Genomic DNA, 224,569 nt, shown 5'->3' with positions numbered 1-224,569 from the left:
CAGGGTAGCTACGCATTGCGTGCCCTGCCCTATTGCGCGGCGGCATCGTCAATGAGTGTCAGCGACCCATTGAGATTCACGAACGGTTCGCCAGGCGTCGAGATATTTGTCCAGACCCGACCATTTTCGAAATCTTGGACATGCGTCACATTGGTGTCGCGATTAAACGGTTCGCTCCAATAGACCATGTACACATTGGGGCGGATTTCCACTCGCGTAGTTTCAACCGATCCCTTGAGTGCGTCAGGAATCTCGTTTCCGCTTTCATCAATCTGCACAAAGGACATGGCTGTTTCAGATTCAAAATTGAGCCTGAAGATGTAAGGAGCCCCAAAATCCACTTTAAAGCTGTTGCCAATGACTTGATCGCTCATGGCTGCATCCTTTTCGGTTTGAATTTCTACTAGTTGCAATTCTGCATCTTGCTGACCTGAGCACCCCGCCAAAAAGGCGGGGAGCAACAGGCCAGGGATGAGAGATACTCCATGCTTGGTCATCTCTCCCCCGCTCAAAACTTACCGTTGTCATTCTGCCAATCCGAACGTGCTGGAATGGGCTGGATGATATCCCAGTGTTCAACGATTTGGCCGTCTTCAATCCGGAAGAGGTCATAGAAGGCAACGTGATCGCCCTTGCCAAATTTACCTTCGCTCATTGTCAGGACAAAATTCCCTTGCCCTAGAACCTTGTGAACCTTGTCATATTCCATGACGAGCCCCTGCTCGGCGAAATAGGCTAGCGCCTCGCCCAACCCGTCAAGGCCATCGGCAATGCTCGAATTGTGCTGAACGTAATTGTTTGGATTGATATATGTCGTCAGCTTGTCCGTCTGACCTCCTTGTAGGACATCCTTTACGAACCCCGTGACAATGACCTTGTTCGCCTCGGTCATGTCGAGATCGACAGTCTGTGTTGGCCCATCGAACTGCGTGTGACCACTCGGGTTTGGCGGTGTCATCTCGCTCAAGTTGTCCCAATGTTCGACAATCAGACCATCCTCGAAGCGGAATACGTCAAATCCTGCTTTCGGTCCGAAGAAATCGTATCGGGTGTGGAGCACCACATAGTCGCCATCCGCAAAGGCGCGGACCACTTCAGCCTTGAAACCTTCGGGAGGCGCATTTTCAAGAATGGCGCCAAAACCCGACAGCCCGTCAGCAACATCGAGATTGTGTTGAATGTACTTGTCAGGATTGATGAAAGCGACTGGACCGGTATCGCCCGTTTCCAGGCTTTCGATCAGCGCAACGGCTTTTTCAGTGTTGGTTGTCATGATCAATTCCTCTGCTGTGATGTTCGCACACTAGCTTTCCGTAACGATGGCGAATATACGATATTTCGAAGAATATTGTTCGAAATATCGAACAAAAGGGATAAGAAGTGATAGATCAGCTAAAATCCATGGCGATCTTCGTGAGCGTAGTGGACGAAAAATCCTTCCGCGGCGCGGCGAAGAAGCTCCTGATTTCGCCGTCGGTTGTGAGCCTGCACGTCAAGACTCTTGAGCAACAGATTGGCGCTCCTTTGCTCTACCGCTCCACGCGAGCACAGTCGCTTACACGAGAAGGCGTCAGGCTCTATGAGATAGCGAAGAAGATGGTCACAACCGCGCGAGACGGACTCGAACTTTTTGGATCGCACGCACCGGAACAGCTTACCGATCTTCGCGTCGCCATTCCTGACACCCTTGTTTCGAACCCGATTTTCTCCAGGATCACAGATTTCGCCAAAAACCACACGGGCGTTCGCCTGAATTTGATGTCATCGGACATCCAGCAGAACATGTTGCGTAAGGGTTATGATGTGGCGGTCCGGATGGGCGCGATGACCGATTCAGACCTGAAAATGAAACGTATATCGCAAGATGACCGCGTGGTTATCGCTTCCCCGGAATATGTGGCGAGCAAGCCCGCACCCAAGAGTCCCGATGATCTCAAGCAGTGGGACTTTATCAGCTTCTCGGCTGTCCCTGACGGCATCGAATTGTCCAAAGGCAAACCGGCTGCAGAGCTAATTTGGGGCAAGACAGTTGCTCTGGCGGATTCGGTGAATTCTGTATGCGGCTTGGCTGTGGAAGGATTAGGCGTAGCGACACTGCCCTATTACGAGGTCAAGCCACTTCTCGATGATGGAAAGCTAGTACGCATCCTGCCCGAGTGGTCTGATCGTAGCTTGGGCATCTACGTCGTTTGGCCGCGCAACGCCGACCTGAACGTAGCAACACGGGAATTTATCAGCCATCTGAGCCGGTGATCGAAACGTCTGCCACCATAGTGTGGAGGGCCCTCAACCCCACTCCGCCGGATCGAGAGCGTATAGCTCTGCCAGCTGCGCATAGAGTGCCGGCTCTGCGTGACGCATTGCGCGCGGTTTCTCGAAGAAGGTCACGGTCGCCTCGGCGAAGAATTCCTGGTGGTTGGTTGCGCCATAGGGATCGATCAGCGTGCGGTGGCCGCTTTCGACGCGTTCGACATGGCCGTTGTAGGCATCGAGCATGGCCTTTTCCCAACCGTCGTACCGCTGCCCCTTGCGCAGGATCGGGATCCCGTTGGTGTGGCCTGTCAGTGCATCCAGCTGATGGGCAAATTCGTGGATGACGACATTGTGCCCGTCTTCCGGGTCGAGGCCGCCGCGCAAGGCATGGTCCCATGACAGGACGACCGGCCCACGATCCCAGCTTTCGCCGGCGGTGCCGATGTCGTTCTCGTGCACCAGGAACCCGTCATGCTCGCCTCGCCCTGTGCTGAAAGCAGCGGGATAGATCAGGATTGTGCGCAGCGTATCGAACCAGACCGGGCTGTTGACGACAAGAATGCAAGCCTGCGCGGCAATCGAGAGCCGCATATGGTCGGTGACTTCGATGCCGTTGTTACCGTGAAAGGTCATCTGGTCGAGGAAGAGGTTGATCTTGCCTTCGAGAGCGGGACGCAGATTGTCCGGCAACTTGCGCAACATCGGCACGAGCCTTTCCAGCACCCGCCGCTGTTCGGGCGTGAGCGGTGTTGCCAGCAATCGCGCGCACTTCCGCCGCTTCGCAAAGCTTCGGTACGCGAAGCCTAGCGCGATAAGGGCTATGAGGAGGAGGGGCCAGTAGGTCATCGGGTGGTGGTCAGGTGGGATATGCCAATCGCTGCATACGGCGGGATCGATGCGAAGCCGTTTCTTACCATCCGACGTAGGAACGCCTGCCAACCGGGGCAAGTGTCCGAGAAGATGCACACTGCCGGATTCCACAGTGCGCACGAGCCTTATTGCATTATTACACTAATACACTAAGCTGGTGGCATGACTGAAGCGCACGAAACCCCATCAAGCGACGAAGTGATCGAGAACAAAGCGGTGTCCAAGCGACCGGCGAAGCTGCTCTCGCTATCCGCAAAATCCTGGCTTGTTGTCGCGGCTCTAGGGCAATGGATCTTTGCCGCCTATGTTACCGCGTTCTACTTCCCGCGGGTATTCGGAAGCGGCCCAGCAGGCCTTGCCGACACACATCTGCCCAACGGCTATGTGGCTGGTGATGCTGCAGGCAACTTGGCAATATCAGGCCATGTCGTGATCGCCGCAGTGATCATCGGCCTGGGGCCATTGCAGCTCGTTCCCAAAATCCGAATGAAAGCACCACGCTTTCATCGCATTGTTGGCAGGATCTATGTGGCGACCGCGATCCTCACCAGCATTGCAGGGCTTTATCTCGTCCTCACCCGGGGAACACTTGGCGGCTGGGTTGGCCATACCGCCATCAGTCTTGATGCAATCCTGATAATCTCTTTCGCTTGCATCGCGGTCTATCACGCGATCAAGCGGAATTTCTTGCTGCATGAAACATGGGTTCTGCGGCTCTTCATGGTCGTCAGCGCGGTTTGGTTCTTCCGCATCGGAATCATGGCCTGGTTCATCACGACAGGCGGCGTCGGAATAGACACCGAAACTTTCTCGGGCCCATTCCTGACATTCCTGTTTTTCGGACAGATGGCCGTACCATTGCTGGTGCTAGAGATGTATTTGCGGGCGCGCAGAAGCAAACATGCGGGCTTCAAATACCTGACCGCTGCAACCATCGGAACGGCCACAATTTTAACCGCAATTGGAATATTGGCAGCAACGATGTTTATGTGGGTTCCGCGCCTCTAGCCACACAGCCTGATCAGGAAGTTGTCGCCATGCGACTGGCTACCTGGTCAGAAACTCCACCAGCGCCTTCACCTTCTTCTGCCGCCATTGCGGGCGCGGGGCGAGGAGCCAGTAGGCCTGGCGGCACTCGGAGGGCTCGCCCACCAGCTCCAGCTTGCCGTTTGCGATGGCCTCTTCCACCAGCGGCATGGGCAGGTAGGCGCGGCCAATTCCGGCGAGTGCGGAAGACAGGACCTGCCCCGCATTGCCGACCGAGAGCACCACGCGTTCACCTTGCGGTGCTTCGTAGGTGGGCCAGCTGATCCAGTCATCGGGCGCGCCCGGCGCTTTTACGCAGACCTTGCAGCCTTCGATCAGTTGTACGCCTTCCAGATCACCCGCACCGTCGACCAACCGGATGGCAATATCGAGATTGCTCTCGGTGAAATCGGCGTTCTCGTCCGATGTCAGCAGCACGGTGATATCGGGGTTTTCGTTGCGGAACGCGGCAAGCTTGGGCGCGAGCCACTGGGCGTAGAATTCGCGCGGGACGGCAATCGAGTACTTGCTGCTCGCCTGCCCCGCCTGCATCGCCTGCACGCTTTCCTCGAACTTCAGGAAGCCGTCGCGCAGCGCATCGAGACCGGCCATGCCTTCGTCGGTCAGCTCTAGCCCCTTCGAGGTGCGGCGGAACAGCACGACGCCGAGTACATCTTCCAGCGCGCGGATCTGCTGGCCCACGGCGGCGGGTGTCACCGCCAGCTCGTCCGCTGCGCGGGTGAAGCTGAGGTGCCGCGCGGCGGCATCGTATACGCGCAGGGCGTTCAGGGGCAGGTGCGTGCGTTTCATATTCGAAGGTGCCTCTATGTAGGTTGCGGCTCGTCGGCAAGTGCTTGACCGCGCCGGATCGTATCCGCAGACCTGTGCGCGGGGACTTCCACATGGAGAATCGCATGATCCGCTTCCTGCTCGCTGTCTTCGCTGCATGCGTTGCAACGGTTTCACCTGCTGCCGCGCAAAGCTTCCTCGAAGGCAATTTCGATGACAGCATTCCGACACTGGAACAGGTCGCGGGGCATCGCAGCGGAGACCAGATCACCCGGCCCGAAGTCGTGGTCGATTACATGGAGGCGCTCGCCGAGGCCGCGCCCGAACGAATACGGCTGGTCGAATATGCGGTGAGCTGGGAAGGCCGCCCACTCGTCTACGCCATCATAACGTCAGAGACGAACATGGCGCGGATCGATGCGATCCAGGCCGATATGCAGCGCATTGCACGTGGCGGTGCGCCGGGGGCGGACAGTGTGCCGGTGACCTGGCTTTCCTACGGCGTGCACGGGGACGAGATCAGCTCTTCCGACGCGGCGCTGGCCACGGCCTACCACCTGCTGGCGGCAGAGGGTGATGCACTGGTCGACATGATCCTTGCCAACACTGTAGTGATTATCGACCCAAGCCAGAACCCGGACGGGCGCGCGCGCTTTACAAACTCCTATTACCAGCAGCTTGGCATCGCGCCTTCGGGCCATCGCTCCACGGCGGGGCATGACCAGCCGTGGCCGGGCGGTCGCTTCAACCACTACCTGTTCGATCTCAACCGCGACTGGTTTGCGCTCACCCAGCCCGAAACGCGCGGCAAGGTGGCCGCAGTGCGCGACTGGCATCCGGTGGTCTATGTCGATGCGCACGAGATGGGAGGCGACAGCACCTATTTCTTCCCGCCGAGTGCAGACCCGTTCAATCCCTACATCACCCAGACCCAGCGCGAGCGGCAGGGCCTTCTCGGCCGTAATATGGGCACGTGGATGGACCGCATTGGCGAGCCCTATTACACGCGCGAAGTCTTCGACGCCTTCTACCCCGGCTATGGTGACACCTGGCCGACGCTGAACGGCGCGATTGCTATGACCTTCGAGCAGTCGAGCGCGCGTGGCCTCGTGTGGGAACGCAGCAATGGCGAGCTGCTTACCTATGGCGAAGGGGTACGCAACCACTTCATCACCTCGCTAGCGACAGCCGAGACGGTAGCGCGCAACAGTGACCTGTTTCTGAACGACTACGCCAGCTATCGCAGCAGCGCCGCCAATGGTGCAGCGGGCAGCGGCTGGTTTGTAATCGACCTCGCCGACCGGGCGTGGAACGCGGAGTCGCTCGCACGCCGCCTTGCCCATCAGGGGATCGCCGTTGGCCGCGTGACAGGTCCTGCGAATGCCTGCGGGCGCAGCTATCCGGAAGGCTATCTCTCGGTTTCCATGCGCCAACCAACCGCACGGCTGATCCGTAGCCTGCTCGACCGCGATGTCGAGCTTCCGGCAGACTTTATCGCCGAGCAGGAAGCACGCCGCGCGAGCGATCTGCCGCACGAAATCTACGACACCACCGCCTGGTCGGTCGGCCAGATGAGTGGGCTGGACATTGCACAATGCTCCGCCGCCGCTGCGGGAACTATGATTGCTGCGGATGATCCCATGCCGAACCGCACCGCCGCGCCGGGCGCTTTCGGGATCGCCGTGCCGTGGACCGATAGCGGACAGGTGCGTCTAGTCGCCGAAGCCCTGCGTGCCGGCCTCAAGGGCCGTTCCACCGACACCGCCTTCGCCGTGAACGGAGAGGTCTTCCCGCGTGGTACGGTGGTGTTCACGCTAAGCGAGAACGGGGGTTCGCTTGACGCATTGACCACCCTCGCGCGGGAAATCGGCGCGGAAACCCGCCCCCTCGCCTCGAGCTGGGTGGATGACGGCCCCAACCTTGGCAGCGACAGCTTCGTGCTGCTGACAGAGCCGCGTGTGGCAATGGTCTGGGACGGCCGCATCTCGCCGCTTTCAGCAGGTGCCACCCGCTATGTGATCGAACAGCGCTTCGGCCTGCCCGTTGCGCCAATCCGCGCGGACAATGTGGCGCGCGCGGACCTCTCCGATTTCGATGTGCTGCTAGTGGCAGACAGCTTCGGCATCGGCTCGGGCGAGCGCAGCGCCATCGCCCGCTTCGTGCAGCAAGGCGGCGTGCTGGTGACCTATGGCAACTCGCTCGCCAGCTTTGCCAGCGGTGACGATGCACTGTTCTCCACCCGCCGCGAAACCGTACTCGGTGGTGACCCCGATGGCGATGACGAGGACGGCGACAGCGCCGCCGGTACTGCCTTTGAAAACGAGGACGATTACCGCGAGGCCATTCTCGACAATACCCGCCGCCCTGACACCTTGCCCGGAGCGCTGCTCAATACGGTGGTGGACGGCGAAAACTTCCTCGCCGCCGGATACGACGACACCGCACCAACCGTGTTCGCCAACGGTTCGCTGATCCTCACCCCGCTGACACTGTCCGATGGTGTGAACGTGGTGCGCTATGCCGGGCCGGACGATCTGGTGGCCGCTGGCTACGTCTGGGACGAGAACCGCCGCCAGATGGCCTACAAGCCCTACATGATTGCCGAACGCAACGGCCGCGGTCTGGCGATTGGGTTCGCGCATGATCCAACGGTGCGCGGGTATCTCGATGGACTGGACCTGCTGCTGGCGAATTCGGTGATCGTCGCGCCGAGTAGGGTGAGGTGATGTTTGTTTTTCGAAGCCGCCTCCGCGGGTTCATGAAACAAACAATCACACCTCTTCAGGCGCAGCGAGCGGGAAGTAAGGTATCGCCACTTCCAGCTTCTCACCATCGGCAAGATCAAAGGTGTAAAACCCTTCCATCGACCCGGCATTGGTCTGCAATTCGCAGCCCGAGACGTAATCGTGCGCCTGCCCGGGCGCGATGCGCGGGGTTTCGCCCACCACGCCTTCTCCGTTGACCAGGTTCACCATTCCGTTGGAATCGGTGATGCGCCAGTGCCGCGTCTTGAGCTGAATCGTATCCTTACGATCGTTCTCGATCCGGATGTGATAGACCCAGAACCACCGCCCCGCGCCCACGCGCGATTGTTCCGGCATAAAGCTCACCGCAACGCGCACCGTCACCCCGTGGGTGGTTGCAGCATGCTGGAACAGAGACTCGATAGCGGGATTGGACATACACCGAAGTTAGCGCGTCAGACGCACACCACAAGGGGGCTTTGGGAGGTAACCGCCTAAGTGGTGCAAAAGCGGTTCAACCCTGCACCATCAATCCGCGGGATTGTGCCGCGCGAGAAAGTCCAGCAGTGCGTCGTAATAGGCTTGCTCATCTTCCTTGTTCCAGAAGCCGTGACCCGAGTCTTCCAATACCAGTGTCTCGATCTCGACATCGGCGCGGCGGGCGCGGGTTACCATCAGTTCGTACTGGTCGAACGGCACGCGGGTGTCGCGCTCGCCATGGACCAGCAGGAAAGGCCGCGTCAGGCGCGCGACCTGCACGGCGGGCGAAACATCATCGAGGTCGAAGTTGGTCTGGTCTCCATCGACACGGTCCCAATGGCGACCTCGCGTGCGACCAAAGAGGTAATCGCTGTCATGTGCCAGCTGGCGTTCGAAGTGCATCACGCCGGCAAAGCTGATCGCGCAGCGGTAGATTTCCGGATTGCGGATCGCACCCCATGCAGCGGCGAACCCGCCATAGCTGATGCCCATGATGCAGACGCGGTCAGGATCGACGATCCCCTCTTCCACCAGATGCGCGACGGCATCGTCCAGGTCATCCTGCATCCTGCGGCCGATCTGGCCATGGCCAAGCAGCTCAAAGCTCTCGCCATAGCCACCCGAGCCTCGGAAATTCGGCTGCACCACGGCATAGCCGCGATTGGCGAGCAGCTGGACCAGGTCGTCATAGGTATCCCAGTCGCGGATGCCATAAGGTCCGCCATGCGGGTGGACGATCAGCGGCAGGTTGCTCGCCCCACGCCCGCGCGGGAGAGTGAGGTAGCCGTGGATGGTAGTGCCGTCGCGGGCCTCGTACCGCAGGTCTTGCGGCGCTGTGAGCGCCTGTGCCGGCACTTCCGGGCGATACTCGGCAAACAGCGACAAGTCCCTTTCCGCAGGCGTGAACACGTAAAGCGCTCCGGGATCGGCAGAGCCGGATTGCAGCACCAGCATGCGGCTGCGATCGTCGGCCACGTCCAGAATGGTCACCGCACTTCCCGGCAGCGCAGCGCCCAGCATATCGCGCCAGCGGCGGATTTCCGGATCGAGCCATTCGCGGCGAAACCCTTCCCCGGCATAAGCAACCGCGATCGGATTGCGCTGGCTATCGAAACGCACCGATGACACGTCCTCATCCGGTGACTGGAACACCACGTCGCCGAGCTCGCCGGTCGAAAAGTCGAATTCCATCAGCGCGCGGCGGTCTCCGCCAGGAGGCACGGCAATCGAGTATCCGGTATCGCTTCCTGCGCGAAGGCCCATGAAGTCCCAGCTATCCATCGCGTCATCATCATCGATGCGCGCACGCGCCACAGTATCCCAGTCGTCATCGGGGCCGCTGCGGTAACGCATACCGATCTGCCCGCGCCGGCGGAAACCAAGGCCGATACGCACGACGCCCGTTTCATCGGTGATCCACCCGCCAACAACCGGATTTCGGCGTTCTTCCAGCTCGCCGCGTATTTCATCTTCGCGCTCGGTCGAATTGAGGTCAAACCGCCAGACATCGGGTTCCTGCCCGTAGCCTTCAGACATGGAGACGAGGACGAAGCTCCCGTCATCGGCGGTGTGGATGATATTGTCCCCGTCAAAGCTCATCCGGCCAATCGCCAGCGGGCGGAATTGCTCGGGCCCGATGTCATAGGAAATCAGCCGACTGTACCGCACACCATAGCGCAGGTCCGTTCCCAGGACCGAGAACAGCATGCGATCATTGTTGACCCAGCGGAACCACTTGAAATCGTCGGGATCGCCAAGGCTCAGACCGCCAACCAGCTGGCGCGTATTACTGTCAAAGATGGAGAGATACAGAGTTTCATCGCGCACCACGGTAAAGGCGAAACGGTTCCCATCCGGCGATAGCCTCGCGCTACTGAATTCATTGCGTCCGGCAAAGGCCGAAGTCGGGATTTCGGGAGGGATCTCGTCGCTTTGCTGCGCTTCGGCAAGCGATTGCGACTGCTGCGTCTCTGTCTGCGCGGCCGCAGGATGTGCCCAGACAGCCAGCAGTGCCGCCGCTGCAAAAAGTTTCCGAACTGGATTCATGCCCCTTCTCCCCTGCCCGCATATTATGAGAGGTGCCGGACAAGGCAAGGGGGAATAGGTTTACAAACCAGAGACTAAAGCCCGACAGCTCCCAACGCCTGGTCCAGATCCTCGATCAGGTCGAGCGGGTCTTCGAGGCCGACGTTGATGCGCAGCATGCCATCTTCGATGCCTGCCTCCGCGCGACCTTCCTCGCCCATGTTGTAATGCGTGGTGCTGGCCGGGTGGCACATCAGCGTTTTGGAATCTCCGATGTTGTTGGAGATGTCGATCAGCTCGAGCGCGTTGCACAGCGCCATCGCCTGTTCCTGACCCTTGGGCGCAAAGAAAGCGAAGATCGGACCGGCGGACACCATCTGCTTTTGCGCAAGGTCATGCTGCGGATGGCTGGCAAGGTCGGGGTGGAGGACACGCAGGCCCTTTTCCTCAAGGAATTGCGCGACCTGGAGAGCGTTCTTGCTTTGCGCGGGTGCACGCAGCGGAAGTGTTTCCAGCCCCTTCATCACCACCCAGGCGTTGAACGGCGCGACAATCGGCCCGGTGTTACGCTGGAAGGGGGAGAGATACTCCTCGATCCATTCCTTGCTCGAACACACTGCACCCGCCATCACGCGGCCCTGCCCGTCCATCAGCTTGGTGGCGGAATAGGCAACCACGTCCGCACCGAACTGCATCGGCTTCTGCAGCACGCTGGTGGCGAAGGCATTGTCCACCACCGTGGTAATACCCTTCGAGCGCGCTAGGCCGCAGACGAATTCGAGATCCACCAGATCCATCGTCGGATTGGCGGGCGTTTCAAAGAAGAACGCCTTGGTGTTGGGCTGCACGGCGGCTTCCCACGCGGCATTGTCCGTCCCGTCCACCACCGTGTGGGTGATTCCGAAGCGGTTCAGGACATTGTCGAGAATCCAGCGGCACGACCCGAATGCCGCGCGGCCTGCGACCACGTGATCACCCGCAGAGAGCATGCACAGCAGCGAGCTTGTCATCGCCGCCATCCCGCTCGCCTGCATCAGGCACGCTTTTGCGCCCTCCATAGCGGCAATGCGATTCTGCGCCATTTCCACAGTGGGGTTCTTGAAGCGGGAATAGACCATTCCCTCTGCCTCACCCTCAAACCGCGCGGCGACTTCCTCAGCGGAATCGTAAGCAAAGCCGCTGGTGAGGTAGAGCGCCTCAGAGGTCTCGCCATGCTCGCTCCGCTGCGTGCCCGCGCGCACGGCCTGCGTGGCGGCGCGCCAATTGTCGGTTGCGGCGGGGTCTGATCCGGTGTGCTTTTTCATAGGGCAACGGCGTTTAAGGGGGTGAAGCGCGTTTGCCAATTGCCCTTGCAACAAAGCCGCACTAACCCTTGGGCCTTCTATGCACGACGTCCCGCACCATCCTGACGATCCGCTGAAGCTCAACCTAGCCATTACGCTGGGCTTCGTGCTGCTCGCGCTGGTGCGGCTCGGCATTCCAACGACGCCCTATTTCGATGAGGTACACTACCTCCCAGCCGCGCGCGCGGTGCTGGAGCTGGACCCTGCCACCAATGTCGAACACCCGCCGCTCGCAAAGCAAATCATGGCGCTGGGCATCGTCCTGTTCGGAGACAATGCCTGGGGCTGGCGCTTGCCGAGCCTGCTGTTCGGCGGCCTTGCGCTGTTCGCGGCGATGCGGGCCGCCTGGCATTCCACGCACACCCGCGCGGCGAGCCTGCTGACGGGGTTCTTCGTTTCCACCAACTTCCTCCTGTTCGTCCACATGCGCATCGCCATGCTCGACGTGTTCATGGTAAGCTTCCTGATGGTGGCGCTGTGGATGTTCGCCGGGGCGGTCCGGAAGAACGAGGAGGGCCGCTTGCGGTTGATCGTCTGCGGCGTGGCGCTTGGCTGCGCGATGGCGAGCAAGTGGAACGCGATTCCAATCGCTATGCTGCCCGGCCTCGCCTTTCTCGTCGCACGCTGGAAGGCCGAGCGACGGCGGCTCGTGCTATCGACACGCGGCTGGCCGGTAGCAGGGACTTCGCTGTGGGAAGCGGCGATCTGGCTCGGCGCGCTGCCACTGGCGATCTACGCGCTAAGCTTCTGGCCCTTCCTGTTCTGGAACACGCCCGGCTGGCAGGGCGGCGGCCTGATCGCCCTCCACCAGCATATGCTGAGCCTGCAAACACAGGTGCCCGAACCGCATCCGTACCAGAGCGTGTGGTGGCAATGGGTGAGCAATGGCCGATCCATCTGGTACCTCTACGAAGAGATCGACGGCGCACAGCGCGGCGTCATGCTGATCGGCAATCCGGTGACCATGTGGTTCGGCCTGATCGCAATGGGCTGGTGCGCATGGGCGGGGTGGAAAGAGAAACGCAAGGACATGCTCGCGCTCGTTCTGCTCTACGTGGTCAGCATGGCGCTATGGATCGTCGCGCCCAAGGCGGTGCAGTTCTACTTCCACTATTTCCTGCCGGGAATGTTCGTGAGCGGCGCATTGGCACTGGGCGTGGAGCGCATGTGGACGAAAGGCGAGCGACTGGTGCCCGGGGTGATAGTTGCGGGAGCGCTGGCGTTCTTTATTTACTGGTTCCCGATCATGACCGCCGCGCCGCTGGACGGTGAGCAGGCATTTCTGGCGTGGGCTTGGACCGAGGGGTGGCGGTGAGCCCTTCCCTTCGACCGTCATCCCAGCGAAAGCTGGGATCGCTACCAGCAATGCGCCAAGCCTAGACATGGCATTGGGCGGCTATGTCTACATCCTAACGAATAGACGAAACGGCGTCCTTTACATCGGGGTAACTGCCGACCTGCCAGCGCGCATGATGCAGCACCGAGCAGGCAAGGGTTCAGCCTTTTGCCGTCGATACGGGTTGAAGCACCTTGTCTATGTCGAGCAATTCGACACTATCGAGGACGCTATCGCGCGTGAGAAAGCGATGAAGGCGTGGAAGCGGGAATGGAAGGTCGAGGCGATCGAAAAGCTCAATCCTGAATGGGACGATCTTTTTGATCAGCTCAATAATTGAGAGCGATCCCAGCTTTCGCTGGGATGACGTGATAGTGGCGGGACGCTCCCTACCTAAACCGCCCCCACACGAACTTGCTCGACAGCGCGTAGTTCCACACACTCGCGATCACTACGCCGATCAGCGCGGCAGCCCACCAGAGCATGCCTTGGTCTTCCAGCACGGTCGCCACGGCGACATTGGCGAAGGCACCCACGGCGCAGGCGCCGCAGAACTTGAGCCAGCCCCAGAACAAGCCATCGGCCCCGTCCAGTTTCTTGTCGCGGTAAGTGAGGAGGTTGTTCAGCCAGAAGTTGAAGGTCATCGCCACCATGGTGGCGATCGCCTGTCCCCAACCGAAAGCGACGAGGCCAGGCGTGTAGATCGCGAACAGCACGGCCATGTGGACGAAGACGCCAAGGCCGCCGACCATGCCGAACAGCACAAAGCGCGTCGGCACCCAGCGGCCGAAATAGCGTTCCACTAGGCCGCCGATGAAATCGAGCACCACGCCGTGATCGAGCTTGCTTTCGCCTGCGAGGCGCTGTGCGAACTTCAAGGGGAATTCCTTTACTTTGAGGCGCGGCTCGGCAGTCGCGAGGATGTCGAGCATGATCTTGAACCCTATGCCGGAAAGGTTTCCAGCCTGTTTCCGCAGCTGCTCGGTGCGCAGCAGGAAGAACCCGCTCATCGCATCGGTCAGCTCGGTGCCGGTCAGCTGGCGGGCGAGCGCATTGGCCACCCGGCTGCCGTTTTCGCGGCCCTTGCTGGTGAGGCCATCGGCATTGCCGCCTTCGGCAAAACGGCTGGCATAGGCGAGATCATATTCACCCGATTTGACGCTTTCCAGCATCTCGACGAGCAGCTTCGGATCATGCTGGTGATCGGCATCCATGACCGCGACATAGGGCGCGGCGGTGGCGCACATGCCTTCGATTGCGGCGCTGGCAAGGCCGCGGCGGCCGATGCGCTGGATCACGCGGATACGGGGATCGGTGCGGCCGATGCGTCGTGCCTCTTCGGCTGTGCCATCATGCGAATTGTCGTCCACGAACACGGCTTCCCAGCCGGATGGGCCAAGCGCCTCTTCCAGCCGATCGACCATCGGGGCGATGTTGTCTTTTTCGTTCAGCGTCGGCAGCACAATCGCCAGCTCAAGCGGAGCATTGTCGCGTGCCTTGGCAAGCGCGGCGGTGGCTTCGACAGCCTCATGCAGTTCGTTCAAACTCATATCCATGCACCCGCGTTAGAGCGAATTGTTAACCATAAGGTTACCACGGCGCGAAGTTATAGCCGCGCGAGGACCGCATCGCCGACTTCGCGTGTTCCGGCACTACCGCCCAGATCACCGCCGAGCACGCCATCTTCGAGTGTTTTGGCAACCGCTTTCTCGATCCGCACCGCGCCCTCCTCGCGGCCCAAAGAGTGGCGCAGCAGCATGGCGAGCGACAGAATCATCGCCGAAGGATTGGCCTTGCCCTGCCCCGCGATATCGGGCGCGCTGCCGTGGATGGGTTCGTACATGCCGAAGGTGCCGAAGTCGGTTTGGCGCTCGCCCAGAGCGGCGCTGGCGAGCAGGCCAATCGAACCGACGCACATGCTTGCCTGATCGGACAGGATATCGCCGAAGAGATTGCCGGTCACGATCACATCGAATTGGCCGGGATCTTTCACGAGCTGCATAGCGGCATTGTCGACATACATGTGGCTGAGTTCGACGTCCGGGTATTCGGCGTGCGTTTCGATCACGACATCGCGCCACAACTGGCTGGTTTCGAGCACGTTGGCCTTGTCGACGCTGCACAAACGGCTTTTGCGGCCCTGCGCGGTGCGGAAAGCGACATGGGCGATGCGGCGCACTTCGCTCTCTGTGTAAGACATGAGGTCAAAGCCTTCGCGCTCGCCGCTCTCGGTCGTCCGCATACCTTTCTCGCCGAAGTACACATCGCCATTGAGCTCGCGCACGATCAATACGTCGATTTCGCGGGCGATCCCTGGCTTGAGCGCGGACATGTCCTCAAGCCCCGCGAACATAGTCGCAGGCCGCAAGTTCGCGAACAGACCCAGCTCCGCGCGCAGGCCAAGGATTGCCTGTTCAGGGCGCAGGTGGCGTTCCAGATTGTCGCATTCGGGATCGCCCACGGCGCCAAACAGCACGCCATCGGCAGCGCGCGCCATCTCCAGCGTCTCTTCCGGCAGAGGATGGCCGTGCCGCTTGTAGGCAATGCCGCCGACATCGCCCTCGAATACCACCAGCCCCGGCAGATCGAGCGCGGCCAGCACGCGGCGCGCCTCGTCCATGATTTCGGGGCCGATGCCGTCTCCGGGGAAAAGGGCGATCTTCATGTCAGGCAATCCGTGAAAGCAATGTGCGCAGGCGAGAGCGCGCAGCCATAACATCGCCGCGACGGTCAGCAAGCAGGTAGTGCTCCAGCGGCTCTGCCAGCGCGTCCATAACTTCTATGACCGCTGAAAGCTCTCCTTCGGGACGCCCGCCCGCGCCGCCATAGCCCAGCTCGCGCAGCAGCAGCGCCTCGTACCCGACAAGCGCCGAAGCCCAGCCGCGCGCAGAGGGCGCATGGCATATGGCATCGAGGGTGCCGGAGAGAGCCTCGAACAATGTCGGATAGGGCTGGCGTTCGGGCAAGGCAGTCGCGGTGAGCGCGCAGGTCCAGCCGATGGCAGCAGCGGCCAAAGGCTCACTCAGCCACGGTCCGCGACTGGCGGTGAGCTCAACCTTGGCAAAGGGCAGCTGGCTGTCAGACTTGGCGGACAATTGCAGGTCCACCGCGTTGCCGGGAATAACGACAGGCCGCAGCTGCCGCCCTCGCCCGCCCGCGACATATCCCGCGACCAGGCCGTATTCCGCCGTCAGAAACCGCGCGACAACCGCTGTCTCGCCATGCTGGCGGGCAGCAACAAGAATGGCAGGCGCGCGGAGGTGCATGCAGAGGCAGTTAGTCCGATGCTTCGTCCAATCCAAGCTGCTCGCGGATAAATTCCGCTTCTTCGCGGGCGTAGAATAGCTGGTTCGCCAGCTTGCGCCAGCCGTGCCCTTCATCCGGAATGCGGATGAACGGGGCATCGACCCCGTTTTCACGAAGCGTACGCACCATCATCTCGGTCTCAGCGATGTCGACGCGCGGATCGTTCACGCCATGCGAATAGAGGACGGGCACGCGGATGTTATCGGCGCGGAAGACCGGAGAAATCTCCCCGTAAAACTCGCGCCAGTGCTCTTCCGAGATGTCGCCGAACTCGATCCGGTCACTCGCTTTGAGACCGGGTGAGGCGACTTCAAGTGCGGTGATCCAGTTGCCCACGCCGAACAGCGAAACCCCGGCAACAAAGGCGTCCGGATAGTCGGCGAGCACGGCGTTGACCATGTAGCCGCCGTAAGAACCGCCCTGCACTACCGCACGCTCGGGATCGATCAGGCCGTCATTGCCGAGCGCTTCGAGCAGGTCGACCAGATCGCGCACGCTGTCCAGTCGCCGCTCCCGATCATCGAGCGTTGAATAGGTGCGCCCTAGTCCGGTCGATCCGCGCACATTGGGAGCGAACACCGCAACACCAAGATTGACGAGGTACTGGATGCTGGCGTTGTACGTCGGGCCCGATTGCCCTGATGGCCCGCCATGCACGCGGAACACCACCGGCGGTGCCTGGTCGCCTGTCCCCGCGCCTTCTGGCAGATAGAGCAAGCCCTGCAATTCCACCCCGTCGCGCGCCGGATAGCGCACGACTTGCGGCCGGACGAGTGTGTCGGGATCGATCCCTGCAAGGTTGGCGGCGTAGACCTGCGTCGCCTGCGCATCACCCGGCGTAAATGCGTAAAGATCGCCCGGCGTTTCCCAACTGTTGACGCGCACCAGCACGGTATCGCCCCTGCAATCGACGCTGTAGCTGCCGCCCGGAAGCTCTGGCGAGGCAAGGTTGGACATGCTCGGCCCGTCCCAGAAATGCAGGCTTTCAAAGCCGTCCTGGCTTTCCGTCCACGCGATAATGTCGGAATTGGCACCGCACAGCCTGATGTCGCCGACATCGTGATCGGGCGCGTGATAGACAGCGGTCTCTCCAGTCGCGACTGTATACTCGCTTAGCGCCGCATATTCGCGCCCGGCGTTGCCGGCAAAGATGAGCGCACTGGAATCCGCAGCCCAGGTGAAACCGCCCAGCGAATGGCTTGCACGTTCCTCTTCGGGCGGCGCACTGATTGTTGTCAGTTCACGGCTGTCGAGATCGAGCAGCAGGAGATTGTCGGCATCCTCTCCCACGCCCTGTGTCACTACGGCATAGCGCCCATCCGGAGACACCGAACCGACATAAGTGCCCAGCGTGCCTTCGTAGATAATCTCCGAATTGCCATCGAAGTCGGCGCGGTAGATATCGAAATCTACACCGTTTCGCACAGGCGACGAGTAGACGAATTCGTCTTCTCCCACGAAGTCACCAAAAATGCGGAAATCGCCTGATGCGGCAGGCAGGACAGAGCGTTCCCCGCTGCCATCAGCGGCAATCCAGAAGTAGCCGGGCTGCTCGTCGCCATCACGGTCTGCCGAATAGAGGATACCCGATCCATCGGGCGTCCAGCGGAAGAAGGTCGGGCCGGTACGGAAGGTCAGCTGCTGCGGTTGCCCGCCGGTGGCCGGAATGCGCCACAGTTCGGATTGACCTGTTACGTTCCATGAGAAGACAATAGTCTGCCCGTCTGGCGAAAGCTGCGCACCACCCGCACCGCTGGCAAGGAGATAGCGCGCGATATCGGCGGGCTGATCACCTGCGAAGCCAATGTTCACTTCCGAACTATCAGGCTCGGTCGCTTCGATGCTGAGATCGGGGCCGGACTGGCCGCCAAAGCTGGTGTCTTGCGCCAAGGCGGGGGCGGCGCTCAATGCAGTGGCGGCGAATAGGATAACGGAAAGGCGCATGAGTCGACTCCCTGAAACGTCAGGGTTCGACACAAGCATGTTTTGAGGGCGAGGAGAAGGCTCCCCGGTCGGGGCAGATTACTTGATCTTGGCTTCCAGCGCGGCGAGCTTTGCTTCGAGGATCTCTATCTTTTCGCGCGCGGTTGCAGCCATGTCTTTCACCGCGTCAAATTCTTCGCGGGAGACGAAATCCATGCCGCCCATCGCCTCTTTCATCTTCTCGCGCGCGTTCTCCCGCGCTTCACGGCCCATTCCCGCCAGCGTACCCGCAGCGGAATTGGCGACTTTGACGAAATCGGCGATGATCTTGTTTTCGCTTTGCATGGTGAGAATGTGGGCGGTCAGCCCCCTCTGTGCAACTTAAATTTCAAAACTCTGCACGGCGCCGTCATCTTCCATCGGCTGGGCATCGGGATTGAGCTGCAGGAACTGCCAGTTGAGAAGCGTCGCGAACAGGGCCCAGGCCAGATAGGGTAGCAGCAGGATCCCGGCCCATTTGCGCACCTGGAAGAACAGATAGATCGTCGCAATCAACGCAACGTCCAGCGCAAGGATTACGAACAGCGCGCTTGTGATCTGCTGCTGGCCGAAGAAGACCGGCGACCATGCAAGGTTGATCGCGAACTGGATCAGGAACGCAACAATGGCCCATGTCCGCATGCGCGATCCCCAGGCTGCGCAGACCATCGCGAAGGCAAGGCCCATCATCGCATAGAGGATCGTCCAGACGATCCCGAACGTCGCGGGCGGCGGGAAAGTGGTCGGCTTGTCGAGCGACTGGAACCACGCGCTGTTGGCATCGCCGCCCACGGTTCCGGCGAGGAAGCCCAGCAACATCACCAGCGGCACAAGAAACAGGGACCAGCGGATCAGGCTGGCGCGCAATTGCCCCGGAGACGCGATGCGATTCATTTAGGCGGACCTCTCGATTCGTTTGACCAGACTTGTGGCGAGGCTCTGGCGCTAGGGCAAGCGTGCCACCCCCGGCTGTCCGCAGACGGGGCATTCCATGCGATCAATCCACGGGCTGCGAGAGCGTTCCGCGCACTGCATGTACGAGGAATTCGACATTACCTTCGGTCCCGGTGATCGGGCTTTCGGTGAGACCCGCCACGCGCCAGCCTTCGCTTTCGAGCCAGTCAGTCACCTCGTCACATACGCGCTTGTGCAGCGAGGCATCGCGGATGATGCCGCCCTTGCCGACTTCATGCTTGGCGACTTCAAACTGCGGCTTTATCAGCGCCACCACGCGGGCATCGGGCGCGGCGAGCTGGAGCGGCACTTCGAGCACCTTGGCAAGCCCGATGAAGCTCGCGTCGCACACCACCCAGTCGCACGCCCGGTCGATCAGATCAGTGGTGAGCGCGCGGGCATTGGTCTGTTCGAGCACGGTGATCCGGTCATCCTGCCGCAGCTTCCACGCGAGCTGGTTGGTGCCGACATCGACTGCAAAGACATGGTCTGCCCCGTGGTGCAACAGCACTTCGGTAAAACCGCCGGTAGAACTGCCGATATCCATCGCCACCGCACCAGTGGCATCGAGTCCGAAGTGCTTGATCGCGTGGTCGAGCTTCATACCGCCGCGCCCGACCCAGGGATGGTCACGGCCGCGCACTTCTATCGCCCAGTCTTCAGGCACTTGCTGGCCAGACTTGGTGATCCGTTGCAGCTTGTCCGGCGGGCCTGCGAACACCAGTCCCGCCATTACCAGCGCCTGCGCACGGGTGCGGCTTTCCGCCTCGCCGCGCGCGACAAGCAATTGATCGATACGGGTGCGAGAACTCTTGCGCTCGGCCATGGGAACGGGCGATAGGGGGCGCATGGCCATTGTGCCAGACGCTTTTTCGCAAAGGAGCCGTGCCAGCATGCGCATTCCATCAGTGATCGCCATCGTGTGCGGCAGCGCCGCAATCGCCGCTTGCAATTCCGAACCGGAAATGGGCGACGCCGAACAGGCCACTGTAGAGGCTCCGCAGCCGGTCATGACTCCTGCAGCAGTCGCCAGCGCCGCGCCCGATGGCACCGCTTTGGTCGCGGGCGAATGGACGGTGAACGAAGATGCCACCGGAGTCCGCGCGCAGTACGCGGTGGAAGGCATGCAGCCTTCACTGATCGTGACCTGCGACCCCGCCTACAACAGTGTTTCGATCTCGATGGCTTCATCGGCCGGGGCGGCGGAGGCGTGGCGGCTCGACGCCGGAGGAGAAGCCGCACGCATCGACATGCTGCCATCGGGCGGCGTACTGCCCGAACTCACCGCTCAGGTTGATCACGGCCTTGCCATCATCCGCGCACTCGGCGATCAGGGGCAGGTCTTCATGCTGACTTCGCCGCAGCGCCAATCCTTCCAGTTCCCCACCCATCCGGGCATTCGCAGAGTATTAGACAGATGCACCCCACAACCCGCACCCGCCGCCACGATCGAGCCCGTAGAGGACGCTGGTATCAGCTGATCGTTCTGCCCCTGATCGGACTGCCAATGCTGGCCGCATGCCAGCCACCCGCGCCCGAGCCGACACCCGTCCCCTCACCCACTCCGGTGGTCACGCCTGCGCCGACGCCTACTGCTGTCGCGACAGTCTCTCCGGTATTCGAAAACTGGCAGGACGCGCCGCAAACTCCGGGCGACTGGCGTTACGTGTCCGAGCCGACCGAGACGCTTGCCGTGTTCGGCACGGGGCGCACGCCCGATACGGTGGAACTGATCATCCGCTGCGATCTTGCCACTCGCCGCGTCGGCATCGCCCGATCCGGCCGCGCGAACGGTCAGGTTGAAATGCTGATCCGCACCGAAACGCAGGATCGCACGCTAACCGCCACCCCCGTCAACGCCGCCGCACCGCTGCTGACGGTGGAACTGTCCGCGCGCGATAGCCTGCTCGATGCGATTGTCTTTTCAAAGGGACGCTTCGCGGTGGAGGCCCCCGGCACGAACGGTCTTTACGCGCCCGCCTATCCCGAGATTACGCGGGTGATGGAGGATTGTAGGGGGTAGGGAGTGGGTTGCTGGCTGAGCGCCAGGATTTGATTTTTTGTTTAGCCTCAAGCGCCGGCGTTCGCGTCCGCTCACTTGGCTATCCTCGCCTGAATCCCTCCGCTGCGCTCCGGGGCGGCTGCGGGCGGCCAGTCGGCCTTGCGGCCCTAGCGGGCCGTGCTCCGCGAAACGTTAGTAGGATAGCGCCAGGCTCTTGGTGAGTGCCATGAGATTGGCGCTGAAATCGGGCGCGACTAGCGCACGACAGAAGGCGACCGCCCGACCGCAGGTGCCGCGCAGCGAAGCGGAGCGGACAGCACCGAGGACGAAGCCGCGGAGGCGGCTTCGAAAAACAAACATCAGGGATAATCTCGCGGGCGCTCTCCACCCGAAAAGCGAAGGTGTGATTATCCCTGTGAAAAAGATAAATTCAAGACTTGTTTTCACCGACTCGCCGATTCACAAATGCAGTCAAGGCCAGCGGTAATCGCAGGTCTTGGGCCCCGGTGAAAAGGCGGCTCTTGGCTTTCAAGCGCGAAAGGAGGTGATCCGATGTCTCATGGTTCAGCAGGGAGGTCGGAAACGACCCGTGCGGGGCATATTCGGTAGGCTTTCTTACGCCGAGTAAGGCTTCGTTGGCGGTGTAACGACCGCTGACCATGCGAAGGCCAGTTTCACCGAGGTGGAACTGGCCTTCTCATTTTGTGGCTTCTCACAAGACTTGCGACTCCCCGCGCAGCGTCCTAATCCGCGCGCATGGAATTGACCCGCATCCCTCACCCCGCGCCCACGCCTGACGCAGACCGCGTTGCGGCGATTGCCGATCCCGGTTTCGGCACACTGTTCACCGATCACATGATCACCGTCGACTATGACGAAGGGAAAGGTTGGCACTCGGCCACACTCGGCCCGCGTCAGCCCATTCCGCTCGATCCGGCAGCATCGGTGCTGCACTACGCTCAGGAAATTTTCGAAGGCATGAAGGCCTACAAGCTTGGCAACGGCACGATGGCGCTGTTCCGGCCGGAGGCAAATGCGGCGCGGTTCAACAAGTCGGCAGCGCGGCTTGCCATGCCCGATTTCCCCGAGGACGTGTTCGTCGATGCGGTGAAAGAGCTGGTGCTGGCAGACAAGGACTGGTTCCCCAGCGTCGAGGGCGGTTCGCTCTACATCCGCCCCTTTATGTTCGCGACCGAGGCATTCCTCGGCGTGCGACCGGCCAAGCAGTACAAGTTCGTGGTGATCCTTTCGCCCGCCGGAAACTACTTCAAGTCGGGCGCGCCCGCAGTTTCGGTCTGGGTCAGCGATTACACCCGCGCAGCCCCCGGCGGCACTGGCGAAGCCAAGTGTGGCGGAAACTACGCGGCCAGCCTCGTCCCCACCGGAGAGGCGTTCGCCAAGGGCCACGACCAGACCGTTTTCCTCGACGCGGCAGAGCGCAAGTGGATCGAGGAACTGGGCGGAATGAACCTGTTCTTCGTGTTTGACGATGGCCGCATGATTACCCCGCCCCTGCGCGGCACTATCCTGCCCGGCATCACCCGCGATTCGATCATGCAACTGGCGCGCGAGCAGGGCCTCGACGTCAGCGAAGAGATGTACTCGATCGACCAGTGGCGCGCCGATGCCGAAAGCGGCAAGCTCGTCGAAACGATGGCCTGTGGTACCGCTGCGGTTGTGACCGCGGTAGGCAAAGTCGCCAGCCACGACGGCGAATTCACCATCGGCTCAGGCGGCCCCGGCCAGCTGACGAGCACGATCCGCGAAAAGCTCGTCGGCATCCAGCGCGGGACCGTTGAGGACCGCCACAGTTGGGTGATGCGGATCGAATGAAGGCACACTGGCGATGGATGGCAATGTACGGCGCCGCTATCGCCGCGCTTTCGCTTTTCCTGACCTGGGCTGATTGGCGACATCTCTCGCGCGAGTGGACTACCGAATTCTACAGTGTCGTTATCGCCTTGGTGTTCGCCGCGCTTGGTATCTGGTTGGGCAATCGATTGACACCTACTGCGCGCGCGAAAGAATTCGTCCGCAATGATCGCGCAATCGCTAGCCTCGGTATCTCTCCTCGCGAGTGCGAAGTGCTTGAGAAACTCGCCGAGGGACGGGCCAACAAGTTGATTGCACGCGATCTCGATATCTCTCCCAATACGGTGAAGACCCATCTGGCCAAGCTGTTCGAGAAGCTGGAAGCAAACAACCGAACCGAAGCGATTGCCAAGGCGCGCGAACTCGGCCTGCTCCCGTAAATTGGAGTGATTTTGCCCAAATCACCCGTTTGGGTGATAGCGGGCACACGAGCCACGTGACAGGCCAAGGCCACCAACAAGGAGGCATTTCATGACCCAGACACGTACAGTTCTCACCTTCGGCTCGATCTCCGGGATAATCCTCGCCGTACTGTTCCTGACGACGCTGAGCTTCATGGACACGTCCAGTCCCGACAACACCTTCGGCATGATCATCGGGTTCCTCACGATGTTCATCGCGCTGAGCGTAATCTTCGTCGGGGTGAAGCGGTACCGCGATCAGGAACTGGGCGGCGTGATTGGTTTCTGGCAAGCCCTTAAGCTCGGGATCGGCATGGCGCTGGTAGCATCGCTTTTCTACGTACTCGGCTGGGAAGCCTATCTCGCGTCCACTGACTATGCTTTCGTGCAGTCGGCGATCGACATGGGATATCCGGACTACGCCAACCCGGCCTATCGTCTGCCGATCACCTTTACCGAGATCCTACCAGTAGCTCTGGTGGTGCCGCTGGTGGCCGCAGCCCTCCTGCGCAATCCGCGCTTCATGCCGGCGAAGGTCTAACCAAGCGCCGAACCACTCGACCGATCACAAAGCCATGGCAATGGGCGCATCGCCTTCCTGCCATGGCTTTTCGCGTTGCATCGCGGTTTTGAACAGGTCGCTTTCCAAGTGCCCCGCCAGCCATTGCTGCACATGCGGCAGGTCGAGCGCATCGAACCAGGCGCGGTCGTGGTTGGCGAACTGGCGGATGAACGGGAATATCGCCACGTCGGTCAAGCCGCGTTTGTCACCGCACAGTTGACCCTGCCCAGCGATCCGTGCGTCGAGTTTGCGCAGGAACTCTTCTCCGCGGTCGCGGTGGGGCATTGGATCGCAGTCATCATAACGCGTCGGGTATTTGTAGTGGTCGAGCGCGTGTTTGAACGGACCATCATTCTCGGCGATCAGTTCTTTGTCCTCGCGCTCCAGCCAGCCTTCGGGGTCGGTGTGGCCGAGAGCCCAACGTATAATGTCGAGGCTTTCTTCCAGAAACGCACCATCACTGTGCACCAGCACGGGCACGGTGGCCTTAGGTGAGACATCGAGCATTGCCTGTGGCTTGTCGGAAAGCTTCACCTCGCGCAGCTCGCAGCGGCTCTTGCTGATGACGAGCGCCATGCGGGCGCGCATCGCGTAGGGGCAGCGGCGGAAGCTGTAGAGAATACGGTCACTCATCGTCGAAACCATCCGGCCCGGCGCTGGTCGCGAGCTTCTTGCCGAGGTGTGCCTCACCGCGGCTTGCGGCGAGCTTTTCCTGCTTCTGCCGCTCGCGATAGCTCGCGCGCTGCTGCTCGGTCTTCTCGGTGATGCACGCGGCGCAGCTGACGCCTTCCTCGTAATATTCGGAAGCCTTGTCCTCTTCGCTCAGGGGGCGACGGCAGGCGCGGCACAGGCTGTAGGGGCCTTGCTTCAGGCCGTGGCCTACACTCACGCGCTGATCGAACACAAAGCATTCCCCGCGCCACATGCTCAGTTCCTCGGGGATCTCCTCGAGGTATTTCAGGATGCCGCCCTTGAGGTGATAGACCTCGTCCACCCCTTCTTTGGCGAGGAAGGCGGTCGACTTCTCGCAGCGGATGCCGCCGGTGCAATACATGGCGACCTTGGGCTGCTTGCCCTCCCCGAGCAGCCGCTCCCGCTCGGCACGGAACCATTCGGGGAAATCGCGGAAGCTCGGCGTCTTCGGGTCAATCGCACCGTCGAACTGGCCGATGGCAACCTCGTAGTCATTGCGCGTATCGATCACGATGGTGTCGGGATCAGCAATCAGGTCATTCCAGTCGGCGGGATCGACATAGGTACCCGCGTGCCTGGCAGGATCGATATCGGGCTGACCCATGGTGACGATCTCGTTCTTGAGCCGCACCTTCATCCGCAGGAACGGCATCTTCTGCGCGCCCGAAAACTTCACCGCAATATCGGCGCAGCCGGGAAGTCCGCGAATATGCTCGAGCGCTGCATCAATCGCCTCTGGCGTGCCGGCAATCGTCCCGTTGATCCCTTCTGCAGCGAGCAGCATGATCCCGCGAATGCCCTGCTCGTCAAATAGCGCCTGCAGCGGAGCTTGCAGCGCTTCGTGATCATCAAACCGCGTGAACTGGTACAGCGCGGCGACGCGGATGGGGGCATTGGGAACGGAGGGATCTATCGGCATGCGAGGCGCCTTAGCGACAGGCGCCGCGCGGTTCCAGTCCGCGCGGCGTATCACAGTTCAGATGGCGTCAGACCTCGTCAGGATAAAGCGGCCGGATATCCACCGGAATGCCGTCCATCCCCGCAATCGCGGCTTCGGCGTGTTCGTCGAGGTGCGCGTAGCGTTCGAAGAAGGCGATCGTGCCTTCGTAATCGCCGGTCGCCTGCAGCATCAGTTCGGTGCGCAGCAGTTCGGTGATTCCCGCTTCGAGCCGTGCTTCGTCGACCACAAAATGGTCGGCATCCTCGTCCCACGCGAAGGCGCCGTATTCGAGCAGGAAGCCGTATTGCGCCGCCGCGCCCTTGCCGTGCGCTTCTTCGATACCGAAGCGGACCGAGCGGAACAGGCCTGCGAAGTAGGTCTGCAGTGCCTCGCTCTTTTCCTCCGCTGGGATCTCGCCACGCTCCATCAGGTAGAGGATGTTGTAGATGCCCATGACATCGGCCTTGCTTTCTTCCAGCGCCGAATACTGCTCGCGCAGTTCCTCGTTCACCGTGGTCTCGCGGCCATCGATGGTGATCGTGCCCGGGCCGAGCGAGTGACTGAGTTCGTGGAACAGCGTGAACATCTGCATGTAGCGGCGGCTCACCAGTGCGGCCTGATCGGGGGCAAGCACCACGTCTGCAATCGGATCAAGGATCATGTCGAACTTCGCGCCAAGCACGTTGGCTAGTATCACCTTCTTTGCACCCTTGGCTTCGCGCACGCGCTCGTCATTGGGCAGGTTGAAGGCGATGGTCTGCACGCCGGGTACGTTGTCGCCGCCGCCGTGGATCTGGTCCGCCACCGCGATGGGGCTTTCGAAACCGCGCGCGAAATTGTGGTGCTCCTCGGCGATGGGAAGGTTGCCCTCCATATCGCGCAGGTAGCCCACGTAGCGGTCGAGCGCGGCGCTTTCTTCAGGGTTCTTGAGCGTCACGAAGCTCTCGAACGCGGTCTTGGTGCCGTAGAGCCGGTCGGTGTAAACTTCGTACGGGCCGATGGCGATTTCGATGGGTGTGTCCGCCAGGTCCATCCACGCCATTTCGCTTTCGTAATAGTCATCAGAGAGGAAGCTGTCCGCGCGCAGCGTCAGGAAGCGCTTTAGGCTGGGATTGGTGGTGATTTCCGCCGCTTCGCGCAGCAGCTCTGCCGCGGGCTGGAGGAATTCGGCATATTCCTCGCTGTAGGGAACCGCGATGAAACCATCGCCATCCCGCTTTACCACCGTGTAGGGGCTCATCAGGTCATCGCGCTGGTCAGGGTTGGCTTCAAGGTAGGCGTCGAATTCCTCGCGCGTCAGGTCTGCAGGGTAAAAGCCCGCACCCTCGGGCCATTCCGCTTCGCCATAGAACGGATGGTTGTCCGCGACCGCATCCCATGTGCCGAAGTTGCGATCGAACATATCGAGCATCTCAGCATCGCCCGATGCTGCGATCTCTTCGCGCACGGTGGGCAGGTCTCCACCACGCTGGCGCAGGTAGATCTCGTCCATGTAGCCGCTGGCTTCGATCAGCAGGTTGACCACCTGCCGCTCCTCGTCCGTGAGGTAAGCGGTGTCGGGCGCCATTTCGATATCGGCGATGCTCGCGCGGCTAGCGGCCATATCGTATTCGCCGTCGACTGAAGCCTGTTCGGTATCGGCGGAGCAAGCGGCCAGCAGAGCTACAGGTGCAGTGGCAAGGCTGAGAGCAATAAGAGCGCGGCGCATGGGAATTCCTTCTTTGTTTCAGGCGAAACGATTGAGGCGCTTGTTACGGCTGCCACGCGGCACTTGGCAAGCCTTGCTGCAGTCGGGGTCAAGCAAAGCTTTGTTGCCGCGTGCTTGCCCGCGCCTATCTCGGCTGGCACACGATCCCCCACAGGAGAACCCCGAATGTCCGATCCAACATACACGCCGCCTAAAGTCTGGAAGCCTACCGAGTCCGGCGGCCAGTTTGCCAGTATCAACCGCCCCACAGCGGGTGCGCGGCACGAGAAGGAATTGCCAGAGGGCAAGCATCCCTTCCAGCTCTATTCGCTCGCCACGCCTAACGGGGTGAAAGCGACTGTCATGTTCGAGGAACTGCTCGAGGCCGGACACGATGCGGAATACGATGCCTGGCTGATCAACATCGGCGATGGAGACCAGTTCGGCAGCGGTTTCACCGCGATCAACCCCAACGGCAAGATCCCGGCCTTACTCGACAAGAGCGGTGACACGCCGGTGCGTATATTCGAAAGCGGCGCAATCCTTGTCCATCTAGCCGAAAAGTTCGGCAAGTTCCTGCCCACCGATCACACCCGCGCCGAAGTGCTCAGCTGGCTGTTCTGGCAGATCGGCAGCGCGCCCTTCATCGGCGGCGGGTTCGGGCACTTCTATGCCTATGCTCCGGAGAAGTACCAGTACCCGATCGATCGCTACGCAATGGAAACCAAGCGCCTGTTCGATGTCGCCAACCAGCGCCTCGGCGAAACGCGCTTCCTTGGCGGTGATGACTACACCGTAGCCGATATCGCCGCCGCGCCGTGGATGATCCCCTTCGTCGAAGGCACAATCTACAACGATGCGCGGACTTTCCTCGAAATCGATGGCTACGAAAACGTCGTACGCTGGGCGAACGAGATTGCCGCGAGGCCGGCTGTAAAGCGCGGCCGCAAAGTCAATCGCACCTGGGGTGATGAGGCAGACCAGCTGCCCGAACGCCACTCTGCCGCCGACTTCGACAAACTCGGCTGATACCAATCACAATTTGTGCGCCGCGCGGCCTTGCACCGCGCGGCCACACGGCTATATGGGCGCAACTCTGCTGGGGTGTAGCCAAGTGGTAAGGCAGCGGTTTTTGGTATCGCCATTCGCAGGTTCGATCCCTGCCACCCCAGCCAGAGTATTAAATTCATTTCTATTCAGCTATTTAGTGCTGATTTAACGAGCCTGTGTGCCAACTTTGTGGGCCAGACATGGGGGCCAGAGCGGCATGGCTCGCTGCCGTCCTCCGTGCTCACCTCTGGGGCCTAAGCGTCGTTCGGCTCGCACTACGCCATTCCGCCAACAAATCCGCTAGTCTGACCACCGTGCATCATGGCCAGTCTCATGCCGCCGCCACAACCCAGCACTTGGCAACGGGAGCGGTTCTCTATCTGATCAATATAAAGGTGCCCTGCCCCTCTCTCCGCAACTAAATAGCTCTGCGAAAGGTAGCGTACATGGCCACACTTCCGGCAAGAGGCTTCCAGTTTGCAGTTCTCGGGCAGATCGTTCGCTCGCAGTTTCGTCTTCCAGCTTCCCATCACCAAAAGTCCTCAGCGCTCGGAATGCGGGTGTAGCTGATCTTACCGCCGATGTTCTCTATATACTCGCGCGGCCAGAACCCGACGCTGGCAACCGTCTTGCCCCATTTGTAATTTAGCAGATCGATGGCACTGTTGATCGCCTCCCACCGTTGACGCTCGCTGTCATCAGCTAATAGAAAATCAAGCTGACGGCTGTTTGAAGGGGAGAGGTCAAACAGCGTTACGCCAATGCGGTATATCTTGGTTCGGCGTGATAGCTGTGCAGCAGCCTGCTCCCAAAGTACCTGAAACTCCGATAACAAAGCCTGATCGTCATGAACTGTAGGAAGGGTACGCTTGCCGCTCCAGCCGCCTTCACCATGATCCAACCAGAGCCAGACGCCCGAGCAGTAATAGCCTTCGCGTCTTAACCTACGTGCTGCCTTGGTTAGCAGGACGCGGCATATATCCCTTGCACCTTCAATCGAGCGGCACTCGGGTGGCAACACGCGCCCGTGACCGAACATCCCCCTGCGGCTCTCGGGGGCCTGTACATCGTAGCCATGCAGCGCGTACCAGAGCCGCTCACCTGTGACATTGCGCCAGATTTTCCGCATCTGTTTGGGGGCTGTCTCGTATAAGTCTTTTGTAGTGAAGATGCGGCTTCGCGCGAGACGTTTGGCCATGTTGGTGCCAACGCCGGGAATATCCTTGAGCGGAACAGTCAGTAACGGCCCCGGCATGTCTTCAGGGTGCCAGATCGTCACACCGTCAGGCTTGTCCATCTTACAAGCCATCTTGGCGAGTTGCCTATTGGCGGCAAAGCCAATCGAGCACGTGATATGGCGTCCGATGTTCTCCCCGATGGTTCGCTTGATGGACCGCGCAAGGTCTTCAGGCCTTTGCCGCTGTTCCGGGTCGACCTTGCATGTCAGCTCGTCGATGCTCTTGATCGCGTCGATAGGGACAATGCTCTCGATCTCTGCAATTAGGGCATTGTGTGCTCTGCGATAGAGGTGCGGCTGCTGAGGCACCAGCACAAGATCAGGGCACGCCCGCTTAGCCTCGCCCACTGGCATCACGTTGGATAGACCCAGCGCCTTCGCTTCCTTAGAGCAGGCAATTACACACGACGCCTTCCCCCCAGAGAACGGAACGATGCCCACGGGACGCCCACGCAGCTCGGGACGCACCTGCTGGGCAACGGACGCAAAGAAGCCATCGAAGTCGAGATAGAGGCGTTCTATATGTGTTGGCTTACGCATCGCATGTTCCGAATCGGGGATTAGAACATATAGCGAACATACGGCGGTTAGGCACTTGACTTTTTGAGCTGGATGACGGGATGAACACCGCTCATGTGCAACCACTACAGAAACCTCGAAAAACAGATGCGCGAGTGGGCTGCGATAGAACGTGCATCCTTCGCAGACTTCGACAAAAAGCCCGCCGAAGATTTGTGGCCGCGCCGTCTGGGGTATGTCGTGAGGCAGGAGAAGCACGGCAGAGTAGTCGACACAGCTACATGGGGCGTTCCGCTCACTTTGAAGGGCAAACGCCCCGGCACCACCACTACCAAGTACATCACAAACGTGCGGAACCTGACCAGCCCGTTTTGGCGCTCAACGCTGGCAAACCCTCCACAAAGGTGTTTGGTGCCGTTCACCGAGTTTGCTGAGCCGAAGCAAGGCCGCGAGGAGTACTGGTTTTCTATTCCATCCCGTCCAGTTGCAGCGTTCGCAGGGATATGGAGAGAGAGCGATATTGGGCGAGTATTCGCCTTCCTCACATGTGAACCAAATGCCCTCGTGGCTCCACGGCATCCCAAAGCGATGCCAGTGATCCTTCCTGAGGAATGCTACGATGCGTGGCTGGCAGGTGATGATCCACAGAACCTTGCAGTGCCGTTTCCTTCCCAATTGATGGCTGTAAAGGAGGATTAGGGGGGCGGAGGCCGTAAAGAGGCAGAGGTGAGAGATACCCGTGCACAACTCCCGGCCATCTGGAAGAGCACCGAAAGAGCCCCTGAGGGTAGCCTACAGGTACCCTTATAGAGATACCTTATCCTCTCTGCCCTCCGAGGGTCCGTCCTAATTGAAACCCGTTGGTTTTGGTGCAGAAATCCGAAGCGGCCCGTCATAAGAAAAACAAAGCAGGGCATCAGAGGCCCGGAAGCAAACCGACAGAAATCCTCAGGCCCCCTCCAGTGCCTTGTAGACGCTGCTGCGCGCGATCTTCAGCTCCCGGGCGATGGCACTTGCACCGACGCCGTCTGCTTTCATCTCCCGTACCTTCTCGACAGGAACGGTTGGCTTGCGGCCTTTATATACACCCTTCCTTTTGGCCTTCTCGATGCCCTCCATTTGGCGCTCCTTGCGTACGTCATATTCAAACTGGGCGAACACTGCCAGCATTTGCACGAACGCCCGTCCCGCCGGGGACGAGGTATCAATTGACTGTTCTGTTGCGCGTAGGTGTGCGCCCTTCTTTTCGAGGGCCTCCACGATCTTCTCAAGGTCTCTAACGGACCTCGCTAGACGGTCAATACGGGTCACTAGAAGCGTGTCTCCGGACCGCATAAAATCGAGGATGGTCTTGAGTTCTGCCCGCCCCTTTGTTGTGGCTCCGCTCTTCTTCTCGGAGCGGACAACCGCCGCCCCTGCGGCACGGAGTGCTTCCTCTTGAATGCTACAGTCTTGGTCTTTCGTACTCACACGGGCGTAGCCGATGGTCTGAGCCATGGTGCCTCCTGTCCATTTAGGGTCTAGAGTCCCGGTGGATAATGTCCGATAAGCTCTAAGTCAACCCTAAATGGACAGAAAGAGTGTCCGATAAGTATGTCTCCAATAGCCATGCCCCATAAAGACACATGCGATGCTGATAGGCCGCCCCCGCCGCAATCATGTTGCGCACGGGAGCCGACCTAGCCCTCCCTAATATTGCGGGGAACTCGGAGTGAGTTCCTGCACCATCAGGCGCTCTTGCTGGGCCACCCAGCCTTCAACGGCTTCGCGGGCTTCCTGAGGGTCCTCTCCGTCCATCAGGCGGCGCATGAGACGCCCCTGTGCTCGATCCAGTATGTCGATAAAGGCTTCCTCTGCCACAGCCATGCGATGACGGGGTAGATTGAGGCCCGCAAGGTATCCTGATGGGTCCTCTGCCAGCTCTGCGTACTCTGCCATTGCGTCCCGCACAGGCGCGCTGTTCTGGAGCGCGCTTTCGTAGCTTCCGGCTGCGGAGTTCACAGACGCGATTAGGGCAGATGCCACCTCTGTATCGTCTAGCCGTGTTGCAAGACCTAAGGCGGCCTGACGGGCCTGCGCTGGAGACAGTTCTCCCCGGATCATCCGACCGATCAGGACTTCCGATCCTGCGTTTACTCGGTTCGCCTGTCGCCGTCGCTCTTCGCGTTCTGCACGACTCTCGGCACGCTCCCGTCGGCTCTCAATGCGATCTTCCCGCCCCTCATGGAGGCGAATGAGCGTCATGACAGCTTCGCCGTCTACCTCGCCATTCTCGAAAGCGCGTAGGATGTCCTCGCGGGTCGTTATGCGGTCCCCAGTCCCGAACATACCAAGGGCCAGATTGGTTGCGCTCTCGGCGTACCTGTCCTCATTGGCGGCATTCCATTCTCGGCGCATCGACGCGGTGGCTTCCCGATAGAACTGGTTCAATCGTGCCACTTGATCGGCAGAGAAGTGTACTTGGTCGAGGCCGGGGATCGGGACGATCTCGCCGGAGTTCTCAAGGGCGGTAATAGGGTCCTCATTCGGGTCCCGAAGACGCGCCGGGGGTGCGCCACCTTCAACCGCGCTTGCGTCAACGGAGACAGGACCAAACTCCGCCTCCAGCGGATTCATTTTCTGCCCGTCCCGAGTTACCGTGTAGTGGAGGTGCGGCCCGGTGCTCTGTCCGCTATTCCCTGTCAGAACCAGAGTGTCTCCCGGGCTGACCCGAGCGCCTGCTTCGAAGTTCGTTTCGGACAAGTGCGCGAAGCCCACGACCGTTCCGTCGTCGTAGCGGACCCGCATGGAGAGACCTCCGCGATCCGCCGTCCACACTCGGAGCACCTCGCCGCCCATTGCGGCAGGCACCGGGGTACCGACGGGGACAGCAATGTCTACGCCGTTGTGTGTGCCGTTCCCGCGGCCTTCGCCGAACTCTGATGTGATCCGGCCCTGTACAGGCATTCGGAGCACTTCGCGATTACCGCCCGTTGAGGGAAGGCCTGAGGGCCGTGCTGTGGCCTCTCCAGCGTCCACGGGCGTGTCGAAGTGGCCACGGACGGACGCCAGCAACGCAACCGCTTCCTCGCGTCGTCCTGCGGACCTGAGCACGTTGTATGCGTTGAAGACGGAAGTGAGGAGAGTCTCGGAGGCCTCTTCGTCCGTCACAGTATCGGGCAAGAGCGATAGAGCGGCCTCTACGTCAAATACGCCAGTCTCCTCGACTTGGTTCACAACGTTTTGGCTGAAGTGAGAGAGGGCTTCCCTGTTGAAGCGTTCCTCAATTCGCTGGATTGCGTTGGCTTCAAACTGAGGCCGGACGGTCTGTATGGTCTCTGCCAGGTACCGCATGGCTCCGGGCGACTGGAGATATTCTCGCAGCTCCCCGGTTTCCGGGTTGACCGCGAAGTTCTCGAAGAACCTCTCTGTCATGCCGAGCGCTTCGGAGCGCCTCACTTCGAGGAGCGGGCTGTCCTGCGCTTCAAGAACCGTCTCGAGTTCGTCGGAGAACTCGCGGGCAGCTTCAGTGAAGCCCGTGACAGTGCGTCCCTTGGTAACCGCATTGCGGTAGCCCAAGCTGCGCTCCATCATCTCGTCGTCAACGGAGTCCGATTGTACGTCGAGTGCGCCTTGCGCGATGTTGCCTTGCTCGTCCTCTACATATTGATTGAACTGAGCATTGCCCAAGTCCTCTACGCCTTCCTCGGCAATCCCGAGGCTCCGCATAAGTTCTTGAGCGCCGCCTACGTCACCCCTCCGGGAGTGTCGCAAGCTCGCGAATGTCTCGAGTTCCGGCGCGCGCGTGTTGCGCCTTCCGGGCACGATTGAATCTTTGTTGGAGACCCGGCTCGCTTGTCGCTGAATGCGCGGGTTGTCGTCTCCGATGTTCATAATAGACCTTTCGGCGCTGCCGCGCAGCCGCTCGGCTGGGATGCAACACGTTTGGGGTTTTTGGATAGTGGTTTGGTTCGGCGTCGAGGATTCGGGACGCCCAAAACGCTCGCTTCACCGCGAAACGGACTCGGCTGGACTCGTTACTATCTACCTTGTGGAACCATGTGGTTCACAGATGCTGCGATCCGGTGCAGCTCCGCACTTCCACACGAATAGGAGCGAACAGATGACCGACAATCAGCATGAAGCAAGCGACAGCATTGACCTGCACATTAAGGGAAGAGCCGAGGCGGCACGGGAGCGTCTCAGCAAGTTCCTCGACGGCGACCGTAATTCCTAACCCCGCCCCTTCTTAAGGCACGGCCCGCCGCGTCCACGCATCTCGTCCGGTAACATTTGGAGCGAGAGCGGGAGCGCGGCGGATGTGTTACTCGGCGCCGCCCCCTATGGGGGGAACACGCGTCTGTCGTTAGCGTATATGCCGCTTCGGATTTTTGCGCCGAAAGCGACCGCCGTTAGGAGCCAGCACCGCGCGCACGGCCTTCAAACTCAACGCGCTGTCGATCCATGGAGCGGTTTGGCAGAGGGAGGCAAACCTGTCTCGTCTGTCGCCCAAGCCCTTTGCGATCTCCGCAAATGGATAAGCGCCCATTCCATGGTCAAGCCGCACAGTTGAGATCATGTGGTCTCGGACAGGCACGGTTTCGCCGTGAATGCCCAGGTAGTACCGAAACCCGCTCATAGCACGCCCGCGATTGCATACTGATTGCGTCCGCGTCTGGCACGCTGTCTCCGCTTTTCTCGTCTGGCCTCGGCCTTCTGCCTCTCGCGGTAATCCGCGAGAACTTTCGGGTCGATTGGCCGTTCTGTGAATACCGCGTCCCTAACCTCGGGACTGAGCGCCTCGGGGTTATCGGACCCGTGCTCAAGCAGCTCCATCCGTATCCTGCTGTCGAGGGACGGGCCGTTGCGACGGCGTGCCGCGGTGGCGGCGTTATCGCAGGCCTTGCAGCTAGACCGCCGGGGACCGGTGGGGTCCGCAGCGCGGCGAAAGTAGAAGCGATCAAGCGGCTTCGTCTCTTGGCACTTGGTGCAGCGCTTCTCTTGAAGCACGGGGGCTGAGCCACTTGAGTGGGCTTGGCAAATATCGTTCTTCATGCTGCCCCCACGCCAGCAAAACGCTGGCAAAAAGGAATGTGCAGGGTGGCTTGGGGATTGACCCCAAAGGCGGCTCAGATTGTCTGAATATGCCAGCCTTTTAGGGTCTTTCTCAGGCCACAGCGGCGATTAGGAGCGCTGCCGGGGCATTGGCCGGAAAGGATAGAGCGGACAGACTGTGCAGGTACATGCGGCAACTTGCTGTCGCCATCCTCCAGCCTCTATCGGGTCGTATATGCAGTCTTTGCATTTCGCATCGATTGCGGCCTTGCGGGATGTCCGCGGGGCGCTCACGCATGGCCCCGTTGCCCTGTCAGGGCTTCAGGAGCGGTAGTGTCTTGCATAGAGGGTTTCCCTCGTCTGCGGAGACCAGTGCTTGGGCAGCGTGTATGTCGTCCCAAAGGGAAGCCTTGGGGTGCCGCAGGAGCGGCTGGTACAGGTCAACCATAGGTCGATCTCCGTGGTTTTCATTGGATTGTGGTCAGCCCACTCGGGCCGATTGAGTGACGCTTCGCTGCGTCAGCTCACTTGATTTCGTCTCTCGACATGCGGGCGTAGGCTTCAGCCCGCCTGTTGATCCGCGCATCGCGGTTTATCTCCGCGCTTCGCTTCTTGGCCTCAGCCTCTTCGGCTCTCTGGAGGTCAAGTCGGTGGAGCTGCGCTGCTGATTCAGCCAACGCCTTTCGGACCCGTTTCAGGCCTTCGATACCATAAGTGCCGTCTTCATTGACGAGAAGGCGTACCTGTCTCTCAATGTCGACGACTTGATCTGCGAAGTTCGCACGCTTGGTATCGCTCAACCAATAGATCGGCTCGGCGACAACCTCGCCAGTTTCCGGGTCTTCGGACTTCCGAACATCTTTTACTCGATCTATGTCTCGCTGAAGACTGTTGCGCTTCTCATAGAGGCCGCGAACTTGCATTGCGATGTTGGCTTGCTCCGTATGAAAGGGAAGCGAGTCTGGGCGTACGCCAGTGATAGACCGCAACGCACCTCGGCGCTCTTTCAGCACCTCTGCAACAATGTTGCTTTCGTGCTTTTCGCGCTCTTCGTGCGGCATGGTGGGCATCCGTTCGAGCCGCCTATAGACCTCTGCGCTTAGATCGCTAGGCAAACCGGAAGCCTTGAGTTTCATGGGGCGAGCTCCGCCTGGACCGCTCACATTGGCTTGCACGTCTTCAAGCGGGTCCATCTTCAAAATCTTCTCGGCGTAGAGCCGATGCTCATCTGGGATGCTCTCGTCATTGCTAGAGAGGCTGCCATAGTTGGCGACCGCGGCTCGCATGCCTGCTGCGCCGCCTTCGTCAGAGGGAGTTGTGTCGTTCATTTATATTCACAATCTGCGGGTAGGCCCCGACTGCTTGTGTGGGAGGGATGCAGCTCAGTGACGGGGAGTACTCCCAATCATCGTGCCGCGCGGGCTGGATATGGGCGCTGCCGATGAACTCGAGGGGGCCACTGAGGTGCAGCGGGCTGCACTCAAAATGATCCCGACCGTCGAGTTGCGACAAGTTTCCATCTCCGAAGGTCCGTCCTATTTCAGCAGTAGCTCCGTCTGCCTCTCCAAGACCGCTGTAAGAGCACGGAAGGGATCGAGGATTTCACTAGGGAGCGGCGTGCGGTCCCGCCCGTGGTCTGCGGGGGAGTATTTGCCCGTTTTTCGGGTCGGAGTTGCGCAGTTGGAGGTCTTTGAATTGAAGTGTCTCCGAAGGTGAGCCTAGTGGTTCTCCTTAGGTTCTCTTTCAGTGTGAGATGCTCTCACCCCCGAGGGTCCGTCCTAATTGCATACCCCGCGTGGGCGGCCTCTCAGAATGGGCGGCCTCTGCTTAGTTTGGCCACGTCTCCGGCTGGCCGTAAACACAAATGGGCCCGGTCCTGAGCGCTGAAAACCGCTCCTCAACCGTCTCCCAGTAAGCAGCGCCGCTCTCGTCGCCCCGTGCTTTAAGCGTAGACACACGGCCCGCGATGAATTCATGGCCATCGCCGCCGTGGTTCTTCTCGACCCAGAGCGCCACTCCCCAAAGCTCTTGGTCGCGGGTCATGGCTCAATCAATGGCAGCCGAAATGACTGAATGCGCTGTTATGCCGATCAGAAGCCAAAACAGGCAAACACCCAAGATAGCTGGAACATTGTATGTCGGGGCCGTCGTATCGTCCGACTCTCCTAGTTCCCTGAGCATGTCGTGTCCTTCCTACGGCTTGCGCCTGACAGACCAAACAATGGTCGATAGCGCAGTTAGTACCGCAGCAAAGGCGAAGATCAAAGTAGCGTCGAGAACAATCATGATACCTCCGAATCTTGGAGGTGCCTGATATTCACACATCGGGGGCTGTAGGACAGCAAAAACTCTCAACCCCAGCGCGGCCTATCGTCCCGGGAAATCAATACTCGGATAATCGATGAGGCCGATTAGTTCTCGACGTACCAGAGGCCATTCGGGTTGCTGAAAAGGCCAGCGTCTCAATGCCAAAAGTCAGGTGTCCGCTTTTGGGAGTGAGAGCGGACACGCGAAGACAGCGTTTGTTGGATTCAGTCCTTGCTTCTCGGAAACCACATGCGCCCAAGCAGTCCATCGCGTTTCACGAACTGATGATAGAGCGCTGCTCCCGCATGAAAGACGAATAGCGCTAGAATTAGTCTACCACCAATGCCGTGTGGGAAGCGCGGCTTGAAGTCCCAGAAGTCGGGCAATGCAGACTCCGAGCCACCAAAAATAATCGGACCTGCCCCTGACAGAACCATCATGCCAACGCCGCTTGCCGCCATCCCTAAAATCACAATGTAGAAGAGAAGGTGGACTGCTCGAGCCATACGATCTTGCCAGACAGGCATTGGCAGTGGGTCTGGCTTCTTGTCTGCGAAGAACCACCAGAGAATGCGCACTACCGTAAGCACGAGAACCGTCACGCCGAGCGGGATGTGAACCCTCAAAAACGCCGCCTTAGCTGCTGCATTCTCGGCATCACCTGCGTTGAAGCCAGAACCGATCAGCGCAATGATCAGGATTGCGGTGAGCCAGTGAATGGTGACGGCCGCATTGCCGTAGTGCGTTGCCGTGCTTTTTGAGGGCATTGTTCAGTTCCTGAATTTGATCAAATCGGGCTGATTGACCCGCGAGAGGCTCGCTGTGTCTTTAGGCAACGCAGTGTCCCGCGACCGCGAGCTTCTTGAAGAGATACGGCGATACGGTGGCGCTGTCGGGGTAGCGGGCAATGCGAGCCTGAAACTCCGGGTTCGTGAAGGCAGCCCGAAAGCTCTGTACACTCTCCCATACCGCATAGTTTAAGAAGGTAGGGCTGCCAGCGATTGCTTGGTGCATCTGAGTGGAGATATAGCCCGGCTGCGCTTTCATGAAATCAGCATCGTGAGTCCATGCCGCAATTAGCGCCTCTTCGTCAGCGGGATCGATTGTGAAGATGTTGATCAAGACAACAGACCCATCCTCATTGGTCTGGAGCTGGTCCATCAGGCTTACAGCGTCGTTTAGTTCCTTGAGATTTGGCATCTAGAATTCCTTAGTCTGTCTATTCAAGAATTGGGTTCTTCCGACCGTTCTCGAACGGTCTGCAGGAGGCTGAGCGCGCTACTGAGGTCTTGGACGGAAAGGCCTTCGGCCAGCGCATTGACCCATTCGACCTGCGCTTTGTTGACCTCTGCCATCACCTTTTCACCATCGTCGCTAATTGCGAAAAGTGGCGCTCTCTTGTGATCAATATTCGGCCTGCTTTCGACAAGGCCGACCTTTTCGAGATCGTTTATGATCCTCTGGACGCCTTGCCGTGCAAGGCCCATCCGCCGAGCAATCTGTGAGACAGTGAGCGCTTGCCCTTCTTCATCGATTGCACCGATGACCTGCCAGCGAGCGCTAGTTAGGCCATATGGCTTGGTGAGCTTATTGCCAACGCTGAGCATCTGCCCGTTGATCCGGAATATCTCCAGAATCAGGGCCGTAAGTGCTTCACCATTCTTGTCTCGAATCGCCATAGACAGCAAATAACCGGAATGACAATATATTGTCAATAAATGCGATCTGAGGGGGCGCTGTTCCTAGCGAAGCCTACCGGCTCACATCGTTCAACTCGGATGGGACAATGCCGTGAGGTCAGCAATCGGGTCGCTAGCGGACGTTCCGGATGCTCTTCGCTTACCTTCCGGGAAAGTCGATCCCCGGGTACTCAATCAGCTCTATTAGCTGCGCCTTCCGCAACAACGTAATACCCTCGGGATTGTAGAGGCCGTAGGTAATGTTCCGCTCGTGTCCTAGAACCTGCGCCCACTCGTTCTCCGGTACTCCGGCCCTCTCCATGATCTGGGTGACGTTCTTGCGGAACGAGTGGAATACCCGCGTCCGGTCGCTGAAACCCTTTCGGGCTTTGAAGGCGGAGAATGCCCTGCCCGCATCCGCGCCCGGTTTCTTACCGGGACCCTCTGGGTTGAACTTGGGCCACACTCGGTCCTGTGGCTCGCCTTCAAGCTCTGCCATCCACCGCAGCCGGAAATGCAAAGGCACCGCCCGATCTCCAGCCGGCGTCTTCGCGTCCCTAACATCTATGAAGTGGATTCCATCCTCTTGCTTGATCTGACCAAGCGTGAGGGAGGCAAGTTCGTCCAACCGCATGCCCGTATGAAGTGCTGCCACCATGAGTTCTGTTAAGTCATCACGCTTCGGTGGCGGGTCGAAAAGTGTTCGCAGCTCCTCCGCAGTCCACGGGAGGTACGGATGCTGGTTCACGCCAGCTTTGATACGCTGTTTGAAGCCTGCAAAGGGGTTTCGGCCATCGACAAGCTCGTGCTGATCTGCCCACTTCCAGAGAGCCGAAAGGGTGTCGATGTGGCGATTCATAGTCTGTGGCGAGAGGCCCTTGGCGTTCCCCCCGTGCTCCCGAATGATCTCCGACCATGTCATCGTTTGTGACTTGGGCGACCTGCCATAGTTGGGATTGAGGCGGCGCAGTTCGTCCATGAAGTCGGCGACCTCCGAACGCTTCACGTCTCTCAAAGGCTTGTCTCCAATGAAGCCCCCAAAGAGCCGGAAGGTAGCCTCCTTTTGAGGCCGCGTGTTTGATGCCTTCAGCCCGTATTGAGTGGCCCAGAGGTCAAGAAAACGCCCCGCCAATTCTGCGAACCCTGGCTCATATTCCCTGCGCCTCGGGACGGGTAGTCCCTGCCGATCACGCTTGGCGTCGTTGAGAGCTGCAAGACGAGCCTCGTCGGCTTCCGTAAGCCCCGGTCCCTCCCCTTTCTCTGCGAGCTTGTCGATCTCGAGATCGATGCCAATAACCTCAGGCTCTTCATCGACATCCATATCGGCGACGTAAGCACCTCCCGCCGCAGCACGCCGCCCGTCCTCATAGATACGCCGAAGGTCGCTAGGTGTATTTACTGGCGCAGGCTGCTGAGCCGCCCACTCTGAGCGCAGCCCTGCCTCCCAGACTTCCGCTTCGGCTTTGGCAGAGGGTCTGTCGAGAGCTTTAAGGGTCCGGTAGAGGTGCTCCCGGCTATCGTACTGGTCCCTAAGGGCCGCCGGGATACGAACCTTCGCGCGCCACTTGTTGCCTCGGTTTTGGAGTGAAGCCATGCCTTCTCCGATTCTCTGTGTGCCAGCTTTGTGGGCCAAGTTTGTGGTCCGCTAATGGCTGATTTACAAGAGAATATAGGAGTTCCATGGGGATAACATGCGTCCAACTTTAGCCCCTGCCACCCCAGCCACTATTTCCCTAAATCGACGTCCTTCGGATCGCGCGTAGCGAGGATAAAGCCGGTCACGCTGGCAAGGCTCGTGCCCAGCACAACCAGCGCTGCGCCCACTGCACCAAACCAGTCGATCAGCCACGGCAGAGCAATCAGACCCGCCGCGAGCGGAATGCCGCGCAGCAGGAAGTTACGGATCGCATGGCCACGCGCGACGAGCAGTGCTTCGAGGCTTGCTCCGGCCAGCTCTATCGAAGCGGCTCCCGCCAGCACAATCATCGGCACGAAGGCCGCGAGATACTCGCGGCCGGCAATGGCGGTGATGATCCACTCACCCGCCAGCATGCCGAAACCGACGACGATGATCCCGGAGAAGATCGCAATCTTCGTGAGTTTCGCGGTGAGCGCCTTCGCCACATCAGGGTTGCGCACCAGTTCGGGATAGACCGCCTTCAGCAGCGCCTGAGCGAGCTTCAGCAGCCCGTCTCCCAGCTGGTTCGCCACGCGGTATACACCGGCCAGCGCAGCACCACCGAATATGCCGGTGAGCACGACCAGAAGCTGCCGGCTGGCGATGGAGAGCATGCCGGTCAGGCTGGTACCGATGGCAAAGCTCCAGACCTTCTCGCCGCGTGCCTTTGCCTCGCGCGGAAGGCGGATCAGGCTATAGCGCTGCCAGTGGATCGGCTCGGTCCGTGCGGCGAGCCACCAGTAGATCGCAGCGGTGGCGACTTCTGCAGCGCCCCACACGATCAGGAAGCTCTGGATGCTCGGCTTCACAAACACGACGACGCCCGCGCCGACCGCACGCACGATACTCGTCGTGGCATCGGCAAATGCTGCACGGTCATACCGGTCATGCAATCGCAGTAAGCCCGTTGGCGTCGAGCGGATGGAAAGCAGCGAGGCGAGAGTGAACAGATAGGTGGGCACCACCATCTTGTCCGGAAGCAGCAGCACCTCGTGAAAGTTGAACAGGATCAGCGCGGATAGGATCGCGCCAACGACAATAGTCATGGAATCCAACGCGAGGGCAAACCCGGTCGCAGTCTTGCGGCCATCATCCTCCTGCCCCCATCGGATAATGCTCTGCCAGGTCTGGAAGCTGCAAAAGCCGACCACCAGCTGCGCGAAGGTGAACGCGATGACGAAAATGCCAAAGCGTTCAGGCCCCAGTTCGCGCGTCGCAATCGCCAGGTAGACGAGGCTGAGCACGGCGTTGATCGCCTTGGCGCCCATCAGCCAGCCGGTATTGGTCAATGCGCGCCGTATCATGATTGTGCCCTGCCTCAGCCCCGCATCAATTGCAAAGTGCTACTCGCTTTGTTCGAGCGCTGGCTGGGGATTATGCGGAGTGAGGATCAGCTCGCCTTGCTCGATGCGCACCGATGCGAGACGACTCAAGAGGTTCATACCGATGACATTGGTCTGCCCGAGCCCGGGCGCGATCACCGCATCCAGACCCCGCGCGGCAACATTGCCGAAGCGCATTTCATCGATGTTCGTCATATGGGCCGAGACGGTCCCATTGGCGGTCTGCAAGCGCACAGGAACGCCGGTGTTCTGCTTTTCCAGTCCCGCCGCAGCGGCGGTCGTTTCAGACACTGCAGTGAGCGTAGCACCGGTATCGACCAGGAAAGCAGCACGGTGGCCGTTCACCTCAGCCTCCAGCCAATAGTGCCCATCCACATGCAGCGGGATGCGTGTTTCCTCGCCTTCGACGACCTGCTCGGGCAAGCCTAGCTCGGGCAGTGCGACCGAGAAGCGCGGGTCGAGACGCGAGACCTGCAGGATGACGAGTACGAGGACGGCAACGAGCGTCAATGTGCTGCCCAGCCGCAACAAGCGGCCGATGGCGGGACTACGCCGGATCACAAAAGACCCGATGACGCCCATAACCATCGCTGCGACTGCCGCCATTAGCAGCGTGGATTTCGAAATCTCGCGGATCGAAAGTGCCAGTTGGTCAAAGACGGGAGCGAGGTCCATGCAACCCTATATAGCGAACGTGGCCGGATTTGCGATGCGGCCAGTTACGGAGCGCTCCGTTTGATCGTCGCCTTTGCGAGGACCAGCGAGAAGCGCTCTTGTTCGTCGGTCCAGCGCGCGACGGGGGTCCAGTGGCCTGCTAGCAGCAGCATATTGCCGCTGCGCTTGCCGAATTTGTGGCTGTTCTCTGTGTGGATGCTTTCACCGGCGGCCATAGTGAAGCGCTCTCCCGATACGGTGAACTGCACATCCTCGGTTGCCACCAGATGCATCTCGATCCGTGCGAACGTGTCTGACCAGCGGGCTTCGTGGCGGAAGCTTTGGACCGGGATGTCACCGCCCAGTTCGCGATTGATGCGGGTGAGCAGGTTGAGGTTGAAGTCTGCGGTGACCCCTGCGGCATCGTCGTAGGCTGCTTCCAGCACCTTGCGGCTCTTGATCAGGTCCATGCCAATCAGCAGCAGCGCCTCGTCACCCAGCGTTTCGCGCATACTGCGCAGCAGGTCGGTCGCAGTGCGTGGCACCATGTTGCCGATGGTGGAGCCGGGAAAGAAACCGAGCTTTGGCATGTCCACCACGGCATCGGGCAGGTCGACACGCTTGGTGAAATCGGCCTCCACCGGATGCACTGGCAAGCCGGGGAACTTGGCCGAAAGGTCCGCTGCGGCGGCGCGCAGGAATTCACCCGAGATGTCAAGCGGCACGTAAGCGCCGGGCTCGATAGCTGAGAGCAGGAGCGGCGTTTTGACCGAGGAGCCCGAACCGAACTCCACCACCGCACGGCCCGCACCGATCATCTCGGCAAATTCGCCACCGCGTGAACGCAGGATCTCTGTCTCCGCACGGGTGGGATAATACTCCTCTACCTGCGTGATGTCCTCGAACAGCTGCGATCCGCGCTCGTCATAGAACCAGCGCGCAGGCACAGCCTTTTGCGCCTGCTTCAGGCCCGCCAGAACATCCGCGCGAAAGGCACGGTCGACCCCGTCCTCGTCCAGATCGACAAGGCGTGTATCGCTGGTGTTACTCATCAAATATCCTTGGCGAGACGCAGTCCGGTGAACTGCCAGCGCTGTTGGGGGTAGAAGAAATTGCGGTAGCTGGCGCGCGAGTGGCCCCGCACCGTGGCGCAGCTTGCGCCCTTGAGCACCCACTGCCCGGCCATGAACTTTCCGTTGTATTCGCCGACCGCGCCCTCTGCCGGAGCGAAGCGCGGATAGGGGAGATAGGCTGAGCGAGTGAATTGCCAGACATCACCGAACAGGCTTTGTGAGCCTTGCGGTGACGGTGCTACTGCCCTGTCCAGCTGATTGCCACCGCTTGCATCGCTACCCTGCGCCACGGCTTCCCATTCGAACTCGGTCGGCAATCTGGCCCCTGCCCATGTGGCAAAGGCATCCGCTTCGTAATACGAGATATGCGCAACGGGCGCGTCAGGATCGCGAGCCTGCCACCCGGTGTGGGTGAAGTGCTCGTCATCACGCCAATAGAGAGGCGCGGTAATGTTACAGCGGCTCAGCCATGCCCATGCATCGGACAGCCACAACCGATAATCGGAATACCCGCCATCCGCAATGAACTCGGCCCACTCGCGATTGGTCACCAACGGGCTAGCAAGCGCAAAGGGTTCGAGCAGCACGCGATGCGCCGGGCCTTCATTGTCGAAGCCAAAGCCATCACCCTGATGCCCGATCATGGCTACGCCACCGGGATACTCGGTCCAGCTATCGGGTTGTGGCTCCGCTGGCACAGGCACCTCGCTCCACATGGCCGGGTCCAGCGGATTCTTGCTGAAGGCGTGTTTGATATCGGTCAGCAACAGTTCGATATGCTGCTGTTCATGCGCAATGCCGAGCGCGATCAGGTCCGCACATTCGGGCTGGTCGAACAGTTGTTCCATCGCCGCGTCCACCGCGTGCCGCCAATCCAGTACGTCGGTGAGCGTCGGGCGGCTTATGAGGCCGCGTTTGCCGCGCAGAATGCGCTCACCCTCGGCTTCGTAATAAGAGTTGAACAGGAACGGATATCGCTCGTTAAAGAGCGAGTACCCCTGCACATGGTCGCGCAGCAGAAAAGTTTCCCAGAACCACGTCGTATGCGCAGCATGCCATTTGGCGGGCGAGGCATCTTCCATCGATTGAATCGTCGCATCCGCCTCGCTCAGCAGTTCCAGCAGGCTTTCGGTCAGCGTGCGGGTATGCCGGTATTGCGCAGCAAGACCGCCGTCATGGGCAGTCGAATGTTCGCTGGGGGACGCTCCGGGCAACAGGTCTTTCCGTAAGGCTGGCTGGACAGTGAGATGACAACATGGGGCAGAGCGTCACGGATTGAAACCCTTGAGATGCAAATGCTTGTCGCATCAGCTTCAGGCTGCGCGGCGCACCTGGTTGCGGCCACCTTCCTTCGCTTCGTAAAGCGCTGCATCCGCGCGAGCGAGCATTTCATCACCATCATCGCCTTTGGCAAATTGCGAAAGACCGATGCTGATGGTCACGTTGGGCAGCGCAGAACCTTCAATGCCGCGTTCGACCGATAAGCGAAGACGTTCCGCCAGGGCATTCGCTCCGCGACTGTCGATGCCCGGCAGCAGCCACACGAATTCCTCTCCGCCGATGCGGCCGACCAGATCGCCTTGCCGCGCCTGACGCCGCGCAAGTTCTGCAACTTGCACGATAACTTCGTCGCCCGTCTGGTGACCGTGCCGGTCATTGATGGCTTTGAAGAAGTCGATATCGAACATGATCGCGGTGAGCGGCGTGCCGTGCTTGCTCGCGACGTCCACCATGCTTTCCAGCCGCGCAAAAGTGCATCGCCTGTTGGGCAGGCTGGTGAGCGGATCGGTGTTGGCGAGCTGCTGTGCCTCTGCGGCCAATCGCACCGCCCTCCCCCGCGCCAGATCGAGCGCCTGTTCGCGGTGCACCTGCTCGGTCACGTCCATCGCGATGCCGAACAGCGCGATGCGGCGGTCGGCCATATCGAATTCGTTGAGCACCGAAATGCGCAGGATCCGTTCGGGCGACCGCGGGGGTTTGACTTTGTAATCAAAGGTGAAGGGTTCGCGTTCATGGCGATTTCGGGAAAGCTGCGTCATCAACTCGCGCCCGTTGTCGGGCAGCAGATGTCGGATATCGCCCGGATCGGGGGAAAGATCGGCGGGCAGGCCGTTCATCTGCAGCATGCGCTGCGACCATTCCTGCTCTCCGGTGACCAGATCCATGCGCCAGCGCCCGATACCCGCCATCTGTTCGGCCAGGTCGAGCAGCATCAGGTTTTCATGCATACCGGCATTGCGCCGGATCAGTTCAAACTGCAGCTCATCTCGCTTCATCAGCATCGATGAAATGGGTAGCGCGGTGGCGAGAAGCGTCACCAGCCAGCTCTGGATCAGCAAGACGCCCTCGGCACGCGTGACGGCGATGAACGAAACCGGATTCTCTCCACCCAGGCTGAGCATTGTGGCCACTGCGACATAGCTGAGCAGAGTGAAATGGATGGCGGCATTGCCATACCGCACTGCCATCCACACCATCGCAGCGACCAGCAGCGGCATGAGCGAAACGCCTTCGAGTGTCAGCGCGAGCAAACAGAGCGCTGCACAACCGATCAGGCCGAGGGTGAGATCGCGGTCGAGAAACACTTCGGCTCCTGCTCGCGCCCGACTGATCACGCTCCCGGCGTGCAGAAGAATGGGTGTAATAATCAGAATGCTGATAATGTTCGCGAGGAACCACCAGGCAAATTCGGCGAGCGCCTGATCTGCGCGAAACGGCAGAGCAATCAGCGCACCGATCAGGCAGCTCACCGCTGCAGCGCCAAGCAGGCCCGCCACATCGCGAATGCCGCGCGGCTGCGCTGTACGGCTCCCCAGAACCCGCAGGCTCAGGGTTGCGCAGACAACCGCCTGGACAAGGTTGGAAAGGGTATAAGCCGATCCGGACAAGGCCTCCCCACCCATCACAAGCGAGGTGCCGAGCATGAAAGCGAACAGTGTTCCAGAAAGGAGTAGCCAGTCTTTGCGGGGGGCGTAACGATAGGCGGCAACCGCCACGCCGCTCGGCGCCCAGATAAGCAGCGCAGCACCCAGCCCGTCGCGCAAGGCGAGGCTGCCGACCGCCAGCAGTGCCCAGAGGCAGCCGAACAGCAGCGGCGTACGCAGGTTGCGCCAGATCGCCGGAGATGGTCCCCAATCGTTCATAGATCGGGGTGCTACCGCACATAGGTAAGATCGCGCTCTCGGGCGACCTAAGTGGAACTGCCTACAACCCCGCCACCATTCCGGTGGGCATTACTCAGGCTGCCGCGCGGCCGCTTTCACCAAGTTCCAGGTTGAGCATTTCTGCCAGCAGGAAGGCCAGTTCCAGCGATTGCGCGGCGTTGAGGCGCGGATCGCAATGCGTGTGATAGCGATCGTTCAGCCCTTCATCGGTGATCGCCACCGCGCCGCCGGTGCATTCGGTCACATCCTGCCCGGTCATTTCCAGATGGATGCCGCCCGCATGGGTGCCCTCTGCCCGATGGACGGCGAAGAATCCGCGCACTTCGGCAAGGATGCGTTCAAATGGTCGCGTCTTGTAGCCGCTATCCGCCTTGATGACATTGCCGTGCATCGGATCGCAACTCCACACCACCGGCTGGCCTTCACGCGTTACCGCGCGCACCAGCGGCGGCAGGCCCTTTTCCACCTTGTCGTGCCCGAAGCGGCTTATCAGCGTGATGCGGCCCGGATCGCGCGAGGGATTGAGCACATCGAGCAACTTCAAAAGCACATCGGAATCGAGGCTCGGCCCGCACTTGATGCCGATAGGGTTGTTCACCCCGCGCAGGAATTCGACATGCGCGCTGTCTTCAAAGCGGGTACGATCACCGATCCACAGGAAGTGGGCGGAGGTGTCATACCACTCACCCGTCAGCGAATCCTGCCGCGCCATCGCCTGTTCGTAAGGCAGCAGCAGCGCCTCATGACTGGTGTAGAAGCTGGTGCCCTTCAGGTGCGGATCGTCGATAATGTCGACGCCGCAAGCTTCCATGAAATCAAGCGCTTCGCCGATACGGTTGGCGATATCCTGATACTTATCCGCCCACGGGCTGCGGCCCATGAAATCGAGCGTCCACTTCTGCACTTCGCGCAGGTTCGCATAGCCGCCACCGGCGAACGCACGTAGCAGATTGAGCGTCGCGGCGGACTGATTGTACGCCTTCACCATCCGCTGCGGATCGTTGACGCGGCTTTCGGGCGAGAATTCGATCCCGTTGACGTTGTCTCCGAAGTAGCTCGGCAGCGTCAGATCACCTTGTGTTTCGGTATCCGAGCTGCGCGGCTTGGCGAATTGCCCCGCCATCCGCCCAAGCTTCACAACCGGTAGCTTGCTGGCAAAGGTCAGCACCGCTGCCATCTGCAGGATCACGCGGAAGGTATCGCGGATATTGTTAGGCGAAAACTCGGCAAAGCTCTCTGCACAGTCACCGCCTTGCAGCAAGAACGATTGTCCCATGGCCACACGGCCCAGATCCTCGCGCAGGCGGCGCGCTTCCCCGGCAAAGACGAGCGGCGGGAACCCGGCAAGCGTGCGCGTCGCATCGCTCAGCGCATCGGCGTCCTCATAGTGCGGCAGGTGCTTCGCGGTGAAGCGCGTCTGCTGCCAGCTATCGGGTGTCCAGTTCTGTGCCACGGTCAAATTCAATCCAGTATCAGCCCGTCCCCGGCGGGAAACTTCAACTCGTTATGCGGGGAAGATTGGCACAACTACCGTTCCACGCAAGGTGGTGCAAAGGTTACTTGCGAAATCTTATCTGCTTCGCCGGGAAGAAGACCTTGGCGTCTTACCGACCGCTGGCTGCCGGAGCAGAGCTTGCGCCCGCCTCCGGCATGACCTGCAAGCGGAAGCCCGGCCCGGTCAGATACCGCTGCGCCAGACTGCGCATTTCCTCCACCGTCGCCTCGTCATAGTCGCGGTAGATCGACGGCAGATAGATCAGGCGGTTGCGGTCGAAACCGGCACCTTGCACCTGGTTGAGCCAGAAGGTGTGCCCGGTCTGCGCACGGTTGAGATACTGGCGCGCGGGTTCAACCGCACGCTCCAGCTCGTCCGCGGTCGGGCCATTGGTCGCCAGGTCCTGTGCCTGTGCTTCGGCTTCAGCGAAGAAGGCGGGCAGGATCGCGGGGGCCATCTGCACCAGCGCAAAGATCACCCCGCCGTTGTTGGTATCAAGCGGCCAGTTGCTTGCCACGAACGGCGAATAGGCGGCCCCTGCGCGTTCACGCAGGCCATCGAGCAGACGATTGGAGAATATCTGTGCGAGCAGATCGAGCTTGCGGCTCTGCACTATGCCTGCCGAACCACCGCCGGTTTCCCATGCGATCACACCGGCTGCCTGATCGGCATCGCCGCCGTGGGTTAGCGTAGTGGGTGTACGGCCGCCTTCAGGGAAGCTGCGCCCACGGCTGGCAACGTCACGCGGCAGCGGTTGGCGCGGTTCGAGCGCGCCGAAAGTGCGGCCAAGCGCACGCACCGTTGCGTCGGGATCGATATCGCCGAACACCGCCACTTCGATCTGGCCTTGCGCCAGCAGGCGTTCCCATGTTGCGCGGAAGCCTTCTGGCGTTGCAGCGCGCATCTGTTCGGGCGTCGGTGTAATGAAGCGCGGATCGCGGTTGTTGAGCAACCAGTCGAGATCGCGATTGAGCACGCCGTTCGGATCGCGGCCATAGCTGTCGTAGGCGATCAGCGCGGATGCCTGTGCGCGTTCGAACGGTGCCGGGTCCCAGCTTGGCATCGCGAGCAATCCGGCGAAGAGGTAGAGCTGTGCCTCCAGGTCTTCGCGGCGGGTCAGTCCTTCGAACACGAACACGCCATCTTCGATGCTGAAATCGAAACTGACCTTCAGTTGCGCAGCGAGATTGTCGAGATCATTCTGGTCAAGCTCTCCGATGCCGGAATTGATGAGCGCGATCGGGGCGAGTGTCGCGTAGGCCGCCTCGTCATCCTCGATCCCGCGCCAGCCTGCTCCGAAACGCACACGCACGGTCACACGGCCCGGTTCATTGGTGCGCTGCATGGTGAGCGCACGAACGCCGTTCTCGAACGTCAGTTGCTCGATATCAAGGATACCGATCGGCTGGCGATTGACCACCGTTGCGGGTTCGCCAATCGGCGGAAGGTCGGCAAAATTGATCGCCTCGCGGTTATCGCGTGCCAGGCCATTCGCGATGGCAGACGTCTCGAGCGCGGCGCGCAGTTCCATCTCGGTCGCCTCGCCCGGTGCAGGCGTCATCAGCACAGCGCGGATCACATCGCCTTCAAACAGGCGTTGCGTCGCGGCAAGCACGTCGTCCGGCGTGAAGCGCGGGGCGATGGAGCGAAACACTTCAAGGAAGGTCTCAGGGCTCGCAATGGCTTCTCGGATGTCGACAGCGCCGACAACCTGATCGGCCAGCGAAGAGCCTGCCTGGATGCGCGACTGTTCAACCATGTCGACGAAGGCGACATCGAAGCGCGACACGGCCTGGTTTATCTCGGCTTGAGAGGGCGGCTCGGCCAGCGCATCGGCGATAACGCTGCGCACATCGGCGAGCGCGGGTTCCCAATCTTCGGTCAGCGGAGCGTAGGTTACGAAAGTCGCGTCGGCCGAACGGCTGATCTTCTCCCGCCCGATACCGGCAAACAGAAACGATCCGCCTGAGCGTGCGCGGTTTTCAAGGCGGCGGTTTACGACCTCTGCCGCCACATCCATCAGCAAGTTGCCGCGATTGTATTCAAGGTTGTCGACCACTTCGACCCACGGACGCATGATCGCGTAGGTGAGCGCACGCGGCTGGCCGGCCTCCACGATCACGTCGACTTCGCCGACTGGATTTTCGGGATCGGCACCTGCGGGCGCCACCGGATCACCGAAGTCTGGCGCCGGGGTCAGCGGACCCGAGCCCTGCCAGTCGCGGAAATGGCGCTCTACCGTGGCGGCGAGAACCTGCGGGTCGGCATCGCCAACCAGCACTACAACGGCGTTTTCCGGGCGATACCAACGGGTGTGAAACGCCTGTACTGCTGCAGCGGTTGCACCTTCAAGCGTTTCAACTGTGCCGATCGGGCTGCGTTCGGCAAGTCGTTGTCCGGCGAACAAGGTCGCGGTTGTACGTTCCGCCACGCGGCGTTGCGGACCTGCCTGCTCGCGGCGCTCCGAGAGCACAATCGGCACGTCCTGTGCCAAGTTCTCTTCAGAGAGGATGGGCGCAATCACCATGCCTGCAAAACGCCGTACGCTGTCATCCAGCGTTTCACGGTTCGCATTGGGCAGGTTGAGGTTATAGGTCGTCGCGGTCGGGCTGGTCGTCGCGTTGGTATCGAAACCAAAGCTTGCTCCAAGACGCTGGAAATGGGGGATTGCCTCGCCCGGGCCGAAGGTCGCGCTCTCGCGGAAAATCATATGTTCGAGCAGGTGGGCAAAGCCGCGCTCGCTGTCTTCCTCGTGCAATGAGCCCGCGTCGATCCGGACGCGCAGGCTGGCCTGACATGGCGGCACACCGTTCTGACGTACGGCATAGCGCACGCCATTGGGCATTTCACCGAACAGCCATTCCTCGTCCACCGGGATATCCGTGCCGCGATAGATCCACGGATCATCCGGCCGGGCATATTCCGGGGTATCCTCGGCAGTCGCTTGTATTGTGCAAAATTGCGCCAGTGCGGGCAGCGGAGCCGCCAGTGAAGAGACGATGGCGACGGGCAGAAAGGCGCGAACCGCGCGAGCAATAAAGGTCATGGGGCCCCATTAGCTGGCCAAGGAATGAAGGTCCGGTGAATAGGCGTGAAGAATTGCTCGCGCCACCCCCGCCTTTTTCTGTCCTTGCCGCACGACCTGCCCGATCCTACATTCACAGCCATGTTTATCGAGACCGAAACAACGCCCAACCCGTCCACGCTGAAGTTCCTTCCCGGGCGGGAAGTGATGAAGAGCGGCACCCGCGATTTTGCGACGCCCGAAGATGCCGAGGCCAGCCCGTTGGCGCAGGCGCTGTTCGATACGGGCGAAGTGACCGGCGTGTTCTTCGGCGCAGATTTTGTCTCGGTCACCGCAGCACCCGGTGTTTCATGGAGCGACCTGAAACCGCAGGTTGTCGCCGTCCTGCTCGACCACTTCGTGTCCGAAGCGCCGCTGTTTGCAGGTGGCGATGCCAGCGGATTTGCCGTCCCGCCGGAAGATGACGCCAGCGACATGGGCAATGACGAGGGCACCGAAGATATCGTTGCCCAGATCAACGAACTCATCGAAACCCGCGTCCGCCCGGCGGTTGCGAGCGATGGCGGGGACATAAGGTATCGGGGTTTTCGCGAAGGCGTGGTCTACCTGCAGATGCAGGGGGCCTGCTCGGGCTGCCCAAGTTCGACCGCAACGCTCAAGCACGGCATCGAAGGCCTGCTGAAGCACTACGTTCCCGAGGTGAAGGAAGTCCGCGCAGCCTGATCGCGCTACCGGCCGAGAACAATATCACCGCCCCCGCGTTAAGACGGGCGAACACAGTTACATCATCCACGTCCTCTCCCGAAAGGGTCCTCATGTCCGATACGCTCTCCGATTCCGCACTCGATCTCATTTTCCGCAATGCCCGCAGTTACAACGGCTGGCTCGACAAGGATGTGACCGAGGCAGACATTCAAGCGATCTATGACCTGATGAAAATGGGGCCTACATCGGCCAACCAGCAGCCGGGACGCTTTGTGTGGGTCCGCTCGGATGAAGCCAAAGCCAAGCTCGCCGACTGCGCGATGGAAGGAAACAAGGAGAAGATCCTTGCCGCACCCGCTACCGTGATTATCGGATATGATCTCGATTTCCACGAGCAGCTGCCGTGGCTGTTCCCGCACACCGACGCGAAGAGCTGGTTCGAAGGTGACGAGGCCGCACGGAAGGAAAGCGCCTTCCGCAACTCGGTTCTGCAGGGCGCCTATCTGATGATTGCGGCGCGGGCGCTGGGCTTCGATTGCGGCCCGATGTCCGGCTTTGATCAGGACAAGACCACTGCCGAATTCTTCGCTGACCAGCCGCGCTATCGCGCCGATTGGATCTGCTCGATCGGCTATGGCGATCCGGAATCGATCTTCGACCGCAGCCCACGCCCGGAATTTGATACCTTCAACAAAGTCGTCTGATCCGCCAAAGAAGAGGCGTGAAGACTTTAGCGATAGAATGCGCGACCGAGGCTTGCTCGGCAGCGCTGTTTAACGGGTCGAGCCTGCTCGACGGCCGGTACGAAGTGCTGGGCCGCGGACACGCAGAACGGCTCGTGCCGATGATCGCCGAACTGCCCGACAAGGGCCGCGCGGACCGCATTCTCGTTTCGCTCGGCCCCGGCAGTTTCACCGGCGTGCGGATCGGGCTTGCAACTGCGCGCGCGTTGGGCCTTGCCTGGGGTGCAGAAGTGCTCGGCTATCCCACCTTGTCGCTGGTCGCGGCGCGCACCTGGCAACCCACACCGCGCCCCGTCACCGTTTGCATGAATGGCGGGCATGGCGAATGGTTTGTGCAGAACTTTGCCAATGGCACACAGGTCGATGGCGAAGTTCGCTCGCTTGCGCCGGAAGAGGCCGCCAGGTTCGCACAACACAAAGTGATCGCCGGCAATCGTGCGAACGAGCTGGCAGAGCTGATTGGCGGCGACACAATGGCGCTCAACATGCTGCCCGATGCGCGCAAGGCGTATATGTTGCACGAGACCCGGCTGACCACCGGTCTCACCCCGATCTATGGCCGCGCGCCCGATGCCAAGAAACCCGGTGAGTCATGAGGGGTGAAGCCTGATGGACGATCCTGTCGATGCGATCATGGCGGTGATGCAAGAAGCATTCGACCACTCGTTTGGCGAGGCCTGGACGCGGCGGCAGGTGAGCGATGCGCTCACCACGCCCAACACGCATTACGTTCTCAGCGGCCGAAGCGGGGAAGAGCCTGTTGACGCTGGCAAGACATCGGGTTTCACGCTCTCGCGCAGCGCGGCAGACGAAGAAGAATTGCTGCTGATCGCCGTTAGGCCCGATTTTCGCGGGCAAGGCGTGGGCAAGCAGCTGATGCGAGACTTCCTTTCCGCCGCAAAGGCGCGGGGCACGGCGCGGGTGTTTCTGGAAATGCGTGCGGGCAATCCTGCCGAGCACCTCTATCGCCAGTTCGGGTTTGAGCAGGTCGGCCTTCGCAAGGGCTATTATCGCGGCGCTGTTGGTGGCCCGATCGACGCGATTACTTTCGCCTGCACGCTCTCTTAAATCGCGACCAAATAATTCATCGTGCAATTACAATGGCCGAAACACGTGCGCCTTCAATTTGCCAGAATTGCCGGTTGTGACCATCACGTGATTGCGCCAAGGCACGGCCACCAAGGCGGCGCGATGGACGATGCTGCCACCCTTCTCGGGCTCGCAAAATAGAGGCACCAATGAATACCAATGATAATGGCGATAATGAACTGCTGATCGAACTGACGGCGGATATCGTCACCGCGCATGTCGCCAACAACAATGTGGAGGTCGACGACGTCCCCACCCTGATCGAGAATGTCTACGGCGCATTGTCCGGTCTCGGCCAGAAGACCACAGAGCAGGAACGGCCCGAACCCGCCGTTTCGATCCGCGCTTCGGTAAAGCAGGATCATGTCGTTTGCCTGGAAGACGGCAAGAAGATGAAGATGCTGAAGCGCCACCTGATGACCGACCACGGCATGACGCCCGAAGAATACCGCGAGCGCTGGAACCTGCCCGCCGATTATCCGCTGGTCGCGCCGGCCTATGCCGAGAAGCGCCGCCAGCTGGCAAAGAAGATCGGCCTGGGGCGCAAGCCGGGTGAAAGCCCCAAGAAAAAGAAGAAGTGATGGCCCTTTGATCGACATGGTCGATTGAATTGTCCCGAAGTTTAGCTCGGGAGGATGCTTGAGTGAAACGCCTCGCCACCCTATGGCAGCGAGGCGTTTCCCGTTTCAGGGATTGAATTTCAGCCAAGGCAGGCCAAAACTAAAGCGATGATCGATCTCGAAGCTCTTTGTGCAGAACGCGGTTTGCGGATCACCGACCAGCGTCGCGTGATCGCCAAGGTCCTGTCCGAGAGCGACGATCACCCTGATGTCGAAAAGGTACACGAACGCGCATCCGCGGTTGATCCGGGTATCTCCATCGCCACAGTCTATCGCACGGTGCGCCTGTTCGAAGAAGCCGGCATTCTAGACCGGCACGATTTCGGCGATGGTCGCGCCCGCTATGAAGCTGCTCCCGAGGCGCATCACGATCATCTGATCGATGTGGAAACGGGCAAGGTCGTTGAGTTCGTCGACCCCGAATTGGAAGCACTGCAACGCCAGATCGCCGAAAAGCTGGGATACCGCCTGGTCGACCACCGCATGGAGCTCTACGCTGTCCGTCTGGACCGCGAAGAAAAGAGCTGAGCCCAGCCTGATGGCTCCTACCGTCACCTATCCCGAACTGCGGATTTCCCCGCTGGGGTACATGCTGATCATCTTTCGCATTCTGCTGATGCTGATGCTGGTACTGATATGCGTCCCGCTCCATTACCTATGGAGGCTGCTGGGCCTCAGGCGCATGTGGCCGCGCGTTTTTTTGACTGGCATAAGCCTGGCCGCCGGGATCGACCTGAAACGCAAGGGCAAACGTGTGCCCAACGCACTGCTGCTTGCCAATCATGTCAGCTGGATGGACATCCCCGCGCTCTCGCATGCTGCCAATAGTGCCTTTGTCGCGCATGATGGGCTGGCGCAGTTTGGCCTGCTCAAATGGCTGTGCGACATGAACGACACGGTGTTCATCGCACGTCACAAACGCACCGATGTGAGCAACCAGGCCAATGATATCCGTGAGGCTATGTCGGGCGACGGTACGCTTACGCTGTTCCCCGAAGGCACGACCAGCGATGGCACCGCCAACCTGCTGCCGTTCAAGTCATCACTGCTCGGCGCGCTGGAGCCACTGCCCGTAGGCGCTGTGGTCCAGCCGGTTCTTCTCGAATACCACGACGCGCCCGATGTCAGCTGGGTGGGCGACGAACCCGGCCTCGACAACTTCAAGCGCATACTCTCTCGTGTGAAGCCGGTGCGGCTGACGGTGCATTTCCTCACGCCGCTTTCGGGTGAAGAGCTGACCAACCGCAAGACCATGACCGCCGCCGCGCAGAGGGCAGTGCGCGAGGCGATGCTTTAACTGCGCGCAATTTTGCCTTAAGGGCGCCCACATCATGAAACCGACTGACACTCCCAAGACCTACCGGGTCAAAAGCTTCGGCTGCCAGATGAACGTCTATGATGGCGAGCGGATGGGCGAATTGCTTGAGGCTAAGGGCATTACCCCTGCGGCCGAGGGCGAGGATGCTGACCTTGTGGTGCTCAACACCTGCCACATTCGCGAGAAGGCGACCGAGAAAGTCTATTCGGACATCGGCCGGATCCGGAAGTCGGGTCGCCAACACGGCAAGGACCCGATGATTGCGGTCGCGGGCTGCGTGGCGCAGGCAGAGGGTGAGGAGATCATGAAGCGGTCTCCCGGCGTCGGCATGGTCGTCGGCCCGCAGGCGTACCACCGGCTGGGTGACATGGTGGACCGCGCCGCACGTGGTGAACGCACCACTGACACCGACATGCCCGAAAACGCGAAGTTCGATGCCTTGCCCGCACGTCGCCGTGTTTCTCCCACCTCCTTCCTCACCGTGCAGGAAGGGTGCGACAAGTTCTGCACCTATTGCGTGGTGCCCTACACCCGCGGTGCGGAAATCTCGCGACCTTACAGCGACCTGGTCGAGGAAGCGAAAAAGCTGGTTGATGCCGGAGCGCGCGAAATCACGCTGCTGGGCCAGAACGTCAACGCGTGGTCGGGTGAGGATGACAAGGGCCGCACGGTCGGCCTCGAAAGGCTGATCCATGCGCTCGCCGATCTGCCTGACCTGAAGCGTATCCGCTACACCACCAGCCATCCCAACGACATGACTGATGCGCTGATCGCCGCGCATGGCGAGGTCGACAAGCTGATGCCTTACCTGCACCTGCCCGTGCAGAGCGGCAGCGACCGCGTGCTCAAGGCCATGAACCGCAGCCACACGGCCGAAAGCTATCTCAAGCTGCTCGACCGCTTCCGCGAAGTGCGCCCTGATATCGCGCTCAGCGGTGATTTCATCGTCGGCTTTCCGGGTGAAACCGACGCCGAATTCGAAGACACGCTGCGCATCGTCGATGCCGTGCGCTATGCCTCCGCCTTCAGCTTCAAGTACTCGCCCCGCCCCGGCACTCCCGCCGCGAGCATGGACGACCAGATCCCGCTCGAAGTGATGGACGAGCGCCTGCAACGCCTGCAGGCCGCGCTGGGCCGCGACCAGCTCGCTTTCAACGAGGCGAGCGTGGGCAAGACCTGCGACGTATTGATCGAACGCAAGGGCCGTCGCCCGGGGCAGATGCTCGGCAAGTCGCCGTGGCTGCAATCGGTATTCTTCGATGCCGACCTACAGATCGGCGACATGGTCCGCGCGGAGCTGGTCCAAGCCGGCCCAAGCTCGCTGCAGGGCCGCGTGCTGGAAAGCGTTAGCGCCTAACCGTCACTCTCGTATTCGCGCAACACCGCCGCAGGGAGGCGGTTGGCTGCTGCGTTGGGCTGCAACCCATACAGTGCTCTGAGGTAGGCGCGGTCGAAGCGGGTCATCTCAGTCTCGCCTTCTTCGGCGATAAATGGCGAGGTGACCGAAGTCGGTCTGGTGAATTCGTGCCCGAACGGGACCAGTCCCGGTGCAAGCAGCCGCATCGTCGCGAAATCGCTGATCCGTTCGAGATCCATTCCCACTAGCCAATCCATATCGAGCACGACCACGCCGCTCTGGACCGCGGTACTGTGCGTGGCAGTCGATCTGGACGGGCGGGCCTGCGTGTTCACGCGCACATTCACGCTGAGCGGCGTGGCACTGCCGCCTGCGCCCGGCACAGTCGCACTGTGGGCAATCTGGTTACCCTGGGCAGAGCGATCTTCGAAGTTGTGCCAGACGAGCACCGGTTCGCCCTCACCCGCTTCATGCTCGACACGGCGGCGTTCGTCCGAGGTCAACAGCCAGGGTTGGCGCTCTTGCAGCAGGTCGAGTAGTTCGCCCGGCTCCGCCACAACGAATACGATGGCATTGGCCGTGCAGCCTTCCTCGCCCAGATCAATCTCTGCCTCTTCCGCGTTGGCCAACATTCTTGCACGAACGAAAGCATTCGACTGCGCGTTCATACCCGTCACGTGCAGACACAGCGGATCGAGATAGCGGTGGATCGGATCGGTATTGCCGCGTTCCTGCATGACCGCTCGCACCGCACCGCGAATGTCGCTGTCTTCGGGCAGATTGCCCGATACGATGATGGCATCCTGTTCGGGCGGGTCCTGCGTGGCTTCTTCGTGCAGCTCTTCATCCTGTGCCAGGACGTGAGTCGGGGGCAGTGCGAAGGAGAAAGCCAGCGCGGCGAGCGGTAAAGATTTCAAATCCATCGGTAACTTGTGCCAGCCCGAAGATGAACCTGCACTTTCCACCGCAAACAAACCCGGCCGATATTGCTTCCCTTCGTCAGCAGCCTACAGTCATGTCAGTCAATCGAAAGGACTCGCCACAAGCTGCATGGCCCGCAAAGCAACAAAGGGCGGAGATCAAGCCGCCGCCATCGCTCACCCAGAAGAACGCCTCGATCATTCGCGCCGCGCCCGGATCGAAGTGGGTTTTGACGAACAGGCCGTCCTAGGCGCTCTGTTCGGAGAGTTCGACGCCAACCTAGTCCAGATTGAAAACCGCCTTGGCGTGTTCATCGCCGCGCGGGGAGACCGCGTTGCGATCGAAGGAACTGCTGACGATGTCGCCCGTGCGAGGGACGTACTCGTCAAGATGCACGAAAAACTTGTTGCAGGTGAAGAGCTTGATGCGGGGGCTATCGATGCACTGATCAACATGTCGGACGAGCCTGTTCTCGACGGCATTATCACAGGCGACGCCAAGCTGCCGCCGATCCAGATCCGCACCCGCAAAAAGACGATCAGCCCGCGCAGCGCGATGCAGGGCGACTACATGCGCCTGCTTGCCAGCCGCGATGTGATCTTCTCGCTTGGCCCAGCGGGTACAGGCAAAACCTATCTGGCCGTTGCTCAAGCAATCAGCCAGCTGATCACCGGCAGTGTGCAGCGCCTGATCCTCTCGCGCCCTGCGGTGGAGGCGGGTGAAAAGCTCGGCTTCCTGCCCGGTGATATGAAGGAGAAGGTCGATCCGTACCTGCGCCCGCTTTACGATGCGCTGTACGACTGCATGCCGCCCGAGCAGGTCGACCGCCGCATTGCCAGCGGCGAAATCGAGATTGCCCCCATCGCCTTCATGCGCGGCCGCACGCTGGCTGATGCCTTTGTCATTCTCGACGAGGCGCAGAACACCACCAAGGAACAGATGAAGATGTTCCTCACCCGCTTCGGCCAGAACAGCCGCATGGTCATCTGCGGCGATCCGCGCCAGGTCGACTTGCCCGGCGGCGACCGGATGAGCGGCCTGGCCGATGCCGTGGGTCGCCTTGAAGGGGTCGAAGGGATCGGCGTGACCCGCTTCACCGCCGCCGACGTGGTCCGCCACCCGATTGTTGGGCGGATTGTCGAAGCTTATGAGGGCGAGGGTGCCGCGCCCTAGGCCGCCATGGAACTCGAAATCGACATAGAAAACTGGCCGGATGGTGACTGGGAAGATCTCACCGCCTCTGCCGCGCTGGCGACGGCGCAGGTGGCGACCGAACTCGCCAATCCGCGGCTCGTCACCAGCGTACTGTTTACCGATGATGCCACGATTCAAACGCTCAATGCCGATTGGCGCGGCAAGGATAAGCCGACCAACGTGCTCTCATTCCCGATGCTCGAGCGCACCGATCTGGTGCATCTCGATCCGGACGAAGGCCCGCCGGAAATGCTGGGCGATGTGGCTCTTGCTTACGGCGTCTGTGCACGCGAGGCGGGCGAGAAAGGCGTGGCCGTACGTGATCATACCGCACATCTAATCGTCCACGGATTGCTCCACCTTGCAGGCTATGATCACGAGATTTCCGATGCCGACGCAGAGGCGATGGAAGAAATGGAAGTGAAGGTCCTTGCACTTTTGGGTATTGCGAACCCATATACCGCGATCACGGCTGAATAAGGAAAAGCGACAGGGCAATGCCCGATTCTGACAAGACCGACAGTTCTCCTGCGGGAGACGGAGACAGTAGCGGCGGATTGTGGAACGCAATCCGTGGACTTTTTGAAGACGATGCCGAACCCTCTCTGCGCGCGCAGATCGAGGAAAAGATCGACGAGCATGAGGACGAAGCTTCGCGCAATGGCGGCGAGGAACCGGAGAAAGGCGACCTTTCTGCGGTGGAAGTCACCATGCTGCGCAACCTCCTGCATTTCAGCGATCACGATGCCGACGATGTTGCAATCCCGCGCAGCGAGATCATCGCGGTCGATGTGAATGCCAGCTGGGACGACATGGTTGCCGCCTTTGCCGAACACGGCATTTCGCGGATGCCCGTCTATCGCGACCAGCTCGATGATGTAATCGGTATGATGCACATCAAGGATGTGTTCGCCTTCATCGTCAGCGGCAAGACGCCGCCGGAAGACTGGTCTTCGCTGATGCGTCAGCCCTTATACGTGCCGCAGGCGCGCGGCGCTCTGGATGTGCTTGCCGACATGCGTGCACGCCGCACCCACCTTGCCATCGTGGTCGATGAATTCTCCGGCACAGACGGGATCATCACGATTGAGGATCTGGTCGAAGAAATCGTCGGCGAGATTGAGGACGAGCATGACGAGGCGCCCATCGAGCAGCTCGTCGAAATCGCGCCTGGCATCTGGGATGCGGACGCCCGCGCAGAGCTGGACGATGTGGCCGAAAAGGTTGGCGATGCACAGCTGGCTGAAATCGAGGAAGCCGTGGACACACTCGGCGGCCTCGCCTTCGTGCTTGCCGAAGAAGTGCCGCAGCCCGGAACGGTGCTCGATCACCCGTCGGGCTGGAAAGTGGAAGTCACCGCAGGCGACGAAACGCATGTGACACGCCTACGCCTGCACGCCCCGGCAGAGGATACGGACGACGAAGACGCCGCCTAGGCTGTTGCATTCGGTCGAATAATTGCACGAAACGCAACATTAGCTCTCGACAGCTGCTCCGCTTCGGGTGACAAAGCGGCATGCGTCGCCTTCCGCCCCTGCGTGCTCTTGAAGCCTTCATCCGCACGGTCAGACTGGGTTCGGCGCGCTCGGCGGCGAACGAACTGGGGTTGAGCCCGTCTGCCCTTTCCCGCCGGATTACCAATCTGGAAGAGTTCACCGGGCGCAAGCTGTTTTCACGTTCCGGCCAGACCATGCGGCTGACAGATGAAGGGCGCGGCTTTTACGATGCGGTGGCTCCGCAACTGGAAGCGCTGGCGGCTGCGGTAGAATCGCAGAGCGAGAATCTGCAACTCATGCGCCTGCGCCTTGGGGTTATGCCGCTGTTCGGAACCCAGCGACTTTTTCCAAGGCTCGGCGAACTGCGCGAACGTCATCCGCGTCTGCATCTCGATATCGACACCGGACCGCATCTGATCGACCGTGTCGGCGACACGCTGGACGCCGCCATTGCACTCACGACGCAGCCCGATCCGGGCATGTACAGCGTGCAGCTGGACCAGAACACGATCCACGCCATCGCCAATCGCGATCTGGTAGACGCGCTGAGCGATAAACCTGACGAGACCGAACTCGCCAAGCAAACTTTCCTCGTCCACACCGACATGCCGCAAAGCTTCGAAGCATGGAAAGCAGGGCTCGGCATCGAAGGCATGCAGCCTTCCGCCATCGACCATTACGATTCAGGCCAGCTGATTCTGGAAGCCGCTGCACAGCGCATTGGCATTGCCATTATGCACGATGACCATCTGGCCCGTAACAACGATCCGCGGCTTGCGCCACTTTATGATCAAAGCGTGGCAAGCCCTTATTCCTATTGGTTTATGTGTCGTCCAGCAGATCTGGAGGCGCGACCCGTCCGCATCTTCCATGACTGGATCGTGCAGGCTGGACTTTAGCGTTCCGGGCGGCTGTAGAAGTCAACCACCATCGCTTCTCCACCCGAAACAATCAGATCGATGCAGGACTCGATTGAGCTCGGCTCCTCACAAGTGAGCACGATCCGGCTCTGTTCTACGCCGTTCAGCACCCAGTAGGCGCTGAGCCTGCCATCTCCTTCCAAACGGTCCACATGAACGCGCCAGCCCACCCGGCTTCGGTACCAAGGAAACAGGACTGGGGAAGCGGTCAGACGTTGCCGCAGACGATAGGCGATATCCTCATCGTTCGAGTGGGGGTTGATCGGCACCCCATCGCCTATTTCGGCCGGCACCCGAGGCCTTTCCGGACTCGTCTGGCTCACGGGCCTGCCGATCAGCGGATTTTGGGCAAGCGAAAGGCCGGCCTCGGGATCATCATAGGCGGCGATCCAGGTCAGACATTCCGCAAGATCGCGCATCGAGTGATCGCGACCCGGAGAGAAACCGGGCTGACAATCGAGCGAATAGGCTTCTGAAGGTCTATTGCCGAACTGGCGCAGGAAGCCTAGCCAGTCTCCGCGTTCGACAATACTCAGCCGATCGGTTTCGCTGTCAAGCGCGCCAAAGCGCGGCGCGCTGTTGAATGCGACGATACGCGCACGCCCTTCACCATCTTCCCCGAGCGGTTGTTCGGAGACTTCCATTGCAACGCCGCCGCCAAGCGAATGGCCGGTCAGGCTAAGGCTTGTCTGCGCGTACTGCGGCGCTTGCATTTGCTCATAAACAGCCATTGCAGTTGCAAGACCGCGATCATGGTGGCCGCCGAGAACGCTTCCGAGGACGAAATCATCAAAGCCCGGCTCTGTACCGCGATAGGCGATAATGGTTTCAACCAGCTCGTCTCCGTCAAAACGGTCAAAGATGACATAGGCATAGCCGATATCGTCATTGCCCAGGGTCGGGGTGCGCTGCACCACATCGCCGGGCAGGATGAACGCCTCGTGATCCTCGTATGCGTTAATTGCCAGCTGTGCGTAGAGCCAGCTGTTTGCTGCAAGTGCACGTGTGCCCGCATTCCAGCCGGCAACCGGGTTAGCACCGCCCCGATCTATTGCGGTGCTGGTCGTGCAGCCGCCCAGCAAGGCGGCTGCACACAGTGCGGACGCAAGCGCGCCCGCTCGCATCAGGCGACAGTGGCCTTCATGATCTTGCCCGGGTTTGCAGGCGGCTCACCCTTGGGAAGCGCGTCGATGTGGTCCATGCCGCTCTCGACTTCGCCCCACACGGTGTACTGGCGATCAAGGAAGCCGGCATCATCGAAGCAGATGAAGAACTGCGAATTGGCGCTGTCCGGGTCCATCGTGCGCGCCATCGAGCAGGTGCCGCGCACGTGCTTCGCATCGCTGAATTCTTGGCGGAGATTGGGCTTATCTGATCCGCTCATGCCGGTGCCGGTCGGGTCACCGCCCTGCGCCATGAAGCCCGAGATCACGCGGTGGAACACCACGCCATCGTAGAAGCCTTCCTTGGCCAGCTCGGTGATGCGTTCAACGTGATTGGGTGCCAGATCGCGGCGCAGCTTGATGACAACGTCCTTGCCCTCGCCATCGCCGGTATCGAGGGTGAAGGTGAGCTTTTCGTCGGCCATTGGGGGTATCTCCTTGTTATGCCATTGGGTGGCTTGCCGCTCGGTATAGGGATGATCCGCGCAAAGTCACCCCGCCGCGCTTGCTTTTGCCACACAGGGCAATACACCGTCGCACATGGCCGAGACCGATCTCCAGGATGCTGACCTCGAAACGCCCATCCAGGGCGAAGGCGAGCAGTTTGACGAGGAGAACCGGCTGAAGCCCGAATTCGTTCGGCTCGTTTCCTATTCGCTGCGCGATGACAATGACGAGAGCACCTACGAACTCGTCGAACCGCTGCACCCCGCCGACATTGCCGACCTGTTCGAGCTGATCGACCGCGAGGACCGCGGGCACCTCGCCGCCGCCATCACTGACCTGATGAGCAGCGAAGTGATCGCCGAGCTCAACGACTTCGTGCGTGAAGACATGGTCGAGGCGCTGGCGCCGGAAGCCGTCGCCGATATCGTCGAACAGCTCGATACCGATGACGCCGTCCAACTGATCGAAGACCTCGATCCGCCCGACCAACGCGCCATTCTGGCCGAAGTCGAGGCCGAAGACCGTACCGCGATTGAAGCCGCGCTCGCCTATCCGGAAGAGACCGCCGGCCGCCTGATGCAGCGCGAGCTGGTGGCCGTGCCCGAAAGCATGACCGTGGGCGATCTGATCGATTACCTGCGCCGCGATGACCACTTGCCGACCGAGTTCTGGGAAGTCTTCGTCGTCGATCACCGCTTCCACCCTATCGGCTCTATCGAGCTGAGCTGGATCCTGCGAACCCCACGCGACATCGCGCTGTCCGATGTGATGAAGCGCGACCAGACGCTGATCCCGGTCGACATGGACCAGGAAGAGGTCGCACTGCGGTTCCAGAAGTACGCGCTCATCTCTGCCGCCGTGGTGGACGAGAATGGCAGGCTAGTCGGCCAGCTGACGGTCGATGACATCGTTCATATCATCCAGGAAGAAGCGGACGAGGACGTCATGCTGATGTCGGGTGCCGGTGACGGTGACATCAACGAGCCGCTGCGCGATGCCTATTCGGCGCGTGTGCGCTGGCTGATCGCCAACCTCGGCACCGCAGTGGTTGCTAGCGCGATCATCGCCTTCTTCGGCGGCGCTATCGAGAAGCTCGTCGCCCTTGCCGTGCTGATGCCGATCGTGGCTTCCATCGGCGGCAATGCGGGTACACAGACAATGGCCGTCACCGTCCGCGCTATTGCGATGAACCAGCTGACCCGTTCCAACACCAAGCGGCTCGTCTTGCGAGAACTCAAGGTCGCGCTGATGAACGGGGCGACGATTGCAGTGCTGATCGGCATTGCCACCGCACTGATCTTCACACCCGAACTCGGTGCCGTGATTGCGGCAGCGATGATCATCAACATCATCATAAGCGGGATGGCGGGTGTACTGGTGCCCGTTGCCTTTGACCGCCTCGATCAGGACCCGGCCGTCGCATCCTCTGTATTCGTGACGATGATCACCGACTCGATGGGCTTCTTCGCCTTCCTTGGCCTGGCGGTCGCAAGCGGGCTGGTGAGTCTGTAGTACAGGCGTAAGCACTGCTTGAGCATTCTGCCGGAGCCACTATCTCCTCCCCATGCCACTCCACCTCACCAAGATCGCTTTCGGCGCAAAGAGCTTTGCCGATATCGAGGAGTGGTACGCCAATCGCCGCAGCCCCCATCTGACCACGCGCTATCGCCCGACCAAGTGGGAGCAATGCATCGGCGGATCGCTGTTCTGGATATTCGAACACAACATCGTTGCCCGCTCGACCATCACCGGCTTCTCGCAGACCGACACCGGTCGCTGGCGGATTGAGCTGGAGCCGGAATTGGTCAAAGTCATGCCTCGCCCCAAGCGTGCGCATCAAGGCTGGCGTTATTTGAAAGGTGAACCACCGCGCGATCTAATGGACGGCGAGGATGTGGGCGGCGTAATCCCGGGCAAGCTCGCAGGGAAGCTACAACGCCTCGGGCTCATCTGACGGGATAGGCACGCTCCCCGCGGGCGGCTGATCCGGGCACATCAGGGTCAGCACTTCCTCGTCAAAATCATAGGTGATGCTGGCGCAGTGGCCGATCGTGTCCATGCCGACATACATGCGCTGGCGTGGGATGTCGCCGGTATTGGCAGTGACCACGATTTCGTCCGGATCGCCTTCCTCCGGTGCTTCCTCGTCAATGCCTTCCGAACTGCCGTGATCGCTGACGCGCACGGCGATATTGCGCACTTCCAACTCTCCCAGCATCAGCGGATCACGCAGGGTGAGCCGACGGACTGGACGGTCAACGCCGTAAAGCACCGGCATAAAGCGTGCCTCGCCATCAAAATATCCGCGATAATCATCTGCAAGGATGCGCCCGCCAGTGGCCGACACCAGAGTCTCCGGACGGTCGAAACTGAAAGCGACATAGATCGGCACCCCGCCCGCCTCGATCAGCGTTCCAGCGAGTGTCCGGCCCATGCGTTCCAGCGGATAGGTGATGGCGCGATCACGTTCCGTCGGTTCGCGCAGGGTCAGCACCACGCGCTCCTGCGGGAAATGGCCCGGACCCACCACACCGTCAGCGCCCTCGACAATCTGTCGCTCGCTATAGGCGGTCCGGCGACGGAAAGTCCCGCCTTGCATATGATAGCGGACGGTATCGGTGCTGAACCGCAGTCGCTCAGGGCCAATCACATAGACAAATCCGACCATGCTCGGTTCAAACCCGAGCCGCTCTGCCGCGTCACCGTTCATCGAAACGGCGGAAACCGCATCGGGCGCGATCAGGATCTGCACCGGCTGGTCGTTGATCACGACTTCCACCGGAACGCCCGCCTGCGCGCGCAATTCAACCTCATCGAGATCGACACGCTGGGCCTGTGCGGGATTGCAGAGCAGCGCAGCTGCGATAACCGCAAGTGGCGCAAACTTCAGCATCAGTCCTGTCCTCCTTGCGCCAGCCACCAAGCGAGCAGCGTGTGCGCAATCGCCTCTTTGGGCGGCGCGCGGAAGGCCTTTCCGTCGGGCGCGTTCGCCATGGCCTCTGCCACCTCTTCGCGGGTGAACCAGCGCACGTCTTCCATCTCTGTTGTGTCGATGACGAGTTCGCGACCACTCGCAAAGCCGTGGCAACCGATCATCAATTGCGAAGGGAAAGGCCAGGGCTGGCTGGCGACGTAGCTGACATTGCTCACCGTCACGCCTGCTTCTTCGAACACTTCACGCGATACGCCTTCTTCAAGACTTTCGCCCGGTTCGAGAAAGCCGGCGAGTGCGGAATAGTTACGCTCCAGCCAACCATGGCCACGCCCTAGCAGCAGGTCGCCATTGTGCTCCACCAGCATGATGGCGACCGGATCTGTGCGCGGGAAATGCATGACGCCGCAGCCGCCGGCATCCTTGCTGCAATCGCGCTGCCAGCCGCCTTTGGCAATCGTCGTGGGGGCCCCGCAATTGGCGCAAAAACGGTGGCGTGCGTGCCAGTCGACGATGCTGCGCGCGCCGGCATAGATCGCCAGATCACGCGGGCCCAGCTGCATGATCACCGCGCGATTGGCACGCTGTTCCAGCGCCTGCCGTGCATCGCCTACGCCGGGCACGGGCACGAAGGTAGGCGCTCCGTCCTTCAAGCCGAGATACACGGTTTCGCAATCCTGCGGGGTTTCGGCAAAAGGCGCATAGGTAAGTGCGCCCGTTTCGATCAGCGGCATCAACCCGTCCAGCCGCATCAGTTGGGCATCGTCACGGCCCTTCATCCGTGCCAGCCGTGCGGGGTCCGCGCGGGTATGATCGTCACGGTCGATACCGTGGCCGGTCAGTGCGGGCGTAAAATCACCCATCAGTTGGCGAACATGGCCACGGCGTCACGACTGACAGCACGCGGAAATTCGGTTGGCAGAGAGAGGCTTTCCTGCGGCATATACTGCGTCATCATGGTCATGCGCAGGCTGTAATCCATGTTGACCAGACCCGCGGTTCCGGCAGCACCGAACCAGCCGAACAGGCCCTGCGCGGCACCTGCCCCCACCATGCCGCCTGCGCCAAATCCGTGTTCTGTACCGTTGCCGACAAAGCCGCCGCCCGGCACCAGCGTGTCGGGGAACAGGTTGGAGGTGCCGAGACGCACCGCAGCCTCGCTGATCACCTGCCGTCCGTCGATTTCACCCAGGCCGCCGACCATCTGCAGGAAGCGGTCATAGTCGCGTGCAGTCGAAACCAGCCCCGCCCCGCCAAAGGCGAATTCGGGCCGTTCGAGATAGACCGAACTACCCGGCAGATCGAGCGGCACGGGCATGCCGCCAAGCAGGAAGTAGTTCGCCGCCAGACGGTTGGCCTTTTCACGCGGAACGCGGAAGCCGGTATCGGGCATGCCGACAGGGTCGAAGATGCGGCTCTGCAGGAATTGTTCAAAGCTCTCCCCGCTCACCACCTCGATCACGCGGCCCATCAGGTCGAGACTGACCGAATAGAGCCAGCGGCGGCCCGGCTGGCTCACCAGCGGCAGGTCTGCAAGGCGGTCTGCAAAGGCTTCCAGGCTAGGCGCGATGTTTCCACCCAGCAGGTCGCGCGCGAGGGGCAGATTACTCACCCGCGCCGGGTTAATCCCTTCGCGCATATAGGCATCACGGATCGGCCCGCTCTGCACGATCGAATAGCCAAACCCTGCCGTGTGCGTGAGCAGGTGACGCATGGTGATGTCACGCTCCGCAGGTTCCAGATTGCCCGGAGTGATCGCACCGTCATACTGCTTCTGCACCTGCATGTTGCGGAAGGCGGGAAGCACTTCATGCAGCGGCTGGTCGAGCTCCAGCAGGCCTTCATCCATGCAGATCATCGCCGCCATGCCGGTTACCGGCTTGGTCATCGAATAGATGCGGTAGATGGTATCGGCGTTGACCGCACTTGCCTCGGAAAACATGCGATTTCCTGCCGCGATCACGTCAGGCTCTGCCGCGCCAAGGCCCATCGCGGTGACCATGCCGGAAATCTGTCCTCCACGCACATAGCGATCAACCATCGCCGCCACTTGCGGCCAACGCGCGCGGACATCGGCGCTTTGCGCGAAGGCGGCAGAGCCGAGCGGCAAGGTGCCTGCAACCGCTCCCGCACCAAGCAGAGCCCCCGAACGCAAGGCATCGCGGCGGGAGAACGGGGTGGACATCACATTTTCGAGCATTGGGGGGTCTCTCACTCTTGTCGCTTCGCGCCAGTATAACAGGGGGGTGTAGCAGGCAAATTTCAGGCAGCAACCTTGTAGAACTTTGGTGTATTGCCTATATAGAACACATGTTCAATATCATCTCTTTTCTGCTCGGGCTGCTGTCGCTGGTCCTCGTCATCCCCGGCCTGATTCCCGGCCTTGGTATCGCCAACTGGATTGCCCTACCATTTATCGCGGTGGGAATTCTGATCGGACAGATTTCCAGCAGCAATAGCGGGCGCAACTTCTGTTTCGTTGTCGGCTTGATCGCTGTCGTGCGCCTGATGCTGGGCGGCGGACTGCTTTAGGAGAGCACATGGCACAATGTCCCAAATGCAACGGCCAGATGACGCCGGGCTATGTTTACAGTCCGGATACGGGCGGGCGCGTCAAATGGATCGACGGTGAGAGGAGCCTGTGGCGAACGCTGGCGACCGGTCTTGGCATGGGCCCACCATCCAGTGAAGTATCGTCACACCGCTGCAGCGCTTGCGGATTCATCGAATTCTTCACGGATACCGGCGCCAAGCCCGTCAAGACACTGTCTAGCGTTGAAGCCGAAGCCAGCGAATTGCGCGAACTGATGAAAGTTCTGCAAGATCGGGTTGGCGTGCTCGAAACTATCGCCACCGACCCAGCCGAGCGGACTGCGCGCGAGATCGAGGCGCTGCGCGATACTCCAGACAGTAAATAGCACCTTCCCGGGAAGGAGTGGCTCATCGGGCCGCCAGCACCAGTCTTGCAGCCTTGGCAAACAAGGTTGGCAGCCCGGCATCCTCGATCTGACTGACCGGCCACCAATCCCCCTCACCTGACGGAGCAGACGCATTCCCCGCATGGACCGCAACGCCCAGTTCAAGGTCGAAGTGGGTGAAGGAGTGGCGGACAACGCCCACCGCTTTCCACGCACCCGATACGGGAGCGTCCTCATTGCCATTCTTCCGCGCGGACCAGCCATCATCCGGCAAGGCACGCATTCCGCCGAGCATCCCTTTGCCGGGGCGCTGGACGAGCCATACTGCGCCATCTTTCTCAATCCAGAATGCCGTGCCTGTCCGGCTTGGCTTAGGCTTTTTCGCCGCCTTCACCGGCAGTCGCAACGGATCGCCTGTCTTTCGCGCCTCGCATGGGTCCCGCAGCGGACAGAGCAGGCACTTGGCATCGCGCGCCGTGCAGATCGTCGCCCCAAGGTCCATCATCGCCTGCGCGAAGTCTCCTGAGCGCTCGTCAGGCGTGATACCATCGGCTTTGACGCGGATGGCCTTGCGCGCGCCGGGCAATGGCTCTTCGATGGCGAACAGCCGGGCAACCACTCGCTCGACATTGGCATCGACCACTACCGCCCGCTCACCAAAGGCAATCGCCGTAACAGCAGCGGCGGTATAATCACCCAACCCAGGCAGTTTTTTCAGCTCTGCCTCGGTCTGTGGAAAGCCCCCCATTTCAGAAACAGCGCGTGCGCACTTCACCAGATTGCGCGCGCGCGAGTAGTATCCCAGCCCCGCCCATGCCGCCATCACGTCCTCTTCAGGAGCCGCCGCCAATGCCTCCACCGTGGGCCATGTCTTGGTGAACTTCGCGAAGTAGGGAGTGACAGCCGCCACGGTTGTCTGCTGCAGCATGACCTCGGACAGCCACACGCGGTAGGGATCTGGACGCGGCTCACCGGGAGGCGCGCGCCACGGAAGATGCCGGGCGTGATCGTTATACCAGTCCAAAAGGCGCGAAGAGATGGTAGCAGTCACGCCGCGCCTATGGCATGGACGCGGACCTCATGGAACGTGATGACCCACCGAAATCGGGGAAGAGCCCCCAACCCGGCGCCAAGGGCAGCAAGGCGAAGGGTCGCAAGGCGCGCCCGTATCAGCGCCCGCGCGGCGGGCCTGCCAAGCAGGTGGCGGATCTTGTACCACAGATTGGCCGCGCCGCATTCCGCCGCTTCGGCTTCGTACAATCAAGCGTCGTCACCCGCTGGCCCGAAATCGTCGGTCCGCACCATGCCAAGGTCTGCGCACCCGAAAGCATTCGTTTCCCGCCGGGCGAAAAGTCTGACGGGATCATGCAACTGGTCGTCCTGCCCGCCCACGCGCCGCTGATCCAGCATGTGATTCCCGAGATTATCGAGCGCGTGAACCGCTTTTTCGGCTACAAGGCTGTGGCCAAGGTAAAGATCCGGCAAGGTGCGGTTAAGCCGCCGAGTGCTGGAGAGGGCCGCAAGGCTCCGCCTTCATTGAAGCCCATCCCGATGGACCTTGGTGAAGGCCTGCGCGATATCGGCGATCCCGAATTGCGCGCCGTTTTGGAATCGCTCGCCCAGTCTGTGGCGAACAAGGAGGATGAGAGTAAATGAAACGAGCCGCACTCGCCGGCCTTTTGCTTGCAGCCAGCACTCTGCCCGCAGCGCCCGCTGCCGCGCAGCATTGGAACGCAGAGGTTGAACAGACCGCGCAGGGGCACCGCGTCGGCAACCCCGATGCTCCGCTGCAATTGATCGAATTCGTCAGCTACACCTGTCCGCACTGCGCCCATTTCGAGCGGGATAGCGAAGCCGAGCTGCGCTATTTCTACGTGCATGAAGGCTATGCGGCGGTCGAAGTGCGGCACCTGATCCGCAATATCGCCGATGTCGCAGCCGCGCTCGTCACCGAGTGCGGGCCGGAGGAGAACTTCTTCGCCAACCACCGCGTCATGCTGCACGAACAGCCCAACTGGATCGCCCGCGCACAGGCTCTCACGCCGGGCCAGCAGGCACGCTGGAACTCGGGCCGCGTTTCCGAACGGATGCGTGCCATCGCCTCGGACCTCGACTTCTATGAGATGATGGAACCGCGCGGTTACTCGATCAGCGAGCTTGATCGCTGCCTGTCTGACGAGGCGCGTGCAGACGCCCTCGTCGCCGCATCTGCCGGCAATGCTGCCGAGTTCGGCGTTACCGGAACACCCAGTTTTGTGCTCAATGGCACACTGCTGGAAGGCGTGCACAGCTGGCCACAATTGAGCCAGGTGTTCATGTCTGCACGTGAATCTGCACCAGAAGACTTCGAATAAGGGGAAAACCCTGTGCAAAAGCGCCGATTCCGGACCCCGGGCGCTTTTCGTGCTCCCTATCACCTGTCTACCTTCGGGGTTCGCCTGATGACGGAAAGATTCTTACTATGAACGCTTCACGCCGTATCACTCTCGCTCTCTTCGCCGCGCCGCTCGCGCTGGCCATCTCCGCTTGCAGCGGTGGCGCTGCTGACGGTGAGATCGCCGAAGGAGAAGCCCTCGATCCCATCGCCGCGCCCGAAGGTGGTAGCTGGCTCGATGTGGTGACACAAACCGAAGAGTACGGGTACGTGTTGGGCAATCCCGATGCGCCGATCAAGCTGATCGAATACGGCTCTTTCACCTGCGGCACTTGCGCCCGCTTCACGATGGAAGGGTCTGAACCGCTCAAGCAGGATTATGTCAGCACCGGCCTCGTCTCCTACGAGCTGCGTAACCTCGATCGCAATGGCGTCGACACGGTGATCAGCGCGATCACGCGTTGCACCGCACCGGAAGCATTCCACCCGCTGGCCGATCAGGTATGGCTGAATTTCGAAACGGTGATGCAGGGCGTCCAGTCGGCTGATCTGGGTGCCAGCGCCAGCCTGCCGCAGGAACAGCAATGGGTCTATGTGGCGCAGGAATCGGGCTTGCTCGACTTCTTCGCTGCGCGGGGCATCAGCCGCGATCAGGCCGCATCGTGCCTTTCCGATTACGATGCCGTGCTCAATTTCAGCAATGCGACCAATGCCATTGCCAACGAAATGGGCGCCACCGGCACACCGTCCTTCTACGTCAACGGCAGCAAGGTCGATGGCGTCAGCTGGCTGGACCTCGAGCCGATCCTGCGCCGCGCGGGCGCTCGGGAAGAGTAAGAGCGGGGCGGGCGAGGCATGGAGTTCCGCAAGCTTCGCCTGAGCGGCTTCAAGAGCTTCGTTGAACCGTCCGAGCTGCGTATTGAGCCGGGGCTGACAGGCGTTGTCGGCCCCAACGGCTGCGGAAAATCGAACCTGCTGGAAGCCATCCGCTGGGTGATGGGTGAAAACTCGCCCAAGTCCATGCGTTCGGGCGGGATGGAAGATGTCATCTTTGCCGGAACCGCAGGCCGCCCGCCGCGCGATTTCGCCGAAGTCGTGCTCCACGCGGTAGATGATCATGGCGAAGACATGGACGTTACCCGCCGTATCGAGCGTGGTGCGGGCAGCGCCTATCGCCTGAACGGCAGCGATGTTCGTGCGAAAGACGTCTCGCTGCTGTTCGCCGATGCCGCCACGGGTGCGCATTCTCCGGCTCTGGTGAGCCAGGGCAAGATCGCGCAGGTGATCGCCGCCAAGCCCACCGAGCGCCGCATGATGCTGGAAGAGGCGGCGGGGATCGCTGGCCTGCACGTGCGCCGCCGCGATGCCGAGAGCAAGCTGCGCTCGACCGAGAAGAACCTCGAGCGGCTCGAGGACCTGATGGCGGGGCTGGACTCGCAGATTTCTTCGCTGCGGCGGCAGGCCAAGCAGGCCGAACGCTACAAGAAGCTGTCCGACCAGATTCGCGTGGCAGAGGCCCGGCTGCTCTTCGCCCGCTGGCGCGATGCGGCTGCGGCTGCCGAGGCCGCGCGCAATGAAGCCAAGATTGCGGATGAGAAGGTCGCAGGCGCTCAGCAGGCCGCCAAGGCCGCGCAAAAGGCGCAGCACGAACTGGCGGGCAAGCTTGCCGAACTGCGTGACGAGCTCGCCGACCGCCGCGATGATGCCAGCGCTCACGGACACCGCATGGCGGCCCTCTCAAGCCAGTTGGAAGCGGCAGAGCAACGCCTGAAAGACCTCGACCGCCAGAAAGAGCGCTTGGAAGAGGACAAGGTCGATGCCGACCGCATGACGCGCGATGCCGCCAAGGCGCTGAAGGATCTCGAAAGCGCGCTTTCCGCGGGTGAGGCATCGCTGGAAAAGGACGAGGCGGATCGCCCCGCCCTCGCCGCCAAGGTCGAGGATGCCGAGCGGGCCGGCCGTGCCGCCGAACTCGCGCTCGCCAATGCGACAGCGGATCATGCCGGGGTCGAAGCCGAGTGGCGGGTGGCAGAAGCGGAGATTGCCCAGGCGCAAGCGCGGCTCGATCGACTCGACAACGACGCCGCGCGGCTAGCCCAGCAGCGCGAAGCACTGACCGGCGCGCGTGATCCGGCGGAGGAATTGGCCGAGGCACAGGAAGCAGCGAGTAAGGCCACTGCCCTGCTCGAGCTGCTGCGCAGTGAAACCGCGGACGACCGCGAACGCAAGGAAGCCGTGGCACAGGCGCGCGAGGATGCGCGCGAGGCCTACTCCGCCGCGAAGGCCGAATTGGCCGGGATCGAGCGCGAGTACACCGCGCTGGAACGGGACAGGCAGGCGCGCGAGAAGCAGAAATCGAACCGCTCGGGCCGCAAGCTCGCCAACGATGCGGTGCGTGCGGCGCCCGGATACGAGCGCGCTCTTGCCGCCGTGCTAGGCCGCGACGCCAAGTCTCCCATCGGCAGCCCCGAGGGCGATGGCCGCTACTGGACGGGCCGCAATGCCCCCTCCCCTGTGGCGAATTCGCTCGCACAGCATATCGAGAATTGTCCCGACGAATTGGCCGCGCGCATGGCGCTGGTGCACGTGGCGGACAGCGACGATGGCCGCGATCTGGATCCGGGCCACTGGCTCGTCACAAAGGATGGCGCACTACGGCGCTGGGACGGCTTTGTTGCACGAGGTGAAGGCGGCGCGGAAGCGGCGCGGCTGGAAGCGGATAACCGTTTTGCCGAGCTGGAGGCGCAGCTCCCGGCGCTGCGCGAAAAGCTGGCAGAGGCGGAAGCCAAGTCCAACCAGCGGCAGGAAGACTATGCAGCGTTGCAGCAGGCGCTGATCGAGAAGGATCGCTCGATTGCCGAAGCATCGGAGAACGAACGCAAAGCCCTGCGCACAGTCGATCAGGCCGAGGCCGCGGTGGCACAGATGGCCTCTCGGCTCGAGCAGATTGAGGCATCGACAGGCGAGATTGCCGAGCAGCGTAAGGTCGCCGAGGCAGAGCTGGAGGCGGCCAAGGCCAAGCTCTCCGACCTTCCCGATCCCGAAGCGGGCCGCGCCTCGCTCAATGCAGCCAAGGCCAAGAACGAAGCCACGCGCGAGAGCCTGCAGGCGGCCAATGCCGGTCTCGCTGCGCACGATCAGGCGCTGGCCGTGCTGCGCGAGCGCGTTGCCGCCCAGCGCGCCGATATCAATGGCTGGCAGGCACGCGCGGGCGATGCCGCGAGCCGCCTCGCCGGAATGGCCGCGCGGTTCGAGGAGATCGCCGAGGAACGCGCGGTTATCGCCGCCAAGCCCGAAGGCCTGATGCGCGAGATCGAAAGCGGCGAAAGCGTGCGCGCGCGGCTAACCGAAGAGCTGACCAAGGCCGAAACAGCTGTTCGCAGTGCCGAGGCAGAGGCGCGCGAAGCCGATTCCGCTCTCGCCGATCTCAACGAGGCACTGTCCGCCACGCGCGAACACCGTGCAACTCTGACCGCCCGCGCAGAGAACGAAGAACAGCGCCGGGAGGAAATGGCGCGCATCTCTGGCGAACGGTTCCAGTCGCCGCCTGCGCTGCTGGCGGGCAAGTTCGAATTCGACGAGGAGGAGGTCAAGAATTCGGGCCTCGAAAGCGACGAGATGGACCGTCTGGTTGCAAGCCGCGAGCGCATCGGTCCGGTCAACCTGGTTGCCGCCGAAGAACTCGGGAAGATCGAAGAAGAACACGGCGCCAATGCAGCCGAGCAGGAAGAGTTGGCCGAAGCCGTTAATCGCCTGCGCTACTCGATCGGCAACCTCAACCGCGAGGGCCGCGAGCGCCTCCGCGCTGCATTCGAAGAAGTCGACGGGCACTTCCGTGTGCTCTTCAGCCGTTTGTTCGAAGGCGGACAAGCCCACCTCGCGATGATCGATAGTGACGATCCGCTCGAAGCCGGTCTCGAAATTTACGCCCAGCCGCCAGGCAAGCGCCTACAGAGCTTGAGTCTGCTGTCAGGCGGCGAACAGGCGCTAACCGCAACAGCACTTATTTTTGCGCTTTTTCTAACCAATCCGGCACCAATCTGCGTACTGGACGAGGTCGACGCACCGCTGGACGACGCCAATATCGAACGTTTCTGCGACCTGCTCGACTCCATGGTGAGCGAAACCAACACGCGCTACCTCATCGTGACCCACAACGCCGTCACCATGAGCCGCATGCACCGCCTGTTCGGTGTTACGATGGTCGAAAAGGGCATTTCGCGACTGGTGAGCGTGGATCTGGGTGAGGCCGAAGCGATGGCGGCGGAGTAGAAGTATGGGTCTCCGTCCTATCGCCCTTGCCGTGGCTCTGCTGCTACCGGCGTGCAATTCTCCAGAGCCCGTCATGTCCGACGAAGATATGGCATTGCTCCGCGAAACGTTACCTGGGATGACAGAAGAGTGCCTCAATATCGTGAGGTACGAGGGAATTGAAGCCTACCCGAATGATACTGGACGCTGCTTCGAGATGAGCGAACAGCGACGATGGAAGGGGCTTTGGATCGCAGAGTTTGAATATTCTGTCTTCTGCGGCCCAGACGGTATGGCATGTTACCCTGACGAGGCTGAAGAAGCGACAGATACGGTTTGGTTGAGCTTTGCGTCTGGTGCCGAACAGGATGATATCTTTCCAAACGGATTTGCATACGACTCAAGCTCTGATGGAATTTATGAAATCGAGTTCTTGGGCCGGATTACCTCGATAAGGGGATCGCACGGACATATGGGCATGTCTCAACGCGAGATCGTGGTAAGCGAGGTGATCTCAATCGAACTCGTGGACGATTAGGGTTCAAAAAGGCACAACTGTCATCCTGAACTTGTTTCAGGATCCATTCCACAGCCACTCACCTTTGCCCATGGGTCACCAATGGATGCTGAAACAAGTTCAGCATGACGGGGCAAATCAATCCAAAACCGCCCTTGGCCCCGGTCCTTTCAACCCTAACTTGTCATCCTTGTTGTACAGGCGGCATTTCTCGAGACTCAGGCAGCCGCAGCCGATGCACTGGTCGAGCTGGTTGCGGGTACGATTGAGCAATTTGATCTTCTCGTCGATCTGGACACGCATCTGGCGGCTGATCTTTTGCCAGTCGGCGAGAGTCGGGTTGCGGCCTTGCGGTAATGCGGCGAGGTGGTCCTCGATCTCGGCAAGGCCCAGGCCGAGCTTTTGCGCGATCAGGATGAAGCTCACCCGGCGGATATCCCCGCGCAGAAAGCGCCGCTGGTTGCCGCCCGTACGGATCGGATCGAGCAGGCCCTTCTCTTCATAGAACCGCAGCGCGGACACCGCGACGCCTGTGCGCTTGGCCAGTTGCCCGATTGTGATGAAGCTCGCGTGCATGGCATTCCTCGTTACCGAAAAACTTTCAACAAAAGCTTGACCTCAACTTAACTTGAGGTTGCACAAGAGGCAAGTCTCGATTCGGCAATGCATTTTTCGATGCCCTTGAATCGACATAAAAACAATGATTTATGGAAAGGACTTGAACCAATGCTGCAATCACAAAATACAGCCCGCATCGAGCATGTGAACCTTACTGTGAGCGATCTTGACCGCTCGATCGCCCTGTTTGAAGACCTGCTGGGGTGGCACCTGCGCATCCGTGAAAAGCATGGCTGGGGTGGCGAATTTGCTCATGTCGGATCGGACGAGGACTATCTCGCGCTGTGGTCTGACGGTGAAGACTACTCGGGCCAGAAGAAGGGCAAGCCGATGAACCACGTGGGCCTGCAGGTGAGTGATCTCGACGCGGCCGAAGCTGTGGTGAAGCGCCACGGTCTCGAACCGTTCAGCCACGGCAAATACGAACCCGGCCCGCGCACATTCTACTTCTTCGACTGGGATGGAATTGAGTTCGAGGTGGTCAGCTATGAATGAGATTATCCTGCGCGAACCACTGTTCGTTCATCGCGATCTCTCATCGAAACGGACTGGCAAACCGGCTGTCGGCAGCGAGCGTCTCATCATCAAGCGTCAGCAGGAAATCAACCAGGGCTTGCCGGTCGCTAGCTGACAGGTTGAGACGGCGGGGCTGGCCACCCGGCGTACGCAAACGGTTGTCGAGCGCCGGCCCGTCCTGCACTCCTGCGTCATAGTGCTCGATCACCTCTAGCAGACTGTCGAAGCGTCCATCGTGCATGAAGAACCGCGAGCTACCGACATTTTTGAGTGATGGCGACTTGAACACAATCGTCTCACCCGCATCGAGCCCATTGCTCCGGCTATTGGCCGCAAGCGCGAAGGTTGGCGGACGATGGCATGCTGCACATCCAGCGCCGCCCTGCCCCGGCCCGTCCATGAACAGTTGCCGCCCGCGGTTCTCCGAAGCCGAGAAACCCGGCAGCGCCTGATCAAGCGCGCGATTGGGTGCGCCCGGGCCGAACACCTGCGCGTAGGCGCGATCCCAACGGCTATCGGATGAGATAATGGCGCGCTGGAAATGCGCGAGTGACCGCTCGATGCGCGCCACGGTGATTTCTTCATCTCCAAACGCAAAGCGGAACAAGGCCGCGTAATAGTCTAACCCTTCCAGCTTTGTGACGAGTGAGGTCAGGCCACCATTGTTTTCCCACCCCATCTCTATGGGGTTGAGGATCGGCTGTGTGGCTTGATCCTCCACCGTGGCAGCGCGCCGATCCCAGAACATCTCTCCGGGCTCATAGTAGCGGATATTGCCAATGCGCATGGCGTGAGCGTCAGTGAATTCGCCACCGGCGAATCCCTCGCTGAATTGCCCGTCATCATCGAAGCCGAAGCCCTGTTGGTGGCAGCTCGCACAACTCGTGGTGTCATTCACACTCAGCGCGACGTCATAGAACAGCACGCGTCCCACAGTGGCGACAGCATCGTTAACCGGATCATTGCCCGGGGTGTTGTCGATCACGTCGACAGCCTGGTCATAATAGGCGGGCAGTGTGGGCGCTGCATAGTTGTCGAGGTTCTCGAGATCGACCGTCAGCGTTGCCTGCACAATCGCGTTGAGTTCGGCAGTACTCGGGGAAGTTGGCGTTGGGGTAGGAGTAGGGGTTGGCGTTACAGTCATTGTCACGCCTGTTGGAGTGGTGCCGCTCTCACCCCCACCGCATGCTCCCAATGTCAAGACCGCGGCAGTGCTCAGGAATGCCTTCGTACCAAATCCCGGTGCCATCAATTCACTCCCTAAAGATTTCCTTGGAAGTGACTCTTGTGCGACAAACCTGAACAAAATCTGTCAAATTTTGTTGCCTTATCAATCTGATACAAATTGCGACAATTGACTACGCGGGCGCGACATTTGCCACGTTTGGGTGACGAAATGAGTATCCTCAGAAGCTCTCTTCGTAGATCCGCTTGATGTCCCCGCCCCACTCGCCATGGTACTTGTCGAGCAGGACTTCGGCGGGGACTTTTCCGCTTTCGACAATCTGCCGCAGCGGTCCGAGGAAGCCGGTTTCATTGTCGCCCATCGAGTTGAGGCGGCCGCGCGCGACAAGGCCGGCGTGGGCGATGTCGAGCACGTCGCCCGCCAGATCGCGCAAGGTACCGCCGCCGGGAATGGGCGCGCCAAGCGCCTGCGCAGGCACGGCATTGCGAAGCGCCTCTCGCTCTTCCATCGACCAATCCTTGACCAGATCCCACGCGGCATCGAGCGCAGTATCATCGTACAGCAGACCAACCCACAAAGCGGGCAGCGCGCAGATGCGGTTCCACGGACCGCCATCAGCCCCGCGCATTTCGAGGAAGCTTTTGAGGCGTACTTCAGGGAAGGCGGTTGAAAGGTGATCCCACCAGTCGCTTTCCGTCGGCAACTCGCCCGGCAAGATGGGGAGTTCGCCCTTGAGGAAGTCGCGGAAGCTGAGCCCGGCTGCGTCGAGATACTTGCCATCGCGGAAGACGAAATACATCGGCACATCGAGCATGTAGTCGACATAGCGTTCGTACCCGAAGCCGTCTTCAAACACGAAGGGCAGCATGCCGGTGCGGTGCGGATCGGTGTCCGACCAGATATGGCTGCGATAGGAGAGGAAGCCGTTGGGCTTGCCCTCCGTAAACGGAGAATTGGCGAAAAGCGCAGTGGCAAGCGGCTGCAGCGCAAGTCCCGTGCGGAATTTTTTTGCCATATCCGCCTCTGAACTATAGTCCAAATTAACCTGAATGGTACACGTGCGCAGCATCATGTCCAAACCGAGGTTTCCGACCGTCGGCATATGCTTGCGCATGATCTGATAGCGCTGCTTGGGCATCATCGGCAGCTCTTCGCGCGTCTTGTCCGGCCACATGCCGAGGCCGAGGAAACCGACGCCGAATTCATCGCTCACGCTTTTGACCTGTGTCAGGTGACGACCGGTTTCGGCGCAGGTCTGGTGCAGCGCTTCGAGTGGCGCGCCCGACAATTCGAGCTGACCGGCAGGTTCGAGGCTGATGGTGCCATCATCGCCCGACATGGCAATAACATCCACCTTGCCGCTTGGCCCTGCCTCTTCAACAGGCTCCCATCCGAATTCGCGCATGGACAGAAGGAGATCGCGGATGCCGCCCTGCTCGTCATATCTCGGCGCACGGTGGTCGTCGGTCTTGTAGACTAGTTTCTCATGCTCGGTGCCGATGCGGAACCGGCTCTTGGGCTTCTCTCCCGCCTGCATAGGTGCGACCAGCTGGTCACGACTTTCAATGCGCGGTTCATTGCTGTCAGATGCCTTGCGCGTGCTCATCGGCTCTCCTCGTGCTTGCGATTGGCGCCTTAGCGGATAGGTCGCAATTCGCCACGCAATATTTTGCTTACCCCGCCTGCACTTGGCCTACTGCCAATCGCCCATGGTCCCCATCCAAAGCGAGACAGCAGCAAGGGCCGCGGTCTCTCCCCGAAGTATTCGCGGGCCGAGCGTGATGGGTTTCGCCCGGGGGTGCGCGCGGATCGCTTCGCGCTCCGCATCGTCGAAGCCGCCTTCGGGACCGATCAGGATGGCTGCGGGCGTTCCGCGCGTCTTGAAGACTTCAGCAGCAGGCTCGCCACCAAGTTCGTCAGCGAAGAAAAGAGCGCGATCAGCGGGGAGGGCTTTCAGGAACGCCTCGATCTTCACCGGCTCCTCGACACCAGGAAGCGCCGTGCGCGCGCATTGCTCCGCCGCCTCGGTCACGATCCGGCTTACACGGTCATGGTTGAGCTTGTCTGCCACGCAGCGGCGCGTCACCACCGGGCAAATTCTCGCGACGCCCAGCTCGGTCGCCTTCTCCAGCACCAGATCAAAGCGGTCCTTCTTGAGCAATGCGGGGCACAGCCACAGGTCAGGCACCTCCTCGCGATCACGCAGCTTCTCGACCGGCTCCAGCATTACATTGCGCTTGCCCGCCACGGTAACGCGCGTCGCCCACTCGCCCGTCATGTTGTCGCAGACGATCACTGCATCGCCCTCCCCCACACGCATCACGCGGCTGAGATAATGCGCCTGTTCCGCGTCCAACGTGATGGGCACGCCCTCGGACACGGGATCGCTGACAAACAGGCGCGGAGCGGATCGTGGGGGCCAAGCAGGAGTAGCGGGCATGGCTAGGCACTAGGGCCAAGTGCGGCTAACAGGCAAGCCCAAGGAGGACAGCGATGTCGGCGCGAACAACACAGTATCTGATCGGAGCCGTCTTCGCCGTGCTGGGCGGATGGGCACTGATCTTCCCGCAATCGGTCATCGACCTGGGCGTTACGCCGGAATACCACAGCAACGACCTGCTTCCGCGTCTCTTGATGGGCTGTTTCGGTGCGCAGGCCTGCCTGTTTGCGCTCGTTGCCTTCACCGCGAAATTCACCCGGCGCACGTTCGCAGCTTACGGCTTGGCCCTGCTTCCGTTCTTCATTTTCAACTACTGGTTCTATTTCGTCGAGCCTGTCCTGAACGAGGTCATGTTCATCGACTTTGTCGGCAATCTCATCATGCTCGCGCTCTGTTGGCATGGCTACCGTAGGGCCCCCGAATGACCGCCGAAACCATTACCCCCGACAGCCAGCACAAATCGCTCGCCGAGCGGCTGCCGCAACCGTTTCGCGACTACGCTTTGCTCGGGCGGTTTGATCGACCCATCGGCTGGTGGTTGCTGTTCTGGCCGTGCGTGTGGGGCGTGTGGCTGACGGGAGCTGGTTTCCAGTGGGCATTGCTCGCGTGGCTGCTACTCGGCGCGATTGCGATGCGCGCGGCAGGCTGCGTCTACAACGATATCGTCGATGCCGATCTGGACAAGAAGGTCGAGCGAACTGCGCTTCGCCCGATTGCCAGCGGCCGGGTGAGCAAGCGCTCCGCGTGGGTGTGGCTGGTGAGCCTGTGCCTTGTCGGGCTGGTGGTGCTGCTGCAACTCGCATGGCAAGCGCAACTGGTAGCACTTGGCAGCCTCGCAATGGTCGCCGCCTATCCTTTCATGAAGCGCATCACCTGGTGGCCGCAGGCGTGGCTGGGGCTCGTCTTCAACTGGGGGGCGCTGGTAGGATGGATGGCGCTACGCGACGACAATCTCGCCGTTATGTTCGCGCTCTATGCGGGCGCGGTATTCTGGACAATCGGATACGATACAATTTACGCGCTGCAGGACCGCGAGGATGACGCACTGGTGGGCATCAAGAGCTCGGCCCTGCGGCTAGGCGGGCGGGTGAAGAGCGGTGTGGGACTGTTCTACGCGCTCGCACTTGGTCTCTGGGCGCTTGCCTTCTGGCTGCTGCGTAGTGACGCGATCGCGCTGCTGGCGCTGATGCCGATGGCCTTGCACCTGATCTGGCAGGTGGTGACGCTGGAAACGTCCGGTCCGGACAATCCGCTCGACCGCTTCCGTTCGAACCGCATGGCGGGCGCGCTGATGGCCGCGGCCTGTTTCGTTGTCGGAAATGCAGGATTGTAATTACTCGGCGGGTTGCGGCTCCATCCGGCCCTGACCCTTACGCGGGTTCGCCCAGTGCAGCGCCTTGGCAAGGCGCGAGGTGATCACGCCGTTTTCCTGCATCCAGTCGTAGTACTCGCGGTACTTCGGATCCTCGGCGAGCAGGTGCGCCTCTTCAGTGCGCGCGCGCCAGTAGTAGATGGCGCTCACAATCATGATGAAAGCGGTGTTGCGGATCGCATCGGTCAGTGAATCGCTGGTGACAAGGAACGGCATCGTCGCGCACCACCAGAACAGGTTCTTCGACACATAGGCCGGATGGCGCGTGTAACGATACGGACCGTTGGTCAGCACACCGCGATAGGTGAGGTTGGAGAAGCGGATGCCAAAGGCGACCGTCGCCCAGGCATAGACGCCGGTAAGGAAGACCAGCCAGCCGGCCCAGAGCCATAGCAGTGCGGGATAGTCCGCCAGCCAGTATGCCCAGTCTGCGGTATTCACTTCGTAATTGATGATATTGCCAAGCACGCCCCAGGCGAGCGGCGGATAGCAGAAAAAGGCCGCGATCCATCCGGCGAGGAAGGGGTTGCCGCTACGGATATGTGCATCGAGCGGACGCATGGTGAGCAGGTATCCGACCGTGCCGATCTGCACGTCGATCACGAACAGTATTTCGAAGAGGAACACACCCAGTAGCACCGGATTGTTCCAGATCTCCTGCGTCTGCGTGTCCACCACGGTGGCGAAACCGATGGGCAGGATGGAGATCATGAAGGCGCTGAAGAAACCCTTGATGATCCAGCTGCGCCAGTGCTTCTTTACCTGCTCCATATCGTAGGCCTCGCGCCCTACGAGCATAGCCCCGAAGTGCCAGGCATGATCGCGCGGATTGACGAGCACGCGGTCGATCCACAGGACGTAGGGCACGCTCAGTACCACCAGCGGAACAATCGCCGCGCCAAGCACCTGCATGGCAAAGAGATACTGGCCGTCCCAGTACCAGCGACCAAGGCAATAGAGCCCACCGATGATAAACCACGTGGCCCACAGGCCGGCGAGTTTGGTGATCGAAATGTCGACAATGTCACCAACCGCGCGACGGTTGTCCCAGTCTATCCCGGTCGTCGGATTGCGATGTACTTTCTCGACGAAGACCGAATAGGCGGCCATCACCCCGCCCGTCAGCACCATCGCCAACAGAGCGGAGTACGGGCCGGACAGGCGGCCAAGATCGTTGGGATAACCGAGCGCTGCGGAAATCTCCGGAAAACTGCGCGCGAACAGGATGTAGGCCAGCAGGGTGAGAAGGCCGACAAGGCCCACCCACGGAGATACGTCGCTTTTCGGCAGCTGTGCCGGTGTTTGCGACTGTGCAGATTCGCGTTCGCTCATAGGCGTTGCCATTACCGCACAAGGGTTAAAGGCAGGGTAACGCCTTTCGCCGCTGTCCCGCCAAGACACGGGCAGCGCCCAAAAGGTAAATTCGTTCGTTTATAGTGACTTAGCGGAAAGCGGTGATGCGTCCGCTATCATCAAGGATGTACATCGTATTGTTCGCTACTACCGGAGGCAGCGAAACGCCGTCATCCAGCCGCGAATGATCCGCGACCGCGCCGGTCATCACGTCGACCGATTTGATGTAACCGCGCGAGCTGGCGATCCACAGGCGGTTGTTCGCAAGCACCGGACCGGTCCAGAAAATCGGCCCCGTGCGATCTTCGGCATCGCGCCACTGGTCCAGCTGGGTCATCCAGCGAATGCGACCCGTGTTGCGCTGGATCGCAAGAATGCGCGCGTCGTCTGTCAGCGTGAAAACCCATTCACCCACGATTGTCGGCGCGGAAATACCCGCCAGCGTGAGTTCCCAGATGCGCTGCCCGGTGATCAGCTCGTAAGCCGCCATGCGGCCACCCTGGCCAAGCGCGTAGACGCGGCCCTGATCGATGATCGGATCGGCATCGACATCGGTCAGAGTGCCCACCTGCGTCGAGATAGAGGTCCGCGCAAGTGCGTCAGACCACAGCTCGCGCCCGTTCTCGTAACGATAGGCAACCAGCTCACCACTGGAGAAACCTGCGATCACGGTGCCCTGCCCCGCAGCCGGCGCTGCAACGCCGAAAACGCCCGACTGGCCAATCGCCGCCGCACGCTGCCAGCTGACGTCGCCATCATCGGCTTCGAGCGCGAAAATCTGGTTGTCCTGCGTCATCACAAAGACGTTGTTGAACGCAACCGTAGGCGCGCCGCGTAGCGGACCGCCCGGCTTCACACGCCAGACCTGCGCGCCTGTCGCGGCGTCCAGCGCCACAACATCGCCCACGCCATTGGTGGCATAGACCCGTCCGCCATCGTAAGCGGCGCCGCCGCCGAATGTCGCGTCTTCCAGATCGCCCGATACTTCGATCCGGTGCTGCCAGCGACGGGCACCGGTATCGGCATCGAACGCATGTACCACTGCGCTCGTATCCACCACGAAGACCATTCCATCCGCAACGACCGGAGCCGAAGCGAGACGGCGGGTGTTGGTGGTGCCAGCGATCTGCGCGCTCCACACGCGGTTCGGCGTTGTCGAGAGCGTTACGTGCCCTGCAACCTTCGCGGCATTGCCACCAGCCTGCGGCCAGCTCGCGTTGGTCTGTGCCGGAGGTACTACAACCGTCACATTGGCCAGCGCGGGATCGGCAACCACCTCGGTCGCGATGCGCGACAGGATCGGCTCACGATTGCCGACCGTCGGCGTTTCGTCCTGATCGTCACCACCTCCGCCAAGGCCAAGCGTGCTGCAGCTCGCAAGGGCCACGGCAGACAGCGCCACCACGGCAGGGCGAAGGAATGAAACGGTCTTGCGCATTGCGAATGTGCTCATGGGAATAGTTGAAATCCTTACTCGACCAGCTCGACTTCGCCTTCGGAAGGCACGTCTTCACCGGTAATTTCCGCCAGTGCGGCATCGACATCGTCAATCGGGTCGAAGCCAAGCAGGCCGGCGAGCTGACGTGTACGGCCGCGAATGCTGCCGGGCACGTCTTCATTCTGTGAAATGGCCACCAGCAGCGGTCCTGCCTGGTCGCGCTGGTCGAGCGCGAGATAGGCATGTGCCACCAGTTCTCCGGCGCTGCCATAGTAGGCGTTGTCCGGCTGCGCGAGCGGACCGATACGATCGATAACCGCCTGCGGCTCCATATCGTCAAACTGTAGGGTTACAGACCGGATGGCGGCGATATCGCGATACTCTGCGGGCAGCTCGGTATTGTTCGCGACACTATCGAACAGGGCCACCGCATCATCGATCCGGTCCTGCTGGATGGCGATACCAGCGCGCATCATAGCGGCGGCTGCAGCGGCACCATCGGTCCCGTCAGAAAGCTGCGCCAGCTCGCCATCGGCAATGTCAACATTGCCGGCTTCCAGCTCGTCCATTGCCATCACGAGTGATTCAGAGCGTTCTTCAAGCGCCGCTTCGGTCTGCGATTGCCAGAACAGCACGCCACCAAAAATCGCCATCGCGATCGTCAGGCCAATACCCACCGGCCAGCCGTACTTCTTGGCAAAATCGGTGACTTCATCCTGACGGACAGCCTCGTCCACTTCGCGCATGAGCATTTCCTGCTCTGCGTCCTTGCGTGTTTCGGGCTTGGCCTTGTCAGGCAGGTTGGTTTCGGTCGGTGTGCGTGCCACGTGTCTAGTCTAACTTGCAGATTGCTATTGTTGCGCCCCTCCCTAGCGGATGGGCGGCGCTTTTCAATCCAAGATGCTAGCGTGTCCCCGCTGCAGTGAATGGCCGATGAAGCACAATTATTGCTGCGGGTACTTCTGCATCAGGCCCCAGTAGAGCCCGCGATAGCGCTCGATCATCCTGTTTTCATCGAATTCGGCGCGCGCCTTGTCGCGGTTGGCCTTGCCGATCCGTTTGCGTGCCTCGGGATCAACCGCCAGCCGGGCGAGCGATTCGCCAAGAGCATGCTCATCGCCCGACTCGACAAGATAGGGGCCGTTATCACTCGCCACCATGGAGCCGACATCACCCACACGCGGCGAAACGACGGGCAAGCTGGCCGACATCGCCTCCACCACAGAGATCGGAAACTGTTCAGACTGGCTGGATAGCGCGAACATATCGAACAGGCCGATCAGCTTGGCAGGTTCTGCCACAAAACCGGGCAGGTGCACGCGGTCTTCCAGCCCCAGCCGCTCCGCCTCGGCCAGCAGCGCATCACGTTCGGGCCCTTCACCCGCGATTACCAATTGCCATTCGGCGGGCATATTACCAAGCGCGCGCACGAGCACATCGAGCTGCTTGACCTTGCGCAACCCCGCGAGTGTGCCGAGCCAGAACTCGTCCTTGCGCTTGATCAGCCCGGGCAGCAGGTCGCGCTTGGCGGGCGCGGCAAAGGCGCGGGTATCGATGCCGTTGGGAATGCGCCGCACTCGAGTGCGCGGCTGCGACCAAACGTTGAGCGCGATATCCTCCAGCTTGGCAGAAGGCACCACCAGCGCGGCGGTGCGTCCCAATGCGATCTTGCGGTAGATATTCCGCCGACGCTTCAGACGATGCACCTCATCCTCGTTGAAGCCATCCTCGTGATGAACCAGCGGCGGCAACTTGAAGGCATCGGCAAAGATCGTGTGCGCCATCACGGCATCGATCGCGCCCCAGTTATAGGTGCAGATGAGGTCATATCCGGCCATCGCCTGCGCCAGGTTTTTCAAGCGTCCCGGAGTCGGGTTGCCACGTAGCGAGGGGAACTTGGGCCAGCTGATTTTCGGCTTTTTGCCGATCAGGTGCGCGGCATTGCGCTTCTCCAGATCGCCCGAGACGATAGCGTGATCGACTTCCTTGCCCCAGGCATTGATCAGCCGGACGCAGCGCAGTTCCTTGCCTCCGGGATCGAAGGTTGAATGCAGATGCAGGATCCTGGGGACCTTGCCGCTCATGCGACCTTGCCCAGTAATGTCGCCACAGCCTGCTGCGCTTCGGGTTCTTCGAAGGTCGGCACGTGCCCGACGTTTGGCACGGTGACCGCGTCCATCGCGGGCATCTCCTTTGTCATTCGCTGCAGCGTCTTGGCAGAGAGAATATCCGATAACTCGCCACGCAAGGCCAGCACCGGCACGTCGCCCAGCGCTGCAAACAGCGGCCACATGTCGACCGGCTTGGGCGGTGGTTCGTTGAACGGTTCGGCAATGTGCATGTCGTAATCGTAGCTGATGCGGCCATTGTTGCCGACCACGCACAGCCGCTTCGCAAAGCGGAGCCAGTCCTTGGTGTCGTAATCAGGGTAGACGTCGGCATTGCCTTCCCTGAGCGAGCGCGCGGCATGCATCCACGTGGGATAGCTGCGCCCCTGCCCGACATAATCCTTGATCCGGTCGAGCCCGGCTTCCTCGACATCAGGACCGATATCGTTGAGCACCACGCCCGCTAGCTTTCCCGGATGCATGAAAGCCATCAGCATGGTCACGATGCCACCCAGGGATGTTCCGATCGAAACAACCTTGGACACGCCAATCGCATCGAGCAGAGCCACAATGTCCTCGACATACTGGGACGGCGTGTAAGTCGAGAAATCCTTCGCATAGTCGCTCTCTCCGCGCCCGCGCAGTTCGGCGCAGATCACCCGCCACTCTCCAGCAAAGGCATCGGCCACAGGCTCGAAATCGCGCGCATTGCGGGTCAGGCCGGGGATGCACAGGATCGGCGGGCGATCATCCCGCCCAGCGTAATCGCGGTAGTGCAATGTCAGCCCGTCGCCGCTTTGCCAGGTGCCGTCTTCAAAGGCGGGTACGCTCAATCGTATTCCCCTGTTTCACGCGCCACCTTGCGGTGACGCTTGCAGAGCGCCACTAATGCAAACATGCGCGCCGAACCGCAACCTGCCGAATACACACCGGACACGAAAATCACCGAAATTGCCGGATTTCTGGCCGATCCGGTGGAAGCCGCGCGCTTTCCCCGCCACGAACTGCGCTTTCGCAATCGCCGGTGGGACACAGCGGTGGGGCTGGCCGACCTGTCTGACGAGCAATGGGTGCGGCATTTCGGCGCGTTCGAAGCCTTGCCAAACAACCTGCCCCAGCCGCTCGCGCTGCGATATCACGGGCACCAGTTTCGCAACTACAATCCCGAAATCGGCGACGGGCGTGGATTCCTGTTTGCCCAGATGCGTGACGGCGCTGGGCGGCTGCTCGACTGCGGCACCAAGGGCAGCGGCACCACACCGTATAGTCGCACCGCCGATGGCCGATTGACGCTGAAGGGTGCTGTGCGCGAGATCCTGGCGACCGAAATGCTCGAAGCACTCGGAGTATACACCTCCAAGACGTTCTCCGTCGTCGAAACTGGCGAGGAGCTGTGGCGTGATGACGAGCCCTCTCCCACCCGTTCCGCCGTAATGGTGCGCCTCAGCCACGGGCATATTCGCATTGGTAGCTTCCAGCGCCTGATGGTAATGGAGGAGCACACCGCTTTGAAGAAGCTGGTCGACTACTGCCTCGATGCCTTCCCCGGCCCGCCTCCGCCCGAAGACGCGCCGGGGCGAGACGAGCCTGCGGTAATCCTGCTCCATCAGGTGACCGAGCGCCTTGCCGATCTGGCGGCGAGCTACATGGTCGCAGGCTTCGTCCACGGTGTACTCAACACCGACAACATGAACATTTCGGGCGAAAGCTTCGACTATGGCCCATGGCGCTGGCTGCCTGCCTGGCAACCGTCTTTCACAGCCGCTTACTTCGACCAGACCGGCCTCTACGCCTTCGGTCGCCAGCCCGAAGCTATCCGCTGGAACCTGCACCAATTCGCCATCGCGCTCCGACCACTTGCCGAAAGCAAGCCACTGATTGCCGCGCTCGAACGCTTCGGGCCGCTTTACGGCGAAGCCATGATGCGGCGCTTCTGCTGGCGGCTGGGTGTGGCGCAGCAGGGTCCAGAGCGCGATGCCGCACTGGTCGAGGCTGCCGAAGTAACCATGCGAGAGGCCAAGATCGGGCCGGACGCATTCTTCTACCGCCACCGTGAAGGCCGCGCAGCGGAAGGCAGGCTAGCCGAGACGCTGGAGGGCTATAAACCCCTCACTGGCGACCATGCTTACTGGTCAGACGGCATCGAACAGAGCATGCTGATCGACGAGGTCGAAACGCTCTGGTCCGCCATAGACGAACGCGACGACTGGCAACCGCTGCACGACAAGGTCACCGCGATCCGCCGCATGGGTAATGCCCTGGGCGAAGCGCCGAAAGCACAGGGTCACGCATAGTCAATCACCGCAATGTGCATTGGGCACCAACCGTGCTATCGAGCGCGATAAACAGGAAACCGGAGGATCTTTTCGTGAAAGTTATCTTGGCAGGCATCGCACTGGCAGCAACGGCTGCGTCGATGAATACAATCGAGCCCGGCAACTGGGCAACCACTGTTGTGATGACCGACATCACTTTGTCACCCGAAGCTCCGCCTGAGATTACACAAGCCGTACAGGCGTCGCTTGGCGGCGAGGGAACGACATCAGAAAGCTGCCTCACCCAGCAGGATGTCGACGAAGGCCCGACGAGCATCTTCAACAATGCCGGTGACGATTGCGAATACAGCGATCTCACGATGGATGGCGGGGTCATCCGCGGCTCAGCCGTCTGCGAAAGCCCTACCGGCCCGGTCAATGTGGTGATGGAAGGCACCTATGGGCCCACAAGTTACGCCATGACAGTGAATGTTGACGGCGACATGGGCGGCGGAATGGGCCCGATGTCGCTGGAAATGGCAATTAGCGGAGAGCGGTTGGGCGATTGCGCTGAAGAAGAGGCCTGAACCGCCCTGTAACGTGCCGGTTTACATTTGATTCGAGACTTTGCGTTCGCCCGCATGACACGTTAGGGGCCAGCAAACAGAACAAACGGGACTTCGAACTTGTCCAGCCCATCAGAACTGATCTCCTTCGAGCCGGCCACGGGTGCCGAGCTGTGGCGCGGGGCGCACGGTGATGTAAATTCCATCGTCCGTGCGGCGCGCAAGGCATGGCCCAATTGGGCTGCACAACCGCTCGCCAACCGGATCGAGCTGATCCGCCGCTTTGCCAACGAAGTGCTCAAGGACCAGGACGAGCTGGCAGACCTGATTTCGCGCGAAACGGGCAAGCCGCTGTGGGAAGCCCGCACCGAAGTCGAAGCGGTCATGGCCAAGGTCGACATCTCTGTCCGCGCCTATGCCGATCGCACGGGGCAGCGCAAGCTCGACAGCGCGCTGCAGGGAACCGCAGCGCTACGCCACAAGCCGCACGGCATCATGGCGGTGTTGGGTCCGTACAACTTCCCCGCGCACTTGCCCAACGGCCATATGGTTCCCGCCCTGATAGCGGGCAATTGCGTGATCCTGAAGCCGTCGGAAAAAACGCCGGCTGTAGGCGAAAAGCTGGTCGAGCTGTTCAACCGTTCGGGCATTCCCGAAGGTGTCGTGCAACTGCTGATCGGCGGCCCCGATGAAGGCAAGGAGGTCGTCGCGCACCGCGATGTGAACGGCGTTCTGTTCACCGGCTCTGCTCAAGTGGGCATTGCCATCAACAAGAAGCTCGCCACCGATCCGGGCAAGATCCTCGCGCTGGAGATGGGCGGTAACAACCCCATCGTCGTGTGGGATACGCCCAAGATTACCGATGCTGCCGCGCTGATCGTACAATCGGCATTCACAACCGCTGGCCAGCGTTGCACGGCCGCGCGACGCCTGATCGTCAAAGACACGATGTATGACGAGCTGATGGCCGAGCTGAAAAAGCTGACCGACCGCATCATTGTAGGCGCTCCGCATGATGAGCCCGCCCCGTTTATGGGGCCGGTGATCGACAACCAGACGGCGGACCAGCTGACCGAGAGCTTCGTCTATCTGCTTTCACACGGTGGCAAAGCTATCAAGCATATGCGCCGCCTGAATGACGATCTCCCTTTCGTCACCCCCGGCATTATCGACACGACCGCGATGGACGAACGACCCGACGTCGAACTGTTCGGTCCGCTGCTGCAAGTCATCAAGGTCGATGATTTCGACGCTGCAATTGCAGAGGCGAACAATACCCGCTTCGGCCTTTCGGCATCGCTGGTGGGGGGAACGCCGCAGCAGTACAACCGCTTCTGGGCGAATGTACGCGCAGGGATAGTCAACTGGAACCGGCCGACCAATGGTGCATCCTCCGCAGCACCATTCGGAGGCATCGGCTTTTCCGGCAATCACCGCCCGGCAGCATTCTATGCAGCGGACTATTGCGCCTATCCGGTGACAAGTACGGAAATGGAGCAACCGCGCGCCAGCGTTGGCGTGGGCTTCAAAGACAGCTAACGCTGCGCGCGTGAGCAACCAGTCTCCTGACATCGCGGCAAGCAAGCCTCGCGCTATCGGCTATGCGTTCACAGCGCATATGTTCTGGGGCTTTATGCCGCTTTACCTGCTGTTGGTGGCAGAGGTCCCGGCGGTGGAATTCGTCGCATGGCGAACCTTGTTCACTCTGCCGATCTGCCTAGTCTTCATCGGCCTGCGTGACCGCTGGCCAGAGCTGCGCCGCTGCCTGACAGACCGCAAGATCGTGCTGACCCTGATGGGCAGTGCGGCGATGGTAGCGATCAATTGGCTTGGCTATATTTGGGCGATCCAGAACACCTATGTCTACGCTGCAAGCCTTGGATATTACATCTTGCCGCTGGTGATGATGGTGATGGGCGTTGTTTTTCTGGGAGAGACACTTTCCAGGCGCCAATGGGCCGCTGTCGGCATGGCTGCCCTGGCGGTTGGCGCACTGGCGACGGGCGCTCTCACCACGCTGTGGCTGAGCCTGCTGCTGGCCATTACCTTCGGAATCTACGGTCTGCTGCGCAAGACGGTGGACGCCGGGCCGCTGGTCGGTCTGACGGTGGAAGCAATCATCCTGCTTCCCATCGTGGCGGGCTATCTCGCATGGGTGCAATGGGGCGCGGGTGGCACGGCATTCGGCCGTGAAACGGTGGAAACGCTGGCGATCCTGGCAGGCGGGATCATGACAGCGGTTCCGCTGCTGCTTTTCTCCAGTGCCGCACGCGCACTGCCCTACACACTGATCGGTTTCATGCAGTTCATCGCGCCGACCGTAGTCTTCCTGCTGGGATTGACCGTTTTCGGTGAGGAACTGCGCCCGGCCCAGCTCGCGGCATTCCTGGCCATCTGGAGCGCGGCGGCGCTGTTTAGCTGGGACATCTGGTCAAAAAGCCGCGACGCAAGAGCGGCAGCGAAAGCCTAACCCTTGAATGTCCAGCCGAGTGCTTCGCCGGCATGGAAAGGCACAAGCTCGCTGCCACCGGCAGAGATGGTATCGGGCACGCCGTTGCCGGACTTTTCGAGCGTCACCATGTCTTCATTGACCGGCAAGCCATAAAAGGCCGGGCCATTGAGGCTGGCAAAGCCCTCGAAGTGCTCGATAGCCCCTTCCTGCTCAAACACGGCGAGATAGCTCTCCAGCGCATAGGGAGCGTTGAAAATTCCGGCGCAACCGCAGGCGCTTTCCTTGGCTTCGCGCGCATGCGGCGCGCTATCGGTGCCGAGAAAGAACTTGGGATTCCCGCTCGTCGCAGCCGCGCGCAGGGCAAGGCGATGCTGCTCGCGCTTGGCGACGGGCAGGCAATAGGCATGCGGCCGCATCCCGCCCACCAGCATGGCATTGCGGTTGATGTGGAGATGCTGCGGAGTGATCGTGGCGGCGACGTTCGCGCCTGCGCCTTCGACGAATTGTACTGCATCCGCCGTGGTGATGTGCTCAAAAACCACTTTGAGGTTTGGCAGGTCAGCGATCAATGGGCGAAGCACCTGTTCGATAAACACCGCTTCACGATCGAAAATATCGATATCGGCATGTGTCACTTCGCCGTGCACGCACAGAACCATGCCGATCTCCGCCATGACTTCCAGCACGCCGCGAATATTGGCGACATCGGTCACGCCGCTATCCGAATTGGTGGTGGCTCCGGCTGGATAGAGCTTTGCCGCTGTAAACACACCTTCTGCAAACCCGCGCCGCACTTCTGCCGGATCGAGATTGTCGGTGAGGTAGCAGGTCATCAGCGGCTCGAAAGCCATGCCATCGGGCACCGCGGCCAGGATGCGGTCACGATAGGCGCGCGCGGCCTCCACCGTCGTCACCGGCGGGGTCAGATTGGGCATTACAATCGCGCGGGCAAACTGGCGCGCGGTGTATTCGGCAACGCCTTCCAGCATGGCGCCATCGCGCAGGTGGACATGCCAGTCATCGGGGCGGCGAATGGTGAGCGAGGTCATCATGGCATTGCCTATGCCGCGCCCCGCCCTATCTGTCACCCATGACCTTTGGACGATTGAACAACCGCGCCGTGGTGCGCGTTGCCCCGCAGGACGCGAGCGAGGATGCCATCGGCTTTCTGCAGGGCTTGCTGACGAATGATGTGAGCGGCGATGGCCCGACCTACGCCGCGCTACTGACCGCGCAGGGCAAGACGATGTTCGATATGATCGTGTGGCGTGACGGTGATGCGGTGCTGCTCGATTGCGAAGCCGACCGCGCACATGATTTGGTCAAGCGCCTGACGCTTTATCGCCTCCGCCGCAAGATCGACATTGCGATTGACGCGGAGCTGGGCGTGTTCTGGTCCACGGACCGGTTTGACGAAGCATCCCCCGATCCCCGTCTTCTGGCACTCGGTTTCCGCCGCGTTGCGCAGTTCCTCGACAGGATCGAAGGCGTGGATGATCAATATCTTGCCTACCGTCTTTCGCACGGCGTGACAGAAGGTTTTGCGGAGCTTGGCGATATCCTGTGGCTGGAGACCAACGCGGTCGAGCTGAACGGCGTCAGCTTTACCAAGGGCTGCTATATCGGGCAGGAAAACACCGCGCGGATGAACTGGCGCAGCAAGGTCAATCGGCGACTGGTGGTGGTTCCACTGGAGCAATCACAGGAGAAGCGTCGCAAGGCGGAGTATCCTGCGCTTGGGCTGGCAGTGGATCATTTGCGCGTAGATGATATCCCGGCCGAACACGTGCCCGACTGGATGCGGCTCTCGGCTGAAGGCTAGGCGTTCTGCCCGTAGGTCTTGATAAAGGCCGCGATCAGCATTTCTTCGGCACGTTCTCGGGCGACCGAGCGTTTGACCGAGAGCGATTCGGCCAGCGGTTCTCCGACCAAAGCATCACCCAGAGCGAGCAGCACCAGTGTGAAGGTGTTTTCGTGCATCGCCATTTCGTTGGCGTGATCCATCTCTTCGGGTGCCAGATCGTGCACCAGCTTGTGGACCGCCCCGATAATCGGATCGAGCGCGTCTTCGTTGCCCGATGCGAGCATCCAGCTGGCCAGGGCACCGCCGCCTTCCTTGCCCATCGCATCGAATGTCAGGTCAACCACTTCACGTGGGCTACCGATCCCTGCGCGCGTCGCCCGCACGGCATCGGCAATCGTATCGCAAACCGTCTGCGCCAGATGCGCGGCCAGTGCCTTCTGCAAGCCTGCAGCACTGCCGAAATGATGGAGCAGGTTGGCGTGGGTGCGCCCGATTCGCGATGCGACCGCTTTTAGGGTGACGGCCTGTGGTCCGGCTTCTATGAGCAGCGCGCGCGCCGCCTCAAGCGCGGCGGCACGGCTCTCTTCAGGGCTCCATCTTTTCTTTGTTGACATATGTGTCAGTAACCTATTAACACGAGTGTCAGTTTGAGCAGGCGAACGCCTTGGAGTGAATGTTATGACCGCCACCCCCCACTGGCAAGCCGACCGCACCGAAACCCCCGGTATTACCGTGCGTAACCGCCGCTTCGGTCGTGGCGTAGAGCGCAAACGCGGCGTCGATCCTGTTGCTTCAGCGTGGTTCGCGGCCCTGTCTGCCAGTTTCCCGCGTGGAGAGGCTATGTTTATCGAGGCGGTGAAAGCCCATCGGCATAGCGTTCCGCCAAAACTTGCCGCCGAGATCCGCGATTTTATCAGGCAGGAAGTGAACCATTCGCGCGAGCATATCGCGTTCAATCGCGCCGTTGCTGATGCGGGATATGATCTCACTGCAATCGATGCGCGCGTCAAATCACTGGTCGATATGACGCAGTCGAAGCGGGAGATCGTGCAGCTCGCCATCACCTGCGCGCTGGAGCATTTTACAGCCATATTTGCGCATGAATTCCTGCGCGATCCCGATTCTATCGTCAGTGCAGGAATGGGCGATGTGCAGCTGTGGCTGTGGCACGCCGTGGAAGAGATTGAGCACAAGGGCGTCGCCTACGACACCTGGTTGCACGCGACCCGCGAATGGTCTGACTGGAAGCGCTGGCGTATGCGCTGCCTGATCATGGTGCTTGTCACCTACCGCTTCCTGAAGAATCGCGCGACCGATTCGGTCGAACTGATGGCACAGGATGGCATCACCGGGTGGCGCGCAAAGTGGCGGCTTTTCAAATATCTTGTCGGAACCCCCGGTATTCTGCGCAAGATTTTCCCGGCCTGGCTGAGCTATTTCAAACCCGGCTTCCATCCGTGGGACATCGATGATCGCGACCTGATTGCGCGATGGGACGATGAGCAGGCACTGGTCTTCCCTGAGCAGGCCAACACGAAGGATGGCCCCGCCACCACCTGATCACTCAGGCAGCAGCGGGGCGATAGCTGTCCGCATCCGCGCCCAGCCACTTCACGAAACGCCGCGTGGGGAGCATCTCGCCACCACGCGCCATGCAGATCGTACGGTCAATCTCACCGGTTTCGGTGAAGCCGGCCTTGCGTAACACTTTGCCGCTGGCCGGATTATCAATGTAATGGCCCGCGCCGAGCGCCTTCAGGCCAAGCGCTTCGGCAACTTCGATTACACCTCGCACCGCTTCGGTGGCAAAGCCGCGGCGCTGCCACGCGCGCCCAATCCAGTAGCCAAGCTCGTCGGGCCCGCCATCCTGGCGTGGGCCAAAGCCGATCATCCCGATAATCGGGGCACCTTGTTCTGACGGAAGGGTAATGACAAATTTGTTCTCGCTACCGGCTTGAGCATCCGCACAGAATTTGCGCGCATCATGCTCGCAGTACGGCCACGGTGCACGGGCAAGATTACGGACGACATTTTCATCCGCAATGCCGCGATATACGCCGCGCCAGTCTTCAGGGAATACGGGCCGCAGAAACAGCCGTTCGGTACGCATGAACATCGGGTCTCTCCCTCATGCCGGACGCTGGCTCCACTAGCCGTCCGGTATTGCAGTTTTGAGTCCGTCGCACAGGAAACTGCGCGCCGGATCCGGCATCGGAAGGAGAATCAAAAAAGGAGACGGGTCGGCCCCATCTCCTTCCAGCTTTTCGGATTTTCTATGCTCCGAAAGGGGCCATCCCGGTGGATGACCCCCTTATCGGATCATCCGGTTATTCGGCGGCTTCCGCCATGGCGTCGACCGAGACGTATTTGCGGCCGAGTTTGCCATCGTGGAATCGCACGACGCCTTCGGTAAGCGCGAACAGCGTGTGGTCCTTGCCCATGCCGACGTTGACGCCCGGGTAGACCTTCGTACCGCGCTGACGAATAATAATGTTGCCGCCGATCACGTCCTGACCGCCGTACTTCTTCACACCAAGGCGACGGCCGGCTGAATCACGACCGTTACGCGATGAACCGCCTGCTTTTTTATGTGCCATTGTGTCTTACTCCGTGGATCCGCCGAGGGCGGTCTTACTTCTTGTCTGTCTTCTTGGCGGCTGCTTTCTTGGCCGGAGCCTTCTTAGCAGGAGCCTTCTTGGCTGCCGGCTTCTTGGCAGCGGTTTCCTTCTTCGGCGCAGCTGCTTTCTTGGCCGGAGCCTTCTTAGCAGGTGCTGCCTTCTTGGCAGGTGCCTTCTTCGGAGCGGCCTTCTTGGCTTCTTCCTTCGGAGCTTCTGCCTTCTTGGCCGGAGCCTTTTTCGCAGCGGCTTTCTTGCCAGCACCCACAGCCGTGATGCGCAGCAGGGTCATCTGCTGGCGGTGGCCGTTCTTGCGGCGATAGTTGTGACGACGACGCTTCTTGAAGACCGTCACCTTCTCGCTCTTCGCCTGGGCAATAACCTCAGCCGAAACCGTGACCTTGGAAGCGTCCGCCAGGTCGGCGCCTTCGCCAGCCAGCAGAACATCGTCCAGGGTGATCGTTTCACCGGCTTCACCAGCCAGTTTCTCGACCGCGATTTTGTCTCCTTCGGCGACGCGATACTGCTTGCCGCCCGTGCGCACTACTGCGAACATGGTGCTAAATCCGTTTATCTGGTGTTCCCGTCACAAGGCCGCTGGATCGCCGCCAAATAACAACAACAAAAAAGGGCGCCCAAAGGGGCACCGGAAAGAGCGCAGCCGTTAGGCCAAGCTCTGATGCCTGTCAACCACCCGAACGCCAAATTGCAGCTGTTTTTGGCCGAAGTCAGCAACAAGAGTGTACGGGCAATTGTACGCTGGAAAGCGTCGCCAACCCGATGTAGGGCACACGGGTGATGATGCAAGCTCGCCTTATGCCCTGTTTCGCCCTTGCAATACCACTCGCCGCCTGCGCGAGTCCTGCTGCAGAGTACCCCTCTCTCGCGATGCGTGACGGAGAACGGATTGTCGGCGAAATGGAAACCGCACCCGCAGCGCCGTACATTGCCCCGTCCCCGCCACCTGCGACTGTAGAGGAAGCCGTGGCTCTGGCAGCGCAGGCGCGAGGCGTGCATGGCGAGTTCACCGCTGCCGAACCCGGTGTGCGTGCTAGAATCGGCGCTGCTCGCGGCACTTTTGTGGGGAGCGAGACATGGTCCGATGCGCAAGTCGCCCTGACTATACTCGAATCGCACCACGGCCGCCTGACGGTCATGCTAGCGGATATTGACGCGCTCTACGTCGACACGTCGAGCGAAGGGCAGGCTGTCGCCCTGCTCGCAGAAGAACGCGACGCGGTTGCCGCGATGGCATCTGCTCAGGCCGAAACGATCGCTTCGCTGCTTGCGGCTATTCCGCGATGAGCATCGCCTGTGACACCTGTCCCGTCCGCGATAGCGCGGCCTGTGCGGTGCTTTCCGAAGAGGAGCGGCGTGCGCTTGCCAAAGCGGGCAGCACACGGCGACTGACGCGCGGCGAAGTGCTGTTCGCTGCCGGGGACGAAGATACGGCTTGCGCAACACTGGTTTCAGGCGCGCTCAAAGTGTCCAGCTACGATGCCGACGGCAACGAGCGCATCCTGGCGCTGATTCACCCGTCAGGTTTCATCGGAGAGATGTTTTCTCCGTTTGCCGAGCACGATGTGATCGCCTTGAGTGATTCGCAGCTTTGCGTGTTTGCACGGCGAGACATGGACGCAGCGCTTGATGCCTATCCCAAACTGGCGCGCGCATTGCTGCGCCGATCACAGGAAGACTTGCACCAGGCGCGCAATCTGCTTGCCCTTGGGGCAGGTCGCAGTGCCAGCGAACAGGTCGGGGCCTTGCTATTGGCACTGGCGCAAGCGGCAAGCGATTCGCCCTGCCACCCCAGACAGCAATTCGACCTACCCATGACCCGGGGGGAAATGGCCTCCATGCTGGGCCTGACTATCGAGACGGTGAGTCGTGCTCTCGGCTCCCTCGAAAAAGAGGGCGCGATCCGTAGAAATGGTACGCGCGGAATCGAACTTGTCGATCCCGCGCGTATGGAGACTGGTGGCTGACGACCAAGGTCGCTTCGGTCTTCAGACCAAGGCGGCAATAGTCACCATTGCCAATCCCCACAGGAAGATCAGAACGGGCAGAATGAGAACCTGAACCGTCGCATCACGTGCAGTGGTGCGGCCATACGCGGTCATGATTCCATCTTGCTGGAAACGCCCCCAGGCCAGCGCCTTGCTCTTGGTGCCGGGAGCAAGACGTGTCCACACCGCTGGAACACCGAAGCCTGCGATGACGAACAGGCCGCAAATTACAATCGGGATGATCATTTCAGGATGCGCGAAACCGATCCCCATCATCACGACATAGGCGAGGAAGAAGCCTGCCGTTGCCACGTGCAGACCAACGGGCAGTTCGAATGTCCGATCGACCGGATCATTGCGATCGGTCGCCGGCGGTGCCGTGCGGACATCGGCAGCCTCGGCAATCTGTTGGCGGGTAAGTTGTTCGGCCATTGTGAAACTCCTTCCTGGTTCGGAAGGATTGGACCGATCCGCTTCACGCCGCTTTGATCCTGCTCAAACCTCGATGATTTCTTCGCTCCACCGCGCCAGATCGCTGTGATCCTCCTGCCGCGGTTCGATCCAGTGCCAGCCATCCGCGCGTTTCTCGCGCTTCCAGAACCAGCTTTGTGACTTGAGATGATCCATGCAGAAGTCGACCGCGTCGATGGCGGCGCGGCGATGGTGCGCGCAGGCGGAAACGAGCACGATGGGTTCTCCGGGGCGCATCACACCCGTGCGGTGGATCATCAGTAGGCCCATCAGGCCGAAACGGTCCACCGCGCGCGCGGCAAGGGCTTCCATGCCGGGCAATGTCATCGGCGCGTAATGCGTCAGCTCGAGCGCTTCGACACCACCCTCCCCGCGCACTTCCCCGACAAAGGTGCAGACACCACCCAAGCCGGGGTGTGCATTGGTAAACGGGCCGACATAGGCACCGGGATTGAACGGCGTGCCACCAAGCTCGACGGTTATCGCCATGTCAGCCTCCCGATACAGGTGGCAGGAGCGCGACTTCAGAGCCTGCTTGTGCACTGAGCATGCTCTTGTCCGCCAGCAGTTCGCCATCGACCGCAATACGGACTGTGCCATCGGCCACGGCTTGGGCAAGGCCCGGCCCGAGCGAGGCGAGCAATTGCGCCCAGTCGAGCGGCGCGGGAACCTCCCGCTCCGCCTCACCCGACAGATCGGCAAGCTTGCCGAGAAAGACGATCCGAACCGCCATCAGCCGCCCGTCACCGACATATGCCGTTCGAGCACAGACTCGCTGCCCTCGGCGATGACAAAGTGATGCCGTTCTGGCTTTATGCGCATCGCCTCATCCAGGGCCTTTGCGACCTGTCCTTCGGGATCATCCGAACGCAAGGCCGCACGCAGATCGACCTTTTCCGCTCCGCCGAGGCAGGCATAGAGTTGCCCCGTCGCGGTCACCCGCACGCGGTTGCATCCGGCGCAAAAGTTGTTGGTCAAAGGCGTGATGAAACCGAGCTTACCGCCTGTCTCACCAACCCGCACATAGCGCGATGGTCCGCCGGTGCGTTCTACAAGAGGCGTGAGTACAAAGCGCTGTTCAAGTTCATCGCGCACGGCGGCCAGCGGGAGAAAATGATCGACGCGGTCACCCTCCACCTCACCCAGTGGCATGACCTCGATCAGCGTCATGTCGCAATCCTGCGCATGCGCCCATTGCATCAAAACTGGGATCTCCGCCTGATTCAGGTCTTTCAGTGCCACGGTGTTGATCTTCACATGCAAGCCAGCTGCTTTGGCTGCAGCAATCCCATTGAGCACCCGTCCCAGCTCGTCACGCCGCGTCAGCTTTGCGAACAGCGCCGGATCGCGCGTATCGAGGCTAACATTCACGCGCCGCACGCCCGCATCGGCCAGAGCCTGTGCATGCCGCGCGAGTTGTGTGCCATTGGTGGTGAGCGTCAGCTCTTCCAGCCCATTACCCAATTCACCGCCCAGCGCCTGCACCAGCCGGATCACATCGCGCCGCACCAGCGGTTCGCCGCCAGTCAACCGGATCTTGGTAACGCCGCGCGCGATGAAGGCCTTGGCCAGCGCATGCAGCTCCTCAAGGCTCAGCACCTCTTTCTTGGGCAGGAACTGCATCCGTTCGGGCATGCAATAGCTGCAACGCAGATCACACCGATCAGTTACCGACAGCCGCAGATAGGTTATCTTGCGGTCAAAAGCGTCGATCAGGGGAGAGGTGCTGCGCATAGGTCTTTCATGGCGGGATTGGGCTTTCCGATCAACTTCGTGGAGGCGCAGACGCGGGTTACTCCGCCAGCGTGAATATCTGCCCGGTTACGCCATCTGCCGATTGCAGGTAGAACAGCGTTTCGGAAACGGCCTGCGCGTCCTCGCTTTCCACACCGTTGACGCGCTGCGGCGCGGCCTCGCGGGCAAGTTCCTGCACAGCAGAAAGGCGCCAGCCCTGATGCGTATGATCGGCGGGATCAAAGATCACAACAACATTGTTTTCCTGCATCAAACCACGGACTTTTGGCACCCACTCCCGGTGAAAAGCAGCGGCAGCATCAAGCGGCGCGGCAGGTAGGCCGACAACCTCTATGATCGCGTCGTTGCGCGTCACGGTCGCTCACGCGTCAAAGTAATCCCGATCTGCTCGTTCGCCTCGCTCAGCGCGAGCTTCACGATCTTCACCTGCACCTCCTCGACGCGCTCGTCCTGCAGGAACAGCGTTTCGCAAATGTGATCGGCCACGGATTCGATTAGCTTGTAATGCCTGTCCCCCAGTCCTTCCGAACAGGCGAACTTCAGGTCCATGTAATTCTTGCTCTCTTCGAGCGGGGTCTCCGCCTCGTAGAATTGCTTCGCCTTCAACCGCGCACGCACGGTGAAACGCAGCGGCTGCGGCTTGCCGGTTTCCTCGGAATAGATCCCGGTGTGAACCATATGCTCGAAATCGACGAGCTCGAGATAAAGACTATCGGCCATAGGCCTGGCGAAATCGCAGGAGATGCGCCGCTTGGCAAGCATTCACCTTGACGGCAGTGCGCGACTACGGCCATTCCGGTCACACAAACCGGGGAGCATCCAATGAGCGACGACACCACGCCCGAAACGGCAACAGAGACGCCGACAGAAACAACTGCAGAAGCAACTGACGCCGATGCCAAGCCCGCCAAGTCGCGGATTACACGGTGGATCGGCAACTTCACGCTGGGTGGCGCGCTGATCATGCTGCTGATCGCGCTCGGATCGCTAGTGCTGGCGCGCTATAACTTGATCGGCAAGCTGACCGGATTCCGTTACTTCATGATGACGATGTATCCCTACGCCGCGATCGCGGTGGTTGCCGTGATCGGCATCGTGATCGGCATGGTGCGCAAGCGCGGTCCCGGATGGTGCAACCCGCTGGCGCTGGTGCTATCGCTCGTCATGCTCGGGGTCTTCTACACGCAGGTGATCGCGCCCGCCCGCGCCGCGCCGTTCATGCATGACATTACCACCGACGTGGACGATCCCCCGCAGTTCGAGACGCTTACCCTGCGTGACGATTTCCTCGAGATGTACGAAGGCGATATCGAGGCATGGCGCTCCGCCCATCGGGAAAGCTATCCCGATATGGAGCCGGTCATCATCAACAAGGCGCCCGATCTTGTGATCGCCGATGCCCGCGCACTGGCCGAAGAGCGCGGCTGGGAACTGGCCGAGAATTCACCCGAAGCCGGCCGGCTGGAAGCAACCGCCACTGCAGGGTTCATCCGTTTCTATGATGACGTAGTAGTAGAGATTACGCCTATCGCCGATGGCACCGCCCGTGTCGACATGCGCAGCATCAGCCGCGTTGGCGGAAGCGATCTGGGCTACAACGCAGCTCGCATCGAGGCATTTCTGGCAGACCTCGAGGCTGTTCCTAACCGTTAGACCAACGCGCGAAGATAGCGGTGGGGAGCAGCCTGCCGCCCTCTCCCTCTTCGCGAACAGCAAGCTCGCCGCACTCAACCATGCCCGGCAGCCCGGCAAAGGCCTCTGCCAGCAATCCGCCGATAGAAAGCGCGCTCATCCGCACCGCATAGACAGTGAGGAACAGGAACTTGCTGTCATCATCGAGCAACTGGCGGCAATCGGCGATCAAGCCGGGGAGCGATTCCTCCAGCCGCCACGTTTCGTTCTTGGGGCCGCGCCCGAACTTGGGCGGATCGAGGATGATCCCATCATAGCGGTTGCCGCGCCGCACTTCGCGCGCGGTGAACTTGGCGGCGTCATCGATCAGCCAGCGGATCGGTCGATCCTCCATGCCTGACAGCGCGGCGTTGTCGCGTGCCTGCGCTACCGATTTCTTGCTCGCATCGACATGAGTTACCGAGCCACACTGGCTGAGCGCGAGCGAGCCTACGCCGGTGTAGCCGAAGAGGTTCATCGTTTGCGCGCTGTCGCGCCCGGCCAATTGTCCGCGCATCCAGTCCCACACCGGAGCCATATCGGGGAAGAAGCCGAGGTGCCGGAACGGCGTGCATTGCGCAGTAAAATTGACCTCGTTCCACGACAGGGGCCAGCCTTCGCGTGGAACATCGGCCGAAAAATGCCAGCGCCCGCCACCGTCTTCGTCACTGCCGGGAATGAATTCCGCATCGGCCTTCCAATCGTCTTCGGACAGGCGCGGCATCCACATGGCTTGCGGTTCGGGACGGATAAAGCGGTAGGAGCCGTAGCGTTCCAGCTTGCGGCCGTTGCCGCTGTCAATGAGGCCATAGTGCTCCCACGGCTGGCCTTCCATGACCACAGGTGTCGGTGCGAGATCAGCCATCAGGCGACTGCGGTACCATGTTCGGCGACATAGTCACGCACCGCATCATAGGTGCCTGGCAGTGTGGTGTATGCCTCTTCCCGCTCGAAGAGGTCGCCGACCCGCGCAGGTAACGCTGGTCGCGTACCCGTAGCCCGCTCCACGGCGTCGCGGAACTTGGCCGGGTGCGCGGTGGCGAGTGTGACGACGGGAATGTCCGGAGCAAGGTCAGCTTCGCGGGCTGCGTGTAGGCCGATGGCGGTGTGTGGATCGATGATCTCGCCACAATGCTGCGAAGCCCAGGCCATTGCGCTGGCCATTTGGTCAGCGTCCGCCCGCGCGCTGGTGAACAGTTTCGCCGCGCCCTCCCGCTGACTGTTGGTGAGCTGCATCGCTTTGCTCGCTTCGAAACTGCGCATCTGTTCGGCGAGCGCCAGACCATCGCGCCCTCCTTCGCAGAACAGCAGACGTTCGAAATTGGAACTGACCTGAATATCCATGCTTGGCGCCGCGGTAGGGGTGACGCTTCCCGTAGAATAGTCCCCCGAAGACAGCGCACGGTGGAGGATGTCGTTCACATTGGTCGCAACGATCAGCCGTTCGATCGGGAGCCCCATTTGCGCCGCGACATAGCCAGCGAACACATCGCCAAAATTGCCCGTCGGGACGCTGAACGCGACCTTGCGTTGCGGCGCGCCCAGCTGGAGCGCGGCGGCGAAGTAGTAGACCACCTGCGCCATCAGGCGCGCCCAGTTGATCGAGTTGACCGCCGCGATATGGAAGCGGCCGTTCATGTCGCCATCGGTGAACATGCGCTTCACCGTGGCCTGCGCGTCGTCAAAGCTGCCTTCGATCGCAATGTTGTGGACATTGGGCGCGCGCACCGTCGTCATCTGGCGGCGTTGCACATCGCTGACCCGGCCATGCGGGTGGAGCATGAAGATGTCGACGCCCTCGCGCCCTGCCACTGCGTCGATAGCCGCGCTGCCCGTGTCGCCGCTGGTAGCACCAACGATGGTAAGGTGATCGTCTCGCTTGCTCAGGAAGTGTTCAAACAGGCGGCCAAGCAATTGCAGCGCCACGTCCTTGAACGCGAGCGTCGGGCCGTGAAACAGCTCAAGAAGCCAGTGCTGCTGGTCGAACTGCGTGAGCGGAGTAACCGCGGCATGCGAGAAGCGTCCATAGGCGCTGGTGCAGAGCGCGCGCAGCTCATCTTCGGTCAGCGACCCGGCGGTGAACGGCGCCATGACGCGCACCGCGAGCTCGACGTAGGTGAGACCCGCCATGTCGGCGATTTCCGCCTCGGTGAAACGCGGCCATTCTTCCGGCAGGTAAAGCCCGCCGTCGCTGGCAAGGCCTGCAAGCGTGACGCCTTCGAAATCGAGCGCCGGTGCGCTGCCTCTGGTCGAGATGTATCGCATATCGAAAGGCGGGTTAGCGGCGCACCTCTCGCCCCGCAAGCAAGCTATTGTTCCTCGACTGCGACTTCCGCTTCGCCTTCGAGTTCGGTTTTCAGTTGAAGCAAGCCGCTTGCAGCCCGTTCTGCATGAGGACCGATCCACCGTTCGTGGAGAGCCTGTATCGGCATGGCATCGAGATAGTTGAAGCGCTCGCGCCCTTTGCGCACCGGCACAACCAGGCCCGCCTTCTCCAGCACGCGAAGGTGCATGATCACGGTTGTACGGTCTATTTCAGGAAAGCAGCTGGCGAGCTGGCCAGTGGTGAGCGGACGCTTGCGCAGCTCGTCACAGATTGACCTGCGCACCTGGTTTGCGAGCGCCTTGAAAACCAGATCAATATCGTCCTCGGTTGACATGTTATGTTTTTATAACATATTTTACTCTGGTTCAAGAGGGAGACTCGCGGTGGATATCAAGTTTCGCGTCGCCGGACGCATTTCCAAGCCGGTGGAAGAGGTGTTCGAAGCCGTGGCCGATCCGGACAAGCTCTCCGCCTATTTCACTACGGGAGGCGCGAAAGGCCGGCTCGAAGAAGGCGCCACGGTGATGTGGGAATTCCACGACTACCCCGGCGCTTTCGAAGTCCAGGTAATCGAAGTCGTCCCGAACGAGCGCATTGTGCTGGAATGGCCCGCCTATGAGAGCGAGCCGCCCAATGTCGATAGTGCGGAAGCGCATGATGAAGGCGCGGAGGCCGATTACAACACAACGGTGACTATGACTTTCAAGGAGGTCGAAGGCGGCACTCTGGTGGAAATTGCCGAGGAAGGCTGGCGCAACACCGACGCTGCGCGGCGTGGTTCCTATGGCAATTGCATGGGCTGGTCTCAGATGGTGTGCGCAATGAAAGCCTGGATGGAATACGGCATCAATCTGCGCGAGGGGCTGTACAAATAGTCAACCCTGATCACGCCACCTGCGGCGGAGCGCAAAGCCGTAGATCAGCAGCGCGGTGAGCGCGAAGAAGAACCACTGCCCTGCGTAGGCGAGATGGTTGTTGGGCATGTCTGATGGGTCTGGAACCGCCGCAGTCTCAAGGTCAGCCAGCCCAGAGTCCGAGACCAGTTTGAAGTTATCTCCTAACGGCGCGAGTACGCCTTCAAGCGTCCCACCTTCCCACACTGGATCTTGCGGCGCTCGCGACCAACCAATGGTGGCAAAAAGATTGAGATGCCCATTCCCGCCATGCTCGTGGCGACGCACCGATTGCCCTAGACACCAATAGCGATGAACATAGCCAGTCTGGCCTGAGAGGCTTCTTCCGGCAACCGCCTCCCAACGATCTGCATTTGTGCAATCCACACTGACACGGCGAAAAAGCAGATCTTCGGCGTCACGCAAATTGGTTAGCTCTGCTGGCGGCAGCTGCGATGCAGCCTCATACCGCGCAATTAGCACCTCTTTCTCATCCGCCCTACCCAACTGCCACATCCCAAGCGCGACCATCACGGCGGCGGCTGCCACCACCACGATTGTAGGAATGATCGGGATCTTGCGGGTACTCATTCGCTGTCACTCACTTCATGCCGATGCTCTTCGGCGCGCCGCCGGTATTCGGTACTGAGCAGCCAGCCTTTGGTCAGGCGCAGACCCAGGACCACTCCGCCAATTATCAGCGGGACCCACAGCAGGACATGCACCCACCACGGCGGCTCCAGACTCAATTGCAGCCACAATGCGAGTACGACAACGAAGGCGCCAACAATCATGGTGAGGAACGCGGCAGGGCCGTCACCCACGTTGAACTTGGCGAAATCGAGTCCGCACGTTTCACAGCGCTCGGCGAATTTCACCGGCCCCGCGAACAGCGTCTTTGCTCCGCAACGCGGGCAGGATGCGAAAAGGGCAGCGCTACCAGTGGCAGGCTGCCCTTTCGTTTCGTGGCGGTCGTCCGTCACGCGTTTACCTAGTGGGCAACCGGCGCACCCCAGCCACCCCAGATATAGACGGCGATGAAGAGGAACAGCCACACCACGTCAACGAAGTGCCAATACCACGCAGCTGCTTCGAAACCGAAGTGCTGGCGCGGGGTGAAGTGACCCTTGTAGCTACGCACGAGGCAGACGATCAGGAAGATCGTGCCGACCAAAACGTGGAAGCCGTGGAAGCCTGTCGCCATGTAGAAGGCCGAGCTGTAGGTGTTGCCACCAAAGCCGAACGGCGCGTGGGCATATTCGTAAGCCTGGATGCAGGTAAACAGCACGCCCAGCGCAATGGTCAACCACAGACCCTTCTTCAGACCGTCACGATCACCATTGATCAGCGCGTGGTGCGCCCATGTAACCGTGGTGCCCGAGCACAACAGGATCAGCGTGTTGAGCAGCGGAAGACTGAACGGATCGAGCACTTCCACGCCTTCGGGCGGGAACTGCGCAAGCAAGGCTGCGCCTTCCTGACCGACCATGTTCTGCCATACGTTTTCCGCTGCCTCACGCAGCGGAGCAGGAAACAGGGCGAAATCGAAGAATGCCCAGAACCAGCCGACGAAAAACATCACTTCCGATGCGATGAACAGGATCATGCCGTAGCGCATGTGCAGTTGCACCACCGGCGTGTGATCACCGCCCTCGGCTTCGTTCACCACCTTGGAGAACCAGCCAAAGAAGGTGGCGATAAGGCCAGCGACGCCCACGCCGAGGATCGCTTGCCACCCAGCCATTTCGTGCATGAAGAACACCATGCCCGTGGTGAAGGTCAGCGCGGAAAACGCACCGATCAGCGGCCAGATGTCGGGATCGAGAATGTGATAATCGTGGTTCTTGGCGCCGGCCATAATTGTGTCCTGATCCTTGGGTTTCAAAAGCCCTTAAACCCGCATCATTCGCGGGTCCAGTGGGTAAGCTTGGTTGTTATTGCGTTTCGGGTTGTTCGGGTGCGCGGTGGAAAGTGTAACTGAGCGTAATCTGCTCGACACCCTGCATGTCAGGGTCATCAAGAGCTGCCGGATCGACATAGTAGAGAACCGGCATGCGGATCTCTTCGCCCGGCTGCAATGTCTGCTCGGTAAAGCAGAAGCACTGGATCTTGGAGAAATAACGTCCCGCTGCTTCGGGCTCGACATTGAAAGTCGCGGTCCCTGTTACCGGAACAGCGCTGTTATTGCGGGCTGTGTAGAAAGCCATATCCCGTTCACCCACGGTGACGACATCGGTCACCTGTACGGGCTTGAACGTCCACGGCATGCCGCGCGCGGTGTTGGCGTCGAAGCGAATCGAATAGGCTTCTCCGCTAGCGAGCGCCGCAGCGGCATCAGCCTCTGCCTGCGTTGCCACCTGCGTGGTGCCGCCGAAACCGGTGACCCGGCAGAACAGGTCATAGAGCGGGACCGCGGCGAAACCCAGGCCGAGCATGGCCAGCGCTCCGGCAAACGCCATGATCATGGTGCGGCGATTGCGATTCTCGAGGGTAGCGGTAGCCGTAGTCATTGCGCACCGATCCTTACGATCGTGATGGCGTAGAACAGGACCACCATGCCCAGCAGCACGAGGCCGAGCACAAGGTTGCGCGATTTGCGACGACGTTTGAATTCCTGCTCTTCTTCCGGGGTCATGCCAGCACCATGCGATCAACAACTAACGCGCCAAACAGCACGAAGAGATAGAGGATGGAGAAAGCGAAAAGCTTCTTCTCCGGCTTCATCTTGTCCCCCTCCACACTGCTACGCAGGCCAACGGGCACGGTAAGCGCGAGGAAGATGCTTGAAAGGACAAGCGCCGAGATTCCGTAAATCGCACCCGTTCCGCCGATCAGCCACGGCGTGACGCTCAGCGGCAGCAGCAGTACGGAATAGGCAAGGCTCTGGCGGCGGGTGGATGTTTCACCGGCAACGTTGGGCATCATCGGCAAGTTCGCCGCAGCATAATCGGGCTTCGCCCACAGCGCGAGCGCCCAGAAATGCGGCGGGGTCCACATGAAGATAATCGCAAACAGCAGCACCGGCATCCAGGTGATCTCGCCCGTCACCGCGATCCAGCCGATCAGCGGCGGGAAGGCACCGGCTGCCCCTCCGATAACGATGTTCTGCGGCGTGCGTGGTTTCAGCCACATGGTGTAGATCACCACGTAGAAGAAGATCGAGAAGGCAAGGAAGCCGGCCGCGAGCCAGTGGACCGCAAGGCCCATCACCATCACGCTCATGCCCGAAAGCAGCAGGCCGAAGTCGCGCGCATCGGTCGGCTGAACCTTGCCCTGCGGCAGAGGTCGGCCCTGCGTGCGTTTCATCTTCGCATCGATATCGGCTTCCCACCACATATTGAGCGCACCCGCGCCGCCAGCCGCCAGCGTGATGCACAAGATGGCGGTGAATCCGATTACCGGATGGATCGAGCCGGGTGCAGCCAGCAGGCCGCACAGCGCGGTGAACACGACCAGCCGCATGACCTTGGGCTTGGTCAGCGCAAAGAAATCGCGCCACTCCGCCGGCATGCGCGCAGGAACAGGGGTGGCGACAAGCGCTTCCTGTTCAAGCGTTTCGGCGGCGGTTGGTGCGGTATTCATGGCTTCTTGTCTGTGTGCGAAGGGGCGCCCCGTTTCCGGCGCGCCCCCTCCCGATTGGTTGTACTCAGCCGAGAGGCAGGCGGTTAGGCCGTCGCCGATTTCGAACTGATGTGATCATCCGCGCTGTGGTGGTCTTCGATCACCGGCAGCGTTTCGAACTGGTGGTACGGCGGCGGGCTGGAAAGGCTCCACTCGAGAGTGGTGGCACCCTCGCCCCAGTAGTTATCTTCCGCACGACGACCTGCCACGAAAGCGTAGATCATGTTGATGAAGAAGATCGCCACCGATGCGAGCACGATGACATAGCCAACACTCGCCACCCAGTTCCAGTGCGCAAAGGCAGCGGTGAAATCGGGATAGCGACGCGCCATGCCCTGAACACCCAGGAAGTGCATCGGGAAGAACACCACGTTCACACCGATGAAGAACACCCAGAAGTGCAGGTGGGCAAGAAATTCGCTGTGCCAGCGGCCAGACATTTTCGGGAACCAGTAGTACCAGCCGGCAAACATCGAGAACACCGCACCCATCGACAGCACGTAGTGGAAGTGCGCCACAACATAATATGTGTCGTGCAGGTTATCGTCGACACCGCCATTGGCGAGGACAACACCCGTCACACCACCAACGGTGAACAGGAAGATGAAGCCCATCGCCCAAACCATCGGCGATTTGAAGGTGATGGAGCCGCCCCACATGGTAGCGATCCAGCTGAAGATTTTGATGCCGGTCGGCACCGCAATCACCATCGTTGCTGCAGTGAAGTACATCTTCGTATTCACACTGAGGCCAACGGTGTACATGTGGTGCGCCCACACGATGAAGCCGACCACGCCGATGGCAACCATCGCGTAAGCCATGCCGAGGTAGCCGAACACTGGCTTGCGGCTGAAGGTCGCGACAATCTGCGAGATCATGCCGAAGCCCGGCAGGATCATGATGTAGACTTCGGGGTGTCCGAAGAACCAGAACAGGTGCTGGTAAAGGATCGGGTCACCACCGCCAGCAGCATCGAAGAAGGTCGTGCCGAAGTTACGATCGGTCAGCAGCATGGTGATAGCAGCGGCCAGCACCGGAAGTGCCAGCAGCAGCAGGAATGCAGTAACCAGCACCGACCACACGAACAGCGGCATCTTGTGCAGGGTCATGCCCGGCGCGCGCATGTTGAAGATGGTGGTGATGAAGTTGGTCGCGCCAAGAATAGAGCCCGCGCCAGCCAAGTGGAGCGAGAAGATCGCAAAGTCCGTCGCCGGCCCGACCGATCCGCTGGTTGAAAGCGGTGCGTAGACCGTCCAGCCAACACCTGCGCCCATGCCGATGCCGCCGGGCACAAACATGGAGAACAGTAGCGAGCAGAAGCCCGCAACGGTCAGCCAGAACGAGATGTTGTTCATGCGCGGGAAGGCCATGTCCGGCGCGCCGATCATCAGCGGGACAAACCAGTTGCCGAAACCGCCGATCATGGCGGGCATGACCATGAAGAACACCATGATCAGGCCGTGCGCGGTGATCAGCACGTTCCACATGTGGCCCTGTTGGTCGAACGACAGGGGATCGCCGCCAAGCCAGCCGACGAAGGTGCCGAGCCATTGCACACCAGGTTCGGCCAACTCCAGGCGCATACCGCCCGAAATGGCGCCGCCCACGATACCCGCGACAATCGCGAAGATCAGGTACAGCGTACCGATGTCCTTGTGGTTGGTCGACATGAACCAACGCGCGAAGAAGCCGGGCTTGTGATCGGCATCATGGTGCGCGTGATCCCCGTTGTGGGTGTCAAAACCTTCAGCAGTGGTGGCCATTCTCGTGAACCTTACTCTATGCTTTTAATTCGTTAATTCGGATCAGGCAGCGTCAGCTTCGGCAGCATCTGCTTCGGCGGCTTCCGCCTCGGCTTCGCCTTCTGTATCACCGGCTTCGGCAGCATCTTCTGCACTTTCGGCATCTTCTTCTGCCGCTTCCGCAGCAGCCGCTGCCGCTGCTTCGTCTGCAATTTGCTCAAGCGTCATTCCGCCCTGCGCTTGCACCCAGGCGTTGTAATCTTCCATGCTGCGCGCTTCGATGGCGATGGGCATATAGCCGTGACGTGCGCCGCAAAGCTCCATGCACTGGCCGTAATAGATGCCTTCCTCATTGATGGTGAGGATCTTCTCGTTGATGCGGCCCGGCACAGCGTCCAGCTTGAACCACAGCGACGGAATACCGAACGAGTGGATCACGTCTGCACCAAACGTCTGCAAACGGATCGGAACGCCAACCGGAACAACCATACGGTTGTCGACAGCGAGCTGGTATGGCTCACCGGCATCCAGCGAAGCGGATTCGTCCAGCATGTTCGAGATGACTTCGAAGCCACCGTTATCGACGTATTCGTAGCCCCAGTACCACTGGTAGCCGTTAGCCTTGATGGTGATGGCTTCTGCCGGCGGCGCAGCATACTGGCGCGCGATCAGCGTGATCGACGGCACGGCGATTACCACCAGGATGATAACCGGCACGACAGTCCAGATGACTTCGATCAGCGTGTTGTGACTGGTCTTGGATGGGACCGGATTGGCGCCCTTACGGTACTTTGCAACGACCCACAGCAGCAGGCCGAGCACAAACAGGCTGATCACGGTAATGATCGGCATCAGCAGCTTGTCGTGCATTCCGAGCGCATAGTTGCCGTTGTCGGTGTATTGCTCCTGAAAGTTCATCGAAGCCCAAGCGTCGTCTTCATAAGACGTCGGCTGGCCCTTGATCATTTCCGGCCCGAAATGTTCGAACGCGGACGAGTCCGTTTCCATCACTACTTCGCCGTCAGCCACGCTCTGGCTCTCGGCAACCGACTCGTCCACCGAGGTCGTAGCGTCCTGTGCGAAGCTGCTCTGCGGCACAATTACGAAGGAAAGAGCTGCGGCCAGCAGGGCCAGAAAGGACAGCTTCTTACGGGCGATGTCGCCAAAAATCATAGCGGAGTTGCTTTCCAATTTTTATCCCGGGCTAACAGCCTTCTCGACCTGATAGGGCTGTCTTGAGCGCGCCTATACGCATGCTTGCCCCATGCCTCAAGCGGCTCTAGGGACTTTTTTCGACAGGGTCCATGCGGCCCTTGGTCCAAGACCTCTTGTTTTTGCGCCCGATATGCAGGTTTGCCCACATGAATCAGGATGAAGTACTCGATGAATTCCGCGCCAGCGGCGCCCTGCTGGAAGGGCATTTCAAGCTTTCTTCCGGTCGCCACAGCGGCCATTACCTGCAATGTGCGCGCGTGCTGATGAACCCGCATCGCGCCGCCAGACTCGCAGAGGCATTGGCGGAAAAAATCCCCGGTGAGATCCTCGACTCGCTAGATGCCGTGGTCTCTCCTGCGATGGGCGGCATCATCATCGGCCAGGAAATGGGCCGCGCACTCAACCTCGATGCCATGTTCCTTGAACGGCCAGATGGTACCTTTCACCTGCGCCGCGGTTTCGCGCTGGAGCCGGGTGCCAAGGTGCTGATGGTAGAGGACGTGGTCACCACCGGCCTTTCCAGCCGGGAAGCTATCGAAGCCGTGGCGCGAGAAGGCGGCGAAGTGCTGGCCGAAGTGTCGCTGGTCGACCGCAGTAACGGCACGGCCGATCTGGGCGTGCCCTTCTTCCCGCTGATCGATATCGACTTCCCGACCTATGCCGAGGATGAAATTCCCGCCGAACTGGCCGCTATCGAAATCACCAAGCCCGGGAGCCGCAAGTAAAGTGAGCCGCTACCTCCGCCTTGGAGTGAACATCGATCACGTTGCGACGATCCGCAACGCGCGCGGTGGTGATCATCCCGATCCGGTCCGCGCGGCGGAGATCGTGGCGCGCTGCGGAGGTGACGGGATCACTGCCCACCTGCGCGAAGATCGCCGCCATATCCGTGACGACGATTTGAAGCGCATTCAGGACGCGACCGATCTGCCGCTCAACCTGGAAATGGCCGCGACCGACGAGATGCTCGCCATCGCCCTCGCCCACCAGCCGCACGCGGCGTGCATTGTTCCCGAAAAGCGCGAGGAGCGCACGACCGAGGGTGGCCTGGACGCGGCAGGCCAGCACAACCACCTCGCCCCTATCGTAGGTCAGCTGAAGGACGCGGGCATCCGTGTGTCGCTGTTTATCGAAGCGAGCGAGCGCCAGCTCGATGCGGCGTTGCAATTGGCAGTGCCTGTCGTGGAATTCCACACGGGCGAATATGCCCACGCCGCTCTCGATGGCGATAACGCGAAGGTCGCGAGCGAACTGAAGCGTATTACGGATATGTCCGCTCTCGCCGCGAAGAACGGGATCGAGCCGCATGCAGGTCACGGTCTGACATACGACAATGTCCAGCCCATCGCCGCCATCCCGCAGCTCGCTGAACTCAATATCGGTCACTACTTGATCGGTGAGGCTATTTTCGACGGGCTAGAGCCAGCCGTGCTGAAGATGCGCGAGCTGATGGATCTGGCGCGATGATCATCGGTCTCGGCTCCGACCTCTGCAATATCGAGCGCATCCAGAATTCGCTCGACCGCTGGGGTGACCGCTTCAAGCAGCGCAGCTTTACCGACATTGAGAACGCCAAGGCGGCGCGGCGTCCGCACACTCAGGCGGGCACTTATGCCAAGCGTTTCGCTGCGAAAGAGGCATTCAGCAAGGCCGTGGGTACTGGCTTCAAGCGCGGCGTGTTCATGAAGGACATAGGTGTGGTGAATGCCCCTTCCGGTGCACCGACACTCGCGCTAACGGGCGGGGCAAAGGCACGGCTGGACGAGCTGACGCCCAACGGCCACGAAGTGGTCGTTCATCTCACTCTCACAGACGATCACCCATGGGCTCAAGCCTTTGTGATCCTGGAAGCGCACCCGAAGGCATAGAAATTCCCGCCATGAGCGACAACAAAAAGACCGAAGAGCCGATCAACTGGTGGACAGAACTGCGCGGCCTTGCGCTGATGCTGCTGGTGGTGCTGATGTTCCACACCTTCATTGCCAAGCCGTTCTACATCCCCTCTGCCAGCATGGTGCCCAACCTGATGGTAGGTGACCGGCTGATCGTGACCAAATATCCCTATGGCTGGAGCTGGGTCTCGGCGAGCTTCCACGTGCTGCCGCGCAGCGACTGGCGCATTGCTCCTGCCACACCCGAGTACGGCGACATTGTGATCGCCGTCCCGCCAGAAGACAGTCAGGATTACATCAAACGCGTGGTCGGCCTGCCCGGTGATACGATCGCGATGGTGAACGGGCAGATCATTCTGAACGGAGAGCCCGTACCGCAGGAGGTCGAACCTGCAGTTCGTATCCCGGCAGAGAATGACAACCTTTGCGAGGGCACACCGTGTCTCTATAATTTCGATCAATACCGGGTGACGCTGGAAGACGGGACTCAGGTCTACGAACCGCCGACCTACCGCGAGACACTGCCCAACGGGGCGAGCTACGTGATCATCGATCATCTCGATCAGCGGTATGACAACATGGACCCGGTTGAGGTACCCGAAGGGCATGTTTTCCTGATGGGAGACAATCGCGATCACTCGTCCGACAGTCGCGCCCCGTCGGCACGTGAAGGCGGCAACGGGCTTGGTGGCCCGGTCCCGTTGACCAGCGTTGGCGGTCGCGCCGAGATCATCACATTTTCCCTCGACGGCACTTCCAGCTACAACCCGCTGACCTGGTGGGGCGCTTTGCGCGGTGAACGCGCTTGGGAACCGCTCCGCCCCGAATTGCGAGGTGCGCAAGACGAATGATCGATAGCGACAACGCATCCGATATCGGCGCGAGCCCCACGCGCATTTCCAGTCCGGAATTGCGGTTCGAGGCATGGCGCGCGCTGATCTGGGTTTCGATTGTCGGTCTGGTCGCGCTTGCCGTCTACATTTCACAAAGCCTGCTGGTGATCTTCGGGGCAATGGTCTTCGCCTCGATTATTGATGGCGCGGCGCGATTGCTCGGCCGCGTGCTTCCGATCGGCAGACTCTGGCGCTTTGCCATTGTCCTGATCGTTTCGGCGGTGTTTCTCCTATGGCTGAGCATCTTTGCCGGATCGGAAATTTCGCAGGAAGCCGCCGAATTCCCGGCGATCGTTGAAGAACAAGCGCGGCGCCTGTTTGCATGGATGCGCGAGCAGGGTTTCGAAATCAGCCTCGACAGCGTGCAGGCGATGGCGAGCCAGGCAGCCAGCGGTTTCGGCACCGTAACGCGGGCACTGGGCGGCCTTCTGGGTGGGCTGACAACACTCGTACTCATCTCTATCATCGGCATCTACTTCGCGCTCGAGCCACAACTGTACGAACGCGGCGTCGCCTGGATGCTACCCAAGCACCGGCGGCAAGAGTTTTACGTCACCGCGAGCAAGATGGGCTACACCATGCGCCGCCTGATGGCGGGCCGCTTCCTCGGCATGGTAGTGGAAGGCGTGTTCACCTATATCATGCTGGCGGGTTACGGATGGGTGACGGGCGATGTTATTCCGATGGCCGCATTGCTCGCTCTCCTCACCGGACTGCTTGCCTTCGTCCCCAATATCGGCGCGATTATTTCAGGTGTGCTGATGGTGCTGGTGGGTTTTTCCGGCGGCGCGCAGATGGGCATCTATACGATCTTCGTCTACTTCTTCGTACAGAACATCGATGGCTACTTCGTCGTCCCGATGATCGCGCGCAAAACGGTAGACCTTGCCCCTGCCCTCGTCCTCGCATTCCAGCTCATCATGGGTATCCTGTTCGGTATACTCGGCCTCTTCCTTGCCGACCCGCTGCTCGCCATGATCAAGGTGGCGCTGGAACAAAGAGCCGCGGCAAACGATGCTGAAGACGAAGCCGCGCGCCAAAACGAGATTGATTCACTGGAGACAGACCCTGCGTAAGTTCCTCTACCTTGTCACCTTTCTGATCGTGCTCTTTATCGCCGGCATGTTCGCGCTCCGCACCTTCGGAGAGGAACTGACCGAGCTAACCTTTGTGCCTGACGCGGAATTCGTCGAGCAGGACCCGCTCGAGCTCAACGCCTATCAGGACCCGGACATGTGGTTCAGCCGCCCGGGCAAGGGCGCGCAGAACGATCCGGCGCGCTGGCAACCTCTGTTCGAGGGAGCGGACGGCGAAAGCGCAGAGACCGCCGCCGCCGACGAACCGCCAGCGACCACTGTTGAAGGAGAAACGCTCCCGTCTGACCTGCGGCCTGTTGCTGAACCGCCCCGCTTCGCTGTCTTCTTCGTCCATCCCACAAGCTATTTCGATAGCCGCCAGTGGAACGCCCCGCTTGAGGACGAAGAATCGCAGAACCGCGCGCGGTTGATGGTGCGTGGTATGGCGAGCGCTTTCAACCAGGCGAGCGAAATCTGGGTGCCGCGCTATCGCCAGGCAACATTCGGCGCTTTCATCACCGTGGACCCGCAGGCGCAGCAGGCACTCGATGCAGCCTATGCTGATATCGATGCGGCATTCACCTTCTTCCTCGACAGCGTTCCGGCAGACATGCCTATTGTCCTCGCCGGGCATAGCCAGGGCGGCTATCTTGTTACCCGCTTGCTGCAGGATCGGATTGCCGGAACCGATCTGCAATCCCGCATCGCTATGGCCTATCCCGTCGGCTGGCCGATCAGTATCGAGCACGATCTTCCCAGCCTTGGCCTGCCCGCATGTGCCACAGCCGATCAATCAGGCTGCGTAGCCAGCTGGGCGAGCTTCGCCGAGCCTGCCGAACCCGGCCAGTTCCTGCGCCGCTATGCCGAGCTGCCGGGTCTCGACGGCGAAGCACGCGGCGAAGCACCGATCCTTTGCGTCAATCCGATCACCGGCCTGATGGGCGGCAGCGCGGATGCCGAGTACAACCTTGGCACGCTGGTGCCTTCGGACGATCTCTCGACCGGAACACTCGTCCCGCGATCGGTTCCGGCGAACTGCGCGGATAATGGCCTGCTGATGATCGGCAATCCGCCCGAGCTCGGCCAGTACGTGCTGCCGGGCAACAATTACCACGTCTATGACATTCCTTTGTTCTGGCAGAACGTGAAGCAGGATGTGGTGCGGCGGGTGAGCGCGTGGCAGCCAACGTCTTGATTACCGAGAATGCGGCCGAGTTCCGCAATGCCTTGCCCAATGGCGGCGTGCTGCTCGGCATAGACCTGGGCACGAAGACCATTGGCGTGGCGACCTGCGATGCGGGGTGGAGCTTCGCCACTGCGGGCAAGACCCTGCCCAAAGGCAAGTTCGCACGCGACAAGGCGGCGCTGGAGGCGATTTGCACAGAACGCGGCGTGAAAGGCGTGGTCATCGGGCTGCCGCTCAACATGGACGGCAGTTCCGGACCGCGCGCGCAGGCGAGCCGCAGCTTCGCCCGCAACCTCGCGGTTCTCGATCTGCCAATTCTGTTGTGGGACGAACGCTGGTCCACCACCAGTGCAGAGCGTGATCTGATCGCACAGGATTTCAGCCGCGCCAAACGCGCCGAGCGGATCGACAGCCACGCGGCGGCGGTAATCCTGCAAGGCGCGATCGACCGGCTGGCGGGCGGGATTCTTTAAACGAGCTCCAGTTCCCGCCGTTTGCGCGTAGCTTCTATCGCCACGAGCCGGCTACCCGAACCTTCTGCCCGGCGCCACAGCTCATCACGCTCGGCCAGACCAAGCACACCCGCTTGCGCTTCGAGCGCCGTCAGCCGCATGCGGTGGCTGGGATGCGACCCGGCGAAGTGGTGCGCCAGATCACGCGCCTCTTCGCCCCCCAGCCCCACCGCCACGCGGAGGAAGATTTCGCTGCCGCCAGGGCTGATCACGCCTGAAATCTCGTCTTTCTCGACATCGAAGCGATATTGGTCGAGCCAGCCCTGCGCGCCGCTTGCGTGCATGATGTTGATCGAGATCGAGAGGCTTTCGGGCGGCAATTGCGAATGCACATCAAGGTGCGCGCGGTAATGCATCAGCTTGCCGGGGCTGAGCGTCGCCCGCTCGATGAAGCGCAACCCCGCCTTCTCTCCGATGGCACCGAGCACCTTGTCGTAATCGTACTCGTAGTAGTCGGAAGAGTAACCCGGGCCGAAATAGCCAAGCGTGAGAAAATCGAAATTGTGATCGTGCGGCAATTCGTAGGAAAACGCCGCCGTGCCGCTGGCGCGAAACATGTGTTCATCCACACTCGGCCAGAAGTTGGCGCGCATGTAATAGTCACCGCCAAGGCCGGAAAGCATGATAACTTGCGGGCCGTAGTCACTGGCCTCCTCGGCCGCTTTGACACCCTGCTTAAGCTCATCAACGAGCATGTCGGCTAGAAAATCGCGGTTGTTGCCGAGCTTTCGCAGCCATGCGGCAGCGTGCAGCAGGCTTTCCTTTTCGCGCGGCTCAAACCCATTTGCTTCGAGCGCTTCGATGCAGTCACCCAGCGAGCAGCTGGTGTCGTCAGAATAGTCAATTACGCGGGGCATTGCTGCGCCTCCACCTGTGCAAATTCGGGATATTGTTCGAGAAGCTGCGCTCGCAGCGCACCAGCAGCGGCGGAAAGCGGATCCTGACCATCGCGCGCGATCCGCGCTAGGGTGCAAAAGCCCACCTCGCTATCGAGCGCGAGACACTCACGCAGTGCCTGCCAGCGGAGCGACAGGTCGCTTTCTGCCAGCGCAATACGCGCCATTTCCGGCGCTGCGTCCGTGCGCCCCATCCGGCCAAGCAAGGCGATGATCGCTTCCTGGCGACTGGTGGAGATCAAACCCGCACTCTGGTGCAGCAGTTCACGCGATTGCGCGCAATATTCGCGTGTAGGTTCCGGTTCAGCCGCAGTGCGAATCAGCCGGAGGATAACCAGCCTCTGTTCGACCTTGTCGATCACGAGGGCTTCGCTCGACAGGTCGAGCGTAAGGCGTTCGCCTCCGTTCATCGATACCCGCTGGGTTTCGAACTGCATCGCAGAATCGCCAAAGCGATGAGCACGGATGATGCGCGCCTCGGCCTTGCCCGCGACAACAGCCTCGAACCGCGTGCCATCGGAAAAGCCATAACTTTCCGATGTGAATTCGCCTGGCTCGCGCGCTTGCAGCATGAGTTGCGCTCGGCCCACCCGCGCCAGTTGCAAGGAACTAGCCCTGCCATCAAATCCGTTGCGAAAAGGCGGATGCGCGATGGGGTTGGCACGGATTGCCGAGCAATAATGCGCTTGCAGCAGATCGAGAACGCGCTCGGCCTCGCCAGTGCCGGTGAATAGCGTCTCCAGAACAAAACAGTTTTCCAGCGGCGCCCCCGCACCATAGCGTTTCAGGTCCGCCATCAGATCACGCACACCGGACTCAGCCAACCATGCCAGATGTGCCTGTGCTATGGCCCCCTGGGCCTGGCGTTGCGGAGAACGATCACTCCGCAACGCCGCGATAAATGAATTGCGTTCCATCAGCCGGCCCGGCGCTCAGAACAGTCCCGGAGGGGCGGGTGGAGACAGGTCATAAACCATCGTCGCAAGCACGATGATCGTATCGTCAGGTCCCGTCCCTGTAGGGGTCGTCGAGCCAAACATTCCGGTCAGATTCGGAAGGTCTGGCAGGCTTGCCAGATCGATCTTCGGTAATTTCATCCTAGTCACTCCAAATGCTGGATCAGCACTGTGCCGATCCGTGGAAAGACTGTGGCGTCCCGATGGATCAGAATGAAATTAAATTATTGTAATTGTTATGTATTATACCATAATCAATGTCTTAGAACGATAACCAGACCATCCGGATTTGGCCCTTCATACGGATGGGATAGTCGCACGGCGTCAGCACGCGCCCGTGATAGTATCGAGTCGGGAATACCGGGCATGGCGATCACCGCGTCGGCACTGCCAAGCAATCGTGCTTGCCGGATTGTCAGATCATCAGGATCATCGCTCCGTAGGACAAACTCGATCACCTGCGATGCTTCGCTATCCTCTGCGCTATCAAGCCAGCTTTCGACGCCGTCTTCTCCACCCTCCCGCAAGGGATCAAGCGGGCCGCCTTCCTGCATCGCATCGTCCAGAGCGCGGCGGCGATCAACCATCACCGGAAAGCGCGCCTTGATCGCATCGCGTGCAGCAAACAGTCTCTCGGCGAGCTTGCCCAGATCGTGGGGCAGGAGCCTTTCCAGCCGCAGCCGAAGCTGCTTGGCAAGACCGGCCGAGGCACCTCCCGTCCCCACCGCAACCAACACCGGATCGCGGTCGAGAATGCTGGGGGTGGTAAAGTCACAAAGGTCGGGACGGTCCACGACATTGACCAGCAACCCGGCACAACGCAGGCGGATCGCATCCGCCTCGCACATGGCCGCATCATCGTGCGCAACGAACGCGACACGCGCGCCTTCGTCGATCCCTTGCTGCATATCGGTAATGACTACGGCCCCGGCGCGTTCGACCAGCCGACGCTTGGGTTCTGCCATTTCACCCTCGCCCAGCACAATCACCGGCTTGCCGGCAATCTGATGGAAGAGTGGGAGCGACTTCATGGCCTAGTCGAGCAGAAAGTCCGGTACACGTTCGGCATCGGCGATAGCGCCTGGCAGAATGCGATCGGCAACCACGGCGAAGTCCGCACCGTCGACCATCACTTCCGCCACAAACCCGCGCGAGTTGTAGCTGCTCGCCATCGTCGCGCCGTAGGCACCTGCCGTGCGGAACACCGCTAGATCACCCGAGGCAAGCCCATCGGTCTCGCGGTCCATGGCGAAGGTGTCACCCGTCTCGCAGATCGGACCGACGATATTCGCCATCATCCGCTCGCCCGAAGGCTTCACCGCATCGAAATCGTGCCACGCACCGTACAGCGCGGGCCGCGCAAGATCGTTCATCGCCGCATCGACAATCACGAACGGGTGGTTCAGCCCGCGCTTCACACGGATCACTCGGGTCAACAGCACGCCGGCATTACCGGCGATCACACGCCCCGGCTCGAACATCAGGGTAACTCCCCACTGCTTTGTGACCCGGGCGACCATAGCGCCGTACTCCGCCGGAGAAGGCGGGCTTTCGCCCTTACGGTAGGGGACACCAAGGCCGCCGCCCAGGTCCATATGCGTAATCGTATGGCCTTCAGCCCGCAGCCGCGCGAGCATCTTGCCCAACTTGTCGAACGCTGTTTCCAGCGGGGTCAGCTCGGACAACTGGCTACCGATATGTACCGCGAGTCCGCGCAGTTCGAGCCCCGGCAATGCCGAAAGCTCTGCGAACAGTTCAGGCGCACGGTCAATCGGAACACCGAACTTGTTGTCCGCCTTACCGGTCGAAATCTTGTCATGCGTTCCTGCATCGACATCGGGGTTCACTCGCAGTGCGCAGCGCGCAACTTGCCCGCGAGCGGCGGCGATGGCGGCGAGCTCGCGGCCTTCCTCTCCCGATTCAATGTTGAACTGGCCAATGCCGGCATCGAGCCCCTGCACCAACTCGGCATCAGTCTTGCCAACGCCGGAAAACACAATGTCTTCGGCCGGCATGCCCGCCAGTAAAGCACGGGAAAGTTCCCCGCCGGACACCACATCCGCACCATAGCCTTCACGGCTGAGCAATTTGAGCACCGCAAGGTTGGGATTACTTTTCACCGCAAAGGCGAGGTGGGCAGATTTCTCCAGTCCGCTCAGTGCCTCTTTGAACACCCTCGCATGGCGCTCGAACGTGGCGCGCGAATAGACGTAGACGGGGGTGCCGACTTCCTGCGCAATGCGCGAAAGCGGAACGTCTTCGGCGTAGAGTTCGCCGTCTCTGATCTGGAAATGGTCCAAGGCCTAGCCTTCCGGCGGCAAGTCGAACGGATCGTCCTCGCGCTCTTCGCTCTCGCGTCGCAGCTCCACACTACGTTCGGGCACTGCCTGCGGGTCATGCTCCAGCAGTTCGTCAGCCGTCAGAGGATCGGTCGCGCCATAGGGCGGCGGCGGCAATGTTTCTCCGGCGAGCGGCTCCAGATCGGCACGCTGGCCGCAGGCTCCCAACAGCAGGACAATCGCGAATGGCATTGCGAAACGTTTCATCAACCCATCTCCAGTTCACTGCGGGCCCTGGCAACCTGCGCACGGACCTGATCGGGCGCGGTACCGCCGTAGCTCTTGCGCGCCGCCACAGACGCCTCAACAGAAAGCGCGGTATAGACCCGCTCGTCAATACGCGCGTCGATTGCTTGCAGTTCCTCAAGCGACAAGGCCTCAAGCGCCACGCCCTTGCCTTCCGCCAGTTTCACTGCCGCGCCGGTGATATGGTGCGCCTCACGGAAAGGAATGTCCGCCTCGCGCACCAGCCAGTCGGCCAGATCGGTTGCTGTAGCATAGCCCAGCTCGGCCGCTTGCCGCATCCGGTCGGTCTTGAAATCCGCGCCTTCGACCATTCCGGTCATCGCGGCAATGCATAGCTGCAACAGTCCTGCAGCCTCGAACACGGGCGGCTTGTCGTCCTGCATGTCCTTCGAATAGGCGAGTGGCAGGCCCTTCATGGTGACCATCAGTGCCGTCTGGCAGCCGATAATTCGCCCGGCATGCCCACGCACCAGCTCGGCCGCATCGGGGTTCTTCTTTTGCGGCATGATCGAGCTGCCGGTGGAGAGCGCATCGGGCATGCGGACGAAGCCGAAGGGCTGGCTCGCCCAGATCACGAATTCCTCCGCCAGCCGCGAAAGGTGCAAGGCGCACTGGCTGGCTACGGTGAGAAAATCGAGCGCGAAATCGCGGTCCGAGACGGCATCCAAGCTGTTTCGGGTCGGCGCATCAAAACCGAGCGCCTGCGCAGTCATTTCGCGGTCGATCGGAAAGCCTGTTCCCGCCAGCGCGGCACTGCCCAGCGGAGACTGGTTCAAACGACCCCTCGCCTGGGCAAAGCGCGCCACATCGCGGCTGACCATTTCATAATAGGCCATCAGGTGGTGGCCGAGCGTTACTGGCTGCGCAGTCTGCAGATGGGTAAAGCCGGGCATGATGCTGTCGGCGTGCTCATCTGCGCGCGCAACGAGCGCCTTTTGCAACTCGGTCAAACCGGCAAGCGTCTGGTCCACCATGTCGCGCACCCAGAGGCGGAAATCGGTGGCGACCTGATCATTGCGGCTGCGCGCCGTGTGCAGGCGGCCGGCCACCGGGCCGATGAGCTCTGCCAGCCGCGCTTCAGTGGTCATATGGATGTCTTCAAGGTCCCAGTTCTCGGGAACCCCTTCAGCTTCGTACTCGGCGGCGACCTTGTCCAGGCCAGCGATAATCGCTTCGGCATCGGCGTCGCTCACAATGTCGCACGCGGCCAGCATGGCGACATGGGCCTTGCTCGCAGCAATATCCTGCTGCCACAATGCCTGGTCGAACGGGATCGAGGCATTGATTTCGCGCATGATGGCGTTAGGTCCGTCTGCGAACCTGCCGCCCCACATGGCATTGCCCTTCGGGGCGTTGGAGGAATCATCCGTGGCCAAGATCAGCCTTTCTCGTTTCGCCGCTGCCTGCCTTGCTGCAGGCCTGCTTGCCGCGTGCGATAACGGCGGCGACGACGCGGCGCAAGAAAGCACCACTGTCGATGCTGAAAGCAGGGCTGCGGCCTTGACGGGCACGCTGGACCGCAGCTTTGTGGGCGAAACGATCCCAGAAGTGACGGTAGAAGACCCATCTGGCGAGACACTGACGCTCAATGAAATTGGCGAGCCTGTGCTCATCAACCTCTGGGCCACATGGTGCGCACCGTGCGTGGTGGAAATGCCGCTGCTCGACGAGCTGGCCGCCGATCTGGAAGGCCAGGTACGCGTGCTCACCATCAGCGAAGACTTGCAGGGGGCAGAAGCCGTGGTGCCCTTTTTCGCCGAGCGAGACTTGCCAAACCTGCCGCAATGGATGGACCAGCAGAACACGCTCGCATTCTCCTACGGCGGCGGCGCGGTCTTGCCGCTCACCATCCTCTACGATGCCGAGGGCCGCGAGGTCTGGCGCGTGATCGGCGCTTACGATTGGGAGACTGCAGAAGCGCGCGAAGAGGTGCTGGAAGCGCTCGTGCCAGTTCAGGAAAGCGCCGAATAGTCCGGCACTTCAAGTTCAAGCTCGCCGAGCCGCGCCCCTACCAGCCCAGCGACCAGATTCGCCTTCAGCCGCGGCCCCGGCGGAATACGCGATGCAGGTGCCATGAAGAGGTCTCTGAAAAGCGCGGGCCAGATCGAACCGGACTGGAATGGTGGAGTAAACATCCACGCCAGCGCCTGATAGAGCCGGACGTGTGACGATCGCAGAGCAACGTACCGCTTGAGCGCGTCCTCAAGGCTGTCCGTCTGCGCAATTGCTACCGCCAGCCCGCGCGCATCGAGCAGCGCCATATTGGCGCCTTGCCCCAGTTGCGGGCTCGCCGCATGCCAGCTGTCACCGATATGCACGAGCCGGTCACCGATGGCGGCAGGACTGGTGCGGTGGGAATAACGCGCAAAGGCGAGCTGGTCGGGCTCGGTCAGCTGCACCATCACCGGCTCCAGCGCAGGCCAGAGCGCGCAAACCTGATCGTGAAAGGCTGCCATTCCTGCATCACGCCACGCCGGAAAATCTTCGCCTTTCAGCGACCAGAAGAAGGCCGCCTTGCCCTGCCCGACCGGAAGCAGACCAACCATCTGGTCTGCACGGCGATAGCGCTGTTCCAGCAATCGCGGATTGAACGGGCCTGACGAGGGCCAGTCGACCGTCGCCCACAAGGCACCGTATGGCAGCGTCGCACTGGCAGGTGGGACGAGTGTCGACCCGACTCCAAGCGCATCGACGACCAGATCGAACGCAGGCGACTGCGGCCTGTCTGCAAAATGGAGTGTGCGGCCTCCGCTCCCGAGCTCGGTCCGATCCACCTCACGCCCGGTTTCTACAGTAATGCCTGCCTTCTGCACCGCTTCGAAGAGCACGTCGAACAAACTGCTGCGGTGGATGCCGATGCCGACTGCTTGCGGGAACGACAAGTCGGCATAGGCAGCCTCAAGCACAGGCTCGTCTTCCGTGTTAAGGCCCAGCAGCGCGTCAACCGGCGCACCAAGGCTGAACACTTGGCCTGCAAGCCCGAGCGAATCGAGAACGCTCAACCCGGTCGGCTGGATCATCAGCCCCGAACCGACAGGCTTGGGCTCGGCAAATCGCTCGAACAGTGTCAAGCGGTGTCCCTGGCCATGCAGCATCAGGGCTGCGGAAAGCCCTCCAATCCCGCACCCCGCAATCGCAATGTCGATTTTCTGCATATTTCCCCTTTTGCGCAGCGTAACCTTACGCTAAGGCGCGCTCCGCTACACGCAAGTGTACGGGCGATTAGCTCAGTTGGTAGAGCATCTCGTTTACACCGAGAGGGTCGGCAGTTCGAGCCTGTCATCGCCCACCAGTTTTTCATGACACGTGAATGCCCGCAGGGACATTCACGGCTGAAAAACTCCCAAGCGCAAGCGTAGGGTCGCTACGCGAAAACTCCCGAGCAAAGCGAAGGGTTCTGGCGTTGTTGGTAACGGCACGCTAACGGCGCTGTATGAGCAAACCCCACATCCTCGTCCTTGCGACCGGCGGCACAATTGCCGGACAAGCGGGCTCTGCCACACGGCGCGACTATCGCCCCGGTCAGATTGATATCGTCGATTTCCTGGCAGAATTCGATACGCTCGGCGTCGATACACGGCTGGAAGGTCGGCAAGTCGCCGCCATCGATTCCGCGAATATCGGGCCCGACATCTGGCGCGAACTGCATGCTGCCTGCATAACGGCAATGGACGATGCCGAATGCGGCGGCGTGATCATCACCCATGGCACTGACACGGCAGAAGAGACCGCCTTCCTGCTCGATCTGACGCTGCCGACAACCAAGCCGGTTGTCGTGGTGGGCGCAATGCGACCTGCCGACGCGGTTGGCAGCGACGGGCTACGCAATTTTGTCAATGCGGTGCAGGTCGCCGCAGACCCGGACGCGGCAGGCCGCGGTGTGATGGTCGTTATGGGGGACACCGTACTCGCCGCGCGCGACGTGCGAAAGGCGCGGACGAGCGGTGCCAGCGCTTTCGAAGGGTTTCCGCGTGGGCCCATTGCGCTCGCCACCCCCTCCTCTGTCGACTGGTTATCACCGCCTTGGCGCGTGATGGAAGAACCACGCTTCGCCTTCCCCGATACGTTCCCTCCGGTGCCGATCCTGCATGCCTTTGCCGGTATGGATGCCGGATATGTGCAGCACGCGGTATCCGCAGGGGCAAAGGGCATCGTGCTGGCGGGCATGGGTGAAGGCAATGCACCGGACTCTGTACGGGCTGCTCTGACCGAAGCGGTGAGTCAGGGCATTCCTGTCGTGCGGGGAACACGCGTGGATGAGGGTCTGGTGGAGCTGGAACCGAGCGATGCGGATGACGGTTTCATCGCCGCCCGTGCTCTTGGCCCGGCAAAGGCGCGCATCCTGCTGCAGGTATTGCTTGCAAACGGCGTGGCCGATCAGGCGAAGGCGCAGGCAGCCTTCAACCACTAAGCAACGCACAAACTAGGCAGTGCAGAGGACCTGTCGCCCTACCTCTTCGAAGTAGCGCGCCATGGCATCCACGGCCTTGTCGGTCAGGTCGATAAAAGCACGGCGGCGATCTGTATCGTCCTCCACCCGCTCGAACAGGCCGGCCTCGGTCATCTGTCCGATCCAGCGCAGCGCGGTGGTGGGCGGCACACCCGATGCAATGCAAAGCGAGGTAACGCAGACGCGCTGATGCTCGACGCGGGCGGCCGTCAGATCGAGCAGCATGTCCCACGCAGGATCGGCAAACAGCTCTTCATCGAGGTACTTGGCTCGTGCCTTGCGCTGGGCGATAATCTGCCGGACCAGCCGCGCATCGGGAAGCGGCGGACGCGGTTTGCGAACCAGCTCTCCGGTGGCGCGAAGTCCCTGCGAAACATAGCCATCCGCCTCATATCCATCACCCGGGCTTTCAAACCGGAAGGCCCCGCCATTGCGCGTCTTACCCGTGCCCCATGGCTTTGGCGTCTCGATCTTATCCAATCGCTCGGCAATATGGCCTACCTGCTCGGTCAAGCGCAGCAGGGTGAGACGATCATCCTCGGAGAGTTCGCGCAGCCGGAGTTTGGGCATTTCCGCGAGCACACGGCCAAGCGCAATCACCCGCTCTGCGCGGAGTGGTGCGACGAGTATTTGCGGATTGGACTGCGCGCAGCATCCGAACACTGCATCAAGCGAGTCCAGCTCGGTCGAAATCACCAGCCGCGCCCCCGATTGCGCCGCTCTGGTATCAAGCCGCGCAAGCGTTGCCATCGCCGCGGCATCGGGCTGCGGACAGTCGACCAGAATGACCTCTCCCAGCACCGTGGCATCGCCAGCAAGCAACTGGGCAAGATTGCCGCATTCACGGATCTTGAATCCGGCCTGCACCACATCCTCCCCCATCTCGCCGCGCAGCAGATCGCAATCGACGAAGATCGATACGGAAATGGGCAGCCCCGCTGCATCCGCAGCCATGTCATAGGCAAAATCAGCTGAGGCCATCATACATTCCTTCGCTCTCAATACGACTCACACCGCGAAACATTTTAAGAACATAAAGGGATCATGTAAAGTATATCAGTATTTTTTGGCGCACAGTTGAACTTTTCAGCTCGCCCGGAGGACTAACCATGTGAAAGCATGAAAACAGGGTGGACATTGGGCCAGACGCAGCAAATTCTCGACGAGTATCTCGTCACTCTGGTGTGGAACGGGGACCGTTCTGCAGCGGAAAGGCTTGCGCGCCGATGGCACCCGCGATTGCTGCGCGCAGCACGCAGAATGCTCGGTGATGCCGAGGCCGCTCATGGAGCCACACAGGACAGCTGGCTCGCCATCATAAAGAGCATTCACCGGCTTTCGGACCCGGCCCGCTTCGCGCCCTGGGCGTTCACAATCCTGCGCCGCAAATGCGCCGACGTGATCAAACACTCGCAATCGAGGCGCGCCGTCATGGATGATGGTGAGCTTCCCGATGCGGCTAGCGATAGCGCAACCAGCGAAGACAGCGCGGCAATCGCCCAAGCCTTTGCCGCGCTGCCGCCCGATCAACGCCTCGCCGCGCACCTGTTCTTTGTCGAGGGACTGACACTCGCCGAGCTTGCCGAAGTGCAGGCCATCCCCGTCGGGACAGCCAAGTCCCGCCTTTTCCACGCCCGCCAGAAGTTGAAGGCGGCCCTTTCAGGAGAAAACCCATGACCGATATCGATGATCGCATCCGCGACGTACTGGATGCCGATGATCAGGCGTTCCTCAAGGAGCTCGAAAGCGACCGCGGCCTGTGGCGGCAGATCGGAGACAGCCTGACCGGCCCGATGGGCGGCTGGGCAAAGATGGTCTTCGCGATGAGCTTCGTTTTCGGCCTGCTGCTGATCTTCTGCTTTTATAAAGTCGCCACCACGCACCACCAGTTTGAGCACCTGATGTGGGCGATTGCCGCGCTCGCCGTGCTGATAATGCAAGGCTTCATGAAAGACTGGTTCTTCAGCCGGATGAACATGCTGAACATCCTGCGCGAGGTAAAGCGCCTGCAAATTCAGGTGGCGATGCTAAGCGACAAGCAGGACTGATCAGTCCGCGAAAGGATCGCGCACGAGGATCGTATCGTCGCGCTCGGGGCTGGTCGAAACGCTCGCCACAGGGCATTCGATCAGCTCCTCGATCCGGCGGATATATTTGATCGCCTGCGCCGGAAGGTCCGCCCAGCTGCGTGCGCCCACGGTGGTGCCTTCCCAGCCTTCGAATTCTTCGTAGATCGGCTCGACCGCTGCCTGCTCGGCGGCATGAGAGGGCAGATAGTCGAGCACCTTGTCGCCCAGCTTGTAGCCGGTGCAGATCTTGATTGTTTCGAACCCGTCGAGAACGTCAATCTTGGTCAGCGCGATGCCGGTCACGCCGGAAAGCGCGCAAGTCTGGCGCACCAGCACCGCATCGAACCACCCGCAGCGGCGTTTGCGCGCGGTGACGGTACCGAATTCATGGCCACGCTCGCCCAGTCGTTGGCCGGTTTCATCCTCAAGCTCGGTCGGAAACGGGCCGCTGCCCACGCGGGTGGTGTAGGCCTTCACGATACCGAGCACGAAACCCGCGCTACCCGGGCCGAGGCCCGATCCGCTGGCGACGGTGCCGCTCACCGTATTGGAGCTGGTAACGAACGGATAGGTCCCGTGATCGACATCCAGCAGCACGCCCTGCGCGCCTTCGAACAGGATCTTGGCGCCGCTCTTCTTCACATCGTTCAGACGCTTCCACACGGGCTGCGCGAACTGTTGTACGAACGGGGCGATTTCCTTCAGGTCGTTGATCAGGCGTTCGCGGTCAATCGGCGGTTCGTTGAACCCGGCGCGAAGTGCATCGTGGTGCGCACAAAGGCGATCGAGCATCGGGGTGAGCTGATCGAGATGTGCAAGGTCACACACGCGGATCGCACGGCGCCCCACCTTGTCTTCATAGGCCGGGCCAATGCCGCGACCGGTCGTGCCGATCTTGCCCGCACCCGCAGCGGTTTCACGCAGTTGGTCAAGATCACGGTGAATCGGCAGGATCAGCGGGCAATTGTCCGCAATGCCGAAGTTCTTAGCGGTGATGGACACACCCTGGCTTTCCAGCTTGGCAATCTCGTCTCGCAAGGCCCACGGGTCGAGCACCACGCCATTGCCGATCAGGCTGAGCGTTCCGGTCACAATACCGCTTGGCAGAAGGCTCAGCTTGTAAGTTTGGTCACCCACCACCAGCGTGTGCCCGGCATTGTGGCCGCCCTGGAAGCGAACGACCGCATCTGCGCGGGTCGCCAACCAGTCTACGATCTTGCCTTTGCCCTCATCGCCCCATTGGGCGCCGATCACTGTGACATTTGCCATGCGGTGAATCCTGCAGTCTTTCAGCCAGTGCGCGCCCTAGTCGCTCGCGCCAACAGGAGCAATGGCATAGGCCCTGAACAGGTGGAAAAAGCCACTGTGCAAACCACTGTAACCAAGCCTGGTACGGCGGCGAACACTCCCTGACAATCAGGGGAGAAATCCAATCACTATCGTCTTGCTGCTGGGTTTTGCAGCGCTTTTCCTTGCCTTCAGCAACGGCGCCAACGACAATTTCAAGGGCTTCGCCACGATCTGGGGGTCGAAAACGCTCCCCTATCGTCGCGCGTTACTGCTCGCGACCATTGCCACCGTGCTGGGCGGTCTCGCCTCGGTCGTGCTGGCCGAGGGACTCGTCTCGCAATTCTCGGGCAAGGGCTTGGTAGGAGACGATCTCGCCGGCCAGCCGCGTTTCGCGCTTGCTGTAGCTAGCGGCGCGGCAGCAACAGTCATCCTTGCGACGCGGCTGGGCTTTCCGATCTCCACCACGCATGCACTGGTCGGAGGGCTTGTCGGCGCGGGTGTTGCGCTGAGCGAAGAGGCCATCAATCTTGGTAATCTTGGTAGTGGTTTCGTAGTGCCCTTGCTGGTGAGCCCGTTCATGTCGGCTGGGCTTGGCCTTGTATTCTACTGGCTGCTAAAACGTTTCAAACGATCGCATCCGGGCGCTAAGCCTGCCGAGACGCCGATCGCACGCGGGCTCCACCTGCTATCGGCCACAAGCATCTGCTTTGCTCGCGGTGTGAACGATGCGCCCAAGCTCGCCGCGCTGCTGGTGGGGACGCAGTTGCTCGATGAAAGCTTGGCAGCTCTTGGCGTAACGGTCGCGATGGGCATTGGTGGATGGTTGCTCTCGCGCCGCGTAGCCGAAACGATGAGCCACAAGATCAACCGCCTCGATCATGCACAGGGAACCACCGCGAACCTTGTTACCGCCGGGCTGGTACTCGGAGCAAGCCGGTTCGGCCTGCCGGTTTCGACCACGCACGTATCGGTCGGCTCGATCATCGGCACGGGAGCCAGCGCAGGGACGCTTGACCTGAAAGTGGTGCGCAACGTGCTGGGCAGCTGGGTACTGACCCTGCCGACCTCGGCGGTCATTGCGCTTGGCGTCGGGTTACTGATCCAGAGCTAAAGCGGTTTCGCCTCACCGCCCTCAAGCGTGTGAGTGCAGCCCAGCGTCTTGCCATCATCATGGTCTGAGAGCGCCGCAACAGTGCGCCAACCTTCGCCGCGAAGCCTGGCCGCTACCGTGCGATCATGGCCGAGTGGCAGGAAGAGCTTGCGCCCCAAATCCTCGTCCGCCTTCACCGCTTCGATCAGTTCCTCAGGGTAGAGCGAGAAGCCGGTTGCGACTTCATCCGATCCGCCGATGCGATAGGTACCACCGCGCCCCAGCGCGCCGCGAACGCCGTCTGCGTAGAGCGTGAAGCCAAGCCAGCTCTGGTATTCAAAACCGTGGCGTTCGGACGGGTCGAGCGTGATCCGCGCGCGTCCTTCGAGGCCTGCTGCAATCTGGCGCAAGGCAGCGATCCGCGTATCGAGCACGCCCGAGATATCAATGGCATCGAGCTTGTCTACTGCTTCCGCGAAGGAACCAGCAGCATGGATCAGTGGCAGATAGGCCTCTCCGCCTGCCTCAACGAGACCGCCTGCGTCCTTGGCATCAAGTTCGCGCACCACGGCTTCGCGGGTTGCGGCATCAAGCGGTAGCGGACCATCGGCGAGCGTTTCCACCAGGTCGGGCAGCGTGAAATCGACCGAAATCCCGCTCGCCCCTGCCGCTTCCAGCGCTTTGATCGCCAATGCGACCACTTCGCCAGCCGCAGCCACGCTATCGACGCCGATCAGTTCGGCACCCACTTGCAGATTCTCCCGGCGCGGATCGAGCATGTCGCCCGCAATGCGCGCCACCTGACCGGCATAGCAAAGCCGCAACGGGCGCGGCGCATCGGCCAGACCCGTGGCGGCAATGCGCCCGACCTGCACCGTCATGTCAGACCGCAAGGCAAGGCCGCGCAGACTCTTGGGGTCGACAAAGCGGAACAGGTTGCGCGTTTTCACCCCGTCCATGCGGGCGGCCATGCTCTGTTCGAACTCGATCAGCGGCGGACGCACACGGTCATACCCGTGCGCATGCATCGCATCGAGCATCCCGCGCTGGATACGCACCGCAGCCGCCGCGCTTTGCGGCAACCGGTCTTCGAGCCCTTCGGGCAGCAGATCTTGTGTCGGATCGGTCATGCCGCGCTCCATAAGCGCAAGAAGATCAGAACGAAAGCGCCCTCACCTTCTTCACGCCCTCAAGCGCACAAACGGCATCCTGCACATCTTTGCCCGGTGCCTGATCGAGCGACAACAGCAAAACAGCGTCTCCACCGCGATGCTTGTCCGGCAGGCGGCGGCCAAGGTGGAAGTTGCCGATGTTGACGCCCGCATTACCCAGTACCGAACCGAGACGACCGATAAAGCCCGGCGTATCCTCGTTCACGATGTACATCATGTGGCCTTCCAGATCTGTTTCGATCCGTGTTCCGGCGATCTCGACCAGCCGCATTTCACTCTCGCCAAACAGGCTTCCGGCGACTTCGCGGCGACGCTCTGGCGTCTTGGCGATCACGCGCAGAAGTGTGTGATAGTCGCCCTCGTCATTGTGCCGCACTTCGCGCACGTCGAGCCCGCGTTCCTTCGCCAGGATCGGCGCGTTGACCATGTTGATACTGTCCGACCAGCTGCGCATCATGCCCGCCAGCACAGCAGAGGTAATCGGCTTCATGTTGAGCTCGGCTGCAGCTCCCGAGACCTCAATGGCGATCGAGGTCACGTCCGGCCCTTCTAGCTGGCCGACCAGCGAACCGAGCTTTTCGCCCAGCGTGATGTAGGGCTTGAGTCGCGGCGCTTCCTCGGCACTCAGGCTCGGCACGTTGAGTGCGTTCGTGACCCCGCCGCTGACGAGGTAGTCGGCCATCTGTTCGGCCACCTGCAGCGCGACATTGACCTGCGCTTCGGTGGTCGAGGCACCGAGGTGAGGCGTACAGATGAAGTTCGGCGCACCGAACAGCGGATTATCGGTGGCGGGCTCCTCTGCAAACACGTCCAGCGCAGCGCCGGCAATGTGCCCGCTTTCGAGCAGGTCCTTGAGCGCCGCCTCATCAATCAGTCCGCCACGCGCGCAGTTGACGATGCGCACCCCAGGCTTGGCTGCTTCGAGCCGCTCCCGGCTGAGGATATTGCGCGTCTCGTCAGTCAGCGGCGTGTGCAACGTAATGAAGTCGGCACGCTCGAGCAGCTTGCCCAGATCGACCTTCTCCACTCCCAGCTCCATCGCACGCTCTGGCGTCAGGAACGGATCGTAAGCGATGACCTTCATGCGCAGCCCCTGCGCGCGGCTGGCAACGATGCTGCCGATATTGCCCGAACCAATCAGGCCGAGCGTCTTGCCAGTGACTTCGACACCCATGAAATCCTTCTTCGGCCATTCGCCCGCCTGTGTACGGCGGTTGGCTTCCGGGATCTGCCGGGCGAGCGCGAGCAGCATGGCAACCGCGTGCTCGGCAGTCGTAATCGAATTGCCGAACGGCGTGTTCATCACCACAACGCCATGACCGCTGGCCTTGGGGATATCGACATTGTCCACGCCAATCCCGGCGCGGCCAATCACCTTGAGGTTGGTAGCCGCTTCGAGGATTTCTGGTGTAACCTTGGTAGAGGAACGGATGGCAAGGCCGTGATAGTCACCAATGCGCGCCTTCAGCTGTTCGGGCGTTTCGCCGGTGATCACATCGACATCACAACCGCGCTCTTCAAAGATACGCGCGGCGTTGGGGTCCATCTTGTCGGAAATGAGGACTTTGGGTTTGGTCATTGTTACCTCGTCATCCCGGAAAAAGCCGGGATCTGTCTCTTAAACTTGGGAAATTGCGGAACGCGATCCCGGCTTTTGCCGGGATGACGCCAATCAGAGATTGCCGGCCTTGAGCTCTTCGTAGGCCCATTCGATCCACGGCAGCAGGCGGCGGATATCTTCGGCTTCCACCGAACCGCCACACCATATCCGCAGGCCCGGAGGGGCATCGCGGTAGCCGTTGAAATCGTAGCCCACGCCCAGCTCTTCGAGCTTGCCGGCGATCGTCTTCGGCACAGAGGCTTTGTCCTCTTCGGACAGGCCATCGTACCACTCGCCCTGGAAGACCATGCACACACCGGTGTTGGTCTGCAGCGCCGGATCGCCCGCCATGTTGCGCAGCCACGGGGTGGCTTCGATCCAGTCTTTCACGATGCGCGAATTGGTGTTCGCACGCTCGATCATGGCAGGCAGGCCGCCGATCGACTTCGCCCATTCGAGCGCCCAGATATAGTCTTCGACCGCCAGCATCGAGGGCGTGTTGATCGTCGCCCCTTCAAAGATTGCGCGGTTGAGCTTGTCGCCCTTCTTCAACCGGAACAGCTTGGGCAGTGGCCATACAGGATCGTAGCTTTCGATCCGCTCTACAGCCCTGGGGCTGAGGATTAGCATGCCGTGCTGGGCTTCCGATCCCATGATCTTCTGCCAGCTGAAAGTCGTCGCATCGAGCTTCGCCCAGTCCATCTCCATGGCGAAGATGGCGCTTGTGGCATCGTTGATCGTAACACCCCTGCGGCCTGGCTCCAGCCAATCCGTGTTCGGAATTTTCGCGCCCGAAGTGGTGCCGTTCCAGGTGAACACCACATCATGATCCTGCGGGATGGTGGCGAGATCGGGAATTTCGCCGTAGTCCGCTGTCAGCGTGGTCAGGTCTTTCAGCTTGAGCTGTTTGACCGCATCTTGAATCCAGACATTGCCGAAGCTTTCCCACGCCGCGACCGTGGCCGGGCCAGCGCCCAGCATCGTCCACATCGCGCACTCGAGCGCACCCGTGTCGGAGCCCGGCATGATGCCGACGAGGTAATCGTCGGGCACGCCCAGCAATTCGCGCGTCAGGTCGATCGCGTATTTCAGGCGTGTCTTGCCGATCTTGGAACGGTGCGAGCGCCCAAGGCTGTCGGTCGATAGTTTGGAAGCGTCCCATCCCGGCGGCTTGGCCGTGGGTCCGGACGAAAAGAAAGGACGCTCCGGACGGAGCGCTGGCATGGTAGTCATCGATATTCTCTCCTTGCAGAGAGCACGCGCGGCGTTGGGACCGCGTGGCCCACTGGCCGCACTAATGGTGCGCCGCACAAAGTCAAAGGTTACTTCAGAAACGATCAACAGTGTTCATGGCGAGGCAAATACGTTGTCCTGACGTTAACCATTAGTGCGAGAGCAAGATTAACCACTGTAAGTGCATGCAATGCGCTATGAAACGTGTATTGACCCTCAGCCTCGTTAGCCTTGCTTTGACAGGGTGTTCGCTTGTGCCACAGTCCGATTATCAGCCGCGCGAGCGCAGCTCTGCCGGTGTGAGCACTGCTCCAACACGCACAAGCGTACCTTCATCGAACCGGCGAGTGACGATGCAGCCCGCGCTTGCCATGCGATCTTCTGATGCGCAGTGTCTCAGCCAGTTGAGCGAAGCCGGCGCGCGCTTTGATGCTCTGCCGGACCGATATCAGGATCAGGGCTGCAGCACGCTCAATACCGTGCAAATGCACGCGCTGCAGGGTGACAGCGGGCAGCTGGATGTCAGCAATCTTGGCCCGGTCACATGCCCGGTTTCGGCAGCATTTGCCGGTTGGGCCCGCTTCGGCGCCGACCGCGCTGCGCGGCAGATTTTCGGCCAGCGGCTCGCCAGCATCCAGACGATGGGCAGCTATTCGTGTCGCAATGTCGCAGGCACTTCGCGCCGCTCGGCCCATGCCAGCGCAGCGGCGATCGATATCGGTGGGTTTGTTCTGGCCGATGGTCGCCGGATCAGCGTCCAGTCCGGCTGGAACGGCAGTGCGCAGGAACGCGAGTTTCTCCGCGTCGTGCAGCGCAGCGCCTGCCGCCGGTTCAAGACCGTTCTCGGCCCGGACTACAATGCCGCGCACCGCGACCACTTCCACGTAGAAGGTGTGATTGACGGCAACTCGTACTGCCGCTGATTAGTGACGCCTCTCGAATAGGACGCAAAATAAGACGGGCGACCCGGATGGATCGCCCGTCGCTTCACTCTTGCCAGTGAAGTAAGGACTATTTTTGTCAGCCCTGCGGCGGCGGGATCAGCACCTCTTCGAGCATGACGCTGCTAACGCCGCGCTGCCTTGCTGGCGGAGGCGTCACCCCACCCCCATCCTTTTTTTTGGCTTCTTCAAGCCCCACTTCCAGCCGGAGACGTACTGCTTCGGCAGCATGGTTTGCTCCAAGCTTATCCATCATGTTGGCGCGGTGAATTTCTACGGTCCGCGGACTGATCTCAAGCTCGCGCGCGATGGCCTTGTTCGAGCAGCCTTCGCTCAGCCAGTCGAGCACTTCGCGTTCGCGGTTGGAAAGCGCACCGATGCGGCGGCGCGCATCGATCAGTCGACGACGCGCCTCTGCATGGCGGCCCGCATCGTTGTGCACATGGGCGATCATGCGGCGCAGCTCTTCTTCTGTCAGAGGAAGCGTGAGGAAGTCGAGTGCGCCCGCCTGGATAGCCTGCACAACCTCGTCCACCCCGGGCTCTTCCCGCGCGGCGACCAGCGGGATCCAGATGCCGTGATCGGCCATCTCTTCAAGCAGCGCGCCGATCCCGTCTTCGACTACGTCTTCTGACGCAACGATCACTCCGTCATTCGGCGGCCTGTCGAGCAGCTCGACAAGGTCAGAGTAGACCTCGGCATGATGGCCCATTGAAAGGACCAGGCGCGATTGGCTTGCGCGGGAGCGGCTGTTACCGCCGACGATGTGCATGGTAAGACGCTGTTCCATGCAGTTGAATCTGAACCCAAAATTTGGATTTTACATTCCGTAATACTACGGATTCGCACCTATCGGCTGTTAACAAGTGCGCTCATCCGCAGAATTCCGCCAAAAAATTTCGTCCGAAACGGATTTTACAAGTGGAAAATGCTTAGGCAATCGCCACAGTCTGTCGCAAATATACGATTTCGTTCAACTGATTAGGTAGTTTTACGGGGGTCCGCAAAGCTATAATCGGGCAACGAATGGAAAGCCGAACGTAACGCATCGCCCCATTTGCTGGAAATCGCATCAAAGTATGGATCATCATACTCGATGCGTCGCTCATGCGATGGTGCAAACGAATCGCGCTCAATCACCATAAGATCTAGTGGTAGGCCGACAGAGAGATTTGCCTTGAGCGTGGAATCGAAGCTGACCATCAGCAACTTCACCGCATCTTCAAAGCCCATATCGCGATCATAACCGCGGATGATGATCGGGCGCCCGTACTTGGTCTCGCCAATCTGGAAGAACGGCGTGTCAAAGCTCGCTTCGATGAAATTGCCTTCGGGGTAGATCATGAACAGGCGCGGCTCCATGCCAGCGATTTGCCCGGCAAGGATTATCGACGCGGTAAAGCGCCCCTTCCCGCGCGCGCCATTTGCTTCCTGCGTCTGCGTGATCGTTTCGCGCAGCAATTTGCCTGCTTCAACCGCGACTTGAAACATGCTGGGAAGCTCCAGCAACCCGTTCTGCCTGTCTTCAGGTGCCTTTGAACGTTCTTCAAGCTTGCTGATGACTGCCTGCGTCGTCGCAAGATTGCCGGCCGTCATCACCGAAATGATCCGCTCCCCTGGTACGGTCCATGTATGCATCTTGCGGAACACGGAAATATTATCGACGCCCGAATTGGTGCGCGTATCGCTCATCAGGACCAGGCCCTTATCGAGCACCATGCCAACGCAATAGGTCATTGTTGCTGCTGTTCTTCCACTTGTTGCTCAACCGCGAGATCAACCGAAAGGTCTTCCGTCACCGCGCCAAAGCTGATCCCAGTAATCGGCGCGGCATCGCGGTAGTCGCGTCCCGTCGCCACGCGCACATAGCGCGGATCGGGGCTGATGCCATTGGAAATGTCAAAGCCGACCCAGCCCAGCCCCTGCACATATGCCTCAGCCCAGGCATGGCTGGCTTCCTGTTCCACCCGGTCGTTCATCATCAGATACCCACTGACATATCGCGCGGGGATTTCCAGACTGCGTGCGGCGGAGATGAAGATATGGGCGTGGTCCTGACAAACGCCCCAACCTTCTTCAGCAGCCTCTTCGGCCGTGGTCGTCACCTGTGTTGTCCCGGTGCCATATTCGACATTCTCGCGGATCACGCGGGAAAGATTGTGCAACGTATCGACCATGCCGCCCTCGCTGCGCTCTACTTTGGCGATGAGAGATTTGATCTTCGGTCCAGGCTTGGTGAGCGGCGTCTGGCCGAGGAATGCCCACAGCGGCAGGTGCCCCGCGTGCGCGCCGATGACGCCCGCACTATCTTCTGTATCGACACGGCCTTTGCAGGTGACAACAACCTCGCGCGCACCCTCCTCTACGGAAACGAGCGTGACGTGATTGAAGTTCTGGTCATCGTAATGCAGCTCTTCCTTCGCGCCTTCATATTCCATGTCCCATTCGAGGATCTTCTGCCCCTGCGTTTCCTTGGGCGTCAGGCGCAGGCGTTGAACCCCGTGGGTAACGGGATCGCGGAAGCGATAGCGGGTCGAATGGCGGACGGCGAGGCGCATGGTCTGTCTGGTCCCCTTATGAATTGAACCGGTAATCGGAAGCGATGGCATTGGCGATCGACTGGTTTCCCGCGATAAATTCGATCAGAAATTCGTGCAGACCTTGGTCGAACACATCTTCCACGCTCTTGTCGTTGAGGCGCATATCAGCTGCACGCATCAGTTCATGCACTTCGGCCTCGCCACCATGCAACTGTGCCAGCTCGGCCAGGTTCTCGCGCATGACCGAGTAAGAAAAGAGCAGCGAGCGCGGGAAGCGGTCATCAAAGATCAGGAAGTCGGCAATCGAGCGTGCATCCATGCGGCCCGAATTCAGCCAACGGTAGGCGCGTTCTGCCGATAGCGACCGGAGCACGGTGTCCCATTGCCCGGTATCAAGCGGCGTCCCGACATAGCTGAGCGAGGGCAGCAGCAGGTAGTACTTCACATCAAGGATACGCGCGGTGTTGTCGGCCCTCTCCAGAAACGTACCCAACCTCGCGAAGCTGTAGGTCTCGTTACGCAGCATGGAGCCATGCGTGGCACCGCGTGTCAGCGTGCTTTCACGTCGCACGGCTCCCAACGCGAGGTTGAGATTGCTTTCCCGCACAGGCTTTGCAAGCAGATCGCGCAGAGCCATCCACCCTTCGTTGATCGCTTCCCAGACTTCTGCGGTGATGGAAGTGCGGCTGACGCGGGCATTGGTGCGCGCCCGTTCCAGCATCGACAGCACATTTTCAGGATTGTCCTTCGAGCGCAGGACAAAGTCGCACACGTGCGCGCCCGCGTAATCGTCATAGTGCGTTTCGTAGGCGCTGCGCAGGCCGAGGGTGGTTAGCACGGAGCGCCATTCCTGCACCGCCATGTCCTCGCTGCGGGTCATGGTCATGCGATGCCCGGCTTCGAGCAGGCGCGCAGTATTCTCTGCCCGTTCGAGGTAGCGGTACATCCAGAAGATGCCACTGGCTGTCCGGCCTAGCATGATGTGCACCCCGCCTCAGTCATCGAGCACCCAGCTATCCTTGGTGCCACCGCCCTGGCTGGAATTGACCACCAGCGAGCCTTTCTTGAGCGCCACGCGGGTCAGGCCGCCCGGCGTGATGTCCACGCCATCGGGTGAGCAGAGCACGAATGGCCGCAAATCGACATGGCGCGGCGCGAGGCCTTTCTTAGTGAAGATCGGGCAGGTCGAAAGCGAAAGCGTCGGCTGCGCAATGTAGTTACCGGGATCGGCTTCCAGCTTGGCGCGAAACTCCTTGATCTCTTTCTTCGAAGAGGTCGGGCCGATCAGCATGCCGTAGCCGCCCGAGCCGTGAACTTCCTTCACCACTAGCTCTGCCAGATTGTCGAGCACGTATTTCAGGCTGTCCGGATCGGCACAGCGCCACGTATCAACATTGGGCAGCAGCGCCTTCTCGCCGGTGTAGAATTCGACGATATCAGGCATGAACGAATAGATCGCCTTGTCGTCCGAAATCCCGGTGCCCGGCGCGTTGGCGATGGTGATGCCGCCCGCGCGGTACACGTCCATGATGCCCGGCACCCCGAGCATGCTTTCGGAATTGAAGGTGAGAGGATCGAGGAAGTCATCGTCCACGCGGCGGTAAAGCACGTCGACCGGCTTGAACCCCACGGTGGTGCGCATCTGGACCTTGCCGTCTACCACGCGAAGATCGCTGCCCTCGACCAGTTCCGCACCCATCTGGTCCGCCAGAAAGGCGTGTTCGTAATAGGCGGAATTATAGATGCCCGGCGTTAGTACCGCGATCGTCGGCTTGTCCGATGCCCCTTCGGGCGCACAGGCGGCAAGGCTCTTTGCCAAACGGCGCGGGTAGTCCGAAACAGGGAGGACCTTCACCTTGCTGAACAGCTCCGGGAACATGGCCATCATCGTTTCGCGGTTTTCCAGCATGTAGGAAACGCCGCTGGGCGTGCGGGCATTGTCTTCCAGCACCATGAATTCATCAGGGCCGGTACGCACCAGATCGATGCCGGTTATGTGGGTGTAGACACCGCCCGGCGGCGTAAAGCCGACCATCTGTGGCAGCCATGCCGAATTGTTGCGGAACAGTCGTTCGGGCAGCCGACCGGAGCGGATAATTTCCTGCCGGTGATAGAGATCGTGCATAAAGGCATTGAGCGCCCGCACCCGCTGGTCGATACCCTTGGAAAGCCGCCGCCACTCGCCGCCGGTGATGATGCGCGGCACCATGTCGAAGGGGATCAGCCGCTCCTCGGCATCATCCTCTCCATAAACGTTGAAGGTGATGCCGGTCTTGCGAAAGAAGCTCTCCGCTTCGAGCGTCTTCCGGCGCATCATGCCGTCTTCCTGTCCGGACAGCCAATCCTGATAGCCGCGATAGGCTTCGCGCACCGAACCATCGGGCGCGTGCATCTCGTCAAAATGTTGCTTCTCGGAAGCGGTCATGGATCCCCGTTGGAGGCGCTGCTGGCATAACGCACAGGCAAGTCATACGCGGCGGCGTCATCCAAACAAAGGCTGACCAGGCTTCAGGTTCCCGGGGCCTCGAGTTCCCGGGCAAGCGCTTCGATGCACTCGGCATCGTTGGGAAACATCAGGTGCGAGCATCGCAATGCCAGCGCGCGATCGCGTTCATGCGGCAATCCGCTCGCCGCACGGCGAGAGATCACCCCGTCGCGCGGGCTCCAGAAAGCCACAGTCTCGACGGGCGGCTTTGTCCGCGTATCAGCGTCGATCGGAGGCGCCTCTACCGAGTGGCCCGCAACCACTTGATAGGGCCGCCAGAAATTGTTCGAATAAGGCGAATGACTGAAGGGCGAACCCATCGAAATCACCTTGTCGACGTGCTCGGGCACGACCTTGGCCACCTCGCGTGCGAAGACACCGCCCATGCTCCAGCCGATCAGGACGACTTTCTGTCCGTAGCGCTCGTGCACATCGCAGACGCGGGCCGAAAGGTTATCAATGATATCCGCCTTCACGCCGAGATTATGCCCCATGCCCCAGCGCTTGACCGTATGGCCCGCGCGTTCAAGCTGGTTGGCCATGTAGCGCATGCGGTTGGGACCTGTCGCAAAACCCGGCAGCAGGATCACGACACACGGCGTGGTCGCCTCTTTGATAACAGGCGCATCACGAAATGGCCGGGTCAACGGCTCCGAGAATGATAGCAGCTCAGCAAAGAAATAGCGCAGCGGCGGCGTGTGCGCATCGTCAGGCTGCGTGCCACGCAGCAAGCTGAGACGATGGCGCAGGGCATCACCAAACTTCATCGGCACAGCGCTTTCGGGCGCGGCGCGGAAGGCGGAAGAGGGTTCGATAACCGACACATTGTGACAGTTATATGAAACAGCCCTGACCACAAGTGAATGGCCAGGGCTGTCATAAATCTGCAAAATTTAGGCTCTGCCGGATGGCAGGCAGTGCGCGAAACCTATTCGCAGTCGCCGGCTTGCTCGGCCACGACCTGCATGCTCACCGTACCTTCGCCTGCCGCGGTCGGCAGAGTGTAAGTCAGGCGCAGATTGGAACCACCCTCTGCAGTGCGGCCCGAGATATCGACGCGGCCGTTGAGCCCGATATCGGATTCACACATCATCGCACCATCCAGCGTGTTGCCGTCAGCAACGAAGCGCGAGAGCGTACAATCGGATTCGGTCATTTCGGACAGCCACCGCTCGCGCGTCATCTCTTCGGTCACACAGAACGAGTGCCCCTCTTCAGCGCCGGCTTCGAATTCCGAAATGGCTTCCGCCACGGCAGCTTCGGACATGCCCGGTGCATCAAATTCGTTGAGCTGCAGGCGAATGTCATACTGGCCCGGCTGCGGCATTGCGCCGTTGTCCTCAATCACGGGCGCAACATCTTCTGCGGCCAGCTCTTCATCGGTCAGACCTTCGTCTACATCGTCTCCGCAAGCGGCAAGCGCAACGGCGGCGATCAGCGGCAGAGCTTGGAAAAGGCGCATGTTTATCCCTCAAATCTTGGCGAGCAGGGTGTCCTGCACGAATTGAAGGCACGGGCTATCAAGCGGCAGGGAGGCTGCCAATCGCGTTAAGCCTGATTTCGCGGTGTTTTTCCGGCGCGTCCCAAAACCGGGCAGTGCTTCAGGCAGGCATTACTTTGTAAAATTCGAAGGTGTGCCCCTTAGCAGTCGCCGGTTCGCGTCCCTTCCTGGACTGCGATGACGCGAATTGAGTGGGGATTGTCATCTTCTGGCAGAACCGTGGTCCCTTCCATGGAAACGACCATCCGATATGACGTCGCATCAAAGTTCACGCGAACATCGAAACGCGGCGTGAATTCCATCCCGCCTTCGCTCAGATCGCAGCGGCCGGAGCCTTCGGCGCTATCATCGTCAAAGGTGTATTGCTCCATCGTGCACTGGCCGCCCGTGCGCGAGCTTAGATCCCGTTGCTGCCAGTCCGCATCGATAAACAGCGGCTCTCCGCATTGGCTTTCGGTCTCGTTCAGCGCGGCGAGCTGCGGAGGGAAGTTCTCAGGCGGAATAATCATCCCGTCCACCGTCATACTATCCAGACTGGCGGCGACTTCCCAGGTCCCGCGCTCGGGCACGTTTTCCGGCACATCCGCCGCACAAGCGGACAGTGTGACCAGCGCGAACAACGGCAGTGCAAACGGACGCATCATGAACTTCCCCTCTTTCAGGCGGCATGATGCGCCAAGATGGTAAAGATCGGGCAAACCGATGTTGCCAATCCGTTCCGCTTCTCCCATATCGCGGTGCATGGCTGAACTCGTTATCCGCAGAGGTCTGGAAGAACCCGATACGACAGGCGAGTTCACGCCGCACAAGCCTGCGCGTCCGGAAAAGTCGCTGCCGGGCAAGAAGTTCAAGCTCGTCTCGGATTACGAGCCTGCGGGTGACCAGCCGACCGCTATTGCCGAGCTGGTGCAGGGCGCGAAGGATGGCGAGAAAACGCAGACGCTGCTGGGCGTCACCGGATCGGGCAAAACCTTCACCATGGCCAAGGTGGTTGAGGAGCTGCAGCGCCCTGCTCTTGTCCTCGCCCCGAACAAGATCCTCGCCGCGCAGCTGTATGGCGAATTCAAAAGCTTCTTTCCCGAAAACGCGGTCGAGTATTTCGTCAGCTACTATGACTACTACCAGCCCGAAGCCTACGTCCCGCGCTCAGATACCTACATCGAGAAAGAAAGTAGCGTAAACGAGGCGATCGACCGGATGCGCCACTCGGCAACCCGTGCGTTGCTTGAGCGTGACGACGTGCTGATCGTGGCCTCGGTCTCATGCCTCTACGGTATCGGCTCGGTCGAGACCTATTCGGCGATGATCTTCGACATCAAGCGCGATGACACGGTCGATCAGCGCGAACTCATCCGCAAGCTCGTCGCCCTGCAATACAAGCGTAACGACACCGCCTTTGCCCGCGGCTGTTTCCGGGTGCGTGGTGACAATCTGGAACTGTTCCCGAGTCACCTTGAAGACACCGCATGGCGGATCAGCTTCTTCGGTGATGATATCGAGGAGATCGCTGAGTTCGATCCCCTCACGGGCAAGAAGGGCGAGACGCTAGAGAAGGTCCGCGTTTACGCCAACAGCCACTACGTGACGCCCGGCCCGACGATGAAGCAGGCGAGTGAGGCGATCAAATTCGAGCTGCAGGAACGGCTGAAGGAGCTGCACGAAGAAGGTCAGTTGCTCGAAGCCCAAAGGCTGGAGCAGCGCACCAATTTCGACCTCGAAATGATCGCAGCCACCGGCAGTTGCAACGGGATCGAGAACTACTCGCGCTTCCTGACAGGCCGCCTGCCGGGCGAGCCGCCGCCCACGCTGTTCGAATACCTGCCCGAAAACGCGCTGCTCTTCGTGGACGAAAGCCACCAGACCGTGCCGCAAATCGGCGCGATGGCGCGCGGGGACCACCGCCGCAAGCTGACGCTCGCCGAATACGGCTTCCGCCTGCCTAGCTGCATCGACAACCGCCCGCTGCGCTTCAACGAGTGGGATGCAATGCGCCCACAAACCTTCGCGGTCTCCGCGACCCCCGGCAGCTGGGAAATGGAGCAGACCGGCGGCGTATTCGCCGAACAGGTGATCCGACCCACCGGGCTGATCGATCCTCCAGTCGAGGTGAAACCGGTCGAGGATCAGGTGCAGGATTGCATTGCCGAGGCGAAGGCGACCGCCGCCAAGGGATACCGCACGCTCGTCACCACGCTGACCAAGCGCATGGCCGAGGACCTCACCGAATTCATGCACGAGCAGGGCGTGCGCGTGCGCTACATGCACTCGGACGTGGAAACGCTCGAACGTATCGAGCTGATCCGTGACCTGCGGCTCGGTGTCTATGACGTGCTGATCGGCATCAACCTGCTGCGCGAAGGGCTCGACATTCCCGAATGCGGGCTGGTGGCGATTTTGGATGCAGACAAGGAAGGCTTCCTGCGTTCCGAGACTTCGCTGATCCAGACCATCGGCCGCGCCGCGCGCAACGTCGATGGCCGGGTGATCCTCTACGCCGATCGCATCACGGGCTCGATGGAACGCGCAATGGCGGAAACCGAACGTCGCCGCGAAAAGCAGCGCGAGTTCAACGAAGAGAACGGCATCACTCCGCAAACGATCAAGCGCGCGATTGCCGATATCGTAGCCGACACCGCCAGCAAGGATGGCGTCACCGTCGATACCGGCGATGACGAGGTCAACAACCTCGTCGGCCACAACCTGCGCGCCTACATCGAAGACCTCGAAAAACGCATGCGCGCTGCGGCAGCGGATCTGGAGTTCGAAGAAGCCGGGCGCCTCCGCGACGAAATCCGGCGGTTGGAGAATGATGAGCTTGGTCTGGGCGATGGGGAGAAGAAGGCGCCGGTGGTGGGCAGGAGCAACGAAGGCAAGCCGGGGACGCGGAAGCTGCGGTATGGGAAGACGCAGCGGAAGTTCGGGAAGTAGGGGCAGAGATGGACGAAAAGTGGGTTAAGACCAGAGAGAACTGGGACAACCTTAAGAGTTGGGTCGATCAACCTGAAAATCGTTGGAAAGTTCTACTGATTTCTGTCGCCACAGTGGCGTTAAGCACCTTTTTGGTCGAAATTCTGATGGCACAATCATGGATGAGCTGGCTCGCCAGCCTTATCCGCAAGAGCAACTTTCTCGGTGACATATTTTTTCCTGCAACAGCTCCACCTTGGAAGGACAAGCTAACGGCACTGATCCCAGTGATCGGCTTGCCCACCGCATTCTGGCTTTGGCATTGGCGCGACCGCAACGTGCGTGATCAGATCGTCGAAAAACGAAATGAAGTATCGAACCAAAGGGAACAGATTGAAAACCAAGGGCGTCAGATTGAGAACCAAAGCCAAGAAATTGCAATCCAAAGGGAGCAAGTTGAAGGACTTAAAGCCCAAATTGAAGTTCAAAAACAGCAAGCAGATGGAATGAACGCGCAGATCGAGAACGATGTGCGCAAGATATTGTTTTCTGAATTCCAGAACATTCAAAGGCAGGCCGCAGGGCTATTTGATCTTGACGGACCAGACAGCGCAAAAATGCAACTGCAAATTTCTGCGCTCCACCAATTGCGACCATTCCTGTCGCAGGACAACCCTGAAAACTACCGAAGAGCAGCATTCGAACTACTGCTTGCGGGACACGCAGCAGCGATGGATCGGATCGGTGTCGGAGAGTGGGATGATAGTCTCTCACTTTCCCGCAACGTTAGCAATTGGCGCGACAAGATGAATGCCGTCGACAAGGAGAGGCTAGGTATCATTTCTGCCGATAGCAGAATCATTTTTTCCGGCCATTTCCCGTTGGAGAACAGGAAATTCGACTTTGTAGACGTCAATCAAAATCTGACCTTCTTGAAGCTCGATATGAGCAATTCACGTTTCATTGGCGCATATTTGCCCGAAGCTACTTTCGACCACTGCACACTTCTTTGGTCGGAATTCACAGATGCCTACCTGGCTAATTCGAATTTTGTCGATACTCGCATGACTTTTGCTGATTTCCGGAGCGCATCATTAAGAGGAGTAGCGTTCCAAGACACCGATGCGGGCTATCTGAAACTACAAGAGGCGAACCTACAGGGCGCAGAATTCCATGGAGCGAAGTTGTTCGAACCCTACCACAATGAGAAGACAAATTTTGACGGAGCGCAGTTTGATCTTGCAACGGCGTTTATATTTCCTTGGGACGAGATTTCTGAAGATGAGAAATCTGAACATCGAGAAGAAATGAAGCGGCTGGGAATGACACAAGTGAGCTAAGTGAGCACACAACACGGTCGTCTCAATTTTGGCATGGCAATCAGCCTGGCCACACTTATACCAAAGTGACTACACCTTAACTTTCCCCAAAATTCCACCAACAGCCGACTCCAACCGACCAAGCATACTCGCCTCTCAACTATTGCAATGTATATACATGTAATATCAACAAGGGAGGTATTGTATGTCCAGATTGTCACTCACCACCGCCGCAATAGCGCTCGCCGCAGCCGCATCGCCCGCCGCCGCGCAGGAGGCGTTCAGCATCACCGACACCTCGGGCTATCTCATGGAAGCCGACGCCGAGGTGGCGATGGCGCGCTCAGCCGCTCCGGCGCATATTTCGGATGACGCCTCCGTGCTCACCCTGAGCGCGGACGGCACATACCAAACGGCAGAGGAAGGCTCCAACGGATGGACCTGCTTTGTCGGGCGGTCTTGGACTGGCCCCGCGCCCTACGTGGATGGTCGCCGTGCTTGGCAGGCGGGGCACTTCCATGCAGAGTTGCGCGCGCCGCAGTGCTTCAACGCAGAGGCCACAGGATCGCACCTCGCCATGCATCGCATCTCCACCTACGGCTTCATGAACGGGGCAGATAGTAACCAGGTCGACATGATGATCGGCAATGCGCTGGCATCAGGCGCGATCCAGCCGCCTGAGCATGGCGCCATGTCCTACATGTATTCGCCGCAGCAGATCTTGCAGCCGGGCGGGCAGCGGTTCTTCCCGCATCTGATGCTCTACATGCCTTACGCCACGCAGGACGATTTCGGCCCGCGCGATGCGAACATGACCGTGCCGATGGTCACCGATGCCGGGTCGATCTTCGCGACAACGGTGATCATGTCCCCGCTTTGGTCAGACGGAACGCCCGTCCAATGACCGCTTACGGTTGGAAATAGATGCATAATCATGTAACTCCGCTGCAAGGTCCCAAGGTGGAGTTTCATGGACGATACGCGCGATTTGGCACTGCGAATGCTGCAAGGCTGTGTGGCTGGCCGCACGCACCAGATCGCGCGTATCGTTTCCGCACAATATGACGCCGCGCTCAAGCCCTATGGCCTCACCGCCAACCAGTTGACGCTCCTCTGCATGACGGCAGTGATGCAGCCCGTGCGGCCACGCGATATGCTGCCCTATCTCAAGATGGAGCAATCGACGCTCAGTCGCAGTCTGGACCGGCTGGTGAAGAACGGGTGGCTGAAACGCGATACCGATCCGGAGGACTCGCGTTCGCATCGGATGGCGCTCACCTCTCAAGGTACTACCAAACTGGCCGAAGCACAGGCCGGATGGGGCGAGGCACAGGCATGGGCGGACGAGGCCATGGGCAAACAGGGCATCGCCAGTTTTACCAAGGTCGCGCGGCAACTCAATCCGCTAATGCCCGAAGCGGAGTGACCGCACGAGCGGGGCACAAGCGCCGCGCCAATCTTGATCACCGCCCTCGCCTGTATCATTTGCCGTGCATGCGCTTCGCTACCCTCCTTCTCCTGCCCGTCTGCGCGCTGACAGCCTGCGAACGTCAGCAAAGCGAGCCGCTGCCCGAAAGCGCACAGCAGATTGCGATAAGTGAGATTGGCCCTCCACAAGCGAGCGCCTATCCTTCGCCCGACACGTCAGCAGCGGGTTGGACGGTAGCAGAGGATGGTCAGGCCATCCTGTTCAGCAATCCAGGCGAAGCGCCGTGGCTCACGCTCGCCTGCGACCTGTCGGAAACACCGGCACGCTTCACCATTATCCGCCATGCAGAGGCGCTTCCGGGGCAGAGCGCGCTGTTCCCGTTCGTCGGTAACGGCATGCGCAGCCGCTTCCTTGCAGACGCCACGCTCGCGCAGACCGCAGAGGGCGGCGAATGGCGCTGGGAAGCGAGCCTTCCGGCCGATGACCCGCAGCTCGATATCTTCGAAGGCGCGCGCGGTCTGACGGCGACTTTGCCGGGGCGCGGAATGCTGGAAATTGCCGGGAGCCGGATTCCGGGACAGTTCCTGACATGGTGCCGAGCTGATGGCCGTCAGCCCGATCCGATTGAGGTTGAGGAAACCACTGAAGAATAGAACCCGCTCGTCCTGAGCGGAGGTCAGTCACTCAGCCTCAGCCCGATCCACCAGTGCATCGGGCGTCAGCACCTGCGGCAATTGCTCGCCCTCGCCGCCCGCTGGAAACCAGACGTAAAGCGGCACACCCGCCACGCCCCATTGCTCGATGTAACGCGTGATTTCCGGATCGGCGCGGGTCCAGTCGCCGCGCATCGCGATTACGCCCGCCTCTTCAAAGGCTGCACGGGTGGCCTCGCGCTCGATCGCAACCCCTTCGTTGACCTTGCAACTCACGCACCAGTCAGCGGTGAACCACAGGAACACTGGCTGGCCCGATGCGCGCGCTTCGGCGAGTGCTTCCTCGCTGTAAGTCACGGGATCGAGCATGCTCTCGGCAGCCAGAAACGACCGGTCCTCTACACGGAACGGCAGTGATGCGGCGAAATAGATGCACGCCACAGCGCCGACGACCACAATGCCACGATGTCCCCTGCTCACCGCCACCAGCGTAACCACGATCAGCACGCCGAGCGCCACTGCGCTGAAGGCGAAGTGCGCTCCGCCCAGTCGCCATGCTAGCCAGGTGAGCGCGAGCGCAGTCAGCCCCATCGGTATGGCCATCACTTTGCGGAACGTCTCCATCCAACGGCCCGGTTTGGGCAATCGGCTGCGCAAGGCTGGCGCATAGCCAAGTAGCAGGAACGGCAAAGCAAGGCCGAAGCCGAGCGCCGCGAACAGTAGCATGGCTTGCGGAACGGGCAGCAACAGCGCCGCACCAAGCGCCGCTGCCATGAATGGCCCGGTGCACGGAGTCGCAGCGACTGCGGCCAGCAGACCGGTTGCAAAAGCGCTTCCCCCGCCCCGCGAGCGGATGGGGAGCGAAGGTATCTCGAACAAGCCAGCAAGATTGGCGGTAATCAGAGTGGCGAGAACCAACAGCGCGGCCACGACAAGCGGTTGCTGCAACTGGAACGCCCAGCCCACCTGCTCACCCGCTGCACGCAAGGCGAGCATCAGCGCGCCCAGTGCGAGCACTGCCAACATTACTCCAGCGGTATAGGCGAGCCCTTCCCTTTTCGCTTCTGCCTCGCTCCCGCCAGCGCGCGCCAGGGTTAGAGCCTTGAGACTCAGGATCGGGAAGACGCAGGGCATCAGGTTGAGCAGCAGTCCGCCGAGCAAGGCACCGCCTAACAGCAGAGCAAGCGGACTGTCCGCCATTGCACCACCCAGCGGCGTTCCACCCGACGGGACTTCACCGGGCGCAGCAGTGAGCTGGACACCGTTGCCGGCATCATCGAAGGCGAGGATACCCGTGATCTGATCAAGCGGCGGAAACACCGCCAGATCGCTTCCTTCCGGCAGCAGGAAGTCGCTCATCGGCATTTCGACGATAACCATGTCGCCATTGCGGAAGAAACGCTGCACGCCGCCATAATCGGGGCGTTTGTCTGCGCTCAGTCTGCGTTGCTCGATAAAGAAATGCGGCTGCGTCAGCTCCACACTTTCCGGCAACGGAACCGCCACGCGCAACGTATTGCCTGTCAGCGTAAAGCTGCCCTGCCGGTCGAGCATCGGCGGGATCGCCGCACGATGCTCGTCAAACTGCGCGCGCAGGACATCGCCCTGCTGCGGGAAGCGCACGGTGAGCGTTGCACGCTCGGGAATGCACAGCTCGTCCGAGCAGGCGAGCCACTGCGCATTCACCGTCGGCGCGGCGTAGTTCATCACCGCATCGCTTTCGTCGATCCGCACCGGGATCAGGACAGCATAATCTTCCTTGTAGGCGTGGTTGGCGATGTCGAAGAGCGTGAGGACATGCGGCACCGGATATTGCGGCGCGCCCACGTTCCACGATGGCGGGAGGTTCTGCCATTGCAATTCCATTCCGAGTCCCGCTTCGCCGGGATTGGACCAATATCCGTGCCAGCCTTCTTCCGGGCGGAAACGCAGCGCGAACCACAGTGTCTCACCCGGAACCGGCGCGTTTTCCGCGACAAGGTCCGCTTCGATGCGGTTCTCCTGCACTTGCTGCGCAGTCGCAGGCACGGCCAGAACGCCCAGCACCAAAAAGGCCAGCGCAAGCGCCGCCAGCACCAGTCGCCACACAGATAGACCAAAGGAGAGACTTGCCTGCATATGGCGGGAGACCTAGGAGCGGAGGCCATGACAGACAAGCGCGATCTCCTTATCCTTGGCGGCGGCCTCGTTGGTATGACGCTCGCCCTCGCCGCCGCAAAAAAGGGCATATCCAGCCATGTGGTGGACCGTGCCGACCCGGCGGAGCTTACTGCAGAGGGCTTTGACGGGCGTGCTTCGGCCATATCCACGGCCAGCTGGAACCTGTTCCGGAATATCGGCCTGACCGAAACGCTGGAGCCGCACGGCTGCCGGATCGAAAGCATCGCCGTGACAGACGGGATGAAGCCCGGACGGATCGATTTTGTGCCCGAGCCGCACGAAGGTTCGCTCGGGCGAATGTTTCCCAATCGCCAGCTTCGCCTCGCCCTGTTCGAGGCGGCCAAGAGCGAGTCGCTGGTCACCTGGCATGCCAGGGCGAATGTGATTGCACGTGATCGCGGCCAGCATGGGGTTTCTGCAAGGCTGGAAGACGGCACCGTTCTTGAGGCCAGCCTGCTGGTTGGTGCCGAAGGGCGCGGCTCACCGACGCGCGAAGATGCGGGGTTCACAATGGCCAAGTGGGATTACAGCCACCGCGCAATCATTGTCGGGCTGACCCACTCCAAGCCGCACGAAGGCGTGGCGTGGGAAATCTTCTATCCCGATGGCCCCTTTGCCCTGTTGCCTTTGCTTGATGACGAGCAGGGTCGCCACCGCTCGGCGCTAGTATGGACGGTCGATGAAAAGGATGCCGCAGGCGTCCTCGCCCTTGGCGAGCGGGCTTTCCACCACGAGGTCGATAAGCGCATGCACGGCGTGCTGGGCGAGATCACGGTAGAGGGTACGCGCTCGTCGTACCCGCTCAGCTTCCAGCATACCGCAAAGATCATCAATCACCGTCTCGCGCTGGTTGGCGATGCTGCGCACGGTATGCACCCGATTGCGGGGCAAGGCCTCAATCTCGGGCTGCGTGATGTGGGTACTCTGGTGGACGTCATTGCAGAAGGTATGCGGATCGGGCTTGATCCCGGCGATGCGCAGCTGCTCGCCCGTTATGAGAAGTGGCGTGCGCTTGATTCGCTCATGGTGATGGGCGCAACCGATACGCTCACCCGCCTGTTCGGCATTCCCGGCAAGGCGCCAAGCGCCGTGCGCCGCCTTGGCATGGGCGCAGTACAGCGCATGCCCGCGCTGAAGCGCTGGTTCATGGATGAAGCACGCGGAATGAGCGGGCAATTGCCCGAACTGCTCAAGGGCTGATCCGAATTACTGCTGGCGCGTGTTGCCCGCAGGGCTGCGCTGCTCGACGGGCGCGCCTTCACCGTCGCGCAGTTCGCGTGGATCGAGTACAGCGGCGGTCTCGAGCGTTTCCAGTGCGCGCTGGGCAGCAGCAAAGCGTTCGGCGTCTTCCAGCCAGTCTTCCGCTATCACTGCGTTGGGCATATTGCGGATTTCCGAAATTGCCGCCTCGATCCGACCGCTTTCGAGGAAAAGGCGGGCGCGCTCCATGCGGCGCTCTGCCACCGGCGAAGCCGTATCCTCGCGGCGGACGACGAAGATCTCCGACAGCTCGCGGCCAAGGCGGGTGAAAACATCCTCACCCTCAGGCGCATCGTCGAGATTGGGCGCAAGGCCCTCCAGCCGCGCTAGCAACTGATCGAGTGTGACAGGGTCTTGTGCCGCATCGATCACCGTTTGCACGGCATTGGGGCGGTCCTCTCCAAAACGCAATCGCAACTGGTCAGCGAGGTAGCCGAGCGGGCGGCCACGTTCGATGGCGCGCCGGCTGGCAAAGGCGATCAGCAAGGCTTCGGCCCGCGCAGCGTTGCCTGCTGCAGCCTGCGATTGCAGATCAAGCTGGGTTAGACGTTGCTCCATGGCGACAATACGGCTGTCGAGGCCGCCCTGCTGCTCGACCACCTGCTCGACCTGCTCAACAGCAGCTCGCGCATCTTCGGCAGCTTCCTCTGGCGAGGTTGGTAGAGCCTCGGGCGCATCGAATTCGTCTTCGGCAAGTTGGGCCGGTTCTTCATCGGTGACGACTTCACTTGCATCGCGCACGGTGAACATGCCTGAGAAGATCTCGCTGCGGGAAAGTCCCCACATCGCCGCCACACCCAGCAGGAATGCGCCGCCCAAGGCAAGCAACACCGGGCGCAACGCAGGCTTCGCCTTGCGCGCACCACTTGGGGTGTATGAATAATCGTCGACCATATTGTCCTTCTGCGACCCTCAGAAAGATTGCGCCGTGGTTATAGCGCATTTTACATTACTGACACATGTCTCTGGCCAAGGCCAATAGAGCGGTATCATCGGGTTGTGGAGCGCTTTTGCACAGCTTCCACCCTTCTCCGGCAGCGGTTGCAACACGCGGCCCGATGCAAGCCAATGAAATTGCTGCACGATCAAGGCCGCGCCTGTCGCATTCGGCTGCGAAATGTTCTGCCGCCGCTGCCGAATGCAGCAGCACAAGCGGTTCACCCGCACGCAGGCTGATCTCATCACTTCCAGTCAGTGGGATAGCCCGCACCGAATAGAGCACACGGGTTTCCACCGTGATCTTCTCCGGCAGATCAAGCACCACATGCTCTTCGCCAGCCAGACGGAGAAATCGCATATTGTCCTTCGTCGCATCGACAATCGCCTGCAAACCACCCTTGCCCGTGGCCGCAACGGTGAAGCCCGCTTCATGCGCGGCGTCAGCCGTTGCTTCGCCCACGGCATGAACGGGCAGCGACTGTAGGCCTTCCAGCGCTTCACCACCGTGCCGGAAAGCATTGGCACTGCCAATAAGCAGGGCATCGAAATCGCTTGCATCTGGCGCGTCCCACGCAAGTGGGACGACTTCAAAAAGCGGACGGCCGATGATTGCGAGACCAAGCTCGCGCGCATTCTGCAATGTCGATTGCAGGCCGGGTTCGGGGCGGATCGCAAAAATCATGAAGCTTCGTCGAATACGGCCCGAATGACAGGCGTCGCCTTGGCCAGCAGTGCCTTGCCGAGCGCCTTTGGAGCAGCATCGTCACCGGCAGCAAAGGTCGCAATCTCTTCGACCCGCTCTGCCCCGTCGGCGCTGAAGATGGCCGCGCGCATGGTCAAATTGCCATCCGCGTGGGTGCACAGGACCGCGATGGGCGAGTGGCAGTTTCCGCCCAGTGCGAGCAGCAATGCCCTCTCGGCCATCACTTCCGAGCGGCTTGGCGCGTGATCAAGCGAGGCCAGCAGGTCTTGCACACGGGCATCATCCAATCGGCATTCAATGGCGATAGCCCCCTGCGAAGGTGCGGGGAGCCAGTGGTTCTCGTCGAGCGCGGCCCCGATTTTATCCTCGCCCAGCCGATCAAGTCCGGCAGCAGCAAGGAAAGTCGCATCGGCTTCGCCCGCTTCCAGCTTGCCGAGCCGCGTCGCAACATTCCCGCGGAACGTTACCACTTTGCAGTCAGGCCGTTGGTTGAGCAATTGCGCGGCGCGACGCGGTGCGCTGGTGCCGACTATCGCGCCCTGTTTCAGGTCAGAGATGCTCGCGGCACCAATCAACCGGTCGCGCTTGTCCGCGCGCGGCAGGATCGCAGCGAGTGCGAACACCTCCGGCCGGACAGTTTCAACATCCTTGAGCGAATGGACCGATGCATCGATCTTGCCTTCAGCCAGCCACGCATCCAGTTCCTTTGTCCACAGCGCCTTGCCGCCGATCTCTGCCAACGGGCGGTCGAGCACTTTGTCTCCGCTCGCCAGCACCGGCACCAGCTCTACTGCTTCCGCCGGCCAGCCATGCGCGAGGCACAGGCGGCGACGGGCCTCTTCCGCCTGCACCATGGCAAGCGGGGACTGGCGCGTTCCGAGTTTCAGGACAGGATAGTCAGACATTGGTTGGCTTGCCCTAGCGGGGGTATCGTCTAAGGGAAAGCGCCATGACGCTGGTTCTCGGCATAGAAAGCTCTTGCGATGAAACTGCCGCCGCTCTGGTGACGGGTGACAGGCGCATTCTGGCGCAGGTCATCGCCAGCCAGGAGGAAGAGCACGCGCCCTATGGCGGTGTGGTGCCCGAGATCGCAGCGCGTGCGCATGCGGAGCGGCTTGCGCCGATAGTAGAGAAGGTCTTGCGTGAAGCCGATGTTACGCTGGCCGATTGCGACGCGATTGCCGCAACTGCAGGCCCCGGCCTGATCGGTGGCGTAATGGTCGGCCTCGTCACCGCCAAGGCACTCGCGATGGCGAGCGACACGCCGCTGCTCGCCATCAACCACCTTGAAGGCCATGCACTGAGCCCGCGCCTTGCGGACGAGCATCTACAATACCCCTACGCCCTGCTGCTGGTCAGCGGAGGGCATTGCCAGATCCTGCGCGTCGAGGGCGTTGGCAAGTACCAGCGGCTTGCGACCACGATTGACGATGCTTTGGGCGAGGCATTCGACAAGAGTGCCAAGGTGCTCGGCCTCGGCTACCCGGGCGGCCCGGCAGTCGAAAAGCTGGCATTGGAGGGCGATGCGCAGGCCGTCCCGCTCCCGCGCCCGCTGAAGGGCAGCAAGGAGCCGCATTTCAGCTTCGCCGGCCTCAAGAGCGCAGTACTGCGCGCGCACGAGACGGGCAATTATTCGGATGCCGATATTGCGGCGAGCTTCCAAGCGGCGGCTTTGGACTGTATCCTCGACCGGATGCGCAAGGCGTTGGGGGAGATGGAAGAGGTGAGCGCATTGGTAGTTGCGGGCGGCGTTGCTGCCAACAAGACCATCCGTGGCGGACTGGAAGGCCTCGCTGCCGAGTTCGACCTCGCCTTCACGGCCCCGCCGCTGCCGCTGTGCACAGACAACGCCGCGATGATCGCATGGGCCGGTATCGAGCGGCTTGAAGCCGGTTTTGACGCAGATCCCCTCGATTTTCGTGCCCGTCCGCGATGGCCGCTCGATCCCGATGCCGAGCCCGCCAGAGGCGCAGGAGTTAAAGCATGAGTGACTCAGCAATCGGAGTTGTCGGTGCAGGCGCGTGGGGCACTGCACTCGCACAGGCGCTTGCCAGCGATGGGCGGACGGTGAAGCTCTGGGCGATGGAAGAGGGACTGGCCGAGGCGATCAATTCCACGCATCGCAATGAGCTTTACCTACCCTCTGCAACTCTCGCGCCGAGCATCGAAGCAACGGGTGATCTCGCCGAAATTTCAGCCTGCGACACGCTGCTGCTGGTCACCCCGGCCCAGCACATGGGCGCAACGCTAGCGAAGATGGGCAGCTTCCCGCGCGATCTGGTGCTGTGTTCCAAGGGTATCGAGGCGAGCACCGGCCGGATGATGCACACAGTGGCGCATGACGCTGCGCCCGATAGCGATATCGCCGTCCTTTCCGGCCCGACATTTGCGCACGAAGTCGCCGATGGCCTGCCTTGCGCGGTAACGCTCGCTTGCGGCGGCGGTCAGGAGCAGTGGGAGCGGCTTGCACCCGCTATCGCGCGGCAGAATTTCCGCCCGTACTTCTCGGACGATGTCGTAGGCGCAGAGATCGGCGGCGCGGTGAAGAACGTGCTCGCGATTGCTTGCGGCGTGGTGGAAGGGCTCAAGCTAGGCCAGAACGCGCGCAATGCGCTGATCACCCGCGGATTTGCCGAAATGCTGCGCTTTGGCGTGGCCTTTGGCGGCAAGCCTGAAACGCTTAACGGCCTGTGCGGCTTGGGTGATCTGGTGCTCACCTGTTCCTCCACCTCCAGCCGCAATTTCTCCCTCGGAAAGGCGCTTGGCGAAGGCATGAGCGCAGACGAGGCGCTTGCTGACAAGCGGACCGTGGCTGAAGGCGCGCACACTGCGCCGGTGCTGCGCGATATTGCCCGCGACAAAGGCGTGCAGATGCCGATTGTCGAGGCGGTGAACTACCTTCTTGATGGCCGCGGTGCGCAGGAAGTCGTGGCGGAACTGCTCGCACGCCCGCTCAAGGCAGAGGGCCTCACCGCTTGAGCGACACCGCCAAGCCTGATCCCGATGCATTGGAGCATCGCGAGGATATGGACGCGCTTGTCAAAGGCGGGCGCACCAATACACTCGGCTTCGTGATCCGGCTGATCGGCGGCATTCCGTTCCTGTTCCTCGGTTACCGGCTTTACGGTGCAGACGAGATGGGTCGCTTTGCTTCTGCCGTTGTGGTTGTGGAGCTGTTCGCGCTGATCTGCGCGCTGGGCGAGAAGCGTGGCCTTGCGCAGCGTCTTACCCAAGGGGCGGAAGAAGACGGGCAGCGACGCGTCAATCTCGTCTTTGATGGCATGCTCGCCTCGCTGATCTTCTCGGCTGCATTCGTCGCGCTGCTGGTGATCTGGCCTTTCCCCGTATTCCCCAACGGAACGAGCGGCCGGTGGGACATTCTCATTATCGCTGCGATCCCTGCTTTTGCGCTTACCGAAATTCTGCTCGCTGCACAGGCATACAGGTTCGATATCGCGACGACGGTCCGCGCGCGGGCCGTTGTAGAGCCATGGACGCGCTCGATTGCCGTTGTGGCCTTTTTCTATATCCCCGCGCTACGCGATGGCGGGGTGGCGCTCGCCTATCTGGCGGCGGTCTACGCCGCGCTGCTGACGGCAGCGTGGACATTCTTCCGGACTTACGGGCCACCAAGGGGCTGGCGACCACGTCCGCGCTATCTCTCGCAGATGATGGGGCGCGCATTGCCGCTGGCGGGCGCCGACGTGATCGAGCGCGGGACGCGGCTGATCGACGTGATCCTGCTCGGCTTCTTTACCTCGCCTTTCGCGGTGGGCATCTATTACTTCGCCAAGGAGATCGCGAGCCTACCGCAAAAGCTCAAGACAAGTTTCGAGCCGGTGCTTTCCCCCGTCATCACCAAGAACCTGAAAACCGGCAACATGGCGGCCATCGCCAAGCAGGTGCAGCAAGTGGGCTTCTGGATCATCGCGCTACAGCTGGGCATAGCCCTCGCACTCGCTATTCCAGGAGAAGCCGTGATGGGGCTTGGCGGATCGGACATTGTTGGCGGTACCGCAGCGCTCGCCCTGCTGCTGATCGCAGAGGCGGTAGCTTCGATGGCAGTCGTTTCCGAAGGTGTGCTGGTCTACATCGCCAAAAAGCGCAATCTGGCAATTTCCGTTGGCGTGATCGCGCTGCAAGCTGCGCTCACCATTGGGCTCATCATGCTGGCAAGGCACTGGGGCCTTGATGAAGGTTATATGGCCGGCGGCGCCGCTGTTGCGCTGCTGGTTGCCCTCGGCACGTCAAGCCTGGTCAAGGCGCTACTGCTCAAGCGACTGCTCAAGGCACCCGTCGGCAATCTGCGCTTTGCCCTGGTCTGGGCGACGGGTGCGGCGGTACTGGTCGGACAGGCGGCCATCCTGCTTCCGGAATGGGCGGAGCTGATTTTCGGCATTCCCGCTATCCTGGCAGCCTACCTGGTGGTCGTGTGGAAATATGGTTTCGGACCTGAAGACAAGGTCCTGTTCCAAAAGAGCAAGCAGGCAGACGAAGGCGCGACTCCGGCATAGAGATGCGGCCAGGGCGCCGGGAATTCCAGCATTCAGAATAGGTTCACGGCACCGAGGCGAGCCTTTGCGCTTCATTGCTGGAGGGGACTATGCAAAAATTCACGCGCGCACCTGTTGCGCAGACTATCGCCGCAGTCGCACTGATAGCCGCCTTGGGAGGCTGCCAGACCAGCACAAGCGATGGCTCGGTTCCGGTGTCTGAAGCCCCGCCACCACCTCCGCCACCACCACCTCCTCCTCCTGCTTCGGGTGCAGCGGAACGGATTGCGGTCACGGCTGCTAGAGCACCGGGGATGGCGGTTTCGGCGGATGAATTCGAGCTATCGGGCCAAGTCAATGTCGAGAATGCGGTAAACCAGCAACAAGCCCGTGGTCGCTACATGTTCGTCCCGCCGGTCCGCCTACCGACGGAGGATAACCGCGAACAGTATGAGGGTGAGGAAGTTTCTCCCGTCCAGCTCTCGCTCTACAATCCGGTTAGCACATTTTCGGTCGATGTAGACACCGGCGCCTATGCCAATGCGCGCCGCTTCCTGACGATGGGCCAGCTGCCTCCTGCCGCTGCCATACGGACCGAAGAGCTGATCAACTACTTCCGCTACGACTATCCGCTGCCCGAAGACCCTTCGCAGCCCTTTTCCATCACTACCGATGTGGCGGTAACACCGTGGAATCCGGACACGCGTCTGCTGCGTGTTGGCCTGCGCGGTTATGACTTGCCGCGCGAAGAACGGCCCGCTGCGAACCTTGTCTTCCTGCTCGACGTATCGGGCAGCATGGGAAGCGCGGACAAACTGCCACTGGTCCAGACGGCCATGCGCCAGCTTGCAGGGGAGCTGCAAGAGCAGGATCGTGTATCAATCGTAGTCTACGCCGGCGCTGCCGGACTGGTGCTTGATGCCACCAACGATGCAGCGGAAATCCGCCGGGCAATCAACAATCTGCGAGCGGGTGGCTCAACCGCTGGCGGCGCCGGTATTCAGCTTGCCTACGATATCGCTCGTGCGCATTTTATTGAAGACGGCGTCAACCGCGTCATCCTTGCGACTGACGGTGATTTCAACGTCGGCGTCTCGAACCGCGATGCGCTGGTCGAAATGGTCGAACGGCAACGCGACAGCGGCATCACGCTCACCACACTCGGCTTCGGCACGGGCAACTACAACGAAGCGATGATGGAGCAGATCGCTAACCACGGGAACGGCAACTACGCCTATATCGACAGCGCGATGGAGGCACAGAAAGTGCTGTCAGAGGAGATGGAGAGCACGCTCTTCACTATCGCGCATGATGTGAAGATCCAGGTCGAGTTCAACCCCGCCGTCGTCTCGCAATATCGCCTGATCGGCTACGAGAACCGCGCGCTGGCAGAGGAAGATTTCGACAATGATGCGGTCGACGCTGGGGAGATCGGCGCCAGCCATCAGGTCACCGCGCTATACGAGATCGTACCTGCCGATGGCGACGGCTGGGTGCGCCCGCGCCGCTACGCCGACGAGCCCGAAGTGCCGCAAAACCGGCTTGAAGAAATGGCTTTCCTCCAGTTGCGCTACAAGTTGCCGGGCGAGGATAGCTCGATCCTGATCGAGCGTCCCTTGTCGGCAAGTCTTCTCGCCAACGCCCGGCAGGCTCGGGGTGACATGGCATTTGCCAGCGCCGTGGGTGCCTATGGCCAACTGCTGCGCGGCGATACGTTGATGAACGGTTTCACTTTCGCCGACGTTGCCGCGCTGACGGGAGAACAGGACGGCTTTTGGAGAGAGGAATTCCTCCAGCTGACAACGCTCGCCGGATCGCTTCGGCAGAATTAGCCCACCATTGCGCTTCTCGTTCACGCGACTATGTCTCGTCGCGACTTTACGGCGCCTGAGAGAGCGCCACGAACAGAATTTCGAGAGGCGTCATGATGGCTGAAATTCAGCAAGAGTATCTGATCTTCCTCGTCATCGCTCTGGTGGTGGCAATAGGGCTCGTGTGGTGGTTGCTGCTTACTTCACGCCGGACGAAGATCCAGCGCGATGATACGGCAGACGACGGACCAACCAAACGCAATCAGGCACTGATTGACGCGCCCGCCGCGTCCGTCGGTCCGGTCTCTGCGGCCGCAGGATTGGACAGGGTCGCCGTTGCAACTGCCCAAACAAGCACAGGGATCGGCACGGCGGAGGCGTCCGCTCCAGCGACAAAGGGCGATGATCTGCGCCGGATCAAGGGACTTGGACCCAAGCTGGTAACTCTGCTGGCCGAACATGGCGTGACCAGCTTCGCGCAGATCGCCGCCTGGGATGATGCCGATATCGACCGGATCGATGCCCGGCTGGGCCGTTTCCAGGGCCGCATACGTCGCGACGACTGGGTCGCTCAGGCCAGGCTTCTCGCGGCCGAAGACACTGCCGGGTACGAAGCGAAGTTCGGCAATCTGCAGTAAATCGGCCCGAAATCGTTAACGCCGGATCGGCATCGCCGGGAACATTGCCCCACCCATCTGCGTATGTGTCAGTAAGACGACAGGCACAGCCAGAGGTGGAACATGGCAACCCAACCAGGCGGTAAATCGCCCCGCGTCCTCATTGTAGAGGACGAATTCATTATTGCTCTCGATCTTTCGGAAACGGTTCGCGATCTTGGCTATCGGGTCGAAGGCCCGTTCGCCAACAAGGATCACGCGATGATTGCGGTTGACGAGCAACTGCCTGACATTGCTGTTCTTGATGTGATGGCTGCGGATGGCGAAGTGTTCCCGCTCGCGGACAAACTGACCGATGCTGGCGTGCCCATTATTTTCCATTCGGGCCATGTCACCGACAAGGATGTGGCGGAGCGCTATCCTGATGCCCAGGCTGCGGCAAAGCCTTGCCCTCCGGGGCGCCTCATCGACATGATCGAGCGTGCCTGCGGGCAGGTTCACTAGGCGGCGTGGACAAATTCCCTGCGGATCACGGTTCGAGTTCAAATTTGTCCTGACAAGGCGCGTGCGTGCAGGAAGTGCATCGCACTTTCAAGCGTACGCAACGCCGTCAGGGCGGATTTGGGCCGAACCCCTGCGGGGCCAGTCGAGAAAACGCCATTTCTGCGTCCTTCGTCCTTGAACATGCCAGGCATGTCCTGCGTCCTCACTCCTCGAACTGACGTTTTCTCGACTGGCCGTGACCGCGGGGAATTTGTCCACGCCGCCTAAACCGCACCTTGCAAGAAATGCTGCACGGGCGAATTGCCCGCTTGCCGCACCGTGCCCGCTTATCTAGGGGGTGGTTTCAAAGGAGACTACTTTCATGGCCGGTATGGTGCCTTTCGATTGGGCAGACGCCTTCAACCTCGACGATCAGCTGACCGAAGAGGAACGCATGATCCGCGATGCCGCGCACGGCTTTGCGCAGGGTTCGCTGCAACCGCGCGTGATCGAGGCTTATGCAAACGAGGCAGACACGCCCGAGTTGTTCCCGCTGATGGGTGAAGCCGGCATGCTCGGCGTCACAATCCCGGAAGAATTCGGCGGATCAGGCGCAAGCTATGTCGCCTATGGCCTCGTCGCGCGGGAAATCGAGCGGGTGGACAGTGGCTATCGCTCGATGGCGAGCGTCCAGTCTTCACTCGTCATGTATCCGATCCATGCTTATGGCTCGGACGAGCAGCGCGAGAAATACCTCCCCGGCCTGGCCAGCGGCCAGCTGATTGGCTGTTTCGGTCTGACCGAGCCCGATGCCGGGTCCGATCCTGCAGGCATGCGCACCTACGCCAAGAAGGATGGAGACGGGTATTCGATCTCGGGCGCGAAGACCTGGATTTCCAATGCGCCCTTCGCCGACGTCTTCGTGGTCTGGGCGAAGAGCGAGGCACACGGAGACAAGGTGCGCGGTTTCGTGCTCGAAAAGGGTATGGCGGGCCTTGAAGCTCCGAAGATCGGCGGAAAGCTCTCGCTGCGCGCAAGTACTACCGGCATGATCCAGATGGATGAGGTCAAACTGCCTGCCGATGCCTTGCTGCCGAACGTCGAAGGCATGAAGGGCCCGTTCGGCTGCCTTAATCGCGCACGCTACGGTATTTCATGGGGCGCACTAGGCGCCGCCGAATTCTGCTATCACGCCGCGCGCCAGTATGGCCTCGATCGCCACCAGTTCGGTGTGCCGCTTGCTTCCAAGCAGATTTACCAGCTCAAGCTGGCGGACATGCTGACCGAAATTTCACTCGGCCTGCAAAGCTCGCTGCGTGTGGGCCGCCTGATGGATGAAAGCAAGTTTGCGCCGGAAATGATCAGCGTTGTCAAACGCAACAATGTCGGCAAAGCGCTCGACGTTGCTCGCAAGGCCCGCGACATGCATGGCGGTAACGGAATTTCCGAGGAATATCAGGTGATGCGTCACATGGCGAACCTTGAAACCGTGAACACCTACGAAGGTACGCACGATGTCCATGCTCTGATCCTCGGGCGTGCAATCACTGGCATCTCGGCGTTCTAAACACTCGGTTCGTCGTCAATGGTGCTGCAAAAACGCAACACATTGAAGATTGAAACAAATTTTACTTCGCAACTGCGGAACAATACCGCATAATAGGAATTGCAAATCTATCCTGGGGCACCCCTACCCCGTTTCATAATGAGGATTACCAATGAAGAAACTTTTGCTTACCGCGTCTGTCGCGGCGCTGGCAATTCCGGGCGTTGCGCAAGCAGACCCGTACATTGCAATCAGCGGCGGTGTGGCCACGGCCGAAAACACCACCAATGACGGCACGTTTACGGCGGATGTTCCGGCAACGCCCGCCTACCCGGCTATTCCGGCTGGTACGGACTACCAGTTCGATACCAATGCTGACCTCGGCTGGAACGTGAACGGCCAGATCGGCTATGCGTTCGACAACGGCTTCCGCATCGAACTCGACGGCAGCTATGTCACCTATGACCTCGAATACCACAACGATCTGATTGTTGGCGGTCAGGCAATCGGTCCGCAGGATTCCAGCATCCTGACCCGCGGTGCCGCGTCTGGTCAGTCGGTCTGGAACGTTCTGGCTGACGCTACTGGCGATGTGGAATCTTACGGCGCGTTTCTGAACGTTCTGTACGATTTCGACCTCGGCTCCGTTAAGCCTTACATCGGTGCTGGCGCCGGTATCTATGTCATCGACGCTGACTATGCCCCGAGTGGCGTTCTTGTCACAAACGATGCTGACACGACCTTTGCCTATCAGGGCATCGCCGGTCTTTCGGGCCGCGTTTCGGACGGTGTAGAGCTGTTTGCAGAATACAAGTACCGTGGTCTGTTCGACGAAGCTGACCTGACCAACAGCCTGCTTCCGGCCACGCTGCAGACCGATCCGACCCAGCACATTGGTGCGGTTGGCCTGCGCTTCTCGCTCGGTGGTGACACACCTCCGCCGCCGGCGCCGGTAGCACCGCCTCCTGCGCCTGTAACGCCTCCTCCTCCGCCGCCGGTGCGGCCAGCTCCGCAGCCTGAACCGACACCGTGCAACACCGGTCCCTACATCGTGTTCTTCGACTGGGATCAGAGCGACATCACTCCGGAAGCAGCCACCGTGCTGAACTCGGCTGTGTCGGCTTACGGCAACTGCGGTACGGCTCAGGTCATGCTCGCCGGTCACGCTGACCGTTCGGGTTCGACCACGTACAACGTCGGCCTGTCCGAGCGTCGTAACGCTTCGGTTCGTAACTACCTCACGGGTCGCGGCATCCCGGCTGCTCGCATCATGAGCGAAGCCTTTGGTGAGAGCCAGCCGCGCGTTGCAACCGCAGACGGTGTTCGCGAACTGCAGAACCGCCGTGTGGAAGTGACCTACGGTCCGGGCTCGGGCAACTAAGCCCAAGCCTCACAAGGCAAACAGAACGGGCCGGGAGAGCGATCTCCCGGCCCTTCTTTTTTGGCTATTCGCTGCGTCAGTCTTCGTCGCGTGGCAGGCTAGGAGATGCCTTGCCCAGCGCCAGCTCGGCATCCGAAAAGCGGATCGGCGTGCGCAGGCCCTTCAACCCCTCTTCCAAGTCCACGACCATGCCGCGCGATTCGATTTGCGGGTCGGTGAGTGCTTGCTTCACCGTATTGATCGGCCCGGCAGGAATACGTGCTTCTTCCAGCTTCGAGAGCAGTGCGTCCCGCTCCCACTCCGCCACGCGGCGTGCAACAGAGGCAGACAGGCTCTCCCGGTTCTTCACCCGCCGCGCGTTGGTACGCCATTCCTCGCGCGCCGACAGGTCAATCGCCTCGGCAAAACGGGCAAACTGGTTGTCATTGCCCACTGCCACAATCAGCCAGCCGCCTTTCGCTTCGAAAGCCTCATAGGGCGCGATATTGGGGTGGGCATTGCCCATCCGCTTGGGATTGCGACCCGAACTGAGATAGTTCGTCGCCTGGTTGGCGAGCGTCCCCACCATCACGTCAAACAGTGCCATATCGACCAGCTGCCCACGTCCGGTAGCCTCGCGCTGCCGCAGTGCCGCCTGGATGCCGATCACAGCGTAAAGCCCGGTCATGATATCGGCATAGGCAACGCCGATCTTCTGCGGCGCGCCATCAGGCTCGCCCGTCAGGTCCATAATCCCGCTCATGCCCTGAATGATAAAATCGTACCCGGCGCGCGGCGCATAGGGACCGTCCTGCCCAAAGCCGGTGATGGAGCAATAGACGAGGCGCGGATTGTCCGTCTTCAGACTCTCGTAATCGAGCCCAAACTTCGCGAGACCGCCCACCTTGAAGTTCTCGATCACCACGTCAGCCTCGGCAATCAGCGCTTTCACCCGCGCCAGATCGTCCGCATCGGTGAAATCGGCGGTAACGCTGTCCTTCCCGCGATTGGCCGCGTGGAAATAGGCAGCATCCTTGCCGCCATCTTCGCGATCGATAAAGGGTGGTCCCCAGGTGCGCGTATCGTCACCTTCCGGGCTTTCGACCTTGATGACCTCTGCCCCGAGATCGGCGAGCACCTGCCCTGCCCAGGGCCCTGCCAAGATACGCGCGAGTTCGACGACTTTGATGCCCGCGAGTGGAGCCTTGCTACCGTCGTCAGCGGTGGAATTCTTTCCGAGAAATTTGCGGATCATGGATCATCTTTAGCGCACGACGACACGATTGGAAGCGGCTTCCCACTTGCCTCCTAACCCAGCCACGTCCACATGGGCGCGATGAAATTCATCCTTGCTCCTATCGCCCTGGCCGCGCTGGCGGCGGGCATTGCGTTCTCGGTTGACCGGCTGCGCACCTTCAATGCGCTAGTGCCGAAGGACGGCAACAGTGCACAGATCGCAACCGGCATCGCTTACGGGACCAACGAGCGCCAGATGCTTGATATCTATGCGCCAGTCGAGGCTCCGGACGTGGCCCTGCCGGTGATAGTCTGGTTCTATGGAGGCAGCTGGAACAGCGGAACGCGGCATGGCTATGACTTCGCGGGCCGTGCGCTCGCCGCGCAGAACTACATCGTGGTTGTGCCCGACTATCGCCTGGTGCCGGAAGTGCGCTTCCCCGGCTTTGTGGAAGATGGCGCTGAAGCCATGCGCTGGGTGCGGGCGAATATCGCGGAACGCGGTGGTGATCCGGATAACATCGTCGTGATGGGGCACTCCGCCGGCGCCCATCTTGCGGCGATGCTTGCCGCAGATCCGCAGTGGCTGGGAGAGGACCGCGCGGCGATCAAGGGGCTGATCGGCCTTGCCGGGCCCTACGACTTCCTGCCGCTCGACACATCATCGACCATCGAAGCCTTTGGACAGTGGCCGCAGCTCGAAGAGACGCAGCCGATTACCTACGCCGATGCGAGCAGCCCGCCCGCGCTCCTGCTAACCGGCGCCGAGGATACCACCGTCAAACCGCGCAACAGCGTCTCCTTGGCAGCGCATCTGACCGAGGCTGGAGTGGATGCCGAAGTGACGCAGTACGAAGGTGTTGATCATATCGACATCCTGATCGCTATGGCGCGCCCCTTGCGCGGCCGCGCTCCGGTATTGGAGGACGCGATTGCATTTGCCGATGAAGTGACGCGACCGGAAAGCTGATCACCGCTCCTGCAGGGAATCGCGGGTCGTTTTGAGGATCGGTTTGGTGATGTATTCCCACACTGTCTGGCTGCCGGTCAGGATTTCCGCAGTTGCGGTCATGCCCGGCTGAAGATCGATCCGCTCGCCCTCACGCCGCGGGCGCATGGTATCCGTGTCAACTTCCAGATTGACGCGGTAATAGATGTTCACCGTGCCATCCGACCCCTCTTCGGACAGCGTATCGGGGCTGATGAACACAACCTCTCCATCACCCGATCCGTAAACGGCGCTGTCATAGGCATCGAAGTTCACCCGCGCGCGCTGGCCATTCTCGACAAAGGCAATGTCGCGCGGAGGCACTTGCGCCTCGACAATCAGCCGCTCGCCCGTCGGCACTATCTGCATCACCTCGTCACCCGGACGCAGCACCCCGCCGAGCGTCGTCAGACGAACGTTTTTCACAATACCATCGGTCGGCGCGACAATACTTGCCGCGCGCAGAGAGTCTTCGCGCTGGGTGAGTAACTGCTGTGCTGCCACCAGTTCTTCTTCTGTAGTCGCAAATTCGGTCTGAAGATCGCGAATATACTGCGCGCGAATGTTCGATATCCTCCCTTCGGTCTCCACAATCGCGCGCTGCATGCGGATGATTTCGGAGCGCGCCACGTCTCCCGTTTCAACGAGCGGCATGTTCAGATCGAGCTCTTCGCGCTGCAAGGTCGCCATGCTCTGCAGTGAATTCACTTCGGCATTCAGCGCCGCACGGCGGCGGCTGAAAAGCTGGCGCTGGTTAGCAGTGAACTCGGGAAAATCACGCAATGATGCAGGGAAAGTCAGCGGCTTGTCGAACAACTCGGCATCGATACGCGCCATCCGGCTTTGCAGCGCGGCAACCCGCGCGCGCGCCTCGTCAACTCCGGCCACCAGCTGCACCGAGTCAAGCTCCACCAGCAATTGGCCGGCGGTAACCAAGTCGCCCTCGCGCACATGGATTTGGTTGATCGCGCCACCCTCCTCACTCTGAACGATCTGCACGCGGGCGAACGGCACCACGCGGCCCGGTGCGCGCGTCACCTGATCGAGTTCTGCCCATTGCGACCAGCCAATAAAGCCAAACGTTGCAACGCAGATCGCAATGATGATCCAGTGTGAGGGGCGCAGGCGTGCCATCACGATGCATCTCCGTTCTTGTCCGGGTTTTCATCGGAAGGTCCGTCTTTCGATGTACCGCCGTTACCCGGCTTCTTGCGCACGGATGTTGTGACACCGCCCGGCACCGTAACGCGTTTTGGCGGCTTCTTGTCATCGACCTTCTTCGGAGCGAGATCGCGCAGCACCTCTTGCGTGGGGCCGTCTTTCACGATCTTCCCGTTCGCCATCACGATTACGCGAGTAAAGCGGGTGAGCAGCTGCGGTTTGTGTGTCACCATCACCAGGATCGAGTCCTTCTCGATCTGGCTACTGATTGCCGCGAGCGCTGCATTTTCGGTATTCTGGTCAAGCGATGCCGTGGGCTCGTCCATCAGCCACACCTTGGGCGTCGAGAGCAGAAGGCGGTTGAGGCCCACTATCGCGCGTTGTCCACCCGATAGGCCGCGACCGCCCTCCTGAATCTGCAACATCAGTCCGTCCGGCTGGTTCGCGATCATAGCATCGAGCCGCGTCTCTCGTGCGACCGCCATGATCTCCTCATCGCTGATATCGCCCAGCCCCATCGCCAGGTTATCGCGCAATGTGCCGTTGATCAGGCGCGCATCCTGCGAGACATAGCCAACATGGCGACGGGCAATATCCTCTGCCACCTGGCTGAGATCGAGCCCGCCAAGCAACAGGCTGCCCTGCAACGGCGTGTAGAGACCGCTCATCAGCTTAAGCAGCGTCGATTTGCCCGAGCCAATACCGCCGACAATCGCCACACGCTCGCCCGGATCGATCTGCAGTCGCTCGACTTCCAGAGCAGGCCGCTGGGCCCCAGGATAGGCGAACACGACATCGGTCAGCTTGTAACTGCCTTCCATATGATCGGGCCGCAGCGCGCCTGCACCACTGGCCGGATCGAGCGGCAAGTCCATAATCCCGTCGAGCGCCTTCAACGATGAGCGCGCATAGCCCCATTGCACGATCAGATTGGGCAGCTGCGCCACCAGCGGACCGTTGATCCGACCCGAGATGATCGAGCAAGCGAGCAGTGCACCCGTAGTGATTTCCCCTTGCGAGGCGAGGTAGGCACCCCAGCCCATGATCCCGACAAAGGCAACCTGCTGCAAGGTGGAGAACAGGGTGCCAGCAACAGCAGACGCTTTCTTCACCGGCAGTTCGTAGTGATGGATTTCGCGCACCAGACGGTTCCAGCGGCCCATCATGAACCAGCCGCCGCGATTGGCCTTCACCGTTTCCGCCGCGTCGAGCGATTCCACCAACATACCGTTCTTGCGGTTGCCGCTGACCTGTGCACGGTCAGTGCCATTACGGATGATCTTGCTCAGGATCAGGGCGAGGGTCAGCGCCACCGGCAACGCGATGAGCGGCACCAGCGCAAGCGGCCCGCCGATCATGGCAATCACGCCGACAAAGAACAGCGCGAAGGGTAAGTCGGCAAGCATGAACAGCGAACCGGAGGACATCACCTGCCGGATCTGGTCCTGCCCACGCAGCTGGCTGGCCATCGTACCGATGCCAGGTGGCCGGGCATCAAGGCGGATGGCCTGTGCCCGCGCGAAGAAGAACTCGCTCACCTCAGCATCGATGTCCTGTGCTTCGCGCTCTATCAGCAGAGCCCGCAAGCTTCGCAGCACCAGATCAAGTGTCAGCGCGAACAGCACGCCTGCAGTCAGGACGAACAGTGTGTCATAGCTCGCGAGCGGGATCACGCGGTCGTACAGCTGCATCGAATAGAGTGAGGTCGCCAGCGTCAACAGATTGGCGAACACCGTGGCAAGGCCCGCCATAACGAGCGGCTGCTTGCGCCGCTTGATCGCGCGCCAGAACACATCGATCGCGCGCCCGCCATCGTTGGACAGCGGATCTGGCAGGTTCATGGTGAAGAAGCTCTGCTCCGGATCGTATGGCAGCAGGCCGCGTTCGCCCACCAGCGCCATCACATCCTCGCCATCCCATTGCTGGACAACTGCCCAGCCCACGGTCGCATCATAGACCATCAACGGGAACTGGTCGGGACGCGGTGGCCCTTCGATCCGGCGTGCAGGCTCCCACCCGAGAACTGCGATCAGTCCGGGAAGCGCATCGATCCCGTCAGCAAGCTCGACATCGCGCAGCTCGATATTCCATTGCGGGGCAAGCGACTTGCCCGTTGCCCGTGCGTAAAGCTGAACCGCGCGCTCTGCGCTGCCCTCAATCACTGAATAGTCTCCGCCCCGTCCGGCTGCCAACGACAGGCAAGCGCCAGAACGCGCGCTGTGCCGGCCGCCGCTGTAACACGCGCATCGCTTTCCGAAAGCCGCGCATTGGCCGCTTCGCGCACTGCGTTCATTACATCAAGCCAGCTGCGCCGCCCAGCGATGAACTGGCGCTGGTAACTCGCGATGATTTCCGCCGCCGCATCCGCCGCGAGCACGCCCGCCTCTATCCGGCGTTCCGACGCCCGCACCAGCACATAGTCGCGGCGCAGTTGTTCGCGCAGAATACGCTCTGAATCGGCGAAATCGGCCAGCGCGCGCTGGATCCGCGCGTCACTGGCATCGAGCGCAGTGATCTGCGATTGACCCGGCCCCAACTGCGCACGCAGCACCACCGCAGCGCGCGCGCCCGTGATCTCGTTCTGCGAAATCTGCAACAGCAGCTGCGGCCAGAGCTGCGCCTCTGCAATATCGCGCTGCGCCTCTGCCACAGCAATCAGATCGGTGAGCGCGGCGAGGCTGGGGCTGCAACCCAGCGCATCCGCCAGCGCCACTTCCTCTGCGGGGAGTGTGCTGGACACGCCTGAGGGGGGCAAGGCAGGCTTGATTTCCACATCGCCCGTCAGCGACAAAAGCCGCAGACGCGCACTTTCGCGGGCTTCCAGCGTGCTCGCAAGGTCGAGCTCGACTTGCGCCGTGCGCGAACGGCCCAGTGTCAGGTCAGCCAGAGGAGATACCTCCTGGTCCACGCGGCGACCAATGGCTGCGAGCAGTGTGTTGTGCTCCTCAAGGCTCGCCTCGAGCACTTTGACCCTCTCCGAAGCCAGAACGTAGTCATAGTAGGCGCTGATCACTCGCAGCACGATATCGCGCTGCGCTTCACCAACGCGGTCCTGCCCGACGCGCAGTGCCGCACGGGCGCGGTCGATCTCGCCATTGATCCGGCCGCCGGTCCAGATCGGCTGTTCGAGAATGGCGTTGAGCGCAAACCCGTCCTGATCGGCGAAGGATGATCCCTCGGTCGCCAGCAAGGCTTCTACCGAGACCGATGGGAAGCGCTGCCAGCGTGCAACGCGGTATTCGGCACCCAGTGCCTCGGCTTCGGCCTCGCTCGCCTGGACCTGCGGATGGGTGGTGGATGCAAGCGCCGCCGCAAGATCAAGCTCCTCGGGGATCGCTATCGGCGCAGGAGGCCGGGCGACATTCACACCGCTAGCTGGCGGACCATAGACCTGCCCGGCCACCTCTCCCTCGTTCACGTCCTGCGCATGCAGGCCTGCAGAACCCGCTAGCAGCGAAAGGGTCACCAGGGATCGAATGGTTGCGCGCATCTCGTTACGTTTTCAAAGGGGAACGCGGCCTTTGCTTTCATCCGCGCAAGAATATCAGTCCTTCGCCGCAGCCGCTCCCCGCCAGGCCGCCCGAAATTGGCGCAATGCACCGTGTTTCCTGCGTTTTCGGCATTTCGGGCACCAGAATCAACCTGCGATTTGCCTTCAAGCGTATTCTGGTCCGCCGTGTTGCAAGCGCAACATGGTGGAAATCAACGCTCATCCGCTTGCGATAGGCGTATTGCCCCCGCAATACACATTCGTCGGGCGGGATAGGCCGTTCCTCGAACAAGACTGTCTGTTGCAAGCCGATTGGGCCAGTCAGACTTCAGGGGTTCACCCGGAACGCTTGGACAGGTTTGTTGCCGTAATGGCACCGAATCAGTCGGTTACAGGATGGTAATCGACATTTGGCTGGACGAATAGCGTCTGAGCCGTAAGGCTGGACACAACACGGGATAGAGGGGCGGAATGTTGCAAAGCAATCGTGGGTACCGGGCAAAAGGATGGCTTATGGCCGCTCCTGCGCTGTTGGCACTGGGTGCATGTACCACGCCCGTCGGCGATATTCCCGAAAGCACGCTTTCGATGCCTTCCGACTGGGTTCAGACCGATGCAGAGCTCGTTGCCACCGACCTGACCGAATACTGGACCATGCTGGGCGATCCGCTGCTGACGGAATTCGTCGAACAGGCCATCATCGAAAACCGCGATCTTGCACAAAGCGCAGCCCGCCTCGATCAGGCGCGCGCATCGCTGGTGCAGGCACGCGCGGGGTATTTTCCCTCGCTTTCCGGCAATGGCGGCGTCACTCGTGATGTTGGTGATCGCGCGCGTGACGGCGTACTGTTCAACCTGGGTGCCGAAGCCAGCTGGGAACTCGATCTTTTCGGGCAGATCTCAGGAAATGTCGCCGCAGCACAAGCGGATTTCGCTGCCGCAGGATATTCACTGGCCGATTTGCAACGCGTAATCGTAGGGCAGGTCGCGATTTCCACGATCAATGCCCGCGCGACGGCAGAACAGCTGGCAATCGCACGCAGTACGCTGGAATATCAGAATGATAATCTGCAGATTGCACGCTGGCGCAATCAGGCAGGGTTGGTCTCTAGTCTCGATGTAGAGCAGGCTCGCGCGCAGCGTGCGGCAACCGCTGCGAGTATTCCGCAGCTGGAAAGCAGCCTCGTCGCAACCGCAAATGCCATTTCGACCCTGATCGGCGAGCCGCCGGGGCGAGTGCTCACGATGATCCATGCCGATGCTGAAACACGCGTGCCTACACCGCCGCAGTTGGCAGGATTCGAAGCGCCTGCGGCTGTTCTTTCGCGTCGTCCTGACGTGCGGGCTGCCGAGGCCACACTCCTTTCCAGCAGTGCGCGCATCGGTGTTGTCCGGGCAGAATTGCTACCGCTAGTACGGCTTAGAGGATCGATTGGCACAGGGCCTGTCAATTTAAGCAACTTGTTCGATATTATTAGTGGTAATATTTTCTCAAGCATTAGCCAGCTGCTTTTCGATGGCGGGCGCACCGCCGCGCGGGTCGATAGCGCCGAAGCCGGCGCACGCGCATCACTGGCCGCATGGGAGAAATCGATCCTTTCCGCCCTGGAAGAGGTAGAAAACGCAGCAGTGTCTCAACGCACTGCCGATGAACGAGTTGCAATCCAGCTCGAAGCTGTCGATGCAGCCGAGAATTCGGCTTTTCTTGCGCGCAGCCAGTATCAGGCAGGCCTCACTGATTTTCGTACCTTGTTGAGCGTGGAAAACCAGCTTCTCTCCGCGCGTAACGGACTTGTCGGCGCCGAAGCCGACCGCGCCATCGCTTTTGTCCGCCTTACCCAGGCACTGGGCGGTGGATGGAGCGCCGATGACTATTCTTTCTCGCTGCCGGGTCAGGCGACCTTGCAGCCTGCTGCTGACGGGAATGCAGAATGAGCGACAACGAAACCGAACAGGACATCGAAAGCTATCTGGACCAGGGGGGCCCGAAGAAGTGGTACAAGCGCAAGCGCGTTTGGGGCGGCGTGATCCTGCTGCTGCTGATTCTCTTCGGCGTCTCCCGCTGCTTTGCCGAGCCGCCACCACCCAACTACATCACGGCAGAGGTGGAGACCCGTTCGCTTGACCTTTCGGTCACCGCGACGGGCGGTCTGCGCCCGACCAATCAGGTCGAGGTTGGCTCCGAAGTCTCGGGCCGGATCGACCGCGTGCTGGTTGACGTGAACGATCAGGTGACGCGCGGACAAGTTCTGGCGATCATCAATACCGAGATTATCGATGACCAGATCCGACAGGGTCAGGCCAATCTCAACGCTGCGCGCGCGCAAGTCGGGCAAGCACAGGCGACGCTTGATGGCAATCTGGCACAGCTCAATCGCCTGCTCGAGGTGCAACGTATCTCTGATGGCCGCGTGCCGTCCGAAGCCGAGATCGATCAGGCGCGCGCCGCCGTGAACCGCGACCGGGCAAGTGTTGCTGCAGCACAGGCCAATGTCGCCGCAGCCCGGGCACAGCTAAGCTCTTCACAGGTAAGCCGTGGCCGCGCGACGGTGCGCTCTCCGGTGTCGGGCGTCGTGCTGGCGCGGCAGGTCGAGCCCGGCCAGACTGTCGCGGCAAGCTTCAACACGCCGACGCTGTTCGTGCTGGCAGAAGACCTCGCCACCATGCAGCTGCGCGTCAATCTGGACGAAGCTGACGTGGGTCAGGTCGAGGCCGGTCAGGATGCGACCTTCACTGTGGATGCCTATCCGGGCCGCCGCTTCCCTGCGACGGTGGAGCGCGTCGACCTAGCATCGAACAACATTGCCCAGTCGGCCCAGCAACAGGCGGGCGGCCAGCAGGTTGTCAGCTACGAAGCGCGGCTGATAGTCAGCAACGGCGATGGCCTGCTGCGCCCCGGTATGACGGCTACGGCATCCATCGAGACGCAAAGCACAGGCGAGCAGATGCTCGTTCCGAACGGAGCGCTGCGATTTAGTCCTGAAACCGAAGAGGATAGCGGCGGCGTTTTCGGCAATCCCGATTTCGGTCTGGAGCAGAACGACGAAGCATCGATAGGTGTTGGCAGTCGTCAGACCGTCTACGTGGTCGAGGAAGACGGGTCGCTGCGTGCCATCGAGGTGGTAACGGGGCAAAGCGATGGCCGCTTCACCGTTGTGACATCCGAGGAACTGGAAGCCGGAATGGAAGTCGTCACCGGCGAAGGAGCAGGCCCGCAGTGAGCGAACAACCGCTCATCGAGCTCGAAGGTATAACCAAGACCTTCGGCACGGGTCCTGCTGCTTTCCAGGCGCTGAAAGGAGTAGACCTGTCCATCGACCGCGGTGATTTTGTCGCGGTGATGGGACCGTCTGGCTCGGGCAAGTCGACGACGATGAACATCCTCGGCTGTCTGGACGTGCCCACCAGCGGCACCTTCCGGTTCCGCGGCGTGGAAGTACAAAGCCTCAGTCGGGATCAACGATCTTTGTTGCGGCGGCGCTATCTCGGGTTTGTGTTTCAGGGTTTCAACCTGCTCGCACGCACCACCGCGCTCGAGAATGTTGAACTACCTCTGCTCTATCGCGGCGAGAACAAGAAGGCGCGTCGCGAAGCGGCTGAACGCTCGCTCGACAAAGTGGGCCTATTACCATGGGCGACACATACCCCGGCGGAGCTTTCAGGCGGTCAACAGCAGCGCGTGGCCATCGCGCGCGCACTCGTGACAGATCCCGATGTGCTGCTGGCGGACGAACCGACCGGAAATCTGGACTCAGAACGCTCGGTCGAGATCATGGAATTGCTCGCCGACCTCAGCAAAACCGGGATTACCGTGTTGATGGTCACTCACGAAGAGGAAATGGCCGAGTACGCGCGCACCATCGTCCATTTCCGTGATGGCCTTGTTGAGCGGGTCCAACGGGGACAAAAAGCGGGAGCGTCGGTCTGATGCGCATGTTTGGTTCTACATTGCTTCTGGCAATCCGCGAGATCCGCCGGCACCTGCTGCGAAGCTTCCTCACCACGCTCGGCATCATCATCGGTGTCGCTTCGGTGGTCACAATGGTCACGCTGGGACAAGGCCTGACGCAAAACGTACAGGATGATCTGGCAGGCTTGGGCTCTCAAGTTTTCATCGTTTTCCCGCGGCAACCCGATATCAACGTCCCACGGCAACCTTTTGAGCAAGACGACATCCGCGCCATTCGCAACCAGATCGCAGGTGTGGAATTCGCTGCCGGTGCTGTCTTCACCAATGCCACGGCATTTCACAACGGGCAGGACTGGCAAACGAGCGTGAATGGTGCGAGCCGGGAGTTCTTCTCTGCGCAGAATATCGACGTCGGCGAAGGTCGAAGCTTCACTGACGAAGAAGAGGAACGCGGCGAAAGCGTATGCATCGTCGGGACAACGATCGCCGAAAAGATCTTTGTAGCCGATCAGGTGATTGGCGAGGAAATGCGCCTGAACGATGTGTCGTGCACGGTAATCGGCATCGCCGACGAACGCAGCGGATCGAATGTCGGTGGCGGAAATGACGCGAACGACATCGTGTACCTGCCACTCAAGACAGTCCAGCGCCGTTTTATCGGCAATGACGATATTCAGTTCTTCGTTGTCAAATATGATCCCAGCTACAGCACGCTCACCATCCAGAACCAGTTGGTCGACCTGCTACGAGAGCGACGCGTAATTCAGGAGGGTGAGGACAACAATTTCGACGTCATCGACTCGCAAGAAATCTCCAACACGGTTGGCGGTATTTTCCAGGCGATGACAGCGGTCGTGGCGGTAATCGCCGCTATCAGCCTGCTGGTGGGCGGCATTGGGATCATGAACATCATGCTGGTGAGCGTGACCGAACGCACGCGAGAGATCGGCATTCGCCTCGCCATCGGGGCGCTGGCCAAGGAAGTGCGGATGCAATTCCTCACAGAGGCTGTGGTGCTATGTTGTTTTGGCGGTCTGATCGGTATCGGCCTTGCCTTCGGCCTGTCAGTGGTCATCGCAAGTGCAATTGACCTGCCATTCCTGTTCAACCCCGGCCTCAACCTGCTCGCTTTCGCCTTCAGCGCGCTGATGGGCATTACCTTCGGATACTACCCCGCCCACCGCGCCAGCAAACTTGACCCGATCGACGCGTTGCGGCACGAGTAGTCCTCCCAACGGGAAGGATAGCCGAATGAAGAATATGGAAAAAATCCGCAAGACGGCGCTTGGTGGCCTCACAGGTGCAATGCTGCTAGCGGCCACGCCAAGTATGGCTTTCGCGGACACAACGGACGATCCGAATGATCCCACAAACACCCCCGAGAGGTGCCTCATCAACGTACCGCTACCCAACGGTGAATGGTATCGCGCGCTCTGCTTTTGGTGATTTGCGGTCTTTCTAAGCCTTTTCAAAGGTGGGGCCGGTAAAGCCCTACCTTTCCTACACAATAGGCGTCATGAGACAGCGACTGCATGCCCTGCTCTCGGCCCATTACTCGCAAAAACGCCCCCGGAAGTCAGATGCGATTTCCGGGGGCGTTTTTCTTCATCAGGACACTGTCACACCTGTCGCACCCTATCGTCACGATAGGGTGTCCCGCGCGCTCAGCCCGTGATCGTAGCGCGGCAGTCGCCCATGCCGATGCGGGCGAACCCGTCCTTCTCGGCGTAAGCGCGCATGATGATCTCGTCCCCGTCTTCGAGGAACTTGCGTTCCTCTCCGTTGGGCAGATTGATGGTCTTCTTACCGCCTTCGGTTAGCTCGATCAGACTGCCTTCGCCGCCCTCTTCGCCGCTTGTAAGCGTGCCCGTGCCAAGCAGGTCCCCCGGCTGCATGTTGCACCCGCCAACGCTATGGTGCGCGATCAGCTGTGCAGCGGTCCAGTACATCGCTGTCATCGGGCCTTTGGACAGGCGGAAAGGCTCTGCACCCTCGGCACGCATCTTGGGCGTCGTCAACAGCACTTCCATTGTGATGCCAAACGCCGCGGCGCTTGTGTCGTGCTGCAAGTACGGCAGCGGCTGCGGATCACCCTCGGCACGCACGGGCTGCGCGGTACGGAAGGGCGCGAGCGCATCCATCGTCACAATCCAGGGCGATATGGTCGAAGCGAAGTTCTTGGCCAGAAACGGCCCGAGCGGCTGGTATTCCCAAGCCTGGATATCGCGCGCCGACCAGTCATTGAGGATCGAGATACCGGCAATGTGCTCTTCGGCCTCGCCCACAGGGATGGGATCGCCAAGGTCGTTACCCTGCCCGATCCAGATCGCCATCTCGAGCTCGTAATCGAGGCGCTTGGAAGGACCGAATTCGGGATTGCCGCCATCTTCAACAGGCTTCTGCTGGCCGGCCGGGCGCTTCACATCGGTCCCCGATACGCGGATCGACGAGCTGCGCCCGTGATAGCCAATTGGCACATGCTTGTAGTTGGGCAGCAGCGGGTTGTCCGGGCGGAACAGGCTGCCAATGTTCACCGCGTGGTGAATGCCGGTGTAGAAATCGGTATAGTCGTGGATCAGGAACGGCACGTGCATGGTGCACTCTGCGGCCGGATAGAGATGCGGCTCAACCCCGGTGCGCTTGCTCTCGTCTGTCAGGAGCGCGAACACGGCTTCACGCAGCGCCTTGATCGGAGCGCGACCACCGGCGAACAGCGCGTTGAGCACCGGAGCGTTGGCGGTAAGCGCTGCATCCTCGGCAGGGTCTTCCAGCATCATCGCGATGCCGGGCAGATCGAGCACCATGTCGCCGATTGCCATGCCGCCGCGCGGCGCGCTTTCTCCATGTGAAAACACGCCAATGGGCAGGTTCTGTACGGGAAAGTCAGCATGGCCGCTCGCGCTCTCCACCCAGCTGGTGGCATTGGCGTCATGCGTGTGGTCGGTCGTTTGGGTCATTCAGGGAAGTCTCGCTTTCGGAAATCCGCTCCAGCAGGCATCGTAATCGCCTTGCAGGAGGCCGCCATTCATGGCGAAGTCTGTAGTCTGGATAATCGCGCGGCTTTCAAACATGAAAGCCAGCGTGTTGTCGATCTTGTGCGGTTTAAGGTCCACAGCCATCGCCTTTGCAGTGCTGTCGACATCGGGGCCATGCCCATTGAACTGGTTGTGCAGGCTCGCTCCACCAGGCTCGAAACCACCGCCTTCCTTGGCATCGTATTCGCCATGGATCAGGCCCATGAACTCGCTCATCACGTTGCGGTGGAACCATGGCGGGCGGAACGTATCCTCGCCCACCATCCAGCGCGGCGGGAATATCACGAAGTCACAATTGGCCATGCCCGGTGTATCGGAGGGGCTGGTGAGCACGGTGAAGATACTGGGATCGGGATGGTCATAACTGACCGTGCCGATGGTGTTGAACTTCGCGAGGTCATAACGACATGGCACAGAGTTGCCGTGCCAGCCGACCACATCAAACGGCGACCAGCCGATCGTAGTGGTCCACATCGACCCGTTGAATTTCTGCACGATCTCGAAGTCCTCTTCACGATCTTCGAACCATGCCACCGGGGCCTCGAAATCGCGCGGATTGGCAAGGCCGTTCGCGCCGATGGGGCCAAGGTCGGGCAGACGGAAAGGCGCACCGTAGTTCTCGCACACGTAACCGCGCGCCGGTCCATCGGTCAGCTCGACGCGGAAACGCATGCCCTTGGGGATCACGCAGATGTGGCCCGGCGGCACATCCATGCGCCCCAGTTCGGTCGTCACCAGCAGAGTGCCTTGCTGTGGCGCGATCAGCATTTCACCATCGCTGTTCTGGAAGGCGCGATTCTCCATGCTTTTACTGGCCGCGTAGAGGTGGATGCCGATTCCGCCTTCGCTCGGCCCGCCATTGCCGCCATAGGTCACCATGCCGTCAACGAAATCGACCTCGCCCGCAGGCATCGGCAACGGGTCCCAACGCAGGCGGTTGGGCGTCGTGTGCGAAGCGTCCGCAGCCACAAACCGCGCCGCACCGGCATAGGGCGTGAACGCACCATGCTCGGTCGTCGGGCGCATGCGATAGAGCCAACTGCGGCGGTTCTCGGCCCGCGGCGCGGTGAAGGCGCTGGAACTGAACTGTTCGGCGTAGAGACCGAACGCCGGGCGTTGTGGCGAATTGCGCCCTTCGGGCAACGCGCCTTCAACAGCCTCGGTAGCGAAGTGGTTGAGAAACCCTGTTTGGTAGTCCATACCGATTTAGTATCACATGAAACTTTATGGCACAATGCCTCAGGTGCCCTATTGGGAACCATGGTGGTGTAACGAGAAGCGAAGCAGGAGAGTTCCATGAAATTGTACGGATATTGGCGCAGCAGCACGAGTTACCGCCTGCGGTGCGCTCTCGAGCTGAAAGGCCTGGCCTACGAGAATTGCCCGGTAAACCTGCTCGAAAGCGCGCAGAAGGATGAGGCTTTCACCAGCCGTAATCCCTTCGCCACCGTGCCGATGCTGGAAACCGATAGCGGCGACCGCGTCCAGAGCATGGCGATCATCGAATGGCTGGACGAAGCCTATCCCGATGCGCCGCTGCTGCCCAAAGACCTCGAACGGCGTTACGTAGCGCGAGAGCTGGCTTATGCCATCGCGACCGAGCTACATGCTCCGCTCAACCTGCCGGTGCTGAAGTACCTGAAGCACGAACTCAGGCAGGAGCAGGACGTAATCAACACCTGGTATCGCCACTGGCTCGCCAAGACACTTCATCCCGTCGAAAAGCGCCTCGACCAGCTGGGCGCCGGAGACTTCCTGTTCGACGCACCGAGCTTCTTCGAGGTCGTCCTCATGCCACAGATCTACAACGCACGGCGCTTCGACTTCGACTTCTCTGCCTGCCCGCGTATGGAGCGGATCGAGGCCGCTTGCAGCGCCCTCCCCGCCTTCCAGCGCGCGCATCCCGACAGCCAGCCGGACGCGCACTAGAGGACTTCGGCCAGTACCTCATCAATCGCCGTCATGGTCCGATCCAGCTGCGCATCGGAGATGCAGTAGGGTGGCATCAGGTAGAGCGTGTTGCCAAGCGGTCGCAGCAGTATGTCGCGGGCGAACAGCCCCGCACGCATCTTGAGGCCTACGTCGGCGAGGTAGCCTGCATCCTCAACCTCCACATCCATTGCGATGATGGAGCCAGTCTGGCGGAGGTTCGTAATCGGGTACTTGGCAGCGATGCGCGCAAATCCGGCTGCCTCATGGGCGGTCAGCGAAGCAATGCGATCCAGCACCGGCTCCTCGCGCCAGATGGCAAGGTTTGCATTTGCCGCAGCGCAGGCGATCGGGTTGGCGGTAAAGCTGGAGGAATGGAAGAACAGCTTGCTGCGGTCGGGCGAGTAATGCGCGTCGTAGATCGGTGCAGTGGCCATCGTTACAGCGAGCGGCATCGAACCGCCGGTCAACCCTTTCGCCAGACACAGTATATCCGGCACAACGCCTGCCTGTTCGCAAGCCAGCAGAGTGCCCGTGCGGCCCCAGCCGGTCATGATCTCGTCGGCGATGAACAGGGTATCGTGCCGGGCACAAGTGGCCCGCATCTCGTGCAGGACGTCAGCCGGATACATCAGCATCCCGCCAGCGCCGAGCACCAGTGGCTCGACGATAAAGGCAGCCGTATCGCCGCCTTTGCAAGCCGCTTCAAGTGCATCGAACGTAGCCTGTTCCCTGCCCGAATGCGGGAAAGGGATGGTCTCAACATCGAACAGCAAAGGACTGTAAGCACGGTTGAAAACTCCGCGTTCACCCACGCTCATCGCGCCGATGGTGTCACCGTGGTAGCTGTGCTCCATCACCACGATCTTCGCGCGCGGCTTGCCCCGGTTGGCCCAGAAGCCGAGCGCCATTTTTAGCGCCACCTCGACCGCGGTTGAGCCTGAGTCCGAGTAGAACACATACTCCAGTTCTTGCGGCATGATCGCCCGCAGACCTCGCGCCAAGTCCTCTGCCGGCTGGTGGGTCCATCCGGCAAAGATCAGCTGGTCAAGCTGTTCTGCCTGCCGTTGGATCGCCTCGACAATGCGCGGGTGATTGTGGCCGTGGGTGATGACCCACCAGCTGGAAATGACATCCAGAACCTCGCGCCCGTCTGCCGTGTGCAGCACCGCCCCTTCAGCACGCTCGACCAGCGGAATCGGTTCGCCCAGCCCGTGCTGGTGGAACGGATGCCAGACCGGAGAACGCCCGCTCATGCCAGCAGGTCCTTGCGGATATGGGTGGAGAATGCCCCTGCCAGTGTCATCGGATCAAGCGGATTGAGCCGCGGCAGTCGCCCGAGATGTTCGACCTTGCCGATACGTGTGATAGCGCCTTCGGCCACCGGCTCCTCATCGCCGATGAAGGCGACGCCGGCCACCTCGGCACCGCGCGAGCGCAAGGCTTCGAGCGACATCAGCGTGTGACTGATCGTGCCGAGTGTCGTGCGCGCCACGACTATGGCGGGCAGCCCCCAGTGAGCGAAAAGGTCCGCCGCGAGCAGATCTTCGCGATAGGGTACAAGCACGCCCCCTGCCCCCTCAACCACCACCGGGCCATCCACATCCGGAAGCGCCAGGGTCGCAATATCGATTGTGACCCCATCAACACGCGCTGCCTCGTGCGGCGAGCACGGCGTTTCAAGACGATAGGCCTCGGGCAAAACTGTTGCATCCGGTGCAAGCCGCGCGACGGCTTCACTATCAGTCTCGTCGTCCAGCCCGGCCTGAACGGGCTTCCAATAGGTCGCCTTGAGCACCTGTGAGAGCCCCGCCGCGAATACCGTCTTGCCAACATCGGTATCGGTCCCGGTGATGACGTATCGGCTCATGCATCTCTCCATTCCGCTACAGCGGATAGCACATGATCAACATCCTCCCGCGAAAGCGTCGAGCGCAGGGCAAAGCGGATACGGCTTGTCCCATTGGGCACAGTCGGCGGGCGGATCGGAAGAGCGGCAATCGAACGATCAAGCAGGTGCTGCCCCAAGGCTAGCGCATCCGCCTCGGCACCAACAACGAGCGGGACGATCTGTGTCGTGGAACCGCGAGTATCGTAGCCCATCGCCAGCAATCCCTCGCGCAACTGCTCGGACAGAGCAGCGAGATGCGCGCGTTCCGCATCCATCTCCGGCACCAGTTCCAACGCGGCGGACATGCTCCCAAGCACGGCAGGTGGCGGCGCGGTCGAGAAGATCAGCCCGGCGCACATGTTGACAAGGTAATCCCGCATCAATTGCGAACAGGCGACATAGGCGCCGAAACCGCCGAGCGCCTTGCTGAAGGTACCCATCACCACGCCGGCCCCCGGATGATCGGCAGTCAGTCCCGCTCCCCGTTCACCAAGTACGCCTGTTGCGTGGGCCTCATCGACATAAAGCATTGCGTCATGCTCCGCCGCGATTGCATTCAGCGCAGCCAGATCGGCACCGTCGCCATCCATACTGAAAACGCTTTCAGTGATCACCACTCGCCCATCGAATGTGCTTGCAGTGTCGTTCAACAGTCGTTGCAAGTCAGCAAGATCGTTGTGCCTGTAGAAATACACCTCTGCCTTTGCACCCCGACAACCGGCATGGATCGAATTGTGCACCAGTTCGTCAGCGAAGATCACGGTGCGCGGCGCGGCCTTGGCGAGCGCCGGAATCACCCCGGCATTGGCCTGCCAGCCGCTTGCCATGACCAGCGCCGCTTCAGTCCCCTTGAATGCAGCAATCTGGCGTTCGATGTCCTCATGCGCTTGCGAAGTTCCGGTGATCAGTCGCGATGCTCCGGCGCCTGCTCCAAACCGTTCGATGAACTCGCAAGAGCGCTGCTTGAGCAGCGGGTGCAGGGCAAGGCCCAGATAATCGTTGCTTGAAAAATCAATGAGCTGGCACCCATCGCGTTCGATACGGCCACCAGCCGTCATTTCCGAAGCTCGCACCGCGCGCATGCGGTCTTTCGCTGCGATTGTCTCGAGCGATTGGCGGATATGGTCGATCATCGAAACTGCCGGGAAACGTCAGGTCAGCTCGGCCTGCGCCTCATCCTTCGTCGCGCATCCGCCCGAGCAACCGCCCACAGCACGCATTGGCTCTTCCCCTTCCATCGCTTTGAGGCCGAGCCGTTCGAACATGGCAGCATCGCTGTCGTCACCGGCATTGGGCGCAGTCAGGAGCTTTTCACCTGTGAAGATCGAGTTCGCACCCGCCATAAAGCACAGCGCCTGCGTCGCATCGCTCATGCTTTCTCGGCCAGCGGATAGGCGCACCATGCTCATCGGCATGCAAATGCGCGCCACAGCCACCGTGCGGACGAATTCGATGTCGTCGATCTTGGCCATCGGGGTGTCGGCGAGCATGTCACCCAGCGGCGTGCCCTTCACCGGCACCAGTGCGTTGACGGGTACACTCTCAGGATGCCGCTCCAGCGTTGCGAGTGTGTGGACGAACCCCACGCGATCCGCCCGCGTTTCGCCCATGCCAACGATGCCGCCGCTGCAAACGTTGATGCCCGCTTCACGCACGTTCGACAGCGTGTCGAGACGGTCCTGATAATTGCGCGTGGTAATCACCCGGTCGTAATACTCGGGGCCGGTATCGACATTGTGATTGTAGTAATCGAGCCCCGCCTCGGCGAGCTGCTCTGCCTGGCCGGGTGAGAGCATGCCCAGCGTCATGCAGGTTTCCATACCCATTTCGCGCACACCCTTCACGATCTCAACGATCTTGGGCATGTCGCGCTCTTTCGGGTTGCGCCAAGCAGCGCCCATGCAAAAACGCTGGCTGCCGGCATCTTTCGCCTGCGCCGCGCTCTGCAATACCTGGCGCACATCCATTAGCTTGGTCGCTTCGACCCCGCTATCGGCATGCGCGCTTTGCGAGCAGTACCCGCAGTCCTCGGGGCATCCACCGGTCTTGATGGAAAGGAGCGTACACAACTGCACTTCATCCGCGCGATGATGCGTACGGTGCACTTCAGCTGCGCGAAACACCAGTTCCGTAAACGGCAGATCGAACAATGCCGCGATCTCTTCTCGCGTCCAGTCGTTGCGGACAGCCTGCATGCCAACTCCCTTTGATGCTGCGCTCCCAATGGCGAAAAACACCGCGCACGTAAAGCGCCCAGAGCACCTCGCTAGCGCACCAAGTCACGCCCAAGTCCAAATGTAAAATGTAGTATTATCTGATCCGATTTGGGACGCATTTTGTAGCTTCGTGCGTTGTTACATCGTAGGTTGGGCAACAACCGGAACAATAATTGTACAGAAGTAATCGGGTTTGGTGGGATGAGAATTGCAGTAGCTGACGATGATCAGGAGGTTCTTGCACAGATTACCTCCTGCCTGGAAACGTCAGGACATATTTTTGAAACTTTCCGCAATGGCAAGGACTTGCTCGTCGCTTTGCGGCGGGAAACCTATGACGTTGTACTGGTCGACTGGAACATGCCGGGCGCTACAGGTCCGGAGGTCGTAGCATGGGGCAATGACACATTGGAGCAGCCGCCCGCGTTCATTCTGATCACCAGCCGCTCCGACAAGGCCGATATCGTCAAAGGTCTCGAACAAGGCGCCAGCGACTACATCGTAAAACCGGAAAGCGAAGAGGTGATCCTCGCGCGCATAGAAGCGGCCGCTCGCAGGCATGGCGCTGGCAGCAAGTCCGACCGCTTCCAGACGTTCGGTGCCTACAAGCTTGATCGTTTGAACGAAGTGATCGAGCATAATGGTGAGCCGGTGAAGTTAACCTCGAAAGAGTTCAAGGTAGCGGCCTTGTTCTTCGAGAACCTGAACCGGCCTTTGTCGCGCAGCTACATCTTCTCGCAGATCTGGGGGAATATGGGCGACATCGCGACACGTACCCTCGACATGCACGTTTCGCGCGTGCGTTCGAAGCTCCAACTTCGCCCTCATAATGGCTTTGCTATTCAAACTGTGTTTGGTTTCGGCTATCGCATGGACGCATTTTTTGAGGAAGCGAATGCGGAAAAAGTCGAGGCCGGAGCAGCAGTGCGATAAACGTGCGTTCCCGAGAAGTTTGAAGAACAGACAGCTCTCGTCTTTGCGTGCACTCGTTTGCGCGGCCAGTGCGGCCGCGCTTTCGGCGTGCACAGTCTCAATCCCTGTAGAGGTGACGGCCACGCAAGGGGCACTCCCTGCCTCCTCAGTAATCGAGCTTGCCTCTTTCCCCATCGATGAAAGTCTGCGCGGTCAGTTCGGATCCGCTCTCGAAGCGGCGTTTGCCTCACACAATGTCCGTCTCTCTTCCGATGGAGCAGTTATCGCGGAATTCGCGGTCGCGGAACGTAGCGCCACGAGCGGAACGGCAGATCCTACGGCGTCCACCGAAGAGAACATCGTCTGGTCGTCAGAGCCACGTGAGTCGCATTGGTGGGATCAGTGCGAGGCCCGGCGCCTGCGCGGCACGTTGGTTCTGCTCAACCGCGTCGATGGCTCGCTGCTCTATCGCGGCACGGCCGAAGCGATCGATTGCGACTTTGGTGCCGATCATCTCAATGCCATGGCGCAAGCCCTGGTGCAGGACTCTCAGGCCCGCTGATTACCTATTCGGCCACAGGGCCATCTGACGGCAACGTAATCACAAAGCACGTGCCCGATCCGGCGGCAGATTCGACAGTGATCTTTCCTGCGTGCTTGTCCACCACCCGTTTCACAAACGTCAGACCCAGGCCCACGCTCGGCCCTGCCTTGGTTTCGTGTGCGCCAAAGCGTGCGAAAGGGTTCTTCAGCCGTTCGGGTGGAAGGCCCGGGCCCTCATCGCACACCGAAAGGCGAATCGAAGTGTCGGTGGCCTCGGTCAGCTCAATCTCGACACCGCTATCTTCAGGTGCGAACTTGATGGCATTCCCGATGAGATTATCCAGCAGGCGCGCAAGCAATGAAGCGTCTATCGTCGCAAACAGCGGTTCCTCCGGCACTACCGGGTGGACCGCTATCCGCTTTTGCAACGCAGATGTATAGGCTCGGTCACAGGCCTCTTCGACAAGCGCGGCTACATCTGTATCTTCAAACTCCAGCTCCGCCTCTTCCAAACGTGCCAGTTGTACGAAGTCGTCAGCCAGTTTGAGTGTTCGCTCTGCCTGGTTGCGAATGCGAAGCGGGATATCGGCAGCGCCATTACTTTCTCCCATTCGGCGCGAAAGGCCGATAATCGCGACCTGCGGTGATCGCATGTCGTGTGAGAGAAATTCCAGCATTTCACGCCTCTCCTCGTCACGGCGGCGGCTGGCGCTGACATCGCGCAGCGCGACAATCTCTCCACCTTCCTCGGCTTTCTCGATCTCGAAATCAGCGCGGGCGACAAGAAAGGTACGACCATCGGGAAAAACGAGATCGTCCTTCCGCCGTGCACGTTGGGCAAGACTCTCTTCGAGCAGGTCCTCGATCGGCTCCGGCCTGTCCTCTTCCCAATCCGGAAAGAGCTGCTTTGCCTTCCTGTTGGCCATTACCACAAGGCCCGCCTTGTCGAGCACCAGAATGGCATCGGGTGCAGCCTCGATCACCTTCTGCATGAACTGGAAAGACCGGCTGACATTGCTCACCAAGCGCCGCATGCGCGACACTTGCCGGGCAATCTGGTCAAACCCGTCTACCTTCGCCTTTTGCGCACCCTCCGGTCGCAAGAATGCCGCCTCTTCTTCCAGGTAGGCGCTGACCGATGTCAGGCGACGCCAGCTCCAGAACGGGTATGCGAGGAGGACGGCGAGCAATGCCGCGCCGGGCGCAATCCAGATGCCGGCGAGCGGAATTAATACGGTTACAATTGCGATGATCGAAAGGGAAATCGCAACTGTGGCGATTAAGCCGGCGCGTGGGGACAGTTTCCAGAATACCCAGAATAGCAGTGCGAGTGCGAGGACACCCAACGCCGCAGACCACCAACTGCTTTGTGCGGCCACCAGCGAGCCTGAACGCGCCGCATCCAGCAGGTTCGCCTGCGTTTCTACGCCCGGCATCACAGCTATCTCGCGTGCACCGACCGAGTAGCGGTCACCCATCCCCTGTGCTGTCGCGCCAACCAGCACTGTCTTGTCCTGCAGAAACTCTTGCGGAACACGCCCGGCGATCACATCGGCAGCAGGTATGCGCGCGTAGGAATTGACCGGATGGAATGCGATCAACGGCTCAGCCGGGAGGTCGAGTGCGCTGCCCTCATCCACTCCCAAAGCCGTTTCGACAAAATGCGGGTAGTTTTGACCGTCAATTGTCAGATCAAAGTTGAAACGCCGCAAGACACCGTCAGGGTCAGGGTTAATCGTTACATGACCCAGGCCTGCCGCACCATGCGCTATCGAATCGATCGGGTATGCAGGAACAATCCCATCCTGCGTGTTGATCTGGTGCAAGAAGGTGAAGGGGAGAATGACATTGCCATGCCTACCGACAGCATTCCCCAGCGCCGCATCTTCCTCGGGCTGCGTCGGCTCGAGGAACAAGACGTCATAAAGCACAACCCCGCTATCCATCTCAGCTATCGCATCAAGCAGCCTTGCATGTGTACTGCGCGGCCACGGCCAGGGTCCAAGTTCAGCCAGGCTGGCATCATCGATGGCGACAATCAGAATGTCATCCGAAACGTCTGCACGGGCGGTACTGGCAGCCCGGTCAAGCAATCGTGCGTCTACGGGATTGGTAAGCTCAAATCGTGCTGCAAGGACAGCCAGTCCCGCCAAACACAGCAGCAGAACAAACCATTCTGTAAGGATACGACGAACCATCATTGTCCGATGATCCTTAGCGAGAGTTGTGACAAATTACTCGGCGGAAACGTTGAGGATCTGTTCCGGCCCCCAGATTTTCAAAAGCCCGTCTTCGGCATCAGCCTGAACGACAGCAATCCGCCAGACATAGCCGCCTTCGTCAAGGCCGGTCACGACGGTCGCGGAACCAGGTAGTGCGATCTCGTCAAACAGGGGAGAGGCGCTTTCGCCCTCACGCCATAACTGGAAGGCATAGAAAGTGATGCCCTCGCCTTCGCCGGACCAGGCAAAGCGGAAGCCGTCATCAATTGGAGAGCTCTCTACAAAGCCTTCGCTAGTCAACAGCTTGCGGCGGAAGGTTTCTGCTTCAGACAGGCCTTCAAGCCCGGAGGCCGAAACACCGCGCGCACGCACGAAATAGCGACCATCCTCCAGATCTGTGAAACTGGGCTCGGTACCGGAAATGTCGCTCGCGACAAGTTCCAGGAATCCTGCGTCGGTTGCGATTTCCGTTCTGACTGCGGTAGCACCGGGCGGGGTAGTGACAGCGAAGGTCACAATTTCATCGGTTTGCAACGCGCCGGGGTTTGCGATGAGGGCAGGCGGCAGCAGTTCTTCGGGTTGGCCCAGCCCTTCAGAGCTGGCGGAGATACCAAACCCAGCGTCGGTCTGTGCGGCGACTTCCCCGCTCGAAACGTTGACAGAGCCCTCGACAACCTCGGTCACGCTCAGGTCGGCTTCTTCGGAATATCCAACCCGATAGTTCGTCCCCCGAACTGCCGTAACGGCAACAGGCGTGCTGGTACGCCAGCGCTCGTCTTCTCCCAGCGTCGGCGCAATGACTTCGCCACGGCCATTGAGGATACGAAACTCGACATCGCGCAGACGGCGAAGTGCATAGATCCGCGATGTGACCAGTTGCGCTCGGGAATTGGATGGGAGCGAAACGGAACCACCGTCCACCGCTTCGAAAGTTACGAAACCACCCTGGCCCGTGCGCACAACCGAATCTTCGGTCAGCAACTGTCCGGACCGTGCCGTCACTCCATCAATGGTGACGGGTCCGGAAAAGTTACGGACGGTCAAACGTGCGGGCTGGTATGCAAGCAGTTCGCGCGGAATCTCTATCACCGTGCCAACCGGTATGCGCCGGACATTCGCAATACGATTGAGACGGGCAACCCGCTCGTGGGCCCCTCTGCCGAGCAGAAAACGTTCCTGCACGGAAATCAGCGTGTCGCCAGCAACCATTCGATAAGAAACCGTGCCTTCGCTTTGCGCTACGGCCGATGACGGAATGGCGACGAGACCAAGCGCAACCCCCACTAATGTGGCAATCTTACGCGTCGCTGGCCCGATCTTCGATAACTGCTTAGCCATAGCCCACTTCCCAATCGCATGTCCGATCCCGCCGGACTTGCTCGCAAGATAAACCGCAGATGTAACAAAATCCTAGCGCAATGATTCGAATTTACGACTTGTTACGCGGCACCGCCCGCTGGATTGGCTGCGATCTACTGCTGCTGATCAGCGCTAATAGCTTGCATACCCGAGATCTGAAGGTCCGAGCTGTCGGATGGCTCGGCAGCTTCAAGCGCGGTTCCAGAAAGCAGGGTCGCCGCGAGAAAACACCCGACAACAGCCAATCCAGCCAGGGAAACTCCGATGCGGAACCCCGATTGTGACTGGACCTGTAATGCTGACTTTACGAACATGATCCCACCCCTCTTGAACCCGTGCCTGTCTGCGTAGCGTGTGCTTAAAGGCTGCTCGCCCAAAACTCGAGTAAATGATTGTAAATCCTACATCATTACCGCATGCAGGCCGACGAATGAGCGACTAAATCTCGACGGGCAAAAAGTTGCCCGCGCATGCAGACAGCATAGCGGCGATCTCTTCCCGATCCGCCACATTGATCTGTTCGGGGAGTGGCTGCATCTTCGCCTCGGGCGGGAACGTGCCGTAGCCTGCAAACAGGCAGTGCCAGCTGGCGGAAGAATACGCCTGTATCGAATAATTCTGCTGGTTAGCCGCAGCAATATCCTGATGCGTGAACCACGCGGTTGTCATGGCCTTGAGCCCACCTGAAAGGTTTTGGTTGGCGGCATTGTCCAGCCAGTATTGCGTGTCACTGCGCTGGTTGAAGCGGTAATGCGCCACAATGTAATCGCGGATCCCATCGTACCGCTTGCCGATATTGCTGTTGAAATCAGCGCGGTGTTTGGACGTAAACCCACCCGCCTCAAATGCCTCGGCAAATTCCAGCGCGGTGGCGATGACGATATGGAGGGCGGTCGCTTCCAACGGCTCGACGAAGCCCTGCGCGAGCCCTGCAGCGAGACAATTGCCGCGCCAGCTCTCGGCCATCCGTCCGACTTTCATCTTCAGGAAGCGCGGTTCTGCGTCGCCATCCTGCAGCCCGACCGATGCGAGCAATTCTGCCGCCGCATCTTCATCCGAGATGTATTTGGACGAATAGACATAGCCGTTCCCGGTGCGGCTGGTGAGTGGGATGTGCCAACGCCAACCTGCCTTCATCGCGATAGCTTCGGTCTGCGGCTTGAACTCATTCACCTTGTCCGTGGGCACGACCACCGCGCGGTCGTTGAACAGGTTTTCGCCAAAGGATGTGAATTTGCCGCCAAGCGCATCGCCTGCGATCATCGCCCGGAAACCCGAGCAATCGACGAACAGGTCGCCTTCGATGCGCTCACCGCCTTCGCAAAGTAGCGCGGCAACTTCAGTCTCGCTTGAAAGCTCTACCTTTTCGACCTTGAGCGACCGATGATCGACACCCCGCGCGACAGCCCAATCGCGCAGGAATGCGCCCAGTTTGAACGCGTCGAAGTGGTAGCCATAGCTTGGCGCAAAGGGGAAATTCGCCTCCGCCTTTGCGCCTAGCCCAGCATCGGCCAGCTTTGTCGCAAGGAACCAGTCGTCAGGATGCGCAGGCACCTTGAACCCCCGGCGCGCCAGCATGCAATTGTGCGTGAATGCAGGTTCGGTATGCAGATCAACTGGCCCGGGGAACGGGTGGAAGTAACTCTCGAAGCCCGGCCTTTCACTCCAACCGGTGAACCGGATGCCGAGCTTGTAGGTAGCGTCGCAGGCCGCCATCCACTCCGCCTCGGCAATGCCGAGATGATCGAACATCGCCTTGAGCTGCGGTGTTGAGCCTTCGCCCACGCCGATAATGCCGATTTCCGGACTTTCGACGACAGTGACATTGCCGCCGCGATCACCCCAGCGGTGGTGCAACAGGCAAGCGGTAATCCACCCGGCGCTGCCTCCGCCGAGAACGACTATGTGTGGAGGCGCGTTCTCGCTCACTCGCCGCTAAGTGCAATCTCGATGGCGAAGCCTCCGGCGCGTGCCATGTGCACGTCCAGCGTGTCGCCTTGCCGCACTGTGACTTCGCGTACGTTCATCGCGTGGCGATCCTCTCCCATACCGTCTGCCCCTTCGCCATCCTCCCAGATGGTGGCGACATATTCGGTATCTGCATGGAGGAAGTCCAGCGTGATCGTCACGTCGCGCGGCTGTTCATCGGTGACGCCGCCCACAAACCACGTTTCGCCTTCGCGCACCTGGCGAGCGATCACAGCATATTCTCCCACCGCTCCGTCAAGCAGCAGACTCTCGTACCAGTCGACGCCAACGCGTTGCACAAAGTCGAGCGCCTGCGGGTAGGCGACGATGTTCTCCGGCAGATCGGCAACCATCTGGATGGGCGAGTAAATCGCGATGTAGAACGCCAGCTGGCGCGCAAGCGTGCTGGGAATATCCGGCTGAGTCGCACCGCGCCCTTCGAGCGAGAATACGCCGGAGGTGTAATCCATCGGGCCAGACAGCATGCGGGTGAAGATCAGCTCTGGCACGTGGCCCGGATCGTTCTTCGGCACAGCCCATGCATCATATTCCGCACCACGCGCACCTTCACGGCTCACCCAATTCGGATAGGTGCGGCGGAGGCCGGTATCCTTCACCGGCTCGTGCGGGTTGACAGCGATGCGATGCTCGGCCGCTTCCTGCACCACGCGCAGGTGATGGTTCACCTGTTCCTGCCCATCATGCCACACGAAGGTCTCTCCACCTTCACCATCGGGCGCGATAATACCGCCAGCATCGGCCACATAGCCGCTCTTCACGGCATCGATGCCGAGCCGCTCGTAGAACGCCATCGCATCTTCCAGCTGGCGCTCATAGACGTCGATATTGCCGCCCGTTTCGTGGTGACCAATGATCCGCACGCCTCGCTCGCGGGCATATTCGGCAAGGAATTCAATGTCGAAATCGGGATAGGCCTCGGTAAAACTGTAGTCGCGGCCATTGCCGAACCAGTTGCCGTCCCAGCCGATGTTCCACCCTTCGATCAGCACACCGCGGAAGCCATGCTCGGCAGCAAAATCAATATGGCGCATGGCGTTTTCGGTGGTCGCACCGTGGCGCTCACCGCTTGCCCAGCTGCTTTCATCGAGGTGCATTTCCCACCAGATGCCGATGTAGGTGTGCGGCTCGAACCAGCTCACATCACCGAGGACATTGGGCTCGTTCAGATTGAGGATCATGCTGCTTTCGAACAGTCCAGCGGGCCCGTCAGCGATCTGGATCGTGCGCCACGGCGTGTGGAACGCGCCTTCGCGAATGACCTTGGGGCCGCGCGGACTTGGCGCGAGCTGGGCACGAAAACGCGTACCTTCCATCCGACGCAACCACATGCCCGAATAGTCGACCAGCGCCGCTTCATGGAACGACACATGCGTCCCGTTTTCCAGCACCATCGTAACTGGCGTATGCACGGTTGAGAGCGCGCTGATCGGCGTGCGTTCGTAGAGATATTCGTAGCGGTTCCAGTCGCCTGCGGGGATCGACCATGCCTCACCATCGCTGGCCACGCGGAATTCGGTCAGCTCTTCGGCAATATTGGCCACCGGCAGGCTTTCCTGCTCGGGAAACTCGATGCGGAAGCCGATGCCATCGTCGAACACGCGCATGCGCACGGTCATCATCCGCGCTTCGTCATCGTTCTGGCGGTAGGTAACCGCCAGCTCATTGTGGTGATCAACCACGAAGCGGCGCTCCCCCCAGGGCTGTTCCCATGTTGTGTTGGTGCCGCTTTCGACTTCGGAAACAACTTCAAACCCGCGCCGCATGGGGTTGGCGTCAGTGAAGTTGAAGCCGATGGTCGACTCATTGATCACCGGCTCTCGATCGAAAGTGACCGAGTAGATCGGTGTGCCTTCGCCATTGGCATCAAGCGTGGCGACGATCCGGCCATCGGGTGACGACACCTCTCCGGCAAACGCAGCCGCTGGAATCAGAAGTGCAAGAAGCGAAAGAGCAAAGCGAAGAAGAGTCATACCTGCACCAATAGAGCTGCGAATGGGGGAAGTTTGGTAACGGTCGCGCCGTTCACTGCAGAAATCGTCGCGCCCGCTGCCTCGGCGGCTGCAAGATCGATGGACGCAGAGCCGAGGTTGAAGAATCCGCGTACGGTTTCTCCTTCAGCTTGCCGTTCAAGAATAAGCATGTCGCCCCGCACTTCGCAGGCCGTCACCGCGCCGTGGTGCAGTGCCGGATAGGCTTTGCGTAGAGCAAGCATCTCACGCGTGTGGTGAAGCAGCGAGCTCGCATCGGCTCGTTGCGCCTCGACCGAACGCGCACGGTTTTCTTCGCCCAGCGGCAGCCACGGGCGATCTGAGCCAAAACCCCCGCAGGTACAGTCTTCCCAAGGCATGGGCGTGCGCGCGCCATCGCGGCTGAGCGTCAGCGGCCAGTTGGCGATCGCTTCGGGGTCGTGCAGCTGGTCAAACGGGATGTCGACTTGCGTGAGCCCCAATTCCTCACCCTGATAAAGGATCACGTTGCCGCGCAGGCACGCGAGCAAGGTCACCTTCATACGGGCGAAAGCAGCACGTTCGTCGGGCTTGCACCAACGGCTGAGAGCACGCGGGGCGTCGTGATTTTCGAACGCCCAGCTCGGCCAGCCAAGACCCGGCTCATCCGGCCATTGCTTCAACGCTCGACAAACCAGACTCGGCGTCAGCTTGTCGGCATAGAGAAAATCGAAGCTGTAGGCGGAATTGAGGTGACTCTCACCCTCGGTGAATGCCTTCATCTCGGCATCTGCATCATCACCGCCCACTTCGGCGACCGTAAAGATACTATCGTACTCGTCGGTCAGCGCCCGAATCCGCTCGACAAAAGCAGGAATGTCGGGATGCGACTGGTTGTACATCCGCAGCTGGAAATCGAACGGGCGCGTGCGCTGGCGATCGGTTGCCGGGGCGGGCGGATTGTCGCGCAACTGCTGGTCATGCATCGCGAAATTGAGCGCATCAATGCGGAAACCATCAACTCCGCGATCGAGCCAGAACCGCATCACATCCAGCGCGGCATCCTGCACTTCCCTATTGTGCATGTTCAGCTGGGGCTGGCTGCTGAGGAAGTTGTGCAAGTAGTATTGCCGCCGCCGTGCGTCCCACGTCCAGGCAGGGCCGCCAAAAACGCTCTGCCAGTTGGTCGGCGGTGTGCCATCGGGGTTGGGATCAACCCAAACGTACCAGTCTGCCCTGGGGTTGTCCCGGCTCGACCGGCTTTCAGCAAACCACGCGTGCTCGTCCGAGCTGTGCGAATAGACCTGATCGATCAGGACCTTCAGGCCTAGCTCGTGCGCACGAGCAACCAACGCATCGAAGTCCGCAAGCTTGCCAAAGATTGGATCGACATCGCGGTAATCCGCCACGTCATACCCGAAATCCTTCATCGGACTTGTAAAGAACGGGCTGATCCAGATCGCATCGACACCCAGATCGGCAACGTAGTCCAGCCGCGAGGTAATCCCCGGCAAATCGCCGATGCCATCGCCATTGGAATCCATGAAGCTGCGCGGATAGATCTGGTAGATCGCCGCGCCTTTCCACCAAGGCAAAGAGTCGCCGCCTCGGCTCATTCGGCGCTCTCGCTTACCCGGCACAGCGCCCAGCCGAAAGCAGGCAGTGTGAAGGATGCGCTCCCCGGCGCGGACACCGCAGACGGGCACGATCCGGCCAGCGTCTCAAATTCGCGCGCGCGATAATTGACCCAGATATTGGTTGATCGCTCCGCACCAGTCGTATTGAAGACGGCGAGGTATTCAGTGCCATCATCTGGATCGAAGCGCGCGGCGGCAAAGATGCCGGGTTCCTGCTCGTAATGACGGATCTGCTGGCGACCACGCGTGAGCGCGGGATGCGCACGGCGGATCGCGGAGAACTCGGCAATCAAGCGATAGAGAGGATGCTCGACATCGAAATTGCTGTCCGCTGTCGTCGCGTCAGTGCCGATCAGCACGTTGTCATTGTATTCGTCGGTCAGGCTCGGGAACATGCTCTCGCGAGCACGCTGGTCGTTGCCATCGCCGACGAAGCCCTGCTCGTCACCGTAGTAGATCACCGGCGAGCCACGCAGACTCAACATCATGGCATGGCCGAGCATGACGCGCTGAAGCAGCTCTTCCTGCGAGATGCCGGGAATGTCCTCGCGGATCAGGGTGGAGAAGCGCCCCATGTCATGATTGCCGAGGAATGTCGGCAGGCCGAGAGCAGCCTCTTCACCGCCCTCGTACAGTACGTCACCATCGAACATGTGAGCGAGCACAACGGTGCCCTGCCCACGCCCAAGGATCTCACGCATCGAAGCTTGGAAGGCGAAGTCGAGCACGGCAGGAAGACCATCACGCCGCGTGTACTCAGCGATATAGCCGTTCTCGGGGATGTCCTTGTAGACCTCGCCGAACATGTGGAAGTTGAAGATGCCGACGCTGTTTGCGCAATCGCGCATGGCGGGCACGAATTCCTGCCAGAAACCAGGATCGACATGGCGTGCGGTATCGATGCGGAAGCCATCGACGCGCGTCTCGGTGATCCAGTCGCAGAAGATCTCGATCATGCCTTCGCGCACACGCGGATGCTCGGTGAACAGGTCATCCAGACCAGCAAAATCACCAAAGCGGCTGTCTTCGCCCGTGAAGGAGCTGTTGCCGCGATTGTGGTAGTAGATGGGATCGTTGAGCCAGGCTGGCACCTTCACGTCGCGCTCTGCCTCGGGCACCACCGGGATGTAGGCATAGTCGGGATCGGTCAGGCGGGCGAAGTTTTCCTCGCTCGAATCCTCGTGTCCCATAAAGCCTTCATTGATCGGCTCTCCATCCGCGCCGCCACGTGTTGAATAGGGGTAATCGCCCATGGTGCGGTATTCGAAATTGGTCTCGTCACCGTCTTCATAGGTAATCACGTCGGCAGTGTGATTGGTGATGATGTCCATGTAGACCTTCATCCCGCGATCATGCGCGGCATCGACGAATGCGACGAATTCCTCTCGCGTACCGAAATGTCCGTCCGGTCTGGTAAAATCGGTGACCCAGTATCCGTGATAGCCTGCGCTCTCATCTCCGGGAGGGCCCTGCACAGGCTTGTTCTGGAAGATCGGAGCAAACCAGATCGCGGTGACGCCCATCCCTTCGAGATAGTCGAGACGACTGGTCAGGCCCGCCAGATCACCGCCCTGGAAGAAACCGCGCGAGGTCGGATCGAAGCCGGTGGCAAGGCGATCACCAGTGAAATCACCGGTGTCATTGGACGTATCGCCATTCTCGAAGCGGTCGGGCAATACGAAGTAGACGATCTCTTCACTTGGCAGTCGGTCAAGGTAGTCGCCGCCCTCTGCAGTGTCAGACGCAGTCGAGCATCCCGAAAGTACGGTGGCAGCAAGCGCCGTGGCAAGGATGCCCTTGGTAGCGTGGCGAAGAGTCATGCGGGTACCTCCGTGCGCGGGGCTGCCCCGCTGACATAGCTTTGCAGAAAGTCGAGATGCCGGGGCATCGGTTTGACTTGCTCGATCAGAGCAAGCTCGGTCTCGTCCAGCATCGCGCGCAGATCTGCTTCCGGCAGCGCGTCTGCGATGGGGTTGTATCCCTCCGCCCTGACGCCCTGTCCGGCCAGCACCTGGAACCAACCCACTTCGGTGAACAGTTCTTCATGCTCGCGGTGGATGAAGCCACTGGCCTTCCACTGTTCGAGTTTGGCGGTCAGCGTCCCGGGCAACTCCATTGTACGGACATGATCCCAGAACGGCTCACCCTCGCGCTCGTTCGCGGTGTAATGCAGGACGAGGAAATCGCGGATCCGCTCCCATTCGAAATCAACCTGCGCGTTGAACCAGTCGATGGTTGCCTGTTCGCCGCGTCCGTTTGGCAGGACCGCCATAAACCGGCTGATCGCGCTCTGGATCAGATGAATACTGGTGGACTCCATCGGCTCCATGAAGCCGGCGGCAAGGCCCACAGCCAGGCAATTGTTCTTCCAGTGCACGCGACGCTTGCCTGTAGTGAAATGTATCGGGCGCGGATCAGCCAGCGGCTTTCCATCAAGGTTGGCGAGAAGCGTTTCACTTGCTTCATCGTCGGACAGATAATCGCTGCAGTACACCAGACCGTTGCCGATACGATGCTGCAAGGGGATGCGCCATTGCCACCCGGCCTTGCGGGCAATTGCCCTGGTGTAGGGCGTGAAGTCACCCCCGCCCTCACAAGGAACCGCCATTGCGCGATTGCACGGCAGGTAGCGGCTCCAATCGTCGAACCCGACGCCAAGTGCGCCATCGATCAACAGGGCGCGAAAACCGGTGCAATCGATGAAGAAGCTACCCTGGATGTCCTCGCCGCTTTCTAGCGTCAGAGCAGTGATATCTCCGCTTTCGCTATCCTGCACAACGTCCGCGATCTTGCCCTCGATACGGGTGACACCGCGCGCCTCGGCGAACTTGCGCAGATAGGCCGCGTAGAGTCCTGCATCGAAATGATAGGCATAGGGCATTTCGCGACCCTGTGCGGTCTTGCCCCGGTGCATCCGCATGGTGCGCGCTGCCAATTCATTAAGTGAAAAGCGCTGTAGCGGCTTGGCAAAACCAGCCTCTTTGGCGCGAAGCCAGTAATGGTGGAACGGCAGCAGTCCAAGCGGGCGTCCAATATCGCCGAAGGCGTGCATGTAGGCCTCGCCCTCGCGCCGCCAGCCGTCGAATTCGATACCCAGTTTGAAGCTGCCGCGCGTCTCGCGCAGGAATTCGGCCTCATCAAGTCCGAGAGCGCTATTGAAAAGGTGGATCTGCGGGATCGTCGCTTCGCCGACACCGACTGTGCCTATGGCATCGCTTTCGACCAGAGTGATGGCAGTGCCCGGAGGTGCGAAGCGCGAGATCGCGGCTGCACACATCCATCCGGCAGTGCCTCCGCCGGCGATTACAAATTGGGTTGCTGCCTCTTCGGTCATAGCGCTGCCTCTGTGTCAAAGCCCGATGTAGCGGGCCCTCCTATCACGTCTCGCACGGAGATGTGTCGACACAAACAGTCCGGCGGGGGCAAAGGGAGGTGCGCCCCCACCGGCTGAGGTTACGATCAGAAGCGGTAAGACACACCGATCAGGTATGTACGACCGTACTCTTCATAATCGATGATCTGTGCTTCATCACCATTCTGGAAGGAGATGAACGGCTCGTCGGTCAGGTTGAGCGCCTGCAACGTGAACGCAAGGCCATCCAGCGCACCGCCCTCGAAGCGATAGCCGATCTGGGCATCGAAAATCGATTCCGGATAGGTCTCGCGGAAGGTGCGGCTGGCCGAGATACCGATGAATTCTGCAAGGAATTCCGTACGGTAACGGTGGCTGACGCGTGCTTCAAAACCGCCGCTTTCGAAGAATGCCGTGGAATTGACCACGAATTCCGAAAGACCCGGTACATCGACGTTGAACGAGTTGCCGCCTGGAGGCGAAACGGTCAGTTCGCTATCGGTGTAGGAAACACTCGTCTGGATGCCGAAGCCTTCCAGCGCATCCGAGAATACACCGAACGGCAGGGCAAGGCTGGCCTCGATACCGAAGATGTGGCCTTCGGCACCGTTGTCCGGACCCGATGCGAAACCGAGGGTCTGCTGGCCGCTTTGGTTGAATGCATCGAGCTGCGCACCACTGAGCGAAGGCACAAGGTACGAATAATCGCGCAACACCGAAGCGTTCGGGTTCACGAAATCGCTGAGCCATTTGTAGTACGTCGCCAGCGCGATGTAACCTTGCGTTCCGGCAAAGTAGTGCTCGGCTGAAAGGTCGATGCTGTCGGCAACGTACGGGCGCAGCTGCGGATTACCGCCGCCGCCGCTGAAGATCGATTCCAGCGGACCCTGTGGCAGGTTCGAGATCGAAGCGTTCGAAGATGCATTGAGCTGGTCCATACGCGGACGGGTCAGCGTACGGGCCGCACCAAGGCGCACGACAGTGTCGGGACCGACTTCAAAGTTGAAGGTAGCACTCGGCAGGACGTGTAGATACTCGTCACCCGACGTGACAGGGATCAGCGTCGCGCCAACACCGCCCGGCGAGTCAAAGCCCGACGATTCCTGCTCGGTGTAAACAAACTGCAAGCCGACATTACCCGTCATGGGCGCGCCAAACAGTTCGGTGTCGAGGTCGAAGCGCGCATAGGCAGTGTAGACGTCCTCGGTCACTTCCCAGTCACCCGGGAAAGGCAGGCTGGAACTTTGCACATCGGTAAGCACATAGGTGCCATCGTTGAGCAGGACGAACGGATCGTATGTCACCTGCGGACCGAAACCGAGGAATGACAACGCCGCAGTCGGATCAAGCAGCGCACTTGTCGGGATCGGCGTACGGGTAACCGCACCGTCAGCAGCGATGACCGAAGGTCCGCCTGACAAGCTGATGAAGTTCTGCGTAATGTCACGCGCCTTCGTGCGGTGATCATAGTTGAAACCGATAACGGCTGCTTCCAGCGCATCGAAACGGTCAGCTATGAAGCTCGCCTCTGCACGCGCGCTCCAAAGCTCATCTTCCGTTTCGGTGTCGTTGATGAAGCCGGCCTGTACGATACCGCCAGCACCCCAACCACGCGGATCGGTCAGCTGGATCAGGTTCGTATCCGAGTAATCGATCGTGTTGCTGAAGTTGAACGGGAAGGTACCGCCCTGGCGGGTGTAGGTCACGGTATCCGAAGGTGCCGTCGCATCCGCCGCATAGCTGAGGCCCGAATAGCTCTCGATCTGCTGTAGACGACGGTCGCTACGCGAATAGGAAACGTCAGCCATGAGGATCATGGCGTCGTTTTCATATGTCGTGTTCCAGCCGATGGCGAAGGTTTCGGTGTCCTTGCGATCGTAATCGTTACGAACAACCGGCTGCACACCGGAGAACGTCACGCTCTCAGGAAAATCGCCGCCGCTTGTGTCGGTGATTGTTGTGCCCGCACCCCAGCCTGGATTGAGCGGGAATTCGATACCGCGCTGCGGAATGCGCTCGCGATAATCGGCGTAGAAAACGTCAATGGTGGTGTTCCAGTTGAGGCTCGGCTCCCATTCCAGCGTGCCGAACAGGCCAAGACGGTCGAGATCGACCGAACGGGCGAACGGCTTCATGCCGCCGAGCACCATCTGGCCCGAATCGTCGGGGTAACCCCAGGCGTTGAAGCGCTGCACCTGGCTCGGGCTCGACTGATAGGCCGCACCAACAGCGATACCCAGCGTATCGTTGGCGAACTGGTCGACATAGGTTGCGGTACCGCGATAGCCGTAGCCATCGATGTCAGGGTTGAGCGAACCGTCTTCGTTGAATTCGTAGCGCGCGCTCAACGAGAGAACACGCTCACCGGCATCGAGCGGACGGATCGTACGGAGATCAACAGTACCGGCGAGGCCCTGGCCGATCAGGCCGGCATAGGGCGTCTTGTAAACCACACCGCTGTTGATCAGCTCCGCAGGATACTGATCGTACTCAACCGCGCGATTATCACCCGAAGAAACCAGCTGACGACCGTTAAGCAGCGAGGTGGAATAGTCCGGGCCAAGGCCGCGGATCGAAAGGCTCTGCGCGCGACCGTCAATACGCTGAACCGCAAGACCGGGCAGACGGCCAAGCGTTTCTGCGATCGAGATATCAGGCAACTTGCCGATGTCTTCCGCAGAGAACGCTTCAACGATGGCAGTATTGTTGCGCTTCTCGCCAATCGCGCTCTCCAGCGCTTGAATGTAGCCGGTAACGATGATCGTATCACCGGCGTTTTCATCAGTGGATTGCTCCTCCTGATCGGCGTCCTGTGCCATCGCGACGCCTGGAAGCGTCAGCGTGGCGATTGCAAATGCGGTGGTACTGGCACCAGCGCGCAGCGTATTACGAATGTTCATGCATTCCCCCGGATAATAAGCCGGGAGACCTTTGCGCTCCGCCCGGCAATTCCTGCTCCAAAAACTCGCGGGTATCAGGGTCTATTCGCCCTACCTCACGTGACAGTCACTTACGGCCCGTATGGCGCAAGAAGATAGACAGCATACGTATACGCAATCATATGCATGGCGCGCTGTGTGACGGATTTGCCGCAGCGAATATATGGAAAATCAGCCCTTTAGAAAAAGGTTGAGGGTCAGGCGTCCGCTTCCCGGATCGGCATCGGGCGCAAAGTCTTCAGCCATTGCGGCACAGTGCAAGGTGTTCCCGCGGTAGATGACCATCCGGTTGGCGACGCCATCGATCTTGTGCGTTTGCGCAAATAGCGGAGAGTCCTTGCCGATATAGCTGGCGGACGGAATCCCGTGCTCTGCCGTCGCCGCTTCCAGTGCCTGTACATAGGTATCGAACCGCTCCTCGTTCACGCTCTCGAACCCTGTGACGCGCTGACGGTAAAAGGCGGTCCCGCCATTACTGTCATCAGAGAGATAGAGCAGAATCGCGATCCGCTCCGCCTCGGTTCCGTCAAAATGCGGCAATCGCTGGATCGGCGCGAGATCGGCCGGCGATTTGGTGACGAGGCTCAGGTAGCATTCGAAATACTCCGGCCTGCTCGGCAAATCGAACACATCCCGCATTGCCCCCAGCAAAGGCGCGACCAGCGGCATGGCGATCTTTTCCGAAACAGCCGCGCGAATGCCCGGATAGAACGGCCCGATTGGCTTGTAGCGATGCCTGGCCGCGATTTCGCGCACCAGACCGAGGTCGTCCAGCGCACCCTCTGCACAGATCAATGGTTGCCGTTCCTCGCCAAAGTGCGAGCTTACGATTTGCGCTTGTCCGGAGAGTTTGAGCGGCGAAGTCATAAGCGGTTGATCGTGTTTCTCACACTACGCCACATGCAGAGCTTCATTCCGGTTTGCAAATATGGGGGGGCACTCGTAACATCAGCCCCGGTGCAGACGGAGATGGCGCCGCAGGAGGTTCGATGGGACGCGCTCCAACTGGCAGACCAACCAGTTTCGACATTGCATATCTGGCAGGCGTATCGCAGCCCACCGTCAGCCGTGCATTGCGCGGCGACAAGTCGGTAAGCGAGAAGACGCGCGCACGGATCAAGGAAATCGCCCGCGATCTCAACTATACCGTCGACAAGAATGCTTCCTCGCTGCGCTCGCAGCGATCCAACACCATCGCGCTGCTCTTTTTCGAGGATCCGACACCGGACGAGAGCATGATCAATCCGTTCTTCCTCGCCATGCTTGGATCGATCACCCGCGCCTGCGCCAACCGCGGGCTCGACCTGCTGATTTCATTCCAGCGGATGGAAGATGACTGGCACGTGCAGTATCAGGACAGCCATCGCGCAGACGGGCTGATCCTGCTCGGTTACGGCGATTTCACACTCTATCAAGAGCGGCTCGACCAGCTCGAAAGCCAAGGCACCCATTTCGCGCGCTGGGGTTCGGTATCCAGCGATATGCTCGGCACCACTGTCGGCTCCGACAACTTTGATGCTGGCAAGCAGGTTGGTGAGCACCTTTTGTCCAAGGGATGCCGCAATATCGCATTCCTCGGTCATGCTGACGAACATTATCCCGAGTTCGAAAGCCGGTATCAGGGACTCTATGCCGCGATGGTGCAAGTGGGGATCGAGCCCGATCCGGATTTGCAGTTCGACGCCATCACCACAGAAGAAGCCGGCTACGCCGCAGCGAAGGAACTGATTGCAACGGGGAAGGCCTTTGACGGCATTTTCGCGGCGAGTGACCTGATCGCGATCGGTGCCATGCGCGCGCTGGCAGAGGCCGGCCGTAAGGTGCCCGATGATGTCGCGGTGGTCGGCTTTGACGATATTCCCGCCGCCAGCCTCGCCAATCCCCCACTCACCACCGTAATGCAGGATATCAAGGGTGCAGGAGAGCGCCTGGTGGAAACGCTGCTGGCCGAGGTGAAAGGGCAGGACAAGCCCGACAACCGCCTTCCCGCACGCCTAATCAAGCGCGCAAGCACGGGCGACTAAGCCGCTCAGCACATTCGTATACGTATTGTCGCGCGGCACCATCCGTGCCAGCCAGCAATGATGGAGCAGGATGGGAAAGAACCATCCGCCCAAGGGGAAATCGGGAAGAGGGTTCTTACCAATGGCATCGGTTCAAGGCGTCACGCCTGCTTCAAAGCCTCACATGAGCTGGGCAGGCCTCGCCAATATCAGTTTCGGCTTCTTCGGCATCCAGATTGGCTTCGTCCTGCAGAACGGCAATATGAGCCGCATCTTCCAGACGCTGGGCGCCAGCATGGACGACCTGCCGATCCTGTGGGTTGCCGCACCGCTTACGGGCCTGATCGTGCAACCGATCATCGGCCACCTCTCTGACAAGACATGGAACCGCTTTGGCCGCCGCCGGCCCTACTTCATGGCAGGCGCGTTGCTTGCTGCGCTTTCGCTTTTCCTGATGCCGCTTGCCCCCGATATGGCCCCCTACATCTACCCCCTGCTGTTTGCAGCCGCGCTGCTGTGGATCCTCGATGCGAGCCTCAATATCGCGATGGAACCGTTCCGTGCCTTTGTCGGGGACATGCTCGACAAGACACAGCATGCTACAGGGTACGCCGTGCAAACCGCCTTTATCGGCGCGGGCGCAGTTGTCGCGGCAATCTTCCCTTACCTTCTCGGTGAACTTGGCGTTTCCAACGTCGCGGCAGAGGGCCAGTTGCCCGACACAGTGAAATGGAGCTTCTGGGCCGGCGGAGTTGCGCTGTTCTGCGCCATTGCCTGGACCGTTTTGACGACGAAAGAATACTCGCCCGAGGAAATGGCCGCTTTCGAGGCGGACCGGAAAGTTGAGGAAAGCGCAGGTGTCACCGCACTTGCTGCAAAAGGATATTCGGGACCGGTCATGTGGCTGGCGCTTGGCGCGATTGTCGCGCTGATCGTCGCGCCGTTGGGGCTGGAGAAAGAGATCTACTTGCTGGGCGGGCTGCTCGCGACCTACGGCGTACTCTCGGCCATTGGCATTTCCATGGCCAAGCAGGGCAAGGCTGCCAACATGCTTTCCAGCATTGTCGGCGATTTCTCGGGCATGCCCGATACGATGAAGCGGCTCGCGCTGGTGCAGTTCTTCAGCTGGTCTGCACTTTTCATCATGTGGATCTATTCCGGACCCATCGTTTCCCAGTACTTTTTCGGCAGTGCCGATCCGACCACCGAAGCCTACAACGAAGGCGCGAACTGGTGGAACCTGATCTACACCGTCCAGAACGGTGTTGCCGCCGTGGCTGCACTTGCTCTTCTTCCCGCGCTCAGCCGCAAGTTCGGCAAGGCCCGTACGCACATGACATGCCTGTTGCTGGGCGCGCTCGGCTTCCTCGGCTTCTTTGTACTGCGTGATCCTGACCTGCTGATCGTATGCGAGATCCTGAAAGGCATTGCCTGGGCATCGATCCTCGCCATGCCATACGCCATCCTGGCCAGCAGCCTGCCGCAGAAGAAACTCGGCATTTATATGGGGCTGTTCAACGTGTTCATCGTTGTTCCGCAGCTGCTGGTTGCTACCGTGATGGGCAGTGTGATGAATGCCCTGTTCCCCGGAGATCCGATCTGGACAATGCTCTTCGCCGCTGCGAGTTGGACCCTTGCGGCGCTGGCCATGCTCCGCGTGACAGTGCCTGGAGAAAATGCATGACGAAGCTTGCCCATTCCCTTCTCGCCCTCGCGCCGCTCGCGCTTGGCGCATGCAATGCGGAGGCCGACACTGCCGCCAACGATCCATGGACACCGCAGCAATTCGTCCAGATCGAAAATCCGGAGTGGAGCCGCGATGCGGTTCTCTACCAGATCAATACGCGGCATTTCACGCCCGAGGGTACTTTCGCCGCAGCCGAGGAACAGCTTCCACGCCTGCGTGAAATGGGCGTCGATATCCTGTGGCTTATGCCGATCCATCCGATTGGCGAAGTGAACCGCAAGGGGACCCTAGGCAGCCCCTATTCGGTACAGGACTATTACGCGGTCAATCCCGAATTCGGCACCGAGGAAGACTTCCGGAGCTTTGTCGATGCCGCACACGAACAAGGCTTCAAGGTCATCCTCGACCTCGTTGCCAACCACACTGCTTGGGACAATGCGCTCGCGACCGAACATCCCGAATGGTACGAAAAGACCTGGGACGGCAACTTCCGCCCCACCCCGTGGTGGGACTGGTCCGACATCATCGATCTCGACTGGTCACAGCCCGGCGTACGTGAACATGTTGGGCTGGCAATGGAGTATTGGGTGCGCGACTTCGAAGTCGACGGGTTCCGCGCCGACGTAGCGGGATACGTACCGGTCGACTTCTGGGAAACAATGCGCCGTCGGCTCGACGCGATACGCCCCGTCTTCATGCTCGGCGAAGTACAGGAAACCGCCTTCCACCGCGCCAGTTTTGACGCGACCTATGCATGGGACTGGCACCACACAAGCAAGGACATTGCGCAGGGTCGTGGCAATGCCACCAGCCTGTTTGGCTACTATGCCGAGAACGAGAGTCTGTGGCCGCGCGAAGCCATGCGCATGACCTATATCGAGAACCACGATAGCAATGCGTGGGAAGGCACGATCTACGAGAACTATGGCGATGCGCTGGAAGCCATGACCGCACTGAGCTTTACTGGTGAAGGCTTGCCGCTGATCCACAACGGCCAGGAAGCCTGCAACGCCAAGCGGCTGGAGTTTTTCGAGCGCGATCCGATAGACTGGAGCCAGGGTGAGGATTGTGAATACGGCGAGTTGCTGCGGCAGCTGATCGCCTTCCGCACGAACAATCCGGCGCTGCATAACGGGCGCTGGGGTGCGCGCATGCAGCAAGTGGTGACCGACAACCCTGAACAATTGTTCGCGTGGGTCCGCCAGCAGGATGGCAACAAAGTGCTGGGAATGTTCAACTTCTCTGATCAGCCTGCCGAAGCCACGCTGGCTGATGGACTGGCGGCAGGGTCCTATCGCGAATTTCGCGGTGCCGACGATGTCATCTTCACCGAAGGCGATACCGTGCAACTGGCCCCGTGGGGTTTCCGCTTGTTTTCCAGACGGGAAGAATAGGTCACAGCGCCAGCGTTAGATCCGGATAGGGATCTTCGCGACCCAGCCGCAGCGCAAGGCGCTTCTTCAGCCGCATATGGATGATCGCCAGCGACGGGATCACCAGCATGAGCAGCGCGGTGCCCACCAATACGCCGAAACCAAGGCTGGCGGACATGGGGATTAGGAACTGTGCCTGGAGACTTGTTTCGAAAGTAATCGGAGCAACGCCAAGGAAGGTAGTGACAGCGGTTAGAAAGATCGGGCGGAAGCGCGACTTGCTGGCAGCAATCATTGCCTCTTCCGGCGGCATGCCCTGCTCAAGATTTTCATTGAGAAAGTCGATCAGGACCAGCGCGCCATTGATGATCACGCCTGATAGCGCGACGATCCCGAACATCGAAAGGATGCCAAGCGGAATGCCGAGCAGCAGGTGCCCGAGCAGCGCGCCGACGAAACCGAACGGGATCGCCGCCATAATGATCATCGGCTGGGTGTAGCTTTTGAACGGGATCGCCAGCAGTGCGTAGATCACGATAAGCGCAAGGCCGAACGCCGCACCGAGCGACCCGAAGCTTTCCTGCTGCTCTTCCTGCTCACCACCAAGCGAATAGCGCAGCTCCGGATAGTCCGCGAGAATTGATGGCATGATCTCCTGTTGGATCACCCGACTGGCTTCTTGCCCGGTGATCACTTCATCATCCACGTCGCCCGATATTGTCACGATGCGGCGCCCGTCCTCGCGGCGAATTTGCGAAGGCGCTTCGGTGAAACTGGCATCGGCAAGCGCGCCAACCGTCGAGAATCCACCCGGCACGCGAATACGGAAGTTTTCGATATCGGCGATGGAATCGCGCTCTTCCTCTGGCAGGCGTACATAGACGCGCACGTCTTCCCGCCCGCGTTGGACACGAACTGCCTCGGCCCCGAAGAATGCCGCGCGCACCTGCCCGGCGACATCCTGCAAGGTCACGCCGAGCGTGCGCGCTTCCGGCTTCAGTCGCAGCTCGATCTCGCGCATCCCGGCATCCTGATCGCTCTCTATATCGAAGACACCCGCAATGGTCTGGAGTTCGGCTACTACCCGGTCATTCACCTGATCGAGCACGGCATTATCCGGATGCGAAAGCCGCACGTTGACCGGGTCACCGACCGAAAGCAGCGAGGAATTGATCGAGAAGGATCGCGCTTCTGGCACCTCTCCCATTTCCTCGCGCCATGCCTGCTCAAGCTCAGCTGCCGAAATATCGCGCTCGCCCGACGGGACAAGTTCGATACGGGCTTCGGCGAGCGAAGGACGGAAAGTGGACTGCAACCCTGCTGGGCCGGTTTGGACCTGGACGAGGCCAACAGCGGTGTAAGTCGCATCGAGGAAAGGCGCCTCTGACGGATCGCCGTCATAGAAACGAGCAATCGCGCGATCACGGGCTTCCTCTGCCCGGTTGGCAATCTGTGTGGTTCGCTCGATCGTCGTACCTGCAGGCATCTCCAAAGATGCTGTAACGCGGTCCGCCTCGATATCGGGGAAGAACGAGACTTTGATAACCCCGCCCGGGATCATGGCAAAGAACACAATCAGAATTGCAAGACCGCCAGAAAGGACAAGGTAAGGCGTCTTGACGCAGACCTGCAATGCGCGATCGAGCGGACCTTCCACGAAGGCGTTCAGCCTGTCATCGACTTCTTTCTGCACCGTCTCGAAGAACTGCGTCACGCGGTGTTTCGCGGCCGTTCCCGCAGCCGGGAGATGCGACAAATGATAGGGCAGGACAAGCATGGCCTCGACCAGCGAAAGCGCCAGAACGGCAAGCACCACCAAGGGTACGTCTGCCAGGATCTTTCCGATCACGCCCCCTACGGCGAGCAATGGCGCAAAGGCGGTGATGGTCGTCAAAACGGCGAATATCACCGGTACCTTAACCCGTTGCGCACCGGCAATTGCTGCGCCCAGACCCGACCGCCCCCGTTCGCGTTCGGCGTAGATGTTTTCGCCGACCACAACGGCATCATCGACCACCAAGCCAAGCGCGAGAATGAACCCGAAAAGCGAGAACATGTTGATGCTTGAACCTGCCCATTCCAGCAGGAAAATCGCTCCGGTAAAGGTCGCCCCGATACCGATAGCTGTCCAGAACGCTAACCGCAGATCGAGGAAGAGCGTGAGGGCAACTAGCACCAGTAACAAGCCGATACCAGCATTCTTGAGCAGCAGGGACAAACGGTCTTCCAGCAAGACCGAAGTATCTTCCCAGACCGCATAGGACACACCTTCGGGAAAGCTGTGCTCCTCCAGCAACCCTTTTACCGCGCTGGCGACATCGAGCACACGCTCGTCACTGGTGCGGTAGACATCGACAAACGCTACCGGCTGTTCGTTGAACCGGGTGGTGAGATCGAAATCCTCGAATTCGTCACGGATGGTTGCGACATCGCCCAGCCGCAGCAAGGCTCCTTCACCAGAGCCGACCAGCACGATATCTTCGAAGTCCTGCTGACTGTAATTCTGTCCGACGGTACGCACGCGTACCTCTTCCGTCGCGGTATCGATGGAGCCTGCAGGGCTATCAAGGCTGCTCGCAGAAACGATGCGCGAAACATCGGTCAGTGACAGGTTGAGCGCTTCGAGCCGGTCTTGCGGAACGTCGGCATAGATCCGATAGTCGCGCACGCCGCTCGTTTCGACATAACTCACATCGTCGAGGCCCGCGATGGCATCTTCCAGACCATAAGCCGTTTCCTTTAGAGAACGCTCTCCGACATCGCCGAAGACCGCTACGCGCAAGACCACCTGGCGTGTAGTTAGCTCGCGAACTTCAGGTTCTTCGGCCTCGGCAGGGAAGGTGTCGATCTGGTCAACTTCGGACTTCACCTCGTCGAGTGCGTCCGAGACATCAACACCCAGTTCCAGCTCGACATTGACAGTGCCGGAGCCTTCATTGGCGACCGAATTGATTTCCTTGACGCCCTCGATAGCGGCGACAGCTTCCTCCACACGCTGGAGGATGGATTCCTCAACCTCCTGCGGCGTTGCGCCGGGATAAACAACGGTAACCGCAACCGTATCAAGGCTGCTTTCCGGGAAGACTTCCTGCACGATCCGCCCGAACGAAACCACGCCCGCCACGATCATGAAGAACATCAGCAGATTGGCCGCGACACCGTTCTTGGCCATGAAGGCGATGATGCCGCCACGGTCCCGCGCGCGCTCTTCCGACGTATTGCCGAAGCGGTCACGCGCTCCGTCCATTTCCTCCGGAGAGGTATCGGGAGGTGTGGTATCGCTCATTCGGCAGACTCGCCGGCAAGACGTACGTCCATTCCGTTCACCGGGGTGCCAAGGCTGGACGTTACCAGGTAGCCGCCTTCACCAAGGCTTGGCATCGTAACATAGGCCAAGTCATCGCTGCGCTGGATTACGCGCACGGGGAGTATCTGCAGCTTGCCATCGCGCACGACCCAAATCTCGTTCCCGGGCCGCAAAGCTTCCGCTGGAATGGCCGCATAACTATCAATCGACGCGCCGGTAATTTCCGCCCGAACGAAAGCACCCAGGAGAAGCGGCGGTGCAGGCGTAGCGCTTTGAGCGTCCTCGTCAGTCACCTGTACGCCGCCCGAAGTCGGGTTCGATACGCGAAGGAAAACTTCGACATTGCGCGTTTGCGCATCAAGGCTGTTGTCGGCGCGATCAACCACTGCGTCCCAGCGATAGGTCAGACCGCCAAAGTCATAGTAGACCGATGCCGGAATTCCCGATCCGCCGGAAAGCAATCCGGGAATAAGTGCCGCTTCATCGGGCGTTAGTGACAAGCGTACCTCGAAAGAGGAAGTGGAGACGATCGAGCCAAGCGCCTGCCCTGGCTGGACAAGCGAGCCGACGGAGACGTTTTCCTCCCGTACAAGGCCGGAGAACGGCGCAGTGATGCGAGTGCGCGACAGCGACAGTTGCGCCACCGCAAGGCTTGCATTGGCACGCTCGCGCGCAGCCTGGGCAGAGCGCAGTTGCGGCTCACGCGTCGCGAGATTGTTGGCCGCAATATCGCTGCCACCAGCCGCCGGGCCAGCGCCCGCCAGCTGTTCGGGGGGAAGTATCTGCGAGCCACCGCCAGATGCTGCAGCCTGCTCGCGCGCGTTAAACCGTTCAAGCTCCTGCCGCGCGATCGCCATTTCTTCCTGAGCCTGCAGAACAGCAACATTCTGCGCCGCGACATCTGCTTCTGCGATCCGGACCTGGTTCCGGAAATCACTCGCTTCAATCCTGAGCAACGTCGCACCGGCGGGCACTGTGCCCCCTTCACGGAAGGCTGGATGAACGTAGGCAAGTCGCCCTGAAACCTGCGCGCCGATCACAACTTCTTCGCGCGGCTGCACTGTTCCCGATGCCAGCACAGGGATAGGACCCGCTGCCGCTTGCAGTGCAACTGCTTCCACCAGCGGCACGGCTTCAACCCGCTCCTGCTCTTCCGGCTCCGGACGCAGCCAGATCATCAGCGCAGACAGCAGCACGGCACCGCCGATGAAGAGGAGTGCGTATTTGACTTGCTTGCTCATTGATCTTCTCCGGCCAGACCTGTGTCAGCTGGCTGCATGTCAATCGGGGTTGGAATGGTGTCAGGCGCCCAGTCGCCGCCCAGGGCGCGATGCACGCCAAGGCGAGCGATCGCCGTATCGCGGGCGGACGAAGATAGGCTGGACTCTACCTGGTAGACGGTCCGCAAGGCATCGAGATAGGCGGTGTATCCGCCCACACCTGCAGCGTAGCGACGACGTTGCAGATCGAGCGACGCCTGTGCATCGCGTAACTGCGCGGTGATGAGCAGATAGCGGCTGCGCTGCTGCTCGTAATTCGCCAGCGCGCTCTCGACATCACTGTACGCAGTCACGACTGCGCGCGAATAGGCTGCGGCATTCTGGTCATAGGTAGCCCGCGCCGCACGTATATTCGCAGAGATGCGCCCACCATCGATGAGCGGTGCAACGATATTGGCGGCAAGCGATGCCGCCCAATTGTCGACAATGTTCAGCGCGCCGCCAACATCGCCCCCCTGCGACCCATACGATGCCGACAGGCTGAGGCGGGGAAATCGTTCTGCGCGCCGCGCGCCAATCCGCAAGCGAGCGGCTTCAAAACGTGCCCACGCGGCTGCTACATCCGGCCTTTGCTCAAGTAGCTCTGCCGGCAAACCCGCGGGCACAGGCTCGAACACAAGGCGAGGCGTCAAATCGCCATCGAGCAGTTCGGCGATGTTTTCGCGGTAAGTACCCTGCAGGGTCGCAAGACGCCCTTCATTGGCCACCAGTGCTGATCGCAATTGCGGGAGCGCAGCCTGTGTCGCGCGCAGGTCCTGGCGAACCTGATACAGCTCGAAGCTTTGGACAAGGCCACGTTCATAGCGTTCATTGGTTCGCGCCGCACGATCTAGCAGGACTTCGCTGGTCGCTTCGGTCAGCGCGATTTGGCGGCGCGTATCGACGACGTCAAAATAGGCCGAAATAACTTCAGCGGCAGTGGCGAGCTGGACCGATCTATAATCCTGCTCAACCGCAAGTGCATCCTGCCTTGCCGCAGCCAGATCATTGCGCGCTCTACCGAAAAGATCGAGCTCGTATGAAGCCGCGAGGCCGAGTGTGAAGGAATCATTCTCGATCCGGTCAACTCCGCCGAACCCGCCGAATGCGGAGCCTGCGGTGGGAGTGCTGGATGAGGTTGCTCCACCTGTTGCATTCACACCAGGCAGTAGAGCACTACGGGCAAGTCGTGCCTGCGCGCGCGATTGTTCGACGCGGGCCGCCGCCTCCGCAATATCGAAATTGTTGGCCAACGCACGGTCAACAAGCTGGTTGAGAACGGGGTCATTGAACGCGGTCCACCACGCTACCGGAGCATAGTCACCGTCGGCAGGATCGAAGGTAAAGCTTGCCGGAATCTCGGCAGCAACGCTCGGCACTTCGGCATCTGGCGCAAGCGATATGCATCCGGCGAGGAGCATAGGTGCAGCAATGATCAACGCCCTCTTCATGGCTTCACCTCCAGCAACTCGCGAACTATGTGGTCGAGCCGGTCAAGCATTTGGGAGCCAAGCGGCTCTTCAATATCCGGCACGTCCATGAACATGCAAAGCGAGAGCCGTGAACTGCGCAGAGATATTGCCATGCTGAGAAGGTAGAAAACCGTGGCGCTGACCTCTTGGTCGTTAAGGTCTGGGCGAAGATGCTTGACCTGTTCTTCCAGCATGCGAACCTTTGGCTTGATTTCCCGCTCGAAGAATTCGCGCATCACGGAAGCCGGGTTCTGCTGCTCTCGCGCAACGAAACGCGCGAAGGGTGCGGCTTCGTCACTCAGCATGAAAGCGCCGATAGTGCGCAGAACCGTTCCTACGATTTCGATCCTTCGCGCGGCATCTGGCTCGGTCCCTTCGTCCTGGTGATCGCGGAATAGGTCTGCGGTTACCGACGCAAATCGCATCACGATGGCTTCCGCAGCGGCGCGGTAGAGCCCTTCCTTGCCACCGAAGTGATAGGTGATGTTGCTCATCGTGGTTTCCGCCTCGGCGGCAATGTCCCGTGTGCTCGCGCCGTCAAAACCGCGCTCGCCGAATTGCCGGATCGCCACACTGATGAGTCGTTCTCTCATGCAGCATTGTTATAATTCGTTCGAACGAATTGCAACCTAGATCATTGAATGCAGTTGGTGCCGATTCTGTCAGGCTGCCCGCCAGCCAGGGGCTACGCCAGCCAAAAAGCACCCGTCCGCATATCCACAAAGCGCCAGTGGCACCTGCTCTTAGCAGGCTCAGCTGTCCGGTAAGTTGGCTCGTCACATTGACTGCCGCGGTCCACGCTGGACCGCGGCATTCTTGAGCAATGGAAACTACAGCGAAGGCAGGTTGAGCCCCTGCTCTTCAGCGCATTCAATTGCACTTGCATACCCCGCATCGGCATGACGCATCACGCCAGTGCCCGGATCATTCCAAAGTACGCGCTCCAACCGCCGCGCGGCATCTTCGGTGCCATCAGCCACAATCACCATGCCGGCGTGCTGAGAGAACCCCATGCCCACGCCGCCACCGTGATGCAGGCTGACCCAGGTCGCACCGCTCGCGGTATTAAGGAGCGCATTGAGCAGCGGCCAGTCACTGACTGCGTCCGATCCGTCTTGCATGGCCTCGGTTTCACGATTGGGGCTGGCAACTGATCCGCTGTCGAGATGGTCCCTTCCGATCACGACAGGTGCTTTCAATTCGCCCGACGCGACCATTTCGTTGAACGCAAGGCCGAGCCGATGGCGATCCCCCAGCCCGACCCAGCAGATGCGCGCAGGCAAGCCCTGGAAGGAAATCCGCTCGCGCGCCATGTCGAGCCAGTTGTGGAGGTGATGGTTGTCCGGCATCAGCTCCTTAACCTTGGCATCGGTCTTGTAGATGTCCTCCGGATCGCCCGATAGCGCCGCCCAGCGGAACGGTCCGATGCCGCGGCAGAATTGCGGGCGGATATAGGCGGGCACGAAGCCCGGAAAATCGAAGGCGTTGGAGAGTCCCTCTTCCAGCGCCACCTGCCTGATATTGTTACCGTAATCGACAGTGGGAATGCCTCGCTCCCAGAAGGCGAGCATCGCCTCAACCTGCTTACGCATGGAGGCGCGTGCCGCCTTCTCTACCGACTTGGGATCGCTTTCGCGCTTCTCGCGCCATTCGGCCATCGTCCAGCCTTCGGGTAGATATCCGTTTACCGGGTCATGCGCGGAAGTCTGGTCGGTGACGATATCGGGGCGCACGCCGCGCTCGACCAGCTCGGCGAAGACCTCTGCCGCATTGCCAAGTAGGCCGACCGACTTGGCCTCACCCGCAGCCGTCCAGCGATCGATCATCGCGAGCGCTTCGTCCAGCGTCTCGGCCTTCTCGTCGAGGTATCGGGTGCGCAGACGGAAATCGATACTTTCGGGATTGCACTCGACCGCGAGGCAGCTGGCACCTGCCATCACGGCCGCCAGCGGCTGCGCGCCGCCCATGCCGCCAAGGCCGCCGGTAAGGATCCATTTGCCGGTCAGATCGCCATCGTAGTGCCGCCGCCCTGCCTCGACGAACGTCTCGTAGGTCCCCTGCACGATGCCTTGCGTGCCAATGTAAATCCACGATCCGGCGGTCATCTGGCCGTACATCATCAGGCCCTTCTTATCGAGCTCGCTGAAGTGGTCCCAGTTCGCCCAGTGTGGCACCAGATTGGAGTTGGCGATCAACACCCGCGGGGCATCGGAATGGGTGCGGAATACGCCCACCGGCTTGCCTGACTGGACGAGCAACGTCTCATCATCCTTCAGTGTTTTCAGTGAGTTGATGATACCATCGAAAGCATCCCAGCTTCGCGCAGCACGGCCGATGCCGCCGTATACAACCAGTTCGTCCGGGTTCTCGGCCACCTCTCGGTCGAGATTGTTCTGCAGCATGCGGAACGGCGCTTCGGTCTGCCAGCTGCCGCAGGTCAGGTCTGGCCCGGTGGGGCTTTTGACTTCGCGCGAATTACGACGGTCGATGCTCATGCAAGGTCTCCAAATGTCTGCTGGATAGCGTCGAAAACGCGCGACAATGTTGTGCGCAGTTCGGCGGATCTTGTGGGGGAAAGCACGAAGGGTGGCGCTTCGGTTTCGAGGTAGGCGGACTGGGCGATTTCCATCTGCACCGCGTGGACGCCTTGTTCTGGCTGCCCGTAGTGGCGCGTGGTCCAACCGCCTTTGAAACGGCCATTGAGAACGGAGGTAAATGGGCTCGCAGAGCAAGCATCGGCGACCCCGCGCTCAATCGCTACTGCACACGATGTTCCCGAATTGGTACCGATATTGAGGTCCGGCAGTGTGCCTTCGAAAAGATAGGGAATGTTCGACCGGATCGAGTGGCAATCGTAGAGCACCGCGAACCCGTGCTGCACCCGCACGCGTTCGATCTCGGCCAACAGCGTAGCATGGTAGGGTTGGTGAAAAGCCACGCGGCGTCGCTCGATCTCTGCATCGTCGGGTGCGTTCAGCCATATCGGGCGATCATCGAAAGTCGTCAGCGGCACAAGCCCGGTAGTGTTCTGCCCGGGATAGAGGCTAGCCCCGTCAGGCGGACGGTTGGCATCGATCACATAGCGACTGAAATTCGCGCGAACGACGCTCGCTTCGGGAACAAGCCCTTCGTAAAGCTCGGGAATGCGCCAATCGGTATCGAGCAGCTTGCGCCCCTCTTGATTCAACGCAGCAAGCACATCGTCCGGCAGCAAGGTGCCCGAATGCGGTTGCGCAAGAATAAGTGGCGATGTGCCTTCAGTGACGTAGACCGGCTCCATTACAGCGCATCACCGATTGCAAGAGCGGCAGACGGTGCAAGCGGTCCTTCGCGCACCAGCGCAGTAACCGCGGCGATATCGCCCGACACATCGCGATCCTGATCGAGAGTAGGACTAACCTCGCGGATGCGTGCGATGACCGATTGCAGAGCCGCACTGGTCTCTACCGGTGCGCGATATTCGATGCCCTGCGCGGCGGACAGCGCCTCCACGGCAATAATGGCAGCAAGGTTTTCATTCATCTCACCCAGACGCCGCGCGGCATGGCAGGCCATCGACACATGATCTTCCTGATTGGCCGAGGTCGGTGTCGAATCCACCGTGCGCGGATTGGCAAGCGAGCGGTTTTCGCTCATCAACGCGGCAGAGGTCACTTCGGCGATCATCAGGCCCGATTGCAGACCCGGATCAGCCGAAAGGAATGCAGGCAACCCAAAGCTGAGCGCGGGATCGACCAGCAGAGCCACACGGCGCTGCGCGATACTGCCAACCTCTGCGATGGCGAGCGCGGTCATGTCTGCCACCAGCCCGACCGGCTCTGCATGGAAATTGCCGCCCGAATGGATCTTGCCATCGGACAGAATCAGCGGGTTGTCGGTCACCGCGTTGGCTTCGATCTCCAGCGTCTGTGCAGCATGGCGGAGCTGGTCGAGACAGGCACCGACAACCTGTGGCGCGCAGCGCAGGCAGTACGGGTCCTGCACCCGCATATCATCCTCGCGGTGGCTTTCGCGGATCGCCGATCCTTCGAGCAGATCGCGCACCAGCCGCGCAGCCACCACCTGCCCGCGATGTCCGCGAAGGGTATGAATTTCTTCCCTGAACGGAGCGGTCGAGCCCATAGCAGCATCAAGCGAGAGCGCAGTCGTGGCGAGCGAATTGAGTGCCAGGTTCCATGTATCGAACAGGTGTGCGAGTGCCAGTGCGGTGGAGACCTGCGTGCCATTGAGCAGCGCCAAACCCTCTTTCGCCGCAAGTTCGATCGGCTCCAGCCCCTCGGCCTGAAACGCCGCCCTTGCGGGCTTGCGCACTCCACGATGGAAAACCTCGCCCTCTCCGATCAATGCGGAAGCCATGTGGGCGAGCGGAGCAAGGTCACCCGATGCGCCGACCGAGCCTTTATCGGGGATGACCGGAATAATGTCTGCCGCAACCATCTGCTGCAGCCGCTCGATCACTTCGGGGCGGGCACCGGAAGCTCCGCGACCCAGCGACACGCATTTGAGCGCAATGATCAGGCGGACGATATCCGGCGCAATAGGATCACCGAACCCGGCGCTGTGTGAAAGCACGATATTGCGCTGGAGGGTGGCGAGATCATCATCTCCGATGCGCACACTAGCGAGCTTGCCAAAACCAGTGTTGACGCCATAAACCGCCTCGCCACTGGCAATCGCCTCACCAACGCGCTCGTGAGCTGAGGCGGCGGCGCGCATCGCATTGTCATCTACCGCAAAGGATTCGCCCGAGCGCAAGAGATGCTCAAGCTGCGCGAGCGAAACCGCGCCCGGCGAAAGGGTGATGCTCATACGAATGTGTCTCCTGAAATCCGTCCGCGCAGCAGTTGCCCGCCGATCCAGTAGGATAGATAGTTGGGATGCGGCGCGTTCCACACGGCGAGCTCGGCGCGCTTGCCCGTTTCGATCGTGCCGTATTCGTCACCAAGACCGAGGGCTTTTGCCGCATTAAGAGTAGTCCCGGTCAATGCTTCCTGCGGGGTCATCCTGAACAGGGTGCACGCCATGTTCATGGCCAGCCGCAAGGAGGGCAGCGGGGAACTGCCCGGGTTGCAATCGGTGGCAACAGCCATCGGAACACCGTGCTCGCTAAGCGCATCGAACGGCGGCATCTTTGTCTCGCGCAAGGCATAGAATGCGCCTGGAAGCATAACCGCGACAGTCCCTGATGCTGCCATTGCTGGCACGTCTTGCGGATCGAGATATTCAAGGTGATCAGCAGAAAGCGCACCATATTCCGCTGCGAGCACCGCCCCCTTTAGGTCGCTCAGTTGCTCGGCATGCAGTTTGACCGGAAGGCCCAACGCCTTCGCCTTTTCGAACACCCTGCGAATTTGCGCGGGCGTAAAGCCGATCCCTTCGCAAAAGCCGTCAACCGCATCGACCAGCCCTTCGTCCGCGGCCTGCTCCAGTCCGGGAATTGCAACCTCGTCGATGTAGCGATCCGCCTCGCCCTCGAACTCTTCAGGAATGGCGTGCGCCGCGAGCCAGGTTGTGCGCACGCGGACAGGGCGATGCTGCTCGATCTGACGGGCAACACGCAACATGCGCATTTCGTCTGCAACGGTCAGACCATAGCCCGATTTGACCTCGATCACCGCCACACCATCAGCCAACAGGTCATCGACACGCGGCAGCGCAGCGGTGAGCAATTCCCCGTCGCTTGCAGCGCGGGTTGCGCCAACGGTCGAGCGGATGCCACCACCCGCCCTTGCGATCTCTTCATAGCTCGCGCCATTCAATCGCAGTGCAAATTCCTGCGAGCGATCTCCTCCGAAGACGAGATGTGTGTGGCAATCGATCAATGCTGGGGTAACGAGCGCGCCATCAAGGCCTTGATGAGGCCAATCGGCATAGTCTTCCGGCAAGTCAGCATGCGCACCGACCCACCCGATACGGCCATCGGAAACGGCAATTGCTGCGTCGACAATCAGCCCGTAGCCATCATCACCGCCCACCATTGTGGCGGCGAGGCAGTTTGTGAAAACCCGCTTCCCCATGCGCTTGCCCTATTGATCAATCTGTGATTATGTATGCACATAATATTGAAAGGCGCAACCCGGAATGACTGGAAAAATCTCCGCTCGGCACGTGCTCACGCCCGCTGGCTGGCTGCGCGATCATGCGGTGCATTTTGGCGAAGATGGCGTGATCACAAGCATCACTGCTGACGGGTTCGATGGCGCGAACGCAGTCGGCACGCTTCTACCCGGAATGGCCAACGTCCATACCCACAGTTTTCAGCGCGCAATGGCAGGGCTTGCGGAGCGACGCGGCCCGACGGGGAGTGACGATTTCTGGACCTGGCGCAAGGTCATGTACCGTTTCCTCGACCTGCTTGACCCCGACGATATCGAGGCAATCTGCGCGCAGGTTCAGATGGACATGGCACTGGCAGGCTACAGCGCATCGGCAGAGTTCCACTATGTCCACCACCAGCCGGACGGCACACTATATGCGGACCTTGCCGAAACATCGCACCGCATACTTGCTGCCAGCCGCAGCAGCGGGGTCGGCCTGACCCACTTGCCCGTCCTCTATACCTACGGCGGTCTGGATAAGCGCGCGTTGAAAGGTGGCCAGACGAGGTTCGGCAATGATCCCGAACGCTTCGCCCGACTATATGAAACGGTCGCGCAAGCCGCGCCGGACATGCCCGGTGATTTCCGCCTCGGTGTCGCTCCGCATTCGCTCCGTGCGGTGGATCGTGCGGGATTGGATGCCTGTCTCGAATTGAGCTCAGATGGCCCGGTCCATATCCACGCTGCCGAGCAAGTGAAAGAGATCGAGGAGGTCAAACATCATCTCGGTAAACGCCCTGTGCGCTGGCTGCTCGATGAGGTGGGCTTGAACGCAAACTGGTGCCTGATCCACGCAACCCATATCGACGACGGCGAAACCGATGGCCTTGCCCGGTCGGGTGCGGTTGCGGGCCTGTGCCCCACCACAGAGGCCAACCTTGGTGACGGAATCTTCCCGGCCGCCCGCTTTATGAAGGCAGGCGGCGCAATTGGCATCGGATCGGATTCCAATATCCGCCTGTCAGTTAGCGAGGAGCTGCGAATGCTCGAAGTCTCGCAACGCCTTTCGCACCTCGGCCGCACGATCCTTTCAGACGAGGCCATCCCTTCCAATGGGCGTTATCTCTACGAGCGCGCAGCAGCAGGCGGAGCACAAGCCATAGGGCGCAACGCCGGCGCCATTGCTCAGGGCAGATTCGCCGATCTGGTGGCCTTGCGAGACGATGCTCCGTTCCTTGACTGGGCAGAGCCCGATCAACGGCTAGATAGCTGGATTTTCGGATTCAAAGGCAATGCCGTATCCGATGTGTGGTCCGCGGGCCGCCATATCGTTTCCGAAGGCCGGCACATGCTCGGCGCGGAGATCGGCTCGCGCTTCGCCAGCACCATGCGCAAGCTGGCTTCAGCCCTTTGACCCGGGCTGTGAAGCGAACAACCCATCAGGGCATCCGCGAAGCGATCCGCGCACGCATCATCTCGGGCGAATGGAAGCTGGGCGAGCGCATTCCCGGCGAAGTCGCGCTCGCGGAAGAGTATGGCTGTTCGCGCACAACCGTAAACCGCGCGCTGCAAACGCTCGCGCAGGAAGGGATGGTCGAGCGCAAACGCAAGGGAGGCACAAGAGTGCGGCCGCTTCCCACGTCACAGGCCCAGTTCCGTATTCCGATCATGCGAGAACAGGTGGAAAGCAGAGGGCACCGCTACAGCCACCGAATCGAGAGCCGCGAAGTCCGCGTTCCCCCAATGGCTATTCGCAAACAGCTGGAACTGCCGGACAATGATCCCGCCGCCTATGTCGAAAGCCTGCACCTTGCCGATGGCAAGCCCTTTGCGTTCGAAAAGCGCTGGGTCAATCTTGGCAGCGTGCCAGCCTTTAGCGATGCAGACCTATCCCATGAGAGCGCCAATGAATGGCTGGTCCGCCACGTGCCATTCTCTCGCGGCGAAGTGCGCCTGTCTGCCTCTGCCGCCAACGCCAAGCAAGCTCGCCTGCTGGGGACCGACAAAGGTGCGCCTCTGTTCACAATGCATCGCCTGACATGGTTCGAAGAGCGCACAATCACAGCGATCGAACTGAGCTTTGCGCCAGGCTATGAAATCACCTTCGGGGTATAGCCAGGCGTTGATGGCAGCGTTGTCAGTCAAACAGCAGCTGCAACCAGGCCTCCCGCAGTAATCTTTCAGCGTTCGCTGTCCTCATCGTCGATGAGAATGCGATGCGCGGCACCATCAAGATCATCAAACTGGCCTTTGCGCATGGCCCAGAAGAATGTGGCAAGGCCAAGCAAGCCCAGCCCCAAAGCGACGGGGATCAGGACAAGCAAGCCACTCATCGCACCAGGCTCCTCAAACGCAATGAATTGGCCACGACGATGATAGAACTGGCGGACATGGCAATCGCAGCGATGAGCGGCGTCACCAGTCCGGCAAGAGCCAGCGGCACGGCCAGCACATTGTAGACGATGGCAAAGCCAAAGTTCTGACGTACCACTTTCGCACAAGCACGGGCGCCGCGAACAGTAACGGCAACGGGCATCAGGTTGCTACCTGTAAAAACTGCATCGGCAGCCTGTTGACTGATATCGCTGGCCGATCCGGGAGCTATCGAAGCATGCGCCGCAGCGAGCGCCGGCCCATCATTGATGCCATCGCCTACCATCAGCGGACGGCGGCCTTGGCGGTGCAGGTGCTCAAGCGTTTCGAGTTTATCCTGCGGGCTTGCTCCGGCCCGCGCATGGACACCCAGTTCTCTGGCAACCCGCGCCACGGCGTCACTGGCATCACCGGAAAGGATGCGGCTTTCAATTCCCGTAGCGTCCAGAACGGCCATAGTCTGCCCGGCATCTGTTCGCACAGGATCGGTAAAATTGACCACGGTGCGCGTCGTTCCGATACGCAGCTGGACCGCGATTTCGGACTGCGCCGTATCGGGGCGTTCCAGCGCCACATCGATGCCGCGCCAGCTTGCGAATACCCCTTCTCCACTCCGTTCAGCGATATCACTCAGCTCCGCAGACACTACACCAGCATCGCGCAGAGCAACCGCAAGTCCGGTGCTGAGCGGATGACAGCTGGCACTCGAGAGCGCCAGCGCAACGCGCCGGGCGTCGTCATCAAGAGAAGACAGATCAGGTGCCGGTGCTCCCATCGTCAGAGTGCCTGTCTTGTCGAACACGGCCAGATCAACCTCTGCAAAGCGTTCAAGCGCACTGCCATCCTTGATCAGCATGCCGTGCTTCAAGAGCGCCCCTGTGGTGACAACCTGCGCTGCCGGGACCGCGAGGCCCATTGCGCATGGGCAGGTTATGATCAGTACGGCAATCGCGATGACCAACGATTGGTGCACACCGGCTCCGGCAATCATCCACCCGATAAACGCCAGCAATGCCAGCGAATGCACCGCCGGGGCGTAGAGCCGAGAGGCACGGTCGGCGATGCGAACATAACGGCTGCGTGATTGCCCCGCCTCGTCCATCAGGCGCGCAATCTCGGCAAGCACTGTATCCGAAGCCGCAGCAGTGATCCGCACGCGAACGGGGGCAGTCAGGTTCGTCGCTCCTGCATGGACTTCGTCGCCGATCACACGCGCTTCCGGCCTGCTTTCGCCAGTGAGCATGGCGTTGTCGATACTAGTCGAACCTTGTTCGATAATGCCATCGGCCGCCAGAGCCTCTCCGGCAGCAACCAGCATCACCATGCCCGGACGCAGATCCTCTGCAGCAATACTTTGCAGCCTGCCATCGGGGCCGATGACCTGCGCACTTCGCCCCATCCGCGAAAGGAGTGCCCCGATCCCGGCACGTGTCCGCGAACGCATCGCGGCATCAAGCGTTCGTCCTGCAAGCAGGAAGAACAGCAACATTACGGCGCTTTCAAAATAGGAGTGCCCGCCACCCGCAACCGTTTCATACAGAGAAAGTCCTGTCGCCAGCAGAACCCCGATTGAAATCGGCACATCCATATTGGTGCGCCGATTGCGCAGTGCCATCCAGGCCGAGGCAAAGAATGGGCGCCCGGAATAGGCAATCACAGGCAAGGCGATAATCGCGGAAAGCCAATGAAACAGATCACGTGTGCTGCCTTCTGCTCCTGACCATACGCTGACGGAAAGGAGCATGACATTCATCATACCGAACCCCGCGACCGCCAGTGATCGTTGCAACAGTCTTGCCTCGCTCACATCTTCGGCAACAGGGTTGTCGTCAAGTCGCTGCGCTTCGAAACCGAGCCCTGCCAGCGCTGCAATCAGATTATCATCGTCCAGCTCTGGCAAATGGCGGATCGCAACACGCTTTGCCGAGAAGTTCACGCGCACGCTGTCTATCGCCGAATGCTTGCCCAGCTCGCGTTCGATCTTGGCGATGCAACCTGCACAGCGGATGCCGGGAACGGTGAAGCGCGAGTCCTCGAAGTGGCCTGTTTCAAAGGCAGCGGGAGTGACAGGTGCGTTCATTGCAGCCGGAATTCCTGACGCCAGACGTCGCCTTCATGAGAAATAGACAGGCGGATGATCCACCGTCCATCAGGCAGATCCTGCTCCGAAAGGAACGCCCCGTCGCCAGTGGCCACAAAACCTATCGAACGCACATCCGCATCGCCAAGCGGGCGGCGCACGACAGCTTCGACTTCCGCTCCATCGGGAATGCCGGATGGCGTTACAAGCAACCGGTCCCCTTGCCGAGTGACCTCAGCGTGCCAGCCGAGCGCTTCCTGCGCCTCGGCCGCATCCAGCCAATCGTTGAACTGCTGGCTGGCGACATAGGAATTGTCGACCACCACACCGCTAAAACCGCTCGTGGCGAAATAGGCCATGGTGAAGTTCACCGCGATAATAATGCCAAAGCCACCCACCATGGTCGCGGCCATCTTTTTCCCGGTGAATTTCGTTGCCATTACCGTGCCTCCGGCGCGTTGAATTGCGTTTCAACCAGGTCAGTCTCGCCTTCGCTGTCGAGGGCGGTCAACTGGAAGGCAAATTGCTGTTCCGGCGTGCCTTGAGGGACGACGACATAGGCACGAACCTCTCGCACCTCATCGGCGGGAACAGTCACGCGCTGGGTCTCTCCGGCTTCCGAACGGTCAATCATCTCCGTCCAGAAGCTACCGCCATCAAGGCCAACAAGGCTCACTTCCATGTCGCGCGGACGGCTTTCCATGTTGCGCAGCTTGAGCGTGTAGGAATTGCGCACCGATCCATCGCTCATGATCGTGAATGGCGGATTGCGGTCAGCTGCTACCGAAAGGTCAGTGCGTGTCCGCGTTCCGAGCGCGAAAAGCAGAGCAATGCCGATTGCAGCCCAAATGCCGAAATAGATCATTGTGCGTGGCCTAAACACGGCCTTCCAGGGTGATCGTGGGGCCTCTCCGCGTTGTTCGCGTTCACAGTCATCGAGCGTTGCATAGTCGATCAGCCCGCGCGGACGACCTATGTCAGCCATCACGCGGTCGCAGGCATCGATGCAGAGCGCGCATGTGATGCAGCCGATTTGCGGTCCTTCGCGAATGTCTATCCCGGTCGGGCAGACCTGCACGCATTCGGTGCAATCGATGCAGTCACCGAATTTGTCCGGTTCCCTCTTCGCCTTCTTCAGGCTGCCACGCGGTTCTCCGCGCCAATCCTTGTAGGTGACCACCAGCGAGTGTTCGTCCATCATCGCAGACTGGATGCGCGGCCAGGGGCACATGTACACGCAGACCTGCTCCCGCATGAAGCCGCCAAGCGTGACCGTGGTCAACG

The 224,569-nt window shown here is 60.6% G+C and carries 216 protein-coding genes, 2 tRNA genes and 1 pseudogene (2 of these 219 cut by a window edge); 90 read left to right on the top strand and 129 right to left on the bottom strand.

The annotated features are described in order from the left end of the window. The 3 genes in view from OOZ52_RS09520 to OOZ52_RS09510 are tightly spaced (at most 13 nt apart) and all read right to left on the bottom strand, a layout consistent with a single transcriptional unit that may run on beyond the window. Positions 1-16 carry the 5' end (the start) of a DODA-type extradiol aromatic ring-opening family dioxygenase gene (locus OOZ52_RS09520; RefSeq protein ID WP_274698275.1) on the bottom strand. It extends 791 nt beyond the left edge of the window, so the window shows 16 of its 807 coding nt (coding positions 1-16); its start codon is at positions 14-16; its stop codon lies beyond the left edge, outside the window. A gap of 13 nt (positions 17-29) precedes the next feature. Further along, on the bottom strand, positions 30-497 hold the full coding sequence (locus OOZ52_RS09515; protein WP_274698274.1) for a MoaF-related domain-containing protein: 468 nt from the start codon (positions 495-497) through the stop codon (positions 30-32). Between the two features lie 11 nt (positions 498-508). Continuing rightward, positions 509-1,273 carry a nuclear transport factor 2 family protein gene (locus OOZ52_RS09510; protein WP_274698273.1) on the bottom strand — a complete coding sequence of 255 codons (765 nt, stop codon included), beginning with the start codon at positions 1,271-1,273 and terminating at the stop codon, positions 509-511. 128 nt (positions 1,274-1,401) lie between these two features. Between OOZ52_RS09510 and OOZ52_RS09505 the strand changes: the two genes are divergently transcribed. Beyond that, on the top strand, positions 1,402-2,253 hold the full coding sequence (locus tag OOZ52_RS09505; protein WP_274698272.1) for a LysR family transcriptional regulator: 852 nt from the start codon (positions 1,402-1,404) through the stop codon (positions 2,251-2,253). 33 nt (positions 2,254-2,286) lie between these two features. Here the strand turns inward: OOZ52_RS09505 and OOZ52_RS09500 are convergent, their stop codons facing one another. Beyond that, on the bottom strand, positions 2,287-3,099 hold the full coding sequence (locus OOZ52_RS09500; RefSeq protein WP_274698271.1) for a M90 family metallopeptidase: 813 nt from the start codon (positions 3,097-3,099) through the stop codon (positions 2,287-2,289). A gap of 222 nt (positions 3,100-3,321) precedes the next feature. On the opposite strand from OOZ52_RS09500, the gene OOZ52_RS09495 reads away from it, so the two are divergent. Then, a complete protein-coding gene (locus OOZ52_RS09495; protein ID WP_274698270.1) occupies positions 3,322-4,131 on the top strand; it encodes a DUF2306 domain-containing protein in 810 nt (269 codons plus the stop codon). Positions 4,132-4,170: 39 nt separating this feature from the next. Here the strand turns inward: OOZ52_RS09495 and OOZ52_RS09490 are convergent, their stop codons facing one another. Continuing rightward, the gene (locus tag OOZ52_RS09490; protein WP_274698269.1) at positions 4,171-4,959 is read right to left on the bottom strand and encodes a LysR family transcriptional regulator; all 789 of its coding nucleotides are present in this window, start codon (positions 4,957-4,959) and stop codon (positions 4,171-4,173) included. 92 nt (positions 4,960-5,051) lie between these two features. Between OOZ52_RS09490 and OOZ52_RS09485 the strand changes: the two genes are divergently transcribed. Next, positions 5,052-7,664 (top strand): M14 family metallopeptidase, encoded by a 2,613-nt coding sequence (locus OOZ52_RS09485; protein ID WP_274698268.1) that lies wholly within the window; start codon positions 5,052-5,054, stop codon positions 7,662-7,664. Positions 7,665-7,709: 45 nt separating this feature from the next. Here the strand turns inward: OOZ52_RS09485 and apaG are convergent, their stop codons facing one another. From apaG to OOZ52_RS09470, 3 genes are all read right to left on the bottom strand, one after another. After that, entirely contained in the window at positions 7,710-8,105 is a 396-nt protein-coding gene (apaG, locus tag OOZ52_RS09480) for a Co2+/Mg2+ efflux protein ApaG (RefSeq protein ID WP_274698345.1), read from the bottom strand. A gap of 105 nt (positions 8,106-8,210) precedes the next feature. After that, entirely contained in the window at positions 8,211-10,208 is a 1,998-nt protein-coding gene (locus OOZ52_RS09475; protein ID WP_274698267.1) for an alpha/beta hydrolase family protein, read from the bottom strand. A 74-nt stretch (positions 10,209-10,282) separates the two neighbouring features. Further along, positions 10,283-11,491 (bottom strand): trans-sulfuration enzyme family protein, encoded by a 1,209-nt coding sequence (locus OOZ52_RS09470; protein WP_274698266.1) that lies wholly within the window; start codon positions 11,489-11,491, stop codon positions 10,283-10,285. Positions 11,492-11,570: 79 nt separating this feature from the next. Here OOZ52_RS09470 and OOZ52_RS09465 point away from each other — a divergent pair, with 79 nt between their 5' ends. Both OOZ52_RS09465 and OOZ52_RS09460 read left to right on the top strand, forming a co-directional pair. Then, positions 11,571-12,845, top strand: coding sequence for a glycosyltransferase family 39 protein (locus OOZ52_RS09465; RefSeq protein ID WP_274698265.1), 1,275 nt, complete (start codon positions 11,571-11,573; stop codon positions 12,843-12,845). 67 nt (positions 12,846-12,912) lie between these two features. Further along, positions 12,913-13,206 carry a GIY-YIG nuclease family protein gene (locus tag OOZ52_RS09460; RefSeq protein ID WP_274698264.1) on the top strand — a complete coding sequence of 98 codons (294 nt, stop codon included), beginning with the start codon at positions 12,913-12,915 and terminating at the stop codon, positions 13,204-13,206. A 49-nt stretch (positions 13,207-13,255) separates the two neighbouring features. On the opposite strand, the gene OOZ52_RS09455 is transcribed toward OOZ52_RS09460, so the two are convergent. From OOZ52_RS09455 to OOZ52_RS09425, 7 genes are all read right to left on the bottom strand, one after another. Continuing rightward, the gene (locus OOZ52_RS09455; RefSeq protein WP_274698263.1) at positions 13,256-14,422 is read right to left on the bottom strand and encodes a glycosyltransferase family 2 protein; all 1,167 of its coding nucleotides are present in this window, start codon (positions 14,420-14,422) and stop codon (positions 13,256-13,258) included. A gap of 50 nt (positions 14,423-14,472) precedes the next feature. Continuing rightward, a complete protein-coding gene (gene leuB / locus OOZ52_RS09450) occupies positions 14,473-15,531 on the bottom strand; it encodes a 3-isopropylmalate dehydrogenase (RefSeq protein ID WP_274698262.1) in 1,059 nt (352 codons plus the stop codon). A gap of 1 nt (position 15,532) precedes the next feature. Continuing rightward, positions 15,533-16,132 carry a DNA repair protein RecO gene (recO, locus tag OOZ52_RS09445; RefSeq protein ID WP_274698261.1) on the bottom strand — a complete coding sequence of 200 codons (600 nt, stop codon included), beginning with the start codon at positions 16,130-16,132 and terminating at the stop codon, positions 15,533-15,535. Between the two features lie 10 nt (positions 16,133-16,142). Further along, entirely contained in the window at positions 16,143-18,116 is a 1,974-nt protein-coding gene (locus tag OOZ52_RS09440) for an alpha/beta hydrolase family protein (protein WP_274698260.1), read from the bottom strand. A 78-nt stretch (positions 18,117-18,194) separates the two neighbouring features. Further along, positions 18,195-18,440 carry an accessory factor UbiK family protein gene (locus OOZ52_RS09435; protein ID WP_274698259.1) on the bottom strand — a complete coding sequence of 82 codons (246 nt, stop codon included), beginning with the start codon at positions 18,438-18,440 and terminating at the stop codon, positions 18,195-18,197. A gap of 36 nt (positions 18,441-18,476) precedes the next feature. Continuing rightward, positions 18,477-19,028: a TspO/MBR family protein gene (locus OOZ52_RS09430; protein WP_274698258.1), complete on the bottom strand. Its 552-nt coding sequence runs from the start codon at positions 19,026-19,028 to the stop codon at positions 18,477-18,479. 103 nt (positions 19,029-19,131) lie between these two features. Beyond that, positions 19,132-19,914, bottom strand: coding sequence for a TlyA family RNA methyltransferase (locus OOZ52_RS09425; protein WP_342454948.1), 783 nt, complete (start codon positions 19,912-19,914; stop codon positions 19,132-19,134). Between the two features lie 67 nt (positions 19,915-19,981). On the opposite strand from OOZ52_RS09425, the gene OOZ52_RS09420 reads away from it, so the two are divergent. Next, positions 19,982-20,569 (top strand): hypothetical protein, encoded by a 588-nt coding sequence (locus OOZ52_RS09420; RefSeq protein ID WP_274698257.1) that lies wholly within the window; start codon positions 19,982-19,984, stop codon positions 20,567-20,569. Between the two features lie 26 nt (positions 20,570-20,595). Continuing rightward, the gene (locus OOZ52_RS09415; protein WP_274698256.1) at positions 20,596-21,111 is read left to right on the top strand and encodes a hypothetical protein; all 516 of its coding nucleotides are present in this window, start codon (positions 20,596-20,598) and stop codon (positions 21,109-21,111) included. Between the two features lie 171 nt (positions 21,112-21,282). Here OOZ52_RS09415 and OOZ52_RS09410 read toward each other — a convergent pair whose 3' ends face one another. Then, the gene (locus OOZ52_RS09410; protein ID WP_274698255.1) at positions 21,283-21,450 is read right to left on the bottom strand and encodes a hypothetical protein; all 168 of its coding nucleotides are present in this window, start codon (positions 21,448-21,450) and stop codon (positions 21,283-21,285) included. 396 nt (positions 21,451-21,846) lie between these two features. On the opposite strand from OOZ52_RS09410, the gene OOZ52_RS09405 reads away from it, so the two are divergent. From OOZ52_RS09405 to OOZ52_RS09395, 3 genes are all read left to right on the top strand, one after another. Continuing rightward, positions 21,847-22,923, top strand: coding sequence for a branched-chain amino acid aminotransferase (locus tag OOZ52_RS09405; RefSeq protein WP_274698254.1), 1,077 nt, complete (start codon positions 21,847-21,849; stop codon positions 22,921-22,923). A gap of 17 nt (positions 22,924-22,940) precedes the next feature. Next, a complete protein-coding gene (locus OOZ52_RS09400; protein ID WP_274698253.1) occupies positions 22,941-23,342 on the top strand; it encodes a helix-turn-helix transcriptional regulator in 402 nt (133 codons plus the stop codon). A 91-nt stretch (positions 23,343-23,433) separates the two neighbouring features. Beyond that, entirely contained in the window at positions 23,434-23,904 is a 471-nt protein-coding gene (locus tag OOZ52_RS09395; RefSeq protein ID WP_274698252.1) for a DUF4199 domain-containing protein, read from the top strand. A 24-nt stretch (positions 23,905-23,928) separates the two neighbouring features. Here OOZ52_RS09395 and OOZ52_RS09390 read toward each other — a convergent pair whose 3' ends face one another. The 3 genes from OOZ52_RS09390 to OOZ52_RS09380 all read right to left on the bottom strand — a co-directional run bounded on the left by OOZ52_RS09390 (position 23,929) and on the right by OOZ52_RS09380 (position 27,266). Continuing rightward, positions 23,929-24,558: a glutathione S-transferase gene (locus OOZ52_RS09390; protein WP_274698251.1), complete on the bottom strand. Its 630-nt coding sequence runs from the start codon at positions 24,556-24,558 to the stop codon at positions 23,929-23,931. Beyond that, positions 24,551-25,537, bottom strand: coding sequence for an oxygen-dependent tRNA uridine(34) hydroxylase TrhO (gene trhO / locus OOZ52_RS09385; protein WP_274698250.1), 987 nt, complete (start codon positions 25,535-25,537; stop codon positions 24,551-24,553). The genes OOZ52_RS09390 and trhO overlap by 8 nt, the downstream gene beginning before the upstream one ends. A gap of 67 nt (positions 25,538-25,604) precedes the next feature. Further along, on the bottom strand, positions 25,605-27,266 hold the full coding sequence (locus OOZ52_RS09380; protein ID WP_274698249.1) for a dipeptidyl-peptidase 3 family protein: 1,662 nt from the start codon (positions 27,264-27,266) through the stop codon (positions 25,605-25,607). A gap of 165 nt (positions 27,267-27,431) precedes the next feature. Here OOZ52_RS09380 and yghU point away from each other — a divergent pair, with 165 nt between their 5' ends. Then, positions 27,432-28,274: a glutathione-dependent disulfide-bond oxidoreductase gene (yghU, locus tag OOZ52_RS09375; RefSeq protein WP_274698248.1), complete on the top strand. Its 843-nt coding sequence runs from the start codon at positions 27,432-27,434 to the stop codon at positions 28,272-28,274. A gap of 71 nt (positions 28,275-28,345) precedes the next feature. Then, positions 28,346-28,420 (top strand) — tRNA-Gln (locus OOZ52_RS09370). A gap of 404 nt (positions 28,421-28,824) precedes the next feature. Here the strand turns inward: OOZ52_RS09370 and OOZ52_RS09365 are convergent. After that, positions 28,825-30,072: a Y-family DNA polymerase gene (locus OOZ52_RS09365; protein WP_274698247.1), complete on the bottom strand. Its 1,248-nt coding sequence runs from the start codon at positions 30,070-30,072 to the stop codon at positions 28,825-28,827. Between the two features lie 93 nt (positions 30,073-30,165). Here OOZ52_RS09365 and OOZ52_RS09360 point away from each other — a divergent pair, with 93 nt between their 5' ends. Next, entirely contained in the window at positions 30,166-30,750 is a 585-nt protein-coding gene (locus OOZ52_RS09360) for an SOS response-associated peptidase family protein (RefSeq protein WP_274698246.1), read from the top strand. A gap of 249 nt (positions 30,751-30,999) precedes the next feature. Here OOZ52_RS09360 and OOZ52_RS09355 read toward each other — a convergent pair whose 3' ends face one another. The 13 genes from OOZ52_RS09355 to OOZ52_RS09295 all read right to left on the bottom strand — a co-directional run bounded on the left by OOZ52_RS09355 (position 31,000) and on the right by OOZ52_RS09295 (position 46,962). After that, on the bottom strand, positions 31,000-31,548 hold the full coding sequence (locus tag OOZ52_RS09355; protein WP_274698245.1) for a recombinase family protein: 549 nt from the start codon (positions 31,546-31,548) through the stop codon (positions 31,000-31,002). Positions 31,549-31,740: 192 nt separating this feature from the next. Continuing rightward, on the bottom strand, positions 31,741-33,759 hold the full coding sequence (locus tag OOZ52_RS09350; protein WP_274698244.1) for a M23 family metallopeptidase: 2,019 nt from the start codon (positions 33,757-33,759) through the stop codon (positions 31,741-31,743). A gap of 1,850 nt (positions 33,760-35,609) precedes the next feature. After that, positions 35,610-36,371 (bottom strand): hypothetical protein, encoded by a 762-nt coding sequence (locus tag OOZ52_RS09345; protein WP_274698243.1) that lies wholly within the window; start codon positions 36,369-36,371, stop codon positions 35,610-35,612. Between the two features lie 541 nt (positions 36,372-36,912). Next, positions 36,913-37,128, bottom strand: coding sequence for a DUF6961 family protein (locus OOZ52_RS09340; protein ID WP_274698242.1), 216 nt, complete (start codon positions 37,126-37,128; stop codon positions 36,913-36,915). Between the two features lie 488 nt (positions 37,129-37,616). Then, a complete protein-coding gene (locus tag OOZ52_RS09335; RefSeq protein ID WP_274698241.1) occupies positions 37,617-38,159 on the bottom strand; it encodes a cytochrome b in 543 nt (180 codons plus the stop codon). A 61-nt stretch (positions 38,160-38,220) separates the two neighbouring features. Further along, positions 38,221-38,592 carry an antibiotic biosynthesis monooxygenase family protein gene (locus tag OOZ52_RS09330; protein WP_274698240.1) on the bottom strand — a complete coding sequence of 124 codons (372 nt, stop codon included), beginning with the start codon at positions 38,590-38,592 and terminating at the stop codon, positions 38,221-38,223. Between the two features lie 23 nt (positions 38,593-38,615). Then, positions 38,616-39,071, bottom strand: coding sequence for a MarR family winged helix-turn-helix transcriptional regulator (locus OOZ52_RS09325; RefSeq protein WP_274698239.1), 456 nt, complete (start codon positions 39,069-39,071; stop codon positions 38,616-38,618). A 160-nt stretch (positions 39,072-39,231) separates the two neighbouring features. Next, positions 39,232-40,392 (bottom strand): tyrosine-type recombinase/integrase, encoded by a 1,161-nt coding sequence (locus OOZ52_RS09320; protein WP_274698238.1) that lies wholly within the window; start codon positions 40,390-40,392, stop codon positions 39,232-39,234. A gap of 404 nt (positions 40,393-40,796) precedes the next feature. Next, on the bottom strand, positions 40,797-42,053 hold the full coding sequence (locus OOZ52_RS09315; protein WP_274698237.1) for a lipopolysaccharide biosynthesis protein: 1,257 nt from the start codon (positions 42,051-42,053) through the stop codon (positions 40,797-40,799). A gap of 39 nt (positions 42,054-42,092) precedes the next feature. Continuing rightward, entirely contained in the window at positions 42,093-42,767 is a 675-nt protein-coding gene (locus OOZ52_RS09310; RefSeq protein ID WP_274698236.1) for a retropepsin-like aspartic protease family protein, read from the bottom strand. A 44-nt stretch (positions 42,768-42,811) separates the two neighbouring features. Continuing rightward, positions 42,812-43,798 (bottom strand): L-histidine N(alpha)-methyltransferase, encoded by a 987-nt coding sequence (gene egtD / locus OOZ52_RS09305; RefSeq protein WP_274698235.1) that lies wholly within the window; start codon positions 43,796-43,798, stop codon positions 42,812-42,814. Further along, positions 43,798-45,033, bottom strand: coding sequence for an ergothioneine biosynthesis protein EgtB (gene egtB, locus OOZ52_RS09300; RefSeq protein ID WP_274698234.1), 1,236 nt, complete (start codon positions 45,031-45,033; stop codon positions 43,798-43,800). Before egtB ends, egtD begins: the two co-directional genes overlap by 1 nt. A 99-nt stretch (positions 45,034-45,132) precedes the next feature. After that, positions 45,133-46,962 (bottom strand): sensor domain-containing diguanylate cyclase, encoded by a 1,830-nt coding sequence (locus OOZ52_RS09295; RefSeq protein ID WP_274698233.1) that lies wholly within the window; start codon positions 46,960-46,962, stop codon positions 45,133-45,135. Between the two features lie 8 nt (positions 46,963-46,970). Here OOZ52_RS09295 and OOZ52_RS12840 point away from each other — a divergent pair. Further along, positions 46,971-47,072: pseudogene (locus OOZ52_RS12840) on the top strand (hypothetical protein); the annotation flags it as partial. On the opposite strand, the gene OOZ52_RS09290 reads toward OOZ52_RS12840, so the two are convergent. Both OOZ52_RS09290 and OOZ52_RS09285 read right to left on the bottom strand, forming a co-directional pair. Further along, positions 47,057-48,436, bottom strand: coding sequence for a class II 3-deoxy-7-phosphoheptulonate synthase (locus OOZ52_RS09290; RefSeq protein ID WP_274698232.1), 1,380 nt, complete (start codon positions 48,434-48,436; stop codon positions 47,057-47,059). The pseudogene OOZ52_RS12840 and the gene OOZ52_RS09290 overlap by 16 nt on opposite strands. A 151-nt stretch (positions 48,437-48,587) precedes the next feature. After that, positions 48,588-51,524 (bottom strand): M16 family metallopeptidase, encoded by a 2,937-nt coding sequence (locus OOZ52_RS09285; RefSeq protein ID WP_274698231.1) that lies wholly within the window; start codon positions 51,522-51,524, stop codon positions 48,588-48,590. Positions 51,525-51,644: 120 nt separating this feature from the next. Between OOZ52_RS09285 and OOZ52_RS09280 the strand changes: the two genes are divergently transcribed. From OOZ52_RS09280 to miaB, 8 genes are all read left to right on the top strand, one after another. Then, a complete protein-coding gene (locus tag OOZ52_RS09280) occupies positions 51,645-52,226 on the top strand; it encodes a NifU family protein (protein WP_274698230.1) in 582 nt (193 codons plus the stop codon). Positions 52,227-52,318: 92 nt separating this feature from the next. Further along, positions 52,319-52,912, top strand: a complete 594-nt coding sequence (locus tag OOZ52_RS09275) for a malonic semialdehyde reductase (protein WP_274698229.1) — start codon at positions 52,319-52,321, stop codon at positions 52,910-52,912. Positions 52,913-52,929: 17 nt separating this feature from the next. Continuing rightward, a complete protein-coding gene (gene tsaB, locus OOZ52_RS09270) occupies positions 52,930-53,547 on the top strand; it encodes a tRNA (adenosine(37)-N6)-threonylcarbamoyltransferase complex dimerization subunit type 1 TsaB (RefSeq protein ID WP_274698228.1) in 618 nt (205 codons plus the stop codon). Between the two features lie 13 nt (positions 53,548-53,560). Continuing rightward, entirely contained in the window at positions 53,561-54,019 is a 459-nt protein-coding gene (locus OOZ52_RS09265; RefSeq protein ID WP_274698227.1) for a GNAT family N-acetyltransferase, read from the top strand. 170 nt (positions 54,020-54,189) lie between these two features. After that, positions 54,190-54,621, top strand: coding sequence for a MucR family transcriptional regulator (locus OOZ52_RS09260; RefSeq protein WP_274698226.1), 432 nt, complete (start codon positions 54,190-54,192; stop codon positions 54,619-54,621). 147 nt (positions 54,622-54,768) lie between these two features. Further along, positions 54,769-55,188, top strand: coding sequence for a Fur family transcriptional regulator (locus tag OOZ52_RS09255; protein WP_274698225.1), 420 nt, complete (start codon positions 54,769-54,771; stop codon positions 55,186-55,188). A 10-nt stretch (positions 55,189-55,198) separates the two neighbouring features. Continuing rightward, a complete protein-coding gene (locus OOZ52_RS09250; protein ID WP_274698224.1) occupies positions 55,199-55,957 on the top strand; it encodes a lysophospholipid acyltransferase family protein in 759 nt (252 codons plus the stop codon). Between the two features lie 34 nt (positions 55,958-55,991). Next, on the top strand, positions 55,992-57,335 hold the full coding sequence (gene miaB / locus OOZ52_RS09245; protein ID WP_274698223.1) for a tRNA (N6-isopentenyl adenosine(37)-C2)-methylthiotransferase MiaB: 1,344 nt from the start codon (positions 55,992-55,994) through the stop codon (positions 57,333-57,335). Here the strand turns inward: miaB and OOZ52_RS09240 are convergent. Further along, complete coding sequence (locus tag OOZ52_RS09240; protein ID WP_274698222.1) at positions 57,332-58,258, bottom strand: hypothetical protein; 927 nt, start codon at positions 58,256-58,258, stop codon at positions 57,332-57,334. The two genes, miaB and OOZ52_RS09240, sit on opposite strands and share 4 nt — an antisense overlap. A gap of 127 nt (positions 58,259-58,385) precedes the next feature. Here OOZ52_RS09240 and OOZ52_RS09235 point away from each other — a divergent pair, with 127 nt between their 5' ends. From OOZ52_RS09235 to OOZ52_RS09220, 4 genes are all read left to right on the top strand, one after another. Next, positions 58,386-59,429 (top strand): PhoH family protein, encoded by a 1,044-nt coding sequence (locus OOZ52_RS09235; RefSeq protein ID WP_274698221.1) that lies wholly within the window; start codon positions 58,386-58,388, stop codon positions 59,427-59,429. Between the two features lie 6 nt (positions 59,430-59,435). Further along, positions 59,436-59,930: an rRNA maturation RNase YbeY gene (gene ybeY, locus OOZ52_RS09230; protein WP_274698220.1), complete on the top strand. Its 495-nt coding sequence runs from the start codon at positions 59,436-59,438 to the stop codon at positions 59,928-59,930. 17 nt (positions 59,931-59,947) lie between these two features. Beyond that, positions 59,948-60,886, top strand: coding sequence for a hemolysin family protein (locus OOZ52_RS09225; protein WP_274698219.1), 939 nt, complete (start codon positions 59,948-59,950; stop codon positions 60,884-60,886). Between the two features lie 80 nt (positions 60,887-60,966). Beyond that, positions 60,967-61,845: a LysR substrate-binding domain-containing protein gene (locus tag OOZ52_RS09220; protein ID WP_274698218.1), complete on the top strand. Its 879-nt coding sequence runs from the start codon at positions 60,967-60,969 to the stop codon at positions 61,843-61,845. Here OOZ52_RS09220 and OOZ52_RS09215 read toward each other — a convergent pair. Together OOZ52_RS09215 and OOZ52_RS09210 are read right to left on the bottom strand one after the other, a co-directional pair. Continuing rightward, positions 61,842-62,990: a hypothetical protein gene (locus tag OOZ52_RS09215; RefSeq protein WP_274698217.1), complete on the bottom strand. Its 1,149-nt coding sequence runs from the start codon at positions 62,988-62,990 to the stop codon at positions 61,842-61,844. The two genes, OOZ52_RS09220 and OOZ52_RS09215, sit on opposite strands and share 4 nt — an antisense overlap. Further along, positions 62,990-63,454: a peptidylprolyl isomerase gene (locus tag OOZ52_RS09210; RefSeq protein ID WP_274698216.1), complete on the bottom strand. Its 465-nt coding sequence runs from the start codon at positions 63,452-63,454 to the stop codon at positions 62,990-62,992. The genes OOZ52_RS09215 and OOZ52_RS09210 overlap by 1 nt, the downstream gene beginning before the upstream one ends. Before the next feature lie 115 nt (positions 63,455-63,569). Here OOZ52_RS09210 and mgtE point away from each other — a divergent pair, with 115 nt between their 5' ends. Both mgtE and OOZ52_RS09200 read left to right on the top strand, forming a co-directional pair. Then, positions 63,570-64,988, top strand: a complete 1,419-nt coding sequence (gene mgtE / locus OOZ52_RS09205; protein WP_274698215.1) for a magnesium transporter — start codon at positions 63,570-63,572, stop codon at positions 64,986-64,988. 52 nt (positions 64,989-65,040) lie between these two features. Further along, positions 65,041-65,430: a DUF1489 family protein gene (locus tag OOZ52_RS09200; protein ID WP_274698214.1), complete on the top strand. Its 390-nt coding sequence runs from the start codon at positions 65,041-65,043 to the stop codon at positions 65,428-65,430. On the opposite strand, the gene OOZ52_RS09195 is transcribed toward OOZ52_RS09200, so the two are convergent. The 3 genes from OOZ52_RS09195 to OOZ52_RS09185 are packed head-to-tail and all read right to left on the bottom strand — an operon-like array spanning position 65,407 to position 68,623. After that, the gene (locus OOZ52_RS09195; protein WP_274698213.1) at positions 65,407-66,369 is read right to left on the bottom strand and encodes a hypothetical protein; all 963 of its coding nucleotides are present in this window, start codon (positions 66,367-66,369) and stop codon (positions 65,407-65,409) included. The genes OOZ52_RS09200 and OOZ52_RS09195 overlap by 24 nt on opposite strands. After that, positions 66,369-67,271 carry an NAD(+) diphosphatase gene (gene nudC, locus OOZ52_RS09190; RefSeq protein WP_274698212.1) on the bottom strand — a complete coding sequence of 301 codons (903 nt, stop codon included), beginning with the start codon at positions 67,269-67,271 and terminating at the stop codon, positions 66,369-66,371. The genes OOZ52_RS09195 and nudC overlap by 1 nt, the downstream gene beginning before the upstream one ends. Continuing rightward, on the bottom strand, positions 67,271-68,623 hold the full coding sequence (locus tag OOZ52_RS09185; RefSeq protein ID WP_274698211.1) for a serine hydrolase domain-containing protein: 1,353 nt from the start codon (positions 68,621-68,623) through the stop codon (positions 67,271-67,273). The genes nudC and OOZ52_RS09185 overlap by 1 nt, the downstream gene beginning before the upstream one ends. A 95-nt stretch (positions 68,624-68,718) precedes the next feature. On the opposite strand from OOZ52_RS09185, the gene OOZ52_RS09180 reads away from it, so the two are divergent. Together OOZ52_RS09180 and OOZ52_RS09175 are read left to right on the top strand one after the other, a co-directional pair. Next, a complete protein-coding gene (locus OOZ52_RS09180) occupies positions 68,719-68,940 on the top strand; it encodes a hypothetical protein (RefSeq protein ID WP_274698210.1) in 222 nt (73 codons plus the stop codon). An 8-nt stretch (positions 68,941-68,948) separates the two neighbouring features. Next, positions 68,949-69,326, top strand: coding sequence for a PF20097 family protein (locus OOZ52_RS09175; protein ID WP_274698209.1), 378 nt, complete (start codon positions 68,949-68,951; stop codon positions 69,324-69,326). A 22-nt stretch (positions 69,327-69,348) separates the two neighbouring features. Here the strand turns inward: OOZ52_RS09175 and mutY are convergent, their stop codons facing one another. Beyond that, positions 69,349-70,377 (bottom strand): A/G-specific adenine glycosylase, encoded by a 1,029-nt coding sequence (gene mutY, locus OOZ52_RS09170; protein ID WP_274698208.1) that lies wholly within the window; start codon positions 70,375-70,377, stop codon positions 69,349-69,351. Between the two features lie 29 nt (positions 70,378-70,406). Here mutY and OOZ52_RS09165 point away from each other — a divergent pair, with 29 nt between their 5' ends. The 5 genes from OOZ52_RS09165 (at position 70,407) to OOZ52_RS09145 (ending at position 76,489) form a co-directional block, all read left to right on the top strand. Continuing rightward, on the top strand, positions 70,407-70,982 hold the full coding sequence (locus tag OOZ52_RS09165) for a DUF721 domain-containing protein (RefSeq protein WP_274698207.1): 576 nt from the start codon (positions 70,407-70,409) through the stop codon (positions 70,980-70,982). After that, a complete protein-coding gene (locus OOZ52_RS09160; protein WP_274698206.1) occupies positions 70,979-71,680 on the top strand; it encodes a DsbA family protein in 702 nt (233 codons plus the stop codon). The genes OOZ52_RS09165 and OOZ52_RS09160 overlap by 4 nt, the downstream gene beginning before the upstream one ends. Positions 71,681-71,787: 107 nt before the next feature. Then, on the top strand, positions 71,788-72,537 hold the full coding sequence (locus OOZ52_RS09155; protein WP_274698205.1) for a thioredoxin domain-containing protein: 750 nt from the start codon (positions 71,788-71,790) through the stop codon (positions 72,535-72,537). An 18-nt stretch (positions 72,538-72,555) separates the two neighbouring features. After that, on the top strand, positions 72,556-75,972 hold the full coding sequence (locus OOZ52_RS09150; RefSeq protein WP_274698204.1) for an AAA family ATPase: 3,417 nt from the start codon (positions 72,556-72,558) through the stop codon (positions 75,970-75,972). 73 nt (positions 75,973-76,045) lie between these two features. Further along, positions 76,046-76,489: a hypothetical protein gene (locus OOZ52_RS09145; RefSeq protein WP_274698203.1), complete on the top strand. Its 444-nt coding sequence runs from the start codon at positions 76,046-76,048 to the stop codon at positions 76,487-76,489. A gap of 117 nt (positions 76,490-76,606) precedes the next feature. Here OOZ52_RS09145 and soxR read toward each other — a convergent pair whose 3' ends face one another. Then, a complete protein-coding gene (gene soxR, locus OOZ52_RS09140) occupies positions 76,607-77,044 on the bottom strand; it encodes a redox-sensitive transcriptional activator SoxR (protein ID WP_274698202.1) in 438 nt (145 codons plus the stop codon). A gap of 150 nt (positions 77,045-77,194) precedes the next feature. Here soxR and OOZ52_RS09135 point away from each other — a divergent pair, with 150 nt between their 5' ends. Next, a complete protein-coding gene (locus OOZ52_RS09135; RefSeq protein WP_274698201.1) occupies positions 77,195-77,581 on the top strand; it encodes a VOC family protein in 387 nt (128 codons plus the stop codon). Between the two features lie 40 nt (positions 77,582-77,621). On the opposite strand, the gene OOZ52_RS09130 is transcribed toward OOZ52_RS09135, so the two are convergent. The 3 genes from OOZ52_RS09130 to OOZ52_RS09120 all read right to left on the bottom strand — a co-directional run bounded on the left by OOZ52_RS09130 (position 77,622) and on the right by OOZ52_RS09120 (position 81,228). Beyond that, positions 77,622-78,746 (bottom strand): cytochrome-c peroxidase, encoded by a 1,125-nt coding sequence (locus OOZ52_RS09130; RefSeq protein ID WP_274698200.1) that lies wholly within the window; start codon positions 78,744-78,746, stop codon positions 77,622-77,624. Between the two features lie 262 nt (positions 78,747-79,008). Then, positions 79,009-80,394: a glutamate--cysteine ligase gene (locus tag OOZ52_RS09125; RefSeq protein WP_274698199.1), complete on the bottom strand. Its 1,386-nt coding sequence runs from the start codon at positions 80,392-80,394 to the stop codon at positions 79,009-79,011. An 87-nt stretch (positions 80,395-80,481) separates the two neighbouring features. Then, on the bottom strand, positions 80,482-81,228 hold the full coding sequence (locus tag OOZ52_RS09120) for a 16S rRNA (uracil(1498)-N(3))-methyltransferase (RefSeq protein WP_274698198.1): 747 nt from the start codon (positions 81,226-81,228) through the stop codon (positions 80,482-80,484). Positions 81,229-81,281: 53 nt separating this feature from the next. On the opposite strand from OOZ52_RS09120, the gene OOZ52_RS09115 reads away from it, so the two are divergent. Next, positions 81,282-81,653, top strand: a complete 372-nt coding sequence (locus OOZ52_RS09115) for a hypothetical protein (RefSeq protein WP_274698197.1) — start codon at positions 81,282-81,284, stop codon at positions 81,651-81,653. Further along, the gene (gene ubiA, locus OOZ52_RS09110; protein WP_274698196.1) at positions 81,650-82,561 is read left to right on the top strand and encodes a 4-hydroxybenzoate octaprenyltransferase; all 912 of its coding nucleotides are present in this window, start codon (positions 81,650-81,652) and stop codon (positions 82,559-82,561) included. The genes OOZ52_RS09115 and ubiA overlap by 4 nt, the downstream gene beginning before the upstream one ends. Here the strand turns inward: ubiA and OOZ52_RS09105 are convergent, their stop codons facing one another. The 5 genes from OOZ52_RS09105 to OOZ52_RS09085 form a co-directional block, all read right to left on the bottom strand. Then, the gene (locus OOZ52_RS09105; protein WP_274698195.1) at positions 82,562-83,932 is read right to left on the bottom strand and encodes a methyltransferase family protein; all 1,371 of its coding nucleotides are present in this window, start codon (positions 83,930-83,932) and stop codon (positions 82,562-82,564) included. It lies immediately after the preceding gene. A 109-nt stretch (positions 83,933-84,041) separates the two neighbouring features. Beyond that, on the bottom strand, positions 84,042-85,406 hold the full coding sequence (locus OOZ52_RS09100; RefSeq protein WP_274698194.1) for an outer membrane protein assembly factor BamB family protein: 1,365 nt from the start codon (positions 85,404-85,406) through the stop codon (positions 84,042-84,044). Between the two features lie 17 nt (positions 85,407-85,423). After that, positions 85,424-86,218, bottom strand: coding sequence for a tetratricopeptide repeat protein (locus tag OOZ52_RS09095; protein WP_274698193.1), 795 nt, complete (start codon positions 86,216-86,218; stop codon positions 85,424-85,426). Positions 86,219-86,335: 117 nt separating this feature from the next. Further along, positions 86,336-87,475 carry a glycosyltransferase family 4 protein gene (locus OOZ52_RS09090; RefSeq protein ID WP_274698192.1) on the bottom strand — a complete coding sequence of 380 codons (1,140 nt, stop codon included), beginning with the start codon at positions 87,473-87,475 and terminating at the stop codon, positions 86,336-86,338. Then, complete coding sequence (locus tag OOZ52_RS09085; RefSeq protein WP_274698191.1) at positions 87,472-88,332, bottom strand: alpha/beta fold hydrolase; 861 nt, start codon at positions 88,330-88,332, stop codon at positions 87,472-87,474. The genes OOZ52_RS09090 and OOZ52_RS09085 overlap by 4 nt, the downstream gene beginning before the upstream one ends. Positions 88,333-88,395: 63 nt before the next feature. On the opposite strand from OOZ52_RS09085, the gene OOZ52_RS09080 reads away from it, so the two are divergent. The 4 genes from OOZ52_RS09080 to rarD all read left to right on the top strand — a co-directional run bounded on the left by OOZ52_RS09080 (position 88,396) and on the right by rarD (position 92,790). Next, positions 88,396-89,793, top strand: coding sequence for a protein adenylyltransferase SelO family protein (locus tag OOZ52_RS09080; RefSeq protein ID WP_274698190.1), 1,398 nt, complete (start codon positions 88,396-88,398; stop codon positions 89,791-89,793). A 74-nt stretch (positions 89,794-89,867) separates the two neighbouring features. Then, positions 89,868-90,341, top strand: coding sequence for a DUF3617 domain-containing protein (locus tag OOZ52_RS09075; protein ID WP_274698189.1), 474 nt, complete (start codon positions 89,868-89,870; stop codon positions 90,339-90,341). 99 nt (positions 90,342-90,440) lie between these two features. Then, entirely contained in the window at positions 90,441-91,859 is a 1,419-nt protein-coding gene (astD, locus tag OOZ52_RS09070; protein WP_274698188.1) for a succinylglutamate-semialdehyde dehydrogenase, read from the top strand. Positions 91,860-91,869: 10 nt separating this feature from the next. Further along, the gene (rarD, locus tag OOZ52_RS09065; RefSeq protein WP_274698187.1) at positions 91,870-92,790 is read left to right on the top strand and encodes an EamA family transporter RarD; all 921 of its coding nucleotides are present in this window, start codon (positions 91,870-91,872) and stop codon (positions 92,788-92,790) included. Here rarD and pyrC read toward each other — a convergent pair. After that, a complete protein-coding gene (gene pyrC / locus OOZ52_RS09060; RefSeq protein ID WP_274698186.1) occupies positions 92,787-93,824 on the bottom strand; it encodes a dihydroorotase in 1,038 nt (345 codons plus the stop codon). The two genes, rarD and pyrC, sit on opposite strands and share 4 nt — an antisense overlap. A 38-nt stretch (positions 93,825-93,862) precedes the next feature. Here pyrC and ygfZ point away from each other — a divergent pair, with 38 nt between their 5' ends. Further along, positions 93,863-94,594, top strand: coding sequence for a CAF17-like 4Fe-4S cluster assembly/insertion protein YgfZ (gene ygfZ, locus OOZ52_RS09055; protein ID WP_274698185.1), 732 nt, complete (start codon positions 93,863-93,865; stop codon positions 94,592-94,594). Here ygfZ and OOZ52_RS09050 read toward each other — a convergent pair. Further along, positions 94,591-95,190, bottom strand: a complete 600-nt coding sequence (locus OOZ52_RS09050; protein ID WP_274698184.1) for a TetR family transcriptional regulator — start codon at positions 95,188-95,190, stop codon at positions 94,591-94,593. The two genes, ygfZ and OOZ52_RS09050, sit on opposite strands and share 4 nt — an antisense overlap. A 64-nt stretch (positions 95,191-95,254) precedes the next feature. Between OOZ52_RS09050 and OOZ52_RS09045 the strand changes: the two genes are divergently transcribed. After that, positions 95,255-96,136, top strand: coding sequence for a metal-dependent hydrolase (locus tag OOZ52_RS09045; protein ID WP_274698183.1), 882 nt, complete (start codon positions 95,255-95,257; stop codon positions 96,134-96,136). A 4-nt stretch (positions 96,137-96,140) separates the two neighbouring features. Here OOZ52_RS09045 and OOZ52_RS09040 read toward each other — a convergent pair whose 3' ends face one another. The 3 genes from OOZ52_RS09040 to rplU form a co-directional block, all read right to left on the bottom strand. After that, positions 96,141-96,692 carry a GNAT family N-acetyltransferase gene (locus OOZ52_RS09040; protein ID WP_274698182.1) on the bottom strand — a complete coding sequence of 184 codons (552 nt, stop codon included), beginning with the start codon at positions 96,690-96,692 and terminating at the stop codon, positions 96,141-96,143. 211 nt (positions 96,693-96,903) lie between these two features. Then, a complete protein-coding gene (rpmA, locus tag OOZ52_RS09035) occupies positions 96,904-97,173 on the bottom strand; it encodes a 50S ribosomal protein L27 (protein WP_274698181.1) in 270 nt (89 codons plus the stop codon). Positions 97,174-97,207: 34 nt separating this feature from the next. Next, positions 97,208-97,747 (bottom strand): 50S ribosomal protein L21, encoded by a 540-nt coding sequence (rplU, locus tag OOZ52_RS09030; RefSeq protein WP_274698180.1) that lies wholly within the window; start codon positions 97,745-97,747, stop codon positions 97,208-97,210. 242 nt (positions 97,748-97,989) lie between these two features. On the opposite strand from rplU, the gene OOZ52_RS09025 reads away from it, so the two are divergent. Both OOZ52_RS09025 and OOZ52_RS09020 read left to right on the top strand, forming a co-directional pair. After that, positions 97,990-98,496, top strand: a complete 507-nt coding sequence (locus tag OOZ52_RS09025; protein ID WP_274698179.1) for a hypothetical protein — start codon at positions 97,990-97,992, stop codon at positions 98,494-98,496. Beyond that, complete coding sequence (locus tag OOZ52_RS09020; RefSeq protein WP_274698178.1) at positions 98,493-99,176, top strand: Crp/Fnr family transcriptional regulator; 684 nt, start codon at positions 98,493-98,495, stop codon at positions 99,174-99,176. Before OOZ52_RS09025 ends, OOZ52_RS09020 begins: the two co-directional genes overlap by 4 nt. A 21-nt stretch (positions 99,177-99,197) precedes the next feature. On the opposite strand, the gene OOZ52_RS09015 is transcribed toward OOZ52_RS09020, so the two are convergent. The 6 genes from OOZ52_RS09015 to OOZ52_RS08990 all read right to left on the bottom strand — a co-directional run bounded on the left by OOZ52_RS09015 (position 99,198) and on the right by OOZ52_RS08990 (position 102,143). Then, positions 99,198-99,629, bottom strand: a complete 432-nt coding sequence (locus tag OOZ52_RS09015) for a hypothetical protein (protein WP_274698177.1) — start codon at positions 99,627-99,629, stop codon at positions 99,198-99,200. A 63-nt stretch (positions 99,630-99,692) separates the two neighbouring features. Continuing rightward, entirely contained in the window at positions 99,693-100,157 is a 465-nt protein-coding gene (locus tag OOZ52_RS09010) for a molybdenum cofactor biosynthesis protein MoaE (RefSeq protein WP_274698176.1), read from the bottom strand. Between the two features lies 1 nt (position 100,158). Beyond that, positions 100,159-100,401 carry a MoaD/ThiS family protein gene (locus OOZ52_RS09005; protein ID WP_274698175.1) on the bottom strand — a complete coding sequence of 81 codons (243 nt, stop codon included), beginning with the start codon at positions 100,399-100,401 and terminating at the stop codon, positions 100,159-100,161. Further along, the gene (gene moaA / locus OOZ52_RS09000; protein WP_274698174.1) at positions 100,401-101,402 is read right to left on the bottom strand and encodes a GTP 3',8-cyclase MoaA; all 1,002 of its coding nucleotides are present in this window, start codon (positions 101,400-101,402) and stop codon (positions 100,401-100,403) included. The genes OOZ52_RS09005 and moaA overlap by 1 nt, the downstream gene beginning before the upstream one ends. A gap of 58 nt (positions 101,403-101,460) precedes the next feature. Further along, the gene (locus tag OOZ52_RS08995) at positions 101,461-101,778 is read right to left on the bottom strand and encodes a Rossmann fold domain-containing protein (RefSeq protein WP_274698173.1); all 318 of its coding nucleotides are present in this window, start codon (positions 101,776-101,778) and stop codon (positions 101,461-101,463) included. Then, positions 101,775-102,143: a dihydroneopterin aldolase gene (locus OOZ52_RS08990; protein ID WP_274698172.1), complete on the bottom strand. Its 369-nt coding sequence runs from the start codon at positions 102,141-102,143 to the stop codon at positions 101,775-101,777. The genes OOZ52_RS08995 and OOZ52_RS08990 overlap by 4 nt, the downstream gene beginning before the upstream one ends. Positions 102,144-102,245: 102 nt before the next feature. On the opposite strand from OOZ52_RS08990, the gene OOZ52_RS08985 reads away from it, so the two are divergent. Further along, positions 102,246-103,076 carry a DUF1499 domain-containing protein gene (locus tag OOZ52_RS08985; protein ID WP_274698171.1) on the top strand — a complete coding sequence of 277 codons (831 nt, stop codon included), beginning with the start codon at positions 102,246-102,248 and terminating at the stop codon, positions 103,074-103,076. Here OOZ52_RS08985 and OOZ52_RS08980 read toward each other — a convergent pair. From OOZ52_RS08980 to OOZ52_RS08970, 3 genes are read right to left on the bottom strand one after another with little or no spacing between them, the layout of a single operon-like run. After that, positions 103,066-103,959, bottom strand: coding sequence for a class I SAM-dependent methyltransferase (locus OOZ52_RS08980; protein WP_274698170.1), 894 nt, complete (start codon positions 103,957-103,959; stop codon positions 103,066-103,068). The two genes, OOZ52_RS08985 and OOZ52_RS08980, sit on opposite strands and share 11 nt — an antisense overlap. Beyond that, positions 103,959-105,359 carry a threonine synthase gene (thrC, locus tag OOZ52_RS08975; protein WP_274698169.1) on the bottom strand — a complete coding sequence of 467 codons (1,401 nt, stop codon included), beginning with the start codon at positions 105,357-105,359 and terminating at the stop codon, positions 103,959-103,961. The genes OOZ52_RS08980 and thrC overlap by 1 nt, the downstream gene beginning before the upstream one ends. A 44-nt stretch (positions 105,360-105,403) precedes the next feature. After that, positions 105,404-105,754 (bottom strand): ArsR/SmtB family transcription factor, encoded by a 351-nt coding sequence (locus tag OOZ52_RS08970; RefSeq protein WP_274698168.1) that lies wholly within the window; start codon positions 105,752-105,754, stop codon positions 105,404-105,406. Positions 105,755-105,803: 49 nt separating this feature from the next. Between OOZ52_RS08970 and OOZ52_RS08965 the strand changes: the two genes are divergently transcribed. After that, positions 105,804-106,295, top strand: coding sequence for an SRPBCC domain-containing protein (locus OOZ52_RS08965; protein WP_274698167.1), 492 nt, complete (start codon positions 105,804-105,806; stop codon positions 106,293-106,295). Here the strand turns inward: OOZ52_RS08965 and OOZ52_RS08960 are convergent, their stop codons facing one another. The 8 genes from OOZ52_RS08960 to coxB form a co-directional block, all read right to left on the bottom strand. Next, complete coding sequence (locus OOZ52_RS08960; RefSeq protein WP_274698166.1) at positions 106,296-106,904, bottom strand: SURF1 family protein; 609 nt, start codon at positions 106,902-106,904, stop codon at positions 106,296-106,298. Beyond that, positions 106,901-107,296, bottom strand: a complete 396-nt coding sequence (locus OOZ52_RS08955) for a DUF983 domain-containing protein (RefSeq protein ID WP_274698165.1) — start codon at positions 107,294-107,296, stop codon at positions 106,901-106,903. The genes OOZ52_RS08960 and OOZ52_RS08955 overlap by 4 nt, the downstream gene beginning before the upstream one ends. Before the next feature lie 8 nt (positions 107,297-107,304). Further along, the gene (locus tag OOZ52_RS08950; protein WP_274698164.1) at positions 107,305-108,171 is read right to left on the bottom strand and encodes a cytochrome c oxidase subunit 3; all 867 of its coding nucleotides are present in this window, start codon (positions 108,169-108,171) and stop codon (positions 107,305-107,307) included. Between the two features lie 76 nt (positions 108,172-108,247). Then, positions 108,248-108,823 carry a cytochrome c oxidase assembly protein gene (locus OOZ52_RS08945; RefSeq protein ID WP_274698163.1) on the bottom strand — a complete coding sequence of 192 codons (576 nt, stop codon included), beginning with the start codon at positions 108,821-108,823 and terminating at the stop codon, positions 108,248-108,250. Continuing rightward, complete coding sequence (locus OOZ52_RS08940; RefSeq protein WP_274698162.1) at positions 108,820-108,948, bottom strand: hypothetical protein; 129 nt, start codon at positions 108,946-108,948, stop codon at positions 108,820-108,822. The genes OOZ52_RS08945 and OOZ52_RS08940 overlap by 4 nt, the downstream gene beginning before the upstream one ends. Then, positions 108,945-109,895: a heme o synthase gene (locus OOZ52_RS08935; RefSeq protein ID WP_274698161.1), complete on the bottom strand. Its 951-nt coding sequence runs from the start codon at positions 109,893-109,895 to the stop codon at positions 108,945-108,947. The genes OOZ52_RS08940 and OOZ52_RS08935 overlap by 4 nt, the downstream gene beginning before the upstream one ends. An 83-nt stretch (positions 109,896-109,978) precedes the next feature. Then, a complete protein-coding gene (gene ctaD, locus OOZ52_RS08930) occupies positions 109,979-111,697 on the bottom strand; it encodes a cytochrome c oxidase subunit I (protein WP_274698160.1) in 1,719 nt (572 codons plus the stop codon). A 42-nt stretch (positions 111,698-111,739) separates the two neighbouring features. After that, on the bottom strand, positions 111,740-112,849 hold the full coding sequence (gene coxB, locus OOZ52_RS08925) for a cytochrome c oxidase subunit II (RefSeq protein ID WP_274698159.1): 1,110 nt from the start codon (positions 112,847-112,849) through the stop codon (positions 111,740-111,742). A gap of 188 nt (positions 112,850-113,037) precedes the next feature. On the opposite strand from coxB, the gene pyrE reads away from it, so the two are divergent. Genes pyrE through ruvX form a run of 7 tightly spaced genes read left to right on the top strand, consistent with a single transcriptional unit; the run spans position 113,038 to position 118,411 of the window. Next, positions 113,038-113,616, top strand: coding sequence for an orotate phosphoribosyltransferase (gene pyrE / locus OOZ52_RS08920; protein WP_274698158.1), 579 nt, complete (start codon positions 113,038-113,040; stop codon positions 113,614-113,616). Between the two features lies 1 nt (position 113,617). Then, on the top strand, positions 113,618-114,358 hold the full coding sequence (locus OOZ52_RS08915) for a pyridoxine 5'-phosphate synthase (protein ID WP_274698157.1): 741 nt from the start codon (positions 113,618-113,620) through the stop codon (positions 114,356-114,358). After that, a complete protein-coding gene (gene acpS / locus OOZ52_RS08910; RefSeq protein WP_274698156.1) occupies positions 114,355-114,759 on the top strand; it encodes a holo-ACP synthase in 405 nt (134 codons plus the stop codon). The genes OOZ52_RS08915 and acpS overlap by 4 nt, the downstream gene beginning before the upstream one ends. An 11-nt stretch (positions 114,760-114,770) precedes the next feature. Beyond that, the gene (lepB, locus tag OOZ52_RS08905) at positions 114,771-115,634 is read left to right on the top strand and encodes a signal peptidase I (protein ID WP_274698155.1); all 864 of its coding nucleotides are present in this window, start codon (positions 114,771-114,773) and stop codon (positions 115,632-115,634) included. Next, positions 115,631-116,752: an AI-2E family transporter gene (locus OOZ52_RS08900; RefSeq protein ID WP_274698154.1), complete on the top strand. Its 1,122-nt coding sequence runs from the start codon at positions 115,631-115,633 to the stop codon at positions 116,750-116,752. Before lepB ends, OOZ52_RS08900 begins: the two co-directional genes overlap by 4 nt. Beyond that, positions 116,724-117,947: a DUF3089 domain-containing protein gene (locus OOZ52_RS08895; protein ID WP_342454947.1), complete on the top strand. Its 1,224-nt coding sequence runs from the start codon at positions 116,724-116,726 to the stop codon at positions 117,945-117,947. Before OOZ52_RS08900 ends, OOZ52_RS08895 begins: the two co-directional genes overlap by 29 nt. Continuing rightward, on the top strand, positions 117,929-118,411 hold the full coding sequence (ruvX, locus tag OOZ52_RS08890; protein WP_274698153.1) for a Holliday junction resolvase RuvX: 483 nt from the start codon (positions 117,929-117,931) through the stop codon (positions 118,409-118,411). Before OOZ52_RS08895 ends, ruvX begins: the two co-directional genes overlap by 19 nt. Here ruvX and OOZ52_RS08885 read toward each other — a convergent pair. The 7 genes from OOZ52_RS08885 to argH all read right to left on the bottom strand — a co-directional run bounded on the left by OOZ52_RS08885 (position 118,408) and on the right by argH (position 124,221). Continuing rightward, on the bottom strand, positions 118,408-119,307 hold the full coding sequence (locus tag OOZ52_RS08885) for a transposase (RefSeq protein ID WP_274698152.1): 900 nt from the start codon (positions 119,305-119,307) through the stop codon (positions 118,408-118,410). The genes ruvX and OOZ52_RS08885 overlap by 4 nt on opposite strands. Beyond that, entirely contained in the window at positions 119,295-120,263 is a 969-nt protein-coding gene (locus OOZ52_RS08880; RefSeq protein ID WP_274698151.1) for a hypothetical protein, read from the bottom strand. The genes OOZ52_RS08885 and OOZ52_RS08880 overlap by 13 nt, the downstream gene beginning before the upstream one ends. A gap of 15 nt (positions 120,264-120,278) precedes the next feature. Further along, on the bottom strand, positions 120,279-120,443 hold the full coding sequence (locus OOZ52_RS08875; protein ID WP_274698150.1) for a hypothetical protein: 165 nt from the start codon (positions 120,441-120,443) through the stop codon (positions 120,279-120,281). A gap of 113 nt (positions 120,444-120,556) precedes the next feature. Next, positions 120,557-121,333: a precorrin-2 dehydrogenase/sirohydrochlorin ferrochelatase family protein gene (locus OOZ52_RS08870; RefSeq protein WP_274698149.1), complete on the bottom strand. Its 777-nt coding sequence runs from the start codon at positions 121,331-121,333 to the stop codon at positions 120,557-120,559. 3 nt (positions 121,334-121,336) lie between these two features. Further along, positions 121,337-122,602, bottom strand: coding sequence for a diaminopimelate decarboxylase (gene lysA / locus OOZ52_RS08865; protein WP_274698148.1), 1,266 nt, complete (start codon positions 122,600-122,602; stop codon positions 121,337-121,339). Between the two features lie 3 nt (positions 122,603-122,605). Beyond that, entirely contained in the window at positions 122,606-122,848 is a 243-nt protein-coding gene (locus tag OOZ52_RS08860; RefSeq protein ID WP_274698147.1) for a hypothetical protein, read from the bottom strand. Then, positions 122,848-124,221: an argininosuccinate lyase gene (argH, locus tag OOZ52_RS08855; RefSeq protein WP_274698342.1), complete on the bottom strand. Its 1,374-nt coding sequence runs from the start codon at positions 124,219-124,221 to the stop codon at positions 122,848-122,850. Before argH ends, OOZ52_RS08860 begins: the two co-directional genes overlap by 1 nt. A 34-nt stretch (positions 124,222-124,255) precedes the next feature. On the opposite strand from argH, the gene OOZ52_RS08850 reads away from it, so the two are divergent. Continuing rightward, complete coding sequence (locus OOZ52_RS08850; protein WP_274698146.1) at positions 124,256-124,858, top strand: TlpA family protein disulfide reductase; 603 nt, start codon at positions 124,256-124,258, stop codon at positions 124,856-124,858. On the opposite strand, the gene OOZ52_RS08845 is transcribed toward OOZ52_RS08850, so the two are convergent. Then, complete coding sequence (locus tag OOZ52_RS08845) at positions 124,840-126,042, bottom strand: FAD-dependent oxidoreductase (protein ID WP_274698145.1); 1,203 nt, start codon at positions 126,040-126,042, stop codon at positions 124,840-124,842. The two genes, OOZ52_RS08850 and OOZ52_RS08845, sit on opposite strands and share 19 nt — an antisense overlap. Before the next feature lie 61 nt (positions 126,043-126,103). On the opposite strand from OOZ52_RS08845, the gene OOZ52_RS08840 reads away from it, so the two are divergent. Together OOZ52_RS08840 and OOZ52_RS08835 are read left to right on the top strand one after the other, a co-directional pair. Next, positions 126,104-126,179 (top strand) — tRNA-Val (locus OOZ52_RS08840). Positions 126,180-126,320: 141 nt separating this feature from the next. Beyond that, positions 126,321-127,298: an asparaginase gene (locus tag OOZ52_RS08835; RefSeq protein ID WP_274698144.1), complete on the top strand. Its 978-nt coding sequence runs from the start codon at positions 126,321-126,323 to the stop codon at positions 127,296-127,298. Positions 127,299-127,310: 12 nt separating this feature from the next. Here OOZ52_RS08835 and OOZ52_RS08830 read toward each other — a convergent pair whose 3' ends face one another. Continuing rightward, a complete protein-coding gene (locus OOZ52_RS08830; protein WP_446698120.1) occupies positions 127,311-128,321 on the bottom strand; it encodes a winged helix DNA-binding protein in 1,011 nt (336 codons plus the stop codon). Positions 128,322-128,456: 135 nt separating this feature from the next. Between OOZ52_RS08830 and OOZ52_RS08825 the strand changes: the two genes are divergently transcribed. Both OOZ52_RS08825 and OOZ52_RS08820 read left to right on the top strand, forming a co-directional pair. After that, on the top strand, positions 128,457-129,014 hold the full coding sequence (locus OOZ52_RS08825; protein WP_274698143.1) for an RNA polymerase sigma factor: 558 nt from the start codon (positions 128,457-128,459) through the stop codon (positions 129,012-129,014). Continuing rightward, entirely contained in the window at positions 129,011-129,385 is a 375-nt protein-coding gene (locus OOZ52_RS08820) for a DUF6768 family protein (protein ID WP_274698142.1), read from the top strand. Before OOZ52_RS08825 ends, OOZ52_RS08820 begins: the two co-directional genes overlap by 4 nt. Here the strand turns inward: OOZ52_RS08820 and OOZ52_RS08815 are convergent, their stop codons facing one another. Next, on the bottom strand, positions 129,386-130,675 hold the full coding sequence (locus OOZ52_RS08815) for an adenylosuccinate synthase (RefSeq protein ID WP_274698141.1): 1,290 nt from the start codon (positions 130,673-130,675) through the stop codon (positions 129,386-129,388). It lies immediately after the preceding gene. 175 nt (positions 130,676-130,850) lie between these two features. On the opposite strand from OOZ52_RS08815, the gene OOZ52_RS08810 reads away from it, so the two are divergent. Further along, positions 130,851-131,807: an inorganic phosphate transporter gene (locus OOZ52_RS08810; protein WP_274698140.1), complete on the top strand. Its 957-nt coding sequence runs from the start codon at positions 130,851-130,853 to the stop codon at positions 131,805-131,807. On the opposite strand, the gene OOZ52_RS08805 is transcribed toward OOZ52_RS08810, so the two are convergent. From OOZ52_RS08805 to OOZ52_RS08795, 3 genes are all read right to left on the bottom strand, one after another. Beyond that, a complete protein-coding gene (locus tag OOZ52_RS08805) occupies positions 131,804-132,916 on the bottom strand; it encodes an ATP phosphoribosyltransferase regulatory subunit (RefSeq protein ID WP_274698139.1) in 1,113 nt (370 codons plus the stop codon). The two genes, OOZ52_RS08810 and OOZ52_RS08805, sit on opposite strands and share 4 nt — an antisense overlap. A 25-nt stretch (positions 132,917-132,941) precedes the next feature. Continuing rightward, positions 132,942-134,537 carry a phosphoglycerate dehydrogenase gene (serA, locus tag OOZ52_RS08800; protein WP_274698138.1) on the bottom strand — a complete coding sequence of 532 codons (1,596 nt, stop codon included), beginning with the start codon at positions 134,535-134,537 and terminating at the stop codon, positions 132,942-132,944. 93 nt (positions 134,538-134,630) lie between these two features. Next, positions 134,631-135,791, bottom strand: coding sequence for a phosphoserine transaminase (locus OOZ52_RS08795; RefSeq protein ID WP_274698137.1), 1,161 nt, complete (start codon positions 135,789-135,791; stop codon positions 134,631-134,633). A gap of 197 nt (positions 135,792-135,988) precedes the next feature. Here OOZ52_RS08795 and OOZ52_RS08790 point away from each other — a divergent pair, with 197 nt between their 5' ends. Next, the gene (locus tag OOZ52_RS08790) at positions 135,989-136,714 is read left to right on the top strand and encodes an extensin-like domain-containing protein (RefSeq protein ID WP_274698136.1); all 726 of its coding nucleotides are present in this window, start codon (positions 135,989-135,991) and stop codon (positions 136,712-136,714) included. 97 nt (positions 136,715-136,811) lie between these two features. On the opposite strand, the gene OOZ52_RS08785 is transcribed toward OOZ52_RS08790, so the two are convergent. The 8 genes from OOZ52_RS08785 to OOZ52_RS08750 all read right to left on the bottom strand — a co-directional run bounded on the left by OOZ52_RS08785 (position 136,812) and on the right by OOZ52_RS08750 (position 144,001). Next, positions 136,812-137,522, bottom strand: coding sequence for a response regulator transcription factor (locus tag OOZ52_RS08785; protein WP_274698135.1), 711 nt, complete (start codon positions 137,520-137,522; stop codon positions 136,812-136,814). A 191-nt stretch (positions 137,523-137,713) separates the two neighbouring features. Further along, positions 137,714-138,469: a proteasome-type protease gene (locus tag OOZ52_RS08780; protein ID WP_274698134.1), complete on the bottom strand. Its 756-nt coding sequence runs from the start codon at positions 138,467-138,469 to the stop codon at positions 137,714-137,716. Beyond that, positions 138,466-139,290 carry a transglutaminase family protein gene (locus OOZ52_RS08775; RefSeq protein ID WP_274698133.1) on the bottom strand — a complete coding sequence of 275 codons (825 nt, stop codon included), beginning with the start codon at positions 139,288-139,290 and terminating at the stop codon, positions 138,466-138,468. Before OOZ52_RS08775 ends, OOZ52_RS08780 begins: the two co-directional genes overlap by 4 nt. Before the next feature lie 16 nt (positions 139,291-139,306). Further along, the gene (locus tag OOZ52_RS08770) at positions 139,307-140,251 is read right to left on the bottom strand and encodes an alpha-E domain-containing protein (protein ID WP_274698132.1); all 945 of its coding nucleotides are present in this window, start codon (positions 140,249-140,251) and stop codon (positions 139,307-139,309) included. A 15-nt stretch (positions 140,252-140,266) separates the two neighbouring features. Further along, positions 140,267-141,697 (bottom strand): circularly permuted type 2 ATP-grasp protein, encoded by a 1,431-nt coding sequence (locus tag OOZ52_RS08765; protein ID WP_274698131.1) that lies wholly within the window; start codon positions 141,695-141,697, stop codon positions 140,267-140,269. A gap of 83 nt (positions 141,698-141,780) precedes the next feature. Next, positions 141,781-142,581, bottom strand: coding sequence for an esterase/lipase family protein (locus tag OOZ52_RS08760; protein WP_274698130.1), 801 nt, complete (start codon positions 142,579-142,581; stop codon positions 141,781-141,783). 104 nt (positions 142,582-142,685) lie between these two features. Beyond that, positions 142,686-143,219, bottom strand: a complete 534-nt coding sequence (locus OOZ52_RS08755; protein ID WP_274698129.1) for a DUF3617 domain-containing protein — start codon at positions 143,217-143,219, stop codon at positions 142,686-142,688. Positions 143,220-143,398: 179 nt separating this feature from the next. Further along, complete coding sequence (locus tag OOZ52_RS08750; protein ID WP_274698128.1) at positions 143,399-144,001, bottom strand: DUF3617 domain-containing protein; 603 nt, start codon at positions 143,999-144,001, stop codon at positions 143,399-143,401. On the opposite strand from OOZ52_RS08750, the gene uvrB reads away from it, so the two are divergent. The 5 genes from uvrB (at position 144,000) to OOZ52_RS08725 (ending at position 149,566) form a co-directional block, all read left to right on the top strand. Next, entirely contained in the window at positions 144,000-146,186 is a 2,187-nt protein-coding gene (gene uvrB, locus OOZ52_RS08745; protein ID WP_274698127.1) for an excinuclease ABC subunit UvrB, read from the top strand. The two genes, OOZ52_RS08750 and uvrB, sit on opposite strands and share 2 nt — an antisense overlap. A gap of 8 nt (positions 146,187-146,194) precedes the next feature. Then, complete coding sequence (locus OOZ52_RS08740) at positions 146,195-147,505, top strand: pentapeptide repeat-containing protein (protein ID WP_274698126.1); 1,311 nt, start codon at positions 146,195-146,197, stop codon at positions 147,503-147,505. Positions 147,506-147,689: 184 nt separating this feature from the next. Then, positions 147,690-148,388, top strand: a complete 699-nt coding sequence (locus OOZ52_RS08735; protein ID WP_274698125.1) for a hypothetical protein — start codon at positions 147,690-147,692, stop codon at positions 148,386-148,388. Between the two features lie 66 nt (positions 148,389-148,454). Continuing rightward, a complete protein-coding gene (locus tag OOZ52_RS08730) occupies positions 148,455-148,910 on the top strand; it encodes a MarR family winged helix-turn-helix transcriptional regulator (protein WP_274698124.1) in 456 nt (151 codons plus the stop codon). Between the two features lie 68 nt (positions 148,911-148,978). Beyond that, positions 148,979-149,566, top strand: a complete 588-nt coding sequence (locus OOZ52_RS08725; protein WP_274698123.1) for a hypothetical protein — start codon at positions 148,979-148,981, stop codon at positions 149,564-149,566. Positions 149,567-149,593: 27 nt separating this feature from the next. Here OOZ52_RS08725 and OOZ52_RS08720 read toward each other — a convergent pair whose 3' ends face one another. After that, positions 149,594-151,684, bottom strand: a complete 2,091-nt coding sequence (locus tag OOZ52_RS08720) for a protein-disulfide reductase DsbD family protein (RefSeq protein WP_274698122.1) — start codon at positions 151,682-151,684, stop codon at positions 149,594-149,596. A 27-nt stretch (positions 151,685-151,711) separates the two neighbouring features. Here OOZ52_RS08720 and OOZ52_RS08715 point away from each other — a divergent pair, with 27 nt between their 5' ends. Beyond that, a complete protein-coding gene (locus OOZ52_RS08715) occupies positions 151,712-152,926 on the top strand; it encodes an FAD-dependent monooxygenase (RefSeq protein ID WP_274698121.1) in 1,215 nt (404 codons plus the stop codon). A gap of 6 nt (positions 152,927-152,932) precedes the next feature. On the opposite strand, the gene OOZ52_RS08710 is transcribed toward OOZ52_RS08715, so the two are convergent. The 3 genes from OOZ52_RS08710 to hemC are packed head-to-tail and all read right to left on the bottom strand — an operon-like array spanning position 152,933 to position 155,533. After that, positions 152,933-153,880, bottom strand: a complete 948-nt coding sequence (locus tag OOZ52_RS08710) for a hypothetical protein (protein ID WP_274698120.1) — start codon at positions 153,878-153,880, stop codon at positions 152,933-152,935. A gap of 55 nt (positions 153,881-153,935) precedes the next feature. Beyond that, a complete protein-coding gene (locus OOZ52_RS08705) occupies positions 153,936-154,607 on the bottom strand; it encodes a uroporphyrinogen-III synthase (RefSeq protein ID WP_274698119.1) in 672 nt (223 codons plus the stop codon). After that, complete coding sequence (gene hemC / locus OOZ52_RS08700) at positions 154,604-155,533, bottom strand: hydroxymethylbilane synthase (protein ID WP_274698118.1); 930 nt, start codon at positions 155,531-155,533, stop codon at positions 154,604-154,606. Before hemC ends, OOZ52_RS08705 begins: the two co-directional genes overlap by 4 nt. Before the next feature lie 44 nt (positions 155,534-155,577). Between hemC and tsaD the strand changes: the two genes are divergently transcribed. From tsaD to OOZ52_RS08660, 8 genes are all read left to right on the top strand, one after another. Further along, positions 155,578-156,615 (top strand): tRNA (adenosine(37)-N6)-threonylcarbamoyltransferase complex transferase subunit TsaD, encoded by a 1,038-nt coding sequence (tsaD, locus tag OOZ52_RS08695; RefSeq protein WP_274698117.1) that lies wholly within the window; start codon positions 155,578-155,580, stop codon positions 156,613-156,615. After that, positions 156,612-157,607 carry an NAD(P)H-dependent glycerol-3-phosphate dehydrogenase gene (locus OOZ52_RS08690; RefSeq protein ID WP_274698116.1) on the top strand — a complete coding sequence of 332 codons (996 nt, stop codon included), beginning with the start codon at positions 156,612-156,614 and terminating at the stop codon, positions 157,605-157,607. The genes tsaD and OOZ52_RS08690 overlap by 4 nt, the downstream gene beginning before the upstream one ends. Before the next feature lie 47 nt (positions 157,608-157,654). Further along, positions 157,655-159,142 (top strand): lipopolysaccharide biosynthesis protein, encoded by a 1,488-nt coding sequence (locus tag OOZ52_RS08685; RefSeq protein WP_274698340.1) that lies wholly within the window; start codon positions 157,655-157,657, stop codon positions 159,140-159,142. An 89-nt stretch (positions 159,143-159,231) separates the two neighbouring features. Next, the gene (locus OOZ52_RS08680; RefSeq protein WP_274698115.1) at positions 159,232-160,953 is read left to right on the top strand and encodes a vWA domain-containing protein; all 1,722 of its coding nucleotides are present in this window, start codon (positions 159,232-159,234) and stop codon (positions 160,951-160,953) included. Between the two features lie 92 nt (positions 160,954-161,045). After that, a complete protein-coding gene (locus tag OOZ52_RS08675; protein ID WP_274698114.1) occupies positions 161,046-161,570 on the top strand; it encodes a helix-hairpin-helix domain-containing protein in 525 nt (174 codons plus the stop codon). 102 nt (positions 161,571-161,672) lie between these two features. Beyond that, positions 161,673-162,053, top strand: coding sequence for a response regulator (locus tag OOZ52_RS08670; RefSeq protein ID WP_274698113.1), 381 nt, complete (start codon positions 161,673-161,675; stop codon positions 162,051-162,053). A gap of 361 nt (positions 162,054-162,414) precedes the next feature. Next, positions 162,415-163,599, top strand: coding sequence for an acyl-CoA dehydrogenase (locus OOZ52_RS08665; RefSeq protein ID WP_274698112.1), 1,185 nt, complete (start codon positions 162,415-162,417; stop codon positions 163,597-163,599). Between the two features lie 151 nt (positions 163,600-163,750). After that, positions 163,751-164,959 (top strand): OmpA family protein, encoded by a 1,209-nt coding sequence (locus OOZ52_RS08660; RefSeq protein ID WP_274698111.1) that lies wholly within the window; start codon positions 163,751-163,753, stop codon positions 164,957-164,959. A gap of 76 nt (positions 164,960-165,035) precedes the next feature. On the opposite strand, the gene OOZ52_RS08655 is transcribed toward OOZ52_RS08660, so the two are convergent. Continuing rightward, positions 165,036-166,193: a CaiB/BaiF CoA transferase family protein gene (locus tag OOZ52_RS08655; protein ID WP_274698110.1), complete on the bottom strand. Its 1,158-nt coding sequence runs from the start codon at positions 166,191-166,193 to the stop codon at positions 165,036-165,038. 72 nt (positions 166,194-166,265) lie between these two features. Here OOZ52_RS08655 and OOZ52_RS08650 point away from each other — a divergent pair, with 72 nt between their 5' ends. Further along, the gene (locus OOZ52_RS08650; RefSeq protein WP_274698109.1) at positions 166,266-167,144 is read left to right on the top strand and encodes an alpha/beta hydrolase; all 879 of its coding nucleotides are present in this window, start codon (positions 166,266-166,268) and stop codon (positions 167,142-167,144) included. Here the strand turns inward: OOZ52_RS08650 and OOZ52_RS08645 are convergent, their stop codons facing one another. The 3 genes from OOZ52_RS08645 to OOZ52_RS08635 are packed head-to-tail and all read right to left on the bottom strand — an operon-like array spanning position 167,145 to position 171,789. Next, entirely contained in the window at positions 167,145-168,296 is a 1,152-nt protein-coding gene (locus OOZ52_RS08645; protein WP_274698108.1) for an HlyD family efflux transporter periplasmic adaptor subunit, read from the bottom strand. It lies immediately after the preceding gene. Next, positions 168,296-170,485: an ATP-binding cassette domain-containing protein gene (locus tag OOZ52_RS08640; RefSeq protein WP_274698107.1), complete on the bottom strand. Its 2,190-nt coding sequence runs from the start codon at positions 170,483-170,485 to the stop codon at positions 168,296-168,298. The genes OOZ52_RS08645 and OOZ52_RS08640 overlap by 1 nt, the downstream gene beginning before the upstream one ends. Continuing rightward, entirely contained in the window at positions 170,482-171,789 is a 1,308-nt protein-coding gene (locus tag OOZ52_RS08635) for a TolC family protein (RefSeq protein ID WP_274698106.1), read from the bottom strand. The genes OOZ52_RS08640 and OOZ52_RS08635 overlap by 4 nt, the downstream gene beginning before the upstream one ends. Positions 171,790-172,326: 537 nt before the next feature. Between OOZ52_RS08635 and OOZ52_RS08630 the strand changes: the two genes are divergently transcribed. The 5 genes from OOZ52_RS08630 to OOZ52_RS08610 are packed head-to-tail and all read left to right on the top strand — an operon-like array spanning position 172,327 to position 177,169. Further along, on the top strand, positions 172,327-173,748 hold the full coding sequence (locus tag OOZ52_RS08630; protein WP_274698105.1) for an efflux transporter outer membrane subunit: 1,422 nt from the start codon (positions 172,327-172,329) through the stop codon (positions 173,746-173,748). Next, positions 173,745-175,034: an efflux RND transporter periplasmic adaptor subunit gene (locus tag OOZ52_RS08625; RefSeq protein ID WP_274698104.1), complete on the top strand. Its 1,290-nt coding sequence runs from the start codon at positions 173,745-173,747 to the stop codon at positions 175,032-175,034. The genes OOZ52_RS08630 and OOZ52_RS08625 overlap by 4 nt, the downstream gene beginning before the upstream one ends. Then, the gene (locus OOZ52_RS08620) at positions 175,031-175,741 is read left to right on the top strand and encodes an ABC transporter ATP-binding protein (protein ID WP_274698103.1); all 711 of its coding nucleotides are present in this window, start codon (positions 175,031-175,033) and stop codon (positions 175,739-175,741) included. Before OOZ52_RS08625 ends, OOZ52_RS08620 begins: the two co-directional genes overlap by 4 nt. 5 nt (positions 175,742-175,746) lie before the next feature. Continuing rightward, a complete protein-coding gene (locus OOZ52_RS08615) occupies positions 175,747-176,949 on the top strand; it encodes an ABC transporter permease (protein WP_274698339.1) in 1,203 nt (400 codons plus the stop codon). A 25-nt stretch (positions 176,950-176,974) separates the two neighbouring features. Next, positions 176,975-177,169: a hypothetical protein gene (locus tag OOZ52_RS08610; protein ID WP_274698102.1), complete on the top strand. Its 195-nt coding sequence runs from the start codon at positions 176,975-176,977 to the stop codon at positions 177,167-177,169. A gap of 218 nt (positions 177,170-177,387) precedes the next feature. On the opposite strand, the gene fahA is transcribed toward OOZ52_RS08610, so the two are convergent. Both fahA and hmgA read right to left on the bottom strand, forming a co-directional pair. Then, positions 177,388-178,680, bottom strand: a complete 1,293-nt coding sequence (gene fahA / locus OOZ52_RS08605) for a fumarylacetoacetase (protein WP_274698101.1) — start codon at positions 178,678-178,680, stop codon at positions 177,388-177,390. After that, complete coding sequence (gene hmgA, locus OOZ52_RS08600; protein WP_274698100.1) at positions 178,681-179,958, bottom strand: homogentisate 1,2-dioxygenase; 1,278 nt, start codon at positions 179,956-179,958, stop codon at positions 178,681-178,683. Between the two features lie 96 nt (positions 179,959-180,054). Here hmgA and maiA point away from each other — a divergent pair, with 96 nt between their 5' ends. After that, complete coding sequence (maiA, locus tag OOZ52_RS08595; protein WP_274698099.1) at positions 180,055-180,687, top strand: maleylacetoacetate isomerase; 633 nt, start codon at positions 180,055-180,057, stop codon at positions 180,685-180,687. Here maiA and OOZ52_RS08590 read toward each other — a convergent pair. From OOZ52_RS08590 to bioB, 4 genes are read right to left on the bottom strand one after another with little or no spacing between them, the layout of a single operon-like run. Next, positions 180,684-181,943, bottom strand: a complete 1,260-nt coding sequence (locus OOZ52_RS08590) for an adenosylmethionine--8-amino-7-oxononanoate transaminase (RefSeq protein ID WP_274698098.1) — start codon at positions 181,941-181,943, stop codon at positions 180,684-180,686. The two genes, maiA and OOZ52_RS08590, sit on opposite strands and share 4 nt — an antisense overlap. Further along, a complete protein-coding gene (gene bioD / locus OOZ52_RS08585) occupies positions 181,940-182,557 on the bottom strand; it encodes a dethiobiotin synthase (protein WP_274698097.1) in 618 nt (205 codons plus the stop codon). The genes OOZ52_RS08590 and bioD overlap by 4 nt, the downstream gene beginning before the upstream one ends. Next, positions 182,554-183,711 (bottom strand): aminotransferase class I/II-fold pyridoxal phosphate-dependent enzyme, encoded by a 1,158-nt coding sequence (locus OOZ52_RS08580; RefSeq protein ID WP_274698096.1) that lies wholly within the window; start codon positions 183,709-183,711, stop codon positions 182,554-182,556. Before OOZ52_RS08580 ends, bioD begins: the two co-directional genes overlap by 4 nt. A gap of 18 nt (positions 183,712-183,729) precedes the next feature. Continuing rightward, positions 183,730-184,773, bottom strand: coding sequence for a biotin synthase BioB (bioB, locus tag OOZ52_RS08575; protein WP_274698095.1), 1,044 nt, complete (start codon positions 184,771-184,773; stop codon positions 183,730-183,732). Positions 184,774-184,995: 222 nt separating this feature from the next. On the opposite strand from bioB, the gene OOZ52_RS08570 reads away from it, so the two are divergent. After that, positions 184,996-185,727, top strand: a complete 732-nt coding sequence (locus OOZ52_RS08570) for a response regulator transcription factor (RefSeq protein ID WP_274698094.1) — start codon at positions 184,996-184,998, stop codon at positions 185,725-185,727. Positions 185,728-185,770: 43 nt separating this feature from the next. Next, a complete protein-coding gene (locus OOZ52_RS08565) occupies positions 185,771-186,268 on the top strand; it encodes a hypothetical protein (protein WP_274698093.1) in 498 nt (165 codons plus the stop codon). Between the two features lie 4 nt (positions 186,269-186,272). Here OOZ52_RS08565 and OOZ52_RS08560 read toward each other — a convergent pair whose 3' ends face one another. From OOZ52_RS08560 to OOZ52_RS08520, 9 genes are all read right to left on the bottom strand, one after another. Continuing rightward, positions 186,273-188,450, bottom strand: a complete 2,178-nt coding sequence (locus OOZ52_RS08560; protein ID WP_274698092.1) for a CHASE2 and HATPase_c domain-containing protein — start codon at positions 188,448-188,450, stop codon at positions 186,273-186,275. Between the two features lie 33 nt (positions 188,451-188,483). Next, positions 188,484-189,809 carry a FecR domain-containing protein gene (locus OOZ52_RS08555; protein ID WP_274698091.1) on the bottom strand — a complete coding sequence of 442 codons (1,326 nt, stop codon included), beginning with the start codon at positions 189,807-189,809 and terminating at the stop codon, positions 188,484-188,486. A gap of 459 nt (positions 189,810-190,268) precedes the next feature. Then, positions 190,269-191,759 carry a tryptophan halogenase family protein gene (locus OOZ52_RS08550; RefSeq protein ID WP_274698090.1) on the bottom strand — a complete coding sequence of 497 codons (1,491 nt, stop codon included), beginning with the start codon at positions 191,757-191,759 and terminating at the stop codon, positions 190,269-190,271. Beyond that, positions 191,756-193,789: a glycoside hydrolase family 97 protein gene (locus tag OOZ52_RS08545; protein ID WP_274698089.1), complete on the bottom strand. Its 2,034-nt coding sequence runs from the start codon at positions 193,787-193,789 to the stop codon at positions 191,756-191,758. The genes OOZ52_RS08550 and OOZ52_RS08545 overlap by 4 nt, the downstream gene beginning before the upstream one ends. Next, positions 193,786-195,381, bottom strand: coding sequence for an alpha-amylase family glycosyl hydrolase (locus OOZ52_RS08540; RefSeq protein WP_274698088.1), 1,596 nt, complete (start codon positions 195,379-195,381; stop codon positions 193,786-193,788). Before OOZ52_RS08540 ends, OOZ52_RS08545 begins: the two co-directional genes overlap by 4 nt. Next, entirely contained in the window at positions 195,378-197,222 is a 1,845-nt protein-coding gene (locus OOZ52_RS08535) for an alpha-amylase family glycosyl hydrolase (protein WP_274698087.1), read from the bottom strand. Before OOZ52_RS08535 ends, OOZ52_RS08540 begins: the two co-directional genes overlap by 4 nt. Next, on the bottom strand, positions 197,219-198,736 hold the full coding sequence (locus OOZ52_RS08530) for a tryptophan halogenase family protein (RefSeq protein ID WP_274698086.1): 1,518 nt from the start codon (positions 198,734-198,736) through the stop codon (positions 197,219-197,221). The genes OOZ52_RS08535 and OOZ52_RS08530 overlap by 4 nt, the downstream gene beginning before the upstream one ends. Before the next feature lie 125 nt (positions 198,737-198,861). Then, on the bottom strand, positions 198,862-201,654 hold the full coding sequence (locus tag OOZ52_RS08525) for a TonB-dependent receptor (RefSeq protein ID WP_274698085.1): 2,793 nt from the start codon (positions 201,652-201,654) through the stop codon (positions 198,862-198,864). Positions 201,655-201,864: 210 nt separating this feature from the next. Beyond that, entirely contained in the window at positions 201,865-202,560 is a 696-nt protein-coding gene (locus tag OOZ52_RS08520; RefSeq protein WP_274698084.1) for a DUF6445 family protein, read from the bottom strand. Between the two features lie 122 nt (positions 202,561-202,682). Between OOZ52_RS08520 and OOZ52_RS08515 the strand changes: the two genes are divergently transcribed. From OOZ52_RS08515 to OOZ52_RS08505, 3 genes are all read left to right on the top strand, one after another. Continuing rightward, a complete protein-coding gene (locus OOZ52_RS08515) occupies positions 202,683-203,717 on the top strand; it encodes a LacI family DNA-binding transcriptional regulator (RefSeq protein ID WP_274698083.1) in 1,035 nt (344 codons plus the stop codon). A gap of 163 nt (positions 203,718-203,880) precedes the next feature. Beyond that, positions 203,881-205,380 carry an MFS transporter gene (locus OOZ52_RS08510; RefSeq protein ID WP_274698082.1) on the top strand — a complete coding sequence of 500 codons (1,500 nt, stop codon included), beginning with the start codon at positions 203,881-203,883 and terminating at the stop codon, positions 205,378-205,380. Further along, entirely contained in the window at positions 205,377-206,777 is a 1,401-nt protein-coding gene (locus tag OOZ52_RS08505) for an alpha-amylase family glycosyl hydrolase (RefSeq protein WP_274698081.1), read from the top strand. The genes OOZ52_RS08510 and OOZ52_RS08505 overlap by 4 nt, the downstream gene beginning before the upstream one ends. A gap of 1 nt (position 206,778) precedes the next feature. Here OOZ52_RS08505 and OOZ52_RS08500 read toward each other — a convergent pair whose 3' ends face one another. The 8 genes from OOZ52_RS08500 to hutI form a co-directional block, all read right to left on the bottom strand. Further along, complete coding sequence (locus OOZ52_RS08500; RefSeq protein WP_274698080.1) at positions 206,779-210,042, bottom strand: efflux RND transporter permease subunit; 3,264 nt, start codon at positions 210,040-210,042, stop codon at positions 206,779-206,781. Continuing rightward, on the bottom strand, positions 210,039-211,304 hold the full coding sequence (locus OOZ52_RS08495; RefSeq protein WP_274698079.1) for an efflux RND transporter periplasmic adaptor subunit: 1,266 nt from the start codon (positions 211,302-211,304) through the stop codon (positions 210,039-210,041). Before OOZ52_RS08495 ends, OOZ52_RS08500 begins: the two co-directional genes overlap by 4 nt. Beyond that, entirely contained in the window at positions 211,301-212,773 is a 1,473-nt protein-coding gene (locus OOZ52_RS08490; RefSeq protein WP_274698078.1) for an efflux transporter outer membrane subunit, read from the bottom strand. The genes OOZ52_RS08495 and OOZ52_RS08490 overlap by 4 nt, the downstream gene beginning before the upstream one ends. Further along, positions 212,770-213,387: a CerR family C-terminal domain-containing protein gene (locus tag OOZ52_RS08485; protein ID WP_274698077.1), complete on the bottom strand. Its 618-nt coding sequence runs from the start codon at positions 213,385-213,387 to the stop codon at positions 212,770-212,772. The genes OOZ52_RS08490 and OOZ52_RS08485 overlap by 4 nt, the downstream gene beginning before the upstream one ends. Positions 213,388-213,624: 237 nt before the next feature. After that, positions 213,625-215,289, bottom strand: a complete 1,665-nt coding sequence (hutU, locus tag OOZ52_RS08480; protein WP_274698076.1) for a urocanate hydratase — start codon at positions 215,287-215,289, stop codon at positions 213,625-213,627. Next, positions 215,286-216,074 (bottom strand): N-formylglutamate deformylase, encoded by a 789-nt coding sequence (gene hutG / locus OOZ52_RS08475; RefSeq protein WP_274698075.1) that lies wholly within the window; start codon positions 216,072-216,074, stop codon positions 215,286-215,288. The genes hutU and hutG overlap by 4 nt, the downstream gene beginning before the upstream one ends. Further along, positions 216,074-217,603 carry a histidine ammonia-lyase gene (hutH, locus tag OOZ52_RS08470; RefSeq protein ID WP_274698074.1) on the bottom strand — a complete coding sequence of 510 codons (1,530 nt, stop codon included), beginning with the start codon at positions 217,601-217,603 and terminating at the stop codon, positions 216,074-216,076. The genes hutG and hutH overlap by 1 nt, the downstream gene beginning before the upstream one ends. Beyond that, the gene (gene hutI, locus OOZ52_RS08465) at positions 217,600-218,811 is read right to left on the bottom strand and encodes an imidazolonepropionase (protein WP_274698073.1); all 1,212 of its coding nucleotides are present in this window, start codon (positions 218,809-218,811) and stop codon (positions 217,600-217,602) included. The genes hutH and hutI overlap by 4 nt, the downstream gene beginning before the upstream one ends. A 64-nt stretch (positions 218,812-218,875) precedes the next feature. Here hutI and OOZ52_RS08460 point away from each other — a divergent pair, with 64 nt between their 5' ends. Continuing rightward, a complete protein-coding gene (locus OOZ52_RS08460) occupies positions 218,876-220,246 on the top strand; it encodes a formimidoylglutamate deiminase (protein ID WP_274698072.1) in 1,371 nt (456 codons plus the stop codon). 8 nt (positions 220,247-220,254) lie between these two features. Next, a complete protein-coding gene (locus tag OOZ52_RS08455; protein WP_274698071.1) occupies positions 220,255-220,947 on the top strand; it encodes a GntR family transcriptional regulator in 693 nt (230 codons plus the stop codon). 65 nt (positions 220,948-221,012) lie between these two features. Here OOZ52_RS08455 and ccoS read toward each other — a convergent pair whose 3' ends face one another. The 4 genes in view from ccoS to ccoG are tightly spaced (each overlapping or abutting the next) and all read right to left on the bottom strand, a layout consistent with a single transcriptional unit that may run on beyond the window. Further along, on the bottom strand, positions 221,013-221,165 hold the full coding sequence (gene ccoS, locus OOZ52_RS08450) for a cbb3-type cytochrome oxidase assembly protein CcoS (protein WP_274698070.1): 153 nt from the start codon (positions 221,163-221,165) through the stop codon (positions 221,013-221,015). After that, positions 221,162-223,285, bottom strand: a complete 2,124-nt coding sequence (locus OOZ52_RS08445) for a heavy metal translocating P-type ATPase (RefSeq protein ID WP_274698069.1) — start codon at positions 223,283-223,285, stop codon at positions 221,162-221,164. The genes ccoS and OOZ52_RS08445 overlap by 4 nt, the downstream gene beginning before the upstream one ends. Further along, on the bottom strand, positions 223,282-223,725 hold the full coding sequence (locus OOZ52_RS08440; protein WP_274698068.1) for a FixH family protein: 444 nt from the start codon (positions 223,723-223,725) through the stop codon (positions 223,282-223,284). The genes OOZ52_RS08445 and OOZ52_RS08440 overlap by 4 nt, the downstream gene beginning before the upstream one ends. Beyond that, positions 223,725-224,569, bottom strand: the 3' portion of a protein-coding gene (ccoG, locus tag OOZ52_RS08435) for a cytochrome c oxidase accessory protein CcoG (protein ID WP_274698067.1). The gene runs 604 nt beyond the window's last position; only the last 845 of its 1,449 coding nucleotides appear in the window; its start codon lies off the right edge, out of view; its stop codon occupies positions 223,725-223,727. The genes OOZ52_RS08440 and ccoG overlap by 1 nt, the downstream gene beginning before the upstream one ends.

It is taken from the genome of Aurantiacibacter sp. D1-12 (assembly GCF_028858515.1).
In the GTDB taxonomy this organism is placed as follows: Bacteria; Pseudomonadota; Alphaproteobacteria; order Sphingomonadales; family Sphingomonadaceae; genus Alteraurantiacibacter.
This window is presented reverse-complemented; position numbering and strand designations above follow the sequence as displayed.

Excerpts from the sequence above, each read along its gene's own strand:
- OOZ52_RS09515 (WP_274698274.1), bottom strand. The coding sequence starts at position 497 with ATGACCAAGCATGGAGTATCTCTCATCCCTGGCCTGTTGCTCCCCGCC.
- OOZ52_RS09510 (WP_274698273.1), bottom strand. The coding sequence starts at position 1,273 with ATGACAACCAACACTGAAAAAGCCGTTGCGCTGATCGAAAGCCTGGAA.
- OOZ52_RS09505 (WP_274698272.1), top strand. The coding sequence starts at position 1,402 with ATGGCGATCTTCGTGAGCGTAGTGGACGAAAAATCCTTCCGCGGCGCG.
- OOZ52_RS09500 (WP_274698271.1), bottom strand. The coding sequence starts at position 3,099 with ATGACCTACTGGCCCCTCCTCCTCATAGCCCTTATCGCGCTAGGCTTC.
- OOZ52_RS09490 (WP_274698269.1), bottom strand. The coding sequence starts at position 4,959 with ATGAAACGCACGCACCTGCCCCTGAACGCCCTGCGCGTATACGATGCC.
- OOZ52_RS09485 (WP_274698268.1), top strand. The coding sequence starts at position 5,052 with ATGGAGAATCGCATGATCCGCTTCCTGCTCGCTGTCTTCGCTGCATGC.
- OOZ52_RS09475 (WP_274698267.1), bottom strand. The coding sequence starts at position 10,208 with ATGAATCCAGTTCGGAAACTTTTTGCAGCGGCGGCACTGCTGGCTGTC.
- OOZ52_RS09470 (WP_274698266.1), bottom strand. The coding sequence starts at position 11,491 with ATGAAAAAGCACACCGGATCAGACCCCGCCGCAACCGACAATTGGCGC.
- OOZ52_RS09465 (WP_274698265.1), top strand. The coding sequence starts at position 11,571 with ATGCACGACGTCCCGCACCATCCTGACGATCCGCTGAAGCTCAACCTA.
- OOZ52_RS09460 (WP_274698264.1), top strand. The coding sequence starts at position 12,913 with ATGGCATTGGGCGGCTATGTCTACATCCTAACGAATAGACGAAACGGC.
- OOZ52_RS09455 (WP_274698263.1), bottom strand. The coding sequence starts at position 14,422 with ATGGATATGAGTTTGAACGAACTGCATGAGGCTGTCGAAGCCACCGCC.
- leuB (WP_274698262.1), bottom strand. The coding sequence starts at position 15,531 with ATGAAGATCGCCCTTTTCCCCGGAGACGGCATCGGCCCCGAAATCATG.
- recO (WP_274698261.1), bottom strand. The coding sequence starts at position 16,132 with ATGCACCTCCGCGCGCCTGCCATTCTTGTTGCTGCCCGCCAGCATGGC.
- OOZ52_RS09440 (WP_274698260.1), bottom strand. The coding sequence starts at position 18,116 with ATGCGCCTTTCCGTTATCCTATTCGCCGCCACTGCATTGAGCGCCGCC.
- OOZ52_RS09435 (WP_274698259.1), bottom strand. The coding sequence starts at position 18,440 with ATGCAAAGCGAAAACAAGATCATCGCCGATTTCGTCAAAGTCGCCAAT.
- OOZ52_RS09430 (WP_274698258.1), bottom strand. The coding sequence starts at position 19,028 with ATGAATCGCATCGCGTCTCCGGGGCAATTGCGCGCCAGCCTGATCCGC.
- OOZ52_RS09425 (WP_342454948.1), bottom strand. The coding sequence starts at position 19,914 with ATGGCCGAGCGCAAGAGTTCTCGCACCCGTATCGATCAATTGCTTGTC.
- OOZ52_RS09420 (WP_274698257.1), top strand. The coding sequence starts at position 19,982 with ATGCGCATTCCATCAGTGATCGCCATCGTGTGCGGCAGCGCCGCAATC.
- OOZ52_RS09415 (WP_274698256.1), top strand. The coding sequence starts at position 20,596 with ATGCTGGCCGCATGCCAGCCACCCGCGCCCGAGCCGACACCCGTCCCC.
- OOZ52_RS09410 (WP_274698255.1), bottom strand. The coding sequence starts at position 21,450 with ATGTTTGTTTTTCGAAGCCGCCTCCGCGGCTTCGTCCTCGGTGCTGTC.
- OOZ52_RS09405 (WP_274698254.1), top strand. The coding sequence starts at position 21,847 with ATGGAATTGACCCGCATCCCTCACCCCGCGCCCACGCCTGACGCAGAC.
- OOZ52_RS09400 (WP_274698253.1), top strand. The coding sequence starts at position 22,941 with ATGGCAATGTACGGCGCCGCTATCGCCGCGCTTTCGCTTTTCCTGACC.
- OOZ52_RS09395 (WP_274698252.1), top strand. The coding sequence starts at position 23,434 with ATGACCCAGACACGTACAGTTCTCACCTTCGGCTCGATCTCCGGGATA.
- OOZ52_RS09390 (WP_274698251.1), bottom strand. The coding sequence starts at position 24,558 with ATGAGTGACCGTATTCTCTACAGCTTCCGCCGCTGCCCCTACGCGATG.
- trhO (WP_274698250.1), bottom strand. The coding sequence starts at position 25,537 with ATGCCGATAGATCCCTCCGTTCCCAATGCCCCCATCCGCGTCGCCGCG.
- OOZ52_RS09380 (WP_274698249.1), bottom strand. The coding sequence starts at position 27,266 with ATGCGCCGCGCTCTTATTGCTCTCAGCCTTGCCACTGCACCTGTAGCT.
- yghU (WP_274698248.1), top strand. The coding sequence starts at position 27,432 with ATGTCCGATCCAACATACACGCCGCCTAAAGTCTGGAAGCCTACCGAG.
- OOZ52_RS09365 (WP_274698247.1), bottom strand. The coding sequence starts at position 30,072 with ATGCGTAAGCCAACACATATAGAACGCCTCTATCTCGACTTCGATGGC.
- OOZ52_RS09360 (WP_274698246.1), top strand. The coding sequence starts at position 30,166 with ATGTGCAACCACTACAGAAACCTCGAAAAACAGATGCGCGAGTGGGCT.
- OOZ52_RS09355 (WP_274698245.1), bottom strand. The coding sequence starts at position 31,548 with ATGGCTCAGACCATCGGCTACGCCCGTGTGAGTACGAAAGACCAAGAC.
- OOZ52_RS09350 (WP_274698244.1), bottom strand. The coding sequence starts at position 33,759 with ATGCGGAGCCTCGGGATTGCCGAGGAAGGCGTAGAGGACTTGGGCAAT.
- OOZ52_RS09345 (WP_274698243.1), bottom strand. The coding sequence starts at position 36,371 with ATGCGAGCCGCGGTCGCCAACTATGGCAGCCTCTCTAGCAATGACGAG.
- OOZ52_RS09340 (WP_274698242.1), bottom strand. The coding sequence starts at position 37,128 with ATGACCCGCGACCAAGAGCTTTGGGGAGTGGCGCTCTGGGTCGAGAAG.
- OOZ52_RS09335 (WP_274698241.1), bottom strand. The coding sequence starts at position 38,159 with ATGCCCTCAAAAAGCACGGCAACGCACTACGGCAATGCGGCCGTCACC.
- OOZ52_RS09330 (WP_274698240.1), bottom strand. The coding sequence starts at position 38,592 with ATGCCAAATCTCAAGGAACTAAACGACGCTGTAAGCCTGATGGACCAG.
- OOZ52_RS09325 (WP_274698239.1), bottom strand. The coding sequence starts at position 39,071 with ATGGCGATTCGAGACAAGAATGGTGAAGCACTTACGGCCCTGATTCTG.
- OOZ52_RS09320 (WP_274698238.1), bottom strand. The coding sequence starts at position 40,392 with ATGGATGTCGATGAAGAGCCTGAGGTTATTGGCATCGATCTCGAGATC.
- OOZ52_RS09315 (WP_274698237.1), bottom strand. The coding sequence starts at position 42,053 with ATGATACGGCGCGCATTGACCAATACCGGCTGGCTGATGGGCGCCAAG.
- OOZ52_RS09310 (WP_274698236.1), bottom strand. The coding sequence starts at position 42,767 with ATGGACCTCGCTCCCGTCTTTGACCAACTGGCACTTTCGATCCGCGAG.
- egtD (WP_274698235.1), bottom strand. The coding sequence starts at position 43,798 with ATGAGTAACACCAGCGATACACGCCTTGTCGATCTGGACGAGGACGGG.
- OOZ52_RS09295 (WP_274698233.1), bottom strand. The coding sequence starts at position 46,962 with ATGAACGATTGGGGACCATCTCCGGCGATCTGGCGCAACCTGCGTACG.
- OOZ52_RS09285 (WP_274698231.1), bottom strand. The coding sequence starts at position 51,524 with ATGACCTTTATTGCTCGCGCGGTTCGCGCCTTTCTGCCCGTCGCCATC.
- OOZ52_RS09280 (WP_274698230.1), top strand. The coding sequence starts at position 51,645 with ATGTTTATCGAGACCGAAACAACGCCCAACCCGTCCACGCTGAAGTTC.
- OOZ52_RS09275 (WP_274698229.1), top strand. The coding sequence starts at position 52,319 with ATGTCCGATACGCTCTCCGATTCCGCACTCGATCTCATTTTCCGCAAT.
- OOZ52_RS09265 (WP_274698227.1), top strand. The coding sequence starts at position 53,561 with ATGGACGATCCTGTCGATGCGATCATGGCGGTGATGCAAGAAGCATTC.
- OOZ52_RS09260 (WP_274698226.1), top strand. The coding sequence starts at position 54,190 with ATGAATACCAATGATAATGGCGATAATGAACTGCTGATCGAACTGACG.
- OOZ52_RS09255 (WP_274698225.1), top strand. The coding sequence starts at position 54,769 with ATGATCGATCTCGAAGCTCTTTGTGCAGAACGCGGTTTGCGGATCACC.
- OOZ52_RS09250 (WP_274698224.1), top strand. The coding sequence starts at position 55,199 with ATGGCTCCTACCGTCACCTATCCCGAACTGCGGATTTCCCCGCTGGGG.
- miaB (WP_274698223.1), top strand. The coding sequence starts at position 55,992 with ATGAAACCGACTGACACTCCCAAGACCTACCGGGTCAAAAGCTTCGGC.
- OOZ52_RS09240 (WP_274698222.1), bottom strand. The coding sequence starts at position 58,258 with ATGGATTTGAAATCTTTACCGCTCGCCGCGCTGGCTTTCTCCTTCGCA.
- OOZ52_RS09235 (WP_274698221.1), top strand. The coding sequence starts at position 58,386 with ATGGCCCGCAAAGCAACAAAGGGCGGAGATCAAGCCGCCGCCATCGCT.
- ybeY (WP_274698220.1), top strand. The coding sequence starts at position 59,436 with ATGGAACTCGAAATCGACATAGAAAACTGGCCGGATGGTGACTGGGAA.
- OOZ52_RS09225 (WP_274698219.1), top strand. The coding sequence starts at position 59,948 with ATGCCCGATTCTGACAAGACCGACAGTTCTCCTGCGGGAGACGGAGAC.
- OOZ52_RS09220 (WP_274698218.1), top strand. The coding sequence starts at position 60,967 with ATGCGTCGCCTTCCGCCCCTGCGTGCTCTTGAAGCCTTCATCCGCACG.
- OOZ52_RS09215 (WP_274698217.1), bottom strand. The coding sequence starts at position 62,990 with ATGCGAGCGGGCGCGCTTGCGTCCGCACTGTGTGCAGCCGCCTTGCTG.
- OOZ52_RS09210 (WP_274698216.1), bottom strand. The coding sequence starts at position 63,454 with ATGGCCGACGAAAAGCTCACCTTCACCCTCGATACCGGCGATGGCGAG.
- mgtE (WP_274698215.1), top strand. The coding sequence starts at position 63,570 with ATGGCCGAGACCGATCTCCAGGATGCTGACCTCGAAACGCCCATCCAG.
- OOZ52_RS09200 (WP_274698214.1), top strand. The coding sequence starts at position 65,041 with ATGCCACTCCACCTCACCAAGATCGCTTTCGGCGCAAAGAGCTTTGCC.
- OOZ52_RS09195 (WP_274698213.1), bottom strand. The coding sequence starts at position 66,369 with ATGCTGAAGTTTGCGCCACTTGCGGTTATCGCAGCTGCGCTGCTCTGC.
- nudC (WP_274698212.1), bottom strand. The coding sequence starts at position 67,271 with ATGGGTGATTTTACGCCCGCACTGACCGGCCACGGTATCGACCGTGAC.
- OOZ52_RS09180 (WP_274698210.1), top strand. The coding sequence starts at position 68,719 with ATGTTCAATATCATCTCTTTTCTGCTCGGGCTGCTGTCGCTGGTCCTC.
- OOZ52_RS09175 (WP_274698209.1), top strand. The coding sequence starts at position 68,949 with ATGGCACAATGTCCCAAATGCAACGGCCAGATGACGCCGGGCTATGTT.
- OOZ52_RS09165 (WP_274698207.1), top strand. The coding sequence starts at position 70,407 with ATGGAACGTGATGACCCACCGAAATCGGGGAAGAGCCCCCAACCCGGC.
- OOZ52_RS09160 (WP_274698206.1), top strand. The coding sequence starts at position 70,979 with ATGAAACGAGCCGCACTCGCCGGCCTTTTGCTTGCAGCCAGCACTCTG.
- OOZ52_RS09155 (WP_274698205.1), top strand. The coding sequence starts at position 71,788 with ATGAACGCTTCACGCCGTATCACTCTCGCTCTCTTCGCCGCGCCGCTC.
- OOZ52_RS09150 (WP_274698204.1), top strand. The coding sequence starts at position 72,556 with ATGGAGTTCCGCAAGCTTCGCCTGAGCGGCTTCAAGAGCTTCGTTGAA.
- OOZ52_RS09145 (WP_274698203.1), top strand. The coding sequence starts at position 76,046 with ATGTCCGACGAAGATATGGCATTGCTCCGCGAAACGTTACCTGGGATG.
- soxR (WP_274698202.1), bottom strand. The coding sequence starts at position 77,044 with ATGCACGCGAGCTTCATCACAATCGGGCAACTGGCCAAGCGCACAGGC.
- OOZ52_RS09135 (WP_274698201.1), top strand. The coding sequence starts at position 77,195 with ATGCTGCAATCACAAAATACAGCCCGCATCGAGCATGTGAACCTTACT.
- OOZ52_RS09130 (WP_274698200.1), bottom strand. The coding sequence starts at position 78,746 with ATGACTGTAACGCCAACCCCTACTCCTACCCCAACGCCAACTTCCCCG.
- OOZ52_RS09125 (WP_274698199.1), bottom strand. The coding sequence starts at position 80,394 with ATGAGCACGCGCAAGGCATCTGACAGCAATGAACCGCGCATTGAAAGT.
- OOZ52_RS09120 (WP_274698198.1), bottom strand. The coding sequence starts at position 81,228 with ATGCCCGCTACTCCTGCTTGGCCCCCACGATCCGCTCCGCGCCTGTTT.
- OOZ52_RS09115 (WP_274698197.1), top strand. The coding sequence starts at position 81,282 with ATGTCGGCGCGAACAACACAGTATCTGATCGGAGCCGTCTTCGCCGTG.
- ubiA (WP_274698196.1), top strand. The coding sequence starts at position 81,650 with ATGACCGCCGAAACCATTACCCCCGACAGCCAGCACAAATCGCTCGCC.
- OOZ52_RS09105 (WP_274698195.1), bottom strand. The coding sequence starts at position 83,932 with ATGAGCGAACGCGAATCTGCACAGTCGCAAACACCGGCACAGCTGCCG.
- OOZ52_RS09100 (WP_274698194.1), bottom strand. The coding sequence starts at position 85,406 with ATGAGCACATTCGCAATGCGCAAGACCGTTTCATTCCTTCGCCCTGCC.
- OOZ52_RS09090 (WP_274698192.1), bottom strand. The coding sequence starts at position 87,475 with ATGAGCGGCAAGGTCCCCAGGATCCTGCATCTGCATTCAACCTTCGAT.
- OOZ52_RS09080 (WP_274698190.1), top strand. The coding sequence starts at position 88,396 with ATGCGCGCCGAACCGCAACCTGCCGAATACACACCGGACACGAAAATC.
- pyrC (WP_274698186.1), bottom strand. The coding sequence starts at position 93,824 with ATGATGACCTCGCTCACCATTCGCCGCCCCGATGACTGGCATGTCCAC.
- ygfZ (WP_274698185.1), top strand. The coding sequence starts at position 93,863 with ATGACCTTTGGACGATTGAACAACCGCGCCGTGGTGCGCGTTGCCCCG.
- OOZ52_RS09050 (WP_274698184.1), bottom strand. The coding sequence starts at position 95,190 with ATGTCAACAAAGAAAAGATGGAGCCCTGAAGAGAGCCGTGCCGCCGCG.
- OOZ52_RS09045 (WP_274698183.1), top strand. The coding sequence starts at position 95,255 with ATGACCGCCACCCCCCACTGGCAAGCCGACCGCACCGAAACCCCCGGT.
- OOZ52_RS09040 (WP_274698182.1), bottom strand. The coding sequence starts at position 96,692 with ATGTTCATGCGTACCGAACGGCTGTTTCTGCGGCCCGTATTCCCTGAA.
- rpmA (WP_274698181.1), bottom strand. The coding sequence starts at position 97,173 with ATGGCACATAAAAAAGCAGGCGGTTCATCGCGTAACGGTCGTGATTCA.
- rplU (WP_274698180.1), bottom strand. The coding sequence starts at position 97,747 with ATGTTCGCAGTAGTGCGCACGGGCGGCAAGCAGTATCGCGTCGCCGAA.
- OOZ52_RS09025 (WP_274698179.1), top strand. The coding sequence starts at position 97,990 with ATGATGCAAGCTCGCCTTATGCCCTGTTTCGCCCTTGCAATACCACTC.
- OOZ52_RS09020 (WP_274698178.1), top strand. The coding sequence starts at position 98,493 with ATGAGCATCGCCTGTGACACCTGTCCCGTCCGCGATAGCGCGGCCTGT.
- OOZ52_RS09015 (WP_274698177.1), bottom strand. The coding sequence starts at position 99,629 with ATGGCCGAACAACTTACCCGCCAACAGATTGCCGAGGCTGCCGATGTC.
- OOZ52_RS09010 (WP_274698176.1), bottom strand. The coding sequence starts at position 100,157 with ATGGCGATAACCGTCGAGCTTGGTGGCACGCCGTTCAATCCCGGTGCC.
- OOZ52_RS09005 (WP_274698175.1), bottom strand. The coding sequence starts at position 100,401 with ATGGCGGTTCGGATCGTCTTTCTCGGCAAGCTTGCCGATCTGTCGGGT.
- moaA (WP_274698174.1), bottom strand. The coding sequence starts at position 101,402 with ATGCGCAGCACCTCTCCCCTGATCGACGCTTTTGACCGCAAGATAACC.
- OOZ52_RS08990 (WP_274698172.1), bottom strand. The coding sequence starts at position 102,143 with ATGGCCGATAGTCTTTATCTCGAGCTCGTCGATTTCGAGCATATGGTT.
- OOZ52_RS08985 (WP_274698171.1), top strand. The coding sequence starts at position 102,246 with ATGAGCGACGACACCACGCCCGAAACGGCAACAGAGACGCCGACAGAA.
- OOZ52_RS08980 (WP_274698170.1), bottom strand. The coding sequence starts at position 103,959 with ATGGCTGATCTCGCACCGACACCTGTGGTCATGGAAGGCCAGCCGTGG.
- thrC (WP_274698169.1), bottom strand. The coding sequence starts at position 105,359 with ATGCGATACATCTCGACCAGAGGCAGCGCACCGGCGCTCGATTTCGAA.
- OOZ52_RS08970 (WP_274698168.1), bottom strand. The coding sequence starts at position 105,754 with ATGTCAACCGAGGACGATATTGATCTGGTTTTCAAGGCGCTCGCAAAC.
- OOZ52_RS08960 (WP_274698166.1), bottom strand. The coding sequence starts at position 106,904 with ATGAGTACCCGCAAGATCCCGATCATTCCTACAATCGTGGTGGTGGCA.
- OOZ52_RS08950 (WP_274698164.1), bottom strand. The coding sequence starts at position 108,171 with ATGGCCGGCGCCAAGAACCACGATTATCACATTCTCGATCCCGACATC.
- OOZ52_RS08945 (WP_274698163.1), bottom strand. The coding sequence starts at position 108,823 with ATGACTACGGCTACCGCTACCCTCGAGAATCGCAATCGCCGCACCATG.
- OOZ52_RS08940 (WP_274698162.1), bottom strand. The coding sequence starts at position 108,948 with ATGACCCCGGAAGAAGAGCAGGAATTCAAACGTCGTCGCAAATCGCGC.
- OOZ52_RS08935 (WP_274698161.1), bottom strand. The coding sequence starts at position 109,895 with ATGAATACCGCACCAACCGCCGCCGAAACGCTTGAACAGGAAGCGCTT.
- ctaD (WP_274698160.1), bottom strand. The coding sequence starts at position 111,697 with ATGGCCACCACTGCTGAAGGTTTTGACACCCACAACGGGGATCACGCG.
- coxB (WP_274698159.1), bottom strand. The coding sequence starts at position 112,849 with ATGATTTTTGGCGACATCGCCCGTAAGAAGCTGTCCTTTCTGGCCCTG.
- pyrE (WP_274698158.1), top strand. The coding sequence starts at position 113,038 with ATGAATCAGGATGAAGTACTCGATGAATTCCGCGCCAGCGGCGCCCTG.
- acpS (WP_274698156.1), top strand. The coding sequence starts at position 114,355 with ATGATCATCGGTCTCGGCTCCGACCTCTGCAATATCGAGCGCATCCAG.
- lepB (WP_274698155.1), top strand. The coding sequence starts at position 114,771 with ATGAGCGACAACAAAAAGACCGAAGAGCCGATCAACTGGTGGACAGAA.
- OOZ52_RS08900 (WP_274698154.1), top strand. The coding sequence starts at position 115,631 with ATGATCGATAGCGACAACGCATCCGATATCGGCGCGAGCCCCACGCGC.
- OOZ52_RS08885 (WP_274698152.1), bottom strand. The coding sequence starts at position 119,307 with ATGCCCCGCGTAATTGACTATTCTGACGACACCAGCTGCTCGCTGGGT.
- OOZ52_RS08880 (WP_274698151.1), bottom strand. The coding sequence starts at position 120,263 with ATGGAACGCAATTCATTTATCGCGGCGTTGCGGAGTGATCGTTCTCCG.
- OOZ52_RS08875 (WP_274698150.1), bottom strand. The coding sequence starts at position 120,443 with ATGAAATTACCGAAGATCGATCTGGCAAGCCTGCCAGACCTTCCGAAT.
- OOZ52_RS08870 (WP_274698149.1), bottom strand. The coding sequence starts at position 121,333 with ATGAAGTCGCTCCCACTCTTCCATCAGATTGCCGGCAAGCCGGTGATT.
- OOZ52_RS08860 (WP_274698147.1), bottom strand. The coding sequence starts at position 122,848 with ATGAAACGTTTCGCAATGCCATTCGCGATTGTCCTGCTGTTGGGAGCC.
- argH (WP_274698342.1), bottom strand. The coding sequence starts at position 124,221 with ATGTGGGGCGGCAGGTTCGCAGACGGACCTAACGCCATCATGCGCGAA.
- OOZ52_RS08845 (WP_274698145.1), bottom strand. The coding sequence starts at position 126,042 with ATGCAGAAAATCGACATTGCGATTGCGGGGTGCGGGATTGGAGGGCTT.
- OOZ52_RS08835 (WP_274698144.1), top strand. The coding sequence starts at position 126,321 with ATGAGCAAACCCCACATCCTCGTCCTTGCGACCGGCGGCACAATTGCC.
- OOZ52_RS08830 (WP_446698120.1), bottom strand. The coding sequence starts at position 128,321 with ATGATGGCCTCAGCTGATTTTGCCTATGACATGGCTGCGGATGCAGCG.
- OOZ52_RS08825 (WP_274698143.1), top strand. The coding sequence starts at position 128,457 with ATGAAAACAGGGTGGACATTGGGCCAGACGCAGCAAATTCTCGACGAG.
- OOZ52_RS08820 (WP_274698142.1), top strand. The coding sequence starts at position 129,011 with ATGACCGATATCGATGATCGCATCCGCGACGTACTGGATGCCGATGAT.
- OOZ52_RS08815 (WP_274698141.1), bottom strand. The coding sequence starts at position 130,675 with ATGGCAAATGTCACAGTGATCGGCGCCCAATGGGGCGATGAGGGCAAA.
- OOZ52_RS08805 (WP_274698139.1), bottom strand. The coding sequence starts at position 132,916 with ATGACCGATCCGACACAAGATCTGCTGCCCGAAGGGCTCGAAGACCGG.
- serA (WP_274698138.1), bottom strand. The coding sequence starts at position 134,537 with ATGACCAAACCCAAAGTCCTCATTTCCGACAAGATGGACCCCAACGCC.
- OOZ52_RS08795 (WP_274698137.1), bottom strand. The coding sequence starts at position 135,791 with ATGACTACCATGCCAGCGCTCCGTCCGGAGCGTCCTTTCTTTTCGTCC.
- OOZ52_RS08790 (WP_274698136.1), top strand. The coding sequence starts at position 135,989 with ATGAAACGTGTATTGACCCTCAGCCTCGTTAGCCTTGCTTTGACAGGG.
- OOZ52_RS08785 (WP_274698135.1), bottom strand. The coding sequence starts at position 137,522 with ATGGAACAGCGTCTTACCATGCACATCGTCGGCGGTAACAGCCGCTCC.
- OOZ52_RS08780 (WP_274698134.1), bottom strand. The coding sequence starts at position 138,469 with ATGACCTATTGCGTTGGCATGGTGCTCGATAAGGGCCTGGTCCTGATG.
- OOZ52_RS08775 (WP_274698133.1), bottom strand. The coding sequence starts at position 139,290 with ATGCGCCTCGCCGTCCGCCATTCGACCCGCTATCGCTTCCGCGATCCC.
- OOZ52_RS08770 (WP_274698132.1), bottom strand. The coding sequence starts at position 140,251 with ATGCTAGGCCGGACAGCCAGTGGCATCTTCTGGATGTACCGCTACCTC.
- OOZ52_RS08765 (WP_274698131.1), bottom strand. The coding sequence starts at position 141,697 with ATGACCGCTTCCGAGAAGCAACATTTTGACGAGATGCACGCGCCCGAT.
- OOZ52_RS08755 (WP_274698129.1), bottom strand. The coding sequence starts at position 143,219 with ATGCGCCTTTTCCAAGCTCTGCCGCTGATCGCCGCCGTTGCGCTTGCC.
- uvrB (WP_274698127.1), top strand. The coding sequence starts at position 144,000 with ATGGCTGAACTCGTTATCCGCAGAGGTCTGGAAGAACCCGATACGACA.
- OOZ52_RS08750 (WP_274698128.1), bottom strand. The coding sequence starts at position 144,001 with ATGCACCGCGATATGGGAGAAGCGGAACGGATTGGCAACATCGGTTTG.
- OOZ52_RS08740 (WP_274698126.1), top strand. The coding sequence starts at position 146,195 with ATGGACGAAAAGTGGGTTAAGACCAGAGAGAACTGGGACAACCTTAAG.
- OOZ52_RS08735 (WP_274698125.1), top strand. The coding sequence starts at position 147,690 with ATGTCCAGATTGTCACTCACCACCGCCGCAATAGCGCTCGCCGCAGCC.
- OOZ52_RS08730 (WP_274698124.1), top strand. The coding sequence starts at position 148,455 with ATGGACGATACGCGCGATTTGGCACTGCGAATGCTGCAAGGCTGTGTG.
- OOZ52_RS08725 (WP_274698123.1), top strand. The coding sequence starts at position 148,979 with ATGCGCTTCGCTACCCTCCTTCTCCTGCCCGTCTGCGCGCTGACAGCC.
- OOZ52_RS08720 (WP_274698122.1), bottom strand. The coding sequence starts at position 151,684 with ATGCAGGCAAGTCTCTCCTTTGGTCTATCTGTGTGGCGACTGGTGCTG.
- OOZ52_RS08715 (WP_274698121.1), top strand. The coding sequence starts at position 151,712 with ATGACAGACAAGCGCGATCTCCTTATCCTTGGCGGCGGCCTCGTTGGT.
- OOZ52_RS08710 (WP_274698120.1), bottom strand. The coding sequence starts at position 153,880 with ATGGTCGACGATTATTCATACACCCCAAGTGGTGCGCGCAAGGCGAAG.
- OOZ52_RS08705 (WP_274698119.1), bottom strand. The coding sequence starts at position 154,607 with ATGATTTTTGCGATCCGCCCCGAACCCGGCCTGCAATCGACATTGCAG.
- hemC (WP_274698118.1), bottom strand. The coding sequence starts at position 155,533 with ATGTCTGACTATCCTGTCCTGAAACTCGGAACGCGCCAGTCCCCGCTT.
- tsaD (WP_274698117.1), top strand. The coding sequence starts at position 155,578 with ATGACGCTGGTTCTCGGCATAGAAAGCTCTTGCGATGAAACTGCCGCC.
- OOZ52_RS08690 (WP_274698116.1), top strand. The coding sequence starts at position 156,612 with ATGAGTGACTCAGCAATCGGAGTTGTCGGTGCAGGCGCGTGGGGCACT.
- OOZ52_RS08685 (WP_274698340.1), top strand. The coding sequence starts at position 157,655 with ATGGACGCGCTTGTCAAAGGCGGGCGCACCAATACACTCGGCTTCGTG.
- OOZ52_RS08680 (WP_274698115.1), top strand. The coding sequence starts at position 159,232 with ATGCAAAAATTCACGCGCGCACCTGTTGCGCAGACTATCGCCGCAGTC.
- OOZ52_RS08675 (WP_274698114.1), top strand. The coding sequence starts at position 161,046 with ATGATGGCTGAAATTCAGCAAGAGTATCTGATCTTCCTCGTCATCGCT.
- OOZ52_RS08670 (WP_274698113.1), top strand. The coding sequence starts at position 161,673 with ATGGCAACCCAACCAGGCGGTAAATCGCCCCGCGTCCTCATTGTAGAG.
- OOZ52_RS08665 (WP_274698112.1), top strand. The coding sequence starts at position 162,415 with ATGGCCGGTATGGTGCCTTTCGATTGGGCAGACGCCTTCAACCTCGAC.
- OOZ52_RS08660 (WP_274698111.1), top strand. The coding sequence starts at position 163,751 with ATGAAGAAACTTTTGCTTACCGCGTCTGTCGCGGCGCTGGCAATTCCG.
- OOZ52_RS08655 (WP_274698110.1), bottom strand. The coding sequence starts at position 166,193 with ATGATCCGCAAATTTCTCGGAAAGAATTCCACCGCTGACGACGGTAGC.
- OOZ52_RS08650 (WP_274698109.1), top strand. The coding sequence starts at position 166,266 with ATGGGCGCGATGAAATTCATCCTTGCTCCTATCGCCCTGGCCGCGCTG.
- OOZ52_RS08645 (WP_274698108.1), bottom strand. The coding sequence starts at position 168,296 with ATGGCACGCCTGCGCCCCTCACACTGGATCATCATTGCGATCTGCGTT.
- OOZ52_RS08630 (WP_274698105.1), top strand. The coding sequence starts at position 172,327 with ATGGCCGCTCCTGCGCTGTTGGCACTGGGTGCATGTACCACGCCCGTC.
- OOZ52_RS08625 (WP_274698104.1), top strand. The coding sequence starts at position 173,745 with ATGAGCGACAACGAAACCGAACAGGACATCGAAAGCTATCTGGACCAG.
- OOZ52_RS08615 (WP_274698339.1), top strand. The coding sequence starts at position 175,747 with ATGTTTGGTTCTACATTGCTTCTGGCAATCCGCGAGATCCGCCGGCAC.
- OOZ52_RS08610 (WP_274698102.1), top strand. The coding sequence starts at position 176,975 with ATGAAGAATATGGAAAAAATCCGCAAGACGGCGCTTGGTGGCCTCACA.
- fahA (WP_274698101.1), bottom strand. The coding sequence starts at position 178,680 with ATGACCCAAACGACCGACCACACGCATGACGCCAATGCCACCAGCTGG.
- hmgA (WP_274698100.1), bottom strand. The coding sequence starts at position 179,958 with ATGGACTACCAAACAGGGTTTCTCAACCACTTCGCTACCGAGGCTGTT.
- maiA (WP_274698099.1), top strand. The coding sequence starts at position 180,055 with ATGAAATTGTACGGATATTGGCGCAGCAGCACGAGTTACCGCCTGCGG.
- OOZ52_RS08590 (WP_274698098.1), bottom strand. The coding sequence starts at position 181,943 with ATGAGCGGGCGTTCTCCGGTCTGGCATCCGTTCCACCAGCACGGGCTG.
- bioD (WP_274698097.1), bottom strand. The coding sequence starts at position 182,557 with ATGAGCCGATACGTCATCACCGGGACCGATACCGATGTTGGCAAGACG.
- OOZ52_RS08580 (WP_274698096.1), bottom strand. The coding sequence starts at position 183,711 with ATGATCGACCATATCCGCCAATCGCTCGAGACAATCGCAGCGAAAGAC.
- bioB (WP_274698095.1), bottom strand. The coding sequence starts at position 184,773 with ATGCAGGCTGTCCGCAACGACTGGACGCGAGAAGAGATCGCGGCATTG.
- OOZ52_RS08570 (WP_274698094.1), top strand. The coding sequence starts at position 184,996 with ATGAGAATTGCAGTAGCTGACGATGATCAGGAGGTTCTTGCACAGATT.
- OOZ52_RS08560 (WP_274698092.1), bottom strand. The coding sequence starts at position 188,450 with ATGATGGTTCGTCGTATCCTTACAGAATGGTTTGTTCTGCTGCTGTGT.
- OOZ52_RS08555 (WP_274698091.1), bottom strand. The coding sequence starts at position 189,809 with ATGGCTAAGCAGTTATCGAAGATCGGGCCAGCGACGCGTAAGATTGCC.
- OOZ52_RS08545 (WP_274698089.1), bottom strand. The coding sequence starts at position 193,789 with ATGACTCTTCTTCGCTTTGCTCTTTCGCTTCTTGCACTTCTGATTCCA.
- OOZ52_RS08540 (WP_274698088.1), bottom strand. The coding sequence starts at position 195,381 with ATGAGCCGAGGCGGCGACTCTTTGCCTTGGTGGAAAGGCGCGGCGATC.
- OOZ52_RS08535 (WP_274698087.1), bottom strand. The coding sequence starts at position 197,222 with ATGACTCTTCGCCACGCTACCAAGGGCATCCTTGCCACGGCGCTTGCT.
- OOZ52_RS08530 (WP_274698086.1), bottom strand. The coding sequence starts at position 198,736 with ATGACCGAAGAGGCAGCAACCCAATTTGTAATCGCCGGCGGAGGCACT.
- OOZ52_RS08525 (WP_274698085.1), bottom strand. The coding sequence starts at position 201,654 with ATGAACATTCGTAATACGCTGCGCGCTGGTGCCAGTACCACCGCATTT.
- OOZ52_RS08520 (WP_274698084.1), bottom strand. The coding sequence starts at position 202,560 with ATGACTTCGCCGCTCAAACTCTCCGGACAAGCGCAAATCGTAAGCTCG.
- OOZ52_RS08515 (WP_274698083.1), top strand. The coding sequence starts at position 202,683 with ATGGGACGCGCTCCAACTGGCAGACCAACCAGTTTCGACATTGCATAT.
- OOZ52_RS08510 (WP_274698082.1), top strand. The coding sequence starts at position 203,881 with ATGAGCTGGGCAGGCCTCGCCAATATCAGTTTCGGCTTCTTCGGCATC.
- OOZ52_RS08505 (WP_274698081.1), top strand. The coding sequence starts at position 205,377 with ATGACGAAGCTTGCCCATTCCCTTCTCGCCCTCGCGCCGCTCGCGCTT.
- OOZ52_RS08500 (WP_274698080.1), bottom strand. The coding sequence starts at position 210,042 with ATGAGCGATACCACACCTCCCGATACCTCTCCGGAGGAAATGGACGGA.
- OOZ52_RS08495 (WP_274698079.1), bottom strand. The coding sequence starts at position 211,304 with ATGAGCAAGCAAGTCAAATACGCACTCCTCTTCATCGGCGGTGCCGTG.
- OOZ52_RS08490 (WP_274698078.1), bottom strand. The coding sequence starts at position 212,773 with ATGAAGAGGGCGTTGATCATTGCTGCACCTATGCTCCTCGCCGGATGC.
- OOZ52_RS08485 (WP_274698077.1), bottom strand. The coding sequence starts at position 213,387 with ATGAGAGAACGACTCATCAGTGTGGCGATCCGGCAATTCGGCGAGCGC.
- hutU (WP_274698076.1), bottom strand. The coding sequence starts at position 215,289 with ATGAGCATCGACCGTCGTAATTCGCGCGAAGTCAAAAGCCCCACCGGG.
- hutG (WP_274698075.1), bottom strand. The coding sequence starts at position 216,074 with ATGGAGCCGGTCTACGTCACTGAAGGCACATCGCCACTTATTCTTGCG.
- hutH (WP_274698074.1), bottom strand. The coding sequence starts at position 217,603 with ATGAGCATCACCCTTTCGCCGGGCGCGGTTTCGCTCGCGCAGCTTGAG.
- hutI (WP_274698073.1), bottom strand. The coding sequence starts at position 218,811 with ATGGGGAAGCGGGTTTTCACAAACTGCCTCGCCGCCACAATGGTGGGC.
- OOZ52_RS08460 (WP_274698072.1), top strand. The coding sequence starts at position 218,876 with ATGACTGGAAAAATCTCCGCTCGGCACGTGCTCACGCCCGCTGGCTGG.
- ccoS (WP_274698070.1), bottom strand. The coding sequence starts at position 221,165 with ATGAGTGGCTTGCTTGTCCTGATCCCCGTCGCTTTGGGGCTGGGCTTG.
- OOZ52_RS08445 (WP_274698069.1), bottom strand. The coding sequence starts at position 223,285 with ATGAACGCACCTGTCACTCCCGCTGCCTTTGAAACAGGCCACTTCGAG.
- OOZ52_RS08440 (WP_274698068.1), bottom strand. The coding sequence starts at position 223,725 with ATGGCAACGAAATTCACCGGGAAAAAGATGGCCGCGACCATGGTGGGT.